Origin of the sequence: Bacillus sp. FSL K6-1000 (genome assembly GCF_038630785.1) — a bacterium.
In the GTDB taxonomy this organism is placed as follows: Bacteria; Bacillota; Bacilli; order Bacillales; family Bacillaceae; genus Bacillus; species Bacillus safensis.
Genome location: NZ_CP152042.1, coordinates 1 through 230,686 on the forward strand (window position 1 = coordinate 1; position 230,686 = coordinate 230,686).

222 protein-coding genes, 23 tRNA genes, 15 rRNA genes, 1 other RNA gene, 3 pseudogenes, 1 riboswitch and 3 other annotated features (1 of these 268 cut by a window edge) are annotated in these 230,686 nt (G+C 42.5%); of the genes and pseudogenes, 236 read left to right on the forward strand and 28 right to left on the reverse strand.

Going from position 1 to position 230,686, the window contains the following annotated elements; translation table 11 throughout:
• The 12 genes from dnaA (at position 1) to rrf (MHI46_RS00060) (ending at position 14,525) form a co-directional block, all read left to right on the forward strand.
• Complete coding sequence (gene dnaA, locus MHI46_RS00005; RefSeq protein ID WP_024424073.1) at positions 1–1,341, forward strand: chromosomal replication initiator protein DnaA; 1,341 nt, start codon at positions 1–3, stop codon at positions 1,339–1,341.
• Between the two features lie 196 nt (positions 1,342–1,537).
• On the forward strand, positions 1,538–2,674 hold the full coding sequence (gene dnaN / locus MHI46_RS00010) for a DNA polymerase III subunit beta (RefSeq protein ID WP_039175825.1): 1,137 nt from the start codon (positions 1,538–1,540) through the stop codon (positions 2,672–2,674).
• Between the two features lie 150 nt (positions 2,675–2,824).
• A complete protein-coding gene (gene yaaA, locus MHI46_RS00015; RefSeq protein ID WP_008360916.1) occupies positions 2,825–3,040 on the forward strand; it encodes a S4 domain-containing protein YaaA in 216 nt (71 codons plus the stop codon).
• A gap of 16 nt (positions 3,041–3,056) precedes the next feature.
• Positions 3,057–4,169, forward strand: coding sequence for a DNA replication/repair protein RecF (gene recF / locus MHI46_RS00020; RefSeq protein ID WP_024424075.1), 1,113 nt, complete (start codon positions 3,057–3,059; stop codon positions 4,167–4,169).
• A gap of 17 nt (positions 4,170–4,186) precedes the next feature.
• Entirely contained in the window at positions 4,187–4,432 is a 246-nt protein-coding gene (locus MHI46_RS00025) for an extracellular matrix/biofilm biosynthesis regulator RemA family protein (RefSeq protein WP_039175827.1), read from the forward strand.
• Positions 4,433–4,489: 57 nt separating this feature from the next.
• Positions 4,490–6,406, forward strand: a complete 1,917-nt coding sequence (gyrB, locus tag MHI46_RS00030) for a DNA topoisomerase (ATP-hydrolyzing) subunit B (RefSeq protein WP_039182941.1) — start codon at positions 4,490–4,492, stop codon at positions 6,404–6,406.
• A gap of 232 nt (positions 6,407–6,638) precedes the next feature.
• Positions 6,639–9,143, forward strand: a complete 2,505-nt coding sequence (gene gyrA, locus MHI46_RS00035; protein ID WP_039175829.1) for a DNA gyrase subunit A — start codon at positions 6,639–6,641, stop codon at positions 9,141–9,143.
• A gap of 365 nt (positions 9,144–9,508) precedes the next feature.
• Positions 9,509–11,057: ribosomal RNA gene (locus tag MHI46_RS00040) — 16S ribosomal RNA — on the forward strand.
• 95 nt (positions 11,058–11,152) lie between these two features.
• Positions 11,153–11,229 (forward strand) — tRNA-Ile (locus MHI46_RS00045).
• A 14-nt stretch (positions 11,230–11,243) separates the two neighbouring features.
• Positions 11,244–11,319: transfer RNA gene (locus MHI46_RS00050), tRNA-Ala, on the forward strand.
• A 98-nt stretch (positions 11,320–11,417) separates the two neighbouring features.
• Positions 11,418–14,348, forward strand: a 23S ribosomal RNA gene (locus MHI46_RS00055).
• Positions 14,349–14,409: 61 nt separating this feature from the next.
• A 5S ribosomal RNA gene (gene rrf / locus MHI46_RS00060) occupies positions 14,410–14,525 on the forward strand.
• The 16S, 23S and 5S rRNA genes sit together here with 2 tRNA genes alongside, the layout of an rRNA operon.
• Positions 14,526–14,536: 11 nt before the next feature.
• Here the strand turns inward: rrf (MHI46_RS00060) and MHI46_RS00065 are convergent.
• A complete protein-coding gene (locus MHI46_RS00065; RefSeq protein WP_039175832.1) occupies positions 14,537–15,505 on the reverse strand; it encodes a YaaC family protein in 969 nt (322 codons plus the stop codon).
• Between the two features lie 121 nt (positions 15,506–15,626).
• Here MHI46_RS00065 and guaB point away from each other — a divergent pair, with 121 nt between their 5' ends.
• Both guaB and MHI46_RS00075 read left to right on the forward strand, forming a co-directional pair.
• The gene (gene guaB / locus MHI46_RS00070; protein ID WP_024426749.1) at positions 15,627–17,093 is read left to right on the forward strand and encodes an IMP dehydrogenase; all 1,467 of its coding nucleotides are present in this window, start codon (positions 15,627–15,629) and stop codon (positions 17,091–17,093) included.
• Positions 17,094–17,253: 160 nt separating this feature from the next.
• The gene (locus MHI46_RS00075; RefSeq protein WP_039175836.1) at positions 17,254–18,579 is read left to right on the forward strand and encodes a D-alanyl-D-alanine carboxypeptidase family protein; all 1,326 of its coding nucleotides are present in this window, start codon (positions 17,254–17,256) and stop codon (positions 18,577–18,579) included.
• Positions 18,580–18,621: 42 nt separating this feature from the next.
• Here the strand turns inward: MHI46_RS00075 and MHI46_RS00080 are convergent, their stop codons facing one another.
• The gene (locus MHI46_RS00080) at positions 18,622–20,100 is read right to left on the reverse strand and encodes a PLP-dependent aminotransferase family protein (RefSeq protein WP_039175838.1); all 1,479 of its coding nucleotides are present in this window, start codon (positions 20,098–20,100) and stop codon (positions 18,622–18,624) included.
• 246 nt (positions 20,101–20,346) lie between these two features.
• Here MHI46_RS00080 and pdxS point away from each other — a divergent pair, with 246 nt between their 5' ends.
• The 5 genes from pdxS (at position 20,347) to MHI46_RS00105 (ending at position 24,787) form a co-directional block, all read left to right on the forward strand.
• On the forward strand, positions 20,347–21,231 hold the full coding sequence (pdxS, locus tag MHI46_RS00085) for a pyridoxal 5'-phosphate synthase lyase subunit PdxS (protein ID WP_039175840.1): 885 nt from the start codon (positions 20,347–20,349) through the stop codon (positions 21,229–21,231).
• A 20-nt stretch (positions 21,232–21,251) separates the two neighbouring features.
• Positions 21,252–21,842 (forward strand): pyridoxal 5'-phosphate synthase glutaminase subunit PdxT, encoded by a 591-nt coding sequence (pdxT, locus tag MHI46_RS00090; RefSeq protein WP_260775094.1) that lies wholly within the window; start codon positions 21,252–21,254, stop codon positions 21,840–21,842.
• Positions 21,843–21,895: 53 nt separating this feature from the next.
• Positions 21,896–22,112: a binding site (T-box leader), on the forward strand.
• A 49-nt stretch (positions 22,113–22,161) separates the two neighbouring features.
• The gene (serS, locus tag MHI46_RS00095; RefSeq protein WP_039175845.1) at positions 22,162–23,436 is read left to right on the forward strand and encodes a serine--tRNA ligase; all 1,275 of its coding nucleotides are present in this window, start codon (positions 22,162–22,164) and stop codon (positions 23,434–23,436) included.
• Between the two features lie 101 nt (positions 23,437–23,537).
• Positions 23,538–24,368, forward strand: coding sequence for a methyl-accepting chemotaxis protein (locus MHI46_RS00100; protein WP_059375788.1), 831 nt, complete (start codon positions 23,538–23,540; stop codon positions 24,366–24,368).
• Positions 24,369–24,694: 326 nt separating this feature from the next.
• Positions 24,695–24,787: transfer RNA gene (locus MHI46_RS00105), tRNA-Ser, on the forward strand.
• Between the two features lie 90 nt (positions 24,788–24,877).
• On the opposite strand, the gene MHI46_RS00110 is transcribed toward MHI46_RS00105, so the two are convergent.
• From MHI46_RS00110 to MHI46_RS00125, 4 genes are all read right to left on the reverse strand, one after another.
• On the reverse strand, positions 24,878–25,537 hold the full coding sequence (locus tag MHI46_RS00110; RefSeq protein ID WP_039175851.1) for a deoxynucleoside kinase: 660 nt from the start codon (positions 25,535–25,537) through the stop codon (positions 24,878–24,880).
• Entirely contained in the window at positions 25,534–26,157 is a 624-nt protein-coding gene (locus tag MHI46_RS00115) for a deoxynucleoside kinase (RefSeq protein WP_039175853.1), read from the reverse strand. The genes MHI46_RS00110 and MHI46_RS00115 overlap by 4 nt, the downstream gene beginning before the upstream one ends.
• Positions 26,158–26,242: 85 nt before the next feature.
• A complete protein-coding gene (locus MHI46_RS00120; protein WP_342503042.1) occupies positions 26,243–27,544 on the reverse strand; it encodes a glycoside hydrolase family 18 protein in 1,302 nt (433 codons plus the stop codon).
• A 45-nt stretch (positions 27,545–27,589) separates the two neighbouring features.
• A complete protein-coding gene (locus MHI46_RS00125) occupies positions 27,590–28,144 on the reverse strand; it encodes an isochorismatase family cysteine hydrolase (protein WP_039175857.1) in 555 nt (184 codons plus the stop codon).
• A 79-nt stretch (positions 28,145–28,223) separates the two neighbouring features.
• On the opposite strand from MHI46_RS00125, the gene tadA reads away from it, so the two are divergent.
• From tadA to rsmI, 25 genes are all read left to right on the forward strand, one after another.
• Positions 28,224–28,700: a tRNA adenosine(34) deaminase TadA gene (gene tadA / locus MHI46_RS00130; RefSeq protein WP_034284264.1), complete on the forward strand. Its 477-nt coding sequence runs from the start codon at positions 28,224–28,226 to the stop codon at positions 28,698–28,700.
• Positions 28,701–28,776: 76 nt separating this feature from the next.
• An RNA gene (gene ffs, locus MHI46_RS00135) (signal recognition particle sRNA large type) lies at positions 28,777–29,041 on the forward strand.
• 330 nt (positions 29,042–29,371) lie between these two features.
• Positions 29,372–31,084 (forward strand): DNA polymerase III subunit gamma/tau, encoded by a 1,713-nt coding sequence (dnaX, locus tag MHI46_RS00140; protein WP_260775097.1) that lies wholly within the window; start codon positions 29,372–29,374, stop codon positions 31,082–31,084.
• 26 nt (positions 31,085–31,110) lie between these two features.
• Complete coding sequence (locus tag MHI46_RS00145; protein WP_008342011.1) at positions 31,111–31,434, forward strand: YbaB/EbfC family nucleoid-associated protein; 324 nt, start codon at positions 31,111–31,113, stop codon at positions 31,432–31,434.
• Between the two features lie 15 nt (positions 31,435–31,449).
• Positions 31,450–32,046: a recombination protein RecR gene (gene recR / locus MHI46_RS00150; protein WP_003218094.1), complete on the forward strand. Its 597-nt coding sequence runs from the start codon at positions 31,450–31,452 to the stop codon at positions 32,044–32,046.
• An 18-nt stretch (positions 32,047–32,064) separates the two neighbouring features.
• Positions 32,065–32,289 carry a YaaL family protein gene (locus MHI46_RS00155; RefSeq protein WP_024425764.1) on the forward strand — a complete coding sequence of 75 codons (225 nt, stop codon included), beginning with the start codon at positions 32,065–32,067 and terminating at the stop codon, positions 32,287–32,289.
• 66 nt (positions 32,290–32,355) lie between these two features.
• Positions 32,356–32,619, forward strand: coding sequence for a pro-sigmaK processing inhibitor BofA family protein (locus MHI46_RS00160; RefSeq protein WP_034284261.1), 264 nt, complete (start codon positions 32,356–32,358; stop codon positions 32,617–32,619).
• A 276-nt stretch (positions 32,620–32,895) separates the two neighbouring features.
• Positions 32,896–34,444, forward strand: a 16S ribosomal RNA gene (locus MHI46_RS00165).
• A gap of 95 nt (positions 34,445–34,539) precedes the next feature.
• Positions 34,540–34,616 (forward strand) — tRNA-Ile (locus tag MHI46_RS00170).
• Positions 34,617–34,630: 14 nt separating this feature from the next.
• Positions 34,631–34,706, forward strand: a tRNA-Ala gene (locus MHI46_RS00175).
• Between the two features lie 98 nt (positions 34,707–34,804).
• Positions 34,805–37,735 (forward strand): 23S ribosomal RNA (locus MHI46_RS00180).
• Positions 37,736–37,796: 61 nt separating this feature from the next.
• Positions 37,797–37,912, forward strand: a 5S ribosomal RNA gene (gene rrf / locus MHI46_RS00185).
• A gap of 171 nt (positions 37,913–38,083) precedes the next feature.
• Entirely contained in the window at positions 38,084–38,275 is a 192-nt protein-coding gene (locus MHI46_RS00190; RefSeq protein ID WP_024425620.1) for a sigma factor G inhibitor Gin, read from the forward strand.
• A gap of 128 nt (positions 38,276–38,403) precedes the next feature.
• Positions 38,404–39,018 (forward strand): 5-bromo-4-chloroindolyl phosphate hydrolysis family protein, encoded by a 615-nt coding sequence (locus tag MHI46_RS00195; RefSeq protein WP_247544719.1) that lies wholly within the window; start codon positions 38,404–38,406, stop codon positions 39,016–39,018.
• A gap of 18 nt (positions 39,019–39,036) precedes the next feature.
• Complete coding sequence (locus tag MHI46_RS00200; protein ID WP_260775098.1) at positions 39,037–40,101, forward strand: toxic anion resistance protein; 1,065 nt, start codon at positions 39,037–39,039, stop codon at positions 40,099–40,101.
• A gap of 75 nt (positions 40,102–40,176) precedes the next feature.
• Positions 40,177–41,586: an aminotransferase class I/II-fold pyridoxal phosphate-dependent enzyme gene (locus MHI46_RS00205; protein ID WP_224931077.1), complete on the forward strand. Its 1,410-nt coding sequence runs from the start codon at positions 40,177–40,179 to the stop codon at positions 41,584–41,586.
• On the forward strand, positions 41,583–42,221 hold the full coding sequence (tmk, locus tag MHI46_RS00210) for a dTMP kinase (RefSeq protein WP_064498585.1): 639 nt from the start codon (positions 41,583–41,585) through the stop codon (positions 42,219–42,221). Before MHI46_RS00205 ends, tmk begins: the two co-directional genes overlap by 4 nt.
• 79 nt (positions 42,222–42,300) lie before the next feature.
• Complete coding sequence (locus MHI46_RS00215; RefSeq protein ID WP_024425625.1) at positions 42,301–42,630, forward strand: cyclic-di-AMP receptor; 330 nt, start codon at positions 42,301–42,303, stop codon at positions 42,628–42,630.
• Between the two features lie 12 nt (positions 42,631–42,642).
• Complete coding sequence (locus tag MHI46_RS00220; protein WP_039175878.1) at positions 42,643–43,083, forward strand: YaaR family protein; 441 nt, start codon at positions 42,643–42,645, stop codon at positions 43,081–43,083.
• Positions 43,084–43,094: 11 nt separating this feature from the next.
• Positions 43,095–44,084 carry a DNA polymerase III subunit delta' gene (gene holB, locus MHI46_RS00225; protein WP_024427206.1) on the forward strand — a complete coding sequence of 330 codons (990 nt, stop codon included), beginning with the start codon at positions 43,095–43,097 and terminating at the stop codon, positions 44,082–44,084.
• 2 nt (positions 44,085–44,086) lie between these two features.
• On the forward strand, positions 44,087–44,914 hold the full coding sequence (locus MHI46_RS00230) for a stage 0 sporulation family protein (protein WP_024425628.1): 828 nt from the start codon (positions 44,087–44,089) through the stop codon (positions 44,912–44,914).
• A gap of 14 nt (positions 44,915–44,928) precedes the next feature.
• On the forward strand, positions 44,929–45,282 hold the full coding sequence (gene yabA, locus MHI46_RS00235) for a DNA replication initiation control protein YabA (protein WP_039175883.1): 354 nt from the start codon (positions 44,929–44,931) through the stop codon (positions 45,280–45,282).
• Between the two features lie 55 nt (positions 45,283–45,337).
• Positions 45,338–46,081: a tRNA1(Val) (adenine(37)-N6)-methyltransferase gene (locus MHI46_RS00240; protein WP_126681986.1), complete on the forward strand. Its 744-nt coding sequence runs from the start codon at positions 45,338–45,340 to the stop codon at positions 46,079–46,081.
• Positions 46,068–46,367, forward strand: a complete 300-nt coding sequence (locus tag MHI46_RS00245; protein ID WP_039175889.1) for a GIY-YIG nuclease family protein — start codon at positions 46,068–46,070, stop codon at positions 46,365–46,367. Before MHI46_RS00240 ends, MHI46_RS00245 begins: the two co-directional genes overlap by 14 nt.
• On the forward strand, positions 46,342–47,223 hold the full coding sequence (gene rsmI, locus MHI46_RS00250; protein ID WP_126681985.1) for a 16S rRNA (cytidine(1402)-2'-O)-methyltransferase: 882 nt from the start codon (positions 46,342–46,344) through the stop codon (positions 47,221–47,223). The genes MHI46_RS00245 and rsmI overlap by 26 nt, the downstream gene beginning before the upstream one ends.
• Before the next feature lie 45 nt (positions 47,224–47,268).
• Here rsmI and MHI46_RS00255 read toward each other — a convergent pair whose 3' ends face one another.
• Positions 47,269–47,559, reverse strand: a complete 291-nt coding sequence (locus MHI46_RS00255) for an AbrB/MazE/SpoVT family DNA-binding domain-containing protein (protein WP_087975202.1) — start codon at positions 47,557–47,559, stop codon at positions 47,269–47,271.
• A gap of 520 nt (positions 47,560–48,079) precedes the next feature.
• Between MHI46_RS00255 and metG the strand changes: the two genes are divergently transcribed.
• From metG to MHI46_RS00930, 135 genes and pseudogenes are all read left to right on the forward strand, one after another.
• Positions 48,080–50,080, forward strand: a complete 2,001-nt coding sequence (metG, locus tag MHI46_RS00260) for a methionine--tRNA ligase (RefSeq protein WP_144468215.1) — start codon at positions 48,080–48,082, stop codon at positions 50,078–50,080.
• A gap of 81 nt (positions 50,081–50,161) precedes the next feature.
• Positions 50,162–50,929, forward strand: coding sequence for a TatD family hydrolase (locus MHI46_RS00265; RefSeq protein ID WP_064498785.1), 768 nt, complete (start codon positions 50,162–50,164; stop codon positions 50,927–50,929).
• A gap of 244 nt (positions 50,930–51,173) precedes the next feature.
• Positions 51,174–52,376 carry a G5 and 3D domain-containing protein gene (locus MHI46_RS00270; RefSeq protein WP_064498784.1) on the forward strand — a complete coding sequence of 401 codons (1,203 nt, stop codon included), beginning with the start codon at positions 51,174–51,176 and terminating at the stop codon, positions 52,374–52,376.
• 161 nt (positions 52,377–52,537) lie between these two features.
• Entirely contained in the window at positions 52,538–53,098 is a 561-nt protein-coding gene (gene rnmV / locus MHI46_RS00275) for a ribonuclease M5 (RefSeq protein WP_017359323.1), read from the forward strand.
• Positions 53,091–53,969, forward strand: a complete 879-nt coding sequence (gene rsmA / locus MHI46_RS00280; RefSeq protein WP_047203888.1) for a 16S rRNA (adenine(1518)-N(6)/adenine(1519)-N(6))-dimethyltransferase RsmA — start codon at positions 53,091–53,093, stop codon at positions 53,967–53,969. Before rnmV ends, rsmA begins: the two co-directional genes overlap by 8 nt.
• Before the next feature lie 134 nt (positions 53,970–54,103).
• Positions 54,104–54,988 carry a sporulation peptidase YabG gene (gene yabG, locus MHI46_RS00285; RefSeq protein WP_338593782.1) on the forward strand — a complete coding sequence of 295 codons (885 nt, stop codon included), beginning with the start codon at positions 54,104–54,106 and terminating at the stop codon, positions 54,986–54,988.
• Between the two features lie 213 nt (positions 54,989–55,201).
• A complete protein-coding gene (locus MHI46_RS00290) occupies positions 55,202–55,459 on the forward strand; it encodes a Veg family protein (protein ID WP_024425637.1) in 258 nt (85 codons plus the stop codon).
• A gap of 163 nt (positions 55,460–55,622) precedes the next feature.
• On the forward strand, positions 55,623–55,808 hold the full coding sequence (locus MHI46_RS00295; protein ID WP_012008653.1) for a small, acid-soluble spore protein, alpha/beta type: 186 nt from the start codon (positions 55,623–55,625) through the stop codon (positions 55,806–55,808).
• 146 nt (positions 55,809–55,954) lie between these two features.
• Positions 55,955–56,824: a 4-(cytidine 5'-diphospho)-2-C-methyl-D-erythritol kinase gene (gene ispE, locus MHI46_RS00300; RefSeq protein ID WP_019743558.1), complete on the forward strand. Its 870-nt coding sequence runs from the start codon at positions 55,955–55,957 to the stop codon at positions 56,822–56,824.
• Between the two features lie 55 nt (positions 56,825–56,879).
• Positions 56,880–57,713, forward strand: coding sequence for a pur operon repressor (gene purR, locus MHI46_RS00305; RefSeq protein WP_024425638.1), 834 nt, complete (start codon positions 56,880–56,882; stop codon positions 57,711–57,713).
• 38 nt (positions 57,714–57,751) lie between these two features.
• Entirely contained in the window at positions 57,752–58,129 is a 378-nt protein-coding gene (gene ridA, locus MHI46_RS00310) for a 2-iminobutanoate/2-iminopropanoate deaminase (RefSeq protein ID WP_024425639.1), read from the forward strand.
• 224 nt (positions 58,130–58,353) lie between these two features.
• On the forward strand, positions 58,354–58,650 hold the full coding sequence (spoVG, locus tag MHI46_RS00315; RefSeq protein ID WP_008357439.1) for a septation regulator SpoVG: 297 nt from the start codon (positions 58,354–58,356) through the stop codon (positions 58,648–58,650).
• Between the two features lie 198 nt (positions 58,651–58,848).
• A complete protein-coding gene (gene glmU / locus MHI46_RS00320; RefSeq protein ID WP_024425640.1) occupies positions 58,849–60,219 on the forward strand; it encodes a bifunctional UDP-N-acetylglucosamine diphosphorylase/glucosamine-1-phosphate N-acetyltransferase GlmU in 1,371 nt (456 codons plus the stop codon).
• A 22-nt stretch (positions 60,220–60,241) separates the two neighbouring features.
• Entirely contained in the window at positions 60,242–61,195 is a 954-nt protein-coding gene (locus tag MHI46_RS00325; protein ID WP_024425641.1) for a ribose-phosphate diphosphokinase, read from the forward strand.
• A gap of 138 nt (positions 61,196–61,333) precedes the next feature.
• Positions 61,334–61,960 carry a 50S ribosomal protein L25/general stress protein Ctc gene (locus MHI46_RS00330; RefSeq protein ID WP_342503043.1) on the forward strand — a complete coding sequence of 209 codons (627 nt, stop codon included), beginning with the start codon at positions 61,334–61,336 and terminating at the stop codon, positions 61,958–61,960.
• 139 nt (positions 61,961–62,099) lie between these two features.
• Complete coding sequence (pth, locus tag MHI46_RS00335) at positions 62,100–62,666, forward strand: aminoacyl-tRNA hydrolase (RefSeq protein ID WP_024425643.1); 567 nt, start codon at positions 62,100–62,102, stop codon at positions 62,664–62,666.
• A gap of 55 nt (positions 62,667–62,721) precedes the next feature.
• Positions 62,722–62,952, forward strand: coding sequence for an anti-sigma-F factor Fin family protein (locus MHI46_RS00340; RefSeq protein WP_003217967.1), 231 nt, complete (start codon positions 62,722–62,724; stop codon positions 62,950–62,952).
• Positions 62,953–63,020: 68 nt separating this feature from the next.
• Positions 63,021–66,554 carry a transcription-repair coupling factor gene (gene mfd / locus MHI46_RS00345; protein WP_342503044.1) on the forward strand — a complete coding sequence of 1,178 codons (3,534 nt, stop codon included), beginning with the start codon at positions 63,021–63,023 and terminating at the stop codon, positions 66,552–66,554.
• A 139-nt stretch (positions 66,555–66,693) separates the two neighbouring features.
• The gene (gene spoVT, locus MHI46_RS00350) at positions 66,694–67,230 is read left to right on the forward strand and encodes a stage V sporulation protein T (RefSeq protein ID WP_003217990.1); all 537 of its coding nucleotides are present in this window, start codon (positions 66,694–66,696) and stop codon (positions 67,228–67,230) included.
• Positions 67,231–67,420: 190 nt separating this feature from the next.
• The gene (locus MHI46_RS00355) at positions 67,421–69,025 is read left to right on the forward strand and encodes a polysaccharide biosynthesis protein (protein WP_059376742.1); all 1,605 of its coding nucleotides are present in this window, start codon (positions 67,421–67,423) and stop codon (positions 69,023–69,025) included.
• Positions 69,015–70,499 (forward strand): nucleoside triphosphate pyrophosphohydrolase, encoded by a 1,485-nt coding sequence (gene mazG, locus MHI46_RS00360; protein WP_059376741.1) that lies wholly within the window; start codon positions 69,015–69,017, stop codon positions 70,497–70,499. Before MHI46_RS00355 ends, mazG begins: the two co-directional genes overlap by 11 nt.
• On the forward strand, positions 70,496–70,756 hold the full coding sequence (locus tag MHI46_RS00365) for an RNA-binding S4 domain-containing protein (RefSeq protein WP_008341839.1): 261 nt from the start codon (positions 70,496–70,498) through the stop codon (positions 70,754–70,756). The genes mazG and MHI46_RS00365 overlap by 4 nt, the downstream gene beginning before the upstream one ends.
• 73 nt (positions 70,757–70,829) lie before the next feature.
• Positions 70,830–71,138 carry a sporulation protein YabP gene (gene yabP / locus MHI46_RS00370; protein WP_024425646.1) on the forward strand — a complete coding sequence of 103 codons (309 nt, stop codon included), beginning with the start codon at positions 70,830–70,832 and terminating at the stop codon, positions 71,136–71,138.
• Positions 71,135–71,773 (forward strand): spore cortex biosynthesis protein YabQ, encoded by a 639-nt coding sequence (gene yabQ / locus MHI46_RS00375; protein ID WP_059376740.1) that lies wholly within the window; start codon positions 71,135–71,137, stop codon positions 71,771–71,773. Before yabP ends, yabQ begins: the two co-directional genes overlap by 4 nt.
• A gap of 18 nt (positions 71,774–71,791) precedes the next feature.
• On the forward strand, positions 71,792–72,166 hold the full coding sequence (locus MHI46_RS00380; RefSeq protein ID WP_003217952.1) for a septum formation initiator family protein: 375 nt from the start codon (positions 71,792–71,794) through the stop codon (positions 72,164–72,166).
• Between the two features lie 82 nt (positions 72,167–72,248).
• The gene (locus tag MHI46_RS00385; RefSeq protein WP_008357409.1) at positions 72,249–72,644 is read left to right on the forward strand and encodes a S1 domain-containing RNA-binding protein; all 396 of its coding nucleotides are present in this window, start codon (positions 72,249–72,251) and stop codon (positions 72,642–72,644) included.
• Positions 72,645–72,821: 177 nt separating this feature from the next.
• Positions 72,822–72,895 (forward strand) — tRNA-Met (locus MHI46_RS00390).
• 25 nt (positions 72,896–72,920) lie between these two features.
• Positions 72,921–72,992 (forward strand) — tRNA-Glu (locus MHI46_RS00395).
• A 203-nt stretch (positions 72,993–73,195) separates the two neighbouring features.
• Positions 73,196–75,679: a stage II sporulation protein E gene (spoIIE, locus tag MHI46_RS00400; RefSeq protein WP_144468211.1), complete on the forward strand. Its 2,484-nt coding sequence runs from the start codon at positions 73,196–73,198 to the stop codon at positions 75,677–75,679.
• A 76-nt stretch (positions 75,680–75,755) separates the two neighbouring features.
• The gene (locus MHI46_RS00405) at positions 75,756–76,493 is read left to right on the forward strand and encodes a VWA domain-containing protein (protein ID WP_034325063.1); all 738 of its coding nucleotides are present in this window, start codon (positions 75,756–75,758) and stop codon (positions 76,491–76,493) included.
• A complete protein-coding gene (locus MHI46_RS00410; RefSeq protein WP_082700850.1) occupies positions 76,477–77,484 on the forward strand; it encodes a serine/threonine protein kinase in 1,008 nt (335 codons plus the stop codon). The genes MHI46_RS00405 and MHI46_RS00410 overlap by 17 nt, the downstream gene beginning before the upstream one ends.
• A 96-nt stretch (positions 77,485–77,580) precedes the next feature.
• Positions 77,581–78,984, forward strand: a complete 1,404-nt coding sequence (tilS, locus tag MHI46_RS00415; RefSeq protein ID WP_144468209.1) for a tRNA lysidine(34) synthetase TilS — start codon at positions 77,581–77,583, stop codon at positions 78,982–78,984.
• Between the two features lie 15 nt (positions 78,985–78,999).
• Positions 79,000–79,539: a hypoxanthine phosphoribosyltransferase gene (gene hpt, locus MHI46_RS00420; RefSeq protein ID WP_008357399.1), complete on the forward strand. Its 540-nt coding sequence runs from the start codon at positions 79,000–79,002 to the stop codon at positions 79,537–79,539.
• Between the two features lie 95 nt (positions 79,540–79,634).
• Positions 79,635–81,536 (forward strand): ATP-dependent zinc metalloprotease FtsH, encoded by a 1,902-nt coding sequence (ftsH, locus tag MHI46_RS00425; protein ID WP_034284252.1) that lies wholly within the window; start codon positions 79,635–79,637, stop codon positions 81,534–81,536.
• Between the two features lie 161 nt (positions 81,537–81,697).
• Entirely contained in the window at positions 81,698–82,474 is a 777-nt protein-coding gene (locus MHI46_RS00430) for a type III pantothenate kinase (protein WP_039175940.1), read from the forward strand.
• A gap of 14 nt (positions 82,475–82,488) precedes the next feature.
• The gene (gene hslO / locus MHI46_RS00435; protein WP_059376325.1) at positions 82,489–83,364 is read left to right on the forward strand and encodes an Hsp33 family molecular chaperone HslO; all 876 of its coding nucleotides are present in this window, start codon (positions 82,489–82,491) and stop codon (positions 83,362–83,364) included.
• Between the two features lie 46 nt (positions 83,365–83,410).
• Positions 83,411–84,319 carry a peptidyl-prolyl cis-trans isomerase gene (locus MHI46_RS00440; RefSeq protein WP_047202025.1) on the forward strand — a complete coding sequence of 303 codons (909 nt, stop codon included), beginning with the start codon at positions 83,411–83,413 and terminating at the stop codon, positions 84,317–84,319.
• A gap of 77 nt (positions 84,320–84,396) precedes the next feature.
• On the forward strand, positions 84,397–85,320 hold the full coding sequence (gene cysK / locus MHI46_RS00445; RefSeq protein ID WP_024425655.1) for a cysteine synthase A: 924 nt from the start codon (positions 84,397–84,399) through the stop codon (positions 85,318–85,320).
• Between the two features lie 124 nt (positions 85,321–85,444).
• A complete protein-coding gene (locus MHI46_RS00450) occupies positions 85,445–86,863 on the forward strand; it encodes an anthranilate synthase component I family protein (protein WP_106025935.1) in 1,419 nt (472 codons plus the stop codon).
• 13 nt (positions 86,864–86,876) lie between these two features.
• Complete coding sequence (pabA, locus tag MHI46_RS00455; protein ID WP_024425656.1) at positions 86,877–87,470, forward strand: aminodeoxychorismate/anthranilate synthase component II; 594 nt, start codon at positions 86,877–86,879, stop codon at positions 87,468–87,470.
• A complete protein-coding gene (gene pabC / locus MHI46_RS00460) occupies positions 87,467–88,315 on the forward strand; it encodes an aminodeoxychorismate lyase (RefSeq protein ID WP_106025936.1) in 849 nt (282 codons plus the stop codon). The genes pabA and pabC overlap by 4 nt, the downstream gene beginning before the upstream one ends.
• A 9-nt stretch (positions 88,316–88,324) precedes the next feature.
• On the forward strand, positions 88,325–89,182 hold the full coding sequence (gene folP, locus MHI46_RS00465; RefSeq protein ID WP_024425658.1) for a dihydropteroate synthase: 858 nt from the start codon (positions 88,325–88,327) through the stop codon (positions 89,180–89,182).
• Entirely contained in the window at positions 89,175–89,537 is a 363-nt protein-coding gene (gene folB / locus MHI46_RS00470) for a dihydroneopterin aldolase (RefSeq protein ID WP_024425659.1), read from the forward strand. The genes folP and folB overlap by 8 nt, the downstream gene beginning before the upstream one ends.
• Positions 89,534–90,037 (forward strand): 2-amino-4-hydroxy-6-hydroxymethyldihydropteridine diphosphokinase, encoded by a 504-nt coding sequence (gene folK, locus MHI46_RS00475; protein ID WP_106025937.1) that lies wholly within the window; start codon positions 89,534–89,536, stop codon positions 90,035–90,037. The genes folB and folK overlap by 4 nt, the downstream gene beginning before the upstream one ends.
• Entirely contained in the window at positions 89,989–90,222 is a 234-nt protein-coding gene (locus MHI46_RS00480; RefSeq protein WP_024425661.1) for a helix-turn-helix transcriptional regulator, read from the forward strand. The genes folK and MHI46_RS00480 overlap by 49 nt, the downstream gene beginning before the upstream one ends.
• Positions 90,215–91,216, forward strand: coding sequence for a tRNA dihydrouridine synthase DusB (gene dusB / locus MHI46_RS00485; RefSeq protein ID WP_039175955.1), 1,002 nt, complete (start codon positions 90,215–90,217; stop codon positions 91,214–91,216). The genes MHI46_RS00480 and dusB overlap by 8 nt, the downstream gene beginning before the upstream one ends.
• 90 nt (positions 91,217–91,306) lie before the next feature.
• A complete protein-coding gene (lysS, locus tag MHI46_RS00490; protein ID WP_342503045.1) occupies positions 91,307–92,806 on the forward strand; it encodes a lysine--tRNA ligase in 1,500 nt (499 codons plus the stop codon).
• Positions 92,807–93,150: 344 nt separating this feature from the next.
• Positions 93,151–94,699 (forward strand): 16S ribosomal RNA (locus tag MHI46_RS00495).
• 182 nt (positions 94,700–94,881) lie between these two features.
• Positions 94,882–97,812: ribosomal RNA gene (locus MHI46_RS00500) — 23S ribosomal RNA — on the forward strand.
• A 61-nt stretch (positions 97,813–97,873) separates the two neighbouring features.
• Positions 97,874–97,989 (forward strand): 5S ribosomal RNA (gene rrf, locus MHI46_RS00505).
• An 826-nt stretch (positions 97,990–98,815) separates the two neighbouring features.
• Positions 98,816–98,891, forward strand: a tRNA-Val gene (locus tag MHI46_RS00510).
• Positions 98,892–98,924: 33 nt separating this feature from the next.
• Positions 98,925–99,000 (forward strand) — tRNA-Thr (locus MHI46_RS00515).
• 37 nt (positions 99,001–99,037) lie between these two features.
• Positions 99,038–99,113, forward strand: a tRNA-Lys gene (locus MHI46_RS00520).
• An 8-nt stretch (positions 99,114–99,121) separates the two neighbouring features.
• Positions 99,122–99,204 (forward strand) — tRNA-Leu (locus MHI46_RS00525).
• A 30-nt stretch (positions 99,205–99,234) separates the two neighbouring features.
• A tRNA-Gly gene (locus MHI46_RS00530) sits at positions 99,235–99,306 on the forward strand.
• A gap of 12 nt (positions 99,307–99,318) precedes the next feature.
• Positions 99,319–99,404, forward strand: a tRNA-Leu gene (locus MHI46_RS00535).
• Between the two features lie 10 nt (positions 99,405–99,414).
• Positions 99,415–99,491: transfer RNA gene (locus tag MHI46_RS00540), tRNA-Arg, on the forward strand.
• Positions 99,492–99,498: 7 nt separating this feature from the next.
• Positions 99,499–99,575 (forward strand) — tRNA-Pro (locus tag MHI46_RS00545).
• An 8-nt stretch (positions 99,576–99,583) separates the two neighbouring features.
• A tRNA-Ala gene (locus MHI46_RS00550) sits at positions 99,584–99,659 on the forward strand.
• 127 nt (positions 99,660–99,786) lie between these two features.
• A 16S ribosomal RNA gene (locus MHI46_RS00555) occupies positions 99,787–101,335 on the forward strand.
• Positions 101,336–101,517: 182 nt separating this feature from the next.
• Positions 101,518–104,448 (forward strand): 23S ribosomal RNA (locus MHI46_RS00560).
• Positions 104,449–104,509: 61 nt separating this feature from the next.
• Positions 104,510–104,625, forward strand: a 5S ribosomal RNA gene (rrf, locus tag MHI46_RS00565).
• Between the two features lie 177 nt (positions 104,626–104,802).
• Entirely contained in the window at positions 104,803–105,267 is a 465-nt protein-coding gene (locus MHI46_RS00570) for a CtsR family transcriptional regulator (RefSeq protein ID WP_003217184.1), read from the forward strand.
• 14 nt (positions 105,268–105,281) lie between these two features.
• Positions 105,282–105,839 (forward strand): UvrB/UvrC motif-containing protein, encoded by a 558-nt coding sequence (locus tag MHI46_RS00575; RefSeq protein ID WP_064497446.1) that lies wholly within the window; start codon positions 105,282–105,284, stop codon positions 105,837–105,839.
• 4 nt (positions 105,840–105,843) lie between these two features.
• Positions 105,844–106,932, forward strand: coding sequence for a protein arginine kinase (locus MHI46_RS00580; protein WP_260775131.1), 1,089 nt, complete (start codon positions 105,844–105,846; stop codon positions 106,930–106,932).
• The gene (clpC, locus tag MHI46_RS00585) at positions 106,929–109,364 is read left to right on the forward strand and encodes an ATP-dependent protease ATP-binding subunit ClpC (protein ID WP_007496263.1); all 2,436 of its coding nucleotides are present in this window, start codon (positions 106,929–106,931) and stop codon (positions 109,362–109,364) included. The genes MHI46_RS00580 and clpC overlap by 4 nt, the downstream gene beginning before the upstream one ends.
• Before the next feature lie 93 nt (positions 109,365–109,457).
• The gene (gene radA / locus MHI46_RS00590; RefSeq protein ID WP_025092231.1) at positions 109,458–110,837 is read left to right on the forward strand and encodes a DNA repair protein RadA; all 1,380 of its coding nucleotides are present in this window, start codon (positions 109,458–109,460) and stop codon (positions 110,835–110,837) included.
• A gap of 2 nt (positions 110,838–110,839) precedes the next feature.
• On the forward strand, positions 110,840–111,919 hold the full coding sequence (gene disA / locus MHI46_RS00595; protein WP_024425581.1) for a DNA integrity scanning diadenylate cyclase DisA: 1,080 nt from the start codon (positions 110,840–110,842) through the stop codon (positions 111,917–111,919).
• Positions 111,920–112,072: 153 nt separating this feature from the next.
• Entirely contained in the window at positions 112,073–113,173 is a 1,101-nt protein-coding gene (locus MHI46_RS00600; RefSeq protein WP_047203808.1) for a PIN/TRAM domain-containing protein, read from the forward strand.
• Positions 113,174–113,186: 13 nt separating this feature from the next.
• Complete coding sequence (gene ispD, locus MHI46_RS00605; RefSeq protein ID WP_034665643.1) at positions 113,187–113,876, forward strand: 2-C-methyl-D-erythritol 4-phosphate cytidylyltransferase; 690 nt, start codon at positions 113,187–113,189, stop codon at positions 113,874–113,876.
• A gap of 3 nt (positions 113,877–113,879) precedes the next feature.
• Complete coding sequence (gene ispF, locus MHI46_RS00610; protein WP_003216928.1) at positions 113,880–114,356, forward strand: 2-C-methyl-D-erythritol 2,4-cyclodiphosphate synthase; 477 nt, start codon at positions 113,880–113,882, stop codon at positions 114,354–114,356.
• 94 nt (positions 114,357–114,450) lie between these two features.
• A complete protein-coding gene (gltX, locus tag MHI46_RS00615) occupies positions 114,451–115,902 on the forward strand; it encodes a glutamate--tRNA ligase (RefSeq protein WP_260775141.1) in 1,452 nt (483 codons plus the stop codon).
• Positions 115,902–116,132, forward strand: a binding site (T-box leader). Its footprint overlaps the gene before it by 1 nt.
• 82 nt (positions 116,133–116,214) lie before the next feature.
• A complete protein-coding gene (cysE, locus tag MHI46_RS00620) occupies positions 116,215–116,868 on the forward strand; it encodes a serine O-acetyltransferase (RefSeq protein ID WP_034283914.1) in 654 nt (217 codons plus the stop codon).
• Entirely contained in the window at positions 116,865–118,265 is a 1,401-nt protein-coding gene (gene cysS / locus MHI46_RS00625) for a cysteine--tRNA ligase (protein ID WP_260775143.1), read from the forward strand. The genes cysE and cysS overlap by 4 nt, the downstream gene beginning before the upstream one ends.
• 3 nt (positions 118,266–118,268) lie before the next feature.
• Positions 118,269–118,700 carry a Mini-ribonuclease 3 gene (locus MHI46_RS00630; protein WP_024425587.1) on the forward strand — a complete coding sequence of 144 codons (432 nt, stop codon included), beginning with the start codon at positions 118,269–118,271 and terminating at the stop codon, positions 118,698–118,700.
• A complete protein-coding gene (rlmB, locus tag MHI46_RS00635) occupies positions 118,684–119,433 on the forward strand; it encodes a 23S rRNA (guanosine(2251)-2'-O)-methyltransferase RlmB (protein ID WP_024425588.1) in 750 nt (249 codons plus the stop codon). Before MHI46_RS00630 ends, rlmB begins: the two co-directional genes overlap by 17 nt.
• Before the next feature lie 2 nt (positions 119,434–119,435).
• Positions 119,436–119,948 carry a ribosome-dependent mRNA decay endonuclease Rae1/YacP gene (rae1, locus tag MHI46_RS00640; RefSeq protein ID WP_024425589.1) on the forward strand — a complete coding sequence of 171 codons (513 nt, stop codon included), beginning with the start codon at positions 119,436–119,438 and terminating at the stop codon, positions 119,946–119,948.
• A 63-nt stretch (positions 119,949–120,011) separates the two neighbouring features.
• Entirely contained in the window at positions 120,012–120,668 is a 657-nt protein-coding gene (sigH, locus tag MHI46_RS00645) for an RNA polymerase sporulation sigma factor SigH (RefSeq protein WP_008345424.1), read from the forward strand.
• Between the two features lie 76 nt (positions 120,669–120,744).
• Positions 120,745–120,894 (forward strand): 50S ribosomal protein L33, encoded by a 150-nt coding sequence (gene rpmG, locus MHI46_RS00650; protein ID WP_008356502.1) that lies wholly within the window; start codon positions 120,745–120,747, stop codon positions 120,892–120,894.
• Between the two features lie 34 nt (positions 120,895–120,928).
• On the forward strand, positions 120,929–121,105 hold the full coding sequence (secE, locus tag MHI46_RS00655) for a preprotein translocase subunit SecE (protein WP_008345422.1): 177 nt from the start codon (positions 120,929–120,931) through the stop codon (positions 121,103–121,105).
• Between the two features lie 171 nt (positions 121,106–121,276).
• Entirely contained in the window at positions 121,277–121,810 is a 534-nt protein-coding gene (gene nusG, locus MHI46_RS00660; RefSeq protein WP_003217197.1) for a transcription termination/antitermination protein NusG, read from the forward strand.
• Positions 121,811–121,981: 171 nt separating this feature from the next.
• A complete protein-coding gene (gene rplK, locus MHI46_RS00665; protein ID WP_003216956.1) occupies positions 121,982–122,407 on the forward strand; it encodes a 50S ribosomal protein L11 in 426 nt (141 codons plus the stop codon).
• A gap of 99 nt (positions 122,408–122,506) precedes the next feature.
• Entirely contained in the window at positions 122,507–123,205 is a 699-nt protein-coding gene (gene rplA, locus MHI46_RS00670; RefSeq protein WP_007496292.1) for a 50S ribosomal protein L1, read from the forward strand.
• 49 nt (positions 123,206–123,254) lie between these two features.
• Positions 123,255–123,395: a sequence feature (ribosomal protein L10 leader region), on the forward strand.
• A gap of 69 nt (positions 123,396–123,464) precedes the next feature.
• Positions 123,465–123,965, forward strand: a complete 501-nt coding sequence (gene rplJ, locus MHI46_RS00675) for a 50S ribosomal protein L10 (protein ID WP_024425590.1) — start codon at positions 123,465–123,467, stop codon at positions 123,963–123,965.
• A 48-nt stretch (positions 123,966–124,013) separates the two neighbouring features.
• Positions 124,014–124,379: a 50S ribosomal protein L7/L12 gene (gene rplL, locus MHI46_RS00680; RefSeq protein WP_008345418.1), complete on the forward strand. Its 366-nt coding sequence runs from the start codon at positions 124,014–124,016 to the stop codon at positions 124,377–124,379.
• Positions 124,380–124,475: 96 nt separating this feature from the next.
• Positions 124,476–125,081, forward strand: coding sequence for a class I SAM-dependent methyltransferase (locus tag MHI46_RS00685; protein ID WP_024425591.1), 606 nt, complete (start codon positions 124,476–124,478; stop codon positions 125,079–125,081).
• Between the two features lie 255 nt (positions 125,082–125,336).
• The gene (gene rpoB, locus MHI46_RS00690; protein WP_003217223.1) at positions 125,337–128,918 is read left to right on the forward strand and encodes a DNA-directed RNA polymerase subunit beta; all 3,582 of its coding nucleotides are present in this window, start codon (positions 125,337–125,339) and stop codon (positions 128,916–128,918) included.
• Between the two features lie 61 nt (positions 128,919–128,979).
• On the forward strand, positions 128,980–132,579 hold the full coding sequence (gene rpoC, locus MHI46_RS00695; RefSeq protein ID WP_039175975.1) for a DNA-directed RNA polymerase subunit beta': 3,600 nt from the start codon (positions 128,980–128,982) through the stop codon (positions 132,577–132,579).
• Positions 132,580–132,724: 145 nt separating this feature from the next.
• Complete coding sequence (locus MHI46_RS00700; protein ID WP_024425593.1) at positions 132,725–132,973, forward strand: 50S ribosomal protein L7ae-like protein; 249 nt, start codon at positions 132,725–132,727, stop codon at positions 132,971–132,973.
• 113 nt (positions 132,974–133,086) lie between these two features.
• On the forward strand, positions 133,087–133,506 hold the full coding sequence (rpsL, locus tag MHI46_RS00705) for a 30S ribosomal protein S12 (RefSeq protein ID WP_003216962.1): 420 nt from the start codon (positions 133,087–133,089) through the stop codon (positions 133,504–133,506).
• 121 nt (positions 133,507–133,627) lie between these two features.
• Complete coding sequence (gene rpsG, locus MHI46_RS00710) at positions 133,628–134,098, forward strand: 30S ribosomal protein S7 (RefSeq protein ID WP_003216884.1); 471 nt, start codon at positions 133,628–133,630, stop codon at positions 134,096–134,098.
• Positions 134,099–134,152: 54 nt separating this feature from the next.
• Complete coding sequence (gene fusA / locus MHI46_RS00715; protein WP_048240166.1) at positions 134,153–136,231, forward strand: elongation factor G; 2,079 nt, start codon at positions 134,153–134,155, stop codon at positions 136,229–136,231.
• Positions 136,232–136,349: 118 nt separating this feature from the next.
• Complete coding sequence (gene tuf, locus MHI46_RS00720) at positions 136,350–137,540, forward strand: elongation factor Tu (protein WP_034283892.1); 1,191 nt, start codon at positions 136,350–136,352, stop codon at positions 137,538–137,540.
• A gap of 110 nt (positions 137,541–137,650) precedes the next feature.
• Positions 137,651–138,610 carry an alpha/beta hydrolase gene (locus MHI46_RS00725; protein ID WP_099662826.1) on the forward strand — a complete coding sequence of 320 codons (960 nt, stop codon included), beginning with the start codon at positions 137,651–137,653 and terminating at the stop codon, positions 138,608–138,610.
• Positions 138,611–138,828: 218 nt separating this feature from the next.
• A complete protein-coding gene (rpsJ, locus tag MHI46_RS00730) occupies positions 138,829–139,137 on the forward strand; it encodes a 30S ribosomal protein S10 (protein WP_003156464.1) in 309 nt (102 codons plus the stop codon).
• A 37-nt stretch (positions 139,138–139,174) separates the two neighbouring features.
• Positions 139,175–139,804 (forward strand): 50S ribosomal protein L3, encoded by a 630-nt coding sequence (rplC, locus tag MHI46_RS00735; RefSeq protein WP_024425597.1) that lies wholly within the window; start codon positions 139,175–139,177, stop codon positions 139,802–139,804.
• Positions 139,805–139,831: 27 nt separating this feature from the next.
• Positions 139,832–140,455, forward strand: a complete 624-nt coding sequence (gene rplD, locus MHI46_RS00740) for a 50S ribosomal protein L4 (RefSeq protein ID WP_007496312.1) — start codon at positions 139,832–139,834, stop codon at positions 140,453–140,455.
• Entirely contained in the window at positions 140,455–140,742 is a 288-nt protein-coding gene (rplW, locus tag MHI46_RS00745) for a 50S ribosomal protein L23 (protein ID WP_003217016.1), read from the forward strand. Before rplD ends, rplW begins: the two co-directional genes overlap by 1 nt.
• A 28-nt stretch (positions 140,743–140,770) precedes the next feature.
• On the forward strand, positions 140,771–141,604 hold the full coding sequence (gene rplB / locus MHI46_RS00750; RefSeq protein ID WP_024425599.1) for a 50S ribosomal protein L2: 834 nt from the start codon (positions 140,771–140,773) through the stop codon (positions 141,602–141,604).
• 57 nt (positions 141,605–141,661) lie between these two features.
• The gene (gene rpsS / locus MHI46_RS00755) at positions 141,662–141,940 is read left to right on the forward strand and encodes a 30S ribosomal protein S19 (RefSeq protein WP_003216920.1); all 279 of its coding nucleotides are present in this window, start codon (positions 141,662–141,664) and stop codon (positions 141,938–141,940) included.
• A gap of 17 nt (positions 141,941–141,957) precedes the next feature.
• Positions 141,958–142,299 (forward strand): 50S ribosomal protein L22, encoded by a 342-nt coding sequence (rplV, locus tag MHI46_RS00760; protein ID WP_007496316.1) that lies wholly within the window; start codon positions 141,958–141,960, stop codon positions 142,297–142,299.
• 3 nt (positions 142,300–142,302) lie between these two features.
• The gene (gene rpsC / locus MHI46_RS00765) at positions 142,303–142,959 is read left to right on the forward strand and encodes a 30S ribosomal protein S3 (RefSeq protein ID WP_003217241.1); all 657 of its coding nucleotides are present in this window, start codon (positions 142,303–142,305) and stop codon (positions 142,957–142,959) included.
• 1 nt (position 142,960) lies between these two features.
• Positions 142,961–143,395 carry a 50S ribosomal protein L16 gene (rplP, locus tag MHI46_RS00770; protein ID WP_003156478.1) on the forward strand — a complete coding sequence of 145 codons (435 nt, stop codon included), beginning with the start codon at positions 142,961–142,963 and terminating at the stop codon, positions 143,393–143,395.
• Positions 143,385–143,585: a 50S ribosomal protein L29 gene (rpmC, locus tag MHI46_RS00775; protein ID WP_003217155.1), complete on the forward strand. Its 201-nt coding sequence runs from the start codon at positions 143,385–143,387 to the stop codon at positions 143,583–143,585. The genes rplP and rpmC overlap by 11 nt, the downstream gene beginning before the upstream one ends.
• Before the next feature lie 25 nt (positions 143,586–143,610).
• Positions 143,611–143,874 (forward strand): 30S ribosomal protein S17, encoded by a 264-nt coding sequence (gene rpsQ, locus MHI46_RS00780; protein WP_003216906.1) that lies wholly within the window; start codon positions 143,611–143,613, stop codon positions 143,872–143,874.
• A gap of 39 nt (positions 143,875–143,913) precedes the next feature.
• Positions 143,914–144,282, forward strand: coding sequence for a 50S ribosomal protein L14 (gene rplN, locus MHI46_RS00785; RefSeq protein WP_003216882.1), 369 nt, complete (start codon positions 143,914–143,916; stop codon positions 144,280–144,282).
• Between the two features lie 35 nt (positions 144,283–144,317).
• Positions 144,318–144,629 (forward strand): 50S ribosomal protein L24, encoded by a 312-nt coding sequence (rplX, locus tag MHI46_RS00790; RefSeq protein ID WP_008356538.1) that lies wholly within the window; start codon positions 144,318–144,320, stop codon positions 144,627–144,629.
• 25 nt (positions 144,630–144,654) lie between these two features.
• Positions 144,655–145,194, forward strand: a complete 540-nt coding sequence (gene rplE / locus MHI46_RS00795; protein WP_024425600.1) for a 50S ribosomal protein L5 — start codon at positions 144,655–144,657, stop codon at positions 145,192–145,194.
• A 22-nt stretch (positions 145,195–145,216) separates the two neighbouring features.
• Positions 145,217–145,402, forward strand: a complete 186-nt coding sequence (gene rpsN, locus MHI46_RS00800) for a 30S ribosomal protein S14 (RefSeq protein ID WP_008356542.1) — start codon at positions 145,217–145,219, stop codon at positions 145,400–145,402.
• A 31-nt stretch (positions 145,403–145,433) separates the two neighbouring features.
• Positions 145,434–145,832: a 30S ribosomal protein S8 gene (gene rpsH / locus MHI46_RS00805; protein ID WP_007496327.1), complete on the forward strand. Its 399-nt coding sequence runs from the start codon at positions 145,434–145,436 to the stop codon at positions 145,830–145,832.
• A gap of 31 nt (positions 145,833–145,863) precedes the next feature.
• Positions 145,864–146,400: a 50S ribosomal protein L6 gene (gene rplF, locus MHI46_RS00810; RefSeq protein WP_008345395.1), complete on the forward strand. Its 537-nt coding sequence runs from the start codon at positions 145,864–145,866 to the stop codon at positions 146,398–146,400.
• 32 nt (positions 146,401–146,432) lie between these two features.
• Positions 146,433–146,795, forward strand: a complete 363-nt coding sequence (gene rplR / locus MHI46_RS00815) for a 50S ribosomal protein L18 (RefSeq protein ID WP_008356544.1) — start codon at positions 146,433–146,435, stop codon at positions 146,793–146,795.
• A gap of 24 nt (positions 146,796–146,819) precedes the next feature.
• Positions 146,820–147,320: a 30S ribosomal protein S5 gene (rpsE, locus tag MHI46_RS00820; protein ID WP_007496332.1), complete on the forward strand. Its 501-nt coding sequence runs from the start codon at positions 146,820–146,822 to the stop codon at positions 147,318–147,320.
• A gap of 13 nt (positions 147,321–147,333) precedes the next feature.
• Complete coding sequence (rpmD, locus tag MHI46_RS00825; RefSeq protein WP_003217067.1) at positions 147,334–147,516, forward strand: 50S ribosomal protein L30; 183 nt, start codon at positions 147,334–147,336, stop codon at positions 147,514–147,516.
• A gap of 30 nt (positions 147,517–147,546) precedes the next feature.
• On the forward strand, positions 147,547–147,987 hold the full coding sequence (gene rplO, locus MHI46_RS00830) for a 50S ribosomal protein L15 (protein ID WP_003216888.1): 441 nt from the start codon (positions 147,547–147,549) through the stop codon (positions 147,985–147,987).
• A gap of 1 nt (position 147,988) precedes the next feature.
• A complete protein-coding gene (gene secY, locus MHI46_RS00835; protein WP_007496334.1) occupies positions 147,989–149,281 on the forward strand; it encodes a preprotein translocase subunit SecY in 1,293 nt (430 codons plus the stop codon).
• A 55-nt stretch (positions 149,282–149,336) separates the two neighbouring features.
• Positions 149,337–149,990, forward strand: coding sequence for an adenylate kinase (locus MHI46_RS00840; RefSeq protein ID WP_024425604.1), 654 nt, complete (start codon positions 149,337–149,339; stop codon positions 149,988–149,990).
• Entirely contained in the window at positions 149,987–150,733 is a 747-nt protein-coding gene (gene map / locus MHI46_RS00845) for a type I methionyl aminopeptidase (RefSeq protein ID WP_003217210.1), read from the forward strand. The genes MHI46_RS00840 and map overlap by 4 nt, the downstream gene beginning before the upstream one ends.
• A 45-nt stretch (positions 150,734–150,778) precedes the next feature.
• A pseudogene (locus MHI46_RS00850) lies at positions 150,779–151,067 on the forward strand (RNA-binding protein).
• Positions 151,045–151,263 (forward strand): translation initiation factor IF-1, encoded by a 219-nt coding sequence (infA, locus tag MHI46_RS00855; protein ID WP_003217190.1) that lies wholly within the window; start codon positions 151,045–151,047, stop codon positions 151,261–151,263. The pseudogene MHI46_RS00850 and the gene infA overlap by 23 nt, the downstream one beginning before the upstream one ends.
• 31 nt (positions 151,264–151,294) lie before the next feature.
• Positions 151,295–151,408, forward strand: coding sequence for a 50S ribosomal protein L36 (gene rpmJ, locus MHI46_RS00860; RefSeq protein WP_003156543.1), 114 nt, complete (start codon positions 151,295–151,297; stop codon positions 151,406–151,408).
• A 21-nt stretch (positions 151,409–151,429) separates the two neighbouring features.
• The gene (gene rpsM, locus MHI46_RS00865) at positions 151,430–151,795 is read left to right on the forward strand and encodes a 30S ribosomal protein S13 (protein WP_003217023.1); all 366 of its coding nucleotides are present in this window, start codon (positions 151,430–151,432) and stop codon (positions 151,793–151,795) included.
• A gap of 20 nt (positions 151,796–151,815) precedes the next feature.
• On the forward strand, positions 151,816–152,211 hold the full coding sequence (gene rpsK, locus MHI46_RS00870; protein WP_003217231.1) for a 30S ribosomal protein S11: 396 nt from the start codon (positions 151,816–151,818) through the stop codon (positions 152,209–152,211).
• 175 nt (positions 152,212–152,386) lie between these two features.
• Positions 152,387–153,331, forward strand: coding sequence for a DNA-directed RNA polymerase subunit alpha (locus MHI46_RS00875; protein ID WP_003217009.1), 945 nt, complete (start codon positions 152,387–152,389; stop codon positions 153,329–153,331).
• A 75-nt stretch (positions 153,332–153,406) separates the two neighbouring features.
• Complete coding sequence (gene rplQ, locus MHI46_RS00880; RefSeq protein ID WP_003216944.1) at positions 153,407–153,769, forward strand: 50S ribosomal protein L17; 363 nt, start codon at positions 153,407–153,409, stop codon at positions 153,767–153,769.
• Positions 153,770–153,895: 126 nt separating this feature from the next.
• The gene (locus tag MHI46_RS00885; RefSeq protein ID WP_008356549.1) at positions 153,896–154,738 is read left to right on the forward strand and encodes an energy-coupling factor ABC transporter ATP-binding protein; all 843 of its coding nucleotides are present in this window, start codon (positions 153,896–153,898) and stop codon (positions 154,736–154,738) included.
• Positions 154,714–155,583: an energy-coupling factor ABC transporter ATP-binding protein gene (locus MHI46_RS00890; RefSeq protein WP_039175989.1), complete on the forward strand. Its 870-nt coding sequence runs from the start codon at positions 154,714–154,716 to the stop codon at positions 155,581–155,583. Before MHI46_RS00885 ends, MHI46_RS00890 begins: the two co-directional genes overlap by 25 nt.
• Positions 155,580–156,377, forward strand: coding sequence for an energy-coupling factor transporter transmembrane protein EcfT (locus tag MHI46_RS00895; protein WP_059375250.1), 798 nt, complete (start codon positions 155,580–155,582; stop codon positions 156,375–156,377). Before MHI46_RS00890 ends, MHI46_RS00895 begins: the two co-directional genes overlap by 4 nt.
• An 11-nt stretch (positions 156,378–156,388) precedes the next feature.
• Complete coding sequence (gene truA / locus MHI46_RS00900; protein WP_047203795.1) at positions 156,389–157,132, forward strand: tRNA pseudouridine(38-40) synthase TruA; 744 nt, start codon at positions 156,389–156,391, stop codon at positions 157,130–157,132.
• A gap of 165 nt (positions 157,133–157,297) precedes the next feature.
• Entirely contained in the window at positions 157,298–157,735 is a 438-nt protein-coding gene (gene rplM, locus MHI46_RS00905) for a 50S ribosomal protein L13 (RefSeq protein ID WP_003217042.1), read from the forward strand.
• 20 nt (positions 157,736–157,755) lie between these two features.
• On the forward strand, positions 157,756–158,148 hold the full coding sequence (rpsI, locus tag MHI46_RS00910; protein ID WP_039175996.1) for a 30S ribosomal protein S9: 393 nt from the start codon (positions 157,756–157,758) through the stop codon (positions 158,146–158,148).
• Between the two features lie 554 nt (positions 158,149–158,702).
• A complete protein-coding gene (locus MHI46_RS00915; RefSeq protein WP_260775182.1) occupies positions 158,703–159,542 on the forward strand; it encodes an HNH endonuclease in 840 nt (279 codons plus the stop codon).
• 293 nt (positions 159,543–159,835) lie between these two features.
• On the forward strand, positions 159,836–160,360 hold the full coding sequence (locus MHI46_RS00920) for a GNAT family N-acetyltransferase (protein ID WP_260775184.1): 525 nt from the start codon (positions 159,836–159,838) through the stop codon (positions 160,358–160,360).
• Between the two features lie 114 nt (positions 160,361–160,474).
• Positions 160,475–160,948, forward strand: coding sequence for a GNAT family N-acetyltransferase (locus MHI46_RS00925; protein WP_081258467.1), 474 nt, complete (start codon positions 160,475–160,477; stop codon positions 160,946–160,948).
• A gap of 108 nt (positions 160,949–161,056) precedes the next feature.
• Complete coding sequence (locus tag MHI46_RS00930; RefSeq protein WP_342503046.1) at positions 161,057–162,115, forward strand: serine hydrolase; 1,059 nt, start codon at positions 161,057–161,059, stop codon at positions 162,113–162,115.
• Positions 162,116–162,171: 56 nt separating this feature from the next.
• Here MHI46_RS00930 and MHI46_RS00935 read toward each other — a convergent pair whose 3' ends face one another.
• Entirely contained in the window at positions 162,172–162,741 is a 570-nt protein-coding gene (locus MHI46_RS00935) for a DUF4825 domain-containing protein (RefSeq protein WP_260775187.1), read from the reverse strand.
• Between the two features lie 152 nt (positions 162,742–162,893).
• On the opposite strand from MHI46_RS00935, the gene MHI46_RS00940 reads away from it, so the two are divergent.
• The 3 genes from MHI46_RS00940 to MHI46_RS00950 all read left to right on the forward strand — a co-directional run bounded on the left by MHI46_RS00940 (position 162,894) and on the right by MHI46_RS00950 (position 165,271).
• Positions 162,894–163,337: a YbaK family protein gene (locus MHI46_RS00940; protein ID WP_106025918.1), complete on the forward strand. Its 444-nt coding sequence runs from the start codon at positions 162,894–162,896 to the stop codon at positions 163,335–163,337.
• A 58-nt stretch (positions 163,338–163,395) separates the two neighbouring features.
• Positions 163,396–164,109, forward strand: a complete 714-nt coding sequence (cwlD, locus tag MHI46_RS00945) for an N-acetylmuramoyl-L-alanine amidase CwlD (protein WP_034283867.1) — start codon at positions 163,396–163,398, stop codon at positions 164,107–164,109.
• A gap of 103 nt (positions 164,110–164,212) precedes the next feature.
• A complete protein-coding gene (locus tag MHI46_RS00950) occupies positions 164,213–165,271 on the forward strand; it encodes a P-loop NTPase (RefSeq protein WP_260775190.1) in 1,059 nt (352 codons plus the stop codon).
• Between the two features lie 37 nt (positions 165,272–165,308).
• Here MHI46_RS00950 and gerD read toward each other — a convergent pair whose 3' ends face one another.
• Entirely contained in the window at positions 165,309–165,896 is a 588-nt protein-coding gene (gerD, locus tag MHI46_RS00955) for a spore germination lipoprotein GerD (RefSeq protein ID WP_039176014.1), read from the reverse strand.
• A gap of 90 nt (positions 165,897–165,986) precedes the next feature.
• Here gerD and MHI46_RS00960 point away from each other — a divergent pair, with 90 nt between their 5' ends.
• Positions 165,987–166,589, forward strand: coding sequence for a KinB-signaling pathway activation protein (locus MHI46_RS00960; protein WP_047203789.1), 603 nt, complete (start codon positions 165,987–165,989; stop codon positions 166,587–166,589).
• On the opposite strand, the gene pdaB is transcribed toward MHI46_RS00960, so the two are convergent.
• Positions 166,582–167,346 carry a polysaccharide deacetylase family sporulation protein PdaB gene (gene pdaB / locus MHI46_RS00965; protein WP_048240152.1) on the reverse strand — a complete coding sequence of 255 codons (765 nt, stop codon included), beginning with the start codon at positions 167,344–167,346 and terminating at the stop codon, positions 166,582–166,584. The genes MHI46_RS00960 and pdaB overlap by 8 nt on opposite strands.
• 378 nt (positions 167,347–167,724) lie before the next feature.
• Here pdaB and MHI46_RS00970 point away from each other — a divergent pair.
• The 7 genes from MHI46_RS00970 (at position 167,725) to MHI46_RS01000 (ending at position 175,568) form a co-directional block, all read left to right on the forward strand.
• Positions 167,725–169,273 (forward strand): 16S ribosomal RNA (locus MHI46_RS00970).
• A 182-nt stretch (positions 169,274–169,455) separates the two neighbouring features.
• Positions 169,456–172,386 (forward strand): 23S ribosomal RNA (locus MHI46_RS00975).
• 61 nt (positions 172,387–172,447) lie between these two features.
• A 5S ribosomal RNA gene (rrf, locus tag MHI46_RS00980) occupies positions 172,448–172,563 on the forward strand.
• Between the two features lie 42 nt (positions 172,564–172,605).
• Positions 172,606–172,680: transfer RNA gene (locus MHI46_RS00985), tRNA-Asn, on the forward strand.
• Between the two features lies 1 nt (position 172,681).
• Positions 172,682–172,754 (forward strand) — tRNA-Thr (locus MHI46_RS00990).
• A 347-nt stretch (positions 172,755–173,101) separates the two neighbouring features.
• Positions 173,102–174,541, forward strand: coding sequence for a SulP family inorganic anion transporter (locus MHI46_RS00995; RefSeq protein ID WP_251181497.1), 1,440 nt, complete (start codon positions 173,102–173,104; stop codon positions 174,539–174,541).
• Between the two features lie 61 nt (positions 174,542–174,602).
• Positions 174,603–175,568: a bile acid:sodium symporter family protein gene (locus MHI46_RS01000; protein WP_251181496.1), complete on the forward strand. Its 966-nt coding sequence runs from the start codon at positions 174,603–174,605 to the stop codon at positions 175,566–175,568.
• 41 nt (positions 175,569–175,609) lie between these two features.
• Here MHI46_RS01000 and MHI46_RS01005 read toward each other — a convergent pair whose 3' ends face one another.
• From MHI46_RS01005 to murQ, 6 genes are read right to left on the reverse strand one after another with little or no spacing between them, the layout of a single operon-like run.
• Positions 175,610–176,857 carry a DUF1343 domain-containing protein gene (locus tag MHI46_RS01005; protein WP_144491669.1) on the reverse strand — a complete coding sequence of 416 codons (1,248 nt, stop codon included), beginning with the start codon at positions 176,855–176,857 and terminating at the stop codon, positions 175,610–175,612.
• 11 nt (positions 176,858–176,868) lie between these two features.
• The gene (locus tag MHI46_RS01010; protein WP_260775199.1) at positions 176,869–178,788 is read right to left on the reverse strand and encodes a glycoside hydrolase family 3 protein; all 1,920 of its coding nucleotides are present in this window, start codon (positions 178,786–178,788) and stop codon (positions 176,869–176,871) included.
• A gap of 13 nt (positions 178,789–178,801) precedes the next feature.
• Entirely contained in the window at positions 178,802–180,157 is a 1,356-nt protein-coding gene (pbp4b, locus tag MHI46_RS01015) for a penicillin binding protein PBP4B (RefSeq protein WP_260775201.1), read from the reverse strand.
• A gap of 13 nt (positions 180,158–180,170) precedes the next feature.
• Complete coding sequence (locus tag MHI46_RS01020; protein ID WP_064498206.1) at positions 180,171–181,550, reverse strand: PTS transporter subunit EIIC; 1,380 nt, start codon at positions 181,548–181,550, stop codon at positions 180,171–180,173.
• Positions 181,547–182,416 carry a MurR/RpiR family transcriptional regulator gene (locus tag MHI46_RS01025; RefSeq protein ID WP_251181494.1) on the reverse strand — a complete coding sequence of 290 codons (870 nt, stop codon included), beginning with the start codon at positions 182,414–182,416 and terminating at the stop codon, positions 181,547–181,549. The genes MHI46_RS01020 and MHI46_RS01025 overlap by 4 nt, the downstream gene beginning before the upstream one ends.
• Positions 182,417–182,430: 14 nt before the next feature.
• On the reverse strand, positions 182,431–183,342 hold the full coding sequence (gene murQ, locus MHI46_RS01030; RefSeq protein ID WP_342503047.1) for an N-acetylmuramic acid 6-phosphate etherase: 912 nt from the start codon (positions 183,340–183,342) through the stop codon (positions 182,431–182,433).
• Between the two features lie 220 nt (positions 183,343–183,562).
• Between murQ and MHI46_RS01035 the strand changes: the two genes are divergently transcribed.
• The 12 genes from MHI46_RS01035 to glmS all read left to right on the forward strand — a co-directional run bounded on the left by MHI46_RS01035 (position 183,563) and on the right by glmS (position 192,628).
• Positions 183,563–183,637: transfer RNA gene (locus MHI46_RS01035), tRNA-Glu, on the forward strand.
• A 6-nt stretch (positions 183,638–183,643) separates the two neighbouring features.
• Positions 183,644–183,719 (forward strand) — tRNA-Val (locus tag MHI46_RS01040).
• A gap of 3 nt (positions 183,720–183,722) precedes the next feature.
• Positions 183,723–183,795: transfer RNA gene (locus MHI46_RS01045), tRNA-Thr, on the forward strand.
• Positions 183,796–183,823: 28 nt separating this feature from the next.
• A tRNA-Tyr gene (locus MHI46_RS01050) sits at positions 183,824–183,908 on the forward strand.
• A 4-nt stretch (positions 183,909–183,912) separates the two neighbouring features.
• Positions 183,913–183,984: transfer RNA gene (locus MHI46_RS01055), tRNA-Gln, on the forward strand.
• 136 nt (positions 183,985–184,120) lie between these two features.
• Positions 184,121–185,032: an arginase gene (gene rocF, locus MHI46_RS01060; protein WP_039176043.1), complete on the forward strand. Its 912-nt coding sequence runs from the start codon at positions 184,121–184,123 to the stop codon at positions 185,030–185,032.
• A gap of 183 nt (positions 185,033–185,215) precedes the next feature.
• Entirely contained in the window at positions 185,216–185,779 is a 564-nt protein-coding gene (sigW, locus tag MHI46_RS01065; protein ID WP_024424449.1) for an RNA polymerase sigma factor SigW, read from the forward strand.
• Positions 185,780–185,793: 14 nt separating this feature from the next.
• A complete protein-coding gene (rsiW, locus tag MHI46_RS01070) occupies positions 185,794–186,420 on the forward strand; it encodes an anti-sigma-W factor RsiW (protein ID WP_024424448.1) in 627 nt (208 codons plus the stop codon).
• Positions 186,421–186,636: 216 nt separating this feature from the next.
• Positions 186,637–187,458 (forward strand): diadenylate cyclase CdaA, encoded by an 822-nt coding sequence (cdaA, locus tag MHI46_RS01075; RefSeq protein WP_008344027.1) that lies wholly within the window; start codon positions 186,637–186,639, stop codon positions 187,456–187,458.
• Positions 187,451–188,878 (forward strand): YbbR-like domain-containing protein, encoded by a 1,428-nt coding sequence (locus MHI46_RS01080; RefSeq protein ID WP_342503048.1) that lies wholly within the window; start codon positions 187,451–187,453, stop codon positions 188,876–188,878. Before cdaA ends, MHI46_RS01080 begins: the two co-directional genes overlap by 8 nt.
• Before the next feature lie 23 nt (positions 188,879–188,901).
• The gene (gene glmM / locus MHI46_RS01085; protein WP_064498203.1) at positions 188,902–190,248 is read left to right on the forward strand and encodes a phosphoglucosamine mutase; all 1,347 of its coding nucleotides are present in this window, start codon (positions 188,902–188,904) and stop codon (positions 190,246–190,248) included.
• A 577-nt stretch (positions 190,249–190,825) separates the two neighbouring features.
• Positions 190,826–192,628, forward strand: a complete 1,803-nt coding sequence (gene glmS / locus MHI46_RS01090; RefSeq protein WP_003216893.1) for a glutamine--fructose-6-phosphate transaminase (isomerizing) — start codon at positions 190,826–190,828, stop codon at positions 192,626–192,628.
• A gap of 268 nt (positions 192,629–192,896) precedes the next feature.
• Here the strand turns inward: glmS and MHI46_RS01095 are convergent, their stop codons facing one another.
• Positions 192,897–193,997, reverse strand: a complete 1,101-nt coding sequence (locus MHI46_RS01095) for a P63C domain-containing protein (protein WP_260775213.1) — start codon at positions 193,995–193,997, stop codon at positions 192,897–192,899.
• 510 nt (positions 193,998–194,507) lie between these two features.
• Between MHI46_RS01095 and MHI46_RS01100 the strand changes: the two genes are divergently transcribed.
• The 24 genes and pseudogenes from MHI46_RS01100 to MHI46_RS01215 all read left to right on the forward strand — a co-directional run bounded on the left by MHI46_RS01100 (position 194,508) and on the right by MHI46_RS01215 (position 212,236).
• Entirely contained in the window at positions 194,508–194,852 is a 345-nt protein-coding gene (locus tag MHI46_RS01100; RefSeq protein WP_260775214.1) for a DUF2200 domain-containing protein, read from the forward strand.
• Between the two features lie 174 nt (positions 194,853–195,026).
• A complete protein-coding gene (locus MHI46_RS01105) occupies positions 195,027–195,218 on the forward strand; it encodes a PLD nuclease N-terminal domain-containing protein (RefSeq protein ID WP_048238247.1) in 192 nt (63 codons plus the stop codon).
• A 15-nt stretch (positions 195,219–195,233) separates the two neighbouring features.
• Positions 195,234–196,151, forward strand: a complete 918-nt coding sequence (locus MHI46_RS01110; RefSeq protein ID WP_313902610.1) for an ABC transporter ATP-binding protein — start codon at positions 195,234–195,236, stop codon at positions 196,149–196,151.
• Positions 196,148–196,912 (forward strand): ABC transporter permease, encoded by a 765-nt coding sequence (locus MHI46_RS01115; RefSeq protein WP_260775215.1) that lies wholly within the window; start codon positions 196,148–196,150, stop codon positions 196,910–196,912. Before MHI46_RS01110 ends, MHI46_RS01115 begins: the two co-directional genes overlap by 4 nt.
• 115 nt (positions 196,913–197,027) lie before the next feature.
• Complete coding sequence (locus tag MHI46_RS01120; protein ID WP_260775216.1) at positions 197,028–197,429, forward strand: RidA family protein; 402 nt, start codon at positions 197,028–197,030, stop codon at positions 197,427–197,429.
• Positions 197,430–197,632: 203 nt separating this feature from the next.
• A pseudogene (locus tag MHI46_RS01125) lies at positions 197,633–198,355 on the forward strand (ABC transporter ATP-binding protein).
• Complete coding sequence (gene skfF, locus MHI46_RS01130; protein WP_260775218.1) at positions 198,348–199,769, forward strand: sporulation killing factor system integral membrane protein; 1,422 nt, start codon at positions 198,348–198,350, stop codon at positions 199,767–199,769. Before MHI46_RS01125 ends, skfF begins: the two are co-directional and overlap by 8 nt.
• Before the next feature lie 19 nt (positions 199,770–199,788).
• Entirely contained in the window at positions 199,789–200,304 is a 516-nt protein-coding gene (locus MHI46_RS01135) for a HEAT repeat domain-containing protein (protein WP_260775219.1), read from the forward strand.
• Entirely contained in the window at positions 200,304–200,729 is a 426-nt protein-coding gene (locus MHI46_RS01140) for a TlpA disulfide reductase family protein (RefSeq protein WP_260775220.1), read from the forward strand. Before MHI46_RS01135 ends, MHI46_RS01140 begins: the two co-directional genes overlap by 1 nt.
• A 15-nt stretch (positions 200,730–200,744) precedes the next feature.
• Positions 200,745–200,945, forward strand: a complete 201-nt coding sequence (locus MHI46_RS01145; protein ID WP_260775221.1) for a hypothetical protein — start codon at positions 200,745–200,747, stop codon at positions 200,943–200,945.
• A gap of 140 nt (positions 200,946–201,085) precedes the next feature.
• The gene (locus tag MHI46_RS01150) at positions 201,086–202,213 is read left to right on the forward strand and encodes a DUF418 domain-containing protein (protein ID WP_251181486.1); all 1,128 of its coding nucleotides are present in this window, start codon (positions 201,086–201,088) and stop codon (positions 202,211–202,213) included.
• A gap of 169 nt (positions 202,214–202,382) precedes the next feature.
• The gene (locus tag MHI46_RS01155; protein WP_039176077.1) at positions 202,383–202,754 is read left to right on the forward strand and encodes a GntR family transcriptional regulator; all 372 of its coding nucleotides are present in this window, start codon (positions 202,383–202,385) and stop codon (positions 202,752–202,754) included.
• Positions 202,755–202,759: 5 nt separating this feature from the next.
• Positions 202,760–203,635, forward strand: a complete 876-nt coding sequence (locus tag MHI46_RS01160; protein ID WP_251181485.1) for an ABC transporter ATP-binding protein — start codon at positions 202,760–202,762, stop codon at positions 203,633–203,635.
• Complete coding sequence (locus MHI46_RS01165) at positions 203,619–204,224, forward strand: ABC-2 transporter permease (RefSeq protein WP_251181484.1); 606 nt, start codon at positions 203,619–203,621, stop codon at positions 204,222–204,224. Before MHI46_RS01160 ends, MHI46_RS01165 begins: the two co-directional genes overlap by 17 nt.
• Before the next feature lie 188 nt (positions 204,225–204,412).
• Positions 204,413–204,625, forward strand: coding sequence for a helix-turn-helix transcriptional regulator (locus MHI46_RS01170; protein ID WP_251181483.1), 213 nt, complete (start codon positions 204,413–204,415; stop codon positions 204,623–204,625).
• Positions 204,625–204,924, forward strand: a complete 300-nt coding sequence (locus tag MHI46_RS01175; RefSeq protein WP_251181482.1) for a hypothetical protein — start codon at positions 204,625–204,627, stop codon at positions 204,922–204,924. Before MHI46_RS01170 ends, MHI46_RS01175 begins: the two co-directional genes overlap by 1 nt.
• 54 nt (positions 204,925–204,978) lie before the next feature.
• Positions 204,979–205,923: an alpha/beta hydrolase gene (locus MHI46_RS01180; RefSeq protein ID WP_260775223.1), complete on the forward strand. Its 945-nt coding sequence runs from the start codon at positions 204,979–204,981 to the stop codon at positions 205,921–205,923.
• 210 nt (positions 205,924–206,133) lie between these two features.
• A complete protein-coding gene (locus tag MHI46_RS01185; protein WP_342503049.1) occupies positions 206,134–206,367 on the forward strand; it encodes a hypothetical protein in 234 nt (77 codons plus the stop codon).
• 447 nt (positions 206,368–206,814) lie between these two features.
• Positions 206,815–207,114, forward strand: a complete 300-nt coding sequence (locus MHI46_RS01190; RefSeq protein WP_251181479.1) for a circular bacteriocin, circularin A/uberolysin family — start codon at positions 206,815–206,817, stop codon at positions 207,112–207,114.
• 40 nt (positions 207,115–207,154) lie between these two features.
• Positions 207,155–208,645 carry a hypothetical protein gene (locus MHI46_RS01195; protein WP_251181478.1) on the forward strand — a complete coding sequence of 497 codons (1,491 nt, stop codon included), beginning with the start codon at positions 207,155–207,157 and terminating at the stop codon, positions 208,643–208,645.
• Positions 208,635–209,243 (forward strand): ATP-binding cassette domain-containing protein, encoded by a 609-nt coding sequence (locus MHI46_RS01200; protein WP_251181477.1) that lies wholly within the window; start codon positions 208,635–208,637, stop codon positions 209,241–209,243. The genes MHI46_RS01195 and MHI46_RS01200 overlap by 11 nt, the downstream gene beginning before the upstream one ends.
• A complete protein-coding gene (locus MHI46_RS01205; RefSeq protein WP_251181476.1) occupies positions 209,221–209,736 on the forward strand; it encodes a stage II sporulation protein M in 516 nt (171 codons plus the stop codon). The genes MHI46_RS01200 and MHI46_RS01205 overlap by 23 nt, the downstream gene beginning before the upstream one ends.
• A gap of 30 nt (positions 209,737–209,766) precedes the next feature.
• Positions 209,767–210,276 carry a hypothetical protein gene (locus tag MHI46_RS01210; RefSeq protein WP_251181475.1) on the forward strand — a complete coding sequence of 170 codons (510 nt, stop codon included), beginning with the start codon at positions 209,767–209,769 and terminating at the stop codon, positions 210,274–210,276.
• Between the two features lie 571 nt (positions 210,277–210,847).
• A complete protein-coding gene (locus tag MHI46_RS01215; RefSeq protein WP_039176097.1) occupies positions 210,848–212,236 on the forward strand; it encodes an amino acid permease in 1,389 nt (462 codons plus the stop codon).
• Positions 212,237–212,275: 39 nt separating this feature from the next.
• On the opposite strand, the gene MHI46_RS01220 is transcribed toward MHI46_RS01215, so the two are convergent.
• The 6 genes and pseudogenes from MHI46_RS01220 to fabF form a co-directional block, all read right to left on the reverse strand.
• Entirely contained in the window at positions 212,276–213,157 is an 882-nt protein-coding gene (locus MHI46_RS01220; RefSeq protein ID WP_342503050.1) for a glycerophosphodiester phosphodiesterase, read from the reverse strand.
• Between the two features lie 92 nt (positions 213,158–213,249).
• On the reverse strand, positions 213,250–214,584 hold the full coding sequence (glpT, locus tag MHI46_RS01225) for a glycerol-3-phosphate transporter (protein WP_041088787.1): 1,335 nt from the start codon (positions 214,582–214,584) through the stop codon (positions 213,250–213,252).
• A gap of 224 nt (positions 214,585–214,808) precedes the next feature.
• On the reverse strand, positions 214,809–215,579 hold the full coding sequence (locus MHI46_RS01230; protein WP_260775225.1) for a SurA N-terminal domain-containing protein: 771 nt from the start codon (positions 215,577–215,579) through the stop codon (positions 214,809–214,811).
• Positions 215,580–215,731: 152 nt separating this feature from the next.
• Complete coding sequence (locus tag MHI46_RS01235) at positions 215,732–217,219, reverse strand: thioredoxin domain-containing protein (protein WP_313902624.1); 1,488 nt, start codon at positions 217,217–217,219, stop codon at positions 215,732–215,734.
• A gap of 84 nt (positions 217,220–217,303) precedes the next feature.
• Positions 217,304–217,795 (reverse strand): annotated as a pseudogene (locus MHI46_RS01240) (thioredoxin domain-containing protein); the annotation flags it as partial.
• A gap of 141 nt (positions 217,796–217,936) precedes the next feature.
• Complete coding sequence (fabF, locus tag MHI46_RS01245; RefSeq protein WP_126682182.1) at positions 217,937–219,169, reverse strand: beta-ketoacyl-ACP synthase II; 1,233 nt, start codon at positions 219,167–219,169, stop codon at positions 217,937–217,939.
• Positions 219,170–219,272: 103 nt separating this feature from the next.
• On the opposite strand from fabF, the gene MHI46_RS01250 reads away from it, so the two are divergent.
• Complete coding sequence (locus tag MHI46_RS01250; RefSeq protein ID WP_059374499.1) at positions 219,273–220,109, forward strand: helix-turn-helix transcriptional regulator; 837 nt, start codon at positions 219,273–219,275, stop codon at positions 220,107–220,109.
• 141 nt (positions 220,110–220,250) lie between these two features.
• Here MHI46_RS01250 and MHI46_RS01255 read toward each other — a convergent pair whose 3' ends face one another.
• Together MHI46_RS01255 and MHI46_RS01260 are read right to left on the reverse strand one after the other, a co-directional pair.
• Positions 220,251–220,859, reverse strand: a complete 609-nt coding sequence (locus MHI46_RS01255; protein ID WP_059374500.1) for a transglutaminase family protein — start codon at positions 220,857–220,859, stop codon at positions 220,251–220,253.
• A 40-nt stretch (positions 220,860–220,899) separates the two neighbouring features.
• Positions 220,900–221,406 (reverse strand): hypothetical protein, encoded by a 507-nt coding sequence (locus MHI46_RS01260; protein WP_251181473.1) that lies wholly within the window; start codon positions 221,404–221,406, stop codon positions 220,900–220,902.
• A 186-nt stretch (positions 221,407–221,592) separates the two neighbouring features.
• Between MHI46_RS01260 and MHI46_RS01265 the strand changes: the two genes are divergently transcribed.
• From MHI46_RS01265 to MHI46_RS01295, 7 genes are all read left to right on the forward strand, one after another.
• Entirely contained in the window at positions 221,593–221,853 is a 261-nt protein-coding gene (locus MHI46_RS01265; RefSeq protein WP_003217059.1) for a metal-sensitive transcriptional regulator, read from the forward strand.
• A gap of 123 nt (positions 221,854–221,976) precedes the next feature.
• Positions 221,977–222,459 carry a DsrE/DsrF/DrsH-like family protein gene (locus tag MHI46_RS01270; protein WP_041088802.1) on the forward strand — a complete coding sequence of 161 codons (483 nt, stop codon included), beginning with the start codon at positions 221,977–221,979 and terminating at the stop codon, positions 222,457–222,459.
• Between the two features lie 14 nt (positions 222,460–222,473).
• Positions 222,474–222,827, forward strand: coding sequence for a rhodanese-like domain-containing protein (locus MHI46_RS01275; RefSeq protein WP_251181472.1), 354 nt, complete (start codon positions 222,474–222,476; stop codon positions 222,825–222,827).
• Positions 222,828–222,873: 46 nt separating this feature from the next.
• A complete protein-coding gene (locus tag MHI46_RS01280; RefSeq protein ID WP_106025747.1) occupies positions 222,874–223,434 on the forward strand; it encodes a sulfurtransferase TusA family protein in 561 nt (186 codons plus the stop codon).
• Positions 223,435–223,449: 15 nt separating this feature from the next.
• A complete protein-coding gene (locus MHI46_RS01285; protein WP_342503051.1) occupies positions 223,450–224,577 on the forward strand; it encodes an MBL fold metallo-hydrolase in 1,128 nt (375 codons plus the stop codon).
• Positions 224,578–224,610: 33 nt separating this feature from the next.
• The gene (locus MHI46_RS01290; protein ID WP_342503052.1) at positions 224,611–224,841 is read left to right on the forward strand and encodes a sulfurtransferase TusA family protein; all 231 of its coding nucleotides are present in this window, start codon (positions 224,611–224,613) and stop codon (positions 224,839–224,841) included.
• Between the two features lie 58 nt (positions 224,842–224,899).
• Entirely contained in the window at positions 224,900–225,676 is a 777-nt protein-coding gene (locus MHI46_RS01295) for a sulfite exporter TauE/SafE family protein (protein WP_342503053.1), read from the forward strand.
• Positions 225,677–225,711: 35 nt separating this feature from the next.
• Here the strand turns inward: MHI46_RS01295 and MHI46_RS01300 are convergent, their stop codons facing one another.
• Both MHI46_RS01300 and proS read right to left on the reverse strand, forming a co-directional pair.
• Positions 225,712–225,888 carry a hypothetical protein gene (locus tag MHI46_RS01300; RefSeq protein WP_164512187.1) on the reverse strand — a complete coding sequence of 59 codons (177 nt, stop codon included), beginning with the start codon at positions 225,886–225,888 and terminating at the stop codon, positions 225,712–225,714.
• 142 nt (positions 225,889–226,030) lie between these two features.
• The gene (gene proS, locus MHI46_RS01305; protein ID WP_254806266.1) at positions 226,031–227,464 is read right to left on the reverse strand and encodes a proline--tRNA ligase; all 1,434 of its coding nucleotides are present in this window, start codon (positions 227,462–227,464) and stop codon (positions 226,031–226,033) included.
• Between the two features lie 388 nt (positions 227,465–227,852).
• A riboswitch (purine riboswitch) is annotated at positions 227,853–227,952 on the forward strand.
• 77 nt (positions 227,953–228,029) lie between these two features.
• On the opposite strand from proS, the gene MHI46_RS01310 reads away from it, so the two are divergent.
• Positions 228,030–229,202, forward strand: a complete 1,173-nt coding sequence (locus MHI46_RS01310) for an MFS transporter (RefSeq protein ID WP_251181469.1) — start codon at positions 228,030–228,032, stop codon at positions 229,200–229,202.
• 106 nt (positions 229,203–229,308) lie between these two features.
• Here the strand turns inward: MHI46_RS01310 and MHI46_RS01315 are convergent, their stop codons facing one another.
• Positions 229,309–230,076, reverse strand: a complete 768-nt coding sequence (locus MHI46_RS01315) for a GNAT family N-acetyltransferase (RefSeq protein ID WP_058837233.1) — start codon at positions 230,074–230,076, stop codon at positions 229,309–229,311.
• 201 nt (positions 230,077–230,277) lie between these two features.
• Between MHI46_RS01315 and MHI46_RS01320 the strand changes: the two genes are divergently transcribed.
• Positions 230,278–230,686, forward strand: the 5' portion of a protein-coding gene (locus MHI46_RS01320) for a MarR family transcriptional regulator (protein WP_251181468.1). Its footprint extends 50 nt past the window's final position; the window shows 409 of its 459 coding nt (coding positions 1–409); its start codon is at positions 230,278–230,280; the stop codon falls past the right edge of the window.

The following is a 230,686-nucleotide window of genomic DNA, read 5'->3' on the forward strand; positions in this document are numbered from 1 at the left end:
ATGGAAAATATTTTGGATCTGTGGAATAAAGCACTTCAGAAAATAGAGACAAAATTGAGCAAACCCAGTTTTGAGACATGGATGAAATCGACAAAAGCCCATTCTCTTCAGGGAGATACGCTTACAATTACGGCACCAAATGAATTTGCTAGAGATTGGCTCGAGTCAAGATATCTTCACTTAATTGCTGATACCATCTATGAACTAACAGGTGAAGAGCTCAGCATTAAATTTATTATTCCTCAAAATCAGGACGAAGAGGAAGCCATGCCAAAGTCTCCAATCAAAAAAATGTCTAAAGAAGAGCCTGTTGACATTCCACAAAATATGCTGAATCCAAAATATACATTTGATACTTTTGTTATTGGTTCAGGCAACCGTTTTGCTCATGCCGCTTCACTTGCAGTCGCGGAAGCACCAGCAAAAGCATATAACCCGCTTTTTATTTATGGGGGCGTTGGTTTAGGAAAGACTCACTTGATGCATGCGATTGGTCACTATGTGATCGACCATAATCCATCAGCCAAAGTGGTCTATCTATCATCTGAAAAATTTACTAATGAATTTATCAACTCAATCCGAGATAACAAAGCTGTCGACTTCCGTAACCGTTATCGGAATGTAGACGTGCTTTTGATAGATGATATTCAATTTTTAGCAGGAAAAGAACAAACTCAAGAAGAGTTTTTCCATACATTCAACACACTTCACGAAGAAAGTAAGCAAATCGTCATTTCTAGTGATCGGCCTCCGAAAGAAATTCCGACACTTGAAGACAGATTGCGCTCTCGATTTGAATGGGGCCTAATTACAGACATTACCCCGCCAGATCTAGAAACACGTATCGCAATTCTGCGCAAAAAAGCAAAAGCAGAAGGCTTAGATATTCCAAATGAAGTCATGCTTTACATTGCCAATCAAATCGACAGCAATATTCGTGAGCTGGAGGGTGCTTTGATTCGTGTCGTTGCTTACTCATCTTTAATTAATAAAGACATTAATGCAGATTTAGCAGCTGAGGCACTAAAGGACATCATTCCTTCATCGAAGCCAAAGGTCATTACAATTAAAGATATTCAAAGAATCGTAGGGCAGCAATTTAATATTCGATTAGAGGATTTCAAAGCGAAGAAACGTACGAAGTCAGTTGCTTATCCAAGACAAATTGCCATGTACCTCTCTAGAGAAATGACCGATTCCTCTCTGCCTAAAATCGGAGAAGAATTTGGCGGTCGTGATCATACGACTGTCATTCATGCTCATGAGAAGATTTCGAAATTAATCGTTGAAGATGAACAGCTTCAGCAGCATGTCAAAGAGATCAAAGAACAATTAAAATAACCAAGCTGATATAATGAGTACGGGAAAATGTGAATAACTAGAGCATAGTCATACACAGTCTGTCCACATGTGGATAGGCTGTCTTTCCTTTCTTTTTCTCGACTTATCCACATATTCACAAGCCCTACTATTACTTCTACGATTTTTATTAATAAAATATATATACATGTCATTAAGAAAATTTAGGAGGACCACTATGAAATTCACGATTCAAAAAGATCGTCTTGTCCAAAGTGTCCAAGATGTATTAAAGGCCGTATCCTCTAGAACAACGATTCCTATTTTGACAGGGATTAAAATTGTTGCGTCTGATGAAGGGGTTTCTCTAACAGGAAGCGATTCTGATATCTCAATTGAATCTTTCATTCCTCAAAGAGATGGAGATTTAGAGGTTATCACCATCGATCGTCCGGGAAGTATTGTGCTTCAAGCCCGTTTCTTTAGTGAAATTGTAAAGAAACTGCCTATGGCTACTGTCGAAATTGAAGTAGAACAAAATCACCTGACCATCATCCGCTCTGGTTCAGCAGAATTTAACTTAAACGGCTTAGATGCTGAAGAATATCCGCATCTTCCACAAATTGAAGAGCATCATGCATTTCAAATTCCGACAGATCTGCTTAAAAACTTGATTCGTCAAACTGTTTTTGCAGTGTCCACCTCAGAAACACGACCTATCTTGACGGGTGTAAACTGGAAAGTTGAAAAAGGTGAATTAATATGCACGGCGACGGATAGCCACCGTCTTGCTTTAAGAAAAGCGAAGTTAGATATTAACGAGGAAAGTTCGTATAATGTCGTCATTCCAGGGAAGAGTTTAACAGAGCTAAGTAAAATTCTTGATGATGGACAAGATCTTGTGAGCATCGTCATTACAGAAACACAAGTTCTTTTTAAAGCACAAAACGTCCTGTTCTTCTCAAGATTGCTGGATGGTAATTATCCAGATACAGCTCGTCTGATCCCGCAAGAAAGTAAAACGGATGTCGTGGTCAACACGAAAGAGTTCCTTCAAGCCATTGATCGTGCATCACTTTTGGCAAGAGAAGGACGTAATAATGTCGTGAAACTGTCAGCTGATCCTGAACAAAGCCTTGAAATCTCTTCTAATTCGCCTGAGATCGGTAAAGTGGTGGAGACGGTTCAAGCAGATGATATTAAAGGGGAAGATCTTAAAATCTCCTTCAGTCCAAAATATATGCTGGATGCGTTAAAAGTATTAGAGGGAACCGATATTCATGTAAGCTTCACTGGTGCAATGAGACCGTTCCTCCTACGTACGCCGAATGATGATTCTATCCTGCAATTGATTCTTCCGGTAAGAACGTATTAATTCAATCTAAAATGGCTGCTGTGTGAGTGCACAGCAGCTTTTCTTCTCGTTTTCCATGCTTTCTTTCATCCCAGTTCGCTTTCCCCCTTTCCTTCTTGTCTTGTTTTTTAGTACAATTAGATATTAGTGATATTGAAAGAGGTCGATACAATGCCTAATCTTATAACCATTGAAACAGAAATGATTACATTAGGGCAGTTTTTGAAATTAGCCGAAGTCATCCAATCTGGCGGAATGGCGAAATGGTTTTTAAGTGAACATGAGGTGTTCATTAATCAAGAGCCAGATAATAGACGGGGACGCAAACTATACCCAGGAGATGTTGTCGAGATTGAAGGTTATGGCACATTTCAAGTTGTGAATTAGAAACGGGTGACAATACATGTACATTCAAAGTCTGGCGTTAACTTCATACCGAAACTATGAACACACCGAGCTTCAATTCGACAATAAGGTGAATGTCATGATCGGTGAGAATGCCCAAGGTAAAACGAACTTGATGGAAGCGATCTATGTATTGTCGATGGCAAAGTCTCATCGTACGTCAAATGATAAAGAACTTATCCGATGGGACCAAGACTATGCTAAAATAGAAGGTAGAGTCATTAAAAAAAATGGTCCACTCCCAATGCAGCTCGTGATCTCAAAAAAAGGGAAAAAGGGTAAGGTCAATCACATTGAACAACAGAAGCTCAGTCATTATGTTGGTGCGTTAAACACCATCATGTTTGCGCCAGAGGACTTAAGTCTTGTGAAGGGTAGCCCGCAAATCCGCAGAAGATTCCTCGACATGGAGATTGGACAAGTTTCTGCTGTCTACTTGCATGATTTATCGCTCTATCAAAAAATCCTCTCTCAGCGTAATCATTACTTGAAACAATTGCAGACAAGAAAGCAAACGGATCAAGCGATGCTGGAGATTTTAACAGAGCAGTTGATTGATGCGGCAGCGAAAGTTGTCAAAAGACGACTGACTTTTACGAAACAGCTCGAAAAATGGGCGCAGCCGCTGCATTTTGGGATTTCTAGAGAGCTAGAAACACTCACGCTCCAATACCAGACGGCAATAGAGGTATCAGAAGCGTCAGACTTGTCGAAAATAAAGAATAGCTATGAAGAATCGTTTCAGAAACTAAGAGAGAGAGAAATAGACCGAGGGGTGACACTGTGGGGACCTCACAGAGATGACCTGCTTTTCTTTGTAAATGGTCGGGATGTTCAGACATATGGCTCTCAAGGGCAGCAAAGAACAACAGCTCTTTCACTAAAGCTGGCAGAAATTGATCTGATACATGAAGAAATCGGAGAATATCCTATTCTTCTACTTGATGATGTGTTATCTGAACTTGATGATTACAGACAGTCTCATTTGCTCCATACCATTCAGGGACGTGTCCAGACCTTCGTCACCACAACAAGTGTTGAAGGTATCGATCACGCCACCTTGAAAGAAGCGGAAATTTTCAGAGTAGCCAGTGGAAAAGTAATTGACTGATAAATGAGGTGTGAGTCTTGTATATTCATTTAGGTGATGATTGTGTTGTTTCTACACGAGAGATTGTCGCAATTGTTGATTACAAAATGAGGTCGTCTTCTGTTGTAGAAGAATTTCTACAAAAACAAGAGAAACAGATCATTTCGTTATCCCAAGGGACACCCAAATCCATTGTCGTCACAACTGAATCTGTTTATTACTCTCCTCTTTCCTCAAGCACGCTCAAAAAACGTGCTTCGTTTGTGATTGAAATTGAAGTCTAAAAGCTCAATTCATATAAATATATCGTTTAAGAAAAGTGTAGGTGAATGTACGTGGCAATGGAACAGCAACATAATAGTTATGATGAAAATCAGATACAGGTGCTTGAAGGACTAGAAGCTGTTAGAAAACGTCCAGGAATGTACATTGGGTCAACCAATGCAAAAGGACTTCACCATCTTGTATGGGAAATTGTCGACAACAGTATTGATGAGGCATTAGCTGGTTATTGTACAGACATTACAGTGCAAATTGAAAAAGATAACAGCATTACAGTAAAAGATAATGGCCGCGGGATTCCTGTTGGGATTCATGAGAAAATGGGGCGTCCTGCCGTAGAGGTCATTATGACTGTTCTTCACGCTGGTGGTAAATTCGACGGCAGCGGTTATAAAGTATCAGGCGGTCTGCATGGTGTAGGGGCATCTGTTGTAAATGCATTATCTACTACCTTAGACGTGACTGTATACCGTGACGGAAAAATTCATTATCAGCAGTTCAAACGCGGCGTTCCAGTGGGAGATTTAGAGGTTATTGGTGAAACAGATGTAACCGGGACAACCACTCACTTTGTGCCAGATCCAGAAATTTTCAATGAAACCATTGAATTTGATTACGATACACTTGCCAACCGTGTTCGTGAGTTGGCTTTCTTAACAAAAGGTGTAAATATCATCATTGAAGACTTGCGTGAAGGCAAAGAGCGGAGAAATGAATACTGCTACGAAGGCGGTATTAAGAGTTATGTAGAACATTTAAACCGCTCAAAAGAAGTTGTTCACGAAGAACCTGTTTATATCGAAGGTGAGAAAGACGGAATCACGGTTGAAGTGGCATTACAATACAACGATTCCTATACAAGCAATATCTATTCCTTCGCCAACAATATCAATACGTATGAAGGCGGAACACACGAAGCTGGCTTTAAAACCGGTCTAACGCGTGTCATCAATGATTATGCTCGTAAAAATGGCGTATTCAAAGATGGGGATGCGAATTTGAGCGGTGAAGATGTGCGAGAAGGCTTAACAGCCATTATCTCCATCAAACATCCAGACCCTCAATTCGAAGGACAAACGAAGACGAAGCTTGGGAACTCAGAAGCGAGAACCATCACTGACTCCCTCTTCTCTGAAGCACTTGAGAAATTCTTGCTTGAAAATCCTGATTCTGCGAAAAAAATTGTGGAAAAGGGACTGATGGCGGCTCGTGCAAGAATGGCGGCCAAAAAGGCTCGTGAGCTGACAAGACGTAAAAGTGCGCTGGAAGTCTCCAGCTTACCTGGGAAACTGGCAGACTGTTCTTCTAAAGATCCTTCCATCTCTGAACTCTATATTGTAGAGGGAGATTCTGCGGGCGGGTCTGCTAAACAAGGACGTGATCGTCACTTCCAAGCGATTTTACCGTTAAGAGGGAAAATCCTAAACGTAGAAAAAGCTCGTCTAGATAAAATTTTATCGAACAACGAGGTTCGTTCAATGATTACAGCGTTAGGAACTGGAATCGGAGAAGACTTTACTTTAGAGAAAGCACGCTATCACAAAATTGTGATCATGACAGATGCCGATGTGGATGGTGCACATATTCGAACGCTGCTCTTAACATTCTTCTATCGCTACATGCGTGAAATTATTGAAAACGGTTATGTGTATATTGCGCAGCCGCCTTTATATAAAGTGCAGCAAGGAAAACGTGTGGAGTACGTGTATAACGATAAACAGCTGGATGAGCTGTTAAAATCACTTCCTCAAACACCAAAGCCTGGACTTCAGCGTTATAAAGGTCTTGGAGAAATGAATGCTGCTCAGCTTTGGGAAACAACAATGGACCCTGATGCGAGAACACTTCTTCAAGTCACACTTGAGGATGCGATCGATGCTGATGAGACATTTGAAATGCTGATGGGAGATAAAGTAGAGCCGAGACGAAACTTTATCGAAGAAAATGCACAATACGTGAAAAACCTTGATATTTAGATAGATCCCTCCTGAGAACAACCTTATTTCTTGTTTGGAATAAGGTTGTTTTTCAAGAAATAGGGGCGTGTAACGAATGTCCTGGTTTTCCGTGTTTTCGTTGATTTTCTAGTAAATAAATGTGTATAAAGCCGAGATTATTGATATAATGGAGAATAGTCTTGTGAAGATAAATACATATTTTACTCCCACATAATTTATTTCATGTGATACGTAAAGGGAGGTTCTTATAGTGAGTGAACAACATACACCAAATGTACGCGAAGTAAATATTAGTCAAGAAATGCGTACGTCCTTTTTAGATTATGCAATGAGTGTTATTGTTTCGCGTGCATTACCAGATGTGCGAGATGGATTGAAGCCCGTGCATCGAAGAATTTTGTATGCGATGAATGACCTAGGTATGACAAGTGATAAACCATTTAAGAAATCTGCACGTATCGTTGGGGAAGTTATCGGTAAGTACCACCCTCACGGTGACAGCGCTGTATACGAAGCGATGGTTCGGATGGCGCAAGATTTCAACTATCGTAATATGCTGGTTGAAGGTCATGGAAACTTTGGTTCTGTCGATGGAGACGGTGCAGCGGCAATGCGTTATACTGAGGCGCGTCTATCTAAAATTTCAATGGAAATCCTGCGTGATATCACCAAGGATACGATTGATTATCAAGATAACTACGATGGCAGTGAAAGAGAACCAATCGTTATGCCAGCTCGATTCCCGAACTTATTAGTCAACGGGGCAACAGGTATCGCTGTAGGGATGGCCACCAACATTCCCCCTCACCAGCTAGGTGAAGTGATTGATGGGGTACTTGCGATTAGTCAAAACCCAGAAATGACAACACAGGAACTAATGGAGATCATTCCAGGACCAGATTTCCCAACTGCGGGACAAATCATAGGCCGAAGCGGAATTCGCAAAGCATATGAAACAGGCCGGGGCTCTATTACATTACGTGCAAATTCTATTATCGAAGAAACATCCAGCGGTAAGCAGCGGATTGTCATCAATGAAATTCCATATCAGGTCAACAAAGCCCGTTTGATCGAAAAAATCGCTGATCTTGTGCGCGATAAAAAGATTGATGGCATTACAGATCTGCGTGACGAGTCTGATCGTAATGGAATGCGGATTGTAATTGAACTGCGAAGAGACGCGAACGCCCACGTTCTATTAAACAATCTTTATAAACAAACGACACTCCAAACGTCATTTGGGATCAACTTATTGGCACTAGTTGATGGACAGCCGAAAGTCTTGTCCCTCAAACAATGTCTTGAATATTATCTAGAGCATCAAAAAGTGATCATTCGCAGAAGAACAGCATATGAACTTCGTAAAGCTGAAGCAAGAGCTCATATTCTAGAAGGTTTAAGAATCGCTCTTGACCATTTAGATGAAGTCATTGCATTAATTAGAAGCTCTCAAACTGCTGAAATTGCGAGAAATGGCTTAATGGAGAACTATAGCTTGTCCGAAAAACAAGCACAGGCCATTCTTGATATGCGTCTTCAGCGCTTAACTGGTTTGGAAAGAGAAAAGATAGAAGAAGAATACAAAGGACTTGTTGATTTGATTGCTGAGTTGAAAGCCATTTTAGCAGACAATGAGAAAGTTCTTGAAATCATTAGAGAAGAATTAACAGAAATCAAAGAACGTTTCAATGATACGCGCCGTACTGAAATTGTGACGGCAGGTATTGAAACAATTGAAGACGAAGATTTGATCCCTGTTGAGAATATTGTGATTACGCTGACTCATAATGGTTATATCAAGCGTCTGCCTGCATCAACATACCGCAGCCAAAAAAGAGGCGGTAAAGGTGTTCAGGGCATGGGAACCAATGAGGATGATTTCGTAGAACAGCTGATTTCAACATCTACCCATGATACGATCCTCTTCTTCTCTAATAAAGGGAAGGTCTATCGTGCGAAGGGATATGAAATTCCTGAATTCGGACGAACGGCGAAAGGGATTCCGATTATTAACCTGCTTGAAGTAGAAAAGGGAGAGTGGATTAATGCCATTATTCCAGTAAGCGAATTTGATGAAGATTCGTATCTCTTCTTTACAACAAGACACGGCGTATCAAAACGAACATCATTATCTCAGTTTGCCAACATTCGAAACAATGGACTTATCGCATTAAGTCTTCGTGACGAAGATGAACTGATGGCTGTCCGTTTAACCAATGGAGAAAAACAAATCATCATTGGTACGAAAAAAGGTATGCTGATTCGTTTTGACGAGACAGACGTTCGTGAAATGGGACGTACGGCGGCTGGCGTGAAAGGAATTACGCTTTCAGAGGATGACATCGTCGTTGGGATGGAAATCCTTGAGCCAGATGCAAACGTATTGATCGTAACCGAAAAAGGATATGGTAAGTTAACACCTGAAAAAGAATACCGTGTTCAAAGCCGGGGCGGTAAAGGTCTTAAAACATGTAAAATCACTGATAACAATGGTCCGCTTGTCGCAGTGAAGGCAACAAATGCTGAAGCTGAAGAGGACTTGATGATTATTACAGGAAGCGGCGTGATCATTCGTATGGCCGTTTCAGACATTTCAACAACAGGTCGAGTCACTCAAGGTGTCCGCCTGATTCGTCTTGGTGATGATGAACATGTCGCTACAGTGGCATTAGTTGAACAATCACAAGAAGATGATGAAGAGAATAGTGAAGAAAACGTAGAAACTATAGAGTCAGATCAAGAGCAATCTGAGTAAAAATAAAGCCGGTTCTTCACCGGCTTTATTTTTTTCTAAAAAAACATGAGTTTTTTTGAAATTTATAATGCTTTTTTCATAGATATGTGTTAATCTTTCAAAGGAGCAAAAAGAGGCTCTATTTTTTATCTCTTCTACAGTGGAAACTTCTTAAAAAAATAAAATGTTTTTTAAGAAAAATGTTGACTGTTGATAGAGATATATGATATATTTAAGTGGTCGCTTTGAGAGAGTGACACACAAGTTCTTTGAAAACTAAACAAGACAAAACGTACCTGTTAATTCGAGTTTTTATAAAAAATCCTATGATACTTCATAGGTAGTCAGTCAAACGCTGACGAAAAACAAAACTTCGGTTTTGTACTTTTTCGGAGAGTTTGATCCTGGCTCAGGACGAACGCTGGCGGCGTGCCTAATACATGCAAGTCGAGCGGACAGAAGGGAGCTTGCTCCCGGATGTTAGCGGCGGACGGGTGAGTAACACGTGGGTAACCTGCCTGTAAGACTGGGATAACTCCGGGAAACCGGAGCTAATACCGGATAGTTCCTTGAACCGCATGGTTCAAGGATGAAAGACGGTTTCGGCTGTCACTTACAGATGGACCCGCGGCGCATTAGCTAGTTGGTGGGGTAATGGCTCACCAAGGCGACGATGCGTAGCCGACCTGAGAGGGTGATCGGCCACACTGGGACTGAGACACGGCCCAGACTCCTACGGGAGGCAGCAGTAGGGAATCTTCCGCAATGGACGAAAGTCTGACGGAGCAACGCCGCGTGAGTGATGAAGGTTTTCGGATCGTAAAGCTCTGTTGTTAGGGAAGAACAAGTGCGAGAGTAACTGCTCGCACCTTGACGGTACCTAACCAGAAAGCCACGGCTAACTACGTGCCAGCAGCCGCGGTAATACGTAGGTGGCAAGCGTTGTCCGGAATTATTGGGCGTAAAGGGCTCGCAGGCGGTTTCTTAAGTCTGATGTGAAAGCCCCCGGCTCAACCGGGGAGGGTCATTGGAAACTGGGAAACTTGAGTGCAGAAGAGGAGAGTGGAATTCCACGTGTAGCGGTGAAATGCGTAGAGATGTGGAGGAACACCAGTGGCGAAGGCGACTCTCTGGTCTGTAACTGACGCTGAGGAGCGAAAGCGTGGGGAGCGAACAGGATTAGATACCCTGGTAGTCCACGCCGTAAACGATGAGTGCTAAGTGTTAGGGGGTTTCCGCCCCTTAGTGCTGCAGCTAACGCATTAAGCACTCCGCCTGGGGAGTACGGTCGCAAGACTGAAACTCAAAGGAATTGACGGGGGCCCGCACAAGCGGTGGAGCATGTGGTTTAATTCGAAGCAACGCGAAGAACCTTACCAGGTCTTGACATCCTCTGACAACCCTAGAGATAGGGCTTTCCCTTCGGGGACAGAGTGACAGGTGGTGCATGGTTGTCGTCAGCTCGTGTCGTGAGATGTTGGGTTAAGTCCCGCAACGAGCGCAACCCTTGATCTTAGTTGCCAGCATTTAGTTGGGCACTCTAAGGTGACTGCCGGTGACAAACCGGAGGAAGGTGGGGATGACGTCAAATCATCATGCCCCTTATGACCTGGGCTACACACGTGCTACAATGGACAGAACAAAGGGCTGCAAGACCGCAAGGTTTAGCCAATCCCATAAATCTGTTCTCAGTTCGGATCGCAGTCTGCAACTCGACTGCGTGAAGCTGGAATCGCTAGTAATCGCGGATCAGCATGCCGCGGTGAATACGTTCCCGGGCCTTGTACACACCGCCCGTCACACCACGAGAGTTTGCAACACCCGAAGTCGGTGAGGTAACCTTTATGGAGCCAGCCGCCGAAGGTGGGGCAGATGATTGGGGTGAAGTCGTAACAAGGTAGCCGTATCGGAAGGTGCGGCTGGATCACCTCCTTTCTAAGGATATATGGAGCAGCGTGCGTTTTCGTCTTGTTTAGTTTTGAAGGAACTTGCAAAAGATCCTACAACATCATATCTTCGATATGAAAGATGGGCCTGTAGCTCAGCTGGTTAGAGCGCACGCCTGATAAGCGTGAGGTCGGTGGTTCGAGTCCACTCAGGCCCACCATCTTCTATTAAATCGGGGCCTTAGCTCAGCTGGGAGAGCGCCTGCCTTGCACGCAGGAGGTCAGCGGTTCGATCCCGCTAGGCTCCACCAACGTGTTCTTTGAAAACTAGATAACAATAAGTAATACATTCACATTGAATGCAATGCAAAGTTCATCACACATAGTGATTCTTTCTAAAGTAAGAAATGGTTAAGTTAGAAAGGGCGCACGGTGGATGCCTTGGCACTAGGAGCCGATGAAGGACGGGACGAACACCGATATGCTTCGGGGAGCTGTAAGCAAGCTTTGATCCGGAGATTTCCGAATGGGGAAACCCACTGCTCGTAATGGAGTAGTATCCATACTTGAATACATAGAGTATGAGAAGGCATACCCGGGGAACTGAAACATCTAAGTACCCGGAGGAAGAGAAAGCAAATGCGATTCCCTGAGTAGCGGCGAGCGAAACGGGAACAGCCCAAACCAAGAGGCTTGCCTCTTGGGGTTGTAGGACACTCTATACGGAGTTACAAAGGAACGATATAAGCGAAGAGGTCTGGAAAGGCCCGCCAAAGAAGGTAACAGCCCTGTAACTGAAATGTTGTTCTCTCCAGAGTGGATCCTGAGTACGGCGGAACACGTGAAATTCCGTCGGAATCCGGGAGGACCATCTCCCAAGGCTAAATACTCCCTAGTGACCGATAGTGAACCAGTACCGTGAGGGAAAGGTGAAAAGCACCCCGGAAGGGGAGTGAAATAGATCCTGAAACCGTGTGCCTACAAGTAGTCAGAGCCCGTTAACGGGTGATGGCGTGCCTTTTGTAGAATGAACCGGCGAGTTACGATCCCGTGCAAGGTTAAGCAGAAGATGCGGAGCCGCAGCGAAAGCGAGTCTGAATAGGGCGCATGAGTACGTGGTCGTAGACCCGAAACCAGGTGATCTACCCATGTCCAGGGTGAAGTTCAGGTAACACTGAATGGAGGCCCGAACCCACGCACGTTGAAAAGTGCGGGGATGAGGTGTGGGTAGGGGTGAAATGCCAATCGAACCTGGAGATAGCTGGTTCTCTCCGAAATAGCTTTAGGGCTAGCCTCAAGGTAAGAGTCTCGGAGGTAGAGCACTGATTGGACTAGGGGCCCCTACCGGGTTACCGAATTCAGTCAAACTCCGAATGCCGATGACTTATCCTTGGGAGTCAGACTGCGAGTGATAAGATCCGTAGTCGAAAGGGAAACAGCCCAGACCGCCAGCTAAGGTCCCAAAGTATACGTTAAGTGGAAAAGGATGTGGAGTTGCTTAGACAACCAGGATGTTGGCTTAGAAGCAGCCACCATTTAAAGAGTGCGTAATAGCTCACTGGTCGAGTGACTCTGCGCCGAAAATGTACCGGGGCTAAACGTATCACCGAAGCTGCGGACTGTTCTTACGAACAGTGGTAGGAGAGCGTTCTAAGGGCTGTGAAGCCAGACCGGAAGGACTGGTGGAGCGCTTAGAAGTGAGAATGCCGGTATGAGTAGCGAAAGACGGGTGAGAATCCCGTCCACCGAATGCCTAAGGTTTCCTGAGGAAGGCTCGTCCGCTCAGGGTTAGTCGGGACCTAAGCCGAGGCCGAAAGGCGTAGGCGATGGACAACAGGTTGATATTCCTGTACCACCTCCTCACCATTTGAGCAATGGGGGGACGCAGGAGGATAGGGTAAGCGCGGTATTGGATATCCGCGTCCAAGCAGTTAGGCTGGGAAATAGGCAAATCCGTTTCCCATAAAGGCTGAGCTGTGATGGCGAGCGAAATTTAGTAGCGAAGTTCCTGATTCCACACTGCCAAGAAAAGCCTCTAGCGAGGTGAGAGGTGCCCGTACCGCAAACCGACACAGGTAGGCGAGGAGAGAATCCTAAGGTGATCGAGAGAACTCTCGTTAAGGAACTCGGCAAAATGACCCCGTAACTTCGGGAGAAGGGGTGCTTCTTAGGGTGTTAAAGCCCCGAGAAGCCGCAGTGAATAGGCCCAGGCGACTGTTTAGCAAAAACACAGGTCTCTGCGAAGCCGTAAGGCGAAGTATAGGGGCTGACGCCTGCCCGGTGCTGGAAGGTTAAGAGGAGCGCTTAGCGTAAGCGAAGGTGCGAATTGAAGCCCCAGTAAACGGCGGCCGTAACTATAACGGTCCTAAGGTAGCGAAATTCCTTGTCGGGTAAGTTCCGACCCGCACGAAAGGCGCAACGATCTGGGCACTGTCTCAACGAGAGACTCGGTGAAATTATAGTACCTGTGAAGATGCAGGTTACCCGCGACAGGACGGAAAGACCCCGTGGAGCTTTACTGCAGCCTGATATTGAATGTTGGTACAGCTTGTACAGGATAGGTAGGAGCCTTGGAAACCGGAGCGCTAGCTTCGGTGGAGGCATCGGTGGGATACTACCCTGGCTGTATTGACCTTCTAACCCGCTGCCCTTATCGGGCAGGGAGACAGTGTCAGGTGGGCAGTTTGACTGGGGCGGTCGCCTCCTAAAATGTAACGGAGGCGCCCAAAGGTTCCCTCAGAATGGTTGGAAATCATTCGCAGAGTGTAAAGGCACAAGGGAGCTTGACTGCGAGACCTACAAGTCGAGCAGGGACGAAAGTCGGGCTTAGTGATCCGGTGGTTCCGCATGGAAGGGCCATCGCTCAACGGATAAAAGCTACCCCGGGGATAACAGGCTTATCTCCCCCAAGAGTCCACATCGACGGGGAGGTTTGGCACCTCGATGTCGGCTCATCGCATCCTGGGGCTGTAGTCGGTCCCAAGGGTTGGGCTGTTCGCCCATTAAAGCGGTACGCGAGCTGGGTTCAGAACGTCGTGAGACAGTTCGGTCCCTATCCGTCGCGGGCGCAGGAAATTTGAGAGGAGCTGTCCTTAGTACGAGAGGACCGGGATGGACGCACCGCTGGTGTACCAGTTGTTCTGCCAAGGGCATCGCTGGGTAGCTATGTGCGGACGGGATAAGTGCTGAAAGCATCTAAGCATGAAGCCCCCCTCAAGATGAGATTTCCCATTCCGCAAGGAAGTAAGATCCCTGAAAGATGATCAGGTTGATAGGTCTGAGGTGGAAGCGTGGTGACACGTGGAGCTGACAGATACTAATAGATCGAGGACTTAACCTATATTCTATTGTGAAGCATGAACATTGTTATCTAGTTTTGAGAGAACATTCTCTCCATCAGGTTTGGTGGCGATAGCGAAGAGGTCACACCCGTTCCCATACCGAACACGGAAGTTAAGCTCTTCAGCGCCGATGGTAGTTGGGGGTTTCCCCCTGTGAGAGTAGGACGCCGCCAAGCTTCTATCAGGATCAGTTCCATTTGGAACTGGTCTTTTTTGTTTTTTCTTCTAACAGCATCATGATGTAAGCTGGGAACTTCTCTTCTGCAATCTCCATGTAGCGTTCAATCATGACGTAATCGTCGCTAATGTATTGAGACAGCAGCTCGTACCACCATTCTGTTTCGTAGCGGGCAATCATACTAAGGTTATACATCAATAAGTAATGGCTGATGATCTCAGGAATCCCTAGAAAAGCATCTCGTGTTGACGGTATAAACCATTGATCCATTTCTAAATCATAATGAAGATGAGTAGCGAGTGCTGGGTTTTCTTCAAGAAATACATCAAACGTCAATTTCTTAGCCTCTCTCTGTTTGAGTTTCCAGCTTGTATGGAACTCAAAGTATTCAATAAAGCGTTCAGCAGACATGTTATAAAGTAATGGAATATGATCTTGAATCATCATTCCATTCGCCTTTTCCACTTTAACTAATGTCGCGGGCTGCTTTTGAAACTCAAGAATATGACTCATTTCAGGTATTTTGGACAGGAGATGGATCATTGTAAATCGCTCATCTTCAAGACCCTTTAAATGAAATAGATGCTTTAACACATGCATACATAGCCCGTTTCTTTGGATTTTCACTTCATCTTCGCTAAAGCGGTAATGCTGTTTCTTTCTCTTTCTCGATGTTACGCCATGGGCTAAAACAGAGGTTTGAGAAGGATAATGGGGATCAACTGTCAGCAAACATGCTTTTAATAGCTGTGCCATTCCATAAAACAATAAAATGGGTTTAAGTTCTAAAGGTGCATTCGCAGCCTGTTCATAAAACGTATGGCCATGTTTTAGAAAGTAAATAAATCGTTCACAGTTTTTATAGGCTTGCTGATTTGCATCTGGAATGTTCCGTTTCTCATATTGTTGAAATAGAAACTTTTGGGAAGTTTCTAGCGAGTAAAAACGTTTTAAATCCTTCCATCCTGAACTTTTCATCTTCTTCCTCAACTCTCTTTATATTTTCTAAAAATTGCAACTGTTTGTTGCTTCCTTGACATGCTGTTTGCTAGTTGATAATCTACATATAATATTTTGCCGAAAAGAGGGGGATTTACTAATGTGGGAAAGTAAATTTTCAAAAGAAGGTTTGACGTTTGACGATGTTTTGCTTGTTCCAGCAAAGTCTGAAGTACTTCCGCGTGATGTCGATTTATCAGTGGAGCTAACAAGTACATTAAAGCTAAACATTCCAATTATCAGTGCTGGAATGGATACAGTGACGGAATCACAAATGGCGATTGCAATGGCACGTCAAGGTGGTCTTGGTATTATTCATAAGAACATGTCCATTGAACAGCAAGCAGAACAGGTGGATAAAGTAAAACGTTCAGAGCGCGGCGTTATTACAAATCCATTCTTCTTAACACCAGAGCATCAAGTATTTGATGCAGAGCATTTAATGGGTAAATACCGTATTTCAGGTGTGCCGATTGTCAACAACGAACAAGACCAAAAGCTTGTTGGTATTATTACGAACCGTGACCTTCGTTTTATTTCGGATTATTCAATGAAGATTAGCGACGTGATGACAAAAGAGGAACTTGTGACAGCTTCTGTTGGTACAACGTTAGAAGAAGCTGAAAAAATCTTACAGCAATACAAGATTGAAAAATTACCTCTCTTAGATGACGAAGGAACGTTAAAAGGTCTTATCACAATCAAAGATATTGAAAAAGTGATTGAATTCCCTAACTCCTCTAAAGATGCACATGGCCGTTTAATTGTTGGTGCCGCTGTTGGTGTCACTGGCGATACAATGACACGTGTGAAAAAATTAGTCGAAGCCAATGTGGATGTTATTGTCATTGATACAGCACACGGTCATTCTCAAGGTGTTCTAAACACTGTATCGAAAATCCGTGAAACGTATCCTTCTCTTAACATCATTGCTGGTAATGTTGCAACAGCTGAAGCAACAAAAGCATTGTTTGAAGCAGGAGCAGATATTGTGAAAGTCGGTATCGGACCAGGATCTATTTGTACAACACGTGTTGTTGCAGGTGTTGGTGTACCACAAATCACAGCGATCTATGACTGTGCAACAGAAGCAAGAAAACATGGTAAAGCTATTATTGCAGATGGTGGAATTAAATATTCAGGTGATATCGTGAAAGCACTAGCATCTGGCGGACATGCTGTTATGCTGGGAAGCCTTCTAGCTGGTACATCTGAAAGCCCAGGAGAAACAGAAATTTTCCAAGGTAGACGCTTCAAAGTTTATCGTGGTATGGGTTCTGTTGCTGCAATGGAAAAAGGAAGTAAAGATCGTTACTTCCAAGAAGATAATAAAAAGTTCGTTCCTGAAGGAATCGAAGGCCGTACACCATACAAAGGGCCAGTCGTTGATACAGTGTATCAACTAGTTGGCGGTATTCGTTCTGGTATGGGCTATTGTGGAACACAGGATTTACGCACTCTTAGAGAAGAAGCACAGTTCATTCGTATGACGGGTGCAGGACTTCGTGAGAGTCATCCACATGATGTACAAATTACAAAAGAATCACCAAACTACACAATTTCTTGATAAATTGTGACAATCAAATTACATTTGACAGGGTCTATGACTCTGTCTATTTTTTTTGTCTTTATTGTGATAAAATTTATACTGTTGTGTTGAAATAAGCCCTTGTGGATTACATATATATGAAAAACGTCGAAAAAAGATGAATACGGAGGTATGACGATTGAACAGCAAGATGTTGAAACAGCTTATGGTCTCTATCCTTGCATTGGCATTGATTGTTACAGCATTTACACCAATGTCCAAAGCAAAGGCTGCTGAAGATCCATTCAGTGTGAATGCGAAAGCAGCGATCCTTATTGAAGCTTCTACAGGTAAAATTCTTTATAGTAAAAACGCAGATCAAAGACTGCCTATTGCAAGTATGGCAAAAATGATGACCGAGTATCTATTACTAGAGGCGATTGCTGAAGGTAAAGTGAAATGGGATCAAAAGTATACGCCAGATGATTATGTATACGAAATTTCTCAGGACCGCAGTTTATCTAACGTTCCTTTGAGAAAAGATGGTTCGTATACAGTAAAAGAACTTTATCAAGCAACGGCTATTTATTCGGCAAATGCAGCAGCGATTGGTTTAGCAGAAGTGATTGCTGGATCAGAATCGAAGTTTGTTGAAAAAATGAACGCAAAAGCAAAAGAACTTGGTTTAACAAACTACAAATTCGTGAATGCAACCGGTCTGGAAAATAAAGACTTACATGGCCAACAGCCAAAAGGTACTGGTCCTGATGAAGAAAGTGAAGTATCGGCAAAAGATATGGCATTGCTTGCACAGCATCTCATCAAAGACCATCCAGAAATTCTTGAAACAGCAAGTATTGCAAAAACAAAGTTCAGAGAAGGCACTGACGATGAAATGGACATGCCTAACTGGAACTTCATGCTTAAAGGACTTGTGAAGGAATATAAAGGTGTAGACGGTCTGAAAACAGGTTCTACAGATTCAGCCGGTTCTAGCTTCACAGGTACGGCAAAACAAGGTGACATGCGCGTCATTGCCGTCATCCTAAATGCAAAAGGTAATCTTCATACAGCACGTTTCGACGTGGCAAAAAAACTGTTCGACTATGCATTTAAAAACTTCACGATGAAAGAAATGTACAAAAAAGGTCAACAAATCAAAGGACATGAAAACATCGCAGTTGATAAAGGCAAAGATAAAGAAGTACCTGTTGTGACGAAAGAAGCATTTTCTGTGCCAGTAAAAAATGGTGACGAAAAGAGCTATAAAGCAAAAGTAAATATCGAGAAAAAGAACTTAGAAGCTCCTATTAAAAAAGGAACGAAGGTTGGCATGCTGACGACTTCTTATTCTGGTGATGAGAAGGACTACGGCTATTTAAATAAAGACCAATCAGGTGTTGAGCTTGTGACGAAAACAGGCGATGAAAAAGCAAACTGGTTCATCCTAGCAATGCGCGGTGTAGGTGGATTTTTCGCTGGCATTTGGGGCGGAATCGTTGACACAGTAAAAGGTTGGTTCTAATAAAAAAACTGCTCTCTATTCATGAGAGCAGTTTTTTTATCGTTAAAAGAAGAGCGATTGCTTCTGATTTTGAGGAGTCGATAAAGCTTGCTGAAAAATATCACATAACTTTTCCACGCCTTCGGTCAGTGCTTTTTCATTCACATAGGAAAAGCTGAGGCGGATATAATTCTGCTTCGGCTCTCCAGGATAACAGACAGAACCAGGCAGAAAGGTGATTTGCTGCTTGCGTGCTTCATGCAACAGTGCTCGTGTATCGACCCAGGAAGGAAAGCTAAGCCATAAATTGAGCCCGCCCTGTGGAATTTGCCACGTTACATCTTTCGGTGCGTGCTTCGTTAACACATCCATCATCAAATCGCGTCTCACTTTCAAGGCGGTTCTTAGCTTCTTCGTATGATCAATCATTTTCTTCGATGTCAGAAACGGCAATATGGCCTTTTGTGTGAGGAGAGGGCTGCCTAAGTCATTATTGGCCTTTGCAGCTAATAAACGGTTAAATATCGAGCCGGAGGCTGTGATAATCCCGATTCTGCATCCTGGAGCCAGTGTTTTACTTAATCCTCGTAAATAAATGACGTGTCCATCATGATCCAAGCTTTTTATAGGTGCTGGCGGCTTCTTTTCAAAATAAAGCTCGCGATAAGGGTCATCTTCTACAATGAGACAATCAATGCTTTGAGCCAGTAAGAGAAGCTGTTTTCTACGCTTCATCGACATACTGGCCCCTGTTGGACTGTGGAAAGTAGGAATCGTATAGATGAGTTTCGGTTTATATTTATCACAAATGCTTTGAAGCTGTTTCATGTTCATCCCTTCATGATCGACAGGGACGGTAATGATTCTTGCTCCTCTGCCCATAAAGACATCAATGGCCCCAGGGTATGTCGGTGCTTCCATGACCACCACATCATCCGGCCCAATAAACGTACGTGCCACCAAATCAAGCCCTTGCTGAGAACCACTTGTTACTAGGATATTTTCAGGTGTAGACGGCACATCCAACTTTTCTAAAAAAGACTGAATGACTTGTCGCAGCTGAAGGTCACCTTGTATCTCACCATACTTCGACATGATTTGAGGATGTCTGGCTAGTACATGCTGCATTTCTTTTTCTAAATACCGGTTGGGCAAAAGCCCTGGATCGATCATAGAGGAAGAAAGGTTAATGGCTTCTTCGACATAGTGATACTGAGCGAATTGAGACCGTGGTAAATAATCTGGAATCGACAACTGCCAATCGAAAGAGGTAGATGATGGAACCGGAATCTCTGCCTGCTCTTGCTGCTCATCCACAAAAGTTCCTTTACCTTGCACCGTCTTTAAATATCCGTCGTCCTTTAATCGGGTGTATGCCTTTGCTGCCGTGACAAGACTCACATTGAGCTGCTTAGCTAAATCACGTACAGTTGGCAGCTTTTCTCCTTGCTGAAGCAAACCTGATTGAATGTGGTCAATGATTGAAAAGTAAATTTGATTTGAAAGAGATGTATCAGAGTGTCGATGGATATCAATATGCATGAAACCCCTCCATATAATGCAACATTGTTATACATGAATTTTAATTGTTATAGTTGCATTATAGCATGTAAATCACACTTGAAAGAGAAAATGACATGTTTTTAGCTGGAAACCCTTTATATACAAGGGTTTATTCTTTTTTATCGGCTGTTTGAATTGTTATACTATTCTCTTTATTGTTATACTTTCTCGCTTGTATGATAAAGATGTTGAATGAATCGAATAGACAAATGGGAGGAAACTATTGTGAGCAATAAGGGAACTGAACGAGTGAAACGTGGAATGGCAGAAATGCAAAAGGGTGGCGTCATTATGGATGTCGTCAATGCGGAGCAGGCAAAAATTGCAGAAGAAGCAGGTGCGGTGGCAGTCATGGCACTAGAACGAGTACCAGCTGATATCCGTGCAGCAGGCGGTGTTGCCCGTATGGCAGACCCAAGAATCGTAGAGGAAGTACAAAATGCCGTAACGATTCCAGTCATGGCAAAAGCACGTATCGGCCACATCGTCGAGGCTCGTGTTCTTGAAGCACTTGGTGTTGATTATATCGATGAGAGTGAAGTGCTGACCCCCGCAGATGAAGAATTCCATTTAAATAAAAATGAATACACAGTACCTTTTGTCTGTGGATGCCGCGACTTAGGTGAGGCAACCCGCCGTATCGCAGAAGGCGCTTCTATGCTTCGTACAAAAGGAGAGCCAGGGACAGGCAACATTGTAGAAGCTGTTCGTCATATGAGAAAGGTCAATGCTCAGATTCGTAAAGTATCAGCCATGAGTGAAGATGAACTGATGACAGAAGCCAAGAACCTTGGCGCGCCTTATGAATTATTGCTGCAAATCAAAAGAGATGGCAAGCTGCCAGTTGTGAACTTTGCAGCTGGAGGCGTTGCAACACCAGCAGATGCAGCGTTAATGATGCAGCTTGGAGCAGATGGTGTATTTGTCGGATCTGGTATCTTCAAATCAGACAATCCGGCTAAATTCGCCAAAGCGATTGTTGAAGCAACAACTCATTACACTGATTACCGTCTCATTGCAGAACTTTCAAAAGAGCTTGGAACAGCTATGAAAGGAATTGAAATTTCAAATCTACTGCCAGAAGAACGTATGCAAGAGCGTGGCTGGTAATTAAGGGAGCGCAAACGAACATGCTGACAATTGGTGTACTAGGGCTTCAAGGAGCGGTGAGAGAGCATATTCAATCAATTGAAGCCTGCGGAGCAGAAGGAAAGATCATCAAACGAGTAGAAGAGCTAGAATCCGTTGACGGTTTGATTATCCCTGGTGGAGAAAGTACGACGATGAGAAGACTCATGGATACGTACCAATTCATTGATCCGATCAAAGCGTTCGCTGCTCAAGGGAAACCGATTTTCGGTACATGTGCCGGGTTGATTATGCTGGCAAAGCATGTCGAAGATCGAGAAGATGCTCATCTTGGATTGTTAAATGTATCTGTCGCACGGAACTCTTTTGGCAGACAGGTAGACAGCTTTGAAGCAGATTTAGAAGTAAAAGGACTGGATGCGCCGTTTACAGGGGTGTTCATCCGTGCGCCTCATATCATCAGCGCAGATGATCGCGTAGAAATCATGGCCGAATATGATGGCAGGATTGTGATGGCGAAAGAAAACAATATCCTGGGCTGCTCTTTTCATCCAGAGCTGACAGACGATCACCGGTTAACGCAGTTGTTTGTTGATATGGTGAAGTCCTACAAAACGAAGCTTGCTGTATAAAACGGTTGAAAAGAGATAAAACTTATAGTACATTAAAAACACAATCAAAGATCGAAAAAGCGTTGACGGGAAATAGTAAGAAGCCCCTCTTTCTCAGAGAGCCGATGGTTGGTGAGAATCGGTGAAAGATGCATTCTGAATCCATCCTTGAGCGAAATGCTGAAACAAGAGAAGTAAGCATTTACGGTGATACCGTTACAGAGGAAAGAGGGAAGCATGCTTCTGCATGTTTTCAATCAGGGTGGCAACGCGAGAGCTCTCGTCCCTTTCATGGGATGAGGGCTCTTTTTATTTTTCGATAAAAAAAGGAGTGTTATACATGCTGGATATTAAACAACTGCGCACGGACTTTGATCAAATCAAAGAAAAATTAGCACACCGAGGCGAAGATTTAGCGGATTTTGATAAGTTTGGTGAGCTAGATCAAAAAAGAAGAGAATTAATCGGGAAAACAGAAGAATTAAAGAGCCGAAGAAATGAAGTATCACAACAAGTAGCCGTTCTAAAAAGAGAAAAGAAAGACGCCGATCACATTATTCAAGAAATGCGAGAGGTAGGAGATGAGATCAAGAAGCTGGATGACGAGCTAAGAACAGTAGAAGAAAGCCTGCAGCACATATTGTTCTCAATTCCAAATATCCCTCATGACTCTGTACCAGTTGGTGAAACAGAAGACGACAACGTGGAAGTGAGAAAATGGGGCGAACAGCCAGCCTTCTCATTTGAACCAAAACCACATTGGGACGTAGCTGATGAGCTCAACATCCTTGATTTTGAACGTGCAGGAAAAGTGACAGGAAGCCGTTTCGTTTTTTATAAAGGGCTTGGCGCACGCTTAGAGCGCGCATTGTATAATTTTATGCTTGATTTACATGTGGATGAGTTTGGTTTTACTGAAGTGCTTCCACCTTATATGGTCAACAGAGCGAGCATGACAGGAACTGGTCAGCTTCCAAAATTCGAAGAGGATGCCTTTAAAATTCGCGAAGAAGATTACTTCCTCATTCCAACAGCTGAAGTGCCGATTACCAACATGCATCGTGATGAAATCCTCGATGGTGAACAACTGCCAATCAACTATGCAGCATTCAGTGCTTGCTTTAGATCAGAAGCTGGATCTGCCGGCAGAGATACACGTGGACTCATCCGTCAGCATCAATTTAACAAGGTAGAGCTCGTGAAATTTGTCAGACCAGAAGATTCTTATGAAGAATTAGAGAAATTAACAAATCAAGCAGAAAAAGTTCTTCAGCTATTGAACCTGCCATACCGCGTCATGAGCATGTGTACGGGAGATTTAGGCTTCACAGCTGCGAAGAAATACGATATCGAAGTATGGATCCCGAGCCAGAATACGTACCGTGAAATTTCTTCTTGCAGTAACTTCGAAGCATTCCAGGCAAGACGTGCAAACATTCGTTTCCGTCCGGAGCCTAAAGCGAAGCCAGAACATGTCCACACATTAAATGGATCTGGATTAGCGGTAGGAAGAACCGTAGCGGCTATTTTAGAAAACTATCAACAAGAGGACGGCACAGTGATCATTCCTGAAGTACTGCGTCCTTACATGGGAAATAAAGAAGTGATGAAATAAGATGCCGTCAAGGCATCTTATTCTTTTTACCAAAAGTCCTACAGTTTTCCTGAATTTAGCCGATAAAAAGAGTAAAAGCTTCTAGGAAAGAAGGAATAATCTTGAATAGGCTTGACTATTATGTTGAAATGGCTCAATTACTTAGAAAGGTACTAGATGAAAGTATTCTTTTCGGTATCACGGATACAGAGAAGGTACTTTGTTATTACCCGTCTAACACAATAGATTTTGGTATGAAAGTTGGGGACCCATTGAACCCAGAAGACCAAAATGTGGCGACGACATTAAGAGGACAAGAATATGACGGTTACTTACCAGAATCACTATATGGTTATGAAGTTGCTGTAAAAGGTTACCCGATTTTTGATGAAGATAGAAAAGTAATTGGCTCTTTTTTAGTGGCATTTACATATCATCGTGAAAAAAAATTAAGCGGTTATATGGAGCAAATCAATAAAGTAGCGAAAGAACTCCAAGGTGGAATTGAGCAAATTGCTGCACATTCACAAGAGCTGGCTGCCACAAGTTTAGAAATAAGCGAACAGGCAGGAAGAGCGGAAGAGAAATCTGCGAATATTGAAGAAGTCGTCAAAACCATTGGCGGAATCGCTAGACAAACAAATCTGCTAGGTTTAAATGCTGCAATTGAAGCCGCAAGAGCAGGTGAGAATGGAAAAGGGTTCGCTGTCGTGGCTGATGAAGTGCGTAAATTATCAGATGGCTCGAAGGAAGCGGCTGAAACCATTAATACATTTTTAAAAGAAATCCAAGACAGCATTGGCACTTTGTCTGAAAACATCTCACAAATCAGCAGCTCAACAAATGAACAAGCCGAACAAGTGACAGACTTTACGAAGATTATCGAATCATTAAATGAGTTTAAAGTAGAAATGAATCAGTTTATTGAAGAAATGAGACAGGATACGAAATAGATCAAGAGCAGCCATCAATGGCTGCTTCAGCGTGTAGACAAACCCTCGCATTCGGTGTCAGGTCTGCGCTTCGGTGCTCACGAATGTCAAATTCGCTCCGCTCCGGTGCTCGCCCTTCCTAGACTGCAAAGGTTTTCTATCACGCTGAAAAGAAGACAAAGGGCTAAAATCAAAATCATTTTAGCCCTTTGTCAACAATCTGGAGCAGCCATCAATGGCTGCTTTTTTATAGGCAAATATCATGCCGAAATCACAAATTGAAATTTTTTTTCGAAAAGATGTTGACTTCAAATAAAATGATATGGTATATTAATTCTTGTCGATACGGAGGAATACCCAAGTCCGGCTGAAGGGATCGGTCTTGAAAACCGACAGGGGTGTCAAAGCCCGCGGGGGTTCGAATCCCTCTTCCTCCGCCATATTGATTTTTTTACCTTAGTTGAATTGAACGCAAGCATAAAAATTGGAAATTGTCAAACCGCTGCATTTCGCGAATGCAGCGGTTTTTTTTATTTTGTTTTAGAGCGATTTTTTTGAATAACAGAAGCTATTTCATGAAGAATGGGATCAAGTGAACTTTCATCATGAAGTAAGTCGTAATCTTCAATATTAATTTTAATCACTGGGCATAAATCAAATTGTTCGATCCACTCTGTGTATCGAGTGTACATTTCTTCCCAATAAGCCCGGTCAGTTTGAGTTTCCATTTCTCTGCCGCGTTCTTCAATACGATGTAAAATATGATCTAAATCCCCGTGCAGATAGATGAGGACATCAGGGTGAGGGAAGTAAGGTGTCATCACCATCGCCTCAAATAGGCTTGTATATGTTTCATAATCGACCTCAGACATCGTACCTTTGTCCGCATGCATTTTTGCAAAAATGCCAGTGTCCTCATAAATGGAACGATCTTGTACATATCCTCCGCCAGATTCAAAAATCCGCTTTTGCTCCTTAAAACGCTCAGCCAGGAAATAGACCTGTAAGTGGAAGCTCCATCTTTGGAAATCTGAATAAAAAGGCTCTAAATATGGGTTATCATCTACTTTTTCAAGAGACGTTTGAAACCCTAGCTTGTCTGCTATTGTTTTGGTCATAGTGGATTTGCCGACACCAACAGTCCCGGCAATTGTGATGACTGCGTCCTTTGGTATTTCGATCTTGTTCATAGCACTTGCTCCTTTATGTTCTGTACAATTTGCTGGTAATCTTGCTGTGAGGAAACGAAGTCTGTATGATCTCCTTCAATTGTAATGATAGGAAGCCCCGGCTCAGTCTGTTTTAAATGTTCAATCGCCAGCTCATAATCTTCAATGAGTGTTTTTAAATAAGCTGGGTCTATGTCTTCTTCAAAAGAGCGTCCTCTCATCTGTATTCTTTCAAGTAAGGTGGGAAGGCTGGCTTTTATATAGATCATGGCATTTGGTTTAGGAAGATCATCTGTTAGCAGGTGATAGATCTTTCTGTATTTATCCATGTGCTTTTTTGATAATGTTCTTTCTGCAAATATCATATTTTTATAAACATGATAATCAGTGACAACCGGCTGCTGTTTATTTACATAGTTTTCTTCAATTAATTCTAACTGTTTGAACCGATTGCATAAAAAGAACATCTCAAGCTGAAAGCTCCATTGTTCCATATCTTCATAAAATTTATCTAAGAATGGATTTTCTTCTACAATCTCTTTTACTAAAGGAAATTGAAATTCCTTTGCAAGCATTGTAGCCAAAGTTGTTTTTCCGGCTCCAATTGGGCCTTCCACTGCAATAAAAGGGGCAGGATACATAGGCGTTCTCCTCTATCTATAAAGTTAAAGTTGTCAAACCAATGTATATTGTACCATACCCCTTCTAATAGATAGAGCGAATGAATTACGATGTCGTTCTTTTTTCAATATTAAATTGATCTGATAATAAGAGCCAATTTTGTGGGAAAGATAGACCTAATTTCCAATAAGCAATTCCGTTTAATTTTAGCTCTTTGATGAGGTTGAATTTTGCTTGAATCGACCTAGCGTCTTCGAACCAGACTTCATGCTCTTTGTTATTGGCATCTGTATAACGAAAATGAGGTGCTTGTGCTGTTTCGTCGTATAGGATAGAGACATTGTGCTGTCTAGCAAGTGCAATTGCTTGTTGAGGACTGACGGCTTTGGCGATCGGGCCGCCCTGGACGAAAGGAAGTGTCCAATCATAGCCATATAAATTCTGTCCCATTACAATTTTATTGGCTGGTATGACAGTTAGTGCATATTCAATGACTTGGCGGACAGGTCCAATTGGAGAGACAGCTTGTGCAGGGCCGCCGCTGTATCCCCATTCATAGGTCATCAACACAACATGATCGACGATCTTACCGATCGCTTCATAGTCATGGGCTTCATACCATTTGCCCTTTTGCTGACTACTTGTTTTTGGTGCAAGTGCAACAGATATTGTCCATCCTTCTTGATGGAAACGAGCTGTTGCCTCTCTTAAAAATTGAATATAAGCATCTTTATCAACAGGGCGTAAATATTCAAAATCAAAATGGATTTCCTTGAATTGATACTTCTTGGCAACACGAACAATTTCATTTAAAAATGCCGTTTTGACAGATTGATTAGTTAAAAGAATACGGCCAAGTTCATCACTGAATTTTTCATTCTCTAGATTCGTCACCACCATGGTTAATACAGTTCTGTTCTGAGCGGCAATCTGGGGTAGTTGGTCTAAAGGTGATTCTCGTAGCGTCCCATCTCTTTGTGCTTGAAAACTAAAGACGTCTAAATGGGTTAAGTATGGGGAGGCCTCTCTGGCTGCCTGCTTTAAGTTTTCACTGACTTGATTTCCACGTGGTTCAATATAAGCATTGGAATTAATGTTCCTTTTCGGTCTTTGTGGAATATAGAGCAAGAAGCGAATAGGTAGTATCGCTTCAGGTCGAATTCTGTTCACACGTGCCAACTCTTCCACTGAGATTTGAAACCGTCTACCAATTTGATATAGTGTGTCATTTTGTTTGACCTCATAAAATTGACCTCTAATTGGAATGACAATTGTTTGTCCAATGACGAGTTGATTTGGTGTTTCGATTTCGTTAGTACGGATGATTTCATTGACTGTCGTTTTAAAACGCATGGCAATATCGTTTAAAGTATCTCCTCTTTTGACAACATAAATTTGAATAGTCAACGCCCCCTTTGTTATTGCTAACAATTTATGAGGGTTATGGCTAAATCATGTTTGATTTTCATTCGTGATTTCCTTAGCGGTGGTGATTTTTGCTAGAAGGACGTTCTCCATCATCGTTAAAGCGTAGTCGTTATCCCTGTCGTCGTTTGAAGCGATACAATCTTTAGGTACAATTAGATTGTATTCTCGCATGTACGCGTCATTTGCAGTGAACAAAACGCATATGTTCCCGGCAATTCCAGTTAGAATAATGTCCTCAACACCTAATTCATTTAAGAGTGTCTCTAGTGCAGTACCGTAGAAGGCAGAATGCTTAGGTTTAATTAAGAAGTAATTATCTTTAGATGGTGTCATTTTCTCTAAAATAGGAGCGCTTCTTTCGTTTTTGCATGTTTCCAGAACAGCTTGGATATCAGCCTTCCAAAGTCCGTAGTGATCGTTGATATAAATGATTGGCCAATTTTCCTTGAAAGCATGTTCTTTAAGAGCTAAAATTTTATTGGTCATTTGCTCTGTTTTTTCTGCAAGCACATGTCCCATTTCAAAATCAAAATTATTAATCATATCGATAATAAGCAGCGCCTTTTGGTGCTTTGACAAATTAAGACCCCCTTTAAAAGATTGTGATAATATGTTAACCTCAATTTCCTTTTAAAAAACATGAAAAGAGAGCCGTGCCATGACGAAAGATGAACAGTTTATGCAAGAAGCCATTTCCGAAGCCTTAAAAGCAGAACAAATAGGAGAAGTGCCGATTGGTGCCATCATAGTTGTTGATGACCAAATCGTGAGCCGGGCTCATAATTTAAGGGAAAGTGAGCAGCGTTCAATTGCACATGCAGAATTACTTGCTATTGATGAAGCATGTAAAGCGACAGGGAGCTGGCGTTTAGAAGATGCTGTTCTTTACGTTACGCTTGAACCATGCCCAATGTGTGCAGGTGCTATTGTTCTTTCTAGAGTGAAAAAGGTTGTTTTTGGTGCATACGATCCAAAAGGTGGATGTGCAGGTACTTTAATGAATTTATTGGATGATGAACGGTTTAATCATCAGTCTGAGGTCATCGGTGGTGTACTTGAAAATGAGTGTGGTGAGCTGTTAAGTCAGTTCTTCCGAAACCTCCGTCAGCGAAAGAAACAAGCCAAAAGTAAATGAATGGATGTCGTTTGCAATTTGAGCTATAAGAAGGTATACTTATGTCTGCGTCACTAACAATTTAATATTCATTTTGCCGTGCTAAGCGGGGAGGTAGCGGTGCCCTGTACTCGCAATCCGCTCTAGCGAGGCCGAATCCCTTCTCGAGGTTCGTTTACTTCAAGGTCTGCCTTAAATAAGTGGTGTTGACGTCTGGGTCCTGCGCAATGGGAATTCATGAACCATGTCAGGTCCGGAAGGAAGCAGCATTAAGTGAAACCTCTCATGTGCCGCAGGGTTGCCTGGGCCGAGCTAACTGTTTAAGTAACGCTTGGGGTAGCGAATCGACAGAAGGTGCACGGTAAATCAATATTAAATGTAACTCATCTAGTTTATCTAGGTGAGTTTTTTGTTGCTGTTCAAAGGATAGCTCAACTGCTTTAGTTATACAAATAGATAAAAAGTCTTTTTGGCGCCATTTGTTTTTTTCACTAATTGTAACAGGAACTGGTGTTCTTTTTGGGGTTTCAGGTCTTTTCACAAAGCTAGAAAATACGTTTTTAATGCATGAAAAGTAGAAACTCTATAATTGAAATCATCTTTTTGGCATATTAGAAAATAAAGGTGTGCTTTTGAATTGATCGGTGCATCATGTATAATGAAAAGGATGATAAATGGAGGAGGGCGTATTTGTGAGTTATCAAGCTTTATATCGAGTGTTCAGACCTCAAGTTTTTGAGGATGTTGTTGGACAAGAACACATCACAAAAACGTTGCAAAATGCCCTTTTGCAGAAAAAGTTTTCTCATGCTTACTTATTTTCAGGTCCTAGAGGAACAGGTAAAACAAGTGCTGCCAAAATCTTTGCAAAGGCAGTGAACTGTGAAAAGTCACCTGTTAGTGAGCCGTGTAATGAATGTGATGCCTGTAAAGGAATTACAAATGGTTCAATTTCAGACGTGATTGAAATAGATGCTGCCTCGAATAACGGGGTAGATGAAATCCGAGATATACGTGATAAAGTGAAATTTGCTCCTTCGGCGGTTACATATAAGGTTTATATTATAGACGAAGTACATATGCTCTCTATCGGTGCATTTAATGCCCTCCTTAAAACGCTGGAAGAACCGCCTGCTCATTGTATCTTTATTTTGGCTACCACAGAGCCTCATAAGATTCCTCTTACCATCATATCTCGTTGTCAGCGATTTGATTTTAAACGAATCACGACCAAAGATATTGTTGGAAGAATGGAGAAAATTGTAGATGCAGAAGGCCTAAACGTACAGGAGGGCTCGCTCGAGATTATTGCTAGTGCAGCTGATGGCGGTATGCGTGATGCACTAAGTCTCTTAGATCAAGCGATCTCATTTAGTGGTGAACAATTGACAATTGATGATGCGCTGCTCATTACAGGTGCTGTATCTCAGCATTTCATTAGTCAGCTTGCTGAAGCAATTTTTGATCAAAATATTGCCACAGCGTTAGATACATTAAATGAATTGCTTCAGCAGGGGAAAGATGCTGCTAAATTAATAGAGGATATGATTTTTTACTTTAGAGATATGCTGCTTTATAAAACGGCACCAGATCTCGAGGGTGTCCTTGAAAAGGTAAAGGTCGACGAAAGTTTCGTGGCACTGTCAGATCGTGTGACACCTCAGTTTCTGTATGAAACAATTGAAGTCCTGAATAAAAGCCACCAAGAAATGAAATGGACAAATCATCCTAGGATTTTCTTTGAGGTAGCGGTTGTAAAGCTGTGTCAGTCAACAGCAGGATTGACACAAGGTCATGCTGACGCTGATTTAACGGCACTAACAGATAAAATAAACAGGCTGGAACAGGAACTCTCAAGGCTAAGAGCCGAAGGGGTACCAATGTCTCCATCTCATAGCCCTCAAGAAAAAAAGGAAGCACCTCGACCACAAACGAGTAACAAAAATGGCTATCGTACTCCTGTCGGCCGAATTCATGAGATTCTAAAAGAAGCGAAACGGCCTGAGTTAGAAAAAATTAAAGGCAAATGGGGAGAGCTCCTTGCCCAGTTGAAACAGCAGAATAAAGTGTCTCACGCTGCGTTATTAACGGACAGTGAGCCAGTTGCGGCTGCTTCGCATGCCTTTGTTTTAAAATTCAAGTTTGAAATACATTGTAAAATGGTTGCTGAAGATAAAAGCGGTGTTCGAACCAATCTTGAACAACTGCTAGAGTCTATGTTAGGAAAAAGAGTGGAATTAGTTGGCGTTCCTGACGCTCAATGGGGTAAAATAAGAGAAGAATTTTTAAGAGATCATCAGCCAGATGAACAAGCAGATGGTCAGGGAACTTCTACTGAAGAGGATCCATTGATTGCGGAAGCAAAGAAATTAGTAGGAACCGATTTAATTGAAATTAAAGATTAATAAAAATGAAAGAGAGTGGTGTTCATATGCGCGGTGGAATGGGAAATATGCAAAAAATGATGAAACAAATGCAAAAAATGCAAAAGGATATGGCAAAGGCTCAAGAAGAGCTTGCAGAAAAAGTTCTTGAAGGTACAGCTGGTGGCGGTATGGTCACTGTAAAAGTAAATGGACAAAAAGAAGTCGTTGATGTAGCAATTAATGAAGAAGTTGTTGATCCAGAAGATATCGATATGCTTCAAGACCTTGTTCTTGCTGCGACAAACGATGCATTGAAAAAAGTCGATGAGCTAACGAATGAAACGATGGGTCAATTCACAAAAGGAATGAACATGCCAGGTTTATTCTAGGAGGAATAACTGAAGATGCAATATCCTGAACCAATATCAAAGCTGATTGACAGCTTTATGAAATTGCCAGGAATCGGACCGAAAACTGCGGTCCGTCTGGCTTTTTTTGTTCTTAGTATGCAGGAAGATGTCGTACTAGATTTTGCGAAGGCGCTTGTAAATGCAAAGCGTAATTTAACTTATTGTTCGGTATGCGGTCATATTACAGACCAAGATCCTTGCTATATTTGTGAAGATACAAGAAGAGATCAATCTGTTATCTGTGTAGTGCAGGATCCAAAAGATGTAATCGCAATGGAAAAAATGAAAGAATACAACGGCTTATATCATGTGCTTCATGGTGCCATTTCGCCAATGGACGGAATTGGTCCAGAGGATATTAAAATTCCTGACCTATTAAAAAGACTGCAAGACGATCAAGTGACAGAGGTGATTCTTGCAACCAATCCAAACATAGAAGGAGAAGCAACAGCCATGTATATCTCCAGATTGTTAAAACCATCAGGAATTAAACTCTCTCGCATTGCTCACGGACTTCCAGTAGGCGGAGATTTAGAGTATGCGGATGAAGTCACACTGTCTAAGGCTCTAGAAGGCAGACGTGAGATGTAGGAAGGAGAAGTACGGTACATGGGTTTTCTTCGCAGAAAATCAATTCGAAAAGAATTCGATGAGAAATTAATTCAACAGCTTTTTAAGCAAAAAGAAGAATGGAACAGACAAAAAAAGCTTGTCGCAAATAGCGTTGAGCCTTCACCGGACATTCTATTCGAATTAAAGCTTGCTCAAGCGAAGTACTTTTTCTATCTGAGAGAAGCGAAAAAGAGGAATTTACGTCTAAACAACTGGAAATAGCAGGTCTATTGTACATAATCTTCTCATATGCTTGTACTATTCATATGAAAAGGGGATGAGAGGATTATGGAACCTGTTATTGTGATTGGGTCAATTTTGCTGGCTGTGCTATTGTTGTTTATGTCAGGTGTGCAGGCGAATCCATTCAAATGGTTAGGGCTTATCGGAGTGAAATTTGTGGCAGGCGCTCTTTTTTTATTTTGCCTCAACCTATTTGGCGAGAGTCTAGGATTACATGTCTCTATTAATCCTGTAACGAGTGGAATTAGTGGTTTATTGGGTATTCCAGGCGTAGCAGCTTTAATTGTAATTGAAAAGTTTATTATTTAATGAAAAATATTGTTGACTTTGATTCGGCAGGATGGTAAATTAGTATACGTCGCTGATGACGAAGAAACGAAAAAACATAATAACGAAAAAGTTGTTGACACTAACAACTTTGATGTGATAAGATGTTCTAGTCGCTTCTGAAGCGGTAAACAAGTTCTTTGAAAACTAAACAAGACAAAACGTACCTGTTAATTCGAGTTTTTATAAAAAAATCCTATGATACTTCATAGGTAGTCAGTCAAACGCTGACGAAAAACAAAACTTCGGTTTTGTACTTTTTCGGAGAGTTTGATCCTGGCTCAGGACGAACGCTGGCGGCGTGCCTAATACATGCAAGTCGAGCGGACAGAAGGGAGCTTGCTCCCGGATGTTAGCGGCGGACGGGTGAGTAACACGTGGGTAACCTGCCTGTAAGACTGGGATAACTCCGGGAAACCGGAGCTAATACCGGATAGTTCCTTGAACCGCATGGTTCAAGGATGAAAGACGGTTTCGGCTGTCACTTACAGATGGACCCGCGGCGCATTAGCTAGTTGGTGGGGTAATGGCTCACCAAGGCGACGATGCGTAGCCGACCTGAGAGGGTGATCGGCCACACTGGGACTGAGACACGGCCCAGACTCCTACGGGAGGCAGCAGTAGGGAATCTTCCGCAATGGACGAAAGTCTGACGGAGCAACGCCGCGTGAGTGATGAAGGTTTTCGGATCGTAAAGCTCTGTTGTTAGGGAAGAACAAGTGCGAGAGTAACTGCTCGCACCTTGACGGTACCTAACCAGAAAGCCACGGCTAACTACGTGCCAGCAGCCGCGGTAATACGTAGGTGGCAAGCGTTGTCCGGAATTATTGGGCGTAAAGGGCTCGCAGGCGGTTTCTTAAGTCTGATGTGAAAGCCCCCGGCTCAACCGGGGAGGGTCATTGGAAACTGGGAAACTTGAGTGCAGAAGAGGAGAGTGGAATTCCACGTGTAGCGGTGAAATGCGTAGAGATGTGGAGGAACACCAGTGGCGAAGGCGACTCTCTGGTCTGTAACTGACGCTGAGGAGCGAAAGCGTGGGGAGCGAACAGGATTAGATACCCTGGTAGTCCACGCCGTAAACGATGAGTGCTAAGTGTTAGGGGGTTTCCGCCCCTTAGTGCTGCAGCTAACGCATTAAGCACTCCGCCTGGGGAGTACGGTCGCAAGACTGAAACTCAAAGGAATTGACGGGGGCCCGCACAAGCGGTGGAGCATGTGGTTTAATTCGAAGCAACGCGAAGAACCTTACCAGGTCTTGACATCCTCTGACAACCCTAGAGATAGGGCTTTCCCTTCGGGGACAGAGTGACAGGTGGTGCATGGTTGTCGTCAGCTCGTGTCGTGAGATGTTGGGTTAAGTCCCGCAACGAGCGCAACCCTTGATCTTAGTTGCCAGCATTTAGTTGGGCACTCTAAGGTGACTGCCGGTGACAAACCGGAGGAAGGTGGGGATGACGTCAAATCATCATGCCCCTTATGACCTGGGCTACACACGTGCTACAATGGACAGAACAAAGGGCTGCAAGACCGCAAGGTTTAGCCAATCCCATAAATCTGTTCTCAGTTCGGATCGCAGTCTGCAACTCGACTGCGTGAAGCTGGAATCGCTAGTAATCGCGGATCAGCATGCCGCGGTGAATACGTTCCCGGGCCTTGTACACACCGCCCGTCACACCACGAGAGTTTGCAACACCCGAAGTCGGTGAGGTAACCTTTATGGAGCCAGCCGCCGAAGGTGGGGCAGATGATTGGGGTGAAGTCGTAACAAGGTAGCCGTATCGGAAGGTGCGGCTGGATCACCTCCTTTCTAAGGATATATGGAGCAGCGTGCGTTTTCGTCTTGTTTAGTTTTGAAGGAACTTGCAAAAGATCCTACAACATCATATCTTCGATATGAAAGATGGGCCTGTAGCTCAGCTGGTTAGAGCGCACGCCTGATAAGCGTGAGGTCGGTGGTTCGAGTCCACTCAGGCCCACCATCTTCTATTAAATCGGGGCCTTAGCTCAGCTGGGAGAGCGCCTGCCTTGCACGCAGGAGGTCAGCGGTTCGATCCCGCTAGGCTCCACCAACGTGTTCTTTGAAAACTAGATAACAATAAGTAATACATTCACATTGAATGCAATGCAAAGTTCATCACACATAGTGATTCTTTCTAAAGTAAGAAATGGTTAAGTTAGAAAGGGCGCACGGTGGATGCCTTGGCACTAGGAGCCGATGAAGGACGGGACGAACACCGATATGCTTCGGGGAGCTGTAAGCAAGCTTTGATCCGGAGATTTCCGAATGGGGAAACCCACTGCTCGTAATGGAGTAGTATCCATACTTGAATACATAGAGTATGAGAAGGCATACCCGGGGAACTGAAACATCTAAGTACCCGGAGGAAGAGAAAGCAAATGCGATTCCCTGAGTAGCGGCGAGCGAAACGGGAACAGCCCAAACCAAGAGGCTTGCCTCTTGGGGTTGTAGGACACTCTATACGGAGTTACAAAGGAACGATATAAGCGAAGAGGTCTGGAAAGGCCCGCCAAAGAAGGTAACAGCCCTGTAACTGAAATGTTGTTCTCTCCAGAGTGGATCCTGAGTACGGCGGAACACGTGAAATTCCGTCGGAATCCGGGAGGACCATCTCCCAAGGCTAAATACTCCCTAGTGACCGATAGTGAACCAGTACCGTGAGGGAAAGGTGAAAAGCACCCCGGAAGGGGAGTGAAATAGATCCTGAAACCGTGTGCCTACAAGTAGTCAGAGCCCGTTAACGGGTGATGGCGTGCCTTTTGTAGAATGAACCGGCGAGTTACGATCCCGTGCAAGGTTAAGCAGAAGATGCGGAGCCGCAGCGAAAGCGAGTCTGAATAGGGCGCATGAGTACGTGGTCGTAGACCCGAAACCAGGTGATCTACCCATGTCCAGGGTGAAGTTCAGGTAACACTGAATGGAGGCCCGAACCCACGCACGTTGAAAAGTGCGGGGATGAGGTGTGGGTAGGGGTGAAATGCCAATCGAACCTGGAGATAGCTGGTTCTCTCCGAAATAGCTTTAGGGCTAGCCTCAAGGTAAGAGTCTCGGAGGTAGAGCACTGATTGGACTAGGGGCCCCTACCGGGTTACCGAATTCAGTCAAACTCCGAATGCCGATGACTTATCCTTGGGAGTCAGACTGCGAGTGATAAGATCCGTAGTCGAAAGGGAAACAGCCCAGACCGCCAGCTAAGGTCCCAAAGTATACGTTAAGTGGAAAAGGATGTGGAGTTGCTTAGACAACCAGGATGTTGGCTTAGAAGCAGCCACCATTTAAAGAGTGCGTAATAGCTCACTGGTCGAGTGACTCTGCGCCGAAAATGTACCGGGGCTAAACGTATCACCGAAGCTGCGGACTGTTCTTACGAACAGTGGTAGGAGAGCGTTCTAAGGGCTGTGAAGCCAGACCGGAAGGACTGGTGGAGCGCTTAGAAGTGAGAATGCCGGTATGAGTAGCGAAAGACGGGTGAGAATCCCGTCCACCGAATGCCTAAGGTTTCCTGAGGAAGGCTCGTCCGCTCAGGGTTAGTCGGGACCTAAGCCGAGGCCGAAAGGCGTAGGCGATGGACAACAGGTTGATATTCCTGTACCACCTCCTCACCATTTGAGCAATGGGGGGACGCAGGAGGATAGGGTAAGCGCGGTATTGGATATCCGCGTCCAAGCAGTTAGGCTGGGAAATAGGCAAATCCGTTTCCCATAAAGGCTGAGCTGTGATGGCGAGCGAAATTTAGTAGCGAAGTTCCTGATTCCACACTGCCAAGAAAAGCCTCTAGCGAGGTGAGAGGTGCCCGTACCGCAAACCGACACAGGTAGGCGAGGAGAGAATCCTAAGGTGATCGAGAGAACTCTCGTTAAGGAACTCGGCAAAATGACCCCGTAACTTCGGGAGAAGGGGTGCTTCTTAGGGTGTTAAAGCCCCGAGAAGCCGCAGTGAATAGGCCCAGGCGACTGTTTAGCAAAAACACAGGTCTCTGCGAAGCCGTAAGGCGAAGTATAGGGGCTGACGCCTGCCCGGTGCTGGAAGGTTAAGAGGAGCGCTTAGCGTAAGCGAAGGTGCGAATTGAAGCCCCAGTAAACGGCGGCCGTAACTATAACGGTCCTAAGGTAGCGAAATTCCTTGTCGGGTAAGTTCCGACCCGCACGAAAGGCGCAACGATCTGGGCACTGTCTCAACGAGAGACTCGGTGAAATTATAGTACCTGTGAAGATGCAGGTTACCCGCGACAGGACGGAAAGACCCCGTGGAGCTTTACTGCAGCCTGATATTGAATGTTGGTACAGCTTGTACAGGATAGGTAGGAGCCTTGGAAACCGGAGCGCTAGCTTCGGTGGAGGCATCGGTGGGATACTACCCTGGCTGTATTGACCTTCTAACCCGCTGCCCTTATCGGGCAGGGAGACAGTGTCAGGTGGGCAGTTTGACTGGGGCGGTCGCCTCCTAAAATGTAACGGAGGCGCCCAAAGGTTCCCTCAGAATGGTTGGAAATCATTCGCAGAGTGTAAAGGCACAAGGGAGCTTGACTGCGAGACCTACAAGTCGAGCAGGGACGAAAGTCGGGCTTAGTGATCCGGTGGTTCCGCATGGAAGGGCCATCGCTCAACGGATAAAAGCTACCCCGGGGATAACAGGCTTATCTCCCCCAAGAGTCCACATCGACGGGGAGGTTTGGCACCTCGATGTCGGCTCATCGCATCCTGGGGCTGTAGTCGGTCCCAAGGGTTGGGCTGTTCGCCCATTAAAGCGGTACGCGAGCTGGGTTCAGAACGTCGTGAGACAGTTCGGTCCCTATCCGTCGCGGGCGCAGGAAATTTGAGAGGAGCTGTCCTTAGTACGAGAGGACCGGGATGGACGCACCGCTGGTGTACCAGTTGTTCTGCCAAGGGCATCGCTGGGTAGCTATGTGCGGACGGGATAAGTGCTGAAAGCATCTAAGCATGAAGCCCCCCTCAAGATGAGATTTCCCATTCCGCAAGGAAGTAAGATCCCTGAAAGATGATCAGGTTGATAGGTCTGAGGTGGAAGCGTGGTGACACGTGGAGCTGACAGATACTAATAGATCGAGGACTTAACCTATATTCTATTGTGAAGCATGAACATTGTTATCTAGTTTTGAGAGAACATTCTCTCCATCAGGTTTGGTGGCGATAGCGAAGAGGTCACACCCGTTCCCATACCGAACACGGAAGTTAAGCTCTTCAGCGCCGATGGTAGTTGGGGGTTTCCCCCTGTGAGAGTAGGACGCCGCCAAGCTTCTATCAGGATCAGTTCCATTTGGAACTGGTCTTTTTTGTTTTTTAAGAAAAGGAACAAACACTCGATCTGACATGGATACATATACTAAACTACCATCTAAAACATTCTTAATTTTGTATACAATTGAAAGCGCTAGGGCATACTGAAGCTATAAGTGGAGGTGTCACAATGAGCAAAAAAGAGCGAGAAGCGATTTGTTTGATTTGTGAAGAGAAAAAAACAAAGGGAATTTATTTATATCATCAGTTTTTGTGCCGAGAATGTGAGCGAAAGTTAATTTCTACATCGACCTCGGATCCCAGCTATGCCGATTATGTTAGAAAGCTTAAAAATCTTCATACGCCGCCTTTGTATTCATAGACCATTAGATGGTCTTTTTTTATGAGCCATGAAGGATTGGGCCTGTTTTTTGGAACTTAGTTTGGACATCATCCGTAATTAATAATAAGATAAACAGAGAGCCTGATTATTCATAGGAGTCGATGAACATGAAATCAATTTTTTATACATTTATATGGGCCATCCTCTCTACTTTTTTTTCGCTTGTGATTTTAACCGTCAGTATTGGGGTTTTCCATCATCATGTTGGATTATCGATACTGTATGCGATGATAGGGTGGGGCGTGATGTTTGCTGGGAGTAGGTGGGTTGCTTTCCAGTTGTTTTTAAAGAAACACGGACTGTCTCGTAGTGATTATGTATATATCAAACAGCATTTAAAAGAAGCAGGACAAAAGCTTGTACGTTTAAAGAAAGCTTTATTTGCTGTGAAAAACGTACAAACGATCAAACATAATTATGAAATTCTCAGACTTGCACGACGAATCTATACGATTACAAAAAAAGAGCCGACCCGGTTTTATGATGCACAGCGTTTTTATTTCGAAAGCTTGGATTCTGTTGTTGAACTAACTGAAAAATATGCACTATTGTATAATCAGCCTGATCGCAGTCATGAGCTGGAAATGACACTTAGCCAAACTCGAGTGACGCTGACAGAGCTGCAAAAGCAATTGACGAATGATTTGCAGCAAGTATTAGGAAGAGACATAGAAGCTCTTCATATTGAGCTTGAAGTGGCAGATAAAATGATAAAGAAATAATGAAAGGAGTCAAACGCAATGAAACCAGAAGATCACATCCGATCATCAACTGCTTCCACTACAGATCTTCAGTTTCGGGTGTTTGATACCTTATCTGATGAGGAGAAACAAGAAGCCATACAGCGTGCCGAGCAGATCCCTGACAATCCGCAAAAGCTTCTTTTCTATGGTACACGTGTTCAGGAACGATTATTGGAACAATCACAACAAATGATGAAATATGTTGAGAAAAAAGATATCGATCAAATAGGAGATGTGCTTGAGGCCTTTTTGCACCAGCTGCATATAGTAGAACCTGAGGATTTACTGCCAAAGAAGCAGGGCTTTTTTTTGAAATTGTTTCAGCGGGAGAAGCGTTCTACTCAGGAAATCATATCACGTTTTCAACATGCAAAATCACAGATCGAGAGATTATCAGCAAGACTTCGTTACGCAAAAGGCGGATTAATCTCGGATCATATGTTATTAGAGCGTTTATTTGAAGAAAATCAAACTTATTTCCAAGAGATGACGATGCAGGTTGCAGCAGTTGAAGCGAAAATGACAACTTTAGAAAAGCAGATCATATCAGATACACAGCATATTGGTAATCGGACTATAGAGGAGCAATTGATGAGTCAGAAATTCAATGCAGAAGAGTATATGGAGAGGTTGAAGGAACGGAAATATGATTTGCTGTTAAGCCGGCAAATTGCGTTGCAATGTAATGCCCAAATTCGAATGATCCAGCATACGAATCATACATTGGCCAATCACATTCAATCAACTGTTTCTGCATCCATTCCTCTATGGATCAACCAAATGTCGATTGCGTTAACGCATATTCAGCAGCGTGCCAATTCAGCTCTTCAGAATCGTATCCAAAAAACATACGAAAAGGTATCAAAGCAGCAGGGAGAACTTCTTGAAGAAGCAGCGTTTGCACCTATAGATACGTTGAAAAAGGTTCAACGCCAATTAGCAGAAACCTTACAGGAAACGTTACAGGTGAAAGAGCATGGAAGCCAAGAACGAGCTCAATTGAAAAACAGCATGTATGAGGCAGAACAGCAGCTGACAAATCACCAGCCAATAAAGGAATGAGAATCCATCTTTCGGTTCCCTTGTATGAACGTTATAATAGACTTAAGATATCGAAAGTGAAAAGGATCGATTTGTTTGAAAACACCTTTATATACAGCATTAGTACAACATGCGGAAAAGAAACCTTATTCTTTCCACGTTCCAGGACATCACAATGGAGATGTCTTTTTTGATGAGGCACGGACTTATTATGACTCAATTCTTCAGCTGGATGTAACAGAGCTTGAAGGATTAGATGATCTTCATCATCCAACTGGTGTGATTCAAGAGGCTGAACATTTATTGGCAAAGCTATATGGTTCAGATCAAAGCTTTTTCCTTGTGAATGGGACAACTGTCGGAAATTTAGCGATGGTGATGGCGGCCTGTCGTGCGGGAGATGAGATTTTCGTCCAGCGAAATTGTCATAAGTCTGTTTACCATGCGATTGAGCTTGCAGGAGCAACGCCTATTATGGTAGAAGCTGAGATAGATCAACATCTACATGTTCCAACACATGTGACAGATGAAACAGTCAAAAAAGCCATAGCCAAACATCCTAATTGCCGGGCGATCGTTTTGACTTATCCGAACTACTATGGTCATGCAGCTGATTTATCAAAACTGATTCACATGTGCCACGAAGCAGGCATGATCGTTTTGGTTGATGAGGCACATGGTGCACATTTTGTATTAGGCGGCGCTTTTCCTCCATCTGCTCTTTCCTATGGAGCTGACGTGGTGGTACAATCAGCACATAAAACCCTTCCAGCCATGACGATGGGTTCCTACCTTCATCTTCAGGGGGGACGAATGGATGCAAAACGTTTGAAAACATTCCTCACGATGCTTCAAAGCAGTTCTCCATCCTATCCAATTATGGCCTCATTAGATGTGGCAAGGGCCTATGTCGAGGAGATCAAGAAAAAAGAGATCCTGGATGGAATGATGAAAGGGCTGGCAGAGCTGAAAAATGAGTTCAACCGTATACCTCAGCTTGAAGTAGTCCAGTCTGAATTGCTTTTTAACGATCCATTAAAATGTGTGATTCGATCAACAAAAGGGCTGACGGGTTATGAACTAAAACGAGTGCTTGAATCAGTGGAGGTTCACCCAGAGCTTGCGGACGAACATCAGGTTTTACTTGTCTTTGGTTTAGAACAGAAGAAGGATATTCCTTTTAACCGAATAGAGCAGGCCCTTAATCAAAGCAATTCATTTCTCAAAGGAAAAGATCATATCCAAAGAGAGGCACTGGCTATTGAAAACAATGAGCATAGAGAGGATATAGAAGCCGTCCCATTTGAACATGCAGCAGGCCGGATTAGTGCAGAATCGGTTATTCCTTATCCACCGGGTATTCCTTTGATCGTTAAGGGAGAATGTATTGAAAGCGATCAAATCGCGGCTTTAAGCCGTTTGCTTGGACATCAGGTTCATGTTCAAGCGAGTCAGGTGATTCATCAGAGAAAATTATATGTTTATATAGAAGAGGAGACACTATGAGCGGTATGTTTATTACGTTTGAAGGGCCAGAGGGTGCCGGAAAAACGACAGTGATTCGAAAAGTGTATGAAGAAATGGAACGCCAAGGATATGAAGTGATGGCGACACGTGAGCCTGGCGGCATTGACATTGCAGAACAGATTCGTGAAGTCATTTTAAATGAAAAAAACACAAAAATGGACGCGAAAACAGAAGCTTTGCTATATGCAGCCGCAAGAAGGCAGCATTTGGCTGAGAAGGTAGAACCGGCATTAAAGCGCGGGCAGACAGTTTTATGTGATCGTTTTGTTGATAGCTCCCTTGCTTATCAAGGCTATGCGAGAGGGCTTGGGATTGAAGCAGTAAAATCAATTAACGATTTTGCTATTAATGGCACGATGCCGCAAATGACCATTTATTTTTCTATTACACCTGAGGAAGGGCTAAAGCGAATTGATGCCAACCAGGGAAGAGAAAAGAATAGATTAGACATGGAGACGCTGAATTTCCACCAGCTGGTCAGAGAAGGCTATGAACTGCTTATTGCACAATCACCAGAACGATTCCGTGTAGTGGATGCGTCTCAGCCGATGCAGGCTGTCTATGAAGAAGTCCTCCAATTAATTCAGGACACATTAAAGCAAAATCAAATATGACCTAATTCCCAATCGTTGTTATAATATAGAGGAAGACATCGACATGTCATCTGTGCCTAAAATAAAGGAGGCCAATCAAATGAAATTAATTGTTGCCGTTGTACAGGACCAAGATAGCAGCAAGTTGTTGAAAATATTGACTGAACATCATTTCGGCGTGACAAAATTAGCTTCAACTGGTGGGTTTTTAAAGTCTGGGAATACGACTTTTATTATTGGTTGTGATGATGTCCGAGTGGATAAAGCATTACAGCTTATAAAAGAAAATTGCCGTAAACGTGATCAAATGATCGCGCCTGTATCCCCAATGGGTGGAAATGCAGATTCATACGTACCATACCCTGTTGAGGTTGAAGTTGGCGGAGCTACTGTTTTTATTCTGCCAGTTGAACAATTTCATCAATTTTAAGGATGGGTTGCTGTGAAAATTAATCAAGATATGCGACTGCGTCTAGAAAAGCGTGAACTTCAAGCATTGAAAGGAAACCAAACATCTGCTTCCTTTAAAGCTTCGATGGAGACGCAAAGCGGCAAACTGCGCTTAGAACAGCTGACGGTCATGCTCAGTGATATCGAAGTGTTCGGTAAAAAGCTAGCGAAGTCACGAAACCTAAAGGATTTGGCTAGGTTTAAAGGACTGGTGAAGCGCTTTGTGAAAGAGACAGTCGATAATGGATTAAATATAGAAACATCAAGGAGCTTTGACATTTATGGCAACACACGTACACTTGCTTTAGTCAAAGCCTTAGATGAGAAGCTGATTGAATTAACCGAGGAAATGATGGACCAAGAGAAACCATCTATTGATTTGCTTGAACGTATTGGAGAAATAAAAGGTTTATTGATTAACCTTTACACATAGAGAGTGATAACATGGCAATTAGCTGGGATGACATGAATGATTTGCAGCCGCGCGTCATGCGGCTGATTTTTAATAGTATTGAAAAAGACCGACTTGCGCATGCCTACTTATTTGAAGGGAAAAAAGGAACCGGTAAGCTGGATGCAGCGATGCTGTTGGCTAAGAGCTTTTTTTGTTTGGAATCAGGAGTGAAACCATGTGAATCCTGTCAAAACTGCAAAAGGATTGCATCAGGAAACCATCCCGATTTACATCTTGTGCAGCCCGATGGCCAATCAATTAAGAAGGCGCAAGTGCAGGCACTGCAGGAGGAATTTACAAAAGCGGGTGTAGAATCTCACCGGAAAATGTATATTATTCTTCATGCGGACAAAATGACGGTCAATGCCGCGAACAGTTTATTGAAGTTCCTAGAGGAGCCCAATCGGGAAACGATGGCGGTTTTAATCACTGAGCAATCGCATAAAATGCTGGATACGATTATTTCAAGATGTCAGATGCTCAGCTTTCAGCCGCTGCAGCCACAATCCTTGGAGCAGCAGCTTTTACAAGAAGGCGTATCTCAGCATCTCGCAAGGCTTTTGTCGAATTTAACCAATAATTTAGCAGAAGCACTCGAATTAAGTCGAAATGATCAGTTTGCAGAGTCTAGAGCGAAAGTGATAAAATTGTATGAAGTCTTACACCAGCGAAAAGAACATGCATTTTTTTATATACAGGATCAATGGATGCCTTTTTTCAAAGAGAAAGACCTTCAAGAAACAGGTCTGGATATGCTTTTATTTATATATCGTGATGTATTGTCGATTCAAATAGGAAATGAAGATAAAGTCATTTATCAAGACTTATTCCAGACAATGAAGCAGCATGCGCTGCATTCCACACAGCAGATGGTGACCAGCCAGATCCTTGCTGTATTAGAAGCGAAAAAGAGACTTCAATCCAACGTGAATGCCCAAGGGCTGATGGAGCAATTGGTGTTGATGTTGCAGGAGGGATAAGCTTGTACAACGTAATTGGTGTTCGCTTTAAAAAAGCGGGCAAAATCTATTATTTCGATCCTAATGGATTTCATATAGAAAATGATAGTTGTGTCATTGTAGAAACAGTCAGAGGGGTTGAGTACGGACAAGTGGTCATCGCCAACAAAAAAGTAGATGAACACGATGTGGTTCTCCCTCTGCGTAAAGTCATTCGTGTAGCAGACGAACGAGACCGGCTCATCGTTGAGGAAAACAAAGAAGCAGCGATGACAGCCTTTGATACATGTCTTCAGAAGGTAAGTGAACATGGGCTGGAAATGAAACTGGTCGATGTTGAGTTTACATTTGACCGCAACAAGGTCATCTTCTACTTCACAGCAGATGGCAGAGTTGATTTCCGTGAGCTAGTGAAGGATCTTGCATCAATCTTCAAAACGAGAATTGAACTTCGCCAGATTGGTGTAAGAGACGAGGCAAAAATGCTTGGAGGCATTGGTCCTTGCGGGCGAATGCTCTGCTGTTCGACATTCTTAGGAGATTTTGAACCAGTGTCGATTAAGATGGCAAAGGATCAAAATCTATCGTTAAATCCTACAAAAATTTCAGGACTATGCGGCCGTTTGATGTGCTGCTTGAAATATGAGAATGATGAGTATGAAACAGCGAAGGAACAATTACCGGATATCGGCGAAACGATTCAGACGTCTAATGGCTCTGCAAAGGTAGTAGGGCTCAATATTTTAGAACGAATTTTGCAAGTTGAATTAACCGGGCAAGAAAAAGTGATAGAATATACATGGGAAGAATTATTACAAGAAGGCGTTGTATCTGCACAAACAACTGAGTAACGAGGTGTGCCACCTTGGATAAAAAGGAACTATTTGATACGGTAATTAATTTAGAAGAACAAATCGGTTCTCTTTATCGCCAGTTAGGTGATTTGAAAAATCATATCGGTGAAGTGATTGAAGAAAATCATCAGCTGCAGATGGAGAATCAGCACTTGCGTGAACGTCTGGATCAGTCCGATCGAGACAAATCGTCTGAGGCAGAGAATGATTCTGCCCAGAAGGCAAGTCATTCTGATATAGGAGAAGGTCATGATAACCTGGCCCGATTATATCAGGAGGGCTTCCATATTTGTAATGTACATTATGGGAGCATTCGTAAAGAGGGAGACTGTTTGTTCTGTCTGTCATTTTTAAATAAAAAATGAGAAAAGGCTTCCGCTGAATCGGAAGCCTTTTTCACAGGAAAAGAAAGGATACATCATGGTTTCGTTAAGAGAAGATGAACGTTTAGATTACCTGCTCGCCGAAGATATGAAGATTATTCAAAGTAAAACTGTGTTTGCCTTTTCATTGGACGCAGTGTTATTAGCTAAATTTGCTTATGTGCCAATCCAAAAAGGGGAAATCATTGACCTTTGTACCGGAAATGGCATTGTGCCATTGCTGCTTTCGACTCGATCTAAGGCCTCGATTACGGGTGTTGAAATTCAAGAACGGCTGTTTGATATGGCCAAAAGAAGTGTGGAGTATAATCAACTTGCGCACCAGATCGAATTGATTCATGGTGACTTGAATGATATACCGGAACGCTACGGCAATCATAAAGTTGATGTGATTACATGTAACCCGCCATATTTTAAAACACCTTCTAAGGATGAAATCAATGAAAATGAATATTTGGCAATTGCCCGGCATGAAATTCATTGTACATTAGAAGATGTCATTCGTGTTTCTTCCACGCTGCTAAAGCAAGGGGGAAAACTGGCGATGGTTCATCGACCAGGACGGCTGCTTGAGATTGTGGAATTAATGAAGAAATACCGAATTGAGCCAAAACGTATTCAATTTGTTTATCCCAAACAAGGGAAAGAAGCCAATACCATCTTGGTAGAGGGCATAAAAGATGGAAAACCAGATCTGAAAATTCTCCCGCCTCTTTTTGTTTATGGAGAAGACCAGGAGTATACAGATGAAATCAGGACGATACTGTATGGAGAAGCATAATCATTACTTCTATGTATTAAAATGTGCAGATGGCAGCCTGTATGCGGGTTATACAAATGATTTACAAAAAAGATTGATGACCCACAATAGTGGAAAAGGAGCAAAGTATACAAGAGCGAGACGGCCGGTTGAGCTTTTTTATCATGAATGTTTTGCAACCAAAAGAGAAGCCATGCAGCAAGAATATCGTTTCAAAACGTGGACACGGAAAAAGAAAGACATGTATATAGAAGAAATGCGAATGGAAAAGGAGGCGGCACATGAAAAAGACACAGAAAAGCTTTGATGGTCAATCTGACATGGGCATTCTTTATCTCGTCCCAACCCCGATTGGAAATCTAGAAGATATGACGTTCCGAGCGATACAAACGTTAAAAGATGTAGACTATATTGCCGCAGAAGATACAAGGCAAACGAAAAAGCTTTGTCATGTATACGAAATTGATACACCCTTAACGAGTTATCATGAGCATAACAAAGACAGCAGCGGCCACAAGTTAATCGAATGGCTAAAAGAAGGGAAAAGTATCGCGCTCGTGAGTGATGCTGGTTTACCGACGATTTCAGATCCAGGGGCTGAAGTGGTACGAGATTTTACTAGCATCGGAGGCTATGTCATTCCGTTACCTGGCGCAAATGCTGCACTAACGGCACTCATTGCATCAGGAATCGCGCCTCAGCCATTTTTCTTTTATGGTTTTCTCGACCGTCAAAAAAAAGAAAAGAAAAAGCAGCTTGAAGCCTTGAAGAAACGCCAAGAAACGATCATTTTCTATGAAGCACCTCATCGGTTAAAAGAAACGCTGACTTTGATGAAGGAAGTGTGGGGAAATCGGAACATCGCCATTACGAGAGAACTAACGAAAAAATTCGAAGAGTTTATTCGTGGGGATTTAGAATCCGTGCTGACATGGGCAGCGGAGAATCAAATTCGGGGTGAGTTCTGTCTTGTAGTGCAAGGAAATGATCAAGCTGAAGAAGAGATGAATGAAGAAGCATGGTGGACGTCCTTATCTGAAAAAGAACATGTGATCCATTACATAGAAGAAGGATTAACGTCGAAGGAAGCCATTAAACGTACAGCTGTCGAGCGTGGTGTACCAAAGCGCACGATATACGATGCCTATCATATTGAACAATAAAGAAAGGTTCTTGCAAACGGTGCAAGAACCTTTTTTATATGAAACTTATTTTTGTGATTGAAGTTGGTTTTGGATTTCGTTAATGATTTGCTCTGCACCTTCACGGCTAAGAACTAATTTACCATTAGCAAGTTTAAGGTTATCGTCTGATACTTCACCTGTTACTTGGCAAGTCATGTTTGGTTTATATTTTTTTAGGATAATTTTTTCATCATCAACATAAATTTCCAAAGCGTCTTTTTCAGCAATTCCTAGCGTACGGCGAAGTTCGATTGGAATCACCACGCGTCCTAATTCGTCAACTTTACGTACAATACCTGTAGATTTCATCTTCATTCTCCTCCCAAAAAGTTCTTATTACTAAAATAATATTATCTTCGTCATTATTCGACAAATTCCTTACATTCCTAGCATAACAAGGTTTCCATAAATCGTCAATCATTTTGTTTACTATTGTTTGTAAAATATGACTCTTAAAGTCAAAAGACCTTGAAACTACTGATGTATAAGGATTTTGTAGGCTTTTTCTATGAAAATATAAGAAATGACGAGTTCAGATTAACAAGACTTTTGCCCTAATTTAGCCAATTGTAAATCTGGAAATAGATTTAATACGACAATATTCGACAAAATGTCGACGGGTTTGTCGTTTTTTTCGAAAAACTCATCTTTTTCGATCATTTCATCTTGTTCTATGTATATATGCTTGATCTTAAAGGCTAAGATGGTATCATAGAGAAAGCACAAGTGCAAAATTAAATGAATTGATCTGACACATTTTCATGTAATGATGATAACCGCTCTCGTCCATTGGGCGGGAGTTTTTGACATTTACACACACGCAGGAGGTTCCGACATGCCAGAAAAGAAAAAAACGTTTTATCTGACAACACCTATTTACTATCCGAGCGGAAAATTACATATTGGACATGCTTATACGACAGTAGCAGGAGATGCTATGGCTCGTTATAAACGTCTTCAAGGCTATGATGTGATGTATTTAACGGGTACAGATGAGCACGGACAAAAAATTCAGCAAAAAGCTGAAGAACAAAATATCACACCAATCGAGTATTTAGATCCAGTCGTTGAAGACATTAAATCATTATGGAAGAAACTCGACATTTCGAATGATGACTTCATCCGTACAACAGAAAAAAGACATACGAAAATCATCGAGCAGGTCTTCCAAAAACTTCTTGATCAAGGCGATATTTATTTAGATCAATATGAGGGCTGGTACAGTATTCCTGATGAGACATTCTATACGGAAACACAGCTTGTTGATGTTGAGCGTAATGAGAAAGGGGAAGTCATTGGCGGGAAAAGTCCTGACAGCGGACACCCTGTTGAATTAATTAAAGAGGAATCATATTTCTTCCGTATGAGTAAGTATGCGGATCGTTTGCTCGATTATTACGAAAAGAATCCATCGTTTATTCAGCCTGAATCAAGAAAGAATGAAATGATTAATAACTTCATTAAACCAGGTTTAGAGGATTTAGCCGTATCAAGAACAACCTTTGATTGGGGAATTAAAGTTCCTAACAATCCAAAACACGTCATTTATGTATGGATTGATGCGTTATTCAACTATTTAACTGCGATTGGCTATGGAACAGATCAAGATGAGAAATATAAAAAATATTGGCCTGCCAACGTACATCTCGTAGGAAAAGAAATTGTACGCTTCCATACGATTTATTGGCCGATTATGTTGATGGCATTAGATCTGCCTCTACCGAAGCAAATTTTCGCACACGGCTGGCTGCTCATGAAAGATGGCAAAATGTCTAAATCAAAAGGGAATGTGGTAGATCCGGTCACATTAATTGATCGCTATGGCCTCGATGCCCTCCGTTATTATCTGCTTCGCGAAGTACCATTTGGTGCGGATGGTGTGTTTACACCAGAAGGATTCGTGGAACGTGTAAACTATGACCTTGCCAATGATTTAGGTAACTTGCTTAATCGTACAGTTGCGATGGTCCAAAAATATTTTGACGGCACTTTAAGCAGCTATAAGGGCCCTGTTAATGAGTTTGATGAAGAGCTGAAAGCAGTCGCTGAGCAAACCGTCAAAGCCTATGAAGAGGCGATGGAAAACCTTGAATTCTCTGTGGCTCTTTCAAATGTTTGGACATTAATCAGCAGAACCAATAAATATATTGATCAAACAGCTCCATGGGTGCTGGCAAAGGATGAAACAAAACGAAAAGAATTGCATTCTGTTATGTATCATTTAGCAGAATCACTTCGAATCACAGCAGTCCTCTTAACGCCATTCCTAACGAAAACACCTGAGAAAATCTTCTTCCAGCTTGGAATTGAAGAAGAGAAGCTCAAAAGCTGGGATAGTATCCTATCATTTGGTGCAATTCAACATGCGACGGTACAAAAAGGCGAGCCTTTGTTCCCGCGTTTAGAGGTTGAAGAAGAAGTAGCCTACATTAAAGAAAAAATGCAGGGAAGTGCACCTAAGGTAGAAGAAGAGAAAGTGGAAATCGAAGAAACGGAATTACCTGAGCTGGGAGCAGAAATTGCATTTGATGATTTCTCAAAAGTCGATCTTCGAGTTGCACAGGTATTGGAAGTAGCCCCAGTGAAGAAAGCGGATCGTCTCTTAAAGCTTCAGCTTGATTTTGGATTTGAAAAAAGACAAATAGTCTCAGGGATTGCCAAGCACTATCAACCAGAGGAATTAGTAGGGAAAAAGCTCGTTTGCGTAGCGAATCTTACACCAGTTAAACTCAGAGGGGAAATTTCCCAGGGAATGATTTTAACTGGGGAAACAGGCGGGAAATTGCAGGTTCTTGAAGTAGATCAATCTCTAGCAAATGGAACAAAAATTTTATAAATCAACAAAGGTGTTCCACGTGTAACATTTCGTCGAACACCTTTTGTTTTTTAGAAGAATTGTCGAAAGGAGCAATCAACAATGTTATTTGATACACATGCCCACTTAAATGCAGAACAATACAATGAAGACTTAGAGCAGGTGATCGAAAGAGCGAAAAGTGAAAAAGTTGAAAAAATCGTGGTGGTGGGGTTTGACCGTCCGACAATTACGAGAGCGATGGAATTAATTGAAGAGTATGATTTCATATATGCAGCTATTGGCTGGCATCCAGTCGATGCTATTGATATGACAGATGAGGATTTGGCTTGGATTAAAGATTTATCTCAACACGAAAAAGTGGTTGCGATTGGAGAAATGGGTCTGGATTACTATTGGGACAAGTCACCAAAAGATGTACAAAAGGAAGTCTTTAGACGCCAAATTGCTCTTGCGAAGGAAGTGAATCTTCCAATCGTTATTCATAACCGTGACGCAACGGAAGATGTCGTGACGATTTTAAAGGAAGAGGGAGCAGCTGAGGTTGGAGGTATTATGCACTGCTTTACGGGCAGCTTAGAAACTGCAAAAGCGTGTATGGATATGAATTTTTACATCTCATTCGGTGGACCCGTGACATTTAAAAATGCCAAGAAGCCAAAAGAAGTTGTAAAAGAGATACCAAGTGACCGGCTTTTGATTGAAACAGACTGCCCATACTTAACGCCAGTGCCATTTAGGGGGAAACGTAACGAGCCAAGTTATGTCAAATATATCGCAGAACAGATTGCGGAGCTGAGAGAAATCAGCTTTGAAGAGCTTGCCGAATTGACAACAAAAAATGCAAAAAAAGTTTTCCGTATAAACTGACAGTATATGATGTCAATCCTTGTTTAAGCTTGTCCAATTGTGAAACATAACGAAAAAGTTCTACACGTTTGCGCCTCCTCATAGGATAAGTTGTCGATAAGTCTTTCTTCCCTTCTTTCCATAAATCTCCCATAATAGGTTTACAATCGAGCATTTTTGTACAGTGGGTGGAAGGGTTGACAGGTTTTGAGATACTCTATATAATCTCTCCGAGGAGAAGGAGGCGTTTTTCATCGTACAAAAAATGAAAAATCTGTTTTCTGTTAAGCTAGGAAAAGGCAAGGTTTTATTACTAGTTGTTTGCTTGCTTTTAGCTGGAACTGGAACGGCTTACGGTGCGCATGAGCTCACTAAGCAGTCTATTACCATTTCAATCAATGGTAAAGAGAAGACAATTCGTACACATGAAGAGACAGTAGCACAGCTGCTTTCAGACCTTGGCATAAGGACCAAGGCGGGGGATCATATCTCTCCAAGTCTAAATACAAAAATTCAAGATAACATGAACATTGTGTATGATGCGGCTATACCGGTTCATCTGACCCTAGATGGGAAAGAGAAAACGATATGGACAACAGATCAGACGGTTGGAGCATTATTGAAGAATGAGAAGATAGATATCGGGAAGCACGATCAAGTCACTCCAGGAAAGAATGACAAGTTAACAAAGGATATGAAGCTTGTGGTTCAGCAGGCCTTCCAGGTCAGCTTAAATGATGGAGGAAAAGATAAAAAAGTGTGGACCACTTCGACTACGGTCGCTGACTTTTTAAAGCAACAAGAGCTGAAGCTCAAGAAGCACGATAAGATCAAGCCTGCGTTACATAGTAACCTTTCTAAAAAGAGCGCAGATATAAAGATCACTCGGGTGGAAAAAGTCACCGATGTAGTGGAAGAGAAAATTGCTTTTGATACCAAACATAAAAAGGACCATTCTCTTGAAAAAGGGAAAGAGAAGGTACTTAAAAAAGGTGAAGAAGGTAAATTGAAGAAGCACTATGCCATTGTGAAAGAAAACGGCAAAGTGGTGTCTAAAGAATTGATTAAAGAAGTGACCGAAAAAGATAGTAAGGACCGATTAGTGGCTATTGGTACACAAGTGACCAAAAAGGAGCCTACAGCGTCCCCTGTGGTTTCACGAAGCAATGAGTCTTCAGGAAAAGAATTTTATGTGGCGTCAACAGCCTATACAGCGAGCTGTGCTGGATGTACGGGCAGAACGTCTACAGGTTTTGATTTAAAAGCGAATCCGGGTGCAAAGGTCATAGCAGTTGATCCGAGTGTCATTCCGCTGGGCTCAAAAGTGTATGTGGAAGGCTATGGTTATGCCGTTGCATCAGACACTGGATCTGCTATAAAAGGGAATAAAATTGATGTGTTCGTCCCAAGTAAGTCGGCAGCTTATCAATGGGGAAATAAACGAGTGAAAATTAGAGTGCTCAAATAAACACATCAAATCATTTATATGAACAGAGGGCTTTGCGCACCCTCTGTTTTTTTGGTTATAATAGAAGCACTGTTTTCTAATTAATTAGACGCAAAAACAGCATGAAAGGTTTCGTTTTTTTAACCAAAAAATGTAGATTGTTTTTGCAAGCGGAGGAATACATGAAAATCAAAGAAATCATTGTGGTGGAGGGTCGTGATGACACTGCCAGAGTGAAGATGGCGGTTGATGCAGATACAATCGAAACAAACGGATCTGCCATTGGCGATACAGTCATACAACAAGTGCGTCTTGCTCAGGAGACGAGAGGGGTCATTATTTTAACAGATCCTGATTTTCCTGGTGAGAAGATCCGTAAAACCATCGCAGAGGCGGTTCCTGGCTGTAAGCACGCTTTTTTGCCAAAGCATCTTGCGAAGGCGAAGCGGGATAAAGGAATTGGGGTCGAGCATGCTTCCTTGGACAGTATTCGGGAATGTCTTGCCCATGTCCATGAAGAAATGGAAGAATCGGAAAGTGACATTACATTAGATGACTTATTTGACGCAGGCCTTATCGGAGGCGAAGCATCGAAACGCCGCCGCGAACGACTAGGAGTGCTTTTAAATATAGGATATACCAATGCGAAGCAGCTGCAAAAGCGCCTTCACATGTTCCAAATAACCAAACATGATTTTATTGCGGCCTTAAAGACCGTCATGCAGGAGGAAGCCGATGAATAAAGATATTGCGACACCCGTCAGAACGAAGGAAATACTGAAGAAGTACGGTTTCTCTTTTAAAAAGAGCTTAGGGCAGAACTTCTTAATTGATACAAATATTTTAGATCGTATTGTCGATCACGCAGAGGTTACAGATGAGACCGGCGTCATTGAAATTGGGCCTGGTATCGGCGCATTGACAGAGCAGCTCGCTAAACGTGCAAAGAAAGTCACCGCTTTTGAAATCGATCAGCGTTTATTGCCTATTTTAAACGATACGCTTTCTCCATATGATAATGTCACGATCATTCATCAAGATGTATTAAAGGCGGATGTGAGAAAGGTCATCGAAGAAAATTTTGCTGACTGTAAAGAAGTGATGGTCGTAGCCAACCTTCCGTATTACGTGACAACACCGATTATTATGAAATTGCTTGAAGAAAACCTTCCATTGAAAGGGATCGTGGTCATGCTGCAAAAAGAAGTAGCAGATCGTATGGCAGCTATCCCTTCATCAAAGGAATACAATTCATTGTCTATCGCAGTTCAATTTTATACGGAAGCAAAAACGGTGATGGTTGTGCCTAAAACGGTTTTTGTTCCTCAGCCAAATGTTGATTCGGCTGTGATTAAGCTGACTGTTCGTGAAACGCCTGCTGTCTCAGTAGAAAATGATGCGTTTTTCTTTCAATTGATCCGAGCGAGCTTTGGCCAGCGCCGGAAAACATTGATGAATAATTTGATGAATAATTTTCCTGATGGAAAAAAACATAAAGCGATCATCGAGGAAGCTCTTCAAACAGCAGATATTGATGGAAAGCGCCGCGGAGAATCATTATCCATTGAGGAATTTGCCAGATTGTCGAATGTTTTACAAAAAGCCCTATCGTGAGGGCTTTTTTCTTTTGTTCTTCACCACTTCAACTGTTCAGGCATAGGCTAGAAAGAACAGCACATATGAAAGATGAATATGTTTAGGGCAAGACGATACCAACAGGATATGAGCCTGATTGTGGAGTGAAAAGCATGCAATTTCAAATAGGAGATATGGTGACGAGGGCATCCTATCAAATGGATATTATGTTTCGAATCATTCGAATTGATGAGACAGATCAGCACGAAGCCACTGCCATATTGCATGGGAATGAAGTGAGGCTGATTGCTGATGCTAAGATGTCGGATCTCGTCTTGATTCAAAAAGAGGAGCAGCTGACAAGGGAGAAGGACGACGAACGGAAGATTAATGAATCGCTCGACTTACTAAGACAGGATTATCAGCTGCTGCGTGAAAAACAAGAGTATTATACTTCTGGACAATATCAGCATCAGGAGCAGTATTTTCACATGCCTGGAAAGGTCCTTCATTTAGATGGAGATGCTTCATACTTAAAGAAATGCTTAGATGTATATGAACGAATTGGTGTGCCTGTGTACGGAGTGCATTGTCATGAGAAGAAAATGCCAAGCGTGATTGACTCGTTACTTGATCAATATCGGCCTGATATTTTGGTCATTACAGGGCATGACGCGTATTCCAAGCAAAAGGGCGGCGTAAATGATATCGGTGCTTATCGCCATTCTCGTCATTTCGTTGAGACGGTTCAAAAAGCAAGAAAGAAAACTCCTCATTTAGATCAGCTTGTGATCTTTGCGGGTGCCTGTCAATCTCATTTCGAATCATTGATCCAAGCAGGTGCCAATTTTGCAAGCTCACCTTCACGTGTGAACATCCATGCGCTCGACCCCGTCTATATCGTTGCGAAGATCAGCTTCACTCCATTTGTAGATCGAATCAATGTGTGGGATGTACTTCGTAATACATTAACAAGAGAAAAAGGTCTCGGAGGCATCGAGACGAAGGGTGTTTTAAGGGTAGGTATGCCATATAAAAAAGACCATGAATCGACATAACCCGACTGATTTCAGTCTGGTTTTTTTTATGTGTAAAAAGAAATTTCAAATGGATACATAATTCACCGGAATTTGAGAAAAATAGGGAGGAGAAAAGGTAGAAGTTTGTCAAAATTATTTTGTTGACAATGGCTCGTGTTGGTTGATATAATTTAATTTTTATTTGACAAAAATGGGCCGTTGTTGTATAATTATCTCAGTGAGGTGGATGCAATGGCGAAGACTTTGTCCGACATCAAAAGATCGCTTGATGGTAACTTAGGTAAACGTTTGACGTTAAAGGCTAACGGAGGCCGCCGTAAAACAATTGAGCGTTCGGGCATTTTAGCTGAAACGTACCCTTCTGTATTTGTGATTCAATTAGATCAAGATGAGAATTCGTTTGAAAGAGTTTCTTACAGTTATGCAGATATACTGACTGAGACGGTCGAATTAACGTTCGATGATGCCGCTAGCTCAGTCGCCTATTAATGGGCAGTGAACTTTTTGTTTACTGCTTTTTGTTTTGCCTTTTTTTCTGAATGGGAGTCTGTCCATTTTTTGAAAGGGGTAAAAGAAAGGATTCGATACAAAATAAGAAAGCCACAAAAGCAGTGGCACTGATTCGAATTCTCGACTAAAGGGGCTGTTTCGTTTGGGTAGACGCCGAGGCATTATGTCAGATGAGTTCAAATACGAGCTGGCGAAGGATCTTGGATTTTATGATACCGTCAAAAATGGAGGCTGGGGAGAAATTCGTGCACGTGACGCAGGTAATATGGTTAAACGTGCCATCGAATTAGCTCAGCAGCACATGGCTCAGGATGAGAATCAACGATAGAAAAATGGTCAGGGATACCTCGGGTGTCTCTGGCTTTTTTTGTTGAAAAAGTCAGTGTGCTGGGCGTAAAAGCCAATATTCATCAGATCCATCAAATGTGATACAATATTGATACTTATGTTTAGATGGAGAAGTAGGTGAAATGTTTGCGTATTTTAGAAAAAGCACCGGCAAAAATTAATCTCTCACTTGATGTTCATGGAAAAAGACCGGATGGATATCACGAAGTGGAGATGGTGATGACAACAATAGACCTTGCAGATCGACTTGAGCTGACGGAGCTGGACAAAGATGAAATCCGTGTATCATCTCATAATCGATTTGTGCCAGATGATCAGCGTAACTTGGCTTATCAGGCGGCTAAATTACTCAAAACAAGGTTCGGTATTCAAAAAGGAGTATCGATTGTCATCACAAAAGCAATTCCTGTGGCAGCAGGTTTAGCTGGAGGCAGCAGTGATGCTGCAGCAGCGCTTCGCGGTTTAAACCGTTTGTGGAAGTTAAATCTCACGTTAGATGAACTAGCTGAGCTTGGAGCGGAGATCGGCTCAGATGTGTCTTTTTGTGTACACGGAGGCACAGCACTAGCGACAGGACGTGGAGAAAAACTGAAGCATATCGCGACACCGCCGCATTGCTGGGTGATTTTAGCGAAGCCGGTGATTGGGGTATCTACAGCTGAAGTTTATAGACAATATGACGCAAGCAAAGTAGAACACCCAAATGTACAGCGTATGATTGAAGCCATTGAAGCGAAAGATTATAAAGAGATGTGCGGCTCACTCGGTAACGTTCTGGAGTCTGTGACATTAAAGATGTATCCGGAAGTAGATATGATCAAAAGACAGATGAAGCGTTTCGGTGCTGATGCTGTATTAATGAGTGGAAGCGGCCCAACTGTATTTGGCCTGATTCAATATGAATCGAAGGTACAAAGAATATATAACGGACTGAGAGGATTTTGTGATCAAGTATACGCTGTCCGCATGATCGGCGAACAAAATGCCCTTGATTAAATCCGTATATTAAGTTATATTATTCATAAATTATTCGGGTTCTGGGGGTAAGTTCATGAAGTTTCGTCGAAGCGGCAGATTGGTGGACTTAACAAATTATTTGTTAGCCCACCCGCACGTACTAGTACCTTTAACTTTTTTTGCAGAACGTTATCAATCTGCAAAGTCCTCCATTAGTGAAGACTTAACGATTATCAAACAGACCTTCGAACAGCAGGGAATCGGCACATTGCTTACTGTACCTGGCGCTGCTGGCGGAGTGAAATATATTCCAAAAATTCACCTAAAAGAAGCAGATGACGTAGTAAACGATATCGGAGAGGCATTATCAACTCCTGAACGTGTACTTCCTGGCGGTTATTTATATTTAACCGATGTTTTAGGCAATCCATCGATTCTTGCGAAAATCGGTAAGCTGTTTGCGACCATCTTTGCGGACCGTGCGATTGATGTCGTCATGACCGTTGCGACAAAGGGTATTCCAATTGCCTATTCTGTTGCGGGTTATTTAAATGTGCCTGTTGTGATCGTTAGAAAAGATAATAAGGTAACCGAAGGATCAACTGTCAGTATTAATTATGCGTCAGGTTCTTCTAACCGAATTCAAACCATGTCCCTTGCAAAGCGCAGCTTAGATAAAGGCTCCAATGTGTTGATCATTGATGATTTTATGAAAGCGGGCGGAACCATTAACGGCATGATGAATTTGCTTGAGGAATTTAATGCAAATGTTGCAGGGATCGGTGTTCTTTTAGAAGATGAAGGCGTAGATGAACGTCTTGTCGATGAATATGTCTCGTTGTTAAAGCTTTCAACTATTGATATGAAACAAAAAATCATTGAGATCAATGAAGGCAACTTCCACGAGTTTTTTCATTCGAAAGCGTAAGCTTTGATCAAACATGTATTTGAATGGGAGAGATTGATATGACAAAAGTTGTTCAAACCAAACATGCACCAGCAGCCATTGGACCTTACTCTCAAGGAATTATTGTCAATAACATGTTTTATAGCTCAGGGCAGATTCCATTAACCCCAGCTGGAGATTTTGTTAATGGAGATATTAAAGAACAAACACATCAAGTATTCCGTAATCTTGAGGCTGTTCTTGAAGCAGCAGGTGCTTCCTTTGAAACAGTCGTGAAAGCTACTGTTTTCATCAAAGATATGGAACAATTCGCTGAAGTGAATGAAGTGTACGGTGAGTATTTCCATACACATAAGCCAGCTCGTTCATGCGTGGAAGTGGCAAGACTTCCAAAAGATGCGCTTGTAGAAATAGAAGTAGTTGCACTAGTAAAATAAACAGGCACTCTCGATGAAAGCCGTTTGGTTTCATCATATGCAGTGAAAGACATCATCATGATGTCTTTTTTCATGCTGAGGATGTAAGCGCCGTCACGAATATGACAAATAATGTATAAATATCCCGATATTTCAAAAAAAGTTTAAAAAAAGAGCAGGAGAATCACCACGATCGTTGAATACCTAAGTAATGCTTTTATATTGGGAAAAGGTGGTGAACTACTGTGGAAGTTACTGACGTAAGATTACGCCGCGTGAATACCGATGGTCGCATGAGGGCGATTGCATCCATCACGCTGGACCACGAATTTGTTGTTCATGATATTCGTGTGATTGATGGAAACAATGGGTTGTTTGTTGCAATGCCTAGCAAACGCACGCCTGATGGAGAGTTTCGCGATATTGCACATCCAATTAATTCAAGCACTCGGGGTAAAATCCAAGATGCTGTATTAAATGAATATCATCGCTTAGGCGAAGAGGAAGAAACAATTGAATATGAAGAAGCTGGAGCTTCTTAATCATACCTAAACCTAAAAAGACGGCTTTAAGAGAAAATGAATGTTTTCTTTTAAATGCTGTCTTTTTTGCGTTCTTTCTCTTGTTTCTTAAGTCTTTCATTTGTTAGAAAATTATTGTACTTCCTTATGTATCCTTGAAATCAGTCTTTATTTAGGATATATTTTTCTATGGATAATAGGGATATTGGAGGCCAATCAATGGATAAGCGGTTCGCAGTGATTTTAGCAGCGGGAAAAGGAACGAGAATGAAGTCGAAGCTATATAAAGTACTTCATCCAGTTTGCGGAAAGCCAATGGTCGAGCATGTGGCAGATGAAGCGTTAAAGCTTTCTTTAGCCAAGCTAGTGACGATTGTCGGTCATGGAGCAGAGGACGTCAAAGAGCAGCTTGGAGACAGAAGTGAGTATGCACTTCAAGAAGAACAGCTGGGAACAGCCCATGCCGTCAAACAAGCAAAGTCGTTCCTCGCGCAGGAAAAGGGAACAACCATTGTCATTTGTGGTGATACGCCATTATTGACAGCGGAAACAATGGAAGCCATGTTAAGCGAGCATCAAAAACATCAAGCGAAAGTCACTATTTTAACAGCACATGCGGATGATCCGACAGGCTATGGCCGTATTATTCGTGACGAAACAGGAGCTGTCGTAAAAATTGTGGAGCATAAAGATGCGAACGATGCAGAGCGTCAAGTGAATGAAATTAATACAGGGACTTATTGCTTTTCAAATGAAGATCTCTTCCGTGTGATTGAGCAAGTGTCGAATGAAAATGCACAGGGTGAATACTACTTGCCAGACGTCATTGAAATTTTAAAAAATGAAGGGCAAACAGTTGCAGCTTATCAAACACCGCATTTTGAAGAAACACTTGGAGTTAATGACCGTATCGCTCTATCACAAGCAGAGCAATTCATGAAGCGACGTATTAATCATCAGCATATGAAGAATGGTGTGACCTTGATTGATCCTGAGAACACGTATATTTCGCCAGATGCTGTCATCGGTGAAGATACAGTTATTTATCCTGGGACGGTCATCAAAGGGAATGTAAAAATCGGTGCAGACGCCACTATCGGGCCAAACACTGAAATTGTTGACAGCATCATCGGAGATCGAACAGTCATTAAGCAATCTGTCGTCTGCGATAGTGAGGTTGGAGTTGATGTGACAATTGGACCGTTTGCTCATATTCGCCCGTTGTCGAAAATTGGCGATGAAGTGAAAATCGGGAATTTTGTCGAAATCAAGAAAACAGTTTTCGGAGACCGCAGCAAAGCATCTCATTTAAGCTACATTGGAGACGCAGAGGTCGGAACTGATGTAAATCTTGGCTGTGGTTCCATTACAGTCAACTATGATGGGAAAAACAAATTCTTAACGAAGATTGAAGACGGCGCCTTTATTGGCTGTAATTCAAATCTCGTTGCACCAGTCACTGTCGGAAAAGGGGCATATGTTGCAGCCGGTTCAACAGTTACAGAAGATGTACCGCAGGATGCATTGTCTATTGCTAGAGCAAGACAAGTCAATAAAGAAGATTATGTGAAAAATATTCATAAAAAATAATCCAAATACCCGGAGGTTTACCATGTCTAATCGTTATGCTGATGCGAATTTAAAGATATTCTCTTTGAATTCAAACCCTGAACTTGCCAAAGAAATTGCCGATCGTATCGGAGTTGATGTAGGAAAGAGCTCTGTTAAACGCTTTAGTGACGGTGAAGTCCAAATCAATATTGAAGAAAGTATCCGTGGCTGTGATTGTTATGTCATTCAATCAACAAGTGCGCCAGTCAATGAGCATATTATGGAACTGCTCATTATGGTAGATGCGCTCAAACGCGCTTCTGCGAAAACTGTCAATATTGTGATCCCTTATTACGGATATGCACGTCAAGACCGTAAGGCAAAACCTCGTGAGCCAATCACTGCGAAGCTTTTTGCAAACTTGCTTGAAACAGCAGGTGCTACACGTGTTATTGCACTTGATCTTCATGCGCCGCAAATTCAAGGTTTCTTTGATATTCCAATCGATAACTTAATGGCTGTGCCAATCTTAACAAACTATTTCGAACAGAAGAACTTGAACGATATCGTTGTTGTGTCTCCTGACCACGGTGGTGTGACACGTGCGCGTAAAATGGCAGACCGCCTGAAAGCGCCAATCGCAATTATCGACAAACGCCGTCCAAAGCCAAACGTTGCTGAAGTCATGAACATTATTGGTAACATTGAAGGCAAAACGGCTATTCTGATCGATGATATCATTGATACAGCTGGTACCATTACACTTGCAGCAAATGCACTTGTGGAAAATGGAGCGGCTGAAGTCTATGCTTGCTGTACGCACCCAGTATTGTCTGGACCAGCAGTAGAACGCATCACAAACTCTAAAATCAAAGAATTGGTTGTGACAAACAGTATTCAATTAACTGATGACAAGAAAGTTGGAAAATTCATTCCGCTTTCAGTTGGGCCTTTGCTTGCAGAAGCCATCATCCGTGTACATGAAGAAGAATCTGTGAGCTACCTTTTCAGCTAATTTTATTATTGAAAAAGGCCCTAGGCATCAGCTTAGGGTCTTTTTGCTTTCATCAATCACAGGCAAACATGTTTAAAATGATTTGGTTATGGGTAATTATGAGAGTAGTGACAAAAAAGAAATAGGATGGTGCTGAATATGGCAACTTTAAAAGCAAATAAAAGAACTGATTTCAAACGTTCCACACTGCAAAAAATCCGTCATTCAGGACACGTTCCTGGTGTCATATACGGAAAAAATACAGACAGCCTGGCTGTTTCATTAGACAGCATCGATTTATTAAAAACCTTACGTGATGAAGGGAAGAATACAATCATTACCTTAGACGTGGGTGGTGAAACAAAATCTGTGATGGTGACAGAGTTACAAACAGACCCGCTGAAAAACGAACTTGTCCATGCTGATTTCCAAGTCGTTGACTTACAGCGTGAAATTGACGCGGATGTACCAGTGCAGCTGATTGGCGAGTCTAAAGGGGTAAAAGATGGCGGTGTGATTCAGCAACCACTATTTGAACTATCTGTTACAGCGAAACCAAAAGATATCCCGCAGAATATTGAAGCTGATATTACAAACTTAGAAGTCAATGATGTCTTAACAGTTGCTGATCTGCCTGTTCAGTCATCTTATCAAATCAATAACGATCCAGAAGAAGTCGTTGCATCCATTCTGCCGCCTCAGCAATCAGAGGTTCCTGAGCCAGATAGCGAAGAGGAGCCGCAAGAGCCTGAGGCTATTAAAGAAAAGGATGACGATGGAGAATAACTGGTCATTTAGAGACGTAACCCTCCCGCGGTTGCGTCTTTTGTGCTAGAATGAAAAGAATTCATACGTTTTACATGAGGCAATCTGATTGGCTCATTTTTTAGGCGTGTGCTGTGTGACAAAGGAGGTTATTGGTTTCATGATTGCATTCGTTGGATTAGGTAATCCAGGAAAAGAATATGAAAAAACAAGACATAATGTCGGGTTTATGACAATAGATGAACTATCGAAAAAATGGGACATTCCTTTAAATCAATCAAAATTCCATGGACAATTTGGAACTGGGTTTGTTTCGGGGCAAAAGGTTCTACTTGTAAAGCCGCTTACATATATGAACTTATCAGGAGAATGTGTGCGTCCGCTGATGGACTATTACGATATTCCCCTTGAACATTTGAAAGTGATCTATGATGATCTTGATTTGCCAACTGGCCGAATTCGCTTACGTACAAAAGGAAGTGCAGGCGGGCATAATGGAATCAAATCATTGATTCAACATTTAGGTTCACCAGAATTTGACCGATTCCGTATCGGCATTGGACGTCCTCAAAACGGTATGAAGGTCGTTGATTACGTACTAGGACGTTTCTCAGAAGAGGAACAGCCTGACATCGCATCAGCCATTCAATCGTCTGTCGAGGCCTGTGAAGCGGCTTTAAAAAAGCCATTTTTAGAAGTGATGAATGATTTTAACAAGAAGGTATAAGAATGATAAGCAAAGCACATACTGATCATAAAATCTCAGCATGGGAGGATCACGTATGGCTTTGCATTATTACTGCCGCCACTGTGGTGTAAAGGTTGGCAGTCTAGATGAATCCGCTGTCCAAAGTGAAGCACTTGGATTTCATCACTTAACAAATGAGGAAAGAAACGATATGATTTCTTATAGGGAAAATGGTGATTTACATGTACAAACCATTTGTGAGGATTGCCAAGAGGCGCTCGAAAGAAATCCTGATTACCATCAGTATCATACTTTTATTCAATAAAAAAGCTTTGGTGTAGATATTAGACCAAAGCGTTTTTCTGTTTTAAACAAACAGGGAGGAGGAGCCAAATGAAAAACATACAATCATTTATCAAACAAAGTGATGATTTTCAGTCCATTTTTAATGGACTAAAGGAAGGGTTAAAAGAACAGCTGCTTGCCGGACTATCAGGCTCCGTCAGATCTTTATTTACAGCCGCGATATCAGACGAACTGAAGCGGCCAATGTTTATTGTGACTCACAATTTATATCAGGCACAGAAGGTAACAGATGATTTAGCAAGTGTGATGCCGGATCGCTCGGTTCTTCTTTATCCTGTCAATGAACTTATCGCTTCAGAAATTGCAGTGGCAAGCCCTGAGCTGAGAGCACAGCGTTTAGATGTCCTGAACCGGCTTGCGAATGGAGAAAATCCCATTATCGTCACTCCCGCTGCTGCGGTGCGCAGGATGCTTCCGCCAGTTGAGCTCTGGAAGGAGAGTCAGATCCATTTAAAGATCGGTGAAGAAATTGATTTGGAGGCGTTTTCAAAACAGCTCGTACAAATTGGTTATGACCGGACGTCAATGGTTGCAGCGCCCGGAGATTTTAGTGTGCGCGGAGGAATCATCGACATCTATGCGTTAACGGAAGATCATCCAATCCGTATTGAACTGTTTGATACAGAAGTAGACTCGATTCGAACGTTTCATTCAGATACACAGCGTTCATTAGAAACCCTTCAAGAAATCAAAATAGGTCCTGCAAAAGAGCTGATTGTGAGAGGTCCTGAACGAGTGAGAGCCATTGAACAGCTTGATCAAGGGCTGGCAAAGAGCTTAAAGAAATTCAACTCAGATCAGCAAAAAGAGCTGCTTCATCAAAATATTTCTGCTGACCGCGAGAAGCTGCTAGAAGGCATCGTGACACAGGAAATGACGAAGTACCTAGCCTATTTCTATGAAAAGCCTGCTAGTTTGCTAGATTACACATCGCAGGATACGATTATTATTTTAGATGAAATCAGCAGAATTCAGGAGATGGAAGAACAGCTTGAACAGGAAGAAGCCGATTGGACAATTAGTCTGCTTGAAGAAGGGAACATTCTTCATGATTTATCTCTTTCTTTCCCGTTCCAAGAACTGATCAATCAGCAATCAAGGTCCATTCTGTACTACTCCTTGTTCCTGAGACATGTCCAGCAGACAAATCCGCAAAATATCGTCAATGTATCTAGTAAGCAAATGCAGAATTTCCACGGGCAGATGAATGTGCTGGCGAGTGAAATTGAACGCTATAAAAAACAGCAGTACACAGTTGTCTTCTTAGGTGCGGATGAAGAGCGGACAGAAAAGCTATCGTCTGTTCTGCATGATTATGACATTGAAGCTGCTCTTGCTAAACCGGACGCTGAACTTGTGAGCGGACAGGTGTATATTTTACAAGGTGAGCTGCAAACAGGCTTTGAACTTCCGTTATCAAAAATTGCTGTGATCACAGAAGGTGAACTCTTCAAGAAACGTGTGAAAAAGCAGGCACGTAAGCAAAAGCTGACCAATGCAGAGCGAATCAAGAGCTATTCAGAGCTTCAAGTCGGCGATTATGTGGTGCACATTAACCACGGGATCGGTAAATATTTAGGAATTGAAACGCTTGAAATCGGCGGCATTCATAAAGATTATTTAAATATTCATTATCAAGGAAGCGACAAGCTTTATGTACCGGTTGAACAAATTGATCAGGTGCAGAAATATGTAGGATCAGAAGGTAAAGAACCAAAGCTGTACAAACTTGGCGGCAGCGATTGGAAACGCGTGAAGAAAAAAGTTGAAACATCTGTACAGGACATCGCAGATGATCTGATTAAGCTGTACGCAGAACGCGAGGCTAGCAAAGGATATGCCTTTTCGCCTGACCATGAGATGCAGCGCCAGTTTGAATCTGCATTCCCTTACCAGGAAACAGATGATCAAATCCGTTCGATTCACGAAATTAAGCAGGATATGGAGCGGGAACGCCCAATGGACCGTCTGCTTTGTGGAGATGTGGGCTACGGAAAAACAGAGGTGGCTATTCGTGCGGCCTTCAAAGCGATTGCTGACGGGAAGCAGGTAGCCCTGCTAGTTCCGACAACTATCTTAGCGCAGCAGCATTTTGATACAATCATGGACCGATTCCAAGACTACCCTGTCAAAATCGCGCAGCTGAGCCGTTTCCGTACAAGAAAAGAAACAACTGAAACGTTAAAAGGGCTGAAAAACGGGACGATTGATATGGTTATCGGCACACACCGTCTTCTTTCAAAAGACATCGTCTACAAGGATTTAGGGCTGTTGATCATTGATGAGGAACAGCGTTTTGGTGTGACGCATAAAGAGAAAATTAAGCAGATGAAAGCCAATATCGATGTACTGACATTAACGGCTACGCCAATTCCGCGTACGCTTCATATGTCCATGCTTGGCGTGCGGGATTTATCTGTTATTGAAACACCGCCTGAAAACCGATTCCCTGTTCAAACCTATGTGGTTGAGTACAACGGCGCTTTAGTCAGAGAAGCAATTGAGCGAGAATTAGCACGCGGCGGTCAAGTGTACTTCCTTTACAACCGTGTTGAGGATATTGAACGAAAAGCAGACGAAATCTCCATGTTAGTCCCAGACGCAAAAGTTAGTTATGCGCACGGGAAAATGAGTGAGAACGAGCTGGAATCAGTGATGATCAATTTCCTTGAAGGTGAATCAGATGTATTGGTCAGTACCACCATCATTGAAACGGGAGTCGATATTCCAAATGTGAACACGCTCATCGTCCACGATGCAGATAAAATGGGGCTTTCTCAGCTGTACCAGCTAAGAGGACGAGTAGGACGCTCGAATCGTGTCGCATATGCTTATTTCACGTATCGAAAAGATAAAGTTCTTTCTGAAGTTGCGGAGAAAAGACTTCAAGCCATTAAAGAATTCACAGAGCTTGGATCCGGGTTTAAAATTGCGATGCGTGATTTAACGATTCGAGGAGCAGGGAACTTACTTGGGGCGCAGCAGCATGGCTTCATTGATTCGGTTGGATTCGACCTCTATTCTCAAATGCTGAAAGAAGCCATTGAGGAAAGAAGAGGCGATACAACGGCTCAAGTTAAATTCGAGCCAGAAATTGATCTGCAAATTGATGCGTACATCCCAGACACTTATATTTCGGATGGCAAGCAGAAGATTGAGATGTATAAACAGTTCAGAGCAATTGGATCGATTGAAGAGCGAAAAGAGCTTCAGGATGAAATGATCGACCGATTTGGTGAATATCCGCAAGAAGTGGCAGACTTGTTTACGATTGCGACAATGAAGGTGTACGCTGTCCAGGAACGTGTCGAGCTGATCAAGATGGAGAAAGGCATTGTCAGAATGACACTTGATGAGCAAGCAAGCAGTGAAATCGACGGTCAAAAATTATTTGAGCTTGGCAGTAAATATGGACGTGAAATTGGGTTGGGAATGGAAGGCAGCAAGCTGATTATTTCTGTCCAAACGAAAGGCAAGAAAACGGAGGAATGGCTTGAGGTTGTTCTTAATATGCTTCGAGGGCTTCAAGATGTGAAAAAAGAAACCATTCCATCTTCATAAAATTTTGTTTGTCTCTCGTGTATATTACGTTTGATGTGACGGATACTAAACTCAGGGTCAAGTGGTGAATGTTGCATAAAGTGGACGCTTTTGTTCCATTCACCCAACACATCATCAAACGAAAGAGAGGCAGCAGTGAATGAAAGCAACTGGAATTGTACGCCGTATCGATGATCTAGGTAGAGTGGTTATTCCAAAGGAGATTCGCAGAACATTGCGCATCCGGGAAGGAGATCCGCTTGAGATTTTCGTCGACCGCGATGGAGAAGTGATTTTGAAGAAGTATTCGCCGATTAGTGAGCTAGGAGACTTTGCGAAGGAATATGCTGATGCATTATTCGACAGTTTGGGTCATTCCATCCTGATCTGTGATCGAGATACGTATATTGCTGTATCCGGCAGTTCGAAAAAAGAGTACTTAAACAAATCCATCAGTGATTTACTTGAACGAACAATGGATCAGCGTAATTCTGTGTTAGAAGAAAGCAAAAAAGAAATTCAACTTGTCGATGGTATTGATGATGACGTATCTGCTTATACCATTGCACCTATTGTTGCAAACGGAGATCCGATTGGCGCCGTCGTCTTATTTTCTAAAGAGCGTTCAATGGGAGAAGTGGAGCATAAAGCGGCAGAAACGGCAGCTGGCTTCTTAGCCCGTCAAATGGAACATTAGGTCTAATAACTCTATATCATTTTGATAAAACGAAAAAATGCCGATGAAATCAATTGATTTTGTCGGTTTTTTATATGGGATGAAACAAATCGGGACATGTGCCGTCTACTCCTTAGAAAGAAACGGCTTTTCATTCACGTATGATATAATGAGTTCGTTTAACTGTAGATCTATTTTAAAGGAGTCATCCATGAAAAATGCTGTGAATCAGCCGCATTGGCTTTTCCAGGGTGCGGTGATTTTGACCATCGCAGGCTTGTTATCAAAGGTACTCAGTGCCGTTTACCGTGTCCCGTTTCAAAACATCGTAGGGGACACAGGGTTTTATATTTATCAGCAGGTATATCCTTTCCTTGGTATTGCCATCATGCTCGGTACAACAGGTTTTCCTGTCATGGTGTCCAAGCTTCTGAGTGAGCATGGGGAAGAGAATCGACGGATCATTACAAGGGTATCCTTGGTATATATCACTTTACTAAGCTTGGTCTTATTTCTTTGTCTTTACATAGGAGCAGGCACAATGGCGAGCCTTATGGCAGATAGTCAATTAATTCTGCTCATCCAGATGAGTGCTTTTGTGTTTCTATTTCTGCCGCTCACTGTGATGCTGAGAGGAGTTTTTCAGAGTGACGGGCTAATGCTTCCTACGGCTGTTTCTCAGTTGATTGAGCAGCTCATCAGGGTAGGCGTCCTGCTTGTTTTATCCTTCTATTTCGTGAGGCACGGCTATTCGCTTTATGAAACAGGGGCGGGCGCGGTGTTCTCTTCTATCGCAGGAAGTGCGGCGTCGCTCATTTTACTTCTTTTCCTTTGGTTGACCTATCGAAAACAGTCTGCTGCAAGTATGTCAGGCAAACAGGCGACACTTCGAAAAAAAGATATTTTGAAGAGTTTGGTGCTGTATACATTGACGATTTGTGTCAGCGGTTTGCTCATTTTATGGATGCAAATGATTGATGCTTTTCATCTGTATGCGTTGCTGCGCAGTGAGGGTCTCAGTGAAGCGGCGGCAAAGGCGGCAAAAGGTGTGTATGACCGAGGTCAGCCGTTCTTGCAGCTAGGGACGGTGTTTGCCATCAGCATCGGAACCTCTCTTGTGCCATTTTTATCGGCAGCCATGAGAAATGGGGAGCATGAAACGATACGGCAAAAAGTGCGGTCATCGGTTAAGACCACGTCGGTATTAGGGATTGGGTCAGCTGTTGGGCTGATTTGTATTTTATCACCAGTAAATACAATGCTTTTTCGTAATGATTTAGGCACAGATGCCCTGCAAATATTCTGTATATCGATTGCATTTACGTCGATTGCCATTACGCAGGCGGCTTTACTGCAAGGGCTCGGACATACTGTGTATCCCGCTGTTGTGGTGATCATCAGCGTGCTGGTGAAGTGGATTCTAACGATTACGCTTGTTCCGTTATTTGGCATCCACGGTGCCGCATGGTCAACTGTATGTGCTTTTCTCACAGCAGCCTTGCTCAATGCCGTTTATTTGAAGCATAAAGGATGGATTTCATGGAGAGAGCTGTTTCCAGTGAAAATTCTTTTATCAGCCGCCTTCATGGCTGTGGTCTTAATGGGATATCAGGCTCTGTTTTCCTGGGTTATCCCCTTTGAAAAACGTCCGTTTTCCGTTTTAGAGAGCCTGACATCAGTTTTTATTGGTGGTTTCGCCTTTTTATATAGTATTCTTAAGCTAGAAGTATTTACGGACGAGGAATGGAGACTCATTCCATTAGGAGAAAAGATTTTATATTTTAAACAGATGAGAGGGAATCAAAATGGCAGGTAAGATTACCGTCGTCGGTCTCGGGGCAGGCGACATGGATCAGCTGACGCTAGGTGTATATAAGCAACTGAAGCAGGCGAAAGAAGTATATATGAGAACGCAGGACCATCCGCTTACCGCAGAGTTAATGCAGGAGGTCCCATCTCTCACCTTTTTTGATGAAATTTATGAAAAGCACGATCAGTTTGATCAGGTGTATCAGGAAATTACCGAAATATTATTTGCAGAGGCAGCGGAAAAAGACATTGTGTACGCAGTACCTGGTCATCCATTTGTGGCAGAAAAGACCGTACAGCTGCTCGTCGCCGGGCAGAAAGAGCGCGGGATCGAGGTGTCTGTCGCTGGTGGACAAAGCTTTTTAGATGCGACATTCAACTCCTTGCAGATTGACCCCATCGAAGGATTACAATTCGTTGATGCAGGGGATATGAGAGCGGATGATCTGAAATTAACCCAGCACGTCTTAATTTGTCAGGTATATGATCAGATGACAGCATCGAATGTGAAGCTCACGCTGATGGAAAAGCTCCCTGACGATTATGAAGTTTATATTGTGACTGCAGCCGGAAGCAGTCAGGAACAGATTACTGCCGTTCCTTTATTTGAACTTGATCGAGATGTGTCGATAAATAACTTAACAAGTGTTTATGTTCCTCCGATTCAAGATGAACAGCTGCTTTATCAACAATTTGACACTTTCCGTGACGTCATACGTACATTAAGAGGTCCGGGCGGCTGTCCATGGGATCAAAAACAAACCAATGAGTCACTCAAACCATATTTAATTGAAGAATGCTATGAGCTGCTTGAAGCGATAGATGAAGATGACCCAGATCATATGGTGGAAGAGCTCGGCGATGTGCTGCTGCAGGTGTTACTCCACGCTCAAATTGGCGAAGATGACGGTTATTTCTCAATCGATGACGTCATTCAGCATGTCACAGAAAAAATGATTCGGCGACACCCGCATGTGTTTGGTGACACAAATGTTTCTGAGGCAGCAGATGTGGTGGCCAACTGGGAAAAAATCAAGCAGCAGGAGAAGCCAGAGCGGACCGGTTCTATTTTGCAATCGATTCCGGCGACACTTCCAGCACTAACAAAGGCATATAAGCTCCAAAAGAAAGCCGCCAAGGTAGGCTTTGATTGGACAGATGTTCAAGATATTTGGAACAAATACGAAGAAGAAAAGCAGGAATTTCTCGTTGAAGTGGCAGAGAAGACGGACGAAGGTGCAACGAAGCAGATGAAAGATGAATTTGGAGATCTTTTGTTTGTTCTCGTCAATATTGGACGGTTCTATCACCTAGAGCCTGAAACGGCGCTCGCTTCTGCCAACACAAAATTCATGCGGCGCTTTCAGCATATCGAACAAAAAGCAAAGGACATGGGCCGTTCATTAGATGACTTAACGCTAGAGGAAATGGACGATCTCTGGAACGATGCGAAACGTATAGAAAGAGGTGAACATACATGAGACTAGATAAGTTTTTAAAAGTGTCCCGTTTAATTAAAAGAAGAACATTGGCAAAGGAAGTAGCTGATCAAGGCAGAATTTCTATTAACGGAACACAGGCGAAAGCAAGCTCTGACGTGAAAGAAGGAGATGAGCTGCAAATCCGCTTTGGTCAAAAGCTAGTGACTGTTCAAGTCAACGAGTTAAAGGACACGACGAAAAAAGAAGAAGCGGCTGGCATGTATACTGTGCTAAAAGAAGAAAAAACAGCAGAATAGGGCTTGTTCTAAATGACCCTCTTATCACATACAATGCAGTAACATGCAAGTATGAGATATGGGGGATGTATAAATGAATCAATATTATAATCAACCTCAAGGCACGAAGCTGTCATCAGACGCGGAGCACAATGTCACAATGCGAAACAGAAAGCATTTAGATATCACTGGTGTCAAACAAGTGGAAAGCTTTGATAGTGAGGAATTTCTGCTGGAGACGGTCATGGGGATTCTCGCCATCCGCGGAGAAAATCTGCAAATGAAGAACCTAGACGTCGAAAAGGGCGTTGTGTCGATCAAAGGGCGTGTCTTTGATTTAATCTATGTTGATGAGCAGCACGGGGAGAAAGCTAAAGGATTTTTTAGCAAGCTGTTTAAATGACGCTGACAGTCCAGTTTTATACGATGCTTTCCATGGCGGCGATGGGCATCTGGCTGGGCGCATCGCTTGATACGTACAAGCTGTTTGTGAACCGGGATAAAACAGCAAAATGGCTTTTGGCTATACACGATCTCCTTTTTTGGATGGTGCAGGGTCTCTTATTCTTTTACGTCCTGCTGCTGACAAATGAGGGAGAATTCAGGCTTTATATTTTTCTAGCCGTTGCACTAGGTTTCTCGATGTATCAGGCATTGATGAAACATCTGTATCTCAAGATTCTCAAGTTTATCATGATGTGTGTATATCAGACCGTTCTCTTCCTGAAAAGGCTGGTCATGTCGATTGTCTTCCAGCCGATCCGCTGGATGATCACATTGGTCATAAGTGCTATTCTGTTCTTGCTCCACTCGCTCTTACGTCTAGTTCGTTTTACGTTTCAGCTCGTGTGGAAGGTGCTGTCGATTGTTTGTTATCCGCTCATCTGGTTACTCAATGTGACCATTATTCATCGGATTCCCGAAAAATGGCGAACATCAATGAGATTGTTTTTCTCAAAAGGAGCAGGAATTTTACAAGGGGCCAAGAAATTATCTGGTACCATCAAAACGAAATGGAAACAATTCTGGACAAAGTAAGAGAGGAGGCCTTCAACCTTGAACAAGAGAAAAAGAAATATCGCACAAATTCAAAATGATTACCAAAAACAAATGGAACAGCAAGCACAGCGCTTAAAACGCAAACGTCGCGGACTCCTTAGAAGGCTTACCGTGTTTGGTGTGATCGTGCTCATGTTTGCTGTCTTGGTGACAAGTGCCCTCTGGTCGCAATCGTCTTCCCTAAAGGAAAAAGAAGAGAAGAAGGTTGCGCTCGAAAAAGAGTTGAAGCAATTACAAACAAAGCAGGAAGATATTTCTGATGAAATTAAGAAGCTGAAAAGCAAGGAATACGTACTCGAACTGGCACGACGGGACTATTATATGTCCAAAAAAGGCGAAAAAATCTTTGATGTGGGCAATAAGAGCGATTAGCCTTGTTGACACTTAAAATTCAGTTTATGTATAATTGAACAAATGAGATTTTTTTATAAGTCTAAGGAGGAGCACTTTTTTTATGTCGATTGAAGTTGGCAGCAAGTTACAAGGGAAAGTTACGGGCATTACAAATTTTGGAGCTTTTGTGGAGTTGCCAGGCGGTTCAACTGGTCTCGTTCATATCAGTGAGGTAGCCGATAACTATGTAAAAGATATTAATGAGCATTTAAAAGTCGGTGAACAAGTTGAAGTGAAAGTGATTAACGTTGAAAAAGACGGTAAAATCGGCTTGTCCATTAAAAAAGCAAAAGATCGTCCTCAACAACAATCAAGACCAAGCAGAAATGATTTCCGTCCGAAGGAATCGTTTGAACAAAAAATGAACAAATTCTTAAAAGATAGCGAAGATCGCTTAACATCTTTAAAACGTAACACGGAATCAAAACGTGGGGGGCGCGGAGCAAGAAGAGGTTAACTTGTTGCTGCTTTCTATATATTTTCACAACAAAGCATCTGCTGTTCAGCAGGTGCTTATTTTCATGACCTATCCTACATTTTTTGAGATTTCGTCATTTAATTTAAAACTTTCTATTGACGGACAAGCGAATCCTTTGTATTATAGTTCTTGTGCTTCTTAGCGCATTATTATTATGGCGGTGTAGCTCAGCTGGCTAGAGCGTACGGTTCATACCCGTGAGGTCGGGGGTTCGATCCCCTCCGCCGCTATCCTTTTAACTAGAACATAAAGCAAGGCCCGTTGGTCAAGCGGTTAAGACACCGCCCTTTCACGGCGGTAACACGGGTTCGAATCCCGTACGGGTCATCTTCGAAACAGCTTTCTATAGGAAAGCTGTTTTTTTGTGCTTTCGTAAAATTCTGATGAAAGACATCGACTTTCAAGAAAGTATGCCTCTTTGACGAATAAAGCGTCGAACGTTTTATGGAAACGACAACTTCTTTTGACAAAATTTCTTTTTCACCTTCGCTATAATGACAAGCAACGAATATCAGGTGGGGGATGAGAAGATGGAAAAACTAGAAAGAAGAACTGATTTAACAGGAGCGGGGTTTGAAAGAATCAGTGCGGGGTTAAAAAAGATGAAAAACCTGTTTCTTCATCACACGCATTCTCTTTTTTTCTATAAAGGGTTTATTTATGTTGTTCTAGGCTTTTTATTAGGACGAGCCTTTATATTATCTGAAATTATGCCGTTTGCTCTGCCTTTCTTTGGTTCCATGCTGTTTATTAAAAGAGATAAGGCAATGCTTGCTTGTCTCGCTTTACTCGCTGGGGCGATGACGATATCACCTCAAAATGCATTGTTTGTGTTTGCATCGCTGCTTATGTTTCTCCTTGTGTCAAAGGTGGTTTCTTTCATCATCAAAGACCCAGTGAAAACATTACCGGTTGTCATTGTTCTTTCGATGCTGATTACCCGAGGAGCGTTTGTTTACCTAGAGCAAGGTGCTGTGCAAAGCTATGATTACGTCATGGCGGGTGTCGAAGCAGGACTTGCCTTCATTTTGACACTGATTTTTCTTCAAAGCCTGCCGATTTTTACAGTTAGGAAAATTAAACACTCTTTAAAGGTCGAAGAAATTATTTGTTTTATGATTTTAATTGCCTCAGTTTTAACTGGACTTGCTGGGATCTCATTTCAAGGGATGCAGGCAGAGCATATTTTGTCACGTTATGTAGTGCTGACCTTTGCTTTTATTGGCGGAGCCAGTATTGGTTGTACGGTCGGTGTTGTGACAGGATTAATTCTCGGTCTCGCCAACATTGGAAACCTTTATCAGATGAGTCTTCTTGCCTTTTCAGGTTTATTAGGCGGATTGCTGAAAGAAGGGAAGAAAGCAGGGGCGGCCATCGGCTTAATTGTGGGTTCCTTACTCATTTCACTGTATGGGGAAGGGTCAACAGGTCTCATGACCACATTGTATGAATCACTTATAGCGGTTGCACTCTTTTTGCTCACGCCGCAATCAGTCACCTCCAAGGTAGCGAAATACATTCCTGGTACGGTAGAGCATGTACAAGAGCAGCAGCAATATGCTCGGAAAGTACGAGACGTGACAGCAAAAAAGGTAGACCAATTCTCTAATGTATTTCATGCGCTGTCTGAGAGTTTTGCGACATTTTACGAATCTATTCCTGAAGAGAAGAAGCAGGAAGAGGATGTAGATCTTTTTTTAAGTACGATCACAGAACGATCCTGTCAAACGTGCTATAAGAAAAATAAATGCTGGGTGCAGAACTTTGATACAACCTATGAACTAATGAAACAAGTTATGCATGAATCTGATGAAAAAACGTATGAGCATAACCGAAAATTGAAAAAGAAATTTAGTCAGCACTGCTCGAAATCAAAACATGTCGAGGAATTGATTGAAGAGGAGATCGCTTACTATAAAGCCAACCAGACACTGAAGAAAAAAGTCCAAGACAGCAGACGTCTTGTGGCTGAACAGCTGATGGGGGTCTCGCAAGTGATGGAGGATTTTTCCCGGGAAATAAAACGAGAAAGAGAACAGCATTTTATTCAAGAAGAGCAGATGATAGAAGCGCTTCAGCACTTTGGTATTGAAATTCAGCAAGTAGAAATCTATAGCTTGGAACAGGGAAATGTCGATATTGAAATGAGAATCCCATATTGCCAAGGGCATGGGGAATGTGAAAAAATCATTGCTCCAATGCTTTCAGATATTTTAGAAGAACAGATTTTAGTCAAAGCAGAGCAGTGTGCAGAGCATCCAACAGGCTATTGTCATGTTGTGTTTGGTTCTGCTAAATCATATCGAGTGGCTACAGGCGTGGCACATGCAGCAAAAGGCGGAGGACTGGTATCTGGAGACAGCTACAGCATGATGGAGCTTGGTGCAGGCAAGTATGCCGCAGCTATTAGTGATGGAATGGGCAACGGAGCACGTGCTCATTTTGAAAGCAATGAGACGATTAAGCTGTTAGAAAAAATATTGGCGTCAGGTATCAATGAAAAAGTGGCGATTAAAACCATTAATAGTATTTTATCTTTACGAACGACGGACGAGATCTATTCAACATTGGATTTATCCATTATTGATTTACAGGATGCAAGCTGTAAGTTCCTCAAGATTGGTTCAACACCCAGCTTTATTAAACGGGGTGATCAGGTGATGAAGGTACAAGCAAGCAACTTGCCTATTGGCATTATTGATGAATTCGAAGTCGAGGTTGTGAGCGAACAGATGAAAGCAGGAGATCTATTAATTATGATGAGTGACGGCATTTTTGAAGGGCCAAAGCATATTGAAAATCATGATCTGTGGGTGAAACGGAAAATGAAAAGCTTTAAAACAGAAGATCCACAAGAAATTGCTGATTTATTAATGGAAGAGGTCATTCGAACAAGAGCAGGCCAAATTGATGACGATATGACGGTTGTTGTCATCAGGCTCGACCACAACACACCAAAATGGGCTTCCATTCCGACAGGTACATTCTATCTTGAGAAACAAGAGATTTCTTAAAATATCGTATAATATGAATTTCTTCTGGCGATGATGGGGATATAAGCATTCAGTTACAATCCCAGGAGGAATGAAGATGCGAAAAGGTCACGTCAACCAAATCTTATTGATTACAGATGGCTGCTCAAATCACGGGGAAGATCCGCTTGCGATTGCCTCATTGGCAAAGGAACAAGGGATTACAGTCAATGTCATTGGCATTATGGAAGAAAACAGACACGATCATGAAGCGATGAAAGAAGTAGAGGGGATTGCTCTCGCAGGCGGAGGCATCCATCAAGTTGTCTACGTCCAGCAATTATCTCAAACAGTACAAATGGTCACGAAAAAAGCGATGACACAAACCTTACAAGGTGTTGTGAATAAAGAATTGCAGCAAATACTCGGCAAAGACACTGAAATTGAAGAGCTTCCACCTGATAAGCGCGGGGAAGTAATGGAGGTTGTTGATGAGTTAGGAGAGACGGTTCACCTTCAAGTACTCGTGCTTGTTGATACAAGTGCAAGTATGAAACCGAAGCTGCCGACTGTCAAAGAAGCACTTATCGACCTTTCCATCAGTTTAAATTCAAGAATTGGAGAAAATCAGTTTGGGATGTGTGTATTTCCCGGGAAAAACTCAGATGCAGAAATTGTGTTGAATTGGACGCCTCGATTCGATTCATTATCATCTATTTTCCCAAAACTGACCACTGGAGGAATCACCCCAACGGGACCAGCACTTCGGGAAGCACTTCAGCATTTCAAATCAGTTCGCTCACGTAAAGGGCTGCTTGAAGCAAAGGAAGAGCATGATGATGAATTCGGTTTCTAACATCCCGTTAGGCACGGTGATTCAAGGGAAATGGCACCACCATCATTACCGTATTGTAAAAGAGCTTGGAAAAGGGGCGAACGGTGTTGTCTATCTCGCCGAATCACCACATGGGCAAGCGGCCCTTAAAGTGAGTGATGACAGTATGCTCATTGCATCTGAAGTCAATGTATTAAAATCCTTTTCAAAGGCTCCTGTGAAAACCATGGGGCCTTCTTTTTATGATATGGATGATGCAATTTATCCCGGTATGCCTCAAAAACGCTCCTTTTACGTGATGGAATATGTCAGAGGCCCATTACTGCTTGAATTTGTGAAACAAAAGGGTGATGAGTGGATCGTTGTTTTGATGATTCAGCTTTTATCTAGCCTGGCTCATTTACATCAGGAAGGATGGATTTTTGGTGACTTAAAGCCTGATAATCTCATTGTTTCTGGTCCCCCTGCCACGATCCGGTGCATTGATGTGGGAGGAACGACAAAAGTGGGCAGGGCAATTAAGGAGTATACCGAGTTTTTTGATCGAGGATATTGGGGATTCGGCACACGAAAAGCTGAACCAACTTATGATTTATTTGCCCTGACCATGGTGATGGTTAACTGTGCGTATAAGAAAGAATTCAAAAAAGGAGCAGAACCAGAAAAGCAGCTTTATCGAGCCATTGAAGGACATCCTTTATTGAAGCGATATGAAAGGGTGTTAAAGGCTGCTTTACAAGGTAAATATCAATCAGCAGCAGACATGAAAAGTGCGATGCTGAAAGAAGGACAGCTGATTGAATCAAGAAAATCACGCCAAAAGAAGCAACAGCAAAAAAACGCGCCAAAACCCGCTGTTAATCAAAATCAACAAGTGACTTCACGATCGCGGGCTGCAGCAGCAAAAAGAACGTCAGTACGTAAAAAATCAGGCGGACTTTTTGAAACCATTCTTATCGTGTGCAGTGTACTCGCCCTTTACTGTGCATATGTGGTTTTGTTCCTGTTGTAGAGCTGTAAAAAAGCAGGCTTCTTCTTTGCTTGGAGCTACTGAAAGTGATAGGATATGTATATCTTTAAATTACCTGCTCTTTGTGAGGAGGAAGTTGTGAATAGAATTGAATCTTTTTTGAAAAAACATGATGTTTACCTTGAAAATACGACAGTCATTGTCGGGGTTTCCGGCGGACCGGATTCCATGCTCTTACTGCATGAACTTAACAAGCGTCGCAAAGGTTCCTATCAGCTGATTGCAGCCCATGTAGATCACATGTTCAGAGGAGAAGAGTCCTTTGCTGATTTGGCATTTGTTGAGGCTTACTGTAAGGAGCACGAGATCCCTTTTGAATCGTCCCGCATACAGGTCACCCAATATGCAAAAGAAAACCGCTTAAACAAACAGGCAGCTGCAAGGGAGTGCAGATATGCTTTCTTTCGTCAATTGATGGAGCAATACAAGGCTCAATTTATAGCGCTTGCACATCATGGAGACGACCAAGTAGAAACAATGTTGATGAGACTTGCGAGAGGAACTGTTGGTATAGGACTCGCGGGTATCCAAGCAAAACGTCCTTTTCAAAATGGATGGCTGATTCGTCCGCTCATTGGATACTCTAAGGACGACGTGCTAAAAGCTTGTGAAAAAGAACATGTTCCCTATGTCATTGATCAAAGCAATCATACAGATGACTACTTGAGAAACCGGGTAAGAAGACACATTCTTCCTGTGTTAAAAGAAGAAGCACCTCATGTACATGAAAGCTTTCAGTTTGTAAGTGACATGCTGACTGAGGATGAGCAATACTTGCAGGCTTTAACAAAGGAACAAATGAACCAAGTGATAACGAGTCAATCGCCTAAGCAAATTGAGATCAAAACGAAGCCTTTGCTTGACCTGCCTTTGCCTTTACAAAGAAGAGGCATTCAACTAATATTAAACTATCTTTATGAAAACACTCAATCAGCGTTTTCAAACCAGCATATTCTAGGGACTTTAGACTGGTTATCTCATACTGATCAACCGTCTGGATCATTAGATTTGCCAAAAGGTTTACAAGCTGTCAAGTCTTATGATCACTGTATGTTTACCTTTGAACGATCGCATGTAGTAGACCAGTCTTATGCTCTTCACTTAAAGGTTGAGCTCGGAGAAGAGCTTTTTCTCCCAAATGGACAGTCTATCGTCGTATCAAATCATGTTCCGAAGGATGCACGGAACGGAAACCATTTTTTCTTGCTTCAAAAAGATCATGTTCGTCTCCCTTTGATCATTCGCTCACGAAAAAATGGTGATCGAATCAAACTTAAAGGGATGAATGGATCAAAAAAGGTGAAGGATATATTTATTGATAAAAAAGTGCCTCTTGCAGAAAGAGACAGCTGGCCGATCGTCACTGACTCGGATCATCAAATCATCTGGATCCCAGGTCTGAAAAAATCTGTTTTTGAAGAAATTGATATGACAAACAGCGATCTCATTGTATTACAATATAGACAGCACGAAAATTTGTAGGGGGCAAGCAAAAGCATGAAACAAGATATTGAAAAGATTTTGATCTCAGAAGAAGAGATCCAGCAAAAAGTGAAGGAACTGGGTGCAACATTAACCAGCGATTATGATGGTAAATTTCCCCTGGCTATTGGTGTTTTGAAAGGGGCTCTTCCATTCATGGCAGACCTGATCAAACACATTGATACATATTTAGAGCTTGATTTTATGGATGTATCTAGCTACGGAAAGTCTACCGTATCTTCTGGAGAAGTAAAGATCATTAAGGATCTAGATACTTCTGTTGAAGGAAGAGATATTTTGATTATGGAAGATATCATCGACAGTGGGTTAACTTTGAGCTATCTGGTAGAGCTTTTCCGATACCGTAAAGCAAATTCCATTAAAATTGTGACATTGCTTGATAAACCAAGCGGCCGCAAAGCAGACATCAAAGCAGATTATGTTGGATTTGAAGTGCCAGATGCATTTGTTGTCGGCTATGGATTGGATTTCGCTGAACGTTACCGAAACCTCCCGTATATTGGAGTGTTAAAACCATCTGTTTACGAAGGCTGATCAGCATACGTATACATGAGGTTATTGGTTGTGTTGGAATGATTTTCTATGATACTATTGAACATAGTTGTGCTTACTGTGGGAGGAGGTAAGGAATGAATCGGGTTTTTCGTAATACGATTTTTTATATACTTATTTTATTACTTGTGATAGGGGTCGTTAGTTGGTTAGGATCCCCAAATCAAAAGCCTGAGAACATGTCTTACAGCAAATTTTCGCAAAATCTAAGTGCGGGAAAAGTGGAGAGTATCTCCATTCAGCCTGTAAGAGGGGTTTATGAAATTCGTGGTCAACTAGATGGCGCGAAGAAAGATCAATACTTCATTACCCATGTTCCAGATGGTCAAGGTGTTGACCAAATTTACAGTGCACTGAAGAATACAGATGTAAAAGTAGAACCAGCACCTGAAACAAATGGATGGCTGCAAGTTCTGACAACCATCATTCCGTTTATCATCATCTTTATCCTGTTCTTCTTCTTATTGAACCAAGCTCAAGGCGGCGGAAGCCGAGTCATGAACTTTGGTAAGAGTAAGGCGAAGCTTTACACGGAAGAGAAGAAACGTGTGAAATTTAAAGATGTTGCTGGTGCAGATGAAGAAAAGCAAGAGCTTGTAGAAGTGGTGGAATTCCTGAAGGATCCACGTAAATTTGCGGAGCTTGGCGCAAGAATCCCTAAAGGGGTTTTACTAGTAGGACCTCCAGGTACAGGTAAAACATTGCTTGCGAGAGCATCTGCAGGAGAAGCAGGCGTTCCTTTCTTCAGCATCAGTGGTTCTGACTTCGTCGAGATGTTCGTCGGTGTCGGTGCATCACGTGTACGTGATTTATTCGAAAATGCGAAAAAGAATGCACCTTGCTTAATCTTTATTGATGAGATTGATGCAGTGGGTCGTCAGCGTGGAGCCGGTCTTGGCGGTGGTCATGACGAGCGTGAACAAACGCTTAACCAGCTTCTTGTCGAAATGGATGGTTTTAGTGCCAACGAAGGTATTATTATCATCGCTGCGACGAACCGTGCAGATATTCTAGACCCTGCATTGCTGCGTCCGGGACGTTTTGACCGTCAAATTACGGTTGACCGCCCAGATGTTATTGGCCGTGAAGAAGTACTGAAAGTTCATGCGAAAAACAAACCGCTTGACGAGTCAGTCAACTTAAAAGCCATTGCAAGCAGAACACCAGGGTTCTCTGGAGCAGATCTTGAGAACTTACTAAACGAAGCAGCACTTGTTGCTGCCCGTCAAAACAAAAAGAAAATCGATATGCGTGATATCGACGAAGCGACTGACCGTGTCATCGCTGGGCCGGCGAAGAAAAGCCGCGTCATTTCGAAGAAAGAACGTAATATCGTGGCTTACCATGAAGCAGGTCATACCGTCATTGGTCTTATCTTAGACGAAGCGGACATGGTGCATAAAGTAACGATCGTTCCTCGTGGTCAGGCAGGTGGATATGCGGTCATGCTTCCAAGAGAAGACCGTTATTTCCAAACGAAGCCAGAGCTTCTTGATAAGATTGTCGGCTTGCTCGGCGGTCGTGTTGCAGAGGAAATTACGTTTGGTGAAGTAAGTACAGGCGCTCACAACGACTTCCAGCGTGCAACAGGCATTGCAAGAAGAATGGTCACAGAGTTCGGTATGTCTGATAAACTTGGTCCGCTTCAATTCGGTCAATCACAAGGAGGTCAAGTATTCCTTGGCCGTGATTTCAACAATGAGCCGAATTATAGTGAAGCGATCGCTTACGAAATTGACCAAGAAGTTCAGCGTTTCATTAAGGAGAGCTACGAACGCGCGAAACAAATTCTCACTGAGAATAAAGATAAGCTAGAAATCATCGCACAAGCCCTTCTAGAAGTTGAAACATTAGATGCTGAACAAATTAAATCTCTTTACGAAACTGGAAAGCTTCCAGAGCGTGTATACGCAGATGACGAAGAGAAAAACGATGATGTGAAAGTAAACATCAAGAAAAAAGAAGATGAGGAGATCTAATCTCCTTCTGTGAAAGCTGCCGGGATCACCGGCAGCTTTTTTATTTCGATTCATGAATGGATCGGTTTCGAATTGTTTACAAATGGAACTCAATTCGTGTATGGTATGATAGAAAGTCGAAAAATGCTCTTTTTGAGAAACTATTCAAAGTGGTGATGAAGTTGTTACTCGTGATAGATGTAGGAAACACAAATACCGTTTTAGGTGTTTATCATAATGGCGATCTAAACTACCATTGGCGAATTGAAACAAGCCGTCATAAAACAGAAGACGAATTTGGTATGTCCATTAGGGCCTTATTCGATTATGTGGGGCTGATGTTTGATCAAATAGAAGGGATTATCATCTCGTCTGTGGTCCCGCCAATGATGTTCGCACTTGAAAGAATGTGCGAAAAGTATTTTCACCTAACACCCCAAATTGTAGGGCCTGGAATGAAGACTGGATTAAACATTATGTGTGACAATCCAAAGGAAGTCGGGGCAGATCGAATTGTCAATGCAGTAGCAGCAATTCACCTATATGGGGCGCCTCTTATTGTGGTAGACTTTGGAACAGCAACAACCTACTGTTATATCAATGAACAAAAACAATACATGGGTGGAGCGATTGCACCTGGTATTACCATCTCAACTGAGGCTTTATATACAAGAGCGGCGAAGCTGCCGAGAATTGAAATTGTCCGTCCTGATCACATTGTTGGAAAAAATACCATCAGTGCGATGCAATCCGGCATCCTTTATGGATATGTTGGTCAAGTCGAGGGAATAGTGAAACGGATGAAGCAGCAAGCCAAACAAACACCGAAAGTCATTGCAACAGGCGGTTTGTCTACATTGATTGGAAATGAATCAGACTGCATTGATATTGTCGATCCGTTCCTCACATTAAAAGGACTGCAGCTCATTTATGAACGTAATCGTGTCGGTGTATTATAGGAGGTTTAAATCAAATGGATTACTTAGTTAAAGCATTAGCATATGACGGAAAAGTCCGCGCATATGCTGCAAACACAACAGATACAATCAACGAAGCACAAAGAAGACATCATACGTGGCCGACTGCATCAGCTGCCATCGGCAGAACGATGACAGCAACCGTCATGATGGGTGCTATGCTGAAAGGTGAGAATAAGCTAACTGTCAAAATAGAAGGCGGTGGACCAATCGGCGCCATTATTGCTGATGGAAATGCAAAAGGTCAGGTGCGAGGATATGTCTCAAACCCACAAGTTCACTTTGATTTAAATGAACATGGCAAGCTGGATGTTAGACGTGCAGTCGGAACATCTGGAACCTTAAGTGTTGTCAAAGATATCGGGCTGAAGGACCACTTTACAGGACAAACGGAAATTGTTTCAGGTGAAATTGGAGATGACTTCACATATTATCTTGTTTCTTCTGAGCAAGTGCCTTCCTCTGTAGGCGTAGGCGTCCTTGTCAATCCAGATAATTCGATCCTCGCAGCAGGCGGTTTCATCATTCAATTGCTGCCTGGTACAGAAGATGCTGTTATTGAAAGACTAGAAAAGCGCCTGTCAATGATTGAACCAATCTCTAAACTCATTGAAAAAGGGATGACACCAGAAGAAATATTAGAAGAAGTACTCGGTGAAAAACCTCAAATTTTAGAAACTGTACCTGTCGAATTTTCTTGTAACTGCTCAAAAGAACGGTTTGCAAATGGCATTATCAGCCTAGGGAAAGCCGAAATTGATGATATGATTGAACAAGACGGACAAGCAGAAGCTCAATGCCATTTTTGTAACGAAACGTATGTATTTACAAAAGAAGAGCTAGAAGAGCTACGTGAAGAATTAACCCGCTAAGCTCTAAGCAGCGGGTTTTCTTTTTAGAATGGAAAGGAGACGAAAGATGAGATTAAAAGCAAGAGTGGTATGGACATTTATCCTCGTGTTGCTCATGATTAATGCCGTTGTCATTGCATATGTATTAACAAAGTCACAAATGTCACAGGCTTCTTCTAACGGGAAGAGCGGTGAAGAAATTGCATCGATTGGAAAAGAGAAGGTAACGCGTCAAGAATGGTTAAAGAAGATGGAAGACCGCTACGGAAAGGCAACACTTGAACAAATGATCAATCAGAAGGTGGTCAATCAGCTTGCCAAGCAAAACAAGCTGGACGTGTCTTCGAAAGAGATCAATCGTGAATTGCTTATGCTCAAAGCAGTATCTAATAATTTCTACGAAGATGGACATACAAGTGAGAAGGAATGGAAAGAACAGATTCGTTATCAAATTTTATTAGAGCAGCTTTTAACAAGAGATGCCGTCGTTTCTGAAAAAGAAGCGAAATCGTTTTATGAAAAAAACAAGGACTTATATCAATATGATGATTCATACCGCATTCGCCATATCGTCGTGAAGACAAAGGACGAGGCTGAAAATGTATTGAAAGATTTAAAAGGTGGATCCAGCTTCGAAGCCGTGGCAGCTGAACGTTCAATCGACCGTTACACCTCACCATACGGCGGAGATCTTGGATTTGTGACAGAAGAGCAGGAAAGCATCCCAGCCCTATACATACAAGAAGCTCAAAAGCTTCAGCCAGATGAATGGACGAAAGAGCCAATTCAGACCAAAAACGGGTATGCCATTATTCAGTTAAAAGAAAAATTAAATGGCCGCTCTTTCTCCTATGACGAAGTCAAAGATCAGATTAAAAGGCAGATCGCGATGGAAGATCTAGGTGAAAAGGCGAATGTCAAAACCCTGTGGAAGGAAGCAAAAGTCACATGGTTTTACGATGGCGAGCAGGACTAAAAGCATTGACAAAATTTTTTGAAATTGATAATTTAATATTAATACAATAAAATTACTCGGAGATAGAGGTGTTAGTGATGGCTCGTATTGCAAATTCAGTTTTTGAACTAATAGGAAATACACCAGTCGTTAAATTAAACCGTTTAGTAGATGAAGACAGTGCGGATGTCTACTTGAAACTTGAATATATGAACCCAGGCAGCAGTGTCAAAGATCGTATTGCTTTAGCGATGATCGAAGATGCTGAAGCGAAAGGTACACTAAAAGCCGGCGATACCCTTATTGAACCAACAAGTGGAAACACAGGAATCGGCCTTGCGATGGTAGCGGCTGCTAAAGGAATCAACGCGATTTTGGTTATGCCAGACACAATGAGTCAGGAGCGCCGCAACCTTTTACGCGCTTATGGTGCGGAGCTTGTCTTAACACCAGGTGCAGAAGGAATGAAAGGTGCCATCAAAAAAGCAGAAGAATTGGCAGAGGAGCATGGTTACTTCATGCCTCAGCAATTTAGCAACGAAGCCAATGCGGAGATTCACCGTCGTACAACTGGGAAAGAAATTCTTGAACAGTTTGACGGCGAGCTTGATGCATTTATTGCAGGTGTTGGTACGGGCGGTACGATTACAGGTGCTGGTGAAGTCCTAAAAGAAGCCATCCCATCCATCCAGCTTTATGCGGTAGAACCGACAGATTCCCCTGTATTGTCAGGCGGAAAGCCGGGTCCACATAAAATTCAAGGAATTGGAGCAGGTTTTGTTCCTTCAATCCTGAACACAGAAATATATGACGGCATCATCCAAGTGAAAAACGAAGATGCATTTGAGCTTGCAAGAAAAGCAGCGAAAGAAGAAGGAATCCTTGGTGGTATTTCTTCCGGAGCAGCTATTTACGCAGCACTTCAAACAGCGAAGAAGCTTGGTAAAGGGAAAAAGGTTCTCGCAATCATCCCAAGTAACGGTGAGCGTTACCTCAGTACACCTCTTTATCAATTCGATTAAACCAATCACCCCAGCGTTTGCTGGGGTTTTTTCATGAATTCTGAAGATGGAAAGCAAATACTATTTTCTAAATAAATTGGATTGCATTACAATAAGATTAATGAAAATAAAAAAGGATGATAACATGACACAACGCAGGCCGATGGGCATCAAAATTCCTTTTACGAAAGATGCATTCTTGAAAAGATACGAACAATTAACTGCTCGTGAAACACATCATGTGCTTCTAGAAAGTGCACGCGGCGGTTCATATAGCATTGCTGGTATTCACCCGATCGCTAAAGCGAAGGGGAAAGATGGGATGACGACCATCCATTATCAAGGTGAGGTATTGTTCAAAGAAGGTGATCCATTCAGAGCGTTTACGGATTGGTTTCAAACCCTTCAAACCGAAACAAACAACGAATACCCCGACTTCCAAGGTGGAGCGATTGGGTTTTTAAGCTACGATTATGCTAGATACATCGAGCATTTTAAGATGCTGGCAATTGATGATCTTAAAACACCAGACCTTTATTTCCTCGTGTTTAACGATGTTGCAGTTTTTGATCATGAAGAGAACGCACTGTGGCTGATTACTCACACAGAGGAAGCAGAACCAATGAGTGAAGCGAATCAAAGGCTGGAAGAATGGAAGCGAAAGTGGACAAGCTCTTTTGAAGAATCAGCACAATCACCTGTCAATGAATCTTCCACAGAATTTGTACCAGCAGCACCTTTTACTGAAGAAACCTTTGGAGAAGCAGTAGAGAAAATTAAGCAATATATCGCAAACGGTGACGTGTTCCAAGTGAACTTATCTATCAGACAAGATGAACAGCTTCACACTCATCCGTATGATTTATACAAAACGTTACGTCAAGTGAATCCATCTCCTTATATGTCTTACCTGCATACGCCTGACTTCCAGATTGTTTGTGGATCTCCAGAGCTGCTTATTAAGAAAAAAGGAACTCAGCTAGAAACAAGACCAATTGCCGGAACAAGATCACGAGGCAAAGACGACGCTGAGGATCAAGCACTGGCAAAAGAACTCATTGAAAATGAAAAAGAACGCGCAGAGCATGTCATGCTCGTTGATCTTGAGCGGAATGACCTTGGACGAGTATCTACTTATGGATCCGTAAAAGTGAACGAATTTATGGCGATTGAGAAATATTCACACGTGATGCATATTGTATCCAATGTACAAGGAGAGCTGCGTGATGAATGTGACGCGGTAGATGTCATGAGAGCTGTATTCCCAGGAGGAACGATTACAGGTGCTCCAAAAGTGAGAACAATGGAAATTATAGAAGAACTTGAGCCAACAAGACGTGGGCTTTATACTGGATCTATAGGCTGGTTTGGATTCAATCAAGATATGCACTTTAATATCGTTATTCGTACTGCGTATTGTACAGAAGGAAAAGCCTTTATGCAGTCAGGTGCGGGAATCGTCATAGATTCTGTCCCAAAGCACGAATACAAAGAATCCATTAAAAAAGCCTATGCAGTGAAAAAAGCAATACAGTTGAGCAAAGAAGAGACTATTTTGAGTTAGAGGTGAGCAGAGTATGATTTTAATGATTGATAATTATGATTCATTTACGTACAACCTGGTCCAGTATTTAGGTGAGCTTGGAGAAGAATTGATCGTGAAACGGAATGATCAAGTGACCATTCAGGAAATTGAAGAGCTCAAGCCGGATTTTCTCATGATTTCTCCAGGGCCATGCAGTCCTGATGAAGCGGGAATTAGTATGGAGGCGATCAAGCACTTTGCAGGAAGTATTCCGATCTTCGGTGTGTGTTTAGGCCACCAATCCATCGCACAAGTCTTTGGCGGGGATGTTGTTCGAGCAGAGCGCTTAATGCACGGTAAAACGTCAGAGATTAAACATGACGGAAAAGGTGTCTTCACAGGACTTCAAAATCCGCTCGTTGCAACGAGATATCATTCATTAATTGTCAAAAACGAGACGCTGCCAGAGTGCTTTGACGCAACAGCCAGCACAAAGGAAGGCGAGCTCATGGCGATTCGCCATAAAGAATTGCCGATTGAAAGTGTGCAATTCCATCCTGAATCAATTATGACGTCCTTCGGAAAAGAAATGCTGAAAAATTTCATTGAAACCTATCGTAAAAAGGGGCATGAAGTAAACGCATGATCATTTATCTGAACGGTCAGTATATAGAGGAGAAAGACGCGACTCTTTCTCCTTTTGATCATGGTTTTCTATATGGCATCGGTGTATTCGAAACATTTACCAGCCTGGCAGGACAAGTCTTCCTGTTGGATTGGCATCTTGAAAGGCTCAATCAATCATTACGTGACCTTTGCATCGAATCCACAATAGAGAAACCATTTGTACTCGACATCATTCATACCTTACTGAATAAAAACCAAATAGCTGGCGGCCATGCGAGAATTCGCTTGAATGTTTCTGCGGGCAGAGGAAACGGATTTTCTGCAGATCCTTATGAAGAGCCTGTCGTTTTTGTCATGATTTCTCCTTTCCGTCCAGAATCTATTTTGGATGAGAAAAAGGGAGTCATTCTTCAAACGAGAAGAAATACACCGGAAGGCCCAAGACGCCTCAAGTCTCATCATTATATGAACAACTTGCTCGCTAAAAGGGAAGTGGGGAATGACCCGTCGTTAGAAGGCATCTTTTTAACAAAAGAAGATGATGTGGCAGAAGGCATTACCTCGAATATATTTTGGCGAAAAGATGATGTGATCTATACACCGTCACTTGATACAGGCATTTTAAATGGGGTCACTCGTCGATACTGTATGGAAACGCTCCGCGCTATGGGGGCTTCGCTAAAGGAAGGGCGATACCTAGTCTCACATTTGCTTTCTGCTGATGAGGCATGGATGACCAATTCTGTTCAGGGAGTTGTACCGTTCAGAGGAATAGGAGAAATCCACTTTCCCAAAAACAGCCGGACAATTTCAACAAAGTTAAGAATGCAATACACTAAAGAACGTCAAGACCATAAAGAGTAGGTGGACACAATGACACAACAATTGATAAAACAGCCTAAAATCATACAGGCCAAGCACCATACCCTTAGTTATGAAGAAAAGACATTAGTCATGGGCATTTTAAATGTCACACCTGACTCTTTTTCAGATGGAGGAAAGTTTAATCAAGTAGATAAAGCGCTGGCTCATGCAGCGCAGCTGATAGAAGACGGGGCTCATATTATTGATATTGGCGGAGAATCGACTCGTCCGGGAGCGGCACTTGTCTCGGAAGAAGAGGAGCTTTCAAGAGTCATCCCGGTCATTGAGAAGATCACAAAAGAATTAGATGTACCTATCTCTATTGATACGTATAAAGCCCGTGTTGCAGATGAAGCGGTGAAAGCTGGAGCCTCCATCATTAATGATGTATGGGGAGCAAAGGCAGATCCCCAAATGGCACATGTGGCAGCGAAGCACAATGTTCCAATCATTTTAATGCACAATCGGCCAGAACGAAACTACACACATCTGATTTCAGATATGATCGCCGATTTGAAAGAAAGTGTCCAAATTGCCCAGCAAGCGGGTGTCCGCGATGACATGATCATATTAGATCCAGGTGTAGGATTTGCGAAAAATAAAGAGGACAACCTGAAGGTCATGAATGAGCTCGAACATTTTTGTCACCTTGGGTATCCACTGCTGCTGGCTACATCTCGAAAACGATTCATTGGTGCTGTCTTAGACCTGCCGCCTGAAGAACGTACTGAAGGAACAGGTGCGACGGTCTGTCTTGGGATTCAAAAGGGCAGTGCAATGGTCCGTGTACATGATGTAAAAGAAATTGCAAGAATGGCAAAAATGATGGATGCCATGCTGAATAAGGGAGGCGCTTATCATCGATAAAGTATATGTAAACGGAATGGAATTTTACGGGTACCACGGCGTATTTGCAGAAGAAAACAAACTAGGGCAGCGATTCCGCGTGGACTTAACAGCTTCACTTGATTTAAGTAAAGCCGGACAAACTGATGACCTCAATGAGACGATCAACTATGCAGAGCTCTACCAAATCTGCAAAAGCATCGTAGAAGGTGAGCCGGTCAATCTCGTTGAAACACTGACAGAAAGAATTGCAAACCAAGTGTTAAAGGACTTTCCGACAGTCCAGGAATGTACAGTGAAGGTGATCAAGCCAGATCCGCCAATTCCAGGTCATTATCAGTCCGTTGCAATTGAAATGACGAGATCACGCACATGAATAACACGGCATACATCGCACTAGGCTCAAACATAGGTAAAAAAGAAACCTATTTAAAAGAAGCCGTCAAAAAACTGCATGAACATCCAGAGATACAAGTGGAATTAATCTCATCAATATATGAAACAACACCTGTAGGCTATGAAAACCAAGATGATTTTTTAAATATGGCCGTGAAAATTACCACTTCACTTCGTCCAGAGGAACTACTGTCTCTTACTCAGACAATCGAGCAAGAGTTAGGCAGAACAAGAGAAGTGAGGTGGGGTCCGCGAACGGCTGACCTTGACATTTTACTTTATAATCGTGAAAATATTGAAACAGAACAACTTGTAGTGCCGCATCCTAGAATGTACGAACGTTTATTCGTTCTTGTTCCGATGAGTGAGATTTGCCCAGAAATCGGCGAAGTACAAATAAATGCCGTAACAGACCAAGAAGGTGTAAGCATATGGAAAAAGACATGTGGGGTAGAAGAATTCGTGCATACCGAAAGCTAAAAGGGTATACTCAGGAAGGGTTCGCGAAAAGACTGGGCATCTCTGTCTCTGTCTTAGGAGAAATTGAGCGAGGCAATCGATTACCAACAAACCAATTGGTTGGTCAAATAGCAGATGCTTTAAATATAACGGTGGAAGAACTTTCGCCAATTCTTGAAGAAGAAAGGAGGGGGAAAAATGTTTAAAATCGGAGATATCGAGATTAAAAACAAAGTAGTGCTCGCACCAATGGCTGGTGTGTGCAACTCTGCCTTCAGACTGACGGTGAAAGAGTTTGGAGCGGGCTTAGTCTGCGCTGAAATGGTCAGTGACAAAGCGATCCTGATCAACAATGCAAGAACAATGGGTATGCTATACATTGATGAACGGGAAAAGCCTTTGAGCCTTCAGATATTTGGAGGGGAAAAAGACACACTCGTCGAAGCGGCAAAGTTTGTAGACAAGAATACCACAGCGGATATTATTGATATCAACATGGGCTGTCCTGTGCCGAAGATTACGAAATGTGATGCAGGAGCGAAATGGCTGCTTGATCCAAACAAAATTTATGAAATGGTCTCTGCTGTTGTAGATGCTGTAGACAAACCAGTTACAGTGAAAATGAGAATGGGCTGGGACGAAGACCATATCTTTGCTATTGATAATGCCCGTGCTGTTGAACGAGCAGGTGGACAAGCGGTTGCGCTTCACGGACGGACACGCGTGCAAATGTACGAAGGAACAGCGAATTGGGATATCATGAAAGAGGTTAAACAATCTGTATCCATTCCTGTCATCGGCAATGGCGATGTCAAAACCCCTCAAGATGCAAAACGTATGCTTGATGAAACGGGTGTGGACGCTGTCATGATCGGAAGAGCCGCACTAGGAAACCCGTGGATGATCTATCGAACGGTTCATTATTTAGAAACGGGTGAACTGAAAGAAGAGCCAAACGTGCGTGAGAAAATGTCAGTGTGCAAACTTCACTTAGACAGACTCATTGACCTGAAAGGCGAGCATGTGGCTGTCAGAGAAATGAGAAAGCACGCAGCATGGTACTTAAAAGGTGTCCGAGGCAATGCGGACGTAAGAAATCAAATCAATCAAAGTGAAACGAGAGCGGAGCTTGTACAAGTTCTTGATGACTTTACGATCGAAGCCGAGGCAAAAGAGCTTCAAAGTATAAAAGTAGGATAAGACTATCTTTCTTTTTGTAGCTCACTGCTAGTGCATGTACTGGCAGTTTTTCTGCTTTTCTCTGCAAAATACATTATTGGAGTGATATAAATGAGTAATGAAGGGCTTAATAACGAAGAATTAAATGACCAATTCCAGGTCAGACGTGACAAAATGAATAAAATGAGAGAAGAAGGTATCGATCCATTCGGTGAACGATATGACCGTTCTCATCAATCTGCGCAAATTATCGCTGAATATGACGAGTTTTCTAAAGAAGACTTAGAAGGAAAAGCGGCTCAAGTAACAATCGCTGGACGTATGATGACAAAGCGCGGAAAAGGAAAAGCTGGCTTTGCACATATTCAAGACCTTGAAGGACAAATCCAAATCTATGTTCGTAAAGATAGTGTAGGGGAAGAAGCTTACGAATTATTCAAAAGCTCAGACCTAGGCGATATCATCGGTGTAACAGGGACTGTTTTTAAAACAAACGTAGGAGAACTTTCTATTAAAGCGACCAGCTTTGAGGTTCTTACGAAAGCACTTCGCCCGCTTCCTGATAAGTATCATGGATTAAAAGATGTTGAACAACGCTATCGTCAGCGCTACCTTGACCTCATTGTAAATCCAGAAAGTAAGCAGACGTTCATCATGCGAAGCAAAATCATTCAATCCATGAGAAGATACTTAGATTCTAAAGGATACTTAGAAGTTGAAACACCAACAATGCACAGCATCCCTGGTGGTGCATCAGCGCGTCCTTTCATTACTCATCACAATGCACTTGATATGCCGCTTTATATGCGTATTGCGATCGAGCTGCACTTAAAACGCCTAATTGTCGGTGGTCTAGAGAAAGTATACGAGATTGGCCGCGTATTCCGTAACGAAGGTGTATCGACTCGTCACAACCCAGAATTCACTATGATCGAGCTGTATGAAGCATACGCAGACTACAAAGACATCATGAATCTGACTGAAAACCTGATTGCTCATATTGCCCAAGAGGTGCTAGGAACAACAACCATTCAATATGGAGAAGATGAAATTGATCTCAAACCTGAATGGAAGAGACTTCATATGGTTGAAGCGGTCAAAGAAGCAACAGGTGTAGACTTCTGGCAGGAGATGTCTGTAGAAGAAGCAAAACAGCATGCTGCTGATCATGGTGTTGAAATCACGAAAAATATGACAGTAGGTCATATTATCAATGAGTTCTTCGAGCAAAAAGTAGAAGAAACATTGGTTCAGCCTACATTCATTTACGGACATCCAGTGGAGATTTCTCCATTAGCTAAGAAAAATCCTGAAGACCCTCGCTTTACTGATCGCTTTGAGCTGTTTATCGTACGCCGCGAGCATGCAAATGCATTCACAGAGCTAAACGATCCAATCGATCAAAGAGAACGCTTTGAAGCTCAATTAAAAGAACGTGAAGAAGGAAACGAAGAAGCACATCTAATGGATGACGATTTTGTTGAAGCATTAGAATACGGTATGCCTCCAACAGGTGGTCTAGGAATCGGAATCGACCGATTAATCATGCTTTTAACAAATTCTCCATCAATCAGAGATGTACTGCTTTTCCCACAAATGAGAAACCGCTAATACATCAACCAAAGCGCCATTTTATCTATGGCGCTTTTTATTTTTCATAAAATGAAACTTTTTTTAAAAAAACTATTGCAAGGAAAGAATCCAGATGGTATATTATTATTCGTTGCCGCAAAACAGCAACGAGGTTAAAAAAAGAAATTGAAAAAAGTTCTTGACTTTAACCGATGCAAAATGGTAAGATATTAAAGTCGCTTACGAGCGATAACGAAAATGATCTTTGAAAACTAAACAAGACAAAACGTACCTGTTAATTCGAGTTTTTATAAAAAAATCCTATGATACTTCATAGGTAGTCAGTCAAACGCTGACGAAAAACAAAACTTCGGTTTTGTACTTTTTCGGAGAGTTTGATCCTGGCTCAGGACGAACGCTGGCGGCGTGCCTAATACATGCAAGTCGAGCGGACAGAAGGGAGCTTGCTCCCGGATGTTAGCGGCGGACGGGTGAGTAACACGTGGGTAACCTGCCTGTAAGACTGGGATAACTCCGGGAAACCGGAGCTAATACCGGATAGTTCCTTGAACCGCATGGTTCAAGGATGAAAGACGGTTTCGGCTGTCACTTACAGATGGACCCGCGGCGCATTAGCTAGTTGGTGGGGTAATGGCTCACCAAGGCGACGATGCGTAGCCGACCTGAGAGGGTGATCGGCCACACTGGGACTGAGACACGGCCCAGACTCCTACGGGAGGCAGCAGTAGGGAATCTTCCGCAATGGACGAAAGTCTGACGGAGCAACGCCGCGTGAGTGATGAAGGTTTTCGGATCGTAAAGCTCTGTTGTTAGGGAAGAACAAGTGCGAGAGTAACTGCTCGCACCTTGACGGTACCTAACCAGAAAGCCACGGCTAACTACGTGCCAGCAGCCGCGGTAATACGTAGGTGGCAAGCGTTGTCCGGAATTATTGGGCGTAAAGGGCTCGCAGGCGGTTTCTTAAGTCTGATGTGAAAGCCCCCGGCTCAACCGGGGAGGGTCATTGGAAACTGGGAAACTTGAGTGCAGAAGAGGAGAGTGGAATTCCACGTGTAGCGGTGAAATGCGTAGAGATGTGGAGGAACACCAGTGGCGAAGGCGACTCTCTGGTCTGTAACTGACGCTGAGGAGCGAAAGCGTGGGGAGCGAACAGGATTAGATACCCTGGTAGTCCACGCCGTAAACGATGAGTGCTAAGTGTTAGGGGGTTTCCGCCCCTTAGTGCTGCAGCTAACGCATTAAGCACTCCGCCTGGGGAGTACGGTCGCAAGACTGAAACTCAAAGGAATTGACGGGGGCCCGCACAAGCGGTGGAGCATGTGGTTTAATTCGAAGCAACGCGAAGAACCTTACCAGGTCTTGACATCCTCTGACAACCCTAGAGATAGGGCTTTCCCTTCGGGGACAGAGTGACAGGTGGTGCATGGTTGTCGTCAGCTCGTGTCGTGAGATGTTGGGTTAAGTCCCGCAACGAGCGCAACCCTTGATCTTAGTTGCCAGCATTTAGTTGGGCACTCTAAGGTGACTGCCGGTGACAAACCGGAGGAAGGTGGGGATGACGTCAAATCATCATGCCCCTTATGACCTGGGCTACACACGTGCTACAATGGACAGAACAAAGGGCTGCAAGACCGCAAGGTTTAGCCAATCCCATAAATCTGTTCTCAGTTCGGATCGCAGTCTGCAACTCGACTGCGTGAAGCTGGAATCGCTAGTAATCGCGGATCAGCATGCCGCGGTGAATACGTTCCCGGGCCTTGTACACACCGCCCGTCACACCACGAGAGTTTGCAACACCCGAAGTCGGTGAGGTAACCTTTATGGAGCCAGCCGCCGAAGGTGGGGCAGATGATTGGGGTGAAGTCGTAACAAGGTAGCCGTATCGGAAGGTGCGGCTGGATCACCTCCTTTCTAAGGATATATGGAGCAGCGTATGTTTTCGTCTTGTTTAGTTTTGAAGGATCATTCCTTCAAAACATGTCTCTAGCGAGACAGGATTGTTCTTTGAAAACTAGATAACAATAAGTAATACATTCACATTGAATGCAATGCAAAGTTCATCACACATAGTGATTCTTTCTAAAGTAAGAAATGGTTAAGTTAGAAAGGGCGCACGGTGGATGCCTTGGCACTAGGAGCCGATGAAGGACGGGACGAACACCGATATGCTTCGGGGAGCTGTAAGCAAGCTTTGATCCGGAGATTTCCGAATGGGGAAACCCACTGCTCGTAATGGAGTAGTATCCATACTTGAATACATAGAGTATGAGAAGGCATACCCGGGGAACTGAAACATCTAAGTACCCGGAGGAAGAGAAAGCAAATGCGATTCCCTGAGTAGCGGCGAGCGAAACGGGAACAGCCCAAACCAAGAGGCTTGCCTCTTGGGGTTGTAGGACACTCTATACGGAGTTACAAAGGAACGATATAAGCGAAGAGGTCTGGAAAGGCCCGCCAAAGAAGGTAACAGCCCTGTAACTGAAATGTTGTTCTCTCCAGAGTGGATCCTGAGTACGGCGGAACACGTGAAATTCCGTCGGAATCCGGGAGGACCATCTCCCAAGGCTAAATACTCCCTAGTGACCGATAGTGAACCAGTACCGTGAGGGAAAGGTGAAAAGCACCCCGGAAGGGGAGTGAAATAGATCCTGAAACCGTGTGCCTACAAGTAGTCAGAGCCCGTTAACGGGTGATGGCGTGCCTTTTGTAGAATGAACCGGCGAGTTACGATCCCGTGCAAGGTTAAGCAGAAGATGCGGAGCCGCAGCGAAAGCGAGTCTGAATAGGGCGCATGAGTACGTGGTCGTAGACCCGAAACCAGGTGATCTACCCATGTCCAGGGTGAAGTTCAGGTAACACTGAATGGAGGCCCGAACCCACGCACGTTGAAAAGTGCGGGGATGAGGTGTGGGTAGGGGTGAAATGCCAATCGAACCTGGAGATAGCTGGTTCTCTCCGAAATAGCTTTAGGGCTAGCCTCAAGGTAAGAGTCTCGGAGGTAGAGCACTGATTGGACTAGGGGCCCCTACCGGGTTACCGAATTCAGTCAAACTCCGAATGCCGATGACTTATCCTTGGGAGTCAGACTGCGAGTGATAAGATCCGTAGTCGAAAGGGAAACAGCCCAGACCGCCAGCTAAGGTCCCAAAGTATACGTTAAGTGGAAAAGGATGTGGAGTTGCTTAGACAACCAGGATGTTGGCTTAGAAGCAGCCACCATTTAAAGAGTGCGTAATAGCTCACTGGTCGAGTGACTCTGCGCCGAAAATGTACCGGGGCTAAACGTATCACCGAAGCTGCGGACTGTTCTTACGAACAGTGGTAGGAGAGCGTTCTAAGGGCTGTGAAGCCAGACCGGAAGGACTGGTGGAGCGCTTAGAAGTGAGAATGCCGGTATGAGTAGCGAAAGACGGGTGAGAATCCCGTCCACCGAATGCCTAAGGTTTCCTGAGGAAGGCTCGTCCGCTCAGGGTTAGTCGGGACCTAAGCCGAGGCCGAAAGGCGTAGGCGATGGACAACAGGTTGATATTCCTGTACCACCTCCTCACCATTTGAGCAATGGGGGGACGCAGGAGGATAGGGTAAGCGCGGTATTGGATATCCGCGTCCAAGCAGTTAGGCTGGGAAATAGGCAAATCCGTTTCCCGTAAAGGCTGAGCTGTGATGGCGAGCGAAATTTAGTAGCGAAGTTCCTGATTCCACACTGCCAAGAAAAGCCTCTAGCGAGGTGAGAGGTGCCCGTACCGCAAACCGACACAGGTAGGCGAGGAGAGAATCCTAAGGTGATCGAGAGAACTCTCGTTAAGGAACTCGGCAAAATGACCCCGTAACTTCGGGAGAAGGGGTGCTTCTTAGGGTGTTAAAGCCCCGAGAAGCCGCAGTGAATAGGCCCAGGCGACTGTTTAGCAAAAACACAGGTCTCTGCGAAGCCGTAAGGCGAAGTATAGGGGCTGACGCCTGCCCGGTGCTGGAAGGTTAAGAGGAGCGCTTAGCGTAAGCGAAGGTGCGAATTGAAGCCCCAGTAAACGGCGGCCGTAACTATAACGGTCCTAAGGTAGCGAAATTCCTTGTCGGGTAAGTTCCGACCCGCACGAAAGGCGCAACGATCTGGGCACTGTCTCAACGAGAGACTCGGTGAAATTATAGTACCTGTGAAGATGCAGGTTACCCGCGACAGGACGGAAAGACCCCGTGGAGCTTTACTGCAGCCTGATATTGAATGTTGGTACAGCTTGTACAGGATAGGTAGGAGCCTTGGAAACCGGAGCGCTAGCTTCGGTGGAGGCATCGGTGGGATACTACCCTGGCTGTATTGACCTTCTAACCCGCTGCCCTTATCGGGCAGGGAGACAGTGTCAGGTGGGCAGTTTGACTGGGGCGGTCGCCTCCTAAAATGTAACGGAGGCGCCCAAAGGTTCCCTCAGAATGGTTGGAAATCATTCGCAGAGTGTAAAGGCACAAGGGAGCTTGACTGCGAGACCTACAAGTCGAGCAGGGACGAAAGTCGGGCTTAGTGATCCGGTGGTTCCGCATGGAAGGGCCATCGCTCAACGGATAAAAGCTACCCCGGGGATAACAGGCTTATCTCCCCCAAGAGTCCACATCGACGGGGAGGTTTGGCACCTCGATGTCGGCTCATCGCATCCTGGGGCTGTAGTCGGTCCCAAGGGTTGGGCTGTTCGCCCATTAAAGCGGTACGCGAGCTGGGTTCAGAACGTCGTGAGACAGTTCGGTCCCTATCCGTCGCGGGCGCAGGAAATTTGAGAGGAGCTGTCCTTAGTACGAGAGGACCGGGATGGACGCACCGCTGGTGTACCAGTTGTTCTGCCAAGGGCATCGCTGGGTAGCTATGTGCGGACGGGATAAGTGCTGAAAGCATCTAAGCATGAAGCCCCCCTCAAGATGAGATTTCCCATTCCGCAAGGAAGTAAGATCCCTGAAAGATGATCAGGTTGATAGGTCTGAGGTGGAAGCGTGGTGACACGTGGAGCTGACAGATACTAATAGATCGAGGACTTAACCTATATTCTAATGTGAAACATGAACATTGTTATCTAGTTTTGAGAGAACATTCTCTCCATCAGGTTTGGTGGCGATAGCGAAGAGGTCACACCCGTTCCCATACCGAACACGGAAGTTAAGCTCTTCAGCGCCGATGGTAGTTGGGGGTTTCCCCCTGTGAGAGTAGGACGCCGCCAAGCTTCTATCAGGATCAGTTCCATTTGGAACTGGTCTTTTTTGTGTTTTTGAATGACTTGCTTCTATATAATAGGTTGTTAAAGTAAAAATACGTTATTCCCTCGTTTGATTGCTACATAAATCAAACTTTATGCTCCTTCAATTTAACATGTCGGTCATCATATGAACCGGTAGCTCAAATCATCAAGGGCATCACTAAAAGCATAGAAAACCTCAACTTGGGCTAAATAGATATAGAAAAGCGATGTATAGAGCCACTAAATAGAAAGACCTCATCCCGAAGGGGTTGGTCAGCCATTGTTGAATTTTCAATTTAAAAAGATAGAAGAAATGAAAGAAACAATACTCATTTTACTTCTCCTGCTAAAATTTTATATCGATGATAAAGCTGTTGAATATTTGAAGCAGCAGAAAAAATGATGTGAAACGATTTGTTGAAAAATAGTAAAGACCAGCAACAATTTCACGCTTTTTTATGGAAAAAAGATTTATCAGAAAAATAAAATAATAACAAAACTTCTTATTTGAATTTTTTTATTCAGAGATATATGAAATAAAACAAGGGTATAGAAGCTTCAAAATTGCTGTTTCCACAGTGATAAAGCCTTATTAGTACTCTTTTTAACAAAAAAACATAAAAAAATGAAAAAAAGGCTTTTAAAATGATGAGACAAGTGGTAAACTTCTTTAGGTGCCTTAACGAAAAGATGAAAAAAACAGCTTTAAAATAAATTCAAAAATTATTTTAAAAAAGTCTTTACAAACAATATCTTATCGTTATATAATACTATTTGTCAGATCGAGAGACATTTCGAAACGACACAATATGGAGGATTAGCTCAGCTGGGAGAGCATCTGCCTTACAAGCAGAGGGTCGGCGGTTCGAGCCCGTCATCCTCCACCATATTTATTCTTACATAATGTTAGGATAGATAAAGCCGGTGTAGCTCAACTGGTAGAGCAACTGACTTGTAATCAGTAGGTTGGGGGTTCAAGTCCTCTTGCCGGCACCACTTTCATATGGTAAGATAGACAAGTCGCTTTTAAAGCGAGCCATTAGCTCAGTTGGTAGAGCATCTGACTTTTAATCAGAGGGTCGAAGGTTCGAGTCCTTCATGGCTCACCATGTTTCATGCGGGTGTGGCGGAATTGGCAGACGCGCTAGACTTAGGATCTAGTGTCTTTATGACGTGGGGGTTCAAGTCCCTTCACCCGCATTGCCAAATAAAATAAAGAAATCCTGTAATGCGGAAGTAGTTCAGTGGTAGAACACCACCTTGCCAAGGTGGGGGTCGCGGGTTCGAATCCCGTCTTCCGCTTATACCATCCACGCCGGGGTGGTGGAATTGGCAGACACACAGGACTTAAAATCCTGCGGTAGGTGACTACCGTGCCGGTTCAAGTCCGGCCCTCGGCATTATAAATAAGCGCCCGTAGCTCAATTGGATAGAGCGTTTGACTACGGATCAAAAGGTTAGGGGTTCGACTCCTCTCGGGCGCGCCATTAAGATCGGGAAGTAGCTCAGCTTGGTAGAGCACTTGGTTTGGGACCAAGGGGTCGCAGGTTCGAATCCTGTCTTCCCGACCATCTTTTATGGGGCCTTAGCTCAGCTGGGAGAGCGCCTGCCTTGCACGCAGGAGGTCAGCGGTTCGATCCCGCTAGGCTCCACCAATATGATCTTTGAAAACTAAACAAGACAAAACGTACCTGTTAATTCGAGTTTTTATAAAAAAATCCTATGATACTTCATAGGTAGTCAGTCAAACGCTGACGAAAAACAAAACTTCGGTTTTGTACTTTTTCGGAGAGTTTGATCCTGGCTCAGGACGAACGCTGGCGGCGTGCCTAATACATGCAAGTCGAGCGGACAGAAGGGAGCTTGCTCCCGGATGTTAGCGGCGGACGGGTGAGTAACACGTGGGTAACCTGCCTGTAAGACTGGGATAACTCCGGGAAACCGGAGCTAATACCGGATAGTTCCTTGAACCGCATGGTTCAAGGATGAAAGACGGTTTCGGCTGTCACTTACAGATGGACCCGCGGCGCATTAGCTAGTTGGTGGGGTAATGGCTCACCAAGGCGACGATGCGTAGCCGACCTGAGAGGGTGATCGGCCACACTGGGACTGAGACACGGCCCAGACTCCTACGGGAGGCAGCAGTAGGGAATCTTCCGCAATGGACGAAAGTCTGACGGAGCAACGCCGCGTGAGTGATGAAGGTTTTCGGATCGTAAAGCTCTGTTGTTAGGGAAGAACAAGTGCGAGAGTAACTGCTCGCACCTTGACGGTACCTAACCAGAAAGCCACGGCTAACTACGTGCCAGCAGCCGCGGTAATACGTAGGTGGCAAGCGTTGTCCGGAATTATTGGGCGTAAAGGGCTCGCAGGCGGTTTCTTAAGTCTGATGTGAAAGCCCCCGGCTCAACCGGGGAGGGTCATTGGAAACTGGGAAACTTGAGTGCAGAAGAGGAGAGTGGAATTCCACGTGTAGCGGTGAAATGCGTAGAGATGTGGAGGAACACCAGTGGCGAAGGCGACTCTCTGGTCTGTAACTGACGCTGAGGAGCGAAAGCGTGGGGAGCGAACAGGATTAGATACCCTGGTAGTCCACGCCGTAAACGATGAGTGCTAAGTGTTAGGGGGTTTCCGCCCCTTAGTGCTGCAGCTAACGCATTAAGCACTCCGCCTGGGGAGTACGGTCGCAAGACTGAAACTCAAAGGAATTGACGGGGGCCCGCACAAGCGGTGGAGCATGTGGTTTAATTCGAAGCAACGCGAAGAACCTTACCAGGTCTTGACATCCTCTGACAACCCTAGAGATAGGGCTTTCCCTTCGGGGACAGAGTGACAGGTGGTGCATGGTTGTCGTCAGCTCGTGTCGTGAGATGTTGGGTTAAGTCCCGCAACGAGCGCAACCCTTGATCTTAGTTGCCAGCATTTAGTTGGGCACTCTAAGGTGACTGCCGGTGACAAACCGGAGGAAGGTGGGGATGACGTCAAATCATCATGCCCCTTATGACCTGGGCTACACACGTGCTACAATGGACAGAACAAAGGGCTGCAAGACCGCAAGGTTTAGCCAATCCCATAAATCTGTTCTCAGTTCGGATCGCAGTCTGCAACTCGACTGCGTGAAGCTGGAATCGCTAGTAATCGCGGATCAGCATGCCGCGGTGAATACGTTCCCGGGCCTTGTACACACCGCCCGTCACACCACGAGAGTTTGCAACACCCGAAGTCGGTGAGGTAACCTTTATGGAGCCAGCCGCCGAAGGTGGGGCAGATGATTGGGGTGAAGTCGTAACAAGGTAGCCGTATCGGAAGGTGCGGCTGGATCACCTCCTTTCTAAGGATATATGGAGCAGCGTATGTTTTCGTCTTGTTTAGTTTTGAAGGATCATTCCTTCAAAACATGTCTCTAGCGAGACAGGATTGTTCTTTGAAAACTAGATAACAATAAGTAATACATTCACATTGAATGCAATGCAAAGTTCATCACACATAGTGATTCTTTCTAAAGTAAGAAATGGTTAAGTTAGAAAGGGCGCACGGTGGATGCCTTGGCACTAGGAGCCGATGAAGGACGGGACGAACACCGATATGCTTCGGGGAGCTGTAAGCAAGCTTTGATCCGGAGATTTCCGAATGGGGAAACCCACTGCTCGTAATGGAGTAGTATCCATACTTGAATACATAGAGTATGAGAAGGCATACCCGGGGAACTGAAACATCTAAGTACCCGGAGGAAGAGAAAGCAAATGCGATTCCCTGAGTAGCGGCGAGCGAAACGGGAACAGCCCAAACCAAGAGGCTTGCCTCTTGGGGTTGTAGGACACTCTATACGGAGTTACAAAGGAACGATATAAGCGAAGAGGTCTGGAAAGGCCCGCCAAAGAAGGTAACAGCCCTGTAACTGAAATGTTGTTCTCTCCAGAGTGGATCCTGAGTACGGCGGAACACGTGAAATTCCGTCGGAATCCGGGAGGACCATCTCCCAAGGCTAAATACTCCCTAGTGACCGATAGTGAACCAGTACCGTGAGGGAAAGGTGAAAAGCACCCCGGAAGGGGAGTGAAATAGATCCTGAAACCGTGTGCCTACAAGTAGTCAGAGCCCGTTAACGGGTGATGGCGTGCCTTTTGTAGAATGAACCGGCGAGTTACGATCCCGTGCAAGGTTAAGCAGAAGATGCGGAGCCGCAGCGAAAGCGAGTCTGAATAGGGCGCATGAGTACGTGGTCGTAGACCCGAAACCAGGTGATCTACCCATGTCCAGGGTGAAGTTCAGGTAACACTGAATGGAGGCCCGAACCCACGCACGTTGAAAAGTGCGGGGATGAGGTGTGGGTAGGGGTGAAATGCCAATCGAACCTGGAGATAGCTGGTTCTCTCCGAAATAGCTTTAGGGCTAGCCTCAAGGTAAGAGTCTCGGAGGTAGAGCACTGATTGGACTAGGGGCCCCTACCGGGTTACCGAATTCAGTCAAACTCCGAATGCCGATGACTTATCCTTGGGAGTCAGACTGCGAGTGATAAGATCCGTAGTCGAAAGGGAAACAGCCCAGACCGCCAGCTAAGGTCCCAAAGTATACGTTAAGTGGAAAAGGATGTGGAGTTGCTTAGACAACCAGGATGTTGGCTTAGAAGCAGCCACCATTTAAAGAGTGCGTAATAGCTCACTGGTCGAGTGACTCTGCGCCGAAAATGTACCGGGGCTAAACGTATCACCGAAGCTGCGGACTGTTCTTACGAACAGTGGTAGGAGAGCGTTCTAAGGGCTGTGAAGCCAGACCGGAAGGACTGGTGGAGCGCTTAGAAGTGAGAATGCCGGTATGAGTAGCGAAAGACGGGTGAGAATCCCGTCCACCGAATGCCTAAGGTTTCCTGAGGAAGGCTCGTCCGCTCAGGGTTAGTCGGGACCTAAGCCGAGGCCGAAAGGCGTAGGCGATGGACAACAGGTTGATATTCCTGTACCACCTCCTCACCATTTGAGCAATGGGGGGACGCAGGAGGATAGGGTAAGCGCGGTATTGGATATCCGCGTCCAAGCAGTTAGGCTGGGAAATAGGCAAATCCGTTTCCCATAAAGGCTGAGCTGTGATGGCGAGCGAAATTTAGTAGCGAAGTTCCTGATTCCACACTGCCAAGAAAAGCCTCTAGCGAGGTGAGAGGTGCCCGTACCGCAAACCGACACAGGTAGGCGAGGAGAGAATCCTAAGGTGATCGAGAGAACTCTCGTTAAGGAACTCGGCAAAATGACCCCGTAACTTCGGGAGAAGGGGTGCTTCTTAGGGTGTTAAAGCCCCGAGAAGCCGCAGTGAATAGGCCCAGGCGACTGTTTAGCAAAAACACAGGTCTCTGCGAAGCCGTAAGGCGAAGTATAGGGGCTGACGCCTGCCCGGTGCTGGAAGGTTAAGAGGAGCGCTTAGCGTAAGCGAAGGTGCGAATTGAAGCCCCAGTAAACGGCGGCCGTAACTATAACGGTCCTAAGGTAGCGAAATTCCTTGTCGGGTAAGTTCCGACCCGCACGAAAGGCGCAACGATCTGGGCACTGTCTCAACGAGAGACTCGGTGAAATTATAGTACCTGTGAAGATGCAGGTTACCCGCGACAGGACGGAAAGACCCCGTGGAGCTTTACTGCAGCCTGATATTGAATGTTGGTACAGCTTGTACAGGATAGGTAGGAGCCTTGGAAACCGGAGCGCTAGCTTCGGTGGAGGCATCGGTGGGATACTACCCTGGCTGTATTGACCTTCTAACCCGCTGCCCTTATCGGGCAGGGAGACAGTGTCAGGTGGGCAGTTTGACTGGGGCGGTCGCCTCCTAAAATGTAACGGAGGCGCCCAAAGGTTCCCTCAGAATGGTTGGAAATCATTCGCAGAGTGTAAAGGCACAAGGGAGCTTGACTGCGAGACCTACAAGTCGAGCAGGGACGAAAGTCGGGCTTAGTGATCCGGTGGTTCCGCATGGAAGGGCCATCGCTCAACGGATAAAAGCTACCCCGGGGATAACAGGCTTATCTCCCCCAAGAGTCCACATCGACGGGGAGGTTTGGCACCTCGATGTCGGCTCATCGCATCCTGGGGCTGTAGTCGGTCCCAAGGGTTGGGCTGTTCGCCCATTAAAGCGGTACGCGAGCTGGGTTCAGAACGTCGTGAGACAGTTCGGTCCCTATCCGTCGCGGGCGCAGGAAATTTGAGAGGAGCTGTCCTTAGTACGAGAGGACCGGGATGGACGCACCGCTGGTGTACCAGTTGTTCTGCCAAGGGCATCGCTGGGTAGCTATGTGCGGACGGGATAAGTGCTGAAAGCATCTAAGCATGAAGCCCCCCTCAAGATGAGATTTCCCATTCCGCAAGGAAGTAAGATCCCTGAAAGATGATCAGGTTGATAGGTCTGAGGTGGAAGCGTGGTGACACGTGGAGCTGACAGATACTAATAGATCGAGGACTTAACCTATATTCTAATGTGAAACATGAACATTGTTATCTAGTTTTGAGAGAACATTCTCTCCATCAGGTTTGGTGGCGATAGCGAAGAGGTCACACCCGTTCCCATACCGAACACGGAAGTTAAGCTCTTCAGCGCCGATGGTAGTTGGGGGTTTCCCCCTGTGAGAGTAGGACGCCGCCAAGCTTCTATCAGGATCAGTTCCATTTGGAACTGGTCTTTTTTGTGTTTTTTGGAGGTTTGGCACCATATAAATGTGGAAATAATATTGTTAGTTGAGCGATTATCTTGAAAAATCGACCGAAAAAATTTATAGTAAGATTAAAGTCAAATATAGTCAAAGTCAATGGAGGAGGAGGCGGAGTGGCACAAAATATTTCTGATATCATCGAGCAGTATTTGAAGGAAGTCTTGGATCAGAACGGTCGAGAAATATTAGAAATTAAACGCAATGAAATTGCAGATAAGTTTCAATGCGTACCTTCACAAATTAACTATGTTATCAATACACGCTTTACGAGCGAGAGAGGCTATATCGTTGAAAGTAAGCGTGGCGGCGGTGGCTATATCCGCATCATTAAAGTCAAAATGAATGATGAAGTGGACTTATTGAACAACATTATTTCCCAAATATATCATCGTTTATCACAGGCTGCATCTGATCACATCATCATGCGTCTTGTTGAAAATAACATTTTATCTGAAAGAGAAGCTAAGATGATGATTAGTGTCATGGACCGTTCTGTATTGCATATTGATTTACCTGAACGTGATGAACTCCGGGCTCGGATGATGAAAGCGATGTTAAATGCTTTGAAATTAAAGTAAAGCGGGTGAAAAGATTGATTTGTCAAGAATGTAATGAGAGACCAGCCACTTTTCACTTTACGAAAGTTATAAATGGAGAAAAACAAGAAATGCACATATGTGAACAATGTGCAAAAGAAAACAGTGATTCATATGCTATGAGTGGAAACCAAGGTTTCTCGATTCACAACTTATTATCAGGCTTATTAAATATTGATCCTAGCTTCACCACAAGTGCTAACAAGAGCTCGTCTATTTTTCAAGAAGCAAAAGAAGTGGATCAATGTCCTAAGTGTGGCTTAACCTTTCAGCAGTTCAGAAAAACAGGCCGATTTGGCTGTGCAGAATGCTATCGTACATTTGATCAGTATCTGAACCCTGTTTTACGGAAAGTCCATAGTGGAAATACAGTCCATAATGGGAAAGTCCCAAAACGAATTGCCGGCAGCCTGCATGTCCGCCGGAAACTTGAGTTAATGCAGCAAGAGCTGAAGCAGCTGATTGAACAGGAAGAGTTCGAAAAAGCAGCAGAAGTTCGAGATCAAATTCGTGCATTAGAGCATGAGCAATCTCAGCAGAGGGAGGGAGATTAACGACATGCTCCAGCATTTTATTCAAGACGCTCTAAGTCAGTGGATGAAACAAAAAGGACCAGAAAGTGACATTGTTCTAAGCAGTCGAATCCGGCTAGCGCGCAATCTAGAGCATGTTCGTTTCCCAACTCAGTTTTCTCAAGAAGAAGCTGAAGCTGTTCTCCAGCAATTCGAGCAAAAGTTTGCTAGCCAGGAAGTGAAGGACATTGGAAACTTTGTTCTGATTCGAATGAATGAAACGCAGCCTTTAGCAAAGAGGGTACTTGTTGAAAAGCACTTGATTAGCCCAAATTTAGCTGAATCAAGATTTGGCGGCTGTTTGCTTTCTGAGAATGAAGAAATTAGTGTGATGTTGAATGAAGAAGACCATATTCGAATCCAATGCTTATTCCCAGGTTTTCAGCTAGCCAATGCACTAAAAGCGGCTAATCAGGTAGATGACTGGATTGAAGAGCAAGTGGATTATGCATTTTCTGAAAAGCGAGGATACTTAACAAGCTGTCCGACTAATGTAGGTACAGGTATTAGGGCTTCGGTCATGATGCATTTACCGGCATTAGCGCTCACGAGACAAATGAATCGTATTATTCCCGCCATTAATCAATTAGGACTTGTGGTCAGAGGAATTTATGGTGAGGGCAGCGAAGCAATAGGGAACATCTTTCAAATTTCAAATCAAATGACACTTGGTCAATCAGAAGAAGACATTGTAGATGACTTGAATAGTGTGACCGCTCAGCTCATTGAACAAGAGCGATCTGCACGAAAAGCATTATATCAAACATCTAAAATTGAACTTGAGGACAGAGTGTACCGGTCCTTAGGGATTTTGGCTAATTGTCGTATGATTGAATCAAAAGAAACAGCAAAGTGTTTGTCAGATGTGCGGCTTGGAATTGATTTAGGTATCATTAAGGGGCTTTCAAGTAATATACTGAATGAACTCATGATTTTGACCCAGCCTGGTTTCCTTCAACAATATTCAGGAGGAGCCTTGGAGCCAAATGAACGAGATATAAAACGAGCAGCGATTATTAGAGAAAGGCTGCGCTTAGAAATGCATAGGAATGGACAGGAGGATGAAACGATATGATGTTTGGAAGATTCACTGAAAGAGCTCAAAAGGTATTAGCACTTGCACAAGAAGAAGCCATTCGCCTAGGCCATAAGAATATTGGTACTGAGCACATTTTACTTGGCCTTGTACGTGAAGGGGAGGGCATCGCTGCCAAAGCGTTAGAAGCACTGGGCCTTGTTTCAGATAAAATCCAAAAAGAAGTCGAAAGCTTGATTGGAAGAGGGCAAGAGGTGTCTCAAGCTATTCCTCATTATACGCCTAGAGCGAAGAAAGTCACTGAGCTTTCAATGGATGAAGCAAGAAAGCTAGGTCATTCCTATGTAGGGACAGAACATATTCTATTAGGTCTTATTCGTGAGGGAGAGGGTGTCGCTGCCCGTGTCTTAAATAACCTCGGAGTGAGCTTAAATAAAGCACGTCAGCAAGTCCTGCAGCTGCTTGGAAGCAATGAAACAGGTGCATCTGCGGCAGGCTCTAATAGCAATGCAAATACACCAACACTTGATAGCTTGGCAAGAGATTTGACTGCTATTGCAAAAGAGGACAGCTTGGACCCAGTCATTGGCCGAAGCAAAGAAATTCAACGTGTCATTGAGGTTCTAAGTAGAAGAACAAAAAATAACCCTGTGCTGATTGGTGAGCCTGGTGTTGGTAAAACAGCCATCGCAGAAGGTCTTGCACAGCAAATTATTCATAACGAAGTGCCTGAAATCCTGCGTGATAAACGAGTGATGACACTGGATATGGGAACCGTTGTAGCTGGAACGAAATATCGTGGTGAATTCGAGGATCGTTTGAAAAAAGTCATGGACGAAATTCGTCAGGCAGGAAATATCATTCTCTTTATCGATGAGCTTCATACACTCATTGGTGCTGGTGGAGCAGAGGGTGCAATTGATGCGTCTAATATTCTAAAACCATCTTTAGCACGTGGTGAGCTTCAATGTATTGGAGCGACAACATTAGATGAGTACCGTAAATACATTGAAAAGGATGCTGCGCTTGAACGACGTTTCCAGCCAATTCAAGTAGATCAGCCTTCTGTTGATGAGAGTATTCAAATCTTAAGAGGACTTAGAGACCGGTATGAAGCACATCACCGTGTGTCTATTACAGATGAAGCGATTGAGGCGGCAGTGAAGCTGTCTGACCGTTATATCTCTGACAGATTCCTTCCAGATAAGGCGATTGATTTAATTGATGAGGCAGGTTCGAAAGTCCGTTTGCGTTCGTTCACAACACCGCCTAACCTAAAAGAACTAGAGCAAAAGCTGGATGAAGTACGCAAGGAAAAGGATGCGGCAGTTCAAAGTCAAGAATTTGAAAAAGCAGCTTCTCTTCGCGATACAGAGCAGCGTTTGCGTGAAAAAGTAGAAGTGACAAAGAAATCATGGAAAGAAAAGCAGGGACAAGAGAATTCAGAGGTATCTGTAGATGATATCGCAATGGTCGTTTCCAGCTGGACGGGAGTGCCTGTTTCAAAAATTGCTCAAACGGAGACAGATAAGCTTCTGAATATGGAACAATTACTCCACTCTCGTGTGATCGGGCAGGATGAAGCAGTTGTTGCTGTAGCGAAAGCTGTGAGACGTGCGCGTGCAGGCCTAAAAGATCCAAAACGTCCAATCGGTTCCTTTATCTTCTTAGGACCAACAGGGGTTGGTAAAACAGAGCTTGCAAGAGCACTCGCCGAGTCTATTTTCGGTGATGAAGAAGCAATGATCCGTATTGATATGTCTGAATACATGGAGAAACACTCTACATCCAGACTTGTTGGGTCACCTCCAGGATATGTCGGTTATGATGAAGGTGGACAGCTGACTGAAAAAGTGAGAAGAAAACCTTATTCTGTCGTTCTATTAGACGAGATTGAAAAGGCTCATCCAGATGTATTTAATATCTTACTGCAAGTATTAGAAGATGGTCGTCTGACGGATTCTAAAGGGCGTACCGTTGACTTTAGAAATACGATTTTGATTATGACATCAAACGTTGGAGCTAGTGAGCTGAAGCGCAATAAATACGTTGGCTTTAACGTGCAGGATGAAAGTCAAAATTACAAGGATATGAAAGGCAAAGTGATGGGCGAGTTGAAACGTGCGTTTAGACCTGAGTTTATCAACCGTATTGATGAAATCATTGTCTTCCACTCGCTTGAGAAGAAACATCTCAAAGAGATCGTGTCTCTCATGTCTGATCAATTGACAAAACGATTAAAAGAACAAGACCTTTCAATTGAATTGACGGAAGCAGCAAAAGCGAAGATTGCCGACGAAGGAGTAGATCTTGAGTACGGTGCGCGTCCGTTAAGAAGAGCGATTCAAAAGCATGTAGAAGATCGACTTTCTGAGGAGCTTCTGAAGGGCAATATTGAAAAAGGTCAACATATCGTATTAGATGTGGAAGATGGAGAAATTGTCGTAAAAGCGACGGCTGCTACGAACTAATATAGTAAGAAAAAAGTGTGAGGCATACCAGCAAGGTGTATGCCTCCCTTTACTTATTTTCTGACCAGTATAAGGAGTTGTATTCTTCAATCTATGGCTAAGACAAAATCAAAATTTATATGCCAATCGTGCGGTTATGAGTCAGCCAAATGGATGGGGAAATGTCCAGGCTGCGGCACGTGGAACAGTATGACAGAAGAGGTCGTTCGCAAAGAGCCGGCAAACCGTCGTAGTGCTTTTAATCATTCTGTTCAAACCATTCAAAAACCTTCACCTATATCTGCAATTGAAACATCCGAAGAACCCCGAATTAAAACGAATTTAGAAGAATTTAACCGAGTATTAGGAAGTGGAATTGTCAAAGGCTCTCTTGTTCTTATTGGCGGAGACCCTGGGATTGGGAAGTCCACATTATTATTACAAGTATCAGCACAGCTTTCAGATAAAAATCAGAATGTGTTGTACATATCTGGTGAGGAGTCCATTAAACAAACGAAGCTAAGAGCGGACCGCCTTGGCATTGAAAGCGCCTCTTTACATGTTTTGGCTGAAACCGATATGGAGTATATAACGTCTGCTATACAGGAGATGAAACCGGCTTTTGTTGTGGTGGATTCGATTCAAACCGTTTATCAAAGCGATATCACTTCAGCTCCCGGCTCTGTATCTCAAGTAAGAGAATGTACAGCACAGCTGATGAAAATTGCCAAGACAAATGGGATTCCTATTTTTATCGTTGGTCACGTGACCAAAGAAGGCTCGATCGCAGGTCCACGCCTTTTAGAGCATATGGTGGACACGGTTCTTTATTTTGAAGGTGAACGTCATCATACATTTCGTATCTTACGGGCGGTCAAAAACCGATTTGGTTCAACGAATGAATTGGGGATTTTTGAAATGAGAGAGGAAGGACTCACGGAAGTATTAAACCCATCAGAAATCTTTTTAGAAGAGCGGTCGGCAGGTGTATCTGGTTCGTGTGTTGTTGCCTCAATGGAAGGAACAAGACCCGTACTTGTCGAGATACAGGCATTAATTTCCCCGACAAGCTTTGGGAATCCGCGAAGAATGGCCACTGGCCTTGATCATAATCGAGTATCGCTGCTCATGGCAGTTTTAGAAAAACGCGTGGGGCTGCTCTTGCAAAACCAAGATGCGTATTTAAAGGTCGCAGGCGGTGTGAAGCTTGACGAACCGGCGATTGACTTAGCTATTGCCGTCAGTATTGCATCAAGCTTTAAAGACGCAGCGCCGCATCAAGCGGATTGCTTTATAGGAGAGGTCGGTCTGACGGGAGAAGTCAGAAGAGTATCAAGAATTGAACAGCGAGTGCAGGAAGCTGCGAAACTAGGATTTAAGCGAATGTTTATTCCTCAGGCGAATATAGACGGATGGAAAAAGCCGAGAGGGATTGAGTTAGTTGGTGTAGAAAATGTAGCGGAGGCACTTCGAATTTCACTAGGGGGATCATAGAAATGGAAAAAGAGAAAAAAGGAGCGAGAGAACTCGATCTCTTAGATATTGTACAGTTTGTGGCACCAGGAACACCTCTGCGGGCAGGGATTGAAAACGTCTTGCGAGCCAATACTGGCGGGCTCATTGTTGTTGGTTATAATGACAAAGTAAAGAGTGTGGTAGATGGAGGATTTCACATTAATTCTGCCTTCTCTCCAGCACATTTATATGAATTGGCGAAGATGGACGGGGCGATTATTCTTAGCGATTCTGGTCAAAAAATCTTGTATGCGAATACACAGCTGATGCCAGATGCCACCATCCATTCATCGGAAACAGGCATGAGGCACCGGACGGCTGAACGTGTAGCGAAGCAGACAGGCTGCTTAATCATTGCCATTTCTGAACGGAGGAACGTCATTACCTTATACCAAGGGAATCGTCGTTATACGCTGAAAGATATTGGTTTTATTTTAACAAAGGCGAATCAAGCCATTCAAACACTTGAGAAATATAAAACCATTTTAGATCACGCCATTTCTGCGTTAAGCGCCCTAGAATTTGAAGAGCTTGTGACCTTTGGTGATGTATTATCCGTGCTGCACCGCTACGAAATGGTTCTTAGAATCAAAAATGAAATCAATATGTATATCAAAGAGCTTGGAACAGAGGGACACTTGATCCGTCTGCAGGTCAATGAGCTGATTACAGATATGGAGCAGGAAGCGGCTTTATTTATTAAAGATTACGTGAAAGAAAAGATCAAAGATCCGTATGTGCTGCTTAAACAACTTCAAGATATGTCGAGCTTTGAGCTTTTAGATGATTCCATTCTGTACAAGTTACTTGGATATCCAGCTTCTACAAATATTGACGAATATGTGTACACAAGAGGATACAGGTTGCTCCATAAAATCCCTAGATTGCCAATGCCGATCGTTGAAAATGTGGTTGAAGCATTCGGTGTGCTAGATCGAATTATGGAAGCCGATGTACAAGAATTGGATGAAGTAGAAGGAATTGGAGAAGTAAGAGCGAAAAAGATAAAAAAAGGATTAAAAAGGTTACAAGAAAAACATTATATCGACCGTCAGCTTTAAGAAGAGAAATTTTTCTCTATTACGGTTAAAAATGGATGAATATGGGTATATTAATGATGGTTTTGTTTTCTGTTGCTCATGATAGGAAACTTAAACATATATCAATGTCAGATGAAGGTGGATTGACAGATGAAAAATAAAGGAGGTGAAGGTATGTTAAAAAGAATCGTTCAGGCGTTTTTTATCATTTTTGGTGCAGTTGTGGGGATTTTTATCATTCCAGAGTTATTTCTGCTTTTAAATGTAAAGGACATACCTTTCATAACAAATGCTTACTCTTCAGCACTAATAGGAGCCGCTGTATTCTTGATCATCGGCAAATGGTGCACAGGTTATGTGGTAAATTGGGTGAAATGGATCGAGGATTCTCTATTGAAGGCGCCTCTTCCTGATCTTATATCTGGAAGTTTCGGATTAGTATTTGGACTTATTCTAGCATATCTTATTGTAAACGTGATCCCGCTAAACAATATCCCATATCATATTTTTGGTACCATTATTCCGATTTTCCTGGCTTTCTTTTTAGGATACCTTGGGTTTCAGGTAGGCTTTAAGAAGAAGGATGAAATGATGGGGCTGTTCTCCCGGTCTGCAAAGGTCAGCAAGAAAAAAGGAGCAGCTGATGACGAACCTGAAATAGAAGATAAAAAGCTGAAAATTTTAGACACAAGTGTTATCATTGATGGAAGAATCGCAGATATTTGCCAAACTGGATTCTTAGAAGGCGTCATGGTTATTCCTCAATTTGTACTCGAGGAATTACAGCATATTGCAGACTCCTCAGATGTATTAAAGAGAAATAGAGGCCGAAGAGGTCTTGATATTTTAAATCGTATTCAAAAAGAGTTGGATATTAAAGTTGAAATTTACGAAGGTGACTTCGAAGACATTCAAGAGGTTGATAGCAAGCTTGTGAAGCTCGCGAAATTAACTTCAGGTGTTGTTGTGACCAATGATTTTAATTTAAATAAAGTATGCGAACTTCAAAAAGTAGCAGTGTTAAACATCAATGATCTAGCCAATGCAGTTAAACCGGTTGTACTGCCTGGGGAAGAAATGAAGGTACAGGTCATCAAAGATGGGAAAGAGCATAACCAAGGTGTTGCTTACTTAGATGACGGTACGATGATTGTGGTCGAAGAAGGACGCAATTACATTGGAAAAGACATCGATGTACTCGTCACTAGTGTGCTGCAGACTGCTGCTGGAAGAATGATTTTTGCGAAGCCAAAACTTCTGGAGAAGGCGCTCTAAAGGGAGAACGAACATGTATTATGAAGTAGTTATTCCGGCTGCGGGGCAGGGGAAACGAATGAAGGCCGGCCGCAATAAGCTTTTTATCGAGCTGAAAAGAATGCCGGTCATCATTCATACATTAAAGGTGTTTGACGCTCATTCACAATGCAAACGCATGATCCTAGCGATCAATGAGGAGGAGCGTCAAGACTTTGAAAGGCTACTCAAGGTACACGCTTTTCAAACGCCTGTTTCACTTGTCACTGGCGGTGAAGAACGTCAGCAAAGTGTATACGAAGGATTAAAGGCTGTGAAAGATGCAGACATCGTGCTTGTTCATGATGGGGCAAGGCCTTTTATTAAGCATACACAGATTGACTTGCTCGTTAAAGCAGCGATTGAAAAAGGCTCCGCAGTTGTAGCGGTACCAGTGAAAGACACAATCAAACGCGTTCAAGAAGGCAAAGTGGAACAAACCATTGAACGTCAGAGCTTGTGGGCGGTCCAGACCCCACAAGCTTTTCGTCATTCTATTTTAAAAGAGGCGCATGAATATGCGGAGCGGACAGGCTTCCTTGGAACAGACGACGCCAGCCTTGTTGAACAATTACATGGCGAGAATGTGTATATTGTCCAAGGCGACTATACCAATATTAAGCTGACAACACCGGATGATTTATTGGTTGCCAAGGCAATTATGGATGCGGAAAGAGGGTACTAGATCATGTTGAGAATAGGACAAGGCTTTGATGTACATCAATTAACAGAGGGAAGACCTCTAATTATCGGCGGGGTCACCATCCCTTATGAAAAGGGACTGCTAGGGCATTCAGACGCTGACGTACTGCTTCACACAGTGGCAGATGCATGTCTAGGTGCGATTGCTGAGGGAGATATCGGCAGACATTTCCCGGACACTGACCCTGAGTTTAAGGATGCAGATTCTTTTAAATTATTGCAGCATGTGTGGGCACTTGTGAAAGAAAAAGGCTACACACTTGTGAATATTGATTGCACCATTATGGCGCAAAAACCAAAAATGGCACCTTACATTCAACCAATGTGTGAGAAAATTGCAGAAGCACTTGAGGCAGATGTCACACAGGTGAACGTCAAAGCAACAACGACAGAGAAACTCGGATTTACAGGAAGAGGCGAAGGAATTGCCTCTCAGGCAACAGTGCTTCTTCAGAAAAAGTAAAATCCATTTTGATGAGAATGGGTTTTGATGATAAAATACGTTTATAAAAAATTGGTGTCAGACAACATGATGCAGATGAAAGGAAGTTAAACTCATGGGAAATGAAGTGCGTGTTCGTTATGCACCGAGTCCAACTGGTCATTTACATATTGGGAATGCTAGAACGGCTCTTTTCAACTATTTGTTCGCACGCAGCCAAGGCGGCAAATTTATTATTCGAATCGAGGATACGGATCAAAAGCGTAATGTAGAAGGCGGGGAGGAAAGCCAGCTTCGCCACTTGCAATGGCTCGGTATTGATTGGGATGAGAGCATTGATAAAGATGGCGGTTACGGTCCTTACAGACAATCAGAGCGAAATGATATTTACAAAAAATATTATGACGAGCTGTTAGAGAAGGACTTGGCGTATAAGTGCTATTGTACGGCTGAAGAGCTAGAGGCAGAGCGTGAAGCACAAATCGCCCGCAGTGAAATGCCTCGATATTCTGGTAAATGCAGTCATTTATCAAAAGAAGAAGAGGACAAGCTAATTGCTGAAGGAAGAGAGCCAAGCATCCGCTTCCGAGTGCCAAAAGGAGAAATCATCAAATTTGACGACATGGTTAAAGGCGATATTTCGTTTGAAACAGACGGCATCGGTGACTTTGTTATTGTGAAGAAAGATGGCACGCCAACTTATAACTTTGCCGTAGCTGTGGATGATCATTTGATGAAAATGACTCACGTTCTTCGCGGAGAGGATCATATTTCAAATACGCCTAAACAAATTATGGTTTTTAATGCATTTGGCTGGGATGTTCCGCTATTCGGACATATGACGTTGATTGTGAACGAAAACCGCAAGAAATTAAGTAAACGTGATGAATCAATTATTCAATTCATCGAGCAATATAAGAATTTAGGCTATTTACCTGAAGCCCTGTTTAACTTCATTGCATTACTTGGATGGTCTCCAGTAGGCGAAGAAGAACTGTTTACAAAAGAGCAATTCATCGACATTTTCGATGTGAATCGACTTTCTAAGTCACCAGCTCTATTTGATATGCATAAACTAAAATGGGTGAACAACCAATACGTGAAAGCACTTGATCTTGATCAGGTTGTGGCACTAACACTTCCGCATCTTCAAAAAGCAGGCAAGGTAAGTGAGCAGCTGACAGAAGAAGAAAACACGTGGGTACGCAAGCTTATTTCTCTGTATCACGAACAATTAAGCTACGGAGCAGAAATTGTTGAGTTAACAGAGTTGTTCTTTAAGGAGCAAATTGAGTATAATCAAGAGGCAAAGGAAGTTCTAGCAGAGGAGCAAGTACCAGAAGTCATGGCATCTTTTGCAGGTCAGCTTGAAGAGCTTGAGTCTTTCACACCTGATGAAATCAAGGCTGCCATTAAAGCGGTACAAAAAGAAACAGGGCATAAAGGCAAGAAACTATTCATGCCGATTCGTGTGGCTGTCACAGGACAAACGCATGGCCCAGAACTTCCGCAAAGTATTGAATTACTAGGTAAAGAAACGGTATTAAACCGCATTAAACAAATATAAGGAAATCGTTGCGAGGGAGAAGTACAATGTACTCGTCCATCACAGAAAGAGTCTCCACCGGCTGAAAGAGACTTATGGGCAGACGTTGGAAATGCACCCTCAAGACCCTTGAGGAACACGTACGTTAGTATGCAAGGGCGGTACCCTCCGTTATGGGATTAAGTTGAGAAGGCTGAAAGATAAGTGGCTTTCTAAACAGAGTGGAACCGCGTTTTCAAAACGTCTCTGTCATTTGGCAGAGGCGTTTTTTATTTGTCCAAAAAAAGAGAGCAAGTCCTAAGAGAGATTGATGGGGAAGAACGGGGGGAGCATGTGTTTTTCAAAATGCTGAAAGAAGATATTGATACTGTGTTTGATCAAGATCCTGCTGCTAGAAGCTATATTGAAGTAGTGCTAACCTATTCAGGGCTTCATGCGATTTGGGCTCACCGTATTGCGCACGCATTTTATAAGCGGAAGCTGTATTTTATTGCGCGAATCATTTCTCAGGTCAGCCGTTTTTTCACAGGGGTAGAAATTCACCCGGCGGCAACCATTGGCAGGCGGTTCTTCATTGATCACGGCATGGGCGTTGTGATCGGGGAAACATGTGAAATTGGAGACAACGTCACTGTTTTCCAAGGCGTGACATTAGGGGGAACAGGGAAAGAAAAGGGAAAGCGGCATCCGACCATTTTAGACGATGCCCTTATTGCGACAGGTGCCAAGGTGCTTGGTTCCATTACAGTTGGAAAAGGAGCCAAGATTGGAGCGGGGTCGGTCGTGTTAAAGGACGTACCCGACCATTCCACCGTTGTTGGTATACCTGGGCGAGTCGTCGTTCAAAATGGAAAGAAAATCAATCGTGATCTCAATCATCAAGATTTGCCAGATCCAATTTCCGATCGTTTTAAAGAATTGGAACGAGAAATGGAAAAGCTAAAAGGTGAGCTGGCTTCATTGAGCAGAAAGGAAGAACAATCATGACAATCAATATTTATAATACATTGACACGCAAGAAGGAAGAATTTGTCCCGCTTGAGCCAGGAAAGGTCAAGATGTATGTGTGCGGACCAACCGTTTATAACTACATTCATATCGGGAATGCTAGACCTGCTATTGTTTATGACACTGTACGTAAGTATTTAGAATACAGCGGTTACGATGTGAACTTTGTATCAAACTTTACAGATGTAGATGATAAACTCATCAAGGCAGCCAATGAACTCGGAGAAGATGTGCCGACAATTGCTGACCGGTTTATCCAAGCCTACTTTAAAGACGTCAGTGCACTAGGCTGCAAAAAAGCAGACCTTCACCCGCGAGTAACGGAAAACATGGATGATATCATTGCGTTTATTGCGACATTGATTGAAAAAGGCTACGCCTATGAAGCAGATGGCGACGTGTATTACAGCACACGCTCATTTGAAGGCTATGGAAAGCTTTCTCATCAATCGATTGATGAGCTGAAGACAGGTGCCCGTATTCGTGTAGGTGAAAAGAAACGAGATGCACTGGACTTTGCCCTGTGGAAGGCTGCAAAGGATCAGGAAATCTCTTGGGATAGCCCATGGGGCGAAGGACGCCCAGGCTGGCACATCGAATGCTCGGCAATGGTCAAAAAATATTTAGGTGATACGATCGACATTCATGCTGGCGGACAGGATCTAACATTCCCACACCATGAGAATGAAATTGCCCAATCTGAGGCTTTGACAGGGAAGCCTTTTGCGAAGTATTGGATGCATAACGGGTATATTAATATTGATAATGAAAAAATGTCAAAATCACTTGGCAACTTTGTGCTGGTGCATGACATTGTGAAAGAACAAGATCCTGATGTGCTCCGCTTCTTTATGTTGTCGGTTCACTATCGTCACCCAATTAACTACTCAATGGATTTATTAGAAAGTACAAAGAGTGCATTTAACCGACTCAAAACATCGTATGCGAATTTACACCATCGCCTTGAGAGCAGCACGAATATCACGGAAGACAATGCTGAATGGCTGGCAAAAATTGAAGAACAGCGTGCGACATTTATTTCTGAAATGAATGATGACTTCAATACAGCAAATGCGATCTCTGTTTTATTCGAATTAGCGAAACAGGCGAATTATTATATGGAAAATGATCATACTTCGGAGGAAGTGATCAAGGCATTTATCGGCTTGTTCCAAGAAATTACGTCTGTTCTTGGCTTCTCATTAGAAGAAAAGCACACGCTTGACGAAGAGGTAGAAGCGTTAATTGAAAAACGTAATGAAGCTAGAAGAAATCGTGATTTTGCCCTATCTGATCAAATTCGTGACCAATTAAAGAACATGAATATTGTGTTGGAGGACACTCCTCAAGGTACTCGCTGGAAAAGAGGAGAATAGGCAATGTTGAATTTTGAAAAGCTGAAAGACGGTAAACAGCTGAACGGACTTGCGCTAGCTTATATGGGTGATGCCATTTTTGAAGTATATGTGAGGCATCACCTCCTCCAAACGGGGGCGACAAAACCAAATGAGCTGCACAAACGAGCAAGCAAAATTGTTTCAGCTAAATCACAGGCTGCTATTTTATTTACGCTTCAGCAGCAAGGCTTTTTCACTGAAGCAGAAGAAGCGGTGCTGAAAAGAGGAAGAAACGCAAAATCAGGCACAGTGCCTAAAAACACAGACGTTCAAACGTATCGTTATAGTACAGCGTTTGAAGCGCTCATGGGTTATTTATTTATCGAAAAGCAGGACGAACGCTTAGAAGAGCTGATTGGTCAGGCGATTGAAATCGGAACGTCAGGGAGGAAGACAAATGAGTCAGCAACATGATTATGTCATTGGGAAAAATGCAGTGATTGAGACACTGAAGTCAGATCGGGAGTTATACAAGCTCTGGATGGCAGAAAACACTGTAAAAGGACAAGCCCAGCAGGTCATTGAACTCGCTAAAAAGCAAAATATCACCATTCAGTATGTTCCGAGGAAAAAGCTTGATCAAATGGTGACAGGTCAGCACCAGGGAATCGTTGCACAAGTAGCAGCATATGAATATGCAGAATTGGACGATCTGTATCAAATCGCTGAAAAGCGGAATGAGCAGCCATTCTTTCTGATCTTAGATGAAATTGAAGATCCGCATAATTTAGGATCGATTATGCGTACGGCAGATGCTGTAGGGGCACACGGGATTGTCATTCCAAAAAGGAGAGCGGTCGGTCTAACAACAACAGTTGCTAAGGCATCCACTGGAGCAATTGAGCATATTCCTGTTGCAAAAGTGACCAATCTTTCAAGAGCCCTTGATGAAATGAAAGAAAGAGGAATCTGGGTTGCGGGAACAGATGCGTCTGCTAAACAGGATTACAGACAATTTGATGGTACAATGCCGCTGGCTCTTGTGATTGGCAGTGAAGGAAAAGGAATTGGCCGATTGATTAAGGAAAAGTGTGATTTTCTGATTAAACTGCCTATGGCCGGGAAGGTTACTTCTTTAAATGCATCAGTTGCCGCTGGTCTATTGATGTATGAAGTGTATCGAAAACGTTATCCGTTAGGAGAATAGAGATGGATATCCTCTTAGTCGATGGATACAACATGATAGGTGCATGGCCTCAGCTGCAGCACTTAAAGGAAAACAGCTTTGAAGAAGCCAGAGACGTGCTGATTCAACATTTAGCAGAATATCAAGCATACACAGGGTATCGAGTCATTGTCGTATTCGATGCCCATATGGTCAAAGGAATTGAAAAGAAGCGGACCAATCACCGAGTAGAGGTCATCTTTACGAGAGAGAATGAAACGGCGGATGAGCGGATTGAAAAGCTGGCGCAGGATTTGAATAATATTCGGACGCAAATTCATGTGGCAACCTCAGATTTTACGGAACAATGGGCTATTTTTGGACAAGGAGCTCTTCGGAAGTCGGCTCGTGAGCTTTTAAGAGAGATTGAAGTGATAGAACGAAAGATTGAAACGAGAGTCAAAAAGATTACTTCTGATAAACCAGCATCTAAGATTGAATTGTCAGAAGATGTATTGAAAACGTTTGAAAAATGGCGGCGCGGGAATCTGGAATAGCTTGACGATATTTCAACCATTAATGTATAATATTTCTATCTAGGTGCGGTCGGGGGGATCGAAGTGAATCTAAACAACAGCAAGGGTAAGTCCATCAGAGAGCAATTTTGCCAGTTGGAAGATGAACAAGTCATTGAAAGGGTTCATGTCGGAGATAGTGATGCGCTAGATTATTTAATAACGAAATACCGCAATTTTGTACGTGCGAAAGCAAGATCTTATTTCTTGATAGGAGCGGATCGAGAGGACATTGTCCAAGAGGGAATGATCGGACTTTATAAGTCTATCCGCGATTTCAGAGAGGACAAGCTTACTTCATTTAAGGCTTTTGCAGAATTATGTATTACCCGCCAAATTATCACCGCAATTAAAACAGCTACTCGCCAAAAACATATCCCGTTAAATTCCTATGTATCATTAGACAAGCCGATCTACGATGAAGAATCGGACAGAACATTATTGGATGTCATTTCCGGTGCTAAAGCGCTTAACCCAGAAGACTTAATCATTAGCAAAGAAGAATTTGATGATATCGAAATGAAGATGGGTGAACTGCTTAGCGAGCTGGAAAGAAAGGTACTTGTGCTTTATCTTGATGGCAGATCCTATCAAGAGATTTCTGAAGATTTAAACCGTCATGTGAAATCAATTGATAACGCACTCCAAAGAGTAAAGAGAAAATTAGAGAAATATTTAGAGCTTCGCGAGATTAGTCTCTAATCAAACCTATATTGACAGCTTTTTCGACACTGTGATAAGGTACTAATGAAATGATGTCGAGAAAATAGGTGTAAATATGAGGAAAAAGATTACTCTAGCCTGTAAAGACTGCGGAAGCCGCAATTATACGACAATGAAAAGTGTTGCTTCAGCAGCTGAAAGATTAGAAGTTAAGAAATATTGCAAGACTTGTAATTCACATAAAACACATTTAGAAACGAAGTAAGATTTGCGTTCTTTATTCTGTGGAGGTCTTTTACATGCGTATTATCAGTTTCTTAAAAAGTGTCGGAAAAGAAATGAAAAAGGTCAGCTGGCCAAAGAAGAACGAAATGGTCCGCTACACAATCACTGTTATTTTAACAGTCGTATTCTTTGCCATCTTTTTCTCTTTTCTTGATATAGGAATCTCACAATTAATCGAATTAATTCATTAATACTTGAATAATGGTCTGCTGAACGTGCTATAATAGATCATAATATGACTTGCCAAAAAACCCGTTTTACGGGTTTTTTCAATTGCTTGAAAATATTTACCGGTACTCGAGATTCGTCAAATAGACATTATGAAATGTGGGGAGGGAAGGACTAAATAGTCCTGAACGAAAATGGAAAAGAATTGGTATGTTGTGCATACGTACTCTGGCTATGAAAATAAAGTAAAAGCGAACTTGGAAAAGCGTGTTGAATCAATGGGCATGCAGGATAAAATCTTCCGCGTCGTCGTACCAGAAGAAGAAGAAACAGATATTAAAAATGGTAAGAAAAAAGTCGTCAAAAAGAAAGTATTCCCTGGCTATGTCCTAGTGGAAATCGTGATGACTGACGACTCTTGGTATGTTGTTCGTAATACACCGGGTGTCACTGGATTCGTTGGATCAGCAGGATCAGGCTCAAAGCCAACTGCGCTGCTCCCAGGCGAAGCTGAAACCATTCTGAAGAGAATGGGTCTTGAAGAACGCAAAACAGAAATCGACTTTGAGCTCAAAGAAACAGTTAAGGTTATCGATGGACCGTTTGCTAACTTCACTGGCTCTATTGAAGAAATTGATTACGATAAAAGCAAAGTCAAAGTATTCGTTAATATGTTTGGTAGAGAAACACCTGTTGAACTTGAGTTCACGCAGATCGATAAATTGTAATTCAAAAGAGCTTGAAATGAGTGTATAGAAGTGGTAATATAGCAAAGGTACGTCTTGAGTTCACTCAAGATCGCTAGCTAGTTATTTCGTCATTCATATAAAGAATGAAGTTGTTGAGTGGGAGGGGGATTCCCCTATTACCACATCACGGACTTTAAGGAGGTGTGTCTCGTGGCTAAAAAAGTAGTTAAAGTTGTTAAATTGCAAATTCCTGCTGGAAAAGCTAACCCAGCTCCACCAGTTGGACCTGCACTAGGTCAAGCCGGTGTTAATATCATGGGATTCTGTAAGGAGTTTAACGCTCGTACAGCTGACCAAGCTGGTCTTATCATTCCTGTTGAAATTTCGGTTTTTGAAGACCGTTCATTTACATTTATTACTAAAACTCCACCTGCTGCAGTTTTACTTAAAAAAGCAGCTGGTATTGAGTCTGGTTCTGGTGAACCTAACCGTAATAAAGTGGCAACTGTTAAGCGTGATAAAGTACGCGAAATCGCGGAAACAAAAATGCCTGACTTAAACGCTGCTAGCGTTGAATCAGCTATGCGCATGGTTGAAGGTACTGCACGCAGTATGGGTATTGTCATCGAAGATTAATTTTTTGTCTTGTTGGGTTGCGAGTTTGGTTTTGACAAGTTCGCAACCCTTATTCGTGGGAGGTTATTCCGCTAAAACCACATAAGGAGGATTTTTATAATGGCTAAAAAAGGTAAAAAGTATGTAGAAGCTGCTAAGCTGATCGAACGTACTAAAGCGTATGATGTAGCTGAAGCTGTTTCTCTTACAAAAAAAGCAAATACAGCGAAATTTGATGCGACTGTAGAAGTTGCTTTTCGTTTGGGCGTAGACCCTCGTAAAAACGATCAACAAATCCGCGGTGCAGTTGTACTTCCTAACGGAACTGGTAAAACTCAACGCGTTCTTGTGTTCGCTAAAGGCGAAAAAGCAAAAGAAGCAGAAGCTGCTGGAGCAGACTACGTTGGAGATTCTGATTACATCACTAAAATCCAACAAGGTTGGTTCGAATTCGATGTAATCGTTGCGACACCTGACATGATGGGTGAAGTTGGTAAGATCGGTCGTGTACTTGGACCAAAAGGTCTTATGCCAAACCCTAAAACAGGAACTGTAACGTTCGAAGTTGAAAAAGCAATCAATGAAATCAAAGCTGGTAAAGTAGAATACCGCGTTGATAAAGCTGGTAACATCCACGCGCCAATCGGAAAGGTTTCTTTCGAGGACGAAAAGCTTGTTGAGAACTTTGCAACAATCTATGACACAATCCTTAAAGCAAAACCTGCAGCGGCTAAAGGTGTATACGTGAAAAACGTTTCTGTTACATCTACTATGGGCCCTGGCGTGAAAGTGGATCCATCTTCTTTCTCTGCAAAATAATTCTTGACTTATGACAACCATTTTGATAATATCAAAATGTTGTAAAATAGAATAATGTCCATTTATACCGTAGACAGCAGGGGCCTTATGGCTTAATTAACCCGCCGAGGTGTATATGTCACAGTCTTACGTTAACGTATGCTTGTATATACAGCCTCCATGTCTTAATGGAGGCTTTTTATATGGAGAACCGTTCGTTAGGAACGTGATGGCCTGATCGGTATAAGTGTTACACAAAGAATGTACAGGAGGTGTAACCATGAGCAATGCAATCGATACTAAAAAAGTTGTCGTTGATGAAATTACTTCTAAATTTAAAGATAGTATGTCTACTGTCATTGTAGATTACCGCGGTCTTTCAGTTTCTGAAGTGACTGAACTTCGTAAACAGCTTCGTGAAGCTGGCGTAGAATTCAAAGTTTACAAAAACACTTTGACTCGCCGTGCAGTTGAACAAGTTGAACTAACGGGTTTAAACGATTTCTTAACAGGTCCAAACGCTATCGCATTCAGTAACGAAGATGTTATCGCACCTGCGAAAATCATCAACGAATTTGCGAAAAGCCACGAAGCTTTAGAAATCAAAGCTGGTGTCATCGAAGGAAACGTAGCGACTGTAGAAGAAGTGAAGGCTCTTGCGGAACTTCCGTCTCGCGAAGGCTTACTTTCTATGTTGCTTAGCGTTCTTCAAGCTCCAGTTCGTAATCTTGCTCTTGCTACTAAAGCAGTTGCAGATCAAAAAGAAGAACAAGGCGCTTAATGCGTACTTTACGTTTACGTAAAAAAACTTAAAATGGAGGAATTACAAATGGCTTTAAATATCGAAGAAATCATTGCTTCAGTTAAAGAAGCAACTGTACTTGAGTTAAACGACTTAGTAAAAGCAATCGAAGAAGAATTTGGCGTAACTGCTGCTGCTCCTGTAGCTGTAGCTGCTGGTGGCGGTGCTGCTGCTGAAGAAAAAACTGATTTTGATCTAGTACTTGCTGGTGCTGGAGACCAAAAAATCAAAGTTATCAAAGTGGTTCGTGAAATCACTGGTCTTGGCTTGAAAGAAGCTAAAGAACTTGTTGACAACACTCCAAAACCACTTAAAGAAGGTATTGCTAAAGAAGAAGCTGAAGAACTTAAAGCTAAGCTTGAAGAAGTTGGCGCTTCTGTAGAAGTTAAGTAATCTTCGCCTAATCTTTTGGGAAAGCTCGCTTTTACTGGCGGGCTTTTTCTTTTCTAATCTCCTGAAACGATTGAATCCAGAGGAGGTCCATTCACCATGAGTGACCACTATTATACGGAAAAGCCATCAGTGAAAAGCAATAAACAGACATGGGACTTCACCTTGAGAAACCGTACCTTTACTTTTACAAGTGACAGTGGAGTGTTTTCTAAGAAAGAAGTCGACTTTGGTTCAAGGCTTTTAATTGAAGCTTTCGAAGAACCTGACTTGGATGGCGATGTCTTAGATGTCGGTTGCGGTTATGGACCGATCGGCTTATCGTTAGCAAACGAAATGACTAGCCGTACCATTCATATGATTGATGTGAACGAAAGAGCAGTCGAACTTTCAAAGGAAAACGCTAAACATAATCGCATTGATAATGTTCGCATCTATCAAAGTGATTTGTTCTCGAATGTTCATTCCTCAGCTGCTTTTGCCTCTATACTGACCAATCCCCCAATACGGGCAGGGAAGAAAGTTGTACATGCGATCTTTGAAAAAAGTGCTGATCATTTATTGCCGGAAGGTGAGTTGTGGGTGGTTATTCAGAAAAAGCAAGGTGGACCATCTGCGATTGAAAAATTAGAGCAGCTCTTTGGAGAAGTCGAGGTTGTATTGAAAAAAAAGGGCTACTATATAATCAAAGCTAAAAAAGTTTGACGCAGTTTCCTAGCTGTGTTAACATTATAAAATGCCAATGTGTATATTTTGCTTGATAGGCTTAAAAAACAACTATTTTGTATAAATTATGCATACTTGGGAAAACTAATAAAATCGGTATTTGTTTTTGGATGTGGTTTTCTTATTTTAGAAACCCTTTTTTCTTTTGTCTTGTAAAAGTATTTCTTTACTGACATTTGAAAGACAGAAATACTTTTTACACATATAATACGCATGATTTGAGGGGTGAATCAGTTGACAGGTCAACTAGTTCAGTATGGACGACACCGCCAGCGCAGAAGCTACGCACGCATAAGCGAAGTGTTAGAATTACCAAATCTCATTGAAATTCAAACCTCTTCTTATCAGTGGTTTCTTGATGAGGGTCTTAGAGAGATGTTTCAAGATATATCCCCAATTGAGGATTTTACTGGTAACCTTTCTCTTGAATTCATTGATTACAGCCTAGGGGATCCTAAGTATCCTGTAGCAGAATCAAAAGAACGTGATGTAACTTACTCTGCTCCACTAAGAGTAAAAGTTCGTTTAATTAACAAAGAAACTGGAGAAGTAAAAGACCAAGACGTGTTCATGGGTGATTTCCCAATCATGACAGACACAGGTACTTTTATCATTAATGGTGCGGAACGTGTAATCGTTTCTCAGTTAGTGCGTTCTCCAAGTGTATATTTCAGTGGTAAAGTAGACAAAAACGGTAAAAAAGGTTTTACTGCGACTGTCATTCCAAACCGTGGCGCATGGTTAGAATACGAAACTGATGCGAAGGATGTAGTCTATGTACGCATCGATCGCACACGTAAGTTGCCGGTTACGGTTCTTTTGCGTGCTCTCGGCTTCAGCTCTGATCAAGAGATTCTTGACCTCATTGGCGAGAATGAATACTTACGCAACACGCTGGAAAAAGACAATACAGAGAATGCGGATAAAGCACTTCTCGAAATCTACGAGCGCCTCCGCCCTGGAGAGCCGCCAACTGTTGAAAATGCGAAAAGCTTGCTAGACTCTCGCTTCTTCGATCCGAAGAGATATGACCTAGCAAATGTTGGACGCTACAAGATTAATAAGAAGCTTCATATTAAAAATAGACTGTTCAATCAAAAATTGGCTGAAACGTTAGTTGACCCTGAAACAGGTGAAATTCTAGCAGAAAAAGGTCAAATTTTAGACAGAAGAGTTCTTGATAAAGTTCTTCCATACTTAGAAAACGGCATCGGATTTAGAAAGCTTTATCCTAATGGTGGCGTAGTAGAAGATGAAGTAGAACTTCAATCTATTAAGATTTATGCACCGTCTGATCAAGAAGGCGAGCAAGTGATTAACGTGATTGGAAATGCATATGTAGAGGAAGCTGTGAAAAACATCACGCCTTCTGACATCATTGCATCAATCAGTTACTTCTTCAACCTTCTTCATGGTGTAGGTGACACAGATGATATCGACCACCTTGGTAACCGTCGTCTGCGTTCCGTAGGTGAACTTCTGCAAAACCAATTCCGTATTGGTTTAAGCAGAATGGAGCGTGTTGTTCGTGAAAGAATGTCAATTCAAGACACAAACACAATCACACCTCAGCAGCTGATCAACATTCGTCCTGTGATCGCTTCTATCAAAGAGTTCTTTGGTAGTTCTCAGCTATCTCAGTTCATGGATCAAACAAACCCGCTTGCTGAATTGACGCACAAACGTCGTCTGTCAGCGCTTGGACCGGGTGGTTTGACACGTGAGCGTGCAGGAATGGAAGTTCGTGACGTTCACTACTCTCACTATGGACGTATGTGTCCGATTGAAACACCAGAGGGTCCAAACATTGGTTTGATCAACTCTCTATCTTCATTCGCAAAAGTGAATCGCTTCGGATTTATCGAAACACCTTACCGCCGGGTTGATCCTGAAACTGGTAAAGTGACACCGAGAATCGATTACTTAACTGCTGATGAAGAGGATAACTACGTAGTAGCACAAGCGAACGCTATATTAGGTGAAGATGGTTCGTTTATTGATGATAATATCATTGCTCGTTTCAGAGGGGAAAACACCGTTGTTCCTCGAAACCGCGTTGACTACATGGACGTTTCGCCAAAGCAGGTTGTTTCTGCAGCGACAGCATGTATCCCATTCTTAGAAAACGATGACTCTAACCGTGCTCTAATGGGAGCGAACATGCAGCGTCAGGCTGTGCCTTTGATGCAGCCAGAATCACCGATTGTTGGTACAGGTATGGAGTACGTATCAGGTAAAGACTCTGGTGCTGCTGTCATCTGCCGTTACCCAGGTGTTGTAGAACGCGTAGAAGCAAAAAATATTTGGGTTCGCCGTTATGAAGACGTTGACGGACAACAAGTCAAAGGAAACCTAGACAAATACAGCTTGCTGAAATTTGTCCGCTCTAACCAAGGGACTTGCTACAACCAGCGTCCTATCGTAAGTGTTGGAGATGAAGTCGTTAAAGGAGAAATCCTTGCAGACGGACCTTCTATGGAAAAAGGTGAATTGGCTCTAGGACGTAACGTCATGGTCGGCTTCATGACTTGGGACGGTTACAACTACGAGGATGCGATCATCATGAGTGAGCGCCTTGTAAAAGATGACGTCTACACGTCTATTCATATTGAAGAATATGAATCAGAAGCTCGTGATACAAAGCTTGGACCAGAAGAAATCACTCGTGATATTCCAAACGTTGGGGAAGATGCTTTACGCAACCTTGACGAGCGCGGAATCATCCGTATTGGTGCAGAAGTAAAAGACGGAGACCTTCTTGTAGGAAAAGTAACGCCTAAAGGTGTAACTGAACTAACAGCTGAAGAACGTCTATTACATGCAATTTTCGGTGAAAAGGCTCGTGAAGTGCGTGATACGTCTCTACGTGTTCCACACGGCGGCGGCGGAATTATCCACGATGTAAAAGTCTTTAACCGTGAAGATGGAGATGAATTACCTCCAGGTGTAAACCAGTTAGTCCGCGTATACATCGTTCAGAAGCGTAAGATTTCTGAAGGTGACAAAATGGCCGGACGACATGGTAACAAAGGGGTTATCTCTAAAATCCTTCCAGAAGAAGATATGCCGTATCTTCCAGACGGAACACCGATCGATATCATGTTGAACCCTCTAGGGGTACCATCTCGTATGAACATCGGTCAGGTACTTGAGCTTCATATGGGTATGGCTGCACGTTACCTTGGCATCCACATTGCGTCACCAGTATTTGATGGTGCGCGCGAGGAAGATGTTTGGGAAACGCTTGAAGAAGCAGGTATGTCTCGTGATGCGAAAACAGTCCTTTATGACGGTCGAACTGGTGAACCATTCGACAACCGTGTATCTGTCGGAATCATGTACATGATCAAACTGGCTCACATGGTTGACGATAAACTTCACGCTCGTTCAACTGGACCATACTCACTTGTTACGCAGCAGCCACTTGGCGGTAAAGCACAGTTTGGTGGTCAGCGTTTCGGAGAGATGGAAGTATGGGCACTTGAAGCTTACGGTGCAGCATATACACTTCAAGAGATCTTAACAGTTAAATCGGATGACGTTGTGGGTCGTGTGAAAACATACGAAGCCATCGTCAAAGGGGATAACGTACCTGAACCAGGTGTCCCTGAATCATTCAAAGTGTTAATCAAAGAACTTCAAAGTTTAGGTATGGATGTGAAAATCCTATCTGGCGATGAAGAAGAGATAGAAATGAGAGATTTAGAAGACGATGAGGAAACGAAGAAAGCAGACGGATTAGCGTTATCTAATGACGAAGATGCTGCAGACCTCGCACCTGTCGATCTTGAACGTGACGCAGTCACAAAAGAATAGCAGAAACGATTAGAGCAAGTGACTAGGGTATAACCCGAAGATTAAAAGGGAGGTAGGCCCCTTGCTAGATGTGAACAATTTTGAGTATATGAACATCGGTCTCGCATCACCTGATAAAATCCGTTCTTGGTCTTTTGGTGAAGTGAAAAAGCCTGAAACGATTAACTATCGTACACTGAAACCTGAAAAAGATGGTCTCTTTTGTGAACGTATCTTCGGACCACAAAAAGACTGGGAATGTCATTGTGGGAAGTATAAACGCGTTCGGTATAAGGGTGTTGTATGTGACCGTTGTGGTGTAGAAGTAACACGGGCAAAAGTCCGTCGTGAGAGAATGGGGCATATCGAACTGGCTGCCCCAGTTTCCCACATTTGGTATTTCAAAGGTATCCCAAGCCGTATGGGTCTTGTTCTTGATATGTCACCACGTGCGTTAGAAGAAGTGATCTACTTCGCTTCTTACGTCGTGACAGATCCGGGCAACACACCGCTGGAGAAGAAACAACTTCTTTCTGAGAAAGAATTCCGTGCTTATTTAGATAAATACGGTAATACATTCCAAGCAGCTATGGGTGCAGAAGCAATCAACAAACTTCTTCAAGATATCGATCTTGTAAAAGAAGTAGATACACTGAAAGAAGAGCTGAAAACTGCTCAAGGACAGCGTCGTACACGTGCGATCAAACGCCTTGAAGTATTAGAAGCCTTCCGTAACTCAGGAAACAAACCATCTTGGATGATTCTTGATGTACTTCCGGTGATTCCGCCAGAATTACGTCCAATGGTTCAGCTTGATGGTGGACGTTTTGCTACTTCTGACTTGAACGACCTTTATCGTCGTGTCATCAACCGTAACAATCGTCTGAAGCGTTTATTAGATCTTGGCGCGCCAAGCATCATCGTTCAGAACGAGAAGCGTATGCTTCAAGAAGCTGTCGATGCCTTGATTGATAATGGACGTAGAGGCCGACCAGTAACAGGACCAGGAAATAGACCATTGAAATCTCTTTCTCACATGCTGAAAGGGAAACAAGGACGTTTCCGTCAAAACTTGCTTGGTAAACGTGTTGACTATTCTGGACGTTCCGTTATCGTCGTAGGACCACATTTGAAAATGTATCAGTGTGGACTTCCGAAAGAAATGGCTCTTGAATTATTCAAACCATTCGTGATGAAGGAGCTTGTTGAAAAAGGATTAGCTCACAACATCAAGAGTGCGAAGCGTAAAATTGAGCGCGTGCAGCCAGAAGTATGGGATGTTTTAGAATCAGTTATTCGTGAGCATCCAGTCTTACTAAACCGCGCACCGACTCTTCACAGACTTGGTATTCAAGCGTTTGAACCTACACTTGTGGAAGGACGCGCAATTCGTCTGCATCCACTTGTATGTACAGCCTACAACGCTGACTTTGACGGTGACCAAATGGCGGTTCACGTACCATTATCTGCTGAAGCTCAAGCTGAAGCTCGTATCTTAATGCTTGCTGCTCAAAACATTTTGAACCCGAAAGATGGAAAACCAGTTGTTACGCCATCTCAGGATATGGTGCTTGGTAACTACTACCTTACACTTGAGCGCAAAGGTGCTATCGGAGAAGGTATGGTCTTCAAAGATACTGACGAAGCCCTTCTTGCTTATCAAAATGGTTATGTGCATCTTCATACACGTGTAGCTGTTGCAGCTAGCTCGTTGAAGAATGTGACATTCACTGATGAACAGCGTTCTAAATTGTTGATTACAACAGTTGGAAAACTGATCTTTAACGAAATCTTACCGGAATCATTCCCATACATGAATGAGCCGACAAAGAGCAATATTGAAGAAAAAACGCCTGATCGTTTCTTCCTTGAAAAAGGTGAGGATGTAAAAGCTGCGATCGAGAAACAAGAAATCAATGCACCGTTCAAAAAAGGTATTTTAGGTAAAATCATTGCAGAAATCTTTAAGAGATTCCATATCACTGAGACATCTAAAATGCTTGACCGCATGAAAAATCTTGGTTTCAGATACTCTACTAAAGCCGGTATTACGGTTGGTGTGTCTGATATCGTCGTATTAGATGATAAGCAGCAAATTCTTGAAGAAGCACAAGCAAAAGTAGATAACGTCATGAAGCAATTCAGACGTGGTTTGATTACTGAAGAAGAACGTTATGAGAGAGTGATTTCAATCTGGAGTTCTTCTAAAGATGTCATCCAAGGTAAACTGATGAAGTCCCTTGATGAAGTCAACCCAATCTACATGATGAGTGACTCTGGGGCGCGTGGTAACGCATCTAACTTCACTCAGCTGGCTGGTATGCGTGGTCTGATGGCCAACCCGGCTGGACGTATCATTGAACTTCCGATTAAATCTAGTTTCCGTGAAGGTTTAACTGTATTGGAATACTTTATTTCCACTCACGGTGCGCGTAAAGGTCTTGCCGATACAGCCCTTAAAACAGCTGACTCAGGTTACCTCACGCGTCGTCTCGTTGACGTTGCACAGGATGTCATCATCCGTGAAACAGATTGCGGAACAGACCGTGGAATCTTGGCGAAGTCCATTAAAGAAGGAAATGAAATTATTGAGAAGCTTGAAGAACGTCTGATCGGACGTTTTGCAAGAAAACCAATTGTTCATCCTGAAACAGGCGAAGTCATTGTAGCCGAAAACGAACTAATTGATGAAGATAAAGCACTTGAAGTAGTTGAAGCAGGAATTGAGGAAGTATGGATCCGTTCTGCATTTACATGTAACACGCCTCATGGTGTATGTAAACGATGCTACGGCCGTAACCTTGCAACTGGTACTGACGTTGAAGTCGGTGAAGCAGTTGGAATCATCGCTGCACAATCAATCGGTGAGCCAGGAACTCAGCTTACAATGCGTACGTTCCACACCGGTGGGGTAGCAGGAGACGATATCACTCAAGGTTTACCTCGTATCCAAGAGCTGTTTGAAGCGCGTAATCCGAAAGGGCAAGCGACAATTTCTGAAATTGACGGTGTCGTTGCGGAAATTAACGATGTTCGTGACAAGCAGCAGGAAATTGTGGTTCAAGGCGAAGTTGAAACTCGCTCTTACACAGCTCCTTACAATGCACGTCTAAAAGTTGTTGAAGGTGACAAAGTCACTCGTGGTCAAGTGCTTACAGAAGGTTCGATCGATCCGAAAGAACTTCTTAAAGTGACTGACATGACAGCTGTTCAAGAATATCTGCTTCATGAAGTACAAAAAGTATACCGTATGCAAGGGGTAGAAATCGGAGATAAGCACGTAGAGGTAATGGTTCGCCAAATGCTTCGCAAAGTGCGTGTCGCTGATGCAGGGGATACAGACGTATTACCAGGCACACTTCTTGATGTACATCAATTCACTGAAGCAAATAAAAAAGTACTATTCGAAGGCAAACGTCCTGCAACAGGCCGTCCAGTTCTTCTTGGTATTACAAAAGCTTCGCTTGAAACAGACTCATTCTTGTCTGCGGCATCCTTCCAAGAAACGACTCGTGTCCTAACAGATGCGGCGATCAAAGGAAAACGTGATGAACTGCTTGGCTTGAAAGAGAATGTTATCATTGGTAAACTTGTTCCTGCTGGAACGGGAATGCCAAACTACCGTAAAGTTAAGCCGGTTTCGCAAGTGCAGCCGTCTGACGACATGGTTCCTGTAGAGTAATCTTTCTCGTGAGATTCCTATAAAATCATCAAAAAATGGTGAAGGATGTCAAGATAATCTGTTATACGATATTGACATCCTTCTGCCATGATGATAATATAACCAAGGTGCTCAAAATAAAACCTGTTACTTTGGAGGATATTCGATGTCTTATGATAAAGTATCACAGGCTCAATCCATTATTATTGGTACGAAGCAAACAGTAAAAGCTCTGAAACGAGATTCAGTAAAGGAAGTCGTCGTAGCGAAAGATGCTGATCCTGCTTTAACTGCTAGTGTATTGAAACTAGCGCAAGAGAAGGGTGTAGACATTTTAGTGGTAGATTCCATGAAAAAGCTCGGCAAGGCCTGCGGAATTGAAGTTGGGGCAGCAGCTGTTGCCATTATGTTATAGCGTACTTGTTTTGTTTTTGCATGTATAAAATGCAAAAGCATTGTTTTTTGCCTTTTGATGAACCACCTGGGTATGTGGGTTATAAAAAAAGTAATGAAGGGAGGAATAACAACATGCCTACAATTAATCAGCTAATACGCAAAGGACGCGTGAGTAAAGTTGAAAACTCAAAGTCACCTGCACTTAACAAAGGATACAACAGTTTCAAAAAAGAGCACACTAACGTAACATCTCCACAGAAGCGCGGGGTTTGTACTCGTGTCGGTACAATGACACCGAAAAAACCAAACTCAGCACTACGTAAATATGCTCGTGTACGTTTGTCTAACCTGATTGAGGTAACAGCTTACATTCCTGGTATCGGACATAACCTACAAGAGCACAGTGTAGTACTTATCCGTGGCGGACGTGTAAAAGACTTACCGGGTGTACGTTACCACATCGTTCGTGGTGCGCTTGATACTGCCGGAGTTGACGGTCGTATGCAAGGACGTTCTAAATACGGAACAAAACGCCCTAAACAAAGCAAATAATACAAACAAACATAAGGGTTTTTAGAAGTTGATAACAGATCAGTGGAGTCAGGAAGCTGACAATGATATTGAGAAGAGAAACAGATAGAAATCCTTTTAAAAGAGAAGGGAGGCTATTCAGATGCCACGTAAAGGTCCTGTAGCAAAAAGAGACGTATTGCCAGATCCAATTTACAATTCTAAACTTGTATCTCGTTTGATCAACAAAATGATGATCGACGGTAAAAGAGGAAAGTCACAAACTATTCTCTACAAGTCATTTGATATCATCAAAGAACGTACTGGTAATGAAGCGATGGAGGTTTTCGAACAAGCCTTGAAAAACATCATGCCAGTTCTTGAAGTTAAAGCACGTCGTGTAGGTGGAGCTAACTACCAAGTTCCTGTAGAAGTTCGCCCAGACCGTCGTACTACTTTAGGTCTTCGCTGGTTAGTAAACTATGCTCGTCTTCGTGGAGAAAAAACGATGGAAGAGCGTCTTGCTAACGAAATCCTTGACGCAGCTAACAACACTGGTGCTGCTGTTAAGAAACGTGAAGACACACACAAAATGGCAGAAGCGAACAAAGCATTCGCTCACTACCGCTGGTAGGATTTATACCAAACTAAAAAAACTATTCCCTAATGAGGAAGGAGAAATTACCCAATGGCAAGAGAGTTCTCCTTAGACAAAACTCGTAATATTGGTATCATGGCTCACATCGATGCCGGTAAAACGACAACGACTGAGCGTATCTTGTACTACACTGGTCGTATCCATAAAATTGGTGAAACTCACGAAGGAGCTTCACAAATGGACTGGATGGAGCAGGAGCAAGAACGTGGTATTACAATCACTTCTGCTGCTACTACAGCACAATGGAAAGGTTACCGTGTAAACATCATCGATACACCAGGACACGTAGACTTCACTGTTGAAGTTGAACGTTCTTTACGTGTACTTGATGGTGCGGTTGCTGTCCTTGATGCACAATCAGGTGTAGAGCCACAAACTGAAACAGTTTGGCGCCAAGCAACAACTTACGGAGTACCTCGTATCGTATTCGTTAACAAAATGGATAAAACCGGTGCGGACTTCCTTTACTCTGTAAGCACATTAAGAGATCGTCTTCAAGCGAACGCTCATGCAATTCAATTGCCGATCGGCGCTGAAGATCAATTCGAAGGAATCATCGACCTTGTAGAAAACGTAGCATACTTCTACGAAGATGACCTTGGAACTCGCTCTGATGCACAAGAAATCCCTGCAGAGTATAAAGACAAAGCTGAAGAGCTTCGCAGCAGCCTAATTGAAGCTGTCGCTGAGCTTGATGAAGAGCTTATGGAAAAATACCTTGAGGGTGAAGAAATCACAATTCCTGAATTGAAAGCTGCAATCCGTAAAGGAACATTGAATGTTGAATTCTACCCAGTTCTTGTTGGATCTGCTTTCAAAAACAAAGGTGTTCAGCTTGTACTCGACGCTGTGCTTGACTACCTTCCTGCACCAACTGATGTTGCTGCAATCAAAGGTATCCTGCCAGATTCAAATGAAGAGGTTGTTCGTGAGTCTACTGATGACGCACCATTCGCAGCTCTTGCATTTAAAGTTATGACTGACCCTTATGTTGGGAAACTAACTTTCTTCCGCGTATACTCTGGAACACTTGATTCTGGTTCATACGTGAAGAACTCTTCTAAGAACAAGCGTGAACGTGTTGGACGTATCCTTCAAATGCACGCAAACAGCCGTGAAGAAATCTCTACTGTATACGCAGGGGATATCGCAGCAGCTGTAGGTCTTAAAGATACATCTACTGGTGACACTCTTTGTGACGAGAAAGATCTTGTTATCCTTGAGTCTATGGAATTCCCAGAGCCAGTTATCGATGTAGCTATCGAGCCTAAATCAAAGGCTGACCAAGATAAAATGGGTATCGCTTTAGCTAAACTAGCTGAAGAGGATCCAACATTCCGTACACAAACAAACCCTGAAACTGGTCAAACGATCATCTCTGGTATGGGTGAGCTTCACCTTGATATCATTGTTGACCGTATGAAGCGTGAGTTCAAGGTTGAAGCTAACGTAGGTGCTCCTCAAGTTGCGTACCGTGAAACATTCCGTTCTGGTGCAAAAGTTGAAGGTAAATTCGTACGTCAGTCTGGTGGACGCGGTCAGTTCGGACACGTTTGGATCGAATTCGAACCAAACGAAGAAGGCGCAGGCTTTGAATTTGAAAATGCAATCGTCGGTGGGGTTGTTCCACGTGAATACATCCCAGCAATTCAAGCAGGTCTTGAAGATTCACTTGAAAATGGTGTATTAGCTGGATTCCCATTAATCGACATCAAAGCAAAATTATTTGATGGATCTTACCACGATGTTGACTCGAACGAAATGGCGTTCAAAATTGCTGCATCTATGGCATTGAAAAATGCTGTCAGCAAATGTAACCCAGTTCTACTTGAGCCAATGATGAAAGTGGAAGTTGTTATCCCTGAAGAATACATGGGAGACATCATGGGTGATATCACATCTCGTCGTGGACGTGTAGAAGGTATGGAAGCTCGCGGTAACGCTCAAGTTGTTCGCGCTATGGTTCCACTTTCTGAAATGTTCGGATATGCAACTGCACTCCGTTCTAACACACAAGGACGCGGTACTTTCACTATGCACATGGATCACTACGAAGAAGTGCCTAAGAGCATCAGTGAAGAAATCATCAAAAAAAATAAAGGTGAATAATTGATTTTGCCTTTAAACTAAAGTATAACTACTATTGAAGATCAGAAAGTGAGAGGTAACTCTTCACTTTCTATCACTCTATACCAAATACAATGAACCTTTAAGGAGGATTTTTAGAATGGCTAAAGAAAAATTCGACCGTTCCAAATCGCATGCTAACATTGGTACAATTGGACACGTTGACCATGGTAAAACAACTCTAACTGCTGCTATCTCAACAGTTCTTCATAAGAAATCTGGTAAAGGTACAGCTATGGCTTATGACCAAATCGATGGTGCTCCAGAAGAGCGCGAGCGTGGAATCACAATCTCAACTGCACACGTTGAGTATGAAACTGAAACTCGTCACTATGCACACGTAGACTGCCCAGGACACGCTGACTATGTTAAAAACATGATCACTGGTGCTGCTCAAATGGACGGCGCGATCTTAGTAGTATCTGCTGCTGACGGTCCAATGCCACAAACACGTGAGCACATCCTACTTTCTCGTAACGTAGGTGTACCATACATCGTAGTATTCCTTAACAAATGTGACATGGTTGACGATGAAGAGTTACTTGAACTTGTTGAAATGGAAGTTCGTGACCTTCTTTCTGACTATGACTTCCCTGGTGATGATGTACCAGTTATCAAAGGTTCTGCTCTTAAAGCTCTTGAAGGAGATGCTGATTACGAAGCAAAAATCTTTGAACTTATGGATGCGGTTGATGAGTACATCCCAACTCCAGAGCGTGACACTGAGAAGCCATTCATGATGCCAGTTGAGGACGTATTCTCAATCACTGGTCGTGGAACAGTTGCTACTGGTCGTGTTGAGCGTGGACAAGTTAAAGTCGGTGACGAAGTTGAAATCATCGGTCTTCAAGAAGAAAACGGTAAAACAACTGTTACAGGTGTTGAAATGTTCCGTAAACTTCTTGACTATGCTGAAGCTGGTGACAACATCGGTGCACTACTTCGTGGTGTATCTCGTGAAGATATCCAACGTGGTCAAGTACTTGCTAAACCAGGTACAATCACTCCACATAGCCGTTTCAAAGCTGAAGTTTATGTACTTTCTAAAGAAGAGGGTGGACGTCATACTCCATTCTTCGCTAACTACCGTCCGCAGTTCTACTTCCGTACAACTGACGTAACTGGTATCGTACATCTTCCAGAAGGTACTGAAATGGTAATGCCTGGCGATAACACTGAGATGGAAGTTGAACTTATCTCTACTATCGCTATCGAAGAAGGAACTCGTTTCTCTATCCGTGAGGGTGGACGTACTGTAGGTTCTGGCGTCGTTTCAACTATCATTAAGTAATTAAACATACAGAAGAGACTCCTTGCAAAAGGGTCTCTTTTTTTGCTTTTCCAGATCAGAACGGCTACTATAAGCTATAGAATCTAAATGGAACCGAGAGGATCGCTGGAATGGCAAAGACATATTTGAAAAAATGGTTGATCGGCGGGATTGACCAATGGATTATGATGAAAGAAGATGAGACGAGTGAAACAAAGCCTGTACTTTTATTTTTACACGGCGGGCCCGGCTCAGCTCAAATCAGTTATATTGATTCCTTTCACGAGGAACTTGATCAGGACTTTACAGTTGTCCATTGGGATCAGCGTGGCGCAGGACTTTCCTATCAAGAGAATCTTCCTGATGAATCGATGACCATTCAGCAATTTATAGAAGACACGATTGAACTGACTGAGAAGCTCCTATCACATCTAGGTCACTCAAAATTGTATATCGCAGGATACTCGTGGGGATCATTAATTGCCATACAAGCAGTACATAAGCGTCCAGATCTTTATCATGCTTATTACGGGATTAGTCAGGTAGTAGATGTGTTAAAGGAAGATATCGTATCGTACGAGCTTCTTATGAAGAAATATCATAACAATCGGCTGTTTACTGGGTGTCTGCGATTACTGACGCCGCCTCCTTGGAAACGGACATCAGCTCATGCCTTGTTCTCTCTATATAAAGAGTTTGCAAGCGTAGGTCTCACGCATAGATGGAAGCCGGTTTTTCAAATGCTAAAAGGGTTTCTTTTTAGTAAGCAATATCAGCTGAAAGATAAATGGAAGTTCATGAAAGGGCAGAAGTTTAGTCAAGACAAGCTATGGAATCAGCTCATGAATGAGAGTATTCAATACCGAGTTTCTACTATATTAATACCGTGCTACTTTCTCATTGGCGATCACGACATGATTACCCCAGCTGCTGTATCAAAACCATATGTTGATCAATTAAAAGCACCCATCAAAGAATGGTTTACCTTTAAAGACTCTGCCCATTCCCCGCACATCGAGGAGCCAGATGAATTTATACGTATCATCAGAAAGACTGCTATACATCATCTTCAGGGAAAGCTTGATTTATAGGCTGAATCCCTGTATAATATGAAAAGTGTGCAAATCATAAATTTATCCGATTTATTATTGCAACACGCAGGCCAATTTGGTACAATAGTGCATGTTGGTCTTTGACTGCGATGAAGTGAGAGGTTGCTGACACACCCGGCCGCTTTGCCATGGCGAGGTGATCAGGTTTTTCTCACGGAGAACTGTCTAACGTAAGTAGGCGAAAAGGAGGGAAAATAATGGCAAAACAAAAAATTCGTATTCGTTTAAAAGCATATGATCATAGAATTCTTGATCAATCTGCTGAGAAGATTGTTGAAACGGCTAAGCGTTCTGGTGCTAGTGTATCTGGTCCAATCCCGCTTCCAACTGAAAAATCAGTTTACACAATCCTTCGTGCGGTGCATAAGTACAAAGATTCTCGTGAGCAATTCGAGATGCGTACTCACAAACGTCTAATCGACATCGTGAATCCAACTCCACAAACAGTTGATGCACTTATGCGTTTAGATTTACCATCTGGTGTAGATATCGAAATCAAACTTTAATTCAAATAGAAAACACATATTATAGGAGGTGTGACTAATGACCAAAGGAATCTTAGGTAGAAAAATTGGTATGACGCAAGTATTCGCAGAAAACGGTGATCTTATCCCTGTAACTGTTGTTGAGGCTGCTGCTAACGTTGTTCTTCAAAAGAAGACTGTTGACACGGATGGCTATGAAGCAATCCAAATCGGTTTTGATGACAAACGTGAAAAGCTTTCTAACAAACCAGAGAAAGGCCACGTTGCTAAAGCGGAAACTGCTCCTAAGCGCTTTGTAAAAGAATTACGCGGTGCGGAGTTAGATGCGTATGAAGTTGGTCAGGAAGTCAAAGTTGATATTTTCGCAAATGGAGATATCGTAGATGTAACAGGAACATCAAAAGGTAAAGGATTCCAAGGGGCTATCAAACGCCACGGACAATCACGCGGACCAATGACTCACGGTTCACGTTACCACCGTCGTCCTGGTTCAATGGGACCTGTTGATCCAAACCGTGTATTCAAAGGTAAACTTCTTCCAGGTCGTATGGGCGGAGAGCAAATCACTGTCCAAAACCTTGAGATCGTTAAAGTTGATGCAGAACGCAATCTTCTATTGATCAAAGGAAACGTACCAGGAGCTAAAAAATCTCTAGTAACTGTAAAGAGTGCAGTTAAATCTAAATAACTCTCTTAGGAAAGGAGGAAACAAGTCATGCCAAAAGTAGCATTATTTAACCAAAACGGTTCTACTAACGGTGAAATCGAATTAAACGCTTCTGTGTTTGGAATTGAGCCAAACGAAAGCGTAGTATTCGATGCTATTCTTATGCAAAGAGCTTCCTTACGTCAAGGAACTCACAAAGTAAAAACTCGTTCTGAAGTACGTGGCGGAGGTCGTAAGCCTTGGAGACAGAAGGGTACAGGTCGTGCTCGTCAAGGTTCTATCCGTTCACCACAATGGCGCGGAGGCGGTATCGTATTCGGTCCAACACCACGCAGCTATTCTTATAAATTACCTAAAAAAGTTCGCCGCTTGGCTATCAAGTCAGTATTGTCTTCTAAAGTAATCGACAACAACATCATCGTTCTTGAAGATCTGACTCTTGATGCAGTGAAAACGAAAGAATTCGCAGGCATCCTTAAAGGATTATCTGTTGAGAAGAAAGCGTTGATCGTCACTGCGGATGCAAACGAAACAGTTGCTTTATCTGCTCGTAACATCCCTGGAGTAACAGTTGTTGAAGCTAACGGTATCAACGTTCTTGACGTTGTCAACCACGACAAACTTCTGATCACTAAAGCAGCGGTTGAAAAAGTAGAGGAGGGACTTGCATAATGAAAGATCCTCGTGATGTTCTAAAGCGCCCTATCATTACTGAACGTTCTGCTGATCTAATGACAGAGAAGAAGTACACGTTCGAAGTTGATGTCAGAGCTAACAAAACAGAAGTGAAAGACGCTGTTGAAGAAATCTTTGGAGTGAAAGTTGAGAAAGTCAACGTTCAAAACTACAAAGGAAAATCAAAACGCGTTGGACGCTACACTGGTATGACTAGCCGTCGCAGAAAAGCGATCGTGAAATTAACTGCTGACAGCAAAGAAATCGAAATTTTTGAAGCGTAAATCTTAAAAAGAAGGAGGGAAATTCAAAATGGCGATTAAAAAGTATAAACCAACCAGTAATGGTCGTCGTGGCATGACTACTTCAGATTTTGCTGAAATCACGACTGACAAACCAGAAAAATCGTTGCTTGCACCGCTACACAAAAAAGGCGGACGTAACAACCAAGGTAGATTGACTGTTCGTCATCAAGGTGGCGGTCACAAACGTCAATACCGTATCATCGACTTCAAGCGTGATAAAGACGGTATACCTGGACGCGTTGCTACAATCGAGTATGATCCAAACCGTTCAGCGAACATCGCTCTTGTAAACTATGCAGATGGTGAGAAACGTTACATTCTTGCTCCGAAAGGAATCCAAGTTGGTACTGAAGTTACTTCTGGACCAGAAGCTGACATCAAACCAGGTAATGCTCTTCCACTTATCAACATCCCAGTTGGTACAGTTGTGCATAACATTGAATTAAAACCAGGTAAAGGTGGACAATTAGTTCGTTCTGCTGGTACTTCTGCTCAAGTTCTAGGTAAAGAAGGTAAATACGTTCTTGTACGTTTGAACTCAGGAGAAGTTCGCATGATTCTTTCTGCTTGCCGTGCGACTATCGGTCAAGTTGGAAACGAGCAACACGAATTAATTAACATCGGTAAAGCTGGACGTTCTCGCTGGAAAGGCGTACGCCCAACAGTTCGTGGTTCTGTAATGAACCCTAACGATCACCCACACGGTGGTGGAGAAGGACGCGCTCCAATCGGACGTAAATCACCAATGTCTCCATGGGGCAAACCGACTCTTGGATTCAAGACTCGTAAGAAAACCAACAAGTCTGATAAATTCATTGTACGTCGTCGTAAAAACAAGTAACGGGGTTGTCTACGGTTCATTTAGGACCGTAGTTCAATCACGAAGGGAGGTTCCACAATGGCTCGCAGCTTAAAAAAAGGACCATTTGTTGATGATCATTTGATGGCTAAAGTCGAGAAATTGAATGAAACTGACAAAAAGCAAGTCGTAAAAACTTGGTCTCGTCGTTCTACAATTTTCCCACAATTCATCGGTCACACAATCGCTGTCTATGACGGACGCAAACATGTACCTGTTTTCATTTCTGAAGATATGGTAGGTCACAAATTGGGCGAATTCGCACCAAGCCGTACTTACAAAGGTCATGCTAGTGACGATAAAAAAACAAGACGCTAATGAGAGGAGGCTTTTAAATGCAAGCTAAAGCTGTCGCAAGAACAGTCCGTATTGCTCCTCGTAAAGCACGTCTAGTAATGGACCTGATCCGAGGTAAGCAAGTAGGAGAAGCAGTTTCTATCTTAAACCTTACACCTAAGGCTGCTTCACCAATTATTGAAAAAGTATTAAAATCTGCTATCGCAAACGCTGAGCACAACTACGAGTTGGACGCTAACAGCCTAGTGATTACTCAAGCATTCGTTGACGAAGGTCCAACACTTAAGAGATTCCGTCCACGTGCTATGGGTCGTGCGAGCGCAATTAACAAACGTACTAGCCACATTACAATCGTTGTATCAGAAAAGAAGGAGGGATAATCCGTGGGTCAAAAGGTAAATCCAGTAGGTCTTCGTATTGGCGTCATTCGTGATTGGGAATCTAAATGGTTCGCAGGAAAAGATTACGCTGACTTCTTACATGAAGACTTGAAAATCCGTGAATTCATCAGCAAGCGTTTGTCTGACGCGTCTGTTTCTAAAGTAGAAATCGAACGTGCTGCAAACCGCGTAAATATCACAATCCACACGGCTAAACCAGGTATGGTAATTGGTAAAGGCGGATCTGAAGTTGAAGCACTTCGTAAAGCTCTTAACAGCCTAACTGGCAAACGTGTACACATCAACATTCTTGAAATCAAGAGAGCAGATCTTGATGCTCAGCTAGTTGCTGAAAACATCGCTCGTCAACTTGAAAACCGTATTTCATTCCGTCGTGCACAAAAACAAACAATCCAACGCACAATGCGTGCTGGAGCACAAGGAATCAAAACAATGGTTTCTGGTCGTCTTGGCGGTGCAGATATTGCTCGTTCTGAATATTACAGTGAAGGTACTGTTCCATTGCACACACTTCGTGCTGACATCGACTATGCTACTGCTGAAGCTGATACTACTTATGGTAAGCTTGGCGTAAAAGTATGGATCTATCGTGGAGAAGTCCTTCCAACTAAGAAGAATACTGCGGAAGGAGGAAAATAATATGTTATTGCCAAAACGCGTGAAGTATCGCAGAGAACATCGTGGAAAAATGCGTGGTCGTGCAAAAGGCGGTACTGAAGTACATTTCGGTGAGTACGGTATCCAAGCTCTTGAAGCTTCTTGGATCACAAACCGTCAAATCGAAGCTGCTCGTATTGCTATGACTCGTTACATGAAACGTGGCGGTAAAGTTTGGATTAAAATTTTCCCTTCTAAGCCATACACAGCTAAACCTCTAGAGGTCCGCATGGGTTCCGGTAAAGGTGCTCCAGAAGGATGGGTAGCTGTAGTAAAACCGGGCAAAGTTTTATTTGAAATTTCTGGTGTGTCTGAAGAAGTGGCTCGTGAAGCTCTTCGTCTTGCATCTCACAAATTGCCAATTAAAACGAAGTTCGTAAAACGTGAAGAAATTGGTGGTGAATCAAATGAAAGCTAATGAAATTCGTGACCTTACCACTGCTGAAATTGAACAAAAAGTAAAGTCTCTTAAAGAAGAACTTTTCAATCTTCGTTTCCAATTAGCGACTGGGCAGCTTGAAAATACTGCTCGCATTCGTGAAGTGCGTAAATCAATCGCACGCATGAAAACTGTGATTCGTCAAAGAGAAATCGCTGCTAATAAATAATAATTAGAGGGGAGGCCCCGCAAACATGAGCGAACGTAACCAACGTAAAGTGTATCAAGGTCGTGTTGTTTCTGACAAAATGGATAAAACCATCACTGTTGTAGTTGAAACATACAAAAAGCATTCACTTTATGGCAAACGTGTAAGATACTCTAAAAAGTTCAAAGCACATGATGAAAACAACCAAGCAAAAATCGGAGACATCGTAAAGGTCATGGAAACTCGTCCTTTATCTGCGACTAAACGCTTTCGTCTAGTTGAAGTTGTCGAAGAAGCCGTTATTATCTAATAAAGTTCGGATTTCTTTTTCCGAAAGGAGGTAACATTAATGATTCAACAGGAGACTCGTTTAAAAGTAGCTGACAACTCTGGCGCACGCGAAGTACTAACGATTAAAGTTCTTGGTGGCTCTGGACGTAAAACGGCTAACATCGGTGATGTCATTGTTTGTACGGTTAAACAAGCAACACCTGGAGGCGTTGTCAAAAAAGGTGAAGTTGTGAAAGCAGTTATCGTTCGTACTAAGAGCGGAGCTCGCAGAAACGATGGATCTTACATCAGTTTCGACGAAAATGCTTGTGTCATCATCCGTGACGACAAGAGCCCACGTGGAACTCGTATCTTCGGACCAGTAGCACGTGAACTTCGTGAAAACAACTATATGAAAATTGTTTCTCTAGCACCAGAAGTACTTTAATGAATACAATCCGCGACTCAAGGAGGTGCGATTAAATGCATGTTAAAAAGGGCGATAAAGTAGTGGTTATCTCTGGTAAAGATAAAGGTAAACAAGGTGTCATCCTTGCTGCTTTCCCTAAAAAGGAACGTGTTTTAGTAGAAGGTATTAACCTTGTGAAAAAACACTCTAAACCAACCCAAGCTAACCCTCAAGGCGGGATTTCTGAACAAGAAGCGCCGATCCACGTATCAAACGTAATGCCGCTTGATCCTAAAACGGGTGAAGTGACACGTGTTGGGTATAAAGTTGAGGACGGAAAGAAAGTCCGTGTAGCGAAAAAATCTGGGCAAGTTCTAGATAAATAGTAAATAAGGAAGGGAGGTCTTTCTCATGAACCGCCTTAAAGAAAAGTATGTAAAAGAAATTACACCTGCATTAGTTTCTAAGTTTGAATACACTTCAGTAATGCAAGTGCCAAAAATCGAAAAAATCGTGATCAACATGGGTGTTGGTGACGCCGTTCAAAACGCTAAAGCAATCGATACTGCTGTTGAAGAATTAACGTTTATCGCTGGTCAAAAACCTGTCGTTACTCGTGCGAAGAAGTCTATTGCTGGATTCCGTCTACGTGAAGGAATGCCAATCGGTGCGAAAGTAACACTTCGCGGAGAGCGCATGTATGATTTCCTTGATAAACTTATTTCTGTGTCTTTACCACGTGTACGTGACTTCCGCGGGATTTCTAAGAAATCTTTCGACGGTCGTGGAAACTACACGCTTGGTATTAAAGAACAGTTAATCTTCCCAGAAATTGATTACGATAAAGTAACAAAGGTCCGCGGTATGGATATCGTTATCGTTACTACTGCCAATACGGACGAAGAAGCACGTGAGTTATTAACTCAAGTAGGTATGCCGTTCCAGAAATAATCAATGAAAGGGAGGCGAAATCGTGGCTAAAAAGTCTATGATTGCGAAACAACAACGCAAACAAAAGTTTAAAGTTCAAGAGTATACGCGCTGCGAACGTTGTGGACGTCCACATTCAGTTATTCGTAAGTTTAAACTTTGCCGTATTTGTTTCCGCGAACTTGCATATAAAGGACAAATTCCTGGCGTTAAAAAAGCCAGCTGGTAATCCCCATAAATGGGAAGGAGGTTATTAAATAATGGTTATGACAGATCCGATTGCAGATTTGCTGACTCGTATTCGCAATGCGAACATGGTACGTCATGAGAAGCTAGAAGTACCGGCTTCAAAAATCAAAAGAGAAATTGCTGAAATCTTAAAGCGTGAAGGTTTTATCCGTGACGTTGAGTACGTCGAAGACAGCAAACAAGGAATTATCCGTTTGTTCCTTAAATACGGCCAAAACAACGAACGTGTTATCACTGGTCTTAAAAGAATCAGTAAACCTGGTTTACGCGTATATGCGAAATCAAATGAAGTACCACGTGTACTTAACGGACTTGGAATCGCAATTATTTCTACATCACAAGGTGTTTTATCGGACAAAGAAGCCCGTGCTAAACAAGCTGGTGGAGAAGTACTTGCTTACGTATGGTAAAAAAAGTTTAAGATGAATGGAGGTGCTTGGTATGTCTCGTATAGGTAAAAAACTAATCGAGATCCCTTCAGGAGTAACTGTGACAAACAACGATAACACAGTGACAGTAAAGGGACCAAAAGGTGAACTAACTCGTGCATTTCACCCTGATATGGAAATTAAAATTGAGGACAACGTCTTAACTGTAAGCCGTCCGTCTGAAAATAAAGAACACCGTGCATTACATGGTACAACACGTAGCTTGATTGCTAACATGGTTGAAGGTGTATCTAAAGGTTTCGAAAGAGGTTTAGAACTTATCGGTGTCGGTTACCGTGCAGCTAAATCTGGAAACAAACTTGTTCTTAACGTTGGATACTCTCACCCAGTTGAAATCGTTCCTGAGGCTGGAGTTGAAGTAGAAGTTCCATCTCAAACGAAAGTAATCGTTAAAGGTATCGATAAAGAGCGTGTAGGAGCTCTAGCTTCTAACATCCGCGCTGTCCGTGCTCCAGAGCCTTACAAAGGTAAAGGAATTCGTTACGAAGGTGAATTCGTTCGCCGTAAAGAAGGAAAAACTGGTAAGTAAGATCGCTTAAAGTGAAGAAAGGAGTGACTCGGATGATTACGAAAACTAGCAAAAACGCTACTCGTCTTAAAAGACATGCTCGTGTTCGTGCGAAACTTTCAGGTACTGCTGAAAGACCTCGCCTTAACGTTTTCCGTTCTAACAAGAATATCTACGCTCAAGTAATTGATGATGTTAACGGTGTAACACTTGTAAGTGCTTCTACTCTTGATAAAGAGTTAAAGATCGAGAATAGTTCTGACACTGCAGCTGCTACGAAAGTTGGCGAACTTGTTGCAAAACGTGCTGTTGAAAAAGGAATCTCTAACGTGGTATTTGACCGCGGAGGATACCTATATCATGGACGTGTAAAAGCTCTAGCTGAAGCTGCTCGTGAGGCTGGACTTAAATTTTAATAAAAGAAGGAGGGACACATCCGAATGAGTCGTATTGACCCAAGCAAATTAGAGTTAGAAGAACGCTTAGTTACGGTTAACCGCGTAGCGAAAGTTGTTAAAGGTGGACGTCGTTTCCGTTTTGCAGCTTTAGTTGTTGTCGGTGACAAAAACGGTCATGTAGGTTTCGGTACTGGTAAAGCACAAGAAGTACCAGAAGCGATCCGCAAAGCTGTTGAAGATGCGAAAAAGAATTTAATTGAAGTACCAATGGTTGGAACTACAATTCCACATGAAATCATCGGTCGATTCGGTGCAGGAAACGTTCTATTGAAGCCTGCTTCAGAAGGTACAGGAGTTATCGCTGGAGGCCCAGTGCGTGCGGTACTTGAGCTTGCTGGTCTAGCTGATATCCTTTCTAAATCTCTAGGTTCTAATACACCGATCAACATGATCCGCGCAACACTTCAAGGTTTAAGTGAGCTTAAACGTGCTGAAGATGTAGCGAAGCTTCGTGGAAAATCTGTAGAAGACCTGTTAGGATAAGGAGGGAACAATAATGGCAAATAAATTAGAAATTACCCTCAAACGCAGTGTAATCGGTCGCCCTGAAGATCAGCGTGTCACTGTTCGTACTCTTGGTCTTAAGAAAACAAACCAAACAGTCGTACATGAAGACAATGCAGCGATCCGCGGCATGATTAACAAGGTGTCTCATTTAGTTTCTGTTAAAGAACAATAAAACATTTTTAATCGATAAGGAGGTGCCCAAATGAAACTTCATGAATTGAAGCCTTCAGAAGGTTCACGTAAAGTACGCAACCGTGTTGGTCGTGGTATTGGATCAGGTAACGGTAAAACTTCTGGTAAAGGTCATAAAGGTCAAAACGCTCGTTCTGGCGGCGGTGTACGCCCTGGTTTCGAAGGTGGTCAGATGCCTTTATTCCAACGCCTTCCAAAACGTGGTTTTACAAACATCAACCGTAAAGATTACGCGGTAATCAACTTAGACAGATTAAACAGTTTTGACGAAGGAACGGAAGTAACTCCTGAACTTCTTCTAGAGACTGGTGCAATAAGCAAGTTAAAAGCAGGAGTAAAAATTCTTGGCAACGGTAAATTAGAAAAAAAATTAACTGTAAAAGCCAATAAATTCTCTGCTTCTGCGAAAGAAGCGATTGAAGCTGCTGGCGGTACAGCCGAGGTGATCTAACTTGTTTAAGACAATCTCCAATTTTATGCGCGTGAAAGATATACGGAATAAGATTATATTCACACTTTTAATGTTAGTCGTCTTTCGTATAGGTGCTTTCATCCCTGTGCCTAATGTGAACGCCGAAGTTCTCCAGGCACAGGATCAAATGAGTGTTTTCGGAATCCTCAACACGTTTGGGGGCGGGGCACTTTTCCAATTCTCCATTCTTGCAATGGGGATTATGCCGTATATCACTGCTTCGATCATCATTCAGCTCTTGCAGATGGATGTTGTTCCGAAGTTTACTGAGTGGTCAAAGCAAGGAGAGGTTGGCCGCCGAAAATTAGCACAATTCACAAGGTATTTTACAATTGTTCTAGGATTTATCCAGGCGTTAGGAATGTCATATGGATTCAACAATATGGCAGGAGGCATGCTGATTGAAAACCCAGGTGTATCAACGTATCTCTTAATTGCGGTCGTACTCACTGCGGGAACAGCATTTTTAATGTGGCTGGGCGAGCAGATTACTGCTCATGGTGTTGGTAACGGTATTTCGATTATTATCTTTGCCGGTATCATCGCTGGTATCCCTCAAACATTAAAACAAGTGTACGCTCAACAATTTGTAGGTGGAGATGGACAGCTGTTCATGCAAATCCTTAAAATTGCCCTTATTGTAATTGCCATTCTTGTCATTGTTATCGGTGTTATTTACATTCAAATGGCAGTGAGAAAGATTGCAATTCAATATTCAAAAGGTACTGGTCGTGCACAAATGTCTGCTAGTCAAGCAACGCACCTTCCATTGAAAGTGAATCCAGCAGGGGTGATTCCAGTCATCTTTGCCGTTTCTTTCATTATTACTCCGCAGACGATCGCATCGTTCTTCGGAACCAATAATGTGACAACTTGGATAACCAACAACTTTGACTATACTAAGCCAATCGGTATGACGATTTATGTAGCACTGATTGTTGCTTTCACATATTTTTATGCCTTTGTCCAAGTCAATCCTGAACAAATGGCTGAAAATCTGCAAAAGCAGGGTGGCTATATCCCGGGAGTTCGTCCAGGGAAAATGACTCAAGATAGAATTACGAGCATTTTGTACCGACTCACGTTTGTGGGCGCCATTTTCTTAGCCGTGATTTCAATACTTCCTATCTTTTTCATTCAATTCGCTGGATTACCTTCCGCTGCACAAATTGGCGGCACAAGTCTTCTCATTGTTGTAGGTGTTGCACTTGAAACAATGAAACAGCTTGAAAGCCAATTAGTGAAACGAAATTACCGTGGATTTATGAAATAAACCAGAGGGCTGGGCAGCTGCCCAACCTCTCTAAGTAAGGAAGGGGAAATCCGAAATGAACTTAGTCTTAATGGGGCTTCCGGGTGCTGGTAAAGGCACTCAGGCAGAACGAATTGTTGATGATTATGGGATCCCTCATATCTCAACAGGAGATATGTTCCGCGCTGCTATGAAAGAGGAGACACAACTTGGGCTCGAAGCAAAATCCTTTATCGATAAAGGAGAGCTTGTTCCTGATGAGGTCACAATCGGTATTGTTAGAGAAAGACTTGGCAAAAATGATTGTGAACAAGGTTTTCTTCTGGACGGATTTCCGCGAACAGTCGCTCAGGCTGAAGCTTTAGAAGAAATTCTAAAGGACCTTGGCAGAACGATTGATTATGTCATTAATATTAAAGTCGATAAAGATGCTTTGATGGAGCGTCTGACTGGCCGAAGAATTTGCAAAAATTGCGGAGCAACATATCATTTAGTATTTAATCCACCTGCGAAAGAAAATGTTTGTGACAAGTGTGGAGGCGAGCTTTATCAACGTGCAGATGATAATGCAGAAACCGTTTCGACTAGACTTGAAGTGAACTTAAAGCAGACTGAACCTTTACTGAACTTCTATTCAGAAAAAGGATATCTTGCAAACATTGATGGTGCGAAGCACATTAACGATGTATATGCAGATATCAAGGACCTGCTTGGAGGATTAAATAAATGATTATCTGTAAAACTCCTCGCGAGCTTGAGATTATGAGAGAAGCTGGACGTATTGTCGCACTGACTCATGAAGAGCTGAAGAAACACATAAAACCAGGTATTTCGACAAAAGAATTGGATCAAATTGCCGAACGTTTTATTACAAAGCAGGGTGCAATCCCATCTTTTAAAGGGTATAATGGTTTTCGCGGGAGCATTTGCGTTTCGGTGAATGAAGAACTCGTTCACGGTATTCCTGGTAAACGGGTTTTACGTGATGGTGACATCATTAGTATCGATATTGGCGCAAAGTTAAATGGCTATCATGGTGACTCTGCTTGGACTTATCCAGTTGGGGTAATCAGTGATGAAGACCGCAAACTACTGGAAGTCACAGAGGAATCTCTATATAAAGGCTTACAGGAAGCAAAGCCAGGCGAACGTCTGTCGAACATTTCCCATGCCATACAAACGTATGTTGAAAATGAGAATTTTTCAGTTGTTAGAGAATATGTTGGACATGGGGTCGGACAGGATCTTCATGAGGACCCTCAAATTCCTCATTATGGTCCGCCCAACAAAGGCCCACGGCTAAAACCTGGGATGGTGTTGGCCATCGAACCGATGGTGAACGCAGGCAGTCGATATGTGAAAACATTGGCTGATAACTGGACGGTTGTAACGGTTGATGGGAAAAAGTGTGCTCATTTTGAGCATACGATTGCGATTACAGATACAGGTTTTGATATACTGACTAAGATTTAGGTCTTCACTGAAGCCTTTCAGGCCCAAATCGGGCAGGTTGTCTGTATAGTCCAAAGAAAGAACAAGATCAGTATACAGGTGTCATCGGCATGTTCGTTGGCTGCCATGTACTAATCGCAGACGGAGAAAAGCGTAAATTTCATTCTCCTAAGAAAAAATATCAATCATATAACCTTTTATGATTGCGTATCTCCGGAAGTTCAGAACAGTATATTCAAAACAGGTCGGGTGATAGATGAACAATTGAGAGATTCTCATTTGTACATTTGTCAGAGAGCAAGTTACTGATTTGAAGAAGGGAGAACACTTGAATGGCGAAAGACGATGTAATTGAAGTGGAAGGTACTGTAGCAGAAACTTTGCCAAACGCAATGTTCAAAGTTGAACTAGAGAATGGTCATACAGTTTTGGCTCATGTATCAGGAAAAATCCGTATGCACTTCATTCGCATTTTACCTGGAGACAAAGTTACGGTAGAATTATCTCCATATGACTTAACTCGTGGTAGAATTACGTACCGTTACAAATAAAGCAACTCCGGAAGAAGGAGGTTGGAAACACATGAAAGTGAGACCATCTGTTAAACCTATCTGTGAAAAATGTAAAGTGATTCGCAGAAAAGGAAAAGTAATGGTGATCTGTGAAAACCCAAAACATAAACAAAAACAAGGCTAATAACAAGGAGGTGCCCAAATCATGGCTCGTATTGCTGGTGTAGATATTCCACGTGATAAGCGTGTTGTCATTTCTTTAACATATGTTTTTGGAATTGGTCGTACGACTGCGCAACAAGTCCTTAAAGAAGCAGGTGTTTCTGAAGACACTCGCGTTCGCGATCTAACTGAAGACGAACTTGGTAAAATCCGTGATATCATTGACAAACTTAAAGTAGAAGGTGACCTTCGTCGTGAAGTTTCACTTAACATTAAGCGTCTAATTGAAATCGGAAGCTACCGCGGAATCCGTCATCGTAGAGGACTTCCTGTTCGTGGACAAAACACAAAAAACAACGCGCGTACTCGTAAAGGTCCGCGTCGTACTGTAGCTAACAAGAAAAAATAAGTAAAGGAGGTAGTTAAAGAATGGCTGCTGCTCGTAAACAAAATACGCGTAAACGTCGCGTGAAAAAGAATATTGAAGCTGGAATCGCTCATATTCGTTCCACTTTCAACAACACGATTGTAACGATTACTGATGTTCATGGAAACGCAATTTCTTGGTCAAGTGCTGGTGCATTAGGATTCAGAGGTTCTCGTAAATCTACTCCTTTCGCTGCACAAATGGCTGCTGAAACTGCTGCTAAAGGTTCTATCGAACATGGTCTTAAAACACTTGAAGTAACTGTTAAAGGTCCTGGTTCTGGTCGTGAAGCTGCAATTCGTGCGCTTCAAGCTGCTGGTCTTGAAGTTACTGCAATTAGAGACGTAACTCCAGTTCCTCATAACGGATGCCGTCCACCAAAACGTCGCCGCGTGTAATTTGTTTGTATAGATTTTGTGTCCCTGTCAATAATGGGTTATGATACAGTTATTTATGAGACGAATACACGACTCGTTGCCTGAGCACATACGGGACTAAACAATGAGGAATTTCGGATGGAATCTCATATGATTCTATTCGAGGTTTCGACGTTTTGAAGGAGGGTTTTATTAGATGATCGAAATTGAAAAACCAAAAATCGAAACGGTTGAAATCAGCGACGATGCCAAGTATGGCAAGTTTGTCGTAGAGCCACTTGAGCGTGGATATGGTACCACTTTAGGGAACTCCCTTCGTCGTATCCTTTTATCCTCACTTCCTGGTGCAGCTGTAACATCGATCCAGATAGATGGTGTCTTACACGAATTCTCAACGATCGAAGGCGTGGTTGAAGATGTTACAACGATTATCTTAAACATTAAAAAGCTTGCACTCAAAATCTACTCTGAAGAAGAGAAGACGCTTGAAATTGATGTACAAGATGAAGGTACTGTAACAGCTGCTGATATTACACACGACAGCGATATTGAAATCTTAAATCCAGATCTTCACATCGCAACTCTTGGCAAGAATGCGAGCTTCCGTGTTCGCTTAACTGCACAAAGAGGTCGCGGGTATAATCCTGCTGATGCAAACAAAAGAGACGATCAGCCAATCGGTGTGATTCCGATCGACTCAATCTATACACCTGTATCTCGTGTGACTTATCAAGTGGAGAACACCCGTGTTGGGCAAATCACAAACTATGATAAATTAACACTAGATGTATGGACTGATGGAAGCACAGGACCGAAAGAAGCGATCGCTCTAGGTTCTAAGATTTTAACTGAACACCTGAATATTTTCGTTGGGTTAACTGACGAAGCTCAGCATGCTGAAATCATGGTTGAGAAAGAAGAAGACCAAAAAGAAAAAGTGCTTGAAATGACAATTGAAGAGCTTGATCTTTCTGTTCGTTCTTACAACTGTTTGAAGCGTGCGGGTATTAACACTGTTCAAGAGCTTGCTAACAAGACAGAAGAGGATATGATGAAAGTTCGTAACCTTGGACGTAAATCTCTTGAAGAAGTGAAAGCGAAACTAGAAGAACTTGGACTGGGTCTTCGTAAAGACGATTGACTAGTTTCATTGTGAACTAGGATTTTCGTGTGTTTTTTATTCATACAGCATCTCTAATTAAGGAGGGGACATCACATGGCATACAGAAAGCTAGGACGCACTAGTGCACAACGTAAAGCAATGCTTCGTGACCTAACGACTGATTTGATCATCAACGAACGCATCGAAACAACTGAAACACGTGCGAAAGAACTTCGCTCTGTAGTTGAAAAAATGATCACTCTTGGCAAACGCGGAGATCTTCATGCTCGCCGTCAAGCTGCAGCTTACATTCGTAATGAAGTAGCTAACGCTGAAACAAACCAAGATGCACTTCAAAAATTATTCGCTGACGTTGCAACTCGCTACGAAGATCGCCAAGGTGGATACACTCGTATCATGAAGCTTGGACCTCGTCGCGGCGATGGCGCACCAATGGCTGTCATTGAATTAGTTTAATCACATATCGTGTATCTAAGAAAGGGCGGGACAGTTCATAACTGGATCTATGCCCTTTTTTAGGTACTACGGCTTTTTTTAGGAATAAGCAAAGAAGAGGTTGAGCTGAGAGGAGGTCCGGTAGAGATGGGGAAGACATTAATTGACGTAAAGGACATTGTATTTCGTTATCACAAGGATGCGGACAAGCCCGCTTTAGATCAAGTGTCACTGCATGTGAATCAAAATGAATGGCTCGCCATTGTTGGTCATAACGGTTCAGGTAAATCCACACTTGCCCGTGTGCTGAATGGGCTCATTTTACCGGATGCTGGTACGGTCAAGGTTGGAGAGATTGAGCTCAAAGAAGAAAGTGTCTGGGATATTCGCAAAAAGGTCGGAATGGTCTTTCAAAACCCAGATAACCAATTTGTGGGCTCAACGGTTCGTGATGATGTGGCTTTTGGTTTAGAAAATAACGGGGTTGAGCGGGAATTGATGATAGAACGTGTAGATTGGGCTGTCAAACAGGTCAATATGCAGGAGTTTCTTGATCAAGAGCCGCACCATCTATCAGGCGGGCAGAAGCAGAGAGTCGCTATTGCAGGTGTGCTTGCCGCAAGCCCTGACATCATGATCTTGGATGAAGCAACATCAATGCTTGATCCGATTGGCCGTGAAGAAGTGTTAGAGACTGTTAGACTACTGAAGGAACAAGGAACAGTCACAGTCATTTCCATCACACATGATTTAGACGAGGCTGCCAAGGCAGACCGAGTCATTGTGATGAATGGCGGGAAGAAATTTGCCGAGGGAACGCCAGAGGAAGTATTTGAACTAGATGAACAGCTGGTTCAGATTGGACTTGATCTGCCATTCTCCTATCGATTGAGCAAGCAATTGAAGCAGCAAGGTGTGCCGCTTGCAAATGCCCATTTGACACAAGAAGGATTGGTGAAAGAGCTATGGACATTACGATCAAAGAATTAGAGCATCGTTATCAAATGAAAACGCCGTTTGAGCGTCTCGCTTTGTATGATGTCAATGCTTCCATCAAAGAGGGCAGCTATGTCGCTGTCATTGGTCATACGGGCTCTGGCAAGTCTACATTGCTGCAACATTTAAATGGATTGCTCAAACCAACGAAGGGGAGCATTGCGCTTGGAGAGACAGTTTTACAAGCCAATAAAAAGCAGAAGGATATGAAACCCCTCCGGAAAAAGGTAGGCATCGTGTTTCAGTTTCCTGAGCATCAGCTCTTTGAGGAAACCATCCTCAAGGATATCTGCTTCGGCCCGATGAACTTCGGTGTTCCTCAAGAGAAAGCAGAAGCGAAGGCGAAGGAGATGCTGAAACTGGTGGGTCTTCCTGAATCCCTATTATCTCGATCTCCCTTTGAACTAAGCGGTGGTCAAATGAGACGTGTGGCGATTGCTGGCGTTTTAGCGATGGAGCCAGAAGTGCTTGTGCTTGATGAGCCGACTGCTGGACTGGATCCACGCGGGCGGAAGGAAATTATGGACATGTTCTATGACCTTCATCAAAAGGCAAACCTCACCACGATCCTAGTCACACACAGTATGGAGGACGCCGCTCATTATGCGGATCAAATGATTGTGATGCATAAAGGGACAGTGAAGGCGACAGGCACACCGAGAGAGTTGTTTGCCAATCGTACAGACATGTCTTCGTTTGGTCTCGACCTCCCGGAAACGATTAAATTCCAGCAGACTGTAGAAGAAAAGCTAGGTATTACGTTTCCTAGGCCGCTTCTGACCATGGATGAAATGGCAGAAGCCTTAACAGCTCTTTATCAGGAGGACACGACATCATGATGGATAGTATGATTATCGGCAAATATGTGCCAGGTTCATCCTTTGTCCATCGTCTTGATCCAAGGACAAAGCTGTTATCAATTTTCTTTTTTGTCTTTATTGTCTTTTTTGCTAATAATTACATCACTTACGGGCTTTTAGGTGTCTTTACCATTCTTGTGGTGATGGTTTCTCAGGTGCCGCTATACTTTATTCTCAAGGGAATGAAGCCGATCCTATGGATTGTCCTGTTTACCTTTATTCTGCATATTTTCATGACAAAGGATGGCGCCTTGCTATTCCACTTTGGTTTTCTGAAGATTTATGAAGAAGGTTTAAAGCAGGGGATCTTCATTTCACTCCGTTTTGTCTATCTCATTATGATGACGACACTTCTTACGTTAACCACAACGCCTATAGAAGTGACAGACGGAATGGAGAAACTGCTGCACCCATTCCGTAAAATCAAACTGCCTGTTCATGAGCTTGCTCTCATGATGTCCATCTCACTTCGGTTTATTCCGACTTTACTAGAAGAGACGGACAAAATCATGAAGGCACAAATGGCTCGAGGCGTTGATTTTACAAGCGGACCTTTAAAGGATCGCATGAAAGCCATCGTTCCTTTGCTTGTTCCCCTTTTCGTCAGTGCGTTTAAGCGTGCAGAGGAACTGGCGACAGCGATGGAAGCGAGAGGCTACCGCGGGGGAGAAGGACGGACGAAATACCGTCAGCTTGTCTGGGGTATGAAGGACACGTTCACGCTGCTTCTATTCATCCTGTTAACAGCGCTCCTTGTGCTGCTTAGAAATTAGGTGATTCCTAGATGAAGGTCAAATGTACTGTATCCTACGATGGGACACATTTTAAAGGCTATCAGGTGCAGCCAGGGCAGCGAACCGTACAGACGGAGATCGAGTCTGCCCTTGCAAGAATGCACAAACAGGATGAACTGATTCCGATTGTGGCTTCCGGCCGGACAGACAGCGGTGTTCATGCAAAGGGACAGGTCATCCATTTTGACACCCCGCTCTCGATTCCGATGGAGAGATGGCCTTTTGCTCTCAACAGCCTGCTGCCGGATGATATCCGTGTTTTAAAGGCTGAGGAGGTCGATGACTCGTTTCATGCCAGATTTGGTGTTGTTTCGAAGGAGTACCGTTATAAGGTCTCAACAGAAACACACCAAAATGTGTTCACGAGACAGTATGCCTGCCACTATCCTTACCGGCTGGATATCGATAAAATGAGAGAAGCCGCTGAGCACTTAATTGGGACACATGATTTTACAAGCTTTTGTGCGGCCAATACAGAGGTTCAGGACAAGGTGAGGGATATTTATGCCCTTGAGTGGAAAAACGTCTCAGACGGGCTTGAAATGCGTGTGAGAGGGAATGGTTTTTTATACAACATGGTAAGGATTATCGCTGGAACGTTGCTTGAAATCGGTTCTGGTAAATTTCACCCTGAGGAGATAAAAGCCATGCTTGCCGCCCGAAATCGCGAAGCGGCAGGCAAGACTGCGCCTAGTCACGGACTGTATTTATGGGAAGTTTTCTATGACAACTAAACCAGGTGTAACATGTTCTTGACACAGGAAGCAGAAAGTTATAAGATATCATATGGTATGTATTTCAACCCCACAAATAAGCCCCGGAAGACTTATCTGTGTTTTGAAATAGAACGTAGCATTTGATTCAAGGAAAATTCATTGATTTATTTAGGAGGGAAACTCATGCGTACAACACCAATGGCGAACGCAAGCACAATTGAGCGCAAATGGCTAGTTGTTGATGCGGCAGGCAAGACTCTAGGTCGTCTTTCTACTGAAGTAGCATCACTTTTGCGCGGTAAGCACAAACCAACTTATACACCACACGTTGATACAGGTGATCATGTCATCATCATCAATGCTGAGAAAATCGAATTAACTGGTAAGAAATTGACGGACAAAATTTACTACCGTCACACGATGCACCCAGGTGGTTTGAAACAAAGAACTGCTCTTGAGATGCGTACAAACTACCCTGAAAAAATGTTGGAGCTTGCTATCAAAGGTATGCTTCCAAAGGGTCCACTAGGTCGTCAAATGTTCAAAAAATTAAATGTGTACCGTGGTTCTGAGCATCCACATCAAGCACAACAACCTGAAGTTTACGAACTTCGCGGTTAATTATAAGGGAGGTTAACAATTTGGCACAGGTTCAATATTACGGTACAGGTCGTCGTAAAAGTTCTGTAGCGCGCGTTCGCTTAGTTCCAGGTGAAGGCCGTATCGTCGTTAATAATCGTGAAATTACTGAATACATTCCATTCGCTGCTTTAATCGAAGACGTGAAACAGCCTTTGAACATCACAGAAACAGCTAACAGCTACGATGTTCTTGTAAATGTTCACGGTGGTGGATTCTCTGGTCAAGCTGGAGCAATTCGTCACGGTATCTCTCGTGCTCTTCTAGAAGTAGATCCTGAGTACCGTACATCACTTAAACGTGCTGGACTTCTTACTCGTGACCCACGTATGAAAGAGCGTAAGAAATACGGTCTTAAAGGCGCACGTCGCGCACCTCAGTTCTCAAAACGTTAATTCTATTACGTTTCTCAAAGGCTCTCAAGCTTATGCTTGGGGGTCTTTTTTTAGGCTCTAAAATAATAGGACCACGAGAAATTTATTGCTGGTTATAACTCTATACCTTTGAAACTTTTGAGCGGTTTGATCTTTTAGAGTTTCTGTTACGTGTTTATAAATGTTCATAGTCATTGGATGCCTAATCGAGCCTGTACATCTTTAATGCCTGATCCCGCTTCAAATAAACTTATAATATGAAAATAGGTCATTACTACTATTGCCTCAGAGCGGTTGTATTTTCCGTAATCAGCAGAGACAAACTCCTCACTATTGAGAAAGCATTTATTCCATGGTTTGATGAGTTCTCGTGTAGCAAAACTCGCCAATTTTTGTTAGTCAATTTATGATGTATGGTAAGAGGAAAATAGGGAAAATAAAGTATTTTTGCTATATACTTTGCCTAAAGGTCTTTAATCACTTTTATTGACCACTATGTTGAACTGTAGATACGGTCTAGGAATATTTATTATTACGTATTACGTGACGTTATTAAATTATAGGTAGGTGCAATAGTGAGTTTAGTGAAAATAGAACCCATAAGTACACTTAATAATAGTCAGATAACTGAAATTTTTAAATGTGCTCCTCAAGGAGGTATGAGGCGCTCGCTTAAAACGAATACCTTAGTTTTAGTATCGGATCATACCAAAGCATTGTATGAAGACCGATGGGATGGAAATGTTTTTCATTATACTGGTATGGGAAGAACGGGAGATCAGACCTTGACATCTCAAAATAAAACTGTGGCTGAATCATTAAGTAATAAAGTGGAGATGCATTTGTTTGAAGTGTTTGAAGCGAAGAAATATGTGTATCGTGGGGTAGTGAAACTAGCTGATGAACCATATCAAGAAGAGCAGCTAGATGATAATGACCAACTGCGACAAGTATGGGTCTTCCCTCTTGTGTTGGCAGACGATCAAAAGATAATCATTCCAGATAAGTTGATAAAAATGAAACAAGTGTTGAGGGAAAAGAAGGTAAGAAAACTGGGTGAGAGCGTTTTAGAAAACAGAGCTAGAACCGCCAGAAGAAAAAGTAGTAAACGTAAGACTATCTCAACTACATATGAACGTGACCCATATGTTACAGAGTTTGCAAAACGCTGGGCAAAGGGAGTTTGTCAGTTATGTGATCAACCGGCCCCATATTTAAATATGAATGGGGAGCCTCATTTACATACCCATCATATTAAATGGCTATCACGTGGTGGAGATGATTCAATATACAACACTATTGCTCTTTGTCCTAATTGCCATGATAAAATGCATATTTTAGATTTGGAAGAGGACGTAAGAAAACTTCAAGAGAAAGTGTTAAAGTGCGTAGAAGTGGAAAAAATCAAAATTTGAACCAATTGGCACAGGTTAATTTTGATCACATTTTGACGCCAAATATACAGTACGACATTCTTTTTTTTTGCTGATGAAAAAATAGCCCGTTAAATTAGCGCGTCTCGCACTTCGTTAATCAATTTTATATTGTATGGACGTCTTACAAAGGTTTGTTACAGACAAACCAAATAAAAAAAGCATCAGCATCCTGCTAGTGCTTTTTTATTTGTGTTTTTTTCTGTTTGGAAACATATAAAATAGGATCATAGCGAGGTTTCTGTTTAAAAAACGAAGTCTATGGAGGGTGTCATATGAATCTAACAACAGAAAGGTGTATCATTCGATCATTTGCTGAGGATGATTGGCAGGATGTCTATGCATATACATCTGATCCGGCGGTAATGAAGTATATTCCGGAAGGTGTTTTTTCTAAAGAAAATGCGCAGGAATTTGTTAAAAATAATCGTCTTAAAACAGCTAAGAATTTTGCTGTTCTATTAAAAGTAGATCAGATATGCATCGGGCATATCGTGTTCCATCCAACCTTTGGTGAGCACACATATGAAATTGGCTGGGTCTTCATTTCTGCCTATCAAAACAAAGGCTATGCATCAGAAGCGGCTTATGCCGTTCTGCATCATGGTTTTCACACAATGAATTTACATCGAATCATTGCCACTTGTCAGCCTGAAAATGTGCCATCTTGGAGAGTGATGGAGAAAATGGGGATGAGGAGAGAGGGGGATTTTAAAAAATGTATACCACAAGGAAATGAGTGGTGGGATGAGTTTTACTATGCCATCTTACAAGAGGAATGGTTCGTGAAGAGGGCTTGATCAGTTTTCATGATATGAAGTATTTTGATGAAAAAGCAGCTGAACAAATCTTATATGAGAATGGTATTTTGGTAAGTGAAAACAGTCTTCCATCCATCATAGGAGGTGCTTTCATTGAATTTAAATCAATTGACATTGAGAGAAGCCGTGCAAGAAGACCTCGACAAAATCGTCTTCATGCTTTCAGATGATAAGTTAGGTCAAAAGAGAGAGCGTTACACTCGCCCATTATTAGAAAGCTATATCAAAGCCTTTCATTCAATCGATGCTGATCCAAATATTGAACTCATTGTTGCGTGTGACCAGGAAGAAGCAGTTGGTGTTCTTCAGTTAACCATGACGCCATTTCTTACACATCAAGGGGGATGGAGAGCATCCATTGAAGGAGTTCGTACGGCTTCGAGTCATAGAGGAAAAGGAGTCGGTTCGCTGCTTATCAAGTGGGCCATTCAACGCGCAAGCGACCGCGGCTGTCATATGATTCAGCTGACAACAGATAAACAGAGGCCAGAAGCACGCCATTTTTATGAGAAATTAGGGTTTGAAGCCACTCATGAAGGAATGAAGCTGCATTTGCCCCATGAATAAGGATATCAAGAAGCGGAGGATTCAAGAGCCTCTGCCTTTTTTACGCCTTTATTTGAAATATTTGTTATATTTAATATATAAATCCTCTGTTATTTGGAAAGGAGAAACATGTTACTCAAAGTCGGTCTAGTTGTCATAGGTGTGGTCATACTTTACGTGGTGGTTCAAGTCTTGTTGTATAAAAGAGATATGAAGAAAACGAAGGAAGATCTTTTGACATTTGTCGCAAAAAACAAAAAGGACGTTTCAGTGACAATCATTGAAAATGATGATGTGGTGTTAGAATGGAATGCTGATCAAAAAACACCGCTTGCAAGTACGGTGAAATTAGTTGTTTTATTTCATTTTGTTAAAGCTGTATCGAGCGGCGCCATTAAGCTAGAGGAAAAAGTGGCATTGTCTGATATAGAGCGTTTTTATATTGATAGAACAGACGGTGGTGCGCACGCGTACTGGCTGGAGGTCAATGATTTTTCTGAGCATGCGGCTTTATTAGATGTTGCCAAAGGGATGATGCAATTCAGTTCGAATGCTTGTACGGATTATTTGATTGACCGGCTGGGCTTAGAAAAGATCAATGATCAGATGAAACAAGTAGGTCTTACAGAACATGGTGAACTCATGCCGTTGACGCCGATGATTTTGTGGTCAGCTTATGTATCTAATCGTCGGCGGGATGCATTCAAGAAAATGAGCGGTGTATCCGAAGAACAATACAAATCTCTAATGAATGAGATTTTTAATATCATGAAAAATGACCCAGAGCATAAAAAGGCGTTAGAAGAAAAAATGAAAAAAAAGAACTTATTAGGGTGGCGTATACAATCATTACTGACGCAAAAAATGACAAAGTCTACAACCAATGAATATACATATTTTATGAAACGTCTTCATGACGAGCTGTTAACACCAGAAGAAAAGAGTCTTTTTAGCCAAATCGTACTGGGAGAAACATTGAAAAAGGAAACAGATCAATATTTTTGGTATAAAGGCGGAGCAACATTGTTTGTTTTCACAGGTGCTTTATATCGAAGAACAGATACATCCTTATCTCCATCTCTCTTTTTATCAATGATCCGAAAGCGAACAATTCTCATTGGATTGGGGAAGTATTCAACGAATTTATGCTTACTGCAGCAGTGGATCAAAACTTTCGACAACGATTGATTCAGGCTTTCACTACATAAACATCAAAAAACAGAGGGGCAAATCCCTCTGTTTTATTATTTCTGCATTGGAAACGCTTTATATACATCTTGGCGTTTCTCTTTTGACTTCACAACTCCATCAACCAGTTCCTTTTGCCAAACCGCTGTATCATCTTTGTACTTTTTAAAAGGGTGAGGGAGCTTTTTTTCTAGTTGTTTTCTTTTAAACGTGACGGACGGCTCGTCTTTAGAGCTCATGTTCAGTGTCACTTGCTCTACGTTATCAACAAGAATAAAAAGTGCGATGGCGTTGTATAAATACGTTTTTTCGATCGTGTCCTTTTGATCAAACCAGAAGGCGTCAAACTGTTCTTCTGTATAGCCGTCATTTTCTTTTACCCCATACGTGACGTTTAATGCTTTTCCATCGATGATTTCAAATTCACGAATTACGCCTCCAGGAAGATCTGATAAGATTTCACGAATGGCTGAATTGTCACCGAGATACGTGTTTTTGTGTTTTGAAAGTTGTTTTAAGGATATGTCTTCTATTCCTTTTATATCGCTCTTTTTCTCTGTGGCTTGACTGCTGCATGCAGATAGGACGACTGTTAATAGCAGCAGGATATATATCCATTTCTTCATTGATTTTGCCCCTTTATCATTCTTTCTATATGTAAATGTCTATTTTATCACAATTTTCCATTCCGATCGTTCACTGACCGTCATTTCCATTTACTGAACTGCATGTTTTGTTCAAACCAACGAACAATACAAAGAAAAAAGGAGTTCAGTCCATGGCAGAAGTACTTTCATTTTATCAATTGAAAACAAAACGAGATGTCACGCTTGAAAAGAAGCTTTTGCGTACATTGTCTCTTCAACAAGTAACGGCTGCTTCCGAGAAATTCACGAAGAAGCTATTTCCATTTGCAGATGATCCAGCCGGTATTATGAGTGATGGCTGCATCGATTTCGCCATTGAAGCTTTTTTAGCTGGCGGGAGATATGGTGAGTCGAGTAAATATGGCGAATCGTTCGACGATATCAAGAAGCGGTCCTCTCAGGAGGAAACTGAGCTGATTGAAGAGCTGGCAGGATGCTTGCAATCGTGGGGGAATATGTTCCGTATGGAGCGGAAGATGTCGTGTTTTTATCCATCTGCGAAAGAATTTTTAAGCATGTGGTGGCAGGAAGGCTTTCGTGAATCAGAAAAAAGACACAAGCTTCGGTTGCACTAAGCATATTTCCAGCCCTTGTCCCATATCTATAAAATAATGGTGTATGGGAGGGACAGGGATGAAAAGAAAGCTGAAGTGGACAGGGTTTTTAATTGGGTTTATTGTCCTCTTATTCTTATTCAGGTTTCAATTTCTAAATGATGATTCATGGAAATCGTGGAATTTGCCTCTAAGCGGGAAGATCATTTATTTAGATCCGGGTCACGGTGGTCCAGATGGCGGGGCTGTAGGAGGAGAGCTGCTTGAGAAAGAGATTGCGCTAGATGTATCCATGAAGATACGTGACTATTTGCAGGAGCAGGGAGCGCTTGTTCTCATGACCCGAGAGGATGATTCTGATTTATCATCAAAGAATACAAGGGGATATGCCCGGAAGAAAGCGGAGGATTTAAGGAACCGCGTCAAAGTCATCAATGAATCTGAAGCGGATCTCTATTTAAGCATTCATTTAAATGCGATACCATCTAACAAATGGAGCGGGGCTCAGACGTTTTTTTACGGAAAGTATGAAGAAAATGAAAAGGCAGCGAAGTTCATTCAAGATGAATTGCGCAGAAACCTTGAAAACACAGATCGAAAGGCGAAGCGGATCAACGGCATTTATTTAATGCAAAATGTCACAAAGCCAGGAGCTCTTGTGGAAATTGGATTTCTCTCCAATCCAAAAGAGGCTGGCCAGCTGGCAACACCTAAATATCAGGATCAAATTGCCGCCTCTATTTATAAAGGGATTTTAAGATATTTAACAGAGCAAAAAGAGCCGCCTGAATAAGGGGCTTTTTCCTTTTGATCGCAGGCAAACAGGACAGACATTGTAAGGATATGTATGATATACTTGGATTGTAAACGAATTCAATAAAGGGTGAGGTTCTGCTATGATCGGACAAGATGATGTGAGAAAACTAGTTGGGAAGATGGACGAACCTTTCCTTCATATACCGCTTGGTGAGCTGGATGCCATCAAGGAAATCAGCCTAAAGCCTGAGAAAGAGCATGTGAGCCTGAAGGTGGCTATTGCAAAAACAGGCACTGCTGAGCAGATGAAGCTGCAGCAAGACATCGTACAAACCTTGAAAGCAGCAGGCGCTAACACAGTAGGACTTCGTTTTGAGGAACTGCCTCAGGAAACACTTGAAAAGTTTATGCCATCACAAGAAGAGGAAGAAACCCTGCTTAACTCTAAAAACCCGCCTGAGTTCTTAGCGATTGCGAGTGGAAAGGGCGGCGTTGGTAAATCGACTGTTTCAGTTAACCTTGCTGTAGCACTGGCTCGTCTAGGGAAAAAAGTCGGGCTGATTGATGCTGATATTTATGGCTTTAGTGTACCGGATATGATGGGAATCACTGTCAGACCAACAGTTAAAGGGGAAAAAATTATTCCTGTGGAGCGCTTTGGAGTCAAAGTGATTTCAATGGGCTTTTTTGTTGAAGAAAATGCACCGGTTATTTGGAGAGGGCCGATGCTTGGAAAAATGTTAAATAACTTCTTCCACGAAGTTGAGTGGGGAGAATTAGACTACTTACTATTAGACCTTCCGCCTGGAACGGGAGATGTGGCGCTTGATATTCATACAATGCTGCCTAGCTGTAAAGAAATCATTGTTACTACACCGCATCCTACGGCTGCCTTCGTTGCAGCAAGAGCAGGCGCAATGGCACTGCAAACAGATCATGAAGTGCTCGGTGTCGTTGAGAATATGAGCTATTATGAAAGCAAAAAAACAGGTGAGAAGGAATACGTCTTTGGAAAAGGCGGCGGGGACAAGCTGGCTGAAGAGCTGCGTGTATCAGTCCTTGGCCAAATTCCTTTAAGACAGCCTGATTGGAATGAGGATGATTTCGCGCCTTCTGTCTATGATGCAAGTCATCCAACAGGAGAAGTGTATCAACACATTGCGAATAAAGTCATTGAACAATTAGCAGTGAAAGCATAATAAAAGCCCGAGTGGATCAATGCCACTCGGGTGATGTTTAACTGTCGCTTCCTTCGCTGCCTTGCGATCCGGAATCACTGCTGCTTTCAGATGCTGCCTTTTTGAGCTCATCTTCGAATTTCTTCTTATAAAGAGGGCTGCTTAATGTTTCCGTAATGACTTTTTCTAAGTGCTTTCTAAACTCTTTGCTTTTTACCAGTTCACCGTATTTCTTTTCCATCTCAGGATCCTTGAGAATATCCATCATCAGTTGTTGATAGTCAGGATCCTTCATTAACTGTTTTAACATCCTTTCATGCTGTTGCTGCATGGATTTTGCGAAAGTCTCGGCAAATTTAGAATCCTCAAAGACCTTCTTCCAGAACTCTTTGCCTTTATCAGAAGTCAGTGTTTTCTCTATCGTTTTTTTCACAGTTTGTTCATCCATTACCAAAGCTTCATTCATTGCCTCGTCATTTAATAACTGTTGAATGGCCTTTTTACCGTCATCTGTCTTTAATATATCGACGACCATTTTTTTTGTTTCGTCATAGTCCATATTAGATGAGGATTGGGTTTTGGGAGCACAAGCTGTTAGAGATAAAAGAAGAAAACAGCTCACTATACGCAAGATGCCTTTTGACATACTGTGGCTCCTTTCGTTACATGTCTTACTTTTAATATGAATGTTTCACGTAAATTTATACATAACAAAAATAGGGGTTGGATCAATTCAATGAAAAGTCGGGATTTAGTTCGTTTTTTCTTCTCTGTGCTAGCTGTTGGAGCGGTCATTACAAGCGTGGTAGGCTTTGCGCTGGAGTGGGGAAAATATCAGAAGCTTTTTATATCGTTTGAAATTCTAGAGATCGCATCTGTGTTGTTTTGGTTCATTGGTGTAGGGATGATCTTTAGTGTCATTAGCCAGATGGGGTTTGTTGTCTTCTTGACGGTGCACCGGTTTGCGTTAGAGATTTTCCGGTCACATTCTTTATGGAATACCATTCAGCTGTTTCTTGTGATTTTTGTGCTGTTTGATTTAGCTTACTTGCGATTCTTGTTTTTCGGGGAGAATGAATCATTTCTTCCATACTTGTGGCTGCCTTTATTTATCGGTGTGTTTGCTTTGATCGTGGCTTACTTTAAACAGCAGCAGTCCTCTAAGAAAACATTTATTTCTGCAATGTTTCTCATGGTCGTCATCACGTCGTTAGAATGGTTCCCGGCGCTCAGAGTCAATGAAGAGGACTGGCTGTATTTAATGCTATTCCCGCTATTAGGCTGTAATGCGTTTCAGCTGTTAGCGATGCCGCGGTTTTCAAAAGCGAAAGCTACTTAACTTCCGATGACTTTGTTTTCGTATTGGAGATCAGTTCGCCAACTGTCACATTTTTTAAATTCTTTTCTTTTATTTGTTTCAAAATAGCGGGTAAGGCTTGAGCGGTTTGGGTTGCTGAATCTGAGGCGTGAAGGAGTACAATGTCTCCGCTTTTCATTCGATCATTTACATTTCGAACAATTTGGTCGACACCCGGATTCAGCCAATCCTGTGAATTGATACTGTAATGAACAACGGTATAACCGTACTGTGTGGCAATTTTCAGTGCTGTTTCGTTAAACTGTCCAGTTGGTGGTCTTAATAGTTGAATGTCATCTAGTCCAAGCTTTTGAAATGTATTTTGTGCACGGACAAGATCTTGCTTGATTTCACTATCTTCAAGCTGGCTATAATTTTTATAAGCATAGCCGAGGCTTCCAATTTGATGGCCGTCCTCCCTAATTTGTTTCACGATATCAGGATGACGCTCAGCCCAAGAAGCAGACAGAAAGAAAGTGGCGTTCTTTATACCGTACTCTCGAAGGACATTTAAAATAGGAACAGCCTTCTCATCTCCCCAGCCAATATTAAAAGTGAGAGAGACATGCTTTGATGAAGTCTCGCCTTTATAAATGGCTCGGGGTCCATGTTCAGTTTTAAATACCGACAGCGGCGGTGCCTTTTGTACATAAAAAAAGGTTGCAGCTGCAAGGGCTGCTACAAGAATAATGACAACTTGCTTCAGCCGTTTAATAGGCAACACATATAATCGACTCAATTCAAACACTCCTGCCTTGTCCAAGATTGTTACTTGATTGTATGCAGGACAAGGGTTTAAGATGCTTAATAAAACTATTTCAAAAAAAGTTTTGAAAAGGCGTTGACCGATAGAATGTTTTCGTGATATATTATTAATCGTCGCTGACACACAGTGACAAACACAAAACGCTTCGGGAAATAAACTTGAAAAAAGTTGTTGACATAAGATGAAGCGAAATGTTATATTATTAAAGCCGCTAAGAACGGCGAAGATGATCTTTGAAAACTAAACAAGACAAAACGTACCTGTTAATTCGAGTTTTTATAAAAAAATCCTATGATACTTCATAGGTAGTCAGTCAAACGCTGACGAAAAACAAAACTTCGGTTTTGTACTTTTTCGGAGAGTTTGATCCTGGCTCAGGACGAACGCTGGCGGCGTGCCTAATACATGCAAGTCGAGCGGACAGAAGGGAGCTTGCTCCCGGATGTTAGCGGCGGACGGGTGAGTAACACGTGGGTAACCTGCCTGTAAGACTGGGATAACTCCGGGAAACCGGAGCTAATACCGGATAGTTCCTTGAACCGCATGGTTCAAGGATGAAAGACGGTTTCGGCTGTCACTTACAGATGGACCCGCGGCGCATTAGCTAGTTGGTGGGGTAATGGCTCACCAAGGCGACGATGCGTAGCCGACCTGAGAGGGTGATCGGCCACACTGGGACTGAGACACGGCCCAGACTCCTACGGGAGGCAGCAGTAGGGAATCTTCCGCAATGGACGAAAGTCTGACGGAGCAACGCCGCGTGAGTGATGAAGGTTTTCGGATCGTAAAGCTCTGTTGTTAGGGAAGAACAAGTGCGAGAGTAACTGCTCGCACCTTGACGGTACCTAACCAGAAAGCCACGGCTAACTACGTGCCAGCAGCCGCGGTAATACGTAGGTGGCAAGCGTTGTCCGGAATTATTGGGCGTAAAGGGCTCGCAGGCGGTTTCTTAAGTCTGATGTGAAAGCCCCCGGCTCAACCGGGGAGGGTCATTGGAAACTGGGAAACTTGAGTGCAGAAGAGGAGAGTGGAATTCCACGTGTAGCGGTGAAATGCGTAGAGATGTGGAGGAACACCAGTGGCGAAGGCGACTCTCTGGTCTGTAACTGACGCTGAGGAGCGAAAGCGTGGGGAGCGAACAGGATTAGATACCCTGGTAGTCCACGCCGTAAACGATGAGTGCTAAGTGTTAGGGGGTTTCCGCCCCTTAGTGCTGCAGCTAACGCATTAAGCACTCCGCCTGGGGAGTACGGTCGCAAGACTGAAACTCAAAGGAATTGACGGGGGCCCGCACAAGCGGTGGAGCATGTGGTTTAATTCGAAGCAACGCGAAGAACCTTACCAGGTCTTGACATCCTCTGACAACCCTAGAGATAGGGCTTTCCCTTCGGGGACAGAGTGACAGGTGGTGCATGGTTGTCGTCAGCTCGTGTCGTGAGATGTTGGGTTAAGTCCCGCAACGAGCGCAACCCTTGATCTTAGTTGCCAGCATTCAGTTGGGCACTCTAAGGTGACTGCCGGTGACAAACCGGAGGAAGGTGGGGATGACGTCAAATCATCATGCCCCTTATGACCTGGGCTACACACGTGCTACAATGGACAGAACAAAGGGCTGCAAGACCGCAAGGTTTAGCCAATCCCATAAATCTGTTCTCAGTTCGGATCGCAGTCTGCAACTCGACTGCGTGAAGCTGGAATCGCTAGTAATCGCGGATCAGCATGCCGCGGTGAATACGTTCCCGGGCCTTGTACACACCGCCCGTCACACCACGAGAGTTTGCAACACCCGAAGTCGGTGAGGTAACCTTTATGGAGCCAGCCGCCGAAGGTGGGGCAGATGATTGGGGTGAAGTCGTAACAAGGTAGCCGTATCGGAAGGTGCGGCTGGATCACCTCCTTTCTAAGGATATATGGAGCAGCGTGCGTTTTCGTCTTGTTTAGTTTTGAAGGATCATTCCTTCAAAACATGTCTCTAGCGAGACAGGATTGTTCTTTGAAAACTAGATAACAATAAGTAATACATTCACATTGAATGCAATGCAAAGTTCATCACACATAGTGATTCTTTCTAAAGTAAGAAATGGTTAAGTTAGAAAGGGCGCACGGTGGATGCCTTGGCACTAGGAGCCGATGAAGGACGGGACGAACACCGATATGCTTCGGGGAGCTGTAAGCAAGCTTTGATCCGGAGATTTCCGAATGGGGAAACCCACTGCTCGTAATGGAGTAGTATCCATACTTGAATACATAGAGTATGAGAAGGCATACCCGGGGAACTGAAACATCTAAGTACCCGGAGGAAGAGAAAGCAAATGCGATTCCCTGAGTAGCGGCGAGCGAAACGGGAACAGCCCAAACCAAGAGGCTTGCCTCTTGGGGTTGTAGGACACTCTATACGGAGTTACAAAGGAACGATATAAGCGAAGAGGTCTGGAAAGGCCCGCCAAAGAAGGTAACAGCCCTGTAACTGAAATGTTGTTCTCTCCAGAGTGGATCCTGAGTACGGCGGAACACGTGAAATTCCGTCGGAATCCGGGAGGACCATCTCCCAAGGCTAAATACTCCCTAGTGACCGATAGTGAACCAGTACCGTGAGGGAAAGGTGAAAAGCACCCCGGAAGGGGAGTGAAATAGATCCTGAAACCGTGTGCCTACAAGTAGTCAGAGCCCGTTAACGGGTGATGGCGTGCCTTTTGTAGAATGAACCGGCGAGTTACGATCCCGTGCAAGGTTAAGCAGAAGATGCGGAGCCGCAGCGAAAGCGAGTCTGAATAGGGCGCATGAGTACGTGGTCGTAGACCCGAAACCAGGTGATCTACCCATGTCCAGGGTGAAGTTCAGGTAACACTGAATGGAGGCCCGAACCCACGCACGTTGAAAAGTGCGGGGATGAGGTGTGGGTAGGGGTGAAATGCCAATCGAACCTGGAGATAGCTGGTTCTCTCCGAAATAGCTTTAGGGCTAGCCTCAAGGTAAGAGTCTCGGAGGTAGAGCACTGATTGGACTAGGGGCCCCTACCGGGTTACCGAATTCAGTCAAACTCCGAATGCCGATGACTTATCCTTGGGAGTCAGACTGCGAGTGATAAGATCCGTAGTCGAAAGGGAAACAGCCCAGACCGCCAGCTAAGGTCCCAAAGTATACGTTAAGTGGAAAAGGATGTGGAGTTGCTTAGACAACCAGGATGTTGGCTTAGAAGCAGCCACCATTTAAAGAGTGCGTAATAGCTCACTGGTCGAGTGACTCTGCGCCGAAAATGTACCGGGGCTAAACGTATCACCGAAGCTGCGGACTGTTCTTACGAACAGTGGTAGGAGAGCGTTCTAAGGGCTGTGAAGCCAGACCGGAAGGACTGGTGGAGCGCTTAGAAGTGAGAATGCCGGTATGAGTAGCGAAAGACGGGTGAGAATCCCGTCCACCGAATGCCTAAGGTTTCCTGAGGAAGGCTCGTCCGCTCAGGGTTAGTCGGGACCTAAGCCGAGGCCGAAAGGCGTAGGCGATGGACAACAGGTTGATATTCCTGTACCACCTCCTCACCATTTGAGCAATGGGGGGACGCAGGAGGATAGGGTAAGCGCGGTATTGGATATCCGCGTCCAAGCAGTTAGGCTGGGAAATAGGCAAATCCGTTTCCCGTAAAGGCTGAGCTGTGATGGCGAGCGAAATTTAGTAGCGAAGTTCCTGATTCCACACTGCCAAGAAAAGCCTCTAGCGAGGTGAGAGGTGCCCGTACCGCAAACCGACACAGGTAGGCGAGGAGAGAATCCTAAGGTGATCGAGAGAACTCTCGTTAAGGAACTCGGCAAAATGACCCCGTAACTTCGGGAGAAGGGGTGCTTCTTAGGGTGTTAAAGCCCCGAGAAGCCGCAGTGAATAGGCCCAGGCGACTGTTTAGCAAAAACACAGGTCTCTGCGAAGCCGTAAGGCGAAGTATAGGGGCTGACGCCTGCCCGGTGCTGGAAGGTTAAGAGGAGCGCTTAGCGTAAGCGAAGGTGCGAATTGAAGCCCCAGTAAACGGCGGCCGTAACTATAACGGTCCTAAGGTAGCGAAATTCCTTGTCGGGTAAGTTCCGACCCGCACGAAAGGCGCAACGATCTGGGCACTGTCTCAACGAGAGACTCGGTGAAATTATAGTACCTGTGAAGATGCAGGTTACCCGCGACAGGACGGAAAGACCCCGTGGAGCTTTACTGCAGCCTGATATTGAATGTTGGTACAGCTTGTACAGGATAGGTAGGAGCCTTGGAAACCGGAGCGCTAGCTTCGGTGGAGGCATCGGTGGGATACTACCCTGGCTGTATTGACCTTCTAACCCGCTGCCCTTATCGGGCAGGGAGACAGTGTCAGGTGGGCAGTTTGACTGGGGCGGTCGCCTCCTAAAATGTAACGGAGGCGCCCAAAGGTTCCCTCAGAATGGTTGGAAATCATTCGCAGAGTGTAAAGGCACAAGGGAGCTTGACTGCGAGACCTACAAGTCGAGCAGGGACGAAAGTCGGGCTTAGTGATCCGGTGGTTCCGCATGGAAGGGCCATCGCTCAACGGATAAAAGCTACCCCGGGGATAACAGGCTTATCTCCCCCAAGAGTCCACATCGACGGGGAGGTTTGGCACCTCGATGTCGGCTCATCGCATCCTGGGGCTGTAGTCGGTCCCAAGGGTTGGGCTGTTCGCCCATTAAAGCGGTACGCGAGCTGGGTTCAGAACGTCGTGAGACAGTTCGGTCCCTATCCGTCGCGGGCGCAGGAAATTTGAGAGGAGCTGTCCTTAGTACGAGAGGACCGGGATGGACGCACCGCTGGTGTACCAGTTGTTCTGCCAAGGGCATCGCTGGGTAGCTATGTGCGGACGGGATAAGTGCTGAAAGCATCTAAGCATGAAGCCCCCCTCAAGATGAGATTTCCCATTCCGCAAGGAAGTAAGATCCCTGAAAGATGATCAGGTTGATAGGTCTGAGGTGGAAGCGTGGTGACACGTGGAGCTGACAGATACTAATAGATCGAGGACTTAACCTATATTCTATTGTGAAGCATGAACATTGTTATCTAGTTTTGAGAGAACATTCTCTCCATCAGGTTTGGTGGCGATAGCGAAGAGGTCACACCCGTTCCCATACCGAACACGGAAGTTAAGCTCTTCAGCGCCGATGGTAGTTGGGGGTTTCCCCCTGTGAGAGTAGGACGCCGCCAAGCTTTTTATTTATATCCTTCCAATGGAAGAAGTTACTTTATCATTCCGCAGTAGCTCAGTGGTAGAGCTATCGGCTGTTAACCGATCGGTCGTAGGTTCGAGTCCTACCTGCGGAGCCATGCTTCCATAGCTCAGTAGGTAGAGCACTTCCATGGTAAGGAAGAGGTCAGCGGTTCGAGCCCGCTTGGAAGCTTTCCTCTATATGTTGATATGACAAGGTTTCTCGATGATGAGAAGGCTTTTTTTGTTTGTTTACATATATACTGAATTGCTCAATGATCAGTAGACTGATGACATTAGGAAAGCGAATAAAACGGCTTGCACAGTATTGTTGCATCGCTTTTTCCTTCTTTTTGTTCTTGATTCTTTCAGTCTCTTTCTTTTATTCTTACTAAAGTGATATCCTCTATATCAAAAGACTCTGTACGTTCCTCTTTTCCCCCGAAAGTGAAGTATCGTTTGTTTTCCCTTTCTTTATCTCCAGGTATAGTTGATCTTCTTTTTCCATGTACGGTATGTATATAAAAAGGAGTAGATGGTTTGAAAGATTTATTTGTAAAGCAAGAATGGTTTGGACATGTACGTCAGGACGTGCTTGCGGGTATATTAGTCGCACTGGCTTTAATTCCTGAGGCAATTGCGTTTTCGATTATTGCGGGCGTTGATCCGAAGGTCGGCTTGTATGCATCATTTTGTATCGCGATTGTGATTTCGTTTGTTGGTGGACGCCCAGGCATGATTTCGGCTGCAACAGGGGCTATGGCTCTCGTCATGGTTAACTTGGTCGCTGATCATGGGTTGCAATATTTGTTTGCAGCTACGATATTGACAGGCTTGATTCAAATTGTGTTTGGATTGTGTCGAGTGTCTCGTTTGATGAAATTTATTCCGAGGTCCGTAATGGTTGGTTTTGTCAATGCGTTGGCTATTATGATTTTCATGGCTCAGCTTCCACATTTCGTTGGGGAATCAATGGCCATGTATATGATGACAGGTGGTGCCTTGCTGATCATTTATTTATTGCCTATGGTGATAAAGGTGATACCTTCCCCACTCATAGCCATTATTGTAATGACGATAATTGCTGTATTTGGACATATTGATGTTAGAACTGTTGGAGATATGGGAGAGCTTCCAAGTTCTTTGCCTGTTTTTCTGATTCCTCAAGTTCCGTTTAGCTGGGAAACACTTGCTATTATTTTTCCTTATTCTTTAGCACTTGCGATGGTTGGTTTACTTGAGTCTCTTTTAACTGCACAGATTGTCGATGATATGACAGAGACGTCTAGTAATAAGAACAAGGAAGCGAGAGGTCAAGGGATTGCCAATGTGGTTGCGGGATTCTTTGGTGGTATGGCTGGCTGTGCGATGATTGGCCAATCTGTGATTAATACGAAGGCAGGAGGACGAGGCCGGCTTTCTACCTTTGTAGCGGGTGCTTTTTTAATGGTGCTGATTTTTGTACTAGGCGATGTCGTGGTTCAAATTCCGATGGCTGCTCTAGTGGCTGTGATGTTCATGGTTTCCATTGGCACATTTGATTGGAGTTCCTTTCAGCAGCTAAAAAAGAATCCGAAAACAGATTCTATTGTGATGGTTGTCACGGTCATGACGGTGGTGTTGACTCATGATTTATCAAAAGGTGTTTTTGCAGGTGTACTGCTTAGTGCGATATTCTTTGTCGCAAAGATATCGAAGCTCCATATTACGTCTAAAGAAAGCCAGGCAGGTACATGGGTATATCGAGTTAAAGGGCAAATTTTCTTTGCTTCTGTCACTGACTTGATCCAAGCTTTCCATCAGGGGAAAGAACTCCAATCTGTTGTGATTGATTTGTCTGAAGCACGTATATGGGATGAATCAGGCGTAGCAGCGATAGAACGTATAAAGGAAAGGTATCAAGCAAATGGCGTCCAGGTGGACGTAGTTGGAATGGATACATCAAGTCAAAAGCTTGTGAAACAAGTGAATGGTTCTTAAAAAGGCCTTTCTGTCTGTTACAATAGAAAAGGTAAGAAAGTGAAGGATGGAGGTGGCCGGCATGCTTTTGCGTTTGAATCAAGTGCTCGGCCGGATGATGCCGCTCATTACACCTTTTAGTGTGTTACTCGGTGTTTTATTGGCGGCTTACTTAAAGGATTATACGTTTTTAGTGCCATGGGTATTTGCTGTGATGACCTTTGCAGGGAGTTTGTCTTCTACTTTTTCGGCTTTAAAGCATACGGTGATGCACCCATTGCCTTTGATTTTATCGTTTATGATTTTGCATGTGTTGATGCCTCTTTATGCTTGGTCAGCGGGACATCTCATATTTTCGGGAGATGCCATGACGATCACTGGTTTGACACTTGCAATGGTGATTCCCACAGGAGTCTCTAGTTTAATATGGGCGGCAATGTATAAAGGGAATGTTGGATTAACGTTATCCATTATTTTAATTGATACAATGCTTTCGCCATTAATTGTGCCAGCCAGTTTGTCACTTTTGGCCGGTACACAAGTTCATATGGACATGGTGGCGATCATGAAAGGGCTGTTTGGGATGGTGGTGCTTCCATCTATTTTAGGTATGCTTGTTCGTCACTATGCAAAGCCTGATGTGACGAAAAAGATCAGTCAGACACTGTCACCTTTTTCAAAAATAGGCTTGTTTGTAGTGGTGTCGATTAACAGTTCTGTTGTTGCGCCTTACTTACGTGAACTGGATGCCGCATTTTTTAGCAAAGCAGCAACGGTGTTTCTCATTGCGATGAGCGGATATGCGTTTGCATGGTTGATTGGGAAGGCGATGAAATGTACTCAAGAAGAGATTGTGGCCATCGTGTATACGGGCGGTATGAGAAACATTAGTGCGGGGGCTGTGCTTGCCATTAGCTTTTTCCCGCCTGCTGTCGCTGTTCCTGTAGTGATTGGCATGCTGTTTCAGCAAGTGCTTGCTGCCTTATTTGGCTTCTTACTCAATCGTTTTGAGTTGAAAGCACCTGCTGTGACCAAATCTTTCTCATGAAAAACCCTCCATCTATCAAAGGATGGAGGGTTTTTTGTGATTTAATAGATGAGATATTTTTTTCGCTTCTTTTCGAATGTTTTGAGGTCATGATGATAACGTTTCATGATGTGTTTGACGGAAGTTCCTTTTTTGATTTCTTCTTTCATCCAGCCATTCCCGATGAGTTTGTCAAAGCTGCCTGTTTGAAGGAACTGAAAGTCGTTCGGATATAAATCATGTATTGCTGTGATGATGGATAACCCCGTTTTCACCGCTTCGAAGGATGAGCGGTCTGTGACGTATAACTGCACACCGTGAGATAGTGTACCGGCATGTTTAGAAAATGTGGGGGTGAATGACACAGGTCTAAATTGAACGCCTTTTAGTTTTAGCTGATTTAAATGATCTGCCAGCTCGCTGCTATTGATATATGGTGCACCAATGAGCTCGAATGGTTTTGTCGTTCCTCTGCCTTCAGAGACATTTGTGCCTTCAATTAATCCTGTGGCAGGATATACAAAGGTACTATCCACTGTTGGCATGTTAGGGGAAGGAAGGACGAATGGCAGCTTCGTGTCATCAAATGTCATGGACCGCTTCCAATTTTTCATTTTGATGACTGTTACATCAGCATTGATATGAAACTCTTTGTTAAACAGTTTTGCAAGCTCACCAGTAGTCATTCCATGTCTTAGCGGGATTGGATAGAGCCCTACAAATGAGGCGTGTTCAGGCTCTAAAACAGGTCCTTCTACTTTTAGTCCGCCAATGGGATTTGGGCGGTCTAGGACAACAAAGGGAATGTTGTTTTCTTTAGCGGCTTCCATCGCATAGGCCATTGTGTAAATATAGGTGTAATAACGAGTACCAACGTCTTGAATATCAAACAGCAGGACATCTACATTTTTTAGCATTTCAGGAGTTGGTTTTCTTGTTTTTCCATAAAGAGAGTAAACAGGAAGACCTGTTTTTTCATCGGTATAGGATTCGACGCCTTCTCCTGCTTGTGCATCGCCGCGCACGCCGTGTTCAGGCCCATATAAAGCGGTGAGCTTGATATTTGGATGTTCAAATAGGAGGTCGACACTGCTTTTCATATTTGCATCAATGCCAGTCGGGTTGGTAATGAGACCGACCCTTTTCCCTTTTAGCCATGAAAGATTGCTTGAGAGTAGTGTTTCGATCCCTGTTTTGACTGCTGCTTTTTTTCCTTTTGTGTCTGTTCGTTCTTGATCTGCGGGAGAGGCGGCGGTCAATGTGCTCATCATGAGAATGCTTGCGAGTATGAAACTTGCTGTTTTCTTCAAGAGAATCCCTCCTATTTGATCTGTTTCCCTTTCAAATTGAGTCCATAGCCGAATGGGTAAAGGGTTTGATTTGGATGAGTGACAGATGGGATATCAACTGGCAGTTTCCCTTTAGGTGATGCAGCTCCAAATATCACTTCTAGTCCAGCAGGAATATTTGGCTGATTGAATTGTCCGTTTGAGTAGCCTTTAAAACCGTACACAGCTAGTAAGGCATCAGCTTCTTCAAAATTTGCCGCATCATAAGGGTTTCTAAGACTCATGATGACCATTTTTTTATTTTGTGCTGCTACTTCTTTCATGACAGCACGAGGGAAGGCAGTTGCCCATTTTTTTGGGTCCTGGACATTGTCATCAATTACGCCATCATTTACAGCTGGGTCATTTTGGACAACGTAAGAGCCAGTGATGACATAGTCAGCTTCTTGAATTAGTTTGGCAGAGTCTTTGGTGAACGTTTTATCCGCAAAAGCATATGACTGGATGCGTACAGGCTTGATCTTTTTTTGTTTTATGAGAGATTCGACTGTGACAGACATTGCTTTTGTCTGATCTTCGTAAGGTGCCATGACCACGATTTTGTCATTCTTTTTAGGCTTGAAAGGTAAGGTCTTTTTGTTGTTTTTAAGCAGGGTGATTCCTTCACGTGCCATTTTTTGTTCTGCTTGACGGTGCGATTTTTTCCCGACGACTTGAGTGGCTTTTTTGATTTTTTTCTCAAGACTGATTGGTTTTTTGGAGGAAATAATGCCGCGTTTGATTTTCAATTGAAGAATTTTTTCGACGGATTCGTTAATCTGCGACATCGGAATTTCTTTCTTTAAAATCGCTTGTTTGACCGCATTAAATACATTCTCCAGGTTTTCCTCTGTTTTTAATGAGGTAACTGGTGCTGGCATGAGAGCGATGTCGACGCCTGCTTTAATGGCCATCACTACGGCTTCTTCCTGTCCAAAATTATCTGCAATCGCTTTCATGTTTAGGGCGTCTGTCACAACAACACCTTGAAAGCCCATCTCTTCTTTTAATAAGTGTGTGATGACTTTTTTTGATAAGGTTGCTGGAACCATGATGTCCTCGCCATCTTTCTTGCTTCGATACGTTGTGTCATCAATGGCAGGAAATTGCACATGAGCGGTCATGACCATATCTGCACCAGCATTGATCGCTTGTTGGAACGGATACAGCTCAACCTTTTTTAAACGATCTAGGTCATGCTCTACGAGCGGCAAGCCATAGTGACTGTCGACGGCTGTATCACCATGTCCCGGGAAATGTTTTAGTGTGGAAATGGTCTTTTCCTTTTGAAGTCCTTTCATGGTTTGAAGGCCAAGTCTAGAGACAAGAGCAGGATCAGAGCTAAAGGAACGGACACCAATGACGGGGTTGTTTGGGTTGTTATTCACATCAAGCACAGGAGAGAAGTTTGTATTAATCCCCAAGGCGTTTAATTCTTTTCCGATGATTTTTCCTGTGTCATATGCATTTTTTTTGCTTCTAGAGGCACCAATCGACATATTTCCTGGGAAATGTGTTCCCTTTTGTAACCTTGTGACGATTCCGCCTTCTTGATCAATAGAAATGAGTAAAGGAATGTTTGGTGATGCTTTTTGAAATTCGTGGGTGAGTTTCACGGTTTGTTCCGTATCAACGACATTCTCCGCAAATAAGATGACACCACCTAGATGATATTTTTCTACAAGGTGAGATACTTCGTTATTCATCTTTGTGAAGCCTGTAGGTGCGGATTCATCTTTTGTTTGCCAATTGCGAAAGTCCGGCATGAGCATTTGACCTATCTTTTCATCCAGTGACATGTCTTGAACCATTTGTTTAGCGGTGGGCAGAGAGGCAGAGCTAACCTTTTCCGTTGGAATGGAAGAGGTTAGCAGGGCTAAAACCAGTGCAGCGGGGAAGAGAGCTTTCAACATCGAATTCCTCCTTTTACTTAAAAGATTCGTAGATTGCGGTCATGATGCTTCCATAAGTACCAGTTGGGAACAGGTCACCTTCAAATTGATTAGGATTGGATTCTGGTGAAACAACGGGTGAATGTTTCTTATTCGTCAGCAAGACGACACCTAAATTGTGTTTAGGATCAATCAATGTCATTGTGCCGGTCCAGCCAGTATGTCCATAGGCTTCGTTACTTGCATATTTTCCAAACATCCATTCCATGTCAGTATGACCGTTTTTTCGCCAGCCTAGCCCGTAGGTTGGGTTCGTATCAGAGGAGGCTGTAAAGAGATCGATGGAAGCTTGATCAAAGATGGTTGTTTTTCCATAGCCTCCTTTGTTAAGCATGAGCTGAAGTAGCACGGCCATATCTGAGGTATTCGAGAAAAGTCCAGCGTGGCCGGAGATACCTGCCATTGAGTAATATGCTTTCTCGTCGTGTACTTCACCTAGCAGGGTGTATCGTCGGATGTTTTCAAAATCGATCACACCGTCTCGTGAATTGCCTAAACGTTCTGTTGCTGCAAAATGCTTCGGCTTGAAGCCTTTTTGCAGCGGATTGAACATTGTGTGTTTGAGACCTAACGGCCGATAAATTGTTGACTCGACATATTGATCAAGAGGCATGCCTGTTTTCTTCTCGATGATCATGCCTAGCAGCATGTAATCAATGTCACTATAAATGTGCTGGGTACCTGGCTTGTATTGCAGCGGTACTTTTGGCAGCCATTTCATCGTTGTTTTTCTATCTTGAGAATAAAAAGAGCCAGCTGATTCTTTGCTATAAAATAAGACACTGGAAGGGAGACCGGCAGAATGGGTGAGAAGATCCTTTACCCGGAGCTGGTCTTTACCGGTTACCTTTGCATCAGGTTCATCCTGAAAATCTGGAAGGATGGTCTGTATTTTTTCGTTGACATCAAGTTTTTTCTCGTAGACAAGCTTTTGCAGGGCATAGTTGGTCGCATACATTTTTGTATTGGATGCCAAATCGAATAGTGTATCCTTTTTCATTTTTTTATATGATTTGAGCTCTGTTGTACCATCGTATTTTTGCCGGTAGCCATAGGCTTTTTGATGGACGATCTTTCCGTCCTTGATAATGATGAGAGCGGCTCCTGGAAATCCTGCTTTGATGTCATTTTGAATCATTTGATCAACCTTCCTCAGCTGCCTGGAAGAAAAACCTACTTGTTCCGGTCGTTTGGCTTTTTTTAAGACGGGATATTCTTCAGATGCTGTTTTAGACAAAGACGATACAGGATGGGAGCTAGTTGCAAATGTTTGTACTGGAAACCCAAGGAGCATGAGCAGACATGTGATCAAAAGAAAACATTTCTTCAAGGTCTAGACCTCCTTATTGATTGTGATCCTCGAATTCAACAGCCATATCATCATGAAATCCAAATAAGTATGTGAAGAAAAATCCAGCAACATATGCGATAAATAGTCCAATTAAGTAAAGAAGCATTTGATGTGTGTGAACAATAAAGGTTAATGGAAGACCGGATACACCGATGGCTTTCGTCGCGATTTGGAAGTAGGCTTGAAATGCGCCGCCGATTCCTGCACCAAGACAAGCGGTGAGAAATGGTCGTCCCAGTGGGAGTGTGACACCGAAAATGAGTGGTTCACCAATGCCCAGCATCCCAGAAGGAAGTCCACCAGCAATGGCTCTTTTGAGCTTTTTCTTTTTTGTTTTCATATAAATGGCGAATGCAGCGCCTACCTGTCCTGCACCGCCCATAGCGAGAATTGGCAGAAGCGGGTCATCTCCAATTGAATTGATGAGTTCCATATGAATCGGTGTCAGCCCTTGATGAAGTCCTGTTACAACAAGTGGAAGGAAGGTCGCACCAAGAACAAATCCTGCGAAGATTCCGCCCATATTTAATAGGTAAGTCAGTCCTGAGGTGATGGCATCAGATATAAATCCGCCGACTGGCATGAAGACAACATATGTGAAAATGCCTGTAATGAGTAGTGTGATGGTTGGTGTGACGATGATATCAAGAGATTGCGGGACGAAGCGTCTAATTCGGGTTTCCACAAGTGCCATAAAGATGGCGGCTAGAAGAACACCGATGAGTCCGCCTCTGCCTGGTAGAATATTTGTGCCAAATAACATAATGTCTGCGGAGGCTGGGTTAATAATGAGAATACCAGCTAATGCGCCTAATGCAGGAGAGCCTCCAAATTCCTTTGCGGCGTTTGTTCCGACTAATATCCCTAGGTATGCGAAAAGGCCAGAACCTATAACTGTTAAAATAACTGCGGCTTGAGATTTTTCGTCAAGCCAGCCTGCTTGCACGATCGCTTTTGTAATCCCAGTAATAAGCCCTGAAGCAACAAGTGCCGGAATGATTGGAATGAAAATGCTGGCAATCCGCCGTAAGAACAGCTTGAACGGTGTGCGGTTTTTTTGTGAAATGGCTTGCTTGTTTTTTTGTGCTTCGTTGTTTAAATCATAAGAGCCAGAGGCATTTAGAAGCTGTTCAAACGCACTTGATACTTGGTTGACAACACCAGTGCCTAAAATGATTTGAAGCGTTTCTGCTTCGACGACGCCAATGACGCCATCGAGTTCTTTGATTGCTGTGATGTGAACTTTTTCATTATCGATCGGTGTAATTCGAAGACGTGTCATACAATGTGTATGGGAAGAGATATTTTCAGAACCACCACAGAGTGAAAGAATGTCTTTCGCCAACTGCTGATATTTCTTTTGATGACTCATGTTGAATCCCCCTTTGTTTTTCGTTTCATGGAGCGGATGGCATGCCTTGTCTTGTCAATATATTGGGCTGTCTCTTCATATTGACGAGAAGCTAAACTGAGGAACAAGACATCAATTAAGTAGAGCTGTGCCATTCTAGAGGAAGTGGCAGCACTGCGAAAAGGTGCTTCATTGGAACCGGACGTCGATAGGTGAACATCACATAAAGCAGAAACGCTTGTATGACCTGGATGTGTTAAAGCAATGGTTTTCACTTGATTGTCTTTTGCGAGCTGAAGGGCTTGAATGATGTCTAACGTTTCTCCTGAAAAGGAGATACCAAACACAATGTCATTCTCTCCTGCATTTGCGATGACCGTAGATGCAATGTGCATGTCAGTGAAGGCTGTCGCTGCATAGTTAATTCTGAGAAATTTCTGCTGGGCATCAGCTGCGACGATACCAGATGCACCAACACCGATAAAATGAATTTGGTTTGCATTCAACAGTAATTGAACAGCCTTTTCTAAAGCATCTGCATTTAAAATAGAAGCGGTGTCCTTAATCGATTGAATCGAGTTTCCTGCTGTTTTTTGAATAATGGATTGAAGCGGTTCATCTTGTTCGATATCTCTGTAGCCTTGTTTATCGTCATGCATCAAGTCTCCAGCTATCCGCATTTTTAAATCTTGATAGCCATCCAGCCCGAGAGATTTACAAAGTCGGATGACTGCGGAGCTGCTTGCGCCGGCTGCCTGACTGATTTCGTGTACTGTGCTTTTAATGACTTTGTCAGGATGGGCAAGCATATAGTCTGCAATGATTTTTTCAGATTGGGGGAGCTTTGATTTGATTGTGTGTAGTAGGGTAAGTCCACCTGCTGACATGAGCTCTGCCTCCTTTAGGGTTGATAACGTGAGATCGCTTTGTCGATATGACCATTCGTTTTGCTCAGTAAATCTTTGGCTGTTTTCTTGTCTGTGTTTGTTTGGAGCATGACGATGGCAGTTTTGACTTCTAAGTCGGCTGCTTCAAGAGTCTTTGCGGCTTGTTCGTAGGAAGCATTTGTCACATGTTGAATGATGGTGATGGCGCGTTCTTTTAATTTATGATTGCTGACTTTTACATCAACCATCAAGTTTTCATATACTTTGCCTTGTCTGACCATGACTGAGGTGGAAAGCATATTTAAAATCATTTTATGAGCCGATGCGGCTTTCATTCTTGTTGACCCAGTGATGGCTTCTGGTCCTACAATGACCTCAATGGCGCAATCTGCAAGCTCGCTAATTTCTGCTTGTTCATTGCAGCTGAGTGCGACTGTTTTAGCTCCAATTGACTTTGCATAGTTTAAAGCGCCGATGATATAAGGGGTCCTACCGCTTGCGGCAATTCCGACGACTGTATCTTTTGATGTCAGGTGGATGTGTACTAAATCCTGTTTGCCGGCTTCTTCACTATCTTCCACATCTTCGGCAGCTTGAGAAAAAGCTGAGTCTCCGCCTGCCATGATGCCTACAATGACATCAGGTGAGACGCTATAGGTTGGGGGACATTCGACAGCATCCATTACGCCAATTCGGCCGCTTGTTCCGGCGCCTAAATAAACGAGTCTGCCTCCATTTGAGATGGATTCATAGGCAAAGTCACTTGCTGTTTTGACATGGGGAAGTACAAGGTTGACTGCTTGAGCGACCTTCCTATCTTCTTCATTAATCATCTGGAGTATTTCAAGCGGATCTGCTTGAGAAATTCCCATTGTGTTGGGGTTTCTTGATTCTGTTGTCAAAGAACGCAGTTGAGATGGCTGCATGTGACATACCTCCTTATTTCTTCATTTTCAGTATATTGAGTATGATATGAAATTTCAATATTATATTTGAATATTGAAATTATATTTCAGTTGAAATGTTGATTAAATAGGGAGTGAATAGTTAGAAAATAAAAAAAATAAAAATCCCCTTTACAAAAGGGGGACAACCTGTATATAATAACTTTTGTCAGCTTCACGGAAACAACAAACTTGACAAACTGGCCCGTTGGTCAAGCGGTTAAGACACCGCCCTTTCACGGCGGTAACACGGGTTCGAATCCCGTACGGGTCACCATGATGTGGAGGATTAGCTCAGCTGGGAGAGCATCTGCCTTACAAGCAGAGGGTCGGCGGTTCGAGCCCGTCATCCTCCACCATATGCCGGTGTAGCTCAACTGGTAGAGCAACTGACTTGTAATCAGTAGGTTGGGGGTTCAAGTCCTCTTGCCGGCACTGTTTTTTCTTTATCAATTCCATATGTGGAGGGGTAGCGAAGTGGCTAAACGCGGCGGACTGTAAATCCGCTCCCTCCGGGTTCGGCGGTTCGAATCCGCCCCCCTCCACCATTTTTGGGCTATAGCCAAGCGGTAAGGCAACGGACTTTGACTCCGTCATGCGTTGGTTCGAATCCAGCTAGCCCAGTTAAGACACCTTTTTCAAAAAGGTGTCTTTTTTTATGTTGGCAGAGAGAATGTATAACTATTCAAAATGTTGTTGAGTTGAGTCAGAAGGCATCAAGAAAGTAAAATATAAGCATGAACGGAAAGGGGATGTACATATGGGAGAGCAAAAGAAGGTCACGATTGTTGGAGTTCCGATGGACTTGGGTCAAACGAGAAGGGGCGTCGATATGGGGCCGAGTGCGATTCGTTGTGCAGGCGTAAAAGAAAAATTGGAAACGCTCTCATTTGATGTGGAGGATCTCGGAGATATTCCAGTTGAACAAAGAGATGATGAGAAAGGTTTATATACAAGTGAAAAGCTAAAAAATTTGACCGAGAATGCTGGGGCGAATCAGCTGCTTGCTGAGAAGGTTGACAGTATTGTGCAATCAGGTTCGTTTCCACTCATTTTAGGTGGTGATCACAGCATTGCGATTGGCACACTTGCTGGGGTAGCTAAGCATTATGAAAACTTAGGAGTCATTTGGTATGATGCACACGGGGATTTGAATACGGAGGAAACCTCTCCTTCTGGAAATATTCATGGCATGCCGCTTGCTGTCAGTCTCGGTTTTGGGCATGCAGATTTAACGAACATTGGCGGTTATTCGCCTAAATTGAAGCCTGAAAATGTCGTTATAATTGGTGCTCGATCTTTAGATGAAGGAGAGCGGGCATTGATTCGAGAGAAAGGCATTAAAGTCTATACGATGCATGAAATTGATCGTTTAGGGATGACAAGGGTGATGGAGGAAGCTATTGCTTATCTAAAGGAAAGAACAGATGGTGTCCATCTCTCGCTTGATTTAGACGGGCTAGACCCAGCGGAATGCCCTGGTGTAGGCACTCCGGTAGCAGGCGGAATTAGTTACCGGGAGAGTCATCTTGCAATGGAGCTTTTAGAGGAGGCGGGTATTTTAACGTCTGCTGAATTTGTTGAAGTAAATCCGGTTTTAGATGAGAAAAACAAAACAGCAGAAGCTGCTGTTGCGTTAATTGGTTCGTTAATGGGTGAAAAGCTATTGTAGAGCGGGACTTGTTCCCGTTCTTTTTTGTTTTGGGAAAATTTAAGGATATGTTAAGGTTTTTACCGGTTGATAAGCGTAACACACTGTCAAAAATTTGTTACACTATTTTTTAGAGGAGAATGAAACCTTTTGGAAAGAGGTTCGTATACATAAAGACCGGTGAAGGCAGAGGTTGAATATACTATGGACACAATGATTAAAAAGAGAATTAAGCAAGTGAAAAAAGGCGACCAGAACGCATTTGCAGACATCGTAGACCTGTATAAAGACAAAATTTATCAGCTGTGCTACCGTATGCTTGGGAATGCACATGAAGCGGAGGATATTGCGCAGGAGGCGTTTATTCGTGCTTATGTGAATATCGAAAGCTTTGATGTGAATCGTAAGTTTTCCACGTGGCTGTACCGCATTGCAACCAACCTGACCATCGACCGTATTCGCAAAAAAAAGCCGGATTACTATTTAGATGCAGAGGTGGCAGGAACAGAAGGATTAAATATGTATTCTCAAATTGCTGCTGATGGCATTTTGCCAGAGGATGAGGTGGTGTCTCTTGAATTATCGAGCACCATTCAGCAAAAAATTCTAAGATTACCCGACAAATATCGTTCGGTCATCGTATTAAAGTATATTGATGAACTCTCGTTAAAAGAGATTAGTGAGATTCTGAATATACCAGTTGGTACGGTGAAAACGAGAATACACAGGGGTAGAGAGGCTCTCCGGAAACAGTTGAGAGACCTTTGAGTGAGGTGATTTTGATGAGCTGTCAGGATAGAATCGTCCAGCTTATGCATCAGTATTTAGACGGGGACATTGAGCCCCAAGACGAAAAAGAATTAAAAAGCCATCTGCAATCGTGTGAGGAGTGCCGTACTCATTTTCAACAAATTGAGAAATCCATCGCGCTAGTGCAGAGTACATCTCATATAGAAGCACCATCTGATTTCACTGCAAAGGTGATGGCAGGTCTTCCAAAGGAGAAAAAGCGTGTGTCGGTTCAAAGATGGATCAAAGCTCACCCGCTGATGGTAGCCGCTGCCCTCTTTCTCATTTTAATGGGAGGCAGTCTGTTCACGAGCTGGAATACCGATCATAATTTCAGTGTGTCAAAGCAGCCGAACCTCGTCGTTGAAAATGATACAGTGACCGTCCCTAAAGGGGAAACCGTAAAGGGTGATGTCACTGTCAAAAATGGCAAGCTGATTGTAGAAGGCAAGGTTGATGGAAATGTCACCGTCGTCAATGGGGAACAGTTGACTGCTTCTGCCGGACAAGTCACTGGTCAAATTAACGAAATTAATGAAGTGTTTGATTGGATTTGGTACAAAATGAAATCAACAGCACAAAACGTGATGCGGGTCATTGGGCCAGAGGAGCAAAAGTAACTCAATTGGCTTAAGAGCAGTCTCTAAGGGGACTGCTCTTTTTCTATACATTTGTGAGATTCACGCAAACTAGTAAGTCAGCCAGATATGGCAACTATTTTCCTTGCTGAAACAAAATGTGGTATAATAGCCACGCTATGTATTGATACATAGGCTCTTTTTATATTAAAAAATGCATCAAACGAAGAATAACTGAAAATTCTGGAGGACGAGGAAATGGCTTTAGGGGATATTCCTTTTTTGCAGTACCTCGGTAATGCTGTTGATATTCTCGTTGTTTGGTATGTGATATATAAATTAATGATGGTCATCCGCGGAACAAAAGCGGTTCAGCTTTTAAAGGGAATTGTGGTCATTGTTCTCGTCAGGATGGGAAGTGCGTATCTCGGTCTTAACACACTTCAATGGCTGATGGATCAAGCGATTACGTGGGGATTCCTTGCGATCATTATTATTTTTCAGCCAGAGCTAAGGAGAGCGCTTGAGCAGCTTGGGCGCGGCCGTTTCTTCTCAAGAAGCGGGACACCTGTAGAGGAACAGCAGCAGAAAACGATCGAGGCAATTACAAAAGCAATTAACTATATGGCGAAACGCAGAATCGGCGCGCTGCTGACAATTGAGCGCGATACCGGGATGAATGATTACATAGAGACAGGAATTCCTTTGAATGCAAAGGTGAGTTCAGAGCTGCTCATTAATATTTTCATTCCGAATACACCGCTTCATGACGGTGCTGTCATTATGAAGCGGGATGAGATTGCAGCTGCAGCTTGCTATTTACCGCTGTCAGAAAGCCCTTTTATCTCTAAGGAGCTTGGGACGCGTCATAGGGCGGCAGTTGGAATAAGTGAAGTGACAGACAGCTTAACTGTCATCGTTTCTGAGGAAACTGGCGGTATTTCTGTCGCAAGGAATGGTGATCTCCACCGAGAATTGACAGAAGAAGCGCTTGAAGAAATGCTGATTGCTGAATTTAGTAAGAACAGCAAAGATGCTTCCTCGACCAAATGGTATTGGAGGGGCAAGAAAAATGGATAAGATTTTGAATAATCGCTGGGCCGTTAAGCTTCTTGCATTGGTCTTCGCTTTATTGCTGTATGGTGCAGTCAATTCAGCGCAAGCGCCCACGCCGAAAAAAATCGGTGAATCCTTTTTCCCAACATCGACGACAGATGAAGCAACTTTAACTGACATTCCTGTTAAAGCGTATTATGATGACGAGAAATACGTTGTCACTGGTGTGCCGCAGACAGTCAATGTCACGATTAAAGGGTCAACAAGTGCTGTGAAAACAGCAAGGCAAACAAAGAATTTTGAAATTTACGCAGACATGCAGAACTTATCGACAGGTACACATAAAGTGGAGCTGAAGGCAAGAGATGTATCGAAGGGACTCACACTATCGATTAATCCATCTGTGACGACTGTGACGATACAAGAAAAAACGACAGCTGAATTTCCTGTTGAAACCGAATTTTATAATCAAAATAAAATCAAAGACGGCTATTCACCTGAACAGCCCATTGTGAATCCGAAAAAGGTCACAGTTACTGGATCAAAGGACGTCATCGACAAAATTTCTGTCATTAAAGCTTTTGTGAATTTAGAGGATGTCGATCAGCAAATTGAAAAAGAAGCGAAGCTCACTGTGTATGATAGCAGCGGGAATGAGCTGCCAGTCGAAGTAAGTCCGTCCGTGGTGGATATTACGGTCCCAATCTCGAGTCCGAGCAAAAAGGTTCCGTTTAAAATTGAGCGGACGGGCAGCTTACCAGAAGGGATCAGCATCTCAAGCATTGAGACAAGCCCGAGTGAGGTCACAGTGTACGGCTCTCAAAAGGCACTGGATGCACTTGATTTTATTGATGGCGTCAAGCTGGACCTAAGCAAGATCAAAGATGATACGGAGATTGATGCTGATATTCCGCTGCCAGATGGTGTGAAAAAGGTATCGCCCGAAACTGTTAAGATCAAAGTGAAGGTTGCAACAGCTGAAGAAAAAAAGATCGATAATGTACCGATTTCTGTCGTGGGTTTGAGCAAGGATCTCACATCTGATTTTGTGAGCCCATCTTCTGGACGGATCACGTTAACAGCAAAGGGATCGAAGAGTGCGATTGATAAACTAAAGGCTTCAGATGTTGAAGCCTATATCAATGCAGGGGACTTGAACGAAGGAACCCATGAGGTCAAAGTTCAAGTGAACGGTCCTCAAAATGTGACATGGACATTATCAAGATCAAAGGTCAAAGTGAAACTCTCTTCTACTGATACAGAGGATCAGCCGGCGTCGACGAATGATCGAAAGGATCAAAAAGATCAAAAAGATCAATCAACTGATGATGATGATCAGAGTGAGAAGAGTAAAGAAGAATCCACACAAGATAAAGCAAAGAAAGAATCAAGTCAAAGACAGCCGGTCAAAGAAGATAAAAAAGAGGACGAAGCGTCCTCTTGAATGGAAAAAGGAGCGATTGAAACATGGGCAAGTACTTTGGAACTGATGGTGTAAGGGGTGTAGCAAATAGCGAATTAACACCAGAGCTCGCATTTAAAGTTGGGAGATTTGGCGGCTATGTGCTCACAAAGGATAAAGAACGTCCAAAGGTACTCGTTGGACGAGACACACGTGTATCCGGTCATATGCTGGAAGGAGCACTCGTTGCCGGCTTACTTTCAATTGGAGCTGAAGTGATGCGTCTAGGTGTGATCTCAACACCTGGTGTGTCTTATTTAACGAAGGCAATGGATGCTGAAGCGGGTGTCATGATTTCTGCTTCACACAATCCAGTTCAAGACAACGGCATTAAATTCTTCGGCGGTGACGGCTTTAAGCTGTCAGATGAACAGGAAAACGAAATTGAACAGCTGATGGATCAGCCAGTCGATCAATTGCCACGCCCGGTTGGAGCAGATCTTGGAACGGTCAATGACTATTTTGAAGGCGGTCAGAAATACTTGCAATTCTTGAAGCAGACAGCGGATGAGGATTTCACAGGTATTCACGTGGCGCTTGACTGTGCACACGGTGCAACATCTTCTCTAGCGACACATTTATTTGCAGATTTAGATGCTGATGTGTCTACAATGGGAACATCACCAAATGGACTGAATATCAATGATGGTGTAGGCTCCACTCATCCAGAGGCACTTTCTGCTTTTGTGAAGGAGAAGGGTGCAGACATTGGTCTTGCGTTTGATGGTGACGGTGACCGTTTAATAGCAGTCGATGAAAAAGGTGATATCGTAGACGGCGATCAAATTATGTACATATGTGCACGTTATTTGAAGGATGAAGGCCGATTAAAGGATGACACCGTCGTGTCAACGGTCATGAGCAACCTTGGTTTTTATAAAGCGCTTGAGAAGCAAGGCATTAAGAGCGTTCAAACTGCTGTTGGTGACCGCTATGTGGTCGAAGCGATGAAAAAGGATGGCTATAATGTCGGCGGCGAGCAGTCAGGCCATTTGATTTTCCTTGATTACAATACGACTGGTGATGGCATGCTTTCTGCGATCATGCTTGTGAATACGCTCAAAGCGACAGGAAAAACATTATCAGAGCTTGCAGCGGAAATGGAAAAGTTCCCGCAGCTTTTGGTGAATGTGAAAGTGTCTGATAAATATAAAGTAGAAGAAAATGAAAAAGTAAAAGCGGTGATCCAAGAGGTCGAAAAAGAGATGAATGGTGACGGCCGTATCCTAGTTCGTCCATCGGGGACAGAACCGCTTGTACGTGTCATGGCAGAGGCGAAAACAAAAGAGCTGTGTAATGAATATGTGGCTCGAATTACGGCTGTTGTGAAAGAAGAAATGGGTATTGAGTAATAGATGAAAGCAAATCGCTAGCAGCGGTTTGCTTTTTTTTTCGAATAAACGACATAATTGGATGGATCTGTACGAATCATATAAGTGAGGGCAACTTGAAGCTGCCTTCATACATAGGAGAGCACATCAAAGGTAGAACGTGACAAGCCTCATCGCATATAGTGTAGGGAGGTCTCACTTTCTCAAATGAAGGTAATCACCTGCTAATTTGTGATTGACGGAGGTCAGACCTTATAGTACAATCATCCTTGTGTTACTGGATTTTTATTCTATCAGGAAAGGCAGGGTAGATGTTCAGGAACTCTCTTATAATTATAGCGCCCGAACTAAGCGATCGGACGAAAGATGCTTAGTTGACGAGGATGGAGGTTATCGAATTTTCGGCGGATGCCTCCCGGCTGATCAAAAAAAGAGATCACAGCCGTAAGTGTTTCTTTAAACCAAAGAGGTGACTCTTTGTACAAAGGGAATACACATGATCTCCCAAAATAAACATGTAGAGAGGGACGAAGAAATGTCCCTTCTATTTTAGTAGGCTTTCTTTGTCCCTTTCACATGATCGGGAGGAAGAATATTTATGTGTGGAATCGTAGGTTATATTGGTCAGAATGATGCGAAGGAAATCTTATTAAAAGGTTTAGAGAAGCTTGAGTACCGCGGGTATGACTCAGCAGGTATCGCTGTGGCAAACGAAGAAGGCGTACATGTGTTCAAAGAAAAAGGACGTATCGCTGAGCTTCGTGAAGTTGTTGATGCAAACGTGGCATCTTCAGCAGGAATTGGACATACACGCTGGGCAACTCACGGTGTACCAAGCCATCTAAATGCGCATCCGCATCAAAGTGCTTCTGGCCGTTTTACGCTTGTTCATAACGGTGTCATCGAGAACTATGTACAATTGACACGCGAATATTTACAAGACGTCACACTAAAAAGCGACACAGATACAGAGGTTGTTGTTCAAGTCATCGAACAATTTGTCAGCAGAGGTCTTGATACAGAGGAAGCTTTCCGTCAAACGCTTCTTCAACTAAAAGGCTCTTACGCAATTGCCCTTTTCGATAACGAAAACAAAGAAACAATCTATGTGGCGAAAAACAAAAGCCCATTATTGGTTGGTTTCGGCGAAGATTTCAACGTTGTGGCTTCTGACGCAATGGCGATGCTTCAAGTAACAAACGAATATGCGGAATTAATGGATAAAGAAATGGTCATTGTTACTAAAGACGAGGTTATTATTAAAAACCTTGACGGTGATATCATGACACGTCCTTCTTATATCGCTGAGCTTGATGCAAGCGACATTGAGAAAGGCACATATCCTCACTACATGTTAAAAGAAACGGATGAACAGCCGCTTGTTATGCGCAAAATCATCCAAGAATATCAAGACGAAAACGGCAAGCTGTCAGTCGCTGGCGATATCGCAAGCGCAGTAGCAGAAGCAGACCGCATCTACATTGTGGCTTGCGGAACAAGCTACCATGCTGGACTTGTCGGTAAACAATACATTGAAGACTGGGCGAAAGTACCTGTAGAAGTCCATGTAGCAAGTGAATTCTCTTACAACATGCCGCTTCTATCGAAAAAACCGTTGTTCATCTTCCTTTCTCAATCTGGGGAGACTGCGGACAGCCGCGCTGTACTTGTTCAAGTTAAAGAGCTTGGTCATAAAGCATTAACGATCACAAACGTACCAGGATCTACGCTTTCTCGTGAAGCGGACTTCACATTGCTTCTTCATGCAGGACCAGAAATTGCAGTGGCTTCAACAAAAGCCTACACAGCACAAATCGCTGTACTTGCAATCCTTGCTTCAGTTGCAGCTGAATTAAACGGTCAATCTCTTGACTTTGATCTTGTGAAAGAGCTTGGGATTGTAGCAAACGCAATGGAAGCCCTTGTGGATCAAAAGGATGAAATGGAACAAATCGCTCGTGACTTCTTCACAGTGACACGTAACGCATTCTTTATCGGAAGAGGACTTGACTACTATGTGTGCCTTGAAGGTTCACTGAAGCTAAAAGAGATCTCTTACATCCAAGCAGAAGGCTTTGCTGGCGGAGAACTCAAACACGGCACAATTGCTTTAATTGAAGAAGGCACACCGGTCATTGCCCTTGCAACACAAGAGCACGTGAACCTCAGCATTCGCGGTAACGTCAAAGAAGTCGTCGCACGCGGAGCAAACCCATGTGTCATCTCATTAAAAGGCCTAGAAGACGAAGGCGACCGTTTCGTCCTTCCAGCTGTACACCCAGCACTTGCACCACTTGCATCTGTTGTCCCATTACAGCTGATCGCTTACTACGCAGCACTTCACCGCGGGTGTGATGTGGATAAACCACGTAACCTTGCGAAGAGTGTGACGGTGGAGTAGGAATTAAATAAAATCGGATTTTTGATGTAGCTTTGGAATAAAACTATAGTGTTTATAAAAAATGTCTTGTTTAAAATAAAGTTATACCGGTTTTAATAAAGTTGCACCGTTTTACCCCTTTAGATTAATATAATCTAAAGGGGTGTTTTTATATCAAATAGAAGGTTGAGGAACAGAAATTGGTTCAGTTTATAAGCCATGGTTAGAATTCAAAACTTTTATTCATGGGGAAGTTTACTCGTTTGAAAAGAATTTAAACAAGCTTTTATCAGATTTGAATATCGTCTAGTGTCAATTGGTATTGTTCTTGCATTTGTTTTATCTTTTTAATTTTATCGTTAAACACTAGTTCGAATTTTTCTTTGAAATCTTCCATGTCTGAGGATAGTTTCATAACAGGGATGAGACTTTCAAGGTGTTCTCTTAAAAATCGAATACCTTTTTCTTCAGATAAATATCGATGGATGTGATGTTTTCGCTTACTGTAGTATTTATCTGTTTGTAATAGAGGGTTTTGTTTATCGATTTCATCCCAAACATTTGGAGGAAGCAAGTCGTACACATACTTCCGAGTGAACTTTGAAAAATACAAGGGTCTTTTGGATGTTGTGGGATCATAACGCAAATTATAAAGACGGAAAATTTGTTCAAAATACTCACTTCGGAATTCTCTTGAATAAGGCCGTAATTCTTCTGCAATGAACTGTTCTAATAGAATTTGTAATTCATCTTTACCACGGACTTCTTGATAATTTGTAGCCTCATCAATTAAGGCTGTAATTCCAACTTTAGCTAAGGCACGTAAAAGAATCTTAGCTTTTTCTAATACATGCTTTTGATTAGTTGAAATTAAGTCTTGTTTTTCAGCTTCCATGTATAAATCACAGATTATCGTAATAGTGTGTGCGTTATACCATTTTCCAGTTGTTCCATTAAATTGTGCTACTTCAAAAGGCATTATTTGTTCTAAATAATTAGGGTTAATTTCCATCAATAAATTAGCTAAAGATTTAGACCCTATAATTGGTGGGAATCCTTCAATTCTTGTTTCTCCTTTACGCGTGCGATCTAAAGCACTGAATAAACTTGTATCTTTAATCACACGTCTTCCATCATCTAATACAGAGCCAGTAAGTACCGTATCCCCTATATTAAATTTTGATTCGTTAACAATTGCGCGAGGTAACTCAATAAATTTTTCTTCTGTTAACTTATTCAAATTTTCTCGTACAAATGTTTCTTGAGTAAAATCAAAATATTTATCACCATTTTCATAAATAGCTACAAAAATCTTAGCATTATCAACTTCATAATAACCAACTTGAATCGAATGAGGCATTTTTAAACATTTCTCTACAAAGTTTATCATGGTTTTTCCTCCTTGAGAATTTACTTACTTTTAATAAATCAACAATGTCCAACTTATAAATACGATTATTAAAAAAACGGATCTTTAATATTTAGAGGTAATTGAATGCTAGCAATTTAAACAAATCCATCTCCAAATGAATAGTTATATCCAGCCATTACATGTTACCATTTTTATAGTTGGAATCTTGATTGTAAATATACATATGAAGAGCTATTTGGTGGTCGTTTTTACCGAGAGTGCTATTTTTTGTTTTAGTAGAAAGGCTAGGGACGTATTATTCAGTAGAAACACTTCTGACAACACGATTTATCCATACTATTCGTTTTTATCAAAAGGGCGGCAACAAGGAATTTTGCAAGTATTTCAAACTTGTATAAAGCTAAGTGAGCACCAACACTTATACTGCTTTAATTCGACATTTTCATTTAAATACCTTTTTATTACTTTAGCATATGCCCTTGAGAAAGCATGACAGGTTAATATTTAACAAAGAAAGAGAGCAGACACATGACCAAACATAAAGTTTACACAATGAGCTTTGCAAAAGTCTATCCTCTTTATATCGCAAAGGCAGAGAGAAAGGGACGAACGAAGTCTGAAGTCGATACGATTATTTGTTGGTTAACAGGGTACAGTGCAGAAGAGCTGCAGAAACAGGTAGATAAACAGATAGACATGGAAACCTTTTTTGCTGAGGCTCCTGAGCTTCATCCTTCCCGCAGCTTAATCAAAGGCGTCATTTGTGGTGTTCGGGTAGAGGGCATTGAGGAAGAAACCATGAAAAACATTCGTTATCTGGATAAGCTGATTGATGAGTTAGCGAAGGGAAAGAAGATGGAAAAAATTTTGTGAGGTTCATCATGAGAATAACAAGCAAGCCCAGTGAACTAACCTTCACTGGGCTTTTTTATATCTTATAGATCATTCGATCGATAAAAATAAAATCCGTTTGAACGAATCCTCTCTTCATGTCGTCAAAAGAAGTAATACCAAAACAAATTGGCGTTTGAAAAGGGAGTGGCGTGGATGGATATGAAGATGATATTACCTCTTATTTTGCTGCAAGCGATTTTGATGGTGATTGGTTTGTTTGATTTGTTGAAAAGAGACCCATCGAGAATCAGAGGAGAGGTGAAATGGGTTTGGGCGTTGGTGATCGTGTTTGTGGCGAGTGTCGGTCCTATTGTGTATTTGATTTTTGGTCGTAAATCATCTTAAAAGGGGGGGATTTGCTTGAATATGTTGGAGTGTTATGGGCTGACGAAATCGTATGGCCCGAATGAAGTTTTAAAAGATGTTTCGTTTTCTGTTGGGGAGGTTGGATGTGTTGGCTTTTTAGGAGCCAATGGAGCGGGGAAGACAACGACGATCCGGATTTTGACGGGGCTTGCTCGTCCTACTTCTGGGGTCGTGAAGGTGGCTGGTTTGGATGTCACAAAGGAGATGGACCAAATCAGTCATGTGATTGGGTATTGTCCGCAGCATCCTGCATTTTATCAGGATATGACGGGGCAGGAGTGGATGCATTGGGTTAGCGGGTTATTTCATTTAGAGAAAAACATCATTCGCTCCAAAACAGAGGAGCTGTTGAAGCTTTGTGGTGTGTATGAGGCGAAGGATCGTGCCATTGGCAGCTATAGCGGAGGCATGAAGCAGAGGCTTGCCATTGCGCAGGCACTTATCAACAGCCCGAAGGTTCTCATCTTGGATGAACCTGTGTCTGCACTTGATCCCATGGGAAGAAAAGACGTCCTGACGTTGATTGAGCGTCTAAAGCATGAGATGCTGATCTTTATGTCGACCCATATTTTAGATGATATTGAGCGGGTGGCGGATCATATTATCATGATCGACAGCGGCAAAATTGAGATGTCTTCTTCCATGAAACAGATTAAAGAAGACTATATCCAGCCAGTGTTTGAATTTCAATTAGAACAACAGAATACGAAATTAGTGGCTTTGCTAAAAGAGCGGCATTGGGTGGAAGATTGCATTGAGACAGAAAACGCTTATCAGGTGCGAATCAAAGATCAACAAACGGCATTGAAGGAGCTGCCTCGTCTCATCACTGAAGCTGGCGGTGTTCTCCTCCATTATCGACTATCTAAGCTGACGCTTGAAGATATTTTCATGAAGGTTGTGAATGCATGATGATGTTGAAAAAGGAATTTAGGGAGTTATTCACTAGCTATAAAATCTTATTTGTTCCTATCATTTTTACGATTTTAATGATTACACAGCCTATTACGCTTAAAATGCTGCCGGATCTTCTATCGAAATCAGCTAATTTACCTGAAGGGTCTACATTTTATATACCAGAGCCTAGTGCAGGAGAGGCTTTGGCGAGTGCATTGAGTAAATTTGATTCGCTAGGTGTGTTTATCCTGATTATGATCGTGATGGGGACGATCGCAGGAGAGCGTGCCTCTGGAGTGACTGCGATGATTATGGTGAAACCGATCAGTCGAACGAATTATTATGTATCAAAAATATGTGCCTATGCCTGTTTGACTTTGTTTAGTTTGGTATTGGCGGTGCTTGTCTCTGTTTATTATGTGGATATTCAATTTGGGCATGTGGATTGGGTCAATGTGTTAAAAGGAACACTTCTTTATTACCCAAATTTATTGCTTATTGTGGTATCGACCATTTGTGCTTCGGCGTTCTTTCAACGTTCTGTCACAGCTGGCGGTGTGTCGCTTTTGATCAACCTTATTCTGTTTACCGTTCCTTCATTTTATGAAGAGACATTAGGGAAGTTTGCGCCTAAAGGCGTGACAAGTGCAGCCGAAGAGATGATTCATAAGGGGACTTATTCGGATCAGGCACTTACTAGCTATCTAGGTGTATCGGTATTGATTGTTTTCTTTTTTCTCATTGGATGGTTTCTTTTTAGAAAACAAGAATTATAGCAGGCTGTTGCGATTGTTTCTTCAGGATTACCATGAGCATAAAAATCTGAATATGGTAGAAAGTTTGATATGATGATAAAAATTGACTGTATTTTCAGAAAAGGGGTTTTTATCAATGAGAACATCACGTAATCCTGAGACCATTCATCCGCCAGTCGCCCCATATACCCATCAAATAGAAACAACAGGACCTCAGCGGTGGTTAACCCTATCAGGTCAAGTGGGGATGGAAGCGGATGGGACAATTCCCGAGAGCCCGTTGGAGCAGCTCGAACTAGCGTTAGAGAATGTGAAGCGAAACGTAGAAGCGGCAGATATGGCTGTGGAAGATATAACGAAATTAGTATTTTATCTCGTAGGAGAGTTCGATGCTGAGAGCAGGAAACAAATTATGGGGCAGTTTTTGGGCACGCACCTGCCTTGTATGACGATGATTTATGTAGTAGCATTGGCTTCCCCTGCTTTAAAGGTAGAGGTGGATGCTTGGGCGTGTCAGGAGATGGTTTTGGGTGAATAGATAAAAGATTGGGATGCTGCAACCCAATCTTTTTTTTGTACATTTCCCGTTGTATATAGAATAGATTACCTCATTCCTATTACCTTGTTATTCTCTATATGGTAATATTAGGGTTAATGATTAGTGGGTCTAATGACATTCGTTTTTGATTTTTAACACACCATAGATAAGCATACATCACTCTAATCAAAAGGAGAGATTTGATGCCATTCATGGAGGTTCAGAATGTAAGCAAACGATATAGCAATGGTGATGGGATAGAGGATCTTTCATTTTCCATCGAAGCAGGTGAGGTTGTGGCACTGCTTGGGCCTAATGGTGCCGGGAAGACGACAACGATTCGATGTTTAACGGGTCTATATAAACCAGATGGAGGGGAAATTCTCATAGAGGGTTTGCCGCCTGGTCATGCCCATGTCTAAAAACAAGTAGCTCTTATTCCTGATCAGCCGTATTTGTATCCAGATTTAACGGCTGCTGAACATGTTCAATTCCGTGCTCGTGGATATCATAAAGGCTTAAAACAGATCAGGGAAAAGGTATATGAAGCGTTGAAAGAAGTACATATGGAAAAGAAGATGAATGAACTGTGTGGAAGGCTTTCAAGAGGCCAAAAGCAGCGTGTCGTCTTAGCAGGAGCCATTGTTCAAGATGCCTCCCTTTTTATATTAGATGAACCGACTGTCGGGTTAGATATTCCATCAAAACAGTGGCTGTCGGATTGGCTGAGACAAAAAAGTAGTCAAGGTGGGTCGATCTTCGTGTCGACTCATAGTCTGGAGTTTGTCCTTGATAAGGCTAGCAGGGTTGTATTGATTCGAGATGGTGCCATCATGAAGAGTATGGATGTTCCTCAATTAAAGGAAGAACAGGTTGAGTGGAGGGCAGAAGTTATTCAACTTTTGGGGGAGTGGTCAAGTGAATAATACACTCTCCCTTTTATGGATGAAATCTCAAAGGCGCTTGATCAGTAAAAATCAAGAAAAGAAAATGCCTTTTCTGATCTTACTTCTTTTCATAGCGGCAATTGGTTTTCAGCTAAGTGCAGTTTCAAGTATGGGTGATTGGAATACGGGTACAGCTGGATGGATCATTATCTGTTTGTTTGTTCTTTATACGGGGGTTGGTTTGTTTACGAACCGGCTGCCTAGCCAAATGAACGATATCATTTGGTTATATGGAAATGGCGTTTCTTTATGGACGGTTGTTATCAGTGTGTGGATGTATCACATTTTCTGGAGAGGGGCTCTTCTCATTTTCTCTGCTGTAGCTGCCGATCTACTCCTGTTTTTTATGACGCAGCAGTACCCGTTTCTGCTTGGAAAATCACTCATTCTGACAGGGCTGTTATGTTTGGTCGAAACTTGGATGATTGCGGTTTCTTGTGCTAGAACCATTCGAGTATACAAGCGTTTGCTCTTACTCGGTTTTGTCTTGATGTTTTTCAGCTTTGCACTACTTGTTTTGAATCAATTGGTGATGAAACAGCCTTCATTGATGAACATTGCTGATTCTTTGATGTTTCAAGTTGGACGTATGATCGAAGAGTTCTCCATTCTTTCTGTCTTCATTTTTATTGGAGTGATGTTTCTATCTTTCATGATGATGTACAAGGCTAGTCATCGTTTAGAAATGAAGGAGTCTTTAGTCAAAGAAGCAGTATTTTGGGAGGAATTTGAGGGGAAACATATTCAATCAAGTCCAATCGGTCAAAAAAAGAGCAGGACATGGTGGGGACTTCCGGCATTAACGGGGAGCTGGGCTTTTCTTTGGATTGAATTATTGCTGATAAAAAAGTATATGATTTTCCATGTACTATCTACTATGCTGTTAATTGGTACTTACTATGTTGTCTTTACTTATTTTTCAGATTGGCTGAATCTATTCTTGATCGTCATGGCGGCATCCGTTCTTTTTAGTTCATATTATGCAGGGATTGTAAGACACGCACAAACAGGAGTGCTCTACCTTTTTCCAGGTGCTTTATATCAAAAAATCATTCTGTTAGAAGTGTTTCAAACCTTTTGGCTGTATGCTTTCTACTTGATTTCTCTTTATTTGGTTGAGATTCAGGATGTTTTGTATTGGACCTTATTTGGTGGAGGAGTTTATATATGGTTTTTGGCCATACGGCTCTTTGCCTTTATGCAGCCTCTGAGAAGAGAAAGGAGTTTTGCTTTGGCCGCCTATTATCGATCATTGCTATTTGCGTTTGTGATCAGTGCTATGGTCATGATTAGCATTCATCTCATCACTGATGGCTTGTTGACTACAATTGTATCCCTAGTGGCTGGAGCTGGATTTTATGTGCTTTGTTATCGATACCGTGCGGTTCATTAAAAAGAGGAGTTGATTGTAAATGAAACCAGAAAATAAGCTGTCTCAATCAGTTCAACAATTGGCCAATACAAATGAAGTAACGATCGTTCAAGCAATAGGAGATTTAAGAAAATATGGAAAAGATGCAGTGCCCGTCCTTGTTGAGGCTTTAAAAGAAAAAGGCTCTCTGCGGAACATTGCAGCAGCTGTACTTGGTGAATTTGGAGCAGATGCGGGGGACGCAGCAGAACCGCTAGCTCGGCTATTAGAAAGTGACGAAGAAGATACAAGAATGGCCGCTGCAATGTCACTCATGAGGATTGGTCAGCCCAGTTTGCCCTTCCTTCTGCAACTGGCTAAACGTTATGAGGGACCTACTTGTTTCTGGGCATCATGGTGTATCTCTTGGATTGATCCATCAAAAATTGAAAAAAACATGTACGAGTGCTTAAAACAAGAACAAGAAAATCCAACAGGCAGCGTTACTCCTTTTGCTGCAGAGGAAGCATTAGGAAAAATCATCGCCTTTCAGCTAAAAGATAAGGGGGATGAATAGTGGGAACGCAGAAACTCAACTGGCCTGAGCATCTTCCTTGGATTTGCCCTTCAGATCAAAGGAGTGTACCTAAGGGACAGCATCAGCTTCTTTATTTTTGGTCAGTCAGCTGTCCTCATTGTGAAGAATTAACCAATCATATCCTACAACGTATGAATGAGCTGGGTATTCATTTAACCTTTGTCCATGTTCCATATACAGAAGAGGAAAAATCGGCAGATGTTGTTTCAGAGTATGCAGAGGAAAAGAATATGACCGCTCCTATTGTATTGGATCAGGATTATGAGATTGTTGCAAAGTATAAGATTCAAGGATTACCTAGCTTTTGTCTCATAGATCAACAGGGGCAGTTAATAGATCGGAAAATGGGAGATACCGGCTGGGAAAGAATTTTGAAAAAGTTAGAAAAACATTCAATTGGATAAGTGGAGGAGAGAGTGTTGTTTCAATCAAACAAAGAATTAAAAAGAAACGTCATTTTTTTCGCAGGTGTTGGAGCGGTTTTGCTGATTTTAATAATGCTGAAAAGGTTGCCGATTTCTGCAGACTGGGAAATGGCGTTGATTTTATTCGGTTTGGGAATGTTGTTTTATTTGAAGCGTGTGCTGCGGGAAGAAGAAAGTCATAAGTATTCAGTATGATACCTAGAATATAGATTCTAGGTTTTTTTATTAAATTTACCTTAAAACACACCTTTTCACATGGGGATATGAACCAATTTTTTAAAAGTGTGGTAGGATAAATATGCTTTATCTTTATATTGTCCGAAGGAGCTGTCGAGTTGAAGGGATCTAGGGTTGAATTTATTGATAGTTTACGTGGTTTTAGTTTATTAGGTATTTTGATTGTGAATATGCTTAATTTTCAATATGATTATGATTTTGAGAAAATGTTTGATTCGAGTTTTTGGGGGCAGGAATTCGGTGTATATGTGACGGAAATTTTGTTCCAGGGGTCTTTTTATCCGATCTTTTCCTTTTTGTTTGGGTATTCTTTTATCAAGCTGATTGAATCGACGAAGGCCAAGGGGCTAAATACGAATGCCATTGTCGTTCGCCGTGGTTTTGGTCTGATTGTGCTTGGGATGTTGCATTACATCTTTATTTGGAATGGTGACATTCTTCTTTATTATGGAGCTTGTATGTTTTTCTTGATGATGTTTTTGAGCAGTCGGATCAAAACAATGCTTATTTGGTCGGGTGTGTTAGGTGCGTTGTCATTAGTCGTTGTGCCATACACGATGAAACTTGTTTATGGGACTGATGAATTATTAACCGATGTGTATGCCAAAGGTGCTTATGGGGATATTTTGCTCAGCCGGATTACGGTTGAAGACGATATGATGATTGTGACCATTATTATGGCAATCGTGACCATTACGTTTATGCCTATACTAGGGTTTCTTTACGGTACAATGATGGTTGGTCCTTTTGCATTGCTTGGAATGGCGATTGGGAAAAAAGGACATCTGACTGAAGAAGATCGAGGAATGGCCTATCGTAAAGGCTGGGTCTTGATGATTGTGATTGGACTCGCGTTAAAATGTGCGACGTTCATTGATGCTCCTTGGAGTGAATTCGTGATTACGCTTGGTGCCTATGTGCTGACAATCGGGTATATTCAAGCCTTTCTTATTTTCTACTATTCGAAGGCAGCACAAGGTCTCAAACGTCTGCTTGCAGGGCTTGGCCGTTTGTCTCTATCAAACTATTTAGCACAGTCGATTATTTGTACAACGATTTTCTATTCTTATGGACTTGGTTTATTTGGACAATTGGGGTCAATGTTTGGACTGTTGCTTGCTGTCGGACTGTACACAGCACAGCTGTTCATCAGCTATCTCTATTTGAAAAAATGGAGAAGAGGTCCTGTGGAGTGGCTTATGGGAAAATGGGTATATTGGAAATAAAGCATTTTGTTAAAGAACCGTATGGCTTTTGGGCTGTGCGGTTTTTTATTTTTAAAAAATGAGGAGAACATTTTTTAAAATGGTTGATTATTCTTTTAGTGTGTATATAATGTATATATAGTGTATATACAATATTTTGTTCTAACTATGTGAAAAAAGAGGTTTTTATATGCAAATTACGATTTCAAACCATTCTAAGGAGCCCATCTATGAGCAAATTACGAATCAAATCAAATCGATGATTTTAACGGGTGAGCTTGCAGAAGGCGCAGCACTGCCGTCTATTCGAAAGCTGGCGAAGGATCTACAAATTAGCGTGATTACAACGAAGCGAGCGTATGAAGAGTTAGAGAAGGCGGGATTTATTTATTCAATTGTAGGCAAGGGATCATTTGTTGCGGAACAAAATGTAGAAGTGATGAGAGAGAAGAAATTGAAGGTGATCGAGGAACAGCTTGGAGCGGTTGTCACAAACGGGAAAGAATTAGGATTATCTTTTGATGAATTGCAGCAGTTATTAAAGTTCTTATATGAGGAGTGAGATGAGTGGAGCATGTGATTGAATTCAAAGGAGTTTCGAAACGATTCAAGGATTTTTCAGTTCAGAATCTCGATTTACAGGTTAAGAAAGGATTTGTTACAGGGTTTATTGGAGAGAATGGAGCGGGTAAGTCGACCACCATTAAAATGATCATGAATTTGTTAAAACCCGATTCAGGTGACATCAAGGTTTTTGGATTGGATTATCATACTCATGAAAAAGAGATTAAGGAACGAATCGGTTTTGTTTACGATGCTAACGTTTTTTTCCCAGGATTGAATTTAAAGGACATCAAACGAATTGTAGCACCTGCCTATAAACGTTGGGATGACCGGCTTTTTGATCAATATATTGAGCAGTTTGGTCTGCCGCTTCATAAAGCGATCAAAACATTCTCAAAAGGGATGCAGATGAAGGCGTCACTTGCGATTGCGCTGTCACATCATGCAGAGCTGATTATCATGGATGAGCCAACTGCTGGTTTAGATCCGGTTTTTAGAAGAGAGCTGCTCAGCACGTTACAAGAATTGATGATTGATGGAAATCGGACGATCTTTTTCTCGACGCATGTGACGACTGATTTAGACCGGATTGCGGATTATATTGCGTTTATACAAAATGGAAGATTGGTGTTTCAACAGTCGATTCATGAAGTGGCAGAAAGTTATGCGCTTGTGAAAGGAAGCCTGGAGTTATTGGATCGAGACACAGAAAAGGCCTTTGTCCATATCCAGCGTACAGCAGCCGGGTTTGAAGCATTAACGGATCGGATTGATGAAGTAAAACTTATTTTTGGGGATGCTGTTGTGATTGAACCGGCGTCGCTTGAGGATATCATGTTTTATTTGAAAGGCGGGGTTGCGCATGTTTCATTTAATTAAGCGTGATGTGATTTTGCAAAAGAAGCAGTTACTTATTTTTATTCCGTTTATCTTATTTTTTATATTCATGGATGTCCATCCAGTATTGACGTTTCTAGTTGCTAGTGTCTTCATTCCATTTAACACATATGCGTATGATGAAAAGGCAGAAACGAATATTCTATTAAACTCCTTGCCTTATACACGTAAAGAAATTATCGCATCACGTTATCTTGGCGCCATTTTCTATATGAGTATTGCGATCGTGCTGACAAGTGCTGCATTATTTGTGTTTGGGAAGCTGTTTTCGCTGTCAGATATTGCGATTGGCAGCGGGTTGTTTTTATTGTTCGCGGCGTGTACTTTTCCATTGTTTTATATCTTAAAGCCCGGTTATATCACAACGGCAGTGATTATTGGCTTTATCGTATTATCTGCTATGGGACCACCTGTTGTTTTCTATTTAGCAGAGCAATTCAGTGGGATCACTGATTTTATTATGAATTTATCGATCCCTATGTTATATACGGGGTCAGCTGTGCTGATTATGCTTTTCTACCTGCTGTCTTGGGGGCTTTCTACTGCGATTTACCAGAGGAAAGTTTTTTAATTCAGATGATCATATCATTTACCGAGAATCATTCATTTTGAGGCAGGGCTTTCAAAATGGATGATTCTTCTTTTTTTGAATCATGGGAAATTGACATACATTTGAAAATAGGTTATGATTACTTAACATAATGTTAATTATTTTTAACATTATGTTAAGTAAAGTATCCTTCAAGAAAGGAATTTGAAATGGAGATTAAAAATAGAATCAAGGTGTTACGCGCTGAAAAAGACTGGACACAAAAGGATTTGGCAGAGAAGTTAGGTGTGACTCGTCAAACAGTGGCAGCGATTGAAAATGGTAAATATTCTTTGTCTTTAAAACTAGCATTTCAAATTGCTAGAACATTTGAAGTTGATTTGTATGATGTATTTCAAGAGGTCGACAAGGAGGAACAATAATGATGACGACGATCATTCTTTATTCTTTGATTATCCTTTCTGTTATAAGCACGGCCTTTCAATTTAAGAAAAGTCGTGAATATAAACATGATGAACGAGGTCAATTTATTTTAGCGAAAGCAGGAAGTTTTTCTATTATAGGTATTGCCATAGCCTATATATTGGTTGCTGTTATCCAAGCTTCGGTCCCTCAATTCTCATCTCCAAGAGAATGGTTTTATATAGCGATTACGTTTATGTATGTATCAAGTGTTTGCGCAAATACAATCGGTATCATCTATTGTGAAAGGAAATATTAATTCATCGCTGGATGTAAGCTAGAGTTCTTCATCATGAAGGGAAGAGAAAAACCAATGAAAAAAATATTGAGAATCATGTTGATATCTATATGTACTCTTATCACGGTCATGGTTGTTTTTCTAGCTACTGTTTATTTTGTAAACCTCATTAGTAATGAAAGGGAGAAGGGGAAAATAGAAGCCTACGGGCAAAAGGTCTTGGTGGACGGGAAGCAGATGAATGTGCTCATTCAAGGCGATGGGAAAGAAACGATTGTACTTCTTCCGGGCTATGGAACTGCTTCACCCGTGCTGGATTTTATGCCGCTAGTAAATGAATTATCACCATATTATAGAGTCGTAGTGATTGAACCATTTGGATATGGTTTAAGTGACGATACAGATAAAGTACGCACAAGTCAAAACATTGTAGATGAGATTCATGAATGTTTGCAGAAGCTCAACATTAAAAGGTATACGTTGATGGGGCATTCGATTTTTGGCATTTATGGACTAGAATATGTAAATCAACATGAAAAAGAAGTGAAAGCATTTGTTGGAATTGATAATAGTGTTCCGAAGCAGGAAACGGATGAATTGCCGGTTTCCAGCTTGCAGCTGCTTCATCAATCCGGTTTTTACAGATTGATAGTGAAAATGAATCCAGATCAACTCGTGATGCCTAACGTGGATGATCAAACGAAAGATCAGATTAAAATGCTGACCTTCCGAAATTTCTTGGATGAAAGCCAAGCTAGCGAGGCAGAAAACATCACGAATAATTTTAAAAACGCTCAACGCTTACATTTACCTAAGAATCTCCCCGTTGTTTTCTACATAGCGGATGAAACGGAGGAAGAAACACCAAGCTGGAAACCAATGCATGAAGATCTTCTGAAAAATGTAGAACACGGAAAAGTTGTTACTTTCAAAGGTGGCCATTATTTGCATCATACGAAATCTAAGGAAATAGCAGATGGTGTGAGGGGTTTTCTATCGAACATCGAGCGTTCATGTTAGCGTCTTTCCTCCTCAGCTTCTGTTTGAGTTGAACAGATGAAATATCGCAATTTTGATCAAAAGAAGGGTGCTGATTTGTTTTATGATCAAGAAGATGTGAGGAAGATGATGTATAGTCGGGTGACGCAAGAGGTGATTTCTTATTTGGAGTCGCATTTGATGATGAGCAGCAGTTGAGGCAGTTGGGATGTGTCATCTGCAGGAATTTGGATGCGAGTCGATGACGTAAAGGGTGATACGGTGCAGTTTGATAATATTCTGAATCGATTTGTGACAGGCTCTGCGGAATGGAATCAATATGTGATCGTTTTAGATTTCCCTTCTCAAAGTGAATCTATTCATTTTGGTATCCTGCTCAGCGGCAAGGGAACGGTATGGACAGATGGAATTCGATTTGAGGAAATGAATATAAAGAAACCTACAACCAATAGGGTGGAGGATTAGGTATTGCCAGATGTCCCAATGAATTTACAGTTTTAACTTAAGAAGACCGTGTGAGCGGTCTTAGCTCGTAGAGCAACAAAGATTCTCTACGAGCTTTTTTTGGTATGAACTACCTTATGAAACTGATTGAAATTAACTAATCTGTGTTACAACTTTTTTAGGTGTTATAAAAGGCTTTGAGCTGTACCTAGTAGTAAATACTAGAATTAATAATGTGTAGCCAGTCTTTTCGACGAAATGATTTCAGGGTCTTTAGGTTTATTTTCTGCAATACCTCCTATTTCAAGAACGGTCTTTATTCTTATTTTCATTTTCATTGATAGATATAGTGTAATAGTATTAATTTACTAATTATAATATAAATTGTATTTAATGTTGAAATTATACAATTTAAATGACAAAATATAAATAAGGGGGAGAAAATAATCAAAGAAAAGGGGAATACCTATGAGCTTATCAACACGTAAAAAATTATTTGGATTAGGTTTTATGTCATTAATCGCAACGGTAGCTGTAACTTCTGTTGCTTTTATGAGTATTAATCAGAACTTTTTAGTAGCGAAGCTTGGTATTGAACTAAGTACAGCTGAAAAAATTGCAGACCTTATTATGGCAGGCGGAACAATTGCATCTATTATTGGTATTGTTGGCGCAGCCACAGGTGTAGGACTTGCTCTAGCTGGAGCAATCGGTGCTTTAAAAGCAATAGCAAAGGCACAGGGAAGAAAAGCAGTTATTAACTACTAAGCTTTGTCTTCTCCCCCAATACACTACATTAGGTGATATTATGAGATTAGCTTTACTATTTGAAAAAATGTATCTTAGGAAGAAAATAGATGAAGCATCATTACCGCAATGGCTAGGTCATGCTACATATTTATTTCTATCTTTAAGATTTTTCATCATTTACCCTGCAATAGGCATAGGTTTATTTTTTGTTTTAAAAGCTCGTATATTAGACATGACCCTTATAAGTACGTTATGTTGCATCTTAGCAATTATAGATGCGAGAGATTTTCCTATAAAAAATTATTTGATTTACACGGTACATCAAAATGTAATTGTGGATAGAACAGAATCATTTAGAAAAATTTATCGGCATATTTATTTTTATTTTTTCGGAAAAACTGTCTTTAAATTCTCCTTGATTTTTTTCCTTCCTATGTATATGTTTGAAAATAAATTAAACATTATTTATTTTGTGTTATTAGTGATAATCATCATTATAACAGTGATGAACTTTTCTTCTTATCATTTTTATAGAAGCTACTTTCAAAAAGGTATTAGCCAAAATATACGGTTATTCAAGCTCATTTTAGTATGTTTTACTGCGTATATCGTACTGTTAGCCATTTTCCATTATTTTAAATCGGAGATTATACAAGTCTATAATCAATTTCAATTTGATCTATTCAACATCTTGACTGAACTATTAATTGCCTGTTTAGTTTTATTTATTTTGTCTATGGTGTTTCACCATCATAAGGTGTTTCGAAAAATTGGTAAAGAAGAATTAAATGCAAAGGAAACTGTTGTTCAGCATAAGGTGGGGTTTAAAAAATGGGTATTCTTTAACAAAGATATCTTACTTATAAAAAGAACTTACTACAATAAACTCAGGTTTTTGAAATATTTATATGTCCTACATGTAGGTGCCTTAGCGATAGTTCCGGCATTGGTTAGTTTATTATTAAAAGGGAATGATTCCTATATTCTGTTATCCATCATATTTATCGCTGTGGCTTTCTCAAATTTCATAACAGATTATCTAAAAAAGGTGATTAGCCCTGATATTGAATTTTTTGCATTGCCACCAACTACTGCATGGAATATTTCTTTAAATGAAATCTTGGTTCAGAAAGTATATATCTATTTGATTTTATCTGGGATTCCAGTAATCTTTAGTGTCATAACTATGGTTATCTTACATATTCCTTATTCATTCATTACTGGCGTTGCTCTTTTAATTGTTTTTGTATTTATCAATATGGGGCTAGCTGCTACGATTGGTGCCATACTCTTTCCGAAAATAAATCCAGAGAGTGATTATGAAATAGGAAACTCAAGTAAGGCAGTCGTATTTGAAAATGTTTATTTGTACATAATCTCTATTTTACTTTCCTTTATATTTATCATGGAAATTTTTAGTATGGAGATGCCATTTCAATTAGGAAAGTACATAGTGACGTTAATCGTGATCCAAATTTCAATTCTCGTCGTTGCGATCTTTTATTTGAGAAATACCAAGGTGAAGGATGTAATGAAAAATGCAAATTAAGAAAGCATCTTTTAGTTATGGAAACAGTTTGATCTTTGAAAGGATCAATTTAGAGTTAATACCAGGCGAAATTGTTGCTGTAGTTGGTTCTAATGGCTCGGGTAAATCGACATTATTAAAATGTTTAGCTGGGATTTATGAGTTACATAGTGGTGATATCGTGAAAGGAGCCGAGGAAAATGTAGTGTTTGTGCCTGACGTACCTAGATCATATGAATACTTAACAGGATATGAATACCTTGTATTTATACAATCTGTTTCTAAGAAAAAAGATGTTGCAAAGATTCATAGTATTTTAAAGGACTATACTCTATATCCAAATAAGGATAAGTTGATCAAACATTATTCTCACGGAATGAAACAAAAATTGGCGCTTTGTGCCGCACTCATCAATGAAGATATTCACTATTTATTATTAGATGAGCCACTTACAGGTATTGATGAGAAAAGTCAAAAAGTGATCATTGAAAAATTTAAAGAACTTGCGAGCAAACAATGTTCAATTATATTCTCAACACATCAAATTGAAACATTAAGAGGAATATGTGATAAGGTTTTTTATTTAGAGGAGCAGTATGAAGAAATTGTTCATCAATAAAATTAAAGTTAGACTTTCAGCAGTCTCTACTCTATCATTTATATTCCTTCATGTAGTATTCGGTGTTATTGGTTTTATATTAACTAAAAAAGCACCCTCGGATGTCATGTATGTAGAGGATAGTGTGTTTCTTTATTTTACTAACAATTTTTTATACTGTATGGTTCTTGTCGTTGGTGTCGTTACAGCAGGCTTGCTCACCACCTTTCTCATCGCTTCAAATGCATATCTGCTTGGAGTGACAATGAAGGGAGCTCTATTGTTAGGGCATGATATAGGATACATTCTTTATCATATTTTGCATGGAGTGATTGAACTTCCTGCAATTTATTTTTTCTTTAAAATCGGTATTTATCCAGTTGGTTTATTTTTGAAATATTTGGTTTTTGATCACAGATTTGATTTTTGGAGAGATATTTATACAGTCATCCGATACTTTATTTATGGGACAGCTTTATTGTTATTAGCTGCAGTGGTTGAATACTTATTATAGTGAACTTCTTTTGTTTATAGGGAGATGGACATGTTAAAAAAAGAAAAGCTTAATTTACTAGTCATTTGGAGCGTCATTATCTTCATTCATTTCATCGTGTCGCTTTACATTACAGATGCTATTTCTGCCCCCTTATTAAAAAAATCATCTATCAATGTAGGGGATAATACGGTGATTTTAATGACAATTATACTATTAATTTTAGCATCATTAATAGATGTTGTGATTGTTTCTTTACTCATTCATATTAGCTCTGTCATGATGAACATTAGAATAAATATGATGAAAAGCTTTTTAATAGCTAGTTTATTTAATCTCATTTTAAATGTAAACCAAGTGTTAGACACTATTGTGTTATCAAACGCAAATAATTTGACAGCAGAAAATTTCTCAACGAATATCTTCTTTAATCCGTTCTTTTATCTAGGTTTAGTTGTTATTAGTCTGTGGTTAAGATATGTTGAGAAGAAACCAAATGTACAAATAATTGTGATTGTTGCTGTCATTTGTATATATAAATCTTTAACTGTATTTATTTAAATATACAAAAAAGGAGATTTAGTGTATGTCGAATTCATCAAAAAAAAATAATAATTTAATCTTTTATCTAGGTGTTGGAATGGTTATTCTACTTATTGCCTTTTTGAAGTTTAGTCATATTTCCGGTACGATGGAGGTCGTGTTGATATTAATTGGCTTAGTCTCCTTATTTACAATAAAGATTCTTACTAGAGAAAAAAAAGATAAAAAGCAGTAGAGTCTTCATTAAGCGTACGGTGTTTTAGATATATTATGAGAATATGATTGAAAGGCATAGTCATTTGATTATGTCTTTTTGATTATCGTTGTTCGGTCTTCATTAGTAGAAGAAGGTCGTGTTTTAAAAATATATTTAGTTATACAAGGTTCCTACTTCTTTATATGGAAATAACAAAATTTAAGGAGTTTAAATATCTGAATATTATAATAACGGTGTTTTCCTCAAAAAAACAATTGTTTTTTAAGGGTAGATTTATTATGATAATATACATCGAAAGATTGATGTTTCTCAATCAGAATGAAAATTCTGATTTTTATTTTTTATGTTGTTTGTTGATGAGGGGGAAGAAAAGTGGCTCAAAAGGAATTAAAGAGAGGGTTAAGTGCCCGCCATATTCAAATGATTGCTCTTGGCGGCACAATCGGTGTTGGCTTATTTATGGGGTCAGCGAAGGCCATTCAATGGACAGGTCCATCGGTTCTTCTAGCGTACGCAGTGTGTGGTATTTTTATCTTTTTTATTATGCGAGCGATGGGAGAAATGTTATATCTTGAGCCGAGTACAGGGTCGTTTGCTACATTCGGGCATCAATATATTCATCCGCTTGCAGGGTATATGACGGCTTGGAGTAACTGGTTCCAGTGGGTCATTGTCGGAATGTCTGAAATTATTGCTGTTGGGGCTTATATGAAATATTGGTTCCCAGAGCTGCCTGCGTGGATTCCAGGGTTAATTGCGATGATCATTTTAGGAGCGGCCAACTTGATTTCGGTTAAGTCGTTCGGTGAATTTGAATTTTGGTTTGCGATGATTAAAATTGTGACGATTATCTTGATGATTGTTGCAGGTCTAGGCATTATTTTCTTCGGATTTGGAAATGGCGGGACGCCTATCGGCCTGTCTAATCTGTGGGCTCACGGCGGGTTCTTTACAGGTGGATTTACCGGGTTCTTGTTTGCATTGTCGCTCGTCATTGCTGCCTACCAGGGTGTTGAGCTGATTGGGATTACAGCAGGTGAAGCACAAAATCCAGAAAAGACGCTGACCAATGCTATCAAAAGTATCATCTGGCGTATTTTGATTTTCTATATTGGTGCGATCTTTGTCATTGTGACTGTGTATCCATGGGATCAGCTGAATACGCTTGGTAGTCCATTTGTGGCGACGTTTGCGAAGATCGGAATTACAGCAGCGGCTGGTATTATTAACTTTGTTGTGATTACAGCAGCGATGTCAGGCTGTAATAGTGGTATTTTCAGTGCGGGCCGTATGCTTTATACATTAGGTGTGAATGGCCAGGCGCCTGCTTTCTTTACAAAAATTTCGAAGAATGGTGTACCGTATTTTGGGACATTCGCTGTGCTGATTGGTCTAGCGATAGGAGTTGTTCTGAATTATGTTTCTCCGCCAAACATTTTCGTCTATGTGTATAGTGCGAGTGTTCTTCCTGGGATGGTGCCTTGGTTTGTCATTTTGATTAGTCATATTGGCTTCAGAAAGGCGAAGGGAGCAGCGCTTGATCAGCATCCGTTCAAGATGCCGCTAGCACCGTTTTCTAACTATCTTACAATCGGATTCTTAGTAATGGTACTTGTGTTTATGCTCATTAATCAGGATACGCGTATTTCTCTTATTGTAGCAATTGGGTTCTTGATTTTAGTGGCGCTTAGCTTTTTTGTATTTGGAATTGGGAAACGGAAACCGATTGAAACAGCTTCTTCTGATCAAACGGTGAAATAATCAAAAGCCTTGCGGAGTGGACCGCGAGGCTTTTGTCGTTTACAGAGAAGATTTGACACGCTGAAAGACATCTGGATAGTTGGTGAAAAGACCGGTGACGCCGTATTGCAGAAGACGTGTCATGTCTGCTTCGCTGTTGACCGTATATGGATGAAGGAGCAGTCCGTGGCTTCTGACCTGCTGGACGTTTTCAGGTGTTAAAGCTCTAAAATTCGGTCCGACTCCCACGGCGTACGTTTTAATAAAGTCGAGCTGATCGTCTGTGATGGCTGTCATTTGGGCTCTGTCTAATAGCTGTACTTTTGGAAGGCGCGGAGCTAATTTCTGCAGCTTTAGCAGGCTGTCTTGACTAAAGGATTGTATGATAACCTGCCCTTTTCTTGTGTGTTTCCCAAGAAGATGATGTTTCTTTAAGGTGGCCAATAGTTTTTCTTCCATTTGCGGATAAAGGTCTGGTTTTTTTGTTTCAATATAATAATTCTCTCGTTTTCCGAAATAGCGCAGCACCTCATCTAATGTAAGGACTCTCTGTCCGATATAGTGGGCATTTTGTCTGTCGGGATTGGCTTCGTTAAACCATGTACCCGCATCAAGCTGTTTGATTTCGGCAAGTGTGAGGTCTTTGACCCACCCTGTTCCGTTTGTGGTCCGGTCAACGGTTTCGTCGTGCATCACGATGAGATGTCCATCCTTTGTCATTTGAAGATCGAGTTCGAGGTAATCTGCATTCATCTTTGTGGCGAGTTTATAGGAAGCCAGGGTATGCTCTGGTGCATACCCTGATGCTCCGCGGTGTGCAACGGTTAAGATGCGATCTGGAGATAAAAGATGTTCATGAGCCGATATGGTGGCCGGCACCCACGCAAAAGACAGTAAAGCAAAAGAGAGCAACACGAAAGCAAGTAATCTACTTTTCTTCATATTTTATCCTCCTTTTACGGTAACTGCCTTCATCATAAGAAATAGATGTAAAGAGCATGTTGGGCGGATATGAATCTTTTATGTGATTTTCATTAAGCTTGCTCTACGCGTTTTCCTGTATTCCATGTCATCGCAAGGAAAACAATCGCAAGCACACAGGAACCAACCAGTAAAATGAAGCCTCCTGTCCAGTCATAGTGGTCGACGACGACACCCATCATGGCATTGGCAAAAGCAGAGCCGCCAATGTAGCCGAAGAAGCCTGTCAGTCCGGCAGCAGTGCCAGCTGCTTTTTTCGGAGCGAGATCAATGGCTTGAAGTCCAATGAGCATGACCGGTCCGTAAATCAAAAAGCCGATGCTGATAAGGGCAATGTTATCGACCATTGGATTGCCAGCAGGATTTAGCCAGTAAACGAGAACAGCAATTAACACCCCGACCATAAAGATGACGCCAGCTGGTGCGCGGCGGCTTCTAAAGAAGCGGTCACTGATCCATCCGCACAATAATGTACCGGGAATGCCTGCATATTCATAAAGAAAATAAGACCAGCGTGAATGCTCTGGTGAAAAGCCCTTCGCTTCTGTTAAGTAGGTCGGCGCCCAGTCAACAACACCGTAACGGACAAAGTACACAAACACGTTGGCAATGGCGATATACCATAGGAATTTATTGTTGAGTACATATTTAAATAAAATCTCTTTCACTGTTAATTCTTTTTCTTGATCCTCATATTTTTGTGCCGGATAGTCATTTCGATATTCCTCGATTGGCGGAAGACCAGTGGATTGCGGGGTATCCCGTACGAGAAGAATGATCACGAAGGAGACGATAATGGCAATGATGGCAGGGAAGAAAAAGATACTTTTCCACGTCGCAAACAGCACAATTCCTAATGTGATAAGCGGTGCAAGAATCCCCCCGCCGATATTGTGAGCGACATTCCAAATGGACATTTTCGTACCACGTTCACTAACCGAAAACCAGTGCGCCATCGTACGTCCGCATGGCGGCCACCCCATGCCTTGAAACCAGCCGTTTAAGAACATGAATAAAAACATGATCCATACACTGGATGTGACCCACGGAAATGAGACAAATAGGATATTGATAAGAGCTGATAAAAAGAGTCCGGCAGCTAAAAAGTATCTGGGGTTACAGCGGTCTGAGATCATCCCCATGATGAATTTACTAAAGCCATAAGCAATGGATACGGCTGCGAGTACAAAGCCTAATTCACTTTTCGTGAACCCCTCTTCCTGTAGATATGGAATGGCAAAAGCGAAATTTTTGCGCAGCAAATAGTAGCCCGCATACCCGATAAAGATGCCTAGAAAGACTTGCAGCCGCAGCCGCTTATAGGTCTCGTCTGTTTTGGCATCATCAAGCCTGTCGATATGCGGAGCAGGTTTAAACCATTTGAACATAAAGATCCTCCTTTTGTAGATGTCCGATTGACTGAAGCAAAAGTACGAGAATGGCTTTTGATCCTGTACCTTTTCAGAGACAAAAGAATTGTTAGCGCTTTCTTTTGTACTCCCATCATATCGGATGGAAGAGACGTTTATGATGAGGCTTTTGTCATAAATTTGGAAAAATGGTTCGTGAAGTAACAAAAAAATCCGCACAATGGCGGATTTTTTCTTAGCTGTTACAGAGACACATTAATTTTCGCAGATTTCTTTAGCTTTTCAATTTCTTTTTGTACTTCTTTCTGCTTTTCTTGAGATTCTAGCTGTTTTTTAATTTGTGATTTAACCTCTTTGTATTCTGGTGCTTTTTGCTTTTGTTTTTTCATTTGGTCTGCGTATTGGTCATAGTACGCTTTGACGTCTTTCTCAGAGACGGAGGCTGATTTGATTTGTTTGTCGACATATTGGCTGTACTTGATGCTGTCGGCAATGTCACTTTTCAGCTGATCCAATGTAAGTCCGCTCTTTTTCAGTGCTTCTTCGAATTGAGCGTTGTCTTTAAACTGTTTCTTTTCTTCCTTTAGCTGCTTATCTACTTCTTTGTCAGAGGCTTTGAAGCCCTTCTTCTCAGCATCTTGCAGGATGAGCTCTTGGCCTACGAGCGCATCAATGGTTTGTTTCTTGACTACTTTCTCGCCTTCTTTAGAAGTTGGGTCTTGCCCGGACTGCTGAAGCTGGCCTTGGATAGTAGATAAGGCGCTATTGTATTCACTGCCTGTGATTTTGTCTTTGTTGACGGTCGCAACGATCTTTTGATCATCGATTTTTTGTGCGTCTAATTTCTTTTGCATTTCTTCCATTTGCTTTTGCTGCTCTTTTTGATCAGCCTGTGTTGTTTCCTTGTTTTTGGCTGAATCGTTTTGCTTATCTTGTTTGGCATCGTTTGACGAGCAGGCTGCAAGTCCAACAGATAACAAACAAGCGATGAGTGTGTATGAAACCTTGTTCATCATTTTCTCTCCCTTCGGTATGAGAACGTCTAGTGCGCATTCTAACCGTTTTTTAGGAAAAATAAAACCGTACAGACAATTTGTTAGCGGATTGACATGTTTTTTATCTGTTTGTCCTCATTTTGTCTTCTCATAGTCATCATATGACAAACTTAATCGTGGAATAACTGTTCCATCACTTCGTCGATATTGGTGATTGGCTGGCGGCAGCTGTAGTTTTCACAAATATACACGGTGGTTTTGCTATCGATTGTTTTGTAATCTTTTGTAAAGGGCGCGAGCTTCGCTAATTCTTTCCCTGTTTCGGCAGTCAATATGATATCAAATGGCACGAAGCGTTTTTGAAGCGCCTGTAAAAGCTGTTCTTTTTGAGGGTCGCCGTTTTTCCCAAGAATGATGATTTCTCTTTTTGCCGCATATTGACTCAAGAGCCCTTGCAGAAACGCTGTGTGTCCGCTTGGGTAGGAAGAGACATCGACATAAAAGGCTTTGAACATCTGTTCTAATGTTTTCAGCCAGTCTTGACGTCCAGTCATTCTGCTTAGCTTCAGAAGCTGGTGGAGTGCGGTGCTGTTACCAGAAGGCATGGCACCGTCGTACACTTCTTTTTCTCGAACGAGGAGCGCTTCCGCATCTGATCCTGAGAAGAAAAAGCCCCCTTTTTCCTTGTCCCAAAACAGCTCAAACATGTTCTCAGCAATGGCTGTGGCTTTTTCCAGCCAATCTGATTCAAAGGTCGCTTCGTATAAAGACATATAGGCTTTTAGCATATGTGCATAATCCTCGATAAAGCCAAGATGCTTCACGTCACCTTCTCTGTAGCGGACCATGAGCCGCTCATGTTGAATAAGATGTGTTTCTAGAAAAGACATCGCCTGCTTCGCCATATGGATCGCTTCCTCTGCATCAAAGACCTTTCCTGCTTTGGCGAGAGCTGCGATCATCAGCGCATTCCAAGATGTGAGCACCTTGTCATCGACAAGCGGTGCAGGTCGCTGCTGTCTGACTGATTGTAAAATATGCCGGGCTTCTTGCAGCTTTGACTGAAGGGTTTTATCGTCGATCGAAAAAGAGGCCTTGATGTCCTCAAAAGAGGTGGAAATGGTATGAGGGATGTTTTCCCCTTCAAAGTTCCCCTCTTCTGTGATGTGATAGACTTCGCAAAATAAAGCGCCAAGCTCCTCCCCTAAATGAGTGATAATTTCATCCTTTGACCAGACGTAATATTGTCCTTCTTTCCCTTCAGAATCTGCATCTATCGCTGAATAAAATGAGCCGCCTGGATTCATCATATCTTGTTTAATAAATTGAATCAGACGTTGGACAAGCTTTTCATACTCAGGTTTTGAAGTGAGCTGATACGCTTCTGTGTAAGCTTCCATCAGCAGCGCGTTATCATACAGCATTTTTTCAAAATGCGGCACAAGCCATTTTTCATCCGTCGAATAACGAGAAAAACCGGAACCAATATGGTCATATATACCGCCATTTGCCATCCCATCTAACGTTTTCGTGACTGCATACAGCGCATTCTCCTGCCCTGTCCATTCGTAATAGCGCATCAGAAATGAGAGCATATGAGGTGCAGGAAATTTCGGCGCGGAACCAAATCCACCATACAGCGTATCAAAGCTGCTCATGAGCTGATAATAGGCTTTGTGAATTGCCTCTTGAGACAGCGTATTTTCTGTCTGCCCTGCTGCTTTAATCCGCAGATTATTTGTCGCTTTCTCTGCCAATGATTCAATATGATCTCGGTCGTTATGGTACGCATCCAGCAATTGTGTCAGTGCCTCGATGAAGCCAGGGCGCCCGTATGCACTTCTCTTTGGAAAGTACGTTCCCGCATAAAAAGGCTTTTGATCCGGCGTGACAAACACGTTCAACGGCCAGCCGCCTTGCCCCGTCATCATCTGACAAACAGACATATACATAGAGTCGATGTCTGGACGCTCCTCACGATCGACTTTGATCGAAATAAAATGCTCATTTAAGATGTCAGCGACTTGTTGATCTTCAAAGCTTTCGTGTGCCATGACGTGGCACCAATGGCAAGTGGCGTAACCGATACTGACAAGCACAGGTTTATTTTCACGTTTGGCTTTATCGAAGGCTTCTTGCCCCCACGGGTACCAGTGTACTGGGTTGTGAGCGTGCTGAAGGAGATACGGTGATTTTTCATGGATGAGTGGATTGGGTGTTTGGTTGTTTGGCATGGGATCACCTTCCTTTCTATATGTTTTTTAGTATTCTCTTTTCTCTATTTAATATATCAGATTGCTGTTGACCGTCATCATTTGTCTGTGAGGTATTCCAAAAATGAAAAAATCAAGGGCTATAAACCCTTGATAGCTACATCAATCGTAATGTTTTAATAAGATGGCTGAATTATGTCCTCCAAAACCAAAAGAATTGGATAGCCCATATTTCAATGGAAGCTCCCTCGCTTCTAATACAACATCTAAATTGCAGTCTGGATCTTGATTCTCTACATTAATAGTTGGCGGAATCATTCCTCGTCTCAAACTTTCCACTAAAGCAATGGCTTCTACTCCGCCGGCAGCACCAAACATGTGCCCAGTCATTGACTTGTTTGCCGTTGTTGGAATTTCACCTGAACGATCACCAAATAATTTCTTAATTGCTAGAACTTCTGAACGATCACCTACTTGTGTACTTGTTGCATGAGCACTAATAACATCAATTTCATCTGTTGATATGTTTGCACTTCTCAATGCTTTTTTCATGGCTAAGTAGGCACCCTTACCTTCTGGGTGTGATGCTACCATATGATGAGCATCTGAACTAGCTCCGTATCCCACTACTTCACATAATATCGGTGCATCTCTAAGAATTGCGTTTTCTAATGATTCTAATACTAAGATACCCGCGCCTTCACTCATCACAAAACCATCTCTATCTGTATCGAATGGACGGCTGGCTAGGCTTGGCTCTTGGTTTCTAGTAGATAGTGCATGTGCGTTTCCAAAACTGGCCAAAGATATTTGTGAGATGGCAGCTTCTGCTCCACCGGCAAATATAATATCTGCATCATCATTTCGGATCGCATTGAAAGCTTCACCAATAGAGGTGTTCCCAATAGAACAAGCTGTGACTGGTGACAATGATGGCCCTTGTGCCCCTAATCTTATGCTGATTTGGGCCGCAGCTGCATTTGAAATCATCATGGGGACAAGGCTGGGGCTTACTCTTGAGGGGCCTCGTTTATCTAATACATTCACTTGATCAACAAGCGATTGGATTCCCCCGATTCCTGAACCAACATATACGCCTAAACGTTCAAGATCAACTTGATCTAACTGTAATTGTGAATTTTCTAATGCTTGTTCGGCTGCTGCTAAGGCAAACTGACTAAAACGATCTAATCGTTTTGCTTCTTTTCTTCCCAATATTTTATCTGCATCGAAATCACGAACGATTCCAGCTATTTTTGTTTTATAATCAGTTGTATCAAAAGAATCAATGAAAGATATTCCCGATTGTCCTTTTATTAGTTGATTCCAAAAGCTATTCACATCATTTCCCAGTGGAGAAATAACTCCCATTCCAGTAATGACAACTCTTTTCATGATCATTCCCTCCTTGTTTTTATTAACTTTAGCCATTGTGTTATCCTATTACAAGTTGTTGTTTATCCTAGTATAATTAATAATATTTTAAAGGGAGATCTTCATGAAACCTGAAACTAGACTTCAAGCTTTATCAGAATTTCTAAAGAATCAACGTTCGAAAATCACTCCTCAAATGGTTGGTTTACCTGTAGGAACCCGCAGAAGAACACCAGGACTAAGAAGAGAAGAAGTGGCTCAACTAGCCGGTGTGAGTCTTACTTGGTATACATGGTTAGAGCAAGGCAGAGATATAAAAGTATCTACTTCGGTATTAGATGCGATTTCTCGAGCATTACAATTAAATAACGATGAAAGGAGATATTTGTACGCTTTAGCGTTAGAGGAAGGAGTGAAACAATCCTTTATCATTGAGAATGAGAAGGAAATCAGTCCGGCTTTAGTGAAAATGTTGCAGGAGCTTCGTTATTGCCCAACGATTATATCTGATAGAAGAAGTCAAATTGTTGGGTGGAATCAAGCAGCAGCTAATGTATTTTTGGACTTTGAACAAATCATCCCGTCAGAAAGGAATATCATACGCTTACTATTCGCAAGAAAGGAATTTAAAAGTCTAGCCGTGAATTGGGAGCATTTTGTTAGAGGATATATTGCCATATTTAGAACGTATTATGGACAGTATGTAGCTGATGACTGGTATGAGCAATTTATAGAAGAAATGGAGCAGGCATATCCTGAGTTTCGTAAAATTTGGAATGAAAATGAGATCAGCTATGCGCCTGAAGTATTAATTGAATTTCGTCATGCTAAGGCAGGTAAAATGTTGTTTAACCTCACTTCATTACAAGTGTATGGGGATACTGATTTAAGATGCAGTGTCTATACTCCAGTTGAGGATACTGATACGGAGCTTAAGTTGAAACGTTTAATTGAAGGCTAGGTTTCATTTGGATGAAGTTATTATGGCCATTAAATATAAAATAGATCCTATGCCGTCAGCGACAAGTGGGCATAACCGATGCTGATAAGCACTGGTTTATTTTCACGTTTGGCTTTGTCGAAGTCTATTTGCCCCCCAAGCCTATAACGTTTCTGGTAAATGGTGTTTATACATCTCAATAGCATCTGTATGTTCTTTTAAAACGCTCATTGTTTTTGGATGTGGTTTAACATATATCAAAGGATAGTCGACTTCATCTAATTCTTGTTGAGTATGAAAAGCTAATCTTTCATGATCAAGTGAGAATTGAGCATCAATTCCTGTTTTGTTGCCGCGAGAGTCTAATCGAATCCATTTATTAAGTGAATGAAAAAATACAGCATTTAATGCGTGAATACAATATCCTTTATCTGGCGTATCGAACAACATTAACCGCTGGTAACAGAAACCTGTGGGTATTCCTTGTGAGCGCAATAGAGCAGCTAATAGGTTGGACTTTGCATAGCAAATTCCCTCTTTATAAGTTAATACCTCAGATGCATGACAAGTCACTCGTTTGGATTGGATATCCCATGTATGGGGAATTTCATCTCGAACAAACTCAGAGGCTGCTTTTGCTTTTTCTATTTCTGTCTGCAAAGGGTTGAAAAGTTCATTTGATTTTGCTCGAATAAGAGGATGAGAATAATCAACTTCAGCTAGTTCACATAAATAATCATCAAAATTTTTAGATTCACATGTCAAGTTCATGATAGTGTCTCCTTTTCTCTATACTTTTACCGCAGGAGGTCTATTTCTTCACCAACACATATTGTAAGTTTTCTAACTCAAACATATCAATCAGTTCATTGATGTCTTTAAAATAGATATGTTTTCCAAACCGTTTTTTGCTTAGGTCAATTTCTACATCCAATTGATCATCCTTTTCTTTCGTTTCGAGTTCATTTAGACAAGAATAGATTTCGATGGTTTCTCCTTTTGAAAGCTCTTTTTCAATGAATTTAAAAAGTGCACGAAGAGAATGAATGATGTCCAATTCATAAACAAAAGGATGTGTGAATTTGTTTCTTACCGTTTCATAGAAAGGATCTAAATAATCAATGTGAATGCCTTCGAAATCCTCTTCTGTTTCAAATACTTCTATCAAAAGTTCTTCTTTTTGATAGGTTTTTGGCTTTTTTTGTTTTTTATCAAAGATGTTGATATTGAGTTCAGAGAATGGTTTATAGGTTGGATTTTGACCAATGGTACCAAGCGGCAGTTCTTTGTTTGATCCAATATAATGCTGTAAAGTCATGGGCTGTCCTCTTTTCTTTCAATGATTTCTCGTTCGTTGATTATTTTCTTTTTATCAATAAATGGTGGAATGTGCAATTATTTTCACATACGTTCTCTACAAAAGAGAAGGACAAGTCGTTTGACTAAATACCTCTTAGGGTATACTATCTGTTCATAGGAATTTAATAGAAAGGGGTACTTGTTCATGGAATATAATCAACAGATGAAGAACCGTCTTCGCCGCATTGAAGGCCAGATTAAAGGGGTTCTTGCGATGATGGAGCAGGGAAAGGATTGCCGCGAGGTGGTGACGCAGCTGTCTGCATCACGCAATGCCATTGATCGTGCAATGGGTGTAATTGTGAGTACAAATCTTGAGCAATGTGTCCGCGAAAGTCTTGAACAAGGGAAGGATACGGAGGGTCTTGTGAAAGAAGCGGTTGAGCTATTGGTGAAAAGCCGGTAAGAAATTCTTCAGCCTTGGAGGTTGACGGATTTTTTTACTTGTTATAATATACCCTTACCGGTATATGTATATATTTTTTATTTTATATATACCCCCAAGGGTAATTGAAAAAGGAGGAGCAGAATGGAAGAACAGAAAAAACGAACGACGATTGTGCTATTTAGTGGAGATTATGATAAAGCGATGGCGGCTTACATTATTGCCAATGGAGCAGCAGCCTATGATCATGAGGTGACGATTTTTCATACGTTTTGGGGGCTGAATGCCTTGCGCAAGGATGAGATGGTGCCAATGAAAAAAGGTTTTTTAGAAAAAATGTTTGGCAAGATGATGCCGCGCGGGGCTGATCGAATGGGCATTTCAAAGATGAATTTTGCTGGAATGGGCCCAAAGATGATTAAGCACGTGATCAAAAAGCACAATGCCATGACTTTGCCGCAGCTCATTGATATGGCGAAGGAACAGGAGATTAACCTCGTGGCATGTACAATGACGATGGATCTTTTAGGGCTGCAGGAGAAAGAATTATTAGATGATATTCAATATGCTGGTGTGGCGGCGTATTTAGCTGAGGCTGAAATTGGGAATGTGAATTTATTTATCTAGTGAGGTGTTAACACATGATTCAAACACTTTTGATCATCATCGTCATTGGTTTGCTGGTGAGCCGTTTTCTTCCTGTAAAGGGTGTAAAACAAATGGATGCAGCCGATATGAAACCTCAATTGCGTAGGCAGCATCAACAACTGATTGACGTTCGGTCTCCTGTAGAATTTCAAACAAACCATATTAAAGGATTTCGCAACATCCCATTACCTGAGGTAAAAGAACGAGCAAATCAGCTTGCGAAAGACAAAGAGGTCTATGTGATATGCCAAAGCGGGATGAGAAGTATGCAGGCAGCTAAAATATTGAAGAAGCAAGGATTTACACAAATTACGAATATCAAGGGTGGCATGAATGCTTGGCATTAAGTATGTATAAAATATACCCCCACCCCTATATAAAGGAGGACATCACGTGCAGCAACCAACTGTCATTTTAGATGCAAAAGGATTGGCATGTCCGATGCCGATTGTGAAAACAAAAAAACAAATGAATGAGCTATTACCAGGAGACGTGCTTGAGGTGCAAGCTACCGATAAAGGATCAGCAGCGGATCTAGCGGCATGGTCAAAAAGTGCGGGCCACGAATTTTTAGGAACAAAAGTAGAAGGACAGGTGCTTCATCATTTGATTCGTAAGGGTGGAGTGCAAGAGAAAGAAGGGGAGTCAATGATTTCGGAAATGCCTTTGAATACGTTCCAACAGAAGGTAAAAGAAGATCAATCTTTGTTTATTTTAGATGTACGAGAACTGGATGAATACGAGGCGGGGCATATTCCAGGAGCTGTTCACATCCCTCTTGGAGAAGTCGAACACCGTGCAGAAGAATTGAGCCAGGATACGCTTATTTACCTCATCTGTCATTCAGGCAGAAGAAGTGAATTAGCCGCGCAAAAGTTAAAAGAAAAAGGATTTCAACAATTAGTGAATATAGTGCCAGGCATGAACAGCTGGACAGGAGAGATTGAAAAATAGGAGCTGAATAAAACGATGTCTGTAAAAGCAATGACAGCAGAACAGTTAACAAAAAAGATTATCAACAAAGAGCCCATCTTTTTGTTAGATGTACGAAACGAATCAGATGTGCAGGACTGGAAGATTGAAGGAAAAGCCGTTGATTATGTCAATGTGCCTTACTTTGAGCTTCTCGATGGCGTAGAGGATATGGTCGAGAAAGTACCAACAGACCGAGAAGTGCTCGTTGTGTGTGCCAAAGAGGGCTCCTCTATTATGGTGGCGGAGATGCTGTCAGAGGCGGGCAGAACGGTCAGTTATTTACAAGGTGGTATGAAGGCATGGAGTGAGCATGTCGAGCCAGTGAAGATTGGTGATTTAAGCGGCGGTGGAGAGCTGTATCAATTTGTACGGATGGGCAAAGGGTGTCTGTCCTATATGATCATGTCCAATGGAGAAGCTGCGGTTGTGGATGCAGCTAGAATGACGGAGGTCTATATCAATTTTGCGAAGAAGCATGATGTTTCGGTAACGCATGTGTTGGATACTCACCTTCATGCGGATCATATTTCTGGTGGGAAAAAACTAGCTGATCAGACAGGAGCTGCATACTGGCTGCCGCCAAAAGATGCAGAAGAGGTGACCTTTGAGTACAAACATCTTGAAGAAGGACAGCGGATAACAATTGGGACGTCTTCCATTGACATTCACCCTCTTTATTCCCCGGGACATACGATCGGCTCAACATCTTTTATCGTAGACAATCAATTTCTTCTTTCAGGTGATATTCTGTTCGTTGATTCTATCGGAAGACCTGATCTCGCTGGACTGGCGGAGGACTGGGTAGGTGATTTGAGAGAAACACTTTATGACCGATATATGGCGCTTTCGAAAGAATTAATTGTTTTACCTGCGCATTTCATGGTCATGGAAGAAGTGAATGAAGACGGAAGCGTTTGGAAGGAACTTGGCGTTCTATTTGAAGAAAATCATGGACTGAACATTGAAGATGAAGATGTATTTAGACAAATGGTCACGAAGAATCTTCCTGCACAGCCAAACGCCTATCAAGACATTCGGTATACCAATATGGGGAAATTGACTCCAGACGATGAAGAGCAGCGGGAAATGGAAATTGGTCCAAACCGTTGTGCGATTCGGTAATGTTCAATAAAATAAGAAAAGAGGAACGATCAAATGACATCTGATCAACTATTAGACGTAACAGGACTTGCATGTCCAATGCCGATTATTCGAACGAAGAAAAAAATGAACGACTTGACGGAAGGTCAAGTTTTAGAAATACATGCAACAGATAAAGGGGCTAAAGCTGATTTAGCTGCATGGGCGAAGTCAAGCGGACATGAATTGATCACGCAGACAGAAGAAGGTCACGTGCTGAAGTTCTGGATGAGAAAAGGGTCCTAAAGGATGTAGGGGTATCTGCTGAAGATCCCCTTTTCCTTTTGCAAAGGAGGAGACCAGCGTGGATTTTGCGTTTTTGATTACACTTTTTATCATCGGATGTATTGGTTCCTTCTTATCAGGAATGGTGGGGATCGGCGGATCTGTGATCAACTATCCCATGCTGCTTTATATCCCGCCTCTTCTCGGTGTGATGGCATTATCAGCACACGAGGTTTCAGGGATTGGCGCCATTCAAGTGCTTTTTTCGACGCTGGGTGGTGTACTGGCGTATCGGAAAAGCGGATATTTACATCGCTCGCTGATTTTATATATGGGAAGCAGTATATTGGCGGGCAGCTTATTAGGCAGTTATGTATCACATTTTATGCCAGAGAAAGGGATGAACCTCGTCTATGGATTACTTGCCATTGTGGCGGTTATTCTCATGCTGATTCCGAAAAAAGGACAGCGTGCAGACGCAGAGGGTGAAGTCACTTTTCATAAAGGACTGGCATCAGGTATTGCCTTTGTAATTGGCAGTGTTTCCGGGGTATTAGGCGCAGGCGGTGCATTTATTTTAGTACCTGTCATGCTGTCTATTTTAAAAATTCCTGTTCGAATGACAATTGCGTCATCACTTGCGATTACGTTTCTTTCTGCGATAGGCGCATCGACTGGAAAGGTATTGACGGGTCAAGTCATGCTTCTTCCTGCGATTGTGCTGATGGCCGCAAGTTTGGCAGCCGCTCCGCTTGGTGCTAAGGTCGGTCAGAAAATCAATGCCGTCTATTTGCAATGGGCTCTTGCTATAATGATTACAGCGACAGCGATCAAAATTTGGCTGGATATTTTATAAAGAAAAGACCAACAGAGCAAACGTGTTGGTCTTTTTTATTTGACGTCATCGTGCTCGATATACGTTTCTAGTGCGGGGTGGTACTCTTTTTGATAATGAAGGTTGGGACATGTTTTCACGACTTTGCCTTGCAGGGCATTGGACTTTGAGACTTCTAATGCTGTTCTACATTTAGGACAGCGTTCGGCAAAGAATGAGGGCCAGCGTTTCATATATCACCACTCCAGTTAAAGTCTTAAAAACCGATTATATTAATATGAATTATAGGGGATCATGCAGGTGAGGTCAATGGGTGTTTGGGTCTTTTTAACAAAAAAAGAAGCATCCTGAGATGCTTCTTTATCGTTCATATTCTTAATAGGCTTTCGCCCAGAACACCATATCAGATGCAGGCTTTCCGCAGCAGACACATGTGTCAGAAATGGTTTCCTGTTCAAATGGGATACAGCGTGAGGTCGCACCTGTTCTTTCTTTAATATCGTTTTCACAGGCTTCGTCACCGCACCACATGGCTTTAATCAATCGGTTTTCTTCTGCAAGAATTTGCTCAATGTCTTCGATTGTGAGGGCTTGTGATGTTTTTTCATGTAATCGTTCCTTCGCCTTTTCGTACATGGTCCGCTGAATGTCTTCAAGCATTGCTGTGATGGTTTGTTCAAGGGCATCTAATGTGACGGCTTGCTTTTCACCAGTGTCTCGTCGTGCGAGCATCACCTGTCCTTTTTCGATATCCTTTGGTCCTACTTCTACACGTAGCGGAATTCCCTGCATTTCACACTCGTTGAATTTCCAGCCAGGCTGTTTATCGCTTGCATCGATGTCAGCGCGTGCGATGCGGGCGAGTCGATCCTTTAATTCATAGGCATGATCGAGGACACCTTCTTTATGAGAAGCGATTGGCACGATACGCACTTGGGTTGGCGCAATATTTGGCGGGAGGACAAGCCCTCTGTCGTCGCCATGCACCATGATCATAGCGCCGATAATTCTTGTTGTGAAGCCCCATGAAGTCTGTTGGACATGCTCTAGTTTTCCTTCACGGTTTAAAAATTCAATGCCAAACGCCTTTGCAAATCCGTTCCCGAAGAAATGAGAAGTGGCAGTTTGGAGCGCTTTTCCATCATGCATCAAGCTTTCGACTGTATAGGTGAAGCGGGCGCCGGCGAATTTTTCTTTCTCTGTTTTTCTCCCTTTAATGACAGGAATGGCAAGGAGATCTTCGCAAAGAGAAGCGTAAGTGTGAAGCATTCTTTCTGTTTCTTCAATCGCTTCTTGCTCAGTCTCATGGCACGTGTGTCCTTCCTGCCATAGGAATTCAAGGGTTCTAAGGAAGGGACGTGTTGTCTTTTCCCAGCGGACGACATTGGCCCATTGGTTATATAGCTTTGGTAAATCGCGGTAGGAATGAATAATGTTTTTATAATGCTCAGCGAACAGCACTTCAGAGGTTGGTCTGACGCAGAGCCTTTCTTGTAATTCGGATTCACCGCCATGTGTGACCCACGCCACTTCAGGAGCAAAGCCTTCGATATGATCCTTTTCCTGCTGCAGCAGGCTCTCTGGGATAAAGAGCGGCATATAGACATTCTCATGACCCGTTTCTTTAATCTGGCGGTCAAGTTCGTCGCGAATATTCTCCCAGATTTTAAAGCCGTACGGCTGAATGATCATACTGCCTCTCACGCTTGAATAATCGACGAGCCGCGCCTTTGTGACAACATCTGTATACCATTGGGCAAAGTCGTCTTCCATGCTTGTAATTTTCTCAACAAATTGTTTCTTTGACATTGCAGGTTCCTCCTTTTTAAAAATTAAAAAAGCTGTACTTTAAGTTAGGGACCATTCCTGGTGGTACCACCCTAATTTAAAGCACAGCTTTACACTCAATCATGATAACGGTATGAACCGCTGTATGAAACAGAACTAAATCGGCAGGTTCACTTGAAGATGTCAGTAGGAACTTCTCAGCACCGTTCCCTCTCTGTTAAAGATCGATTCAAGCTACTATTCCAGATCTACGTTGATCCTTGTTCGTTGATTTTTCATCAGTTTACCTGTAAATGGGGGAGAAAGCAAGTTGTTCTGATTCCCTTTTTGGCTCCTTTTGCTTAAGGATTGGAATGGCAGTATTTTTCTATTTTTACAGCTTGCGAGTTATGAAAGGCTATGCTAATATATTTGAAGAAAAAAATAGACTTGTATAACCTCAATAATATGGTTTGAGGGTTTCTACCAGGATCCGATAAATCCTGATTACAAAAGCGCGCTTTCCTTTTTTGTAATCAGGGTTTTTTTGTTTGTCTGCACCCTGTATCAAAAGTGAAAGCGATGATATAGAGAAGGGATGTTAGACATGAACTGGAGAGTATATTTATTAGCCGTTTCTACATTTGCGGTTGGATTAGTTGAGCTTGTGGTTGGGGGTATTCTGCCAAGCCTTGCAGAGGATTTGAATGTGTCTCTGGCAACAGCGGGGCAGCTCATTACGGTATTTGCGATTGTGTATGCCATTTCAGCACCTGTGCTGCTGACTGCAACAGCCAAAATCGAACGAAAGCGTCTTTATTTAATCGCGTTATTGGTGTTTACATTAGGAAATGTGTTCACTTATTTTAGCTCGACCTTTGCCCTTGTGATGATCTCACGGGTATTGATCGCAATGAGCACAGCGCTTGTGGTGGTGTTATCTTTGACGATCACTGCCAAATTAGTGGAACCAGCGCATCGCGCGAAGGCTTTAGGGCTGATTTTTATAGGAATTAGTTCTTCACTTGTTCTCGGTGTACCCATCGGTATTTTCATTACAGAGAGCTTTGGCTGGAGAGTGATGTTTTTAGGAATCAGTATTCTTTCTGCCATATCGATGGTGCTGATCTATTTTCTATTGGAAAAAATGCCTGTTGAAAAAGTGACGCCTCTTAGAGAGCAGATTCGTTCTTTAGGGCATCCGAAAATTTTTAGTGCACACCTGATTAGTTTGTTTATGCTTGCAGGACATTATATGCTTTATTCTTATTTCACGCCATTTCTGATGGAAGTTCTGCATATGACCCCGTTTTGGATTAGTATTTGTTATTTGGTCTTCGGGCTTGCGTCTATAGGCGGGAATGGGTTTGGCGGCTGGCTGAGTGACAAACTGGGTTCAGGGAAAGCCATTTTGCTTGTGACAATAGCGTTTGCGGTTGTCATGTTTACCATTCCTTATACAGCGGGTGTGTTCGCGCTCTTTATGGTGATGGTTGTCCTTTGGGGTGCGCTCAGCTGGGCATTGACGCCTGCTTTGCAGAGCTATTTGATTCAAACAGATCCGGTCACGTCGGATATTCAGCAGAGCTTAAATACATCGGCCTTGCAAATCGGCATTTCGATTGGATCAGCGGTTGGCGGAGTCATGTTTACGATGACCGGTTCATCTGTTGATCTGGCTAAATTCGGTGCTGTGTTTGTACTGATTGCCTTTAGCTGTGCGGTGATTTCGCTTAAGAGACCGCCGCTTTATATGGATCGTCAGCATCACGCTGAATAGAAGACAAAGGGCTAAAATCAAGATCATTTTAGCCCTTTGTCAACAATCTATTGCTGCCTAAAGATAGGCAGCTTTTTTATGTTCATTTCAAATTCAAAATACCATTCTATTCAAAAACGGCCATTTCGCTGATTGGTTGGAAGCCGGCACGTTGGTAAATATTTTTGCCGTCCGCTGATGCTTGTAAGATGACACACTTTTGTTTATTCTCTGTCTGGGTTAGAAGGTAATGAAACATGTCACTGCCAAGTCCTTTTCCGCGGTGTTCTGCCCTTGTTATGACATCATAAATACCGTAGCTGTCGTTTGTCTCGAATAATAAGCCTGTTGTGACCGGCTTATGGTGTTCATATCCCACGAACATGCGGGCTTTTGAGTGTAATGCTTCAATCGAAAAACGCTGGAAATAAACTTCTAAGGCGGCGGCCTCAGTCGACCCTTTGAATAGTTCAATAAAGATATGTTTGTAATCAAAGAGTGTCTGCTCATCAAGTACTTCCTTGATTGTAAGTGATGAGGGTGTGACTGGATCAATATCACCTGTATGCTCAAGCATCATGATGGTATTGCGTTCGACATCTTGAAGCTCATATTCCTTCAATAAGTCAGCCCAATCAGGATGGAGTAAATGGTGATCGATCCATGTGCTGAAGATGAGTTTCTGTGACCGCATGTGTTCAATGGCTGCTTTCACTTTTTTCGGATCTTGGATTTGAGCTGATGTGGGTAAGAGCAAATTGAACGTGTCAGTCGATATATGAGTATTGGATAGAACGAAATCGTCAGTTGCGAGAAAGGTTCCGTTCACAGCAGAAGAAAACAGGTGTATCTTTTCTTCTAATTGGCGGATGGCCATTTGTTGTTCGGGTTTCATTTAGCTCACCTTTTCATTATGATAAATTGGATGACATCCCCATGATTATAGCATGTGACAGGATGAGGGGAATCTAGTAAAAAAGTACATATGTAATTTTTGGGTCTGTTGACCTATTATTTTACTCACGTCGACATTTCTTTTGACTCCTTTCTTAATTATTAGTACCATTTTATTAACCAGTTAAGAGTGGAGGTTCAGATGGAAACAAAAGAGCAGATTGTATTAAAAGCGATTCAAGATCTGATTATGCATAGGGAAAAGAGACGGAATGATCCAACAGACCCACTGATTACCACGACTGATACACTCAAACAAGAATGGACACTCACACAGCTTCACATTTTATCCATGATTCAAGCCAATCCAAACGAATCAAATAATACATTTCTATCTCAACAACTGAAACTATCAAAGCCAGCAATTACAAAGGCCGTGAAAAAACTAATTGAAAAAGGCATGGTGGACTATTGTCACCGGCAAGGGGATAAGAAATCTGTCTATTATTCTTTGACAGAGGAAGGGCAGCAATTGGCTGCGCTGCATGATGAGTTACATGAAAATGCAGTCACGTCCTATTTAGAATTTCTTCAGCAGTTTCATGAAGATG

Excerpts from the sequence above, each read along its gene's own strand:
- MHI46_RS01275 (WP_251181472.1), top strand. The coding sequence starts at position 222,474 with ATGATTCAAACACTTTTGATCATCATCGTCATTGGTTTGCTGGTGAGC.
- cysK (WP_024425655.1), top strand. The coding sequence starts at position 84,397 with ATGGCTCGTATTGCAAATTCAGTTTTTGAACTAATAGGAAATACACCA.
- tadA (WP_034284264.1), top strand. The coding sequence starts at position 28,224 with ATGACGAAAGATGAACAGTTTATGCAAGAAGCCATTTCCGAAGCCTTA.
- rplA (WP_007496292.1), top strand. The coding sequence starts at position 122,507 with ATGGCTAAAAAAGGTAAAAAGTATGTAGAAGCTGCTAAGCTGATCGAA.
- MHI46_RS00630 (WP_024425587.1), top strand. The coding sequence starts at position 118,269 with ATGTTGAATTTTGAAAAGCTGAAAGACGGTAAACAGCTGAACGGACTT.
- MHI46_RS00600 (WP_047203808.1), top strand. The coding sequence starts at position 112,073 with ATGTTAAAAAGAATCGTTCAGGCGTTTTTTATCATTTTTGGTGCAGTT.
- rpmD (WP_003217067.1), top strand. The coding sequence starts at position 147,334 with ATGGCAAATAAATTAGAAATTACCCTCAAACGCAGTGTAATCGGTCGC.
- MHI46_RS00685 (WP_024425591.1), top strand. The coding sequence starts at position 124,476 with ATGAGTGACCACTATTATACGGAAAAGCCATCAGTGAAAAGCAATAAA.
- serS (WP_039175845.1), top strand. The coding sequence starts at position 22,162 with ATGCTGGATATTAAACAACTGCGCACGGACTTTGATCAAATCAAAGAA.
- MHI46_RS00145 (WP_008342011.1), top strand. The coding sequence starts at position 31,111 with ATGCGCGGTGGAATGGGAAATATGCAAAAAATGATGAAACAAATGCAA.
- MHI46_RS00385 (WP_008357409.1), top strand. The coding sequence starts at position 72,249 with ATGTCGATTGAAGTTGGCAGCAAGTTACAAGGGAAAGTTACGGGCATT.
- disA (WP_024425581.1), top strand. The coding sequence starts at position 110,840 with ATGGAAAAAGAGAAAAAAGGAGCGAGAGAACTCGATCTCTTAGATATT.
- hslO (WP_059376325.1), top strand. The coding sequence starts at position 82,489 with ATGGATTACTTAGTTAAAGCATTAGCATATGACGGAAAAGTCCGCGCA.
- MHI46_RS00725 (WP_099662826.1), top strand. The coding sequence starts at position 137,651 with ATGGCAAAGACATATTTGAAAAAATGGTTGATCGGCGGGATTGACCAA.
- MHI46_RS01290 (WP_342503052.1), top strand. The coding sequence starts at position 224,611 with ATGACATCTGATCAACTATTAGACGTAACAGGACTTGCATGTCCAATG.
- MHI46_RS01285 (WP_342503051.1), top strand. The coding sequence starts at position 223,450 with ATGTCTGTAAAAGCAATGACAGCAGAACAGTTAACAAAAAAGATTATC.
- MHI46_RS01315 (WP_058837233.1), bottom strand. The coding sequence starts at position 230,076 with ATGAAACCCGAACAACAAATGGCCATCCGCCAATTAGAAGAAAAGATA.
- MHI46_RS01270 (WP_041088802.1), top strand. The coding sequence starts at position 221,977 with ATGGAAGAACAGAAAAAACGAACGACGATTGTGCTATTTAGTGGAGAT.
- rplN (WP_003216882.1), top strand. The coding sequence starts at position 143,914 with ATGATTCAACAGGAGACTCGTTTAAAAGTAGCTGACAACTCTGGCGCA.
- cwlD (WP_034283867.1), top strand. The coding sequence starts at position 163,396 with ATGAAAAGAAAGCTGAAGTGGACAGGGTTTTTAATTGGGTTTATTGTC.
- MHI46_RS00290 (WP_024425637.1), top strand. The coding sequence starts at position 55,202 with ATGGCGAAGACTTTGTCCGACATCAAAAGATCGCTTGATGGTAACTTA.
- pabA (WP_024425656.1), top strand. The coding sequence starts at position 86,877 with ATGATTTTAATGATTGATAATTATGATTCATTTACGTACAACCTGGTC.
- MHI46_RS00215 (WP_024425625.1), top strand. The coding sequence starts at position 42,301 with ATGAAATTAATTGTTGCCGTTGTACAGGACCAAGATAGCAGCAAGTTG.
- MHI46_RS00895 (WP_059375250.1), top strand. The coding sequence starts at position 155,580 with ATGATGGATAGTATGATTATCGGCAAATATGTGCCAGGTTCATCCTTT.
- glmS (WP_003216893.1), top strand. The coding sequence starts at position 190,826 with ATGTGTGGAATCGTAGGTTATATTGGTCAGAATGATGCGAAGGAAATC.
- rplL (WP_008345418.1), top strand. The coding sequence starts at position 124,014 with ATGGCTTTAAATATCGAAGAAATCATTGCTTCAGTTAAAGAAGCAACT.
- tmk (WP_064498585.1), top strand. The coding sequence starts at position 41,583 with ATGAGCGGTATGTTTATTACGTTTGAAGGGCCAGAGGGTGCCGGAAAA.
- fabF (WP_126682182.1), bottom strand. The coding sequence starts at position 219,169 with ATGAAAAGAGTTGTCATTACTGGAATGGGAGTTATTTCTCCACTGGGA.
- sigW (WP_024424449.1), top strand. The coding sequence starts at position 185,216 with ATGGACACAATGATTAAAAAGAGAATTAAGCAAGTGAAAAAAGGCGAC.
- cysS (WP_260775143.1), top strand. The coding sequence starts at position 116,865 with ATGACAATCAATATTTATAATACATTGACACGCAAGAAGGAAGAATTT.
- rocF (WP_039176043.1), top strand. The coding sequence starts at position 184,121 with ATGGGAGAGCAAAAGAAGGTCACGATTGTTGGAGTTCCGATGGACTTG.
- spoIIE (WP_144468211.1), top strand. The coding sequence starts at position 73,196 with ATGGAAAAACTAGAAAGAAGAACTGATTTAACAGGAGCGGGGTTTGAA.
- MHI46_RS01010 (WP_260775199.1), bottom strand. The coding sequence starts at position 178,788 with ATGTTGAAAGCTCTCTTCCCCGCTGCACTGGTTTTAGCCCTGCTAACC.
- infA (WP_003217190.1), top strand. The coding sequence starts at position 151,045 with ATGGCGAAAGACGATGTAATTGAAGTGGAAGGTACTGTAGCAGAAACT.
- MHI46_RS01195 (WP_251181478.1), top strand. The coding sequence starts at position 207,155 with ATGAGATTAGCTTTACTATTTGAAAAAATGTATCTTAGGAAGAAAATA.
- MHI46_RS00190 (WP_024425620.1), top strand. The coding sequence starts at position 38,084 with ATGAGCAAAAAAGAGCGAGAAGCGATTTGTTTGATTTGTGAAGAGAAA.
- fusA (WP_048240166.1), top strand. The coding sequence starts at position 134,153 with ATGGCAAGAGAGTTCTCCTTAGACAAAACTCGTAATATTGGTATCATG.
- MHI46_RS00440 (WP_047202025.1), top strand. The coding sequence starts at position 83,411 with ATGAGATTAAAAGCAAGAGTGGTATGGACATTTATCCTCGTGTTGCTC.
- guaB (WP_024426749.1), top strand. The coding sequence starts at position 15,627 with ATGTGGGAAAGTAAATTTTCAAAAGAAGGTTTGACGTTTGACGATGTT.
- yabG (WP_338593782.1), top strand. The coding sequence starts at position 54,104 with ATGCAATTTCAAATAGGAGATATGGTGACGAGGGCATCCTATCAAATG.
- rsmI (WP_126681985.1), top strand. The coding sequence starts at position 46,342 with ATGAAAAAGACACAGAAAAGCTTTGATGGTCAATCTGACATGGGCATT.
- yaaA (WP_008360916.1), top strand. The coding sequence starts at position 2,825 with ATGCCTAATCTTATAACCATTGAAACAGAAATGATTACATTAGGGCAG.
- rplQ (WP_003216944.1), top strand. The coding sequence starts at position 153,407 with ATGGCATACAGAAAGCTAGGACGCACTAGTGCACAACGTAAAGCAATG.
- MHI46_RS01250 (WP_059374499.1), top strand. The coding sequence starts at position 219,273 with ATGAAACCTGAAACTAGACTTCAAGCTTTATCAGAATTTCTAAAGAAT.
- MHI46_RS01310 (WP_251181469.1), top strand. The coding sequence starts at position 228,030 with ATGAACTGGAGAGTATATTTATTAGCCGTTTCTACATTTGCGGTTGGA.
- MHI46_RS00940 (WP_106025918.1), top strand. The coding sequence starts at position 162,894 with ATGGCAGAAGTACTTTCATTTTATCAATTGAAAACAAAACGAGATGTC.
- folK (WP_106025937.1), top strand. The coding sequence starts at position 89,534 with ATGAATAACACGGCATACATCGCACTAGGCTCAAACATAGGTAAAAAA.
- MHI46_RS00155 (WP_024425764.1), top strand. The coding sequence starts at position 32,065 with ATGGGTTTTCTTCGCAGAAAATCAATTCGAAAAGAATTCGATGAGAAA.
- MHI46_RS01175 (WP_251181482.1), top strand. The coding sequence starts at position 204,625 with ATGATGACGACGATCATTCTTTATTCTTTGATTATCCTTTCTGTTATA.
- recR (WP_003218094.1), top strand. The coding sequence starts at position 31,450 with ATGCAATATCCTGAACCAATATCAAAGCTGATTGACAGCTTTATGAAA.
- MHI46_RS00355 (WP_059376742.1), top strand. The coding sequence starts at position 67,421 with ATGAAAAATGCTGTGAATCAGCCGCATTGGCTTTTCCAGGGTGCGGTG.
- recF (WP_024424075.1), top strand. The coding sequence starts at position 3,057 with ATGTACATTCAAAGTCTGGCGTTAACTTCATACCGAAACTATGAACAC.
- MHI46_RS01020 (WP_064498206.1), bottom strand. The coding sequence starts at position 181,550 with ATGAGTCATCAAAAGAAATATCAGCAGTTGGCGAAAGACATTCTTTCA.
- gerD (WP_039176014.1), bottom strand. The coding sequence starts at position 165,896 with ATGTCAAAAGGCATCTTGCGTATAGTGAGCTGTTTTCTTCTTTTATCT.
- rpsS (WP_003216920.1), top strand. The coding sequence starts at position 141,662 with ATGGCTCGCAGCTTAAAAAAAGGACCATTTGTTGATGATCATTTGATG.
- MHI46_RS01230 (WP_260775225.1), bottom strand. The coding sequence starts at position 215,579 with ATGAACAAGGTTTCATACACACTCATCGCTTGTTTGTTATCTGTTGGA.
- cdaA (WP_008344027.1), top strand. The coding sequence starts at position 186,637 with ATGGCTTTAGGGGATATTCCTTTTTTGCAGTACCTCGGTAATGCTGTT.
- MHI46_RS01095 (WP_260775213.1), bottom strand. The coding sequence starts at position 193,997 with ATGATAAACTTTGTAGAGAAATGTTTAAAAATGCCTCATTCGATTCAA.
- MHI46_RS01000 (WP_251181496.1), top strand. The coding sequence starts at position 174,603 with ATGCTTTTGCGTTTGAATCAAGTGCTCGGCCGGATGATGCCGCTCATT.
- rplF (WP_008345395.1), top strand. The coding sequence starts at position 145,864 with ATGTCTCGTATAGGTAAAAAACTAATCGAGATCCCTTCAGGAGTAACT.
- rpsG (WP_003216884.1), top strand. The coding sequence starts at position 133,628 with ATGCCACGTAAAGGTCCTGTAGCAAAAAGAGACGTATTGCCAGATCCA.
- MHI46_RS00265 (WP_064498785.1), top strand. The coding sequence starts at position 50,162 with ATGTTATTTGATACACATGCCCACTTAAATGCAGAACAATACAATGAA.
- spoVT (WP_003217990.1), top strand. The coding sequence starts at position 66,694 with ATGAAAGCAACTGGAATTGTACGCCGTATCGATGATCTAGGTAGAGTG.
- MHI46_RS01180 (WP_260775223.1), top strand. The coding sequence starts at position 204,979 with ATGAAAAAAATATTGAGAATCATGTTGATATCTATATGTACTCTTATC.
- ispD (WP_034665643.1), top strand. The coding sequence starts at position 113,187 with ATGTATTATGAAGTAGTTATTCCGGCTGCGGGGCAGGGGAAACGAATG.
- MHI46_RS01170 (WP_251181483.1), top strand. The coding sequence starts at position 204,413 with ATGGAGATTAAAAATAGAATCAAGGTGTTACGCGCTGAAAAAGACTGG.
- rplJ (WP_024425590.1), top strand. The coding sequence starts at position 123,465 with ATGAGCAATGCAATCGATACTAAAAAAGTTGTCGTTGATGAAATTACT.
- MHI46_RS00065 (WP_039175832.1), bottom strand. The coding sequence starts at position 15,505 with ATGAAAAGTTCAGGATGGAAGGATTTAAAACGTTTTTACTCGCTAGAA.
- MHI46_RS00405 (WP_034325063.1), top strand. The coding sequence starts at position 75,756 with ATGCGAAAAGGTCACGTCAACCAAATCTTATTGATTACAGATGGCTGC.
- rplO (WP_003216888.1), top strand. The coding sequence starts at position 147,547 with ATGAAACTTCATGAATTGAAGCCTTCAGAAGGTTCACGTAAAGTACGC.
- MHI46_RS00840 (WP_024425604.1), top strand. The coding sequence starts at position 149,337 with ATGAACTTAGTCTTAATGGGGCTTCCGGGTGCTGGTAAAGGCACTCAG.
- MHI46_RS00110 (WP_039175851.1), bottom strand. The coding sequence starts at position 25,537 with ATGAACAAGATCGAAATACCAAAGGACGCAGTCATCACAATTGCCGGG.
- holB (WP_024427206.1), top strand. The coding sequence starts at position 43,095 with ATGGCAATTAGCTGGGATGACATGAATGATTTGCAGCCGCGCGTCATG.
- rpsQ (WP_003216906.1), top strand. The coding sequence starts at position 143,611 with ATGAGCGAACGTAACCAACGTAAAGTGTATCAAGGTCGTGTTGTTTCT.
- MHI46_RS01220 (WP_342503050.1), bottom strand. The coding sequence starts at position 213,157 with ATGAAGAAAAGTAGATTACTTGCTTTCGTGTTGCTCTCTTTTGCTTTA.
- mazG (WP_059376741.1), top strand. The coding sequence starts at position 69,015 with ATGGCAGGTAAGATTACCGTCGTCGGTCTCGGGGCAGGCGACATGGAT.
- rpsL (WP_003216962.1), top strand. The coding sequence starts at position 133,087 with ATGCCTACAATTAATCAGCTAATACGCAAAGGACGCGTGAGTAAAGTT.
- murQ (WP_342503047.1), bottom strand. The coding sequence starts at position 183,342 with ATGCAGCCATCTCAACTGCGTTCTTTGACAACAGAATCAAGAAACCCC.
- rpsH (WP_007496327.1), top strand. The coding sequence starts at position 145,434 with ATGGTTATGACAGATCCGATTGCAGATTTGCTGACTCGTATTCGCAAT.
- MHI46_RS00410 (WP_082700850.1), top strand. The coding sequence starts at position 76,477 with ATGAATTCGGTTTCTAACATCCCGTTAGGCACGGTGATTCAAGGGAAA.
- rlmB (WP_024425588.1), top strand. The coding sequence starts at position 118,684 with ATGAGTCAGCAACATGATTATGTCATTGGGAAAAATGCAGTGATTGAG.
- MHI46_RS01080 (WP_342503048.1), top strand. The coding sequence starts at position 187,451 with ATGGATAAGATTTTGAATAATCGCTGGGCCGTTAAGCTTCTTGCATTG.
- MHI46_RS00950 (WP_260775190.1), top strand. The coding sequence starts at position 164,213 with ATGATCGGACAAGATGATGTGAGAAAACTAGTTGGGAAGATGGACGAA.
- MHI46_RS01265 (WP_003217059.1), top strand. The coding sequence starts at position 221,593 with ATGGAATATAATCAACAGATGAAGAACCGTCTTCGCCGCATTGAAGGC.
- pdxT (WP_260775094.1), top strand. The coding sequence starts at position 21,252 with ATGCTGACAATTGGTGTACTAGGGCTTCAAGGAGCGGTGAGAGAGCAT.
- rplP (WP_003156478.1), top strand. The coding sequence starts at position 142,961 with ATGTTATTGCCAAAACGCGTGAAGTATCGCAGAGAACATCGTGGAAAA.
- proS (WP_254806266.1), bottom strand. The coding sequence starts at position 227,464 with ATGTCAAAGAAACAATTTGTTGAGAAAATTACAAGCATGGAAGACGAC.
- rplM (WP_003217042.1), top strand. The coding sequence starts at position 157,298 with ATGCGTACAACACCAATGGCGAACGCAAGCACAATTGAGCGCAAATGG.
- MHI46_RS00270 (WP_064498784.1), top strand. The coding sequence starts at position 51,174 with ATGAAAAATCTGTTTTCTGTTAAGCTAGGAAAAGGCAAGGTTTTATTA.
- rae1 (WP_024425589.1), top strand. The coding sequence starts at position 119,436 with ATGGATATCCTCTTAGTCGATGGATACAACATGATAGGTGCATGGCCT.
- MHI46_RS00255 (WP_087975202.1), bottom strand. The coding sequence starts at position 47,559 with ATGAAGATGAAATCTACAGGTATTGTACGTAAAGTTGACGAATTAGGA.
- clpC (WP_007496263.1), top strand. The coding sequence starts at position 106,929 with ATGATGTTTGGAAGATTCACTGAAAGAGCTCAAAAGGTATTAGCACTT.
- yabP (WP_024425646.1), top strand. The coding sequence starts at position 70,830 with ATGAATCAATATTATAATCAACCTCAAGGCACGAAGCTGTCATCAGAC.
- MHI46_RS00080 (WP_039175838.1), bottom strand. The coding sequence starts at position 20,100 with ATGCATATTGATATCCATCGACACTCTGATACATCTCTTTCAAATCAA.
- MHI46_RS00890 (WP_039175989.1), top strand. The coding sequence starts at position 154,714 with ATGGACATTACGATCAAAGAATTAGAGCATCGTTATCAAATGAAAACG.
- rpmC (WP_003217155.1), top strand. The coding sequence starts at position 143,385 with ATGAAAGCTAATGAAATTCGTGACCTTACCACTGCTGAAATTGAACAA.
- glmU (WP_024425640.1), top strand. The coding sequence starts at position 58,849 with ATGGATAAGCGGTTCGCAGTGATTTTAGCAGCGGGAAAAGGAACGAGA.
- rpsM (WP_003217023.1), top strand. The coding sequence starts at position 151,430 with ATGGCTCGTATTGCTGGTGTAGATATTCCACGTGATAAGCGTGTTGTC.
- rsmA (WP_047203888.1), top strand. The coding sequence starts at position 53,091 with ATGAATAAAGATATTGCGACACCCGTCAGAACGAAGGAAATACTGAAG.
- MHI46_RS00330 (WP_342503043.1), top strand. The coding sequence starts at position 61,334 with ATGGCAACTTTAAAAGCAAATAAAAGAACTGATTTCAAACGTTCCACA.
- mfd (WP_342503044.1), top strand. The coding sequence starts at position 63,021 with ATGAAAAACATACAATCATTTATCAAACAAAGTGATGATTTTCAGTCC.
- MHI46_RS01205 (WP_251181476.1), top strand. The coding sequence starts at position 209,221 with ATGAAGAAATTGTTCATCAATAAAATTAAAGTTAGACTTTCAGCAGTC.
- MHI46_RS00325 (WP_024425641.1), top strand. The coding sequence starts at position 60,242 with ATGTCTAATCGTTATGCTGATGCGAATTTAAAGATATTCTCTTTGAAT.
- ispF (WP_003216928.1), top strand. The coding sequence starts at position 113,880 with ATGTTGAGAATAGGACAAGGCTTTGATGTACATCAATTAACAGAGGGA.
- MHI46_RS00245 (WP_039175889.1), top strand. The coding sequence starts at position 46,068 with ATGGAGAAGCATAATCATTACTTCTATGTATTAAAATGTGCAGATGGC.
- MHI46_RS00920 (WP_260775184.1), top strand. The coding sequence starts at position 159,836 with ATGAATCTAACAACAGAAAGGTGTATCATTCGATCATTTGCTGAGGAT.
- yabQ (WP_059376740.1), top strand. The coding sequence starts at position 71,135 with ATGACGCTGACAGTCCAGTTTTATACGATGCTTTCCATGGCGGCGATG.
- pabC (WP_106025936.1), top strand. The coding sequence starts at position 87,467 with ATGATCATTTATCTGAACGGTCAGTATATAGAGGAGAAAGACGCGACT.
- radA (WP_025092231.1), top strand. The coding sequence starts at position 109,458 with ATGGCTAAGACAAAATCAAAATTTATATGCCAATCGTGCGGTTATGAG.
- MHI46_RS01300 (WP_164512187.1), bottom strand. The coding sequence starts at position 225,888 with ATGAAACGCTGGCCCTCATTCTTTGCCGAACGCTGTCCTAAATGTAGA.
- MHI46_RS01260 (WP_251181473.1), bottom strand. The coding sequence starts at position 221,406 with ATGACTTTACAGCATTATATTGGATCAAACAAAGAACTGCCGCTTGGT.
- purR (WP_024425638.1), top strand. The coding sequence starts at position 56,880 with ATGAAGTTTCGTCGAAGCGGCAGATTGGTGGACTTAACAAATTATTTG.
- dnaN (WP_039175825.1), top strand. The coding sequence starts at position 1,538 with ATGAAATTCACGATTCAAAAAGATCGTCTTGTCCAAAGTGTCCAAGAT.
- MHI46_RS00930 (WP_342503046.1), top strand. The coding sequence starts at position 161,057 with ATGTTACTCAAAGTCGGTCTAGTTGTCATAGGTGTGGTCATACTTTAC.
- MHI46_RS01025 (WP_251181494.1), bottom strand. The coding sequence starts at position 182,416 with ATGTCAGCAGGTGGACTTACCCTACTACACACAATCAAATCAAAGCTC.
- rpsJ (WP_003156464.1), top strand. The coding sequence starts at position 138,829 with ATGGCAAAACAAAAAATTCGTATTCGTTTAAAAGCATATGATCATAGA.
- MHI46_RS00365 (WP_008341839.1), top strand. The coding sequence starts at position 70,496 with ATGAGACTAGATAAGTTTTTAAAAGTGTCCCGTTTAATTAAAAGAAGA.
- rplR (WP_008356544.1), top strand. The coding sequence starts at position 146,433 with ATGATTACGAAAACTAGCAAAAACGCTACTCGTCTTAAAAGACATGCT.
- rplV (WP_007496316.1), top strand. The coding sequence starts at position 141,958 with ATGCAAGCTAAAGCTGTCGCAAGAACAGTCCGTATTGCTCCTCGTAAA.
- hpt (WP_008357399.1), top strand. The coding sequence starts at position 79,000 with ATGAAACAAGATATTGAAAAGATTTTGATCTCAGAAGAAGAGATCCAG.
- MHI46_RS01135 (WP_260775219.1), top strand. The coding sequence starts at position 199,789 with ATGAAACCAGAAAATAAGCTGTCTCAATCAGTTCAACAATTGGCCAAT.
- rnmV (WP_017359323.1), top strand. The coding sequence starts at position 52,538 with ATGAAAATCAAAGAAATCATTGTGGTGGAGGGTCGTGATGACACTGCC.
- glmM (WP_064498203.1), top strand. The coding sequence starts at position 188,902 with ATGGGCAAGTACTTTGGAACTGATGGTGTAAGGGGTGTAGCAAATAGC.
- MHI46_RS01115 (WP_260775215.1), top strand. The coding sequence starts at position 196,148 with ATGATGATGTTGAAAAAGGAATTTAGGGAGTTATTCACTAGCTATAAA.
- glpT (WP_041088787.1), bottom strand. The coding sequence starts at position 214,584 with ATGTTCAAATGGTTTAAACCTGCTCCGCATATCGACAGGCTTGATGAT.
- MHI46_RS01100 (WP_260775214.1), top strand. The coding sequence starts at position 194,508 with ATGACCAAACATAAAGTTTACACAATGAGCTTTGCAAAAGTCTATCCT.
- rplW (WP_003217016.1), top strand. The coding sequence starts at position 140,455 with ATGAAAGATCCTCGTGATGTTCTAAAGCGCCCTATCATTACTGAACGT.
- MHI46_RS01255 (WP_059374500.1), bottom strand. The coding sequence starts at position 220,859 with ATGAACTTGACATGTGAATCTAAAAATTTTGATGATTATTTATGTGAA.
- metG (WP_144468215.1), top strand. The coding sequence starts at position 48,080 with ATGCCAGAAAAGAAAAAAACGTTTTATCTGACAACACCTATTTACTAT.
- rplB (WP_024425599.1), top strand. The coding sequence starts at position 140,771 with ATGGCGATTAAAAAGTATAAACCAACCAGTAATGGTCGTCGTGGCATG.
- tuf (WP_034283892.1), top strand. The coding sequence starts at position 136,350 with ATGGCTAAAGAAAAATTCGACCGTTCCAAATCGCATGCTAACATTGGT.
- MHI46_RS00340 (WP_003217967.1), top strand. The coding sequence starts at position 62,722 with ATGGCTTTGCATTATTACTGCCGCCACTGTGGTGTAAAGGTTGGCAGT.
- MHI46_RS00885 (WP_008356549.1), top strand. The coding sequence starts at position 153,896 with ATGGGGAAGACATTAATTGACGTAAAGGACATTGTATTTCGTTATCAC.
- MHI46_RS00580 (WP_260775131.1), top strand. The coding sequence starts at position 105,844 with ATGCTCCAGCATTTTATTCAAGACGCTCTAAGTCAGTGGATGAAACAA.
- MHI46_RS00960 (WP_047203789.1), top strand. The coding sequence starts at position 165,987 with ATGAAAAGTCGGGATTTAGTTCGTTTTTTCTTCTCTGTGCTAGCTGTT.
- MHI46_RS00115 (WP_039175853.1), bottom strand. The coding sequence starts at position 26,157 with ATGTATCCTGCCCCTTTTATTGCAGTGGAAGGCCCAATTGGAGCCGGA.
- ftsH (WP_034284252.1), top strand. The coding sequence starts at position 79,635 with ATGAATCGGGTTTTTCGTAATACGATTTTTTATATACTTATTTTATTA.
- MHI46_RS01155 (WP_039176077.1), top strand. The coding sequence starts at position 202,383 with ATGCAAATTACGATTTCAAACCATTCTAAGGAGCCCATCTATGAGCAA.
- gyrB (WP_039182941.1), top strand. The coding sequence starts at position 4,490 with ATGGAACAGCAACATAATAGTTATGATGAAAATCAGATACAGGTGCTT.
- dusB (WP_039175955.1), top strand. The coding sequence starts at position 90,215 with ATGTTTAAAATCGGAGATATCGAGATTAAAAACAAAGTAGTGCTCGCA.
- map (WP_003217210.1), top strand. The coding sequence starts at position 149,987 with ATGATTATCTGTAAAACTCCTCGCGAGCTTGAGATTATGAGAGAAGCT.
- MHI46_RS01165 (WP_251181484.1), top strand. The coding sequence starts at position 203,619 with ATGTTTCATTTAATTAAGCGTGATGTGATTTTGCAAAAGAAGCAGTTA.
- rpmG (WP_008356502.1), top strand. The coding sequence starts at position 120,745 with ATGAGGAAAAAGATTACTCTAGCCTGTAAAGACTGCGGAAGCCGCAAT.
- folP (WP_024425658.1), top strand. The coding sequence starts at position 88,325 with ATGACACAACAATTGATAAAACAGCCTAAAATCATACAGGCCAAGCAC.
- rplE (WP_024425600.1), top strand. The coding sequence starts at position 144,655 with ATGAACCGCCTTAAAGAAAAGTATGTAAAAGAAATTACACCTGCATTA.
- gltX (WP_260775141.1), top strand. The coding sequence starts at position 114,451 with ATGGGAAATGAAGTGCGTGTTCGTTATGCACCGAGTCCAACTGGTCAT.
- MHI46_RS01185 (WP_342503049.1), top strand. The coding sequence starts at position 206,134 with ATGCGAGTCGATGACGTAAAGGGTGATACGGTGCAGTTTGATAATATT.
- MHI46_RS01120 (WP_260775216.1), top strand. The coding sequence starts at position 197,028 with ATGAGAACATCACGTAATCCTGAGACCATTCATCCGCCAGTCGCCCCA.
- MHI46_RS00450 (WP_106025935.1), top strand. The coding sequence starts at position 85,445 with ATGACACAACGCAGGCCGATGGGCATCAAAATTCCTTTTACGAAAGAT.
- MHI46_RS00240 (WP_126681986.1), top strand. The coding sequence starts at position 45,338 with ATGGTTTCGTTAAGAGAAGATGAACGTTTAGATTACCTGCTCGCCGAA.
- rpmJ (WP_003156543.1), top strand. The coding sequence starts at position 151,295 with ATGAAAGTGAGACCATCTGTTAAACCTATCTGTGAAAAATGTAAAGTG.
- MHI46_RS00700 (WP_024425593.1), top strand. The coding sequence starts at position 132,725 with ATGTCTTATGATAAAGTATCACAGGCTCAATCCATTATTATTGGTACG.
- MHI46_RS01200 (WP_251181477.1), top strand. The coding sequence starts at position 208,635 with ATGCAAATTAAGAAAGCATCTTTTAGTTATGGAAACAGTTTGATCTTT.
- secE (WP_008345422.1), top strand. The coding sequence starts at position 120,929 with ATGCGTATTATCAGTTTCTTAAAAAGTGTCGGAAAAGAAATGAAAAAG.
- MHI46_RS01210 (WP_251181475.1), top strand. The coding sequence starts at position 209,767 with ATGTTAAAAAAAGAAAAGCTTAATTTACTAGTCATTTGGAGCGTCATT.
- dnaA (WP_024424073.1), top strand. The coding sequence starts at position 1 with ATGGAAAATATTTTGGATCTGTGGAATAAAGCACTTCAGAAAATAGAG.
- rplD (WP_007496312.1), top strand. The coding sequence starts at position 139,832 with ATGCCAAAAGTAGCATTATTTAACCAAAACGGTTCTACTAACGGTGAA.
- rsiW (WP_024424448.1), top strand. The coding sequence starts at position 185,794 with ATGAGCTGTCAGGATAGAATCGTCCAGCTTATGCATCAGTATTTAGAC.
- MHI46_RS00195 (WP_247544719.1), top strand. The coding sequence starts at position 38,404 with ATGAAATCAATTTTTTATACATTTATATGGGCCATCCTCTCTACTTTT.
- truA (WP_047203795.1), top strand. The coding sequence starts at position 156,389 with ATGAAGGTCAAATGTACTGTATCCTACGATGGGACACATTTTAAAGGC.
- MHI46_RS00200 (WP_260775098.1), top strand. The coding sequence starts at position 39,037 with ATGAAACCAGAAGATCACATCCGATCATCAACTGCTTCCACTACAGAT.
- MHI46_RS01235 (WP_313902624.1), bottom strand. The coding sequence starts at position 217,219 with ATGAGCAGCTTTGATACGCTGTATGGTGGATTTGGTTCCGCGCCGAAA.
- MHI46_RS00875 (WP_003217009.1), top strand. The coding sequence starts at position 152,387 with ATGATCGAAATTGAAAAACCAAAAATCGAAACGGTTGAAATCAGCGAC.
- lysS (WP_342503045.1), top strand. The coding sequence starts at position 91,307 with ATGAGTAATGAAGGGCTTAATAACGAAGAATTAAATGACCAATTCCAG.
- rplX (WP_008356538.1), top strand. The coding sequence starts at position 144,318 with ATGCATGTTAAAAAGGGCGATAAAGTAGTGGTTATCTCTGGTAAAGAT.
- MHI46_RS00935 (WP_260775187.1), bottom strand. The coding sequence starts at position 162,741 with ATGAAGAAATGGATATATATCCTGCTGCTATTAACAGTCGTCCTATCT.
- ridA (WP_024425639.1), top strand. The coding sequence starts at position 57,752 with ATGACAAAAGTTGTTCAAACCAAACATGCACCAGCAGCCATTGGACCT.
- rpsE (WP_007496332.1), top strand. The coding sequence starts at position 146,820 with ATGAGTCGTATTGACCCAAGCAAATTAGAGTTAGAAGAACGCTTAGTT.
- nusG (WP_003217197.1), top strand. The coding sequence starts at position 121,277 with ATGGAAAAGAATTGGTATGTTGTGCATACGTACTCTGGCTATGAAAAT.
- MHI46_RS01105 (WP_048238247.1), top strand. The coding sequence starts at position 195,027 with ATGGATATGAAGATGATATTACCTCTTATTTTGCTGCAAGCGATTTTG.
- rpsK (WP_003217231.1), top strand. The coding sequence starts at position 151,816 with ATGGCTGCTGCTCGTAAACAAAATACGCGTAAACGTCGCGTGAAAAAG.
- rplC (WP_024425597.1), top strand. The coding sequence starts at position 139,175 with ATGACCAAAGGAATCTTAGGTAGAAAAATTGGTATGACGCAAGTATTC.
- MHI46_RS01190 (WP_251181479.1), top strand. The coding sequence starts at position 206,815 with ATGAGCTTATCAACACGTAAAAAATTATTTGGATTAGGTTTTATGTCA.
- MHI46_RS00480 (WP_024425661.1), top strand. The coding sequence starts at position 89,989 with ATGGAAAAAGACATGTGGGGTAGAAGAATTCGTGCATACCGAAAGCTA.
- pth (WP_024425643.1), top strand. The coding sequence starts at position 62,100 with ATGATTGCATTCGTTGGATTAGGTAATCCAGGAAAAGAATATGAAAAA.
- MHI46_RS00160 (WP_034284261.1), top strand. The coding sequence starts at position 32,356 with ATGGAACCTGTTATTGTGATTGGGTCAATTTTGCTGGCTGTGCTATTG.